Source organism: Arthrobacter sulfonylureivorans, from assembly GCF_022637435.1.
Taxonomy (GTDB): Bacteria; Actinomycetota; Actinomycetes; order Actinomycetales; family Micrococcaceae; genus Crystallibacter; species Crystallibacter sulfonylureivorans.
In genome coordinates this window covers 2,445,568-2,676,253 of the sequence record NZ_CP093326.1, presented here as the reverse complement: position 1 = coordinate 2,676,253, position 230,686 = coordinate 2,445,568, and the positions used below count along the sequence as shown (strand labels likewise).

Genomic DNA, 230,686 nt, shown 5'->3' with positions numbered 1-230,686 from the left:
CGCGGCCGTGGAAGTGCTCCGGCGGCCGGAGCTTAAGGGCAAGCCGATCATCGTCGGCGGTCGGGGCGACCCGACGGAACGAGCCGTCGTGTCGACCGCATCCTACGAAGCCAGGGCGTTTGGCGTGGGTTCCGGAATGCCCCTACGCGTTGCGGCCCGGAAGGTGCCGGAGGCCGTGATCCTGCCCGTCGATCATGAGGCGTACCTCGCGGCGTCTGAAACTGTGATGGCTACCTTGCGCGCGCAGCCCGGCGCCACCGTGCAGGTGCTGGGTTGGGACGAAGCCTTTGTGGGCACCGAGACAGAGAATCCGGAAGCTTACGCCCGGCAGGTGCAGGCAGCTGTTTTGGAGCGGACCCTATTGCACTGCAGCGTGGGCATCGGTGACACCCTGGTGAGGGCCAAGGTCGCTACCGGTTTCGGTAAGCCGGCCGGAGTCTTCCGTCTCACCGCCGGGAACTGGCTCGACGTCATGGGCAGCCGGCCAACCAAGGACCTGTGGGGCGTCGGCACCAAAGTGTCGGGCCGGCTGGCCAAACTCGGCATCGACACCGTCGCCGAGCTCGCCGCGACCGACCCCCAAGACCTGGTTCCGGAGTTCGGCCCGAGGATGGGTCCTTGGTACGCGGAGCTGGGGCGCGGGGATGGCGCCAGCGTTGTGGACGACACCCCGTGGATAGCCCGCGGACACAGCCGGGAGACCACCTTCCAGCACGATCTGACCGAGCCTGCCCAGGTGGACGGCGCCGTGAGGGAGCTGACGGCGCGAGTGCTTGAAGATGTTGTGGCGGAAGGGCGGCCCGTGGTTGGGCTGACCCTCAAGGTTCGGTATGCGCCGTTCATCACCAAGACCCACGCGAGGAAAATTCCCGAGACCTTCGACCGGAACGACATCCTCGCTCGGGCCTTGGACCTGTCAGGCGCGATCGAAGCGGGCCGTCCGATCCGGCTCCTCGGACTGCGGGCCGAAATGGCAATGCCCGACGATGCCCGCCAGGGACATACGCCGACGCGCGGCGGTTGGTGACGGTCTCGCGCCGCCGGTCCCGTAATGGGCCGGGGGCCGGGTGGGCCGGGGGTCAGAACACCGGAGTGGCTGGGTCACGGCGCCGGCCCGGACCCCGCCGGACCGTCCGTTCGATGTAGCCGCCGGCGCGCAGGCCCGCGTGCCGTTCGAAAAAGTTCCGCGACGCCGGATCGCCGGTCCGCCACACAGACCACAGTGCGGCACAGGCGTAGAGCGGCAGGAACGGCAGGCCGAGGCAGAGCGCGTATTGCGTGCTGTGGCGTGACTCATGGGCCAGCAGCAGCGGGTTGTCTGCCGAGCCGGAGGCCGTCCGGCGGAGGAGCACCACATTGCCCACCGTAAATGCAGGGGCCTTGGGTAGCCTGGGCCGGTAGCCGTGGGCCAGGATCAGGCCCTTCGGGCCGCGGGCCAGGCTGCAGCGCGCCGCCGCGGCGAGGCCCAGTCCGGCCAGCGTGGAGCCGTTGAGCAGGTTCCAGCCGGCACGCAGCTTCTCTAACGGCGTCATGGGCCCATCGTAGGCGTTTCGGGCCGGTGCCTGCCGGTGAACTAGACTGGTGTGGTTGCCCGTGCGCGGGCAGAAACCCTTTAACCTATTCCGAGGTCCCAACAGCACATGTCTGACGTGACACCCCCAGCCCAGGAGCAGCTCGTGCCGAGCCCGCTCGATGAAGCGGCGGTCGCCGCCGCCGTCGAGCAGGCGATGATGGCTTTCAAGGCCGCCTCAGACCTGGACGAACTCAAGACAGCCCGTCTCGCCCATGTCGGCGAGAAGTCCCCGCTGAGCCTGGCCAACCGAGAAATCGGCAAGCTGGCCAAAGAAGACAAAGCGGCCGCCGGCAAGATCATTGGCCCGGCCCGCGGACGTATCAACCAGGCGCTGGCTGCCCGCACCGCGGAGCTGGAAGCCGAGCGGGAAGCGCAGATCCTGGTCGAGGAAGCCGTGGATGTCACCGCGGCTCCGCGCCGCCGTCGTGCCGGTGCCCGGCATCCGCTCTCCACGCTGCAGGAGCGGGTCAGCGACATCTTCGTGGGCATGGGCTGGGAGATCGCCGAAGGCCCGGAAGTTGAATCCGAGTGGTTCAACTTCGACGCCCTGAACTTCAAGCCGGACCACCCGGCGCGCGAGATGCAGGACACGTTCTTTGTGGAGCCGCCGGAAGCACACTTGGTGCTGCGCACCCACACCTCTCCGGTGCAGGTCCGTTCCATGCTGGAACGGGATCTGCCCGTGTACGTGCTCTGCCCGGGCCGGACCTTCCGCACGGATGAGCTGGACGCCACCCATACGCCGGTGTTCCACCAGTTCGAGGGCCTGGCTGTGGACAAGGGCCTGACCATGGCCGACCTGCGCGGCACCCTGGAACACTTCTCCCGGCAGATGTTCGGCGCCGAGGCGAAAATCCGGCTGCGTCCGGCGTACTTCCCGTTCACCGAGCCCTCCGCCGAGATGGACATCTGGCACCCGGGCGCCAAGGGCGGACCGCGCTGGATCGAGTGGGGCGGCTGCGGCATGGTCAACCCGAACGTGCTGCGCGCCGCCGGCATCGATCCGGAGGTCTACTCCGGCTTCGCCTTCGGCATGGGCATTGAACGCACGCTCATGTTCCGCAACGACGTCCCGGACATGCACGACATGATCGAAGGCGACGTCCGCTTCAGCCAGCACTTCGGGATGGAGATCTAGAAGAATGCGTATTCCCCTTTCCTGGCTGCGCGAGTACGCGCAGGTTCCCGTTGACGCAACCGCCGAGGACGTCATGGCCGACCTCGTCACGGTTGGCCTCGAAGAAGAGGACGTCCACCGTCCGTCCGACTCGGTCTCCGGGCCGATCGTGGTGGGACAGGTCCTGGATGTGGTCAAGGAACCGCAGACCAACGGCAAGACCATCAACTGGTGCCACGTCCGCGTGGTGCCGGAGGGCGCCGAACAGACGCTCACCGGCGACGGGATCGACCCGTCCGGCGTGCAGGGCATTGTCTGCGGCGCCCACAACTTCGAGGCCGGTGACAAGGTCGTGGTGACGCTGCCCGGCGCCGTCCTGCCCGGAGACTTCCGGATCACGCCGCGCAAGACCTACGGCCACACCTCCGCCGGCATGATCGCCTCTGCCCGCGAACTCGGCATCGGCGACGACCATGACGGCATCATTGTGCTCTCCCGGCTTGGCCTCGACCCGGAAATCGGCGCGGACGCGATGGAACTGCTCGGCCTGACCGACGAGGCTGCCGAGATCAACGTGACGCCTGACCGCGGCTATTGCTTCTCCATCCGCGGTGTGGCCCGCGAATACGCGCTCGCCACCGGCACCTCTTTCACCGATCCGGCTGCGCAGGTCGAGGTTGCCGCCGCGAGCGGCGAGGGCTACCGCGTCCGGCTCGAAGACCAGGCCCCGGTTTACGGCAAACCCGGCTGCGACCGGTTCGTGGCGCGCGCGGTGCGCGGCGTCGATGCCTCGCGCCCCACCCCGCAGTGGATGGCCTCGCGGCTGCGTCTGGCGGGCATGCGCTCCATCTCCCTGGTGGTGGACATCTCCAACTACGTGATGCTGGAACTGGGCCAGCCGCTGCACTTCTACGACGTGGACAAGCTGCAGGGGCCCATTGTGGTCCGTCGGGCCAATCCGGGGGAGACCTTGGTGACCCTGGACGGCAAGGAGCGCAAGCTCTCCACCGAGGACCTGCTGATCACCGACGACCGCGGCGCCGTCGGGCTGGCCGGCGTGATGGGCGGCACGGAAACCGAAGTCGGGGACGGCACCACCAACGTGCTCATCGAGTCCGCCCACTTCGACGACGTCTCCATGGGCCGCACCCGGCGCCGGCACAAGCTGCCGTCGGAGGCATCCAAGCGCAACGAGCGCGGCGTTGACTGGGAAGTGGCGGATGAGGCGGCGCAGCGTGCCGTGGACCTGCTGGTCGAACTCGCCGGCGGCACCGCCGACACCACCGCAACGGACGCCGGAACGCGCCCCGTACCGATGGTGATCGACCTGCCCGACGGATTCGCCTCCCGCCTGATCGGCTTCGACTACAGCGCGGAGCAGATCGAAACAGCCCTGACCGGGATCGGTGCGTCGATCGAACAGTACGACGGCGGGCTGCGCGTCACGGCGCCGAGCTGGCGTCCCGATCTGGCCATCAAGGAAGATCTGGTCGAGGAGATCGCCCGGCTGGTGGGCTATGACCGGATTCCGGCCACCCTTCCGGTGGCGCCGCCGGGCCGCGGCCTGACCAGGGGCCAGCAGCAGCGCCGCCGCGTGCTGCAGTCGCTGGCCGACGCGGGCCTGACTGAAGTGCTCAACTACCCGTTCGTCTCCACGGAGCAGAACACAACCTTCGGCGCACCCCACACCGGCACCGAGGTCGCCGCCGTCAAGCTGGCGAACCCGATCTCGGCCGAGTTCGGCTACCTGCGCACCAGCCTGCTCCCCGGTCTGCTGGAGACCGCCCGCCGCAACCATTCCCGTGGATTCCGCGATCTGGCGTTGTACGAAGGCGGCCTGGTGTTCCTGCCCGGCGAGAAGATCGGGTCTGAAGTGCTGCCGCCGCTGGGCGTCAAGCCGTCCGAGGAGGTGCTGGAGGAGTTGTTCGCCGGCATCCCCGAGCAGCCCTGGCACGTGGGAGCCGTCCTGACCGGTCACGAGGCCGCGCCGGGCGCCGGATTCACCCCGCGCGCATGGGAATGGTCCGACGCGGTGGATGCGGCACTGACCGTCGGCGACATCCTCGGCGTCGAACTCGTGGTCGCCCAGGGCGAGCACCAGGCCTTCCACCCCGGCCGCACCGCACAGCTCTCCCTGCGCACGGGCGAGGTGGTCGGCTACGCCGGCGAACTGCATCCGAAGCTGCTGGCGGACCTGGACCTGCCGGCGCGTACCGCCGCCATGGAACTGAACGGCGAGGCTCTCTTCGAGGCCGCCGCGGATGTGATCGTGGCCAAGCCGCTGTCCACCTTCCCGCTCTCCACCCAGGACGTGGCCCTGGTGGTGGACTCGTCGGTTCCGGCCGAAGCGGTCCGCGAGGCACTGCGTGAAGGCGCCGGTGAACTGCTGGAGGACATCGCGCTGTTCGACGTGTACTCCGGCACCGGAATCGAGCCCGGCAAGAAATCGCTGGCCTTCGGGCTGAGGTTCCGCGCGGACGACCGCACACTGACCGCTGATGAGGCGTCCGCGGCACGGGCACAAGGCGTGGAGCTGGCGGCGGCCCGCTGCGGCGCCGTCCAGCGGTGACCGGCTACTGAAGTGAATAACGACGGCGGGGCCCACCGACCCAGGTGGGCCCCGCCGTCGTGGGGGAAAGGGAAAAGGAACGCATGAAGGCCCAGGTGATACTGCAGTTGGTGCAACTGCAGGACGGGTTCGCGGCTGACGGCGGGCCGGACCGGCGTCCCAGCATCCGCACGCGCACCCGAGAAGCCGTCCGGCTGCTGGCGGCGCAGGAACTGAATGTTGACGCCGACCGGATGCGGCTCTCGTTTGACTGCCGCAACTGCCAGCGCGGGAACGATGGCCGGCACGGCCAGCCGCAGCTGCTGCTGGACGGTGCTCCGGCGGCCGCCCGCCTGAGCTACGCACGGTCCGGGCGCTGGCTGCTGGCCGCGCTGTCCTTCCGCCCCGTGCTGCTCGGGGTCGACATCGAGGATGCAGCGGATGACGCTTTCCGGCCCGAGGACAATATCGACGCCGTCATGCTCACCGCCTCCGAGCGGCCGCTGGTGGAGCAGGCGGTCGATCCGCGCCGGCTGCGGGCGCAGCTATGGACCAGGAAAGAGGCGGTGCTGAAGTCCACCGGCCACGGGCTGCGGCTGTCGCCGGACACGATCGGCGTCGCCGGTGCCGACGGCGAACCGCGGCTCTCCAGCTGGCCCGGCGAAGCAGGGGACCGTCCGGGCTTGCAACTGCTGGACCTGGCCTTGACGGACGCCGGTGCGGCCGTGCCGCCGGGTCTCGCCGCGGCACTGGCCGTCGGCGGATCCGCCGACCCGAAAATCACCTACCGGGAAATCGTGGTAGTCCAAGGCTGAACAGCCAGGGCGCCAGCAATTTCTCTGCCGGCTGTCCGCCGCTGCCCCATTCCGCATCGGCCAGTGTGAGAAACGCCGTGGTGTTCACCGAACCATGCGCGTTCTCGGTGCACCAGCGGCGCAGCAGCCGGAAGAACGTGTCGTCGCCCACGGCCAGGCGAAGGGCATGCAAGGCCAGTGCCCCGCGCTTGTACACGCGGTCGTCGAACATCTGCTCCGGCCCCGGGTCGCCCACGCGGATGTCCTGCGGAAGTCCCGAGAGCCTGCCCCAGGCAGCCTGGGCCCGTTCACCGGCAGTGGCCAATCCGGAGTCCTCGGACCAGATCCACTCCGCGTAGCAGGCGAAGCCCTCGTGCAGCCAAATATCCTGCCAGCGGGCCGCGGTCAGCGAGTTCCCGAACCACTGGTGCGAGAGCTCGTGCGCTATCAGCCGCTGCGACTCCCACCCCGTGTCCAGATGGTTGCGTCCGATAATGGACAGCGATTGCGCCTCGAGTGGTATCTCAAGCTCGTCGTCGGCCACCACCACGGTGTACCGGTCAAACGGGTACGGGCCAAAACGGTGGACGAATACTTCCATCATGTGTTGCTGGTCGGCCAGGGCTGCTGCCGCCGCATCCCGCAACGTGAAGGGGGCGGCGGCAAACTGCGGGACGCTGGCACCGCTGTGGGATCCCTGCCCGGCCGCCGGGCCCACCAAGTCGTGCAGGGCATAGCGTCCCACCTGGATGGTAGCCAGATAGGTTGCCATTGGGCGGGCCATCACGTACTCCCACGTTTCCCGGCTGGCCTTCTTCGTATGAGACACCAGCTCGCCGTTGGCAACGGCACGGTAGCCGGCATCGGTGGTGAAGCTGATCCGGTAGCTGGATTTTTGGCTGGGATGGTCGTTGCAGGGGAACCACGTCGGCGCCCCGTTCGGCTGCCCGGCAACCATGACGCCGTCGGTCAGTTCTTCCCAGCCCACCTCGCCCCATGCGGATCGGCGAGGCCGCGGCGTTCCGGCGTAACGGATGTTGATGCTCAAGGTCGCACTGGCGGGCAGCTCCTGGTTCAGGTCGAGGAGCAGCTTGCCGTTCCGCTGCGTGCACTTGGCCGGACGTTGCCCGTTGACACTGACCTTGGCAGCCTGCAGGCCCACCAGATCCAGCTCCAGCCGGGCGGTGGATGTGAGGGTCCGACCCGTCAGCACGGCACGACCGGAGAGCCTGTTTGCCGCCAACCTGCACTCAAGCTCGAGGTCGTAGTGGTCCACCGCGAACGCGGCGCTGCCGCTGCCCGGCGTGTAGGCATCCGGTATGGCCGGGATCCGGCCCGGCGCTGTCGTTTGTGTGTTTTGCGCAGAAGGAGTCATGAGGCGTCAACAGTCCAGGGTCGTACGGGGTTGCCCATCCAGTAGCTGGCTGCGGGAACGGTTTCCCCGCGCATGACCAGCGATGCCGGGCCCACGGTGGCTCCCTCGGCAAGGGAGGCGGCCGGAAGGATGACTCCGTGCGGACCCATGGTGGAACCTGCCGCCAGCTTCACGGTATCAATGTTCATGATGCGGTCGTGGAACAGGTGGGTCTGGACGACGCAGCCGCGGTTGACCGTGGAACCGTCGCCGAGGGTGACCAGGTCCGCTTCGGGCAACCAGTAGCTTTCGCACCAGACGCCGTGGCCGATGGTGGCACCGAGGCCGCGCAGCCACCACACCAGGGCAGGCGTTCCGGAGGCAGCGCGTCCGAACCACGGGGCGCTGACCATCTCCACGAAGGTGTCGACGACTTCGTTACGCCAGATAAACGAGCTCCACAGCGGATGTTCGCCCGCCCGGATCCGCCCCACCAGCAGCCATTTCGCCAGCACGGAACTGCCGGCGGCCGCGGCGCCCGCCGCCATCATCACCACGCCGCCGAGCAGCGCCGTGGGTAGATAGCCGATGGAGGCGGCCAGGAAATCGAACGCGGCCAGCACACACAGCGCCAGTGCGCCCGTCACGGCGACCGGCACGAACCGGCACAGCTCCCACAAACTCCGCGCCAGCTTAAGCCGCAGCGGGGGCGCAAAGGTCCGGCTCAGGTCGGCTTCCACGGCGGTGCGGCGCAGGCGCACCGGCGGGCTGCCGAGCCACGAGGAGCCGGCCTTGGCCTTGGCGGGTGTGGCGGACAGTACCGCCACCAGGGCGTTCTTCGGCACCTTCCGCCCCGGCGCAGTCATGCCCGAATTGCCCAGGAAGGAGCGCTTGCCGAGCTTGGCCGGGGCGATCTTCATCCACCCTCCACCGAGTTCATAGGAGGCGACCATCGTGTCATCGGCCAGGAAGGCACCTTCTCCGATGGTGGTCATTTTCGGTAAGAGCAGCACCGTGGAGGCCTCCACATTGCGTCCCACCTTGGCGCCGAGCAGGCGCAGCCAGACCGGGGTGAACAAGCTGGCATAGATGGGGAAGAGGATATCGCGGGCCATATCAAGGGTGCGTTCAACCGCCCAGACACGCCAGCCCACGAAGCTGCGCACCCGGTGGTGCCCCTCGGTAATGCCGAGGGAAAGCACCCGTACCGTCCCCGCGATCAACAGCAGGTTGGTCAGGAACCACACCAGCGCGGCGGCCGGCACAGCGGCCAGCAGGGGCAGGAAGGCATCGGCCAAGCTGGTCCGGCCGGAGAGCAGCGGCAGCACGACGGCGATGCCGGCGGCCGCCCCCGCAAATGGAATCAGGGCTATCACGGCGGAAGCCAGCATGGTCCAGAGGCCCCATAGCGGCGCGGATCTGGCCGGCGGATCAGGCCACAGCTGCTTGGCCCGGCCGGTGCGCACGGCCGGCGATCCGGAAACGTTGGTGCCGGCCCTGACCCGTCCCGTGACGGCGGAGCCGGGGGCCACGGTGGCGCCGTCGCCGATCCTGGCGCCGGGCATCAAGGTGCTGCGCGCGGCGACGACCGCCCCGGCGCCGATGTGCACCGCTCCGAGGTGCAGCTGGTCGCCGTCGAGCCACCAGCCGGAGAGATCCACTTCCGGTTCAACGGAAGCACCGGCGCCCACCGTGAGCCATCCGGTCACCGGTGGCACGGAGTGCAGGGTGGCGTCCGGGGCGATCCGGGCGCCGAGGGCCCGGGCGTAGTACGGGACCAGAGGCGCGCTGGCCAACGAAACGGCCGAAGCGGTGTCGGCGATTTGTTCCGCCAGCCACAGCCGCAGATGCACCCGGCCGGACCGCGGATAGCTGCCCGGTCCAACCCGCCTCAGCAGCAGCCTGGCTGCCAGCACCGCGATAGCCATCCGCCCCGGCGGGGAGACAAACACCGCCCAGCTGGCCGCAACCCACCACCACGACACCGTCGGGGCTGCGGTGAGAATGCCGAGGATGGACAGCACGTTGTTCAGGGTCATCAGGTAGGTCAGCCAGCGCATGCCGGCCAGGACCATCAGCGGAACGCCCATCAACGTCTGAAAAATCTGGGACCTGCGCCGGGTCCGTCGCACCGTGCGCTCTTGAGGCCGCGCCGGTACGCCATCGGGAATGGAGCTTCGCGCAGCCTCGATCAGGGCGCCGAAGCGCGGGTGGGCGTAGATTTCCGCCACCGCAATCGTCGGGTACCGGTTCCGCAGGCGGGAAACGAGCTGCGCGGCGGCCAGGGATCCGCCGCCGAGGGCGAAGAAATCGGCATCGAGACTTGCCACCGGAGTACCCAGCACAGCCGTCCACTGTTCGGCAATCCATTCGGCATCCGGCTCAAGATCGAGCGTCCCGGCGTCGCTGCCGTCCGTGGCGCCGGTGAGCGGCCACGGCAACGCATTGCGGTCCACCTTGCCGCTGGTCTTGGTCGGCAGCGTGTCCACCACGGTGAGCAGGGGGATCAACGGTGCCGGAAGCGTGTCCGCCAACTGGAGGCGGGCGGCCACGAGATCGTAGTCCGGCTCGGCAGCCAGGTATCCGACCAGGAGTTGGTTGCCGGCGGCCGTGGTCTTCACGGCGGCGGCGCCGCCCCCGACACCGGGCAGCGCCTGCAGCGCGGCGTCGACTTCGCCGAGTTCGATCCGGCGTCCACCCAGCTTGACCTGTTCATCCGCCCGGCCCACGAAGAGCAGGCCATCGGGCTCGTACGTCACCAGGTCCCCGCTGCGGTAGGCCCGCTGCCAGCCCAAACTCGGCATCGGAGCGTATTTCTCCGCGTCCTTGGCCGGATCCAGGTAGCGGGCCAGGCCGACGCCGCCAATGATGAGTTCGCCGGTTCCGCCCGGCGGCACGGGAGTGCCCTCGCCGTCGACCACGGCGAGGTCCCAGCCGTCCAGCGGCAGGCCGATTTGCACCGGCCCGCTGCCCGTCAGCGGGGCGGCACAGGCCACCACCGTGGCTTCGGTCGGACCGTAGGTGTTCCACACTTCCCGGTCCGGAACCGCCAACCGCTGTGCCAGTTCGGGCGGGCACGCCTCGCCGCCGAAGATCAGCAGCCGCACATTCTCCAGCGCTTCGGCCGGCCACAGCGCGGCCAGCGTCGGGACGGTGGATACAACGGTGATGTTGCGGCTCAGCAACCAGGGGCCCAAGTCCATGCCGCTGCGTACCAAAGCCCGCGGGGCCGGAACCAGGCAGGCGCCGTGCCGCCAGGCCAGCCACATTTCTTCGCACGATGCATCGAAGGCCACCGACAGCCCGGCCAGGACCCGGTCTTGTGGCCCCAGGGGCTCCTGCTGAAGGAACAACCGGGCCTCGGCGTCGACAAAAGCTGCGGCGGACCGGTGGGTTACTGCCACTCCCTTGGGAGTCCCGGTGGAACCCGACGTGAAGATCACCCAGGCGTCGTCGTCGAGGGTGGCAGCGCGGGGCGCCGGAAAGGGTGCAATGAGGCCCGGGGCGGTGCTCACGTCGCCGTCGCTCAGGATGCCGGCGACCTTGGCCTCGCCGAAGACGAGATCCGCACGCTCTTGGGGATCATCGGCATCCACCGGAACGTAGGCGGCGCCGATGGCGAGGACAGCGAGGATGCCGACGTAGAGCTCTGTGGTGCCGGAGGAGATCCTGATCCCAACCTTGTGCCCGGCGCCCAAGCCGGCCGCCCGCAGCTCGTCGGCCTTGGCCTCCACCGCGGTCCGCAGCTGCGCGTAGCTTAAGGACTGTCTCCCGTCGTCGAGCGCTGGCGCGTCGGCATGTGCTTCGGCGCTGGCGCGCAACACATCGATCAGGGTGCGGGGATCGGGCGTCAGTGCTGCGCCAGATAGCTGGGGCTGGTAAACCATCACCGGCCGATCTTCCTCGCCGAAGGTGAACGCTGGATGAATTTTTCACGCCCCAAGCCCCGGATGCGGGCAACATCACGGTTCGGCGGCCCTGTCTGCTTCGGCGGCCCGTCGGCCCAGTGCGGCAGACAGCCCGGCGGCGGCTCCCGCGTCCTTACGGAACCAACAGCAGCTTGCCGGTGGTGCGGCGGGCCTGCAAGTCTTCGTGTGCCTGCGCGGCCTCGGCCAAGGGGTATTTGCGGCCCACCCGGGGGTTCAGCTGGCCGGACACTACGGCGTCGAACAATTCGCTGGAGCGCCAGCGCCGTTCCTGCGGGGAGAGCAGGTGGTCCTTCAGCTTGGGGCGGGTGACGAAGAGCGACCCGCCTTGGTTGAGCCGCTGCAGATCGAACGGCGGCACCTGACCGGACGCGCCGCCGAAGAGCACCAGCATGCCGCGGGTGCGCAGGCTGGCCAGCGATCCGTCGAAGGTGTTCTTGCCGACGCCGTCGTAGACCACGTCCACGCCGGTGCCGCCGGTCAGTTCGCGCACCTGCCGTTCGAATCCGTCGTAGCGCAGAACTTCATCCGCGCCGGCGCTGCGGGCCAGCTCCTCCTTTTCGTCGGTGGATACCGTGGTGATCACCCGGGCGCCCTTGGCCTTGAGTAATTGCGTCAGGATCAGGCCCACACCGCCGGCACCGGCGTGGGTGAGCACCGTCTGGCCCGGCTGGACCTTGAAGCTGGAGTTGACGAGGTAATGCGCGGTCATGCCCTGCAGCGGGATGGCGGCAGCGACGTCGTTGTCCACCGCCTCGGGCACCGGAAGGGCGGCCTCGGCGGATACCACGGTGTACTCGGCATAGGTACGCGCGCCTTCGGCGAAGGCCACGCGGTCTCCGGCCGTGAACTCCTCGACGCCGTCGCCGACGGCTTCCACCGTGCCCGCGGCCTCGGCGCCGGGAGTGTAGGGGAAGCCGACGTCGTAGACGCCGCTGCGCTCGTAGGTGTCAATGAAGTTCACGCCGGCTGCGGCCACCTTAACCAGCAGCTGGCCCGGGCCCGGTTGCGGAACCTCGACGTCCTGCAGTTGCAGAACCTCCGGGCCGCCGGGAGCGGCAGCTACGATTGCCTTGGCCATCTCGGGTCTCCTTAACACTCGGGGGAATCGTTGCCGGCGGCTAGACTGGGTCGCGGACCGGCCGGCTCTGATTACATCGTAGGCGTTGGCCCGCGCCCCTCCACCACCTGCGACGCTGCGCGGCTGCACAAGCCGTCAGTGCATAATTATCCTGTCTTGTGAATACTTTTGCTGTATGCTGGTCGTCATGACGATTAAGGTTGCAGTGTCCGGTGCCAGCGGTTACGCAGGCGGCGAGGTTCTCCGCCTGCTGGCCGGCCATCCCGACGTCTCGATCGGGGCGATTACCGCGCATAGCAACGCGGGCTCGCGGCTGGGCGGGCTGCAGCCGCACCTGCATTCGCTGGCGGACAGGGTCTTGGTTGACACCACGGTGGAGAACCTGGCCGGGCACGACGTGGTGTTCCTGGCCCTCCCGCACGGTGCCAGTGCGGAGATTGCGGCCGCGCTGCCGGCGGACACGCTGGTGGTGGACGCCGGTGCGGACCACCGGCTGGTGGATCCGATGGCCTGGGAGAAGTTCTACGGTTCGGCCCATGCGGGCAGCTGGCCCTACGGCCTGCCGGAACTTCCCGGCCACAGGGACAAGCTGCGGGGAGCCCGCCGGATCGCCGTCCCGGGCTGCTATCCCACCAGTTCGCTGCTGGCGCTGACACCCGGCTTTGCCGCCGGGCTGCTGGAGCCCCAGGACGTGGTGATCGTTGCCGCCTCCGGTACATCCGGTGCGGGCAAAGCCGCCAAGGTGAACCTGATTGGCTCCGAAGTCATGGGAGGCATGAGCCCCTATGGCGTCGGCGGCGGCCACCGGCACACCCCGGAAATCGAACAGGGGCTGTCGGCAGCCGCCGGCGAATCGGTCACGATCTCCTTCACCCCGACGCTGGCGCCGATGAGCCGCGGCATCCTGACCACGGCCACCGCACGGGTCAAGCCGGGCACGGACACCGCCCAGCTGCGCGCTGCCTGGGCGTCCGCCTATGCCGACGAGCCGTTCGTGCACCTGCTGCCCGAAGGCCAGTGGCCGCACACCAAGTCCGTGCAGGGCAGCAACCACGCCGCCCTGCAGCTGGCCTTCGACGAGCACGCCGGCCGCGTTGTCGCCACCTGCGCCATCGACAACCTCACCAAGGGAACAGCCGGCGGCGCCATCCAGTCCATGAACATTGCCCTCGGTCTCGAGGAGACCGCCGGCCTGACCCTGCAGGGGATTGCACCGTGAGCGTTACCGTACCCAAAGGATTCCGCGCCGCCGCCGCCACCGCCGGCCTGAAAGACTCCGGCAAGCCCGACGTCGCCCTGGTTGTCAATGACGGACCGCAGCAGGCGGCGGCTGCCGTCTTCACCTCGAACCGGGTGGCTGCCGCACCGGTGCACTGGTCGCGGCAAGCGATCAGCGATGGCCGGGCCGACGCCGTCGTGCTCAATTCCGGCGGCGCCAACGCCTGCACCGGCGCCGAGGGCTTCCAGAACACCCACGCCACCGCCGAGAAAACCGCCGCCCTGCTCGGCATCTCCGCGGGCGACGTGGTGGTGTGCTCCACCGGACTGATCGGCGAGCAGCTGCCGATGGACAAGCTGCTGCCCGGCGTCGAAGCCGCGGCAGCTGCCTTGTCCGACGACGGCGGAGCCGCCGCGGCCGGGGCGATCATGACCACCGACACCGTGCCGAAGCAGGCGGTGTTCGCCGGCGGCGGCTACAGCATCGGCGGCATGGCCAAGGGCGCCGGCATGCTGGCCCCGGGCCTGGCCACCATGCTGGTGGTCATCACCACCGACGCCGAACTGGCGCCGGCGGCGCTGCAGGCGGCCCTGCGCGAGGCAACCCGGGTGACCTTTGACCGGACCGACTCGGACGGCTGCATGTCCACGAATGACACCGTGGTGCTGCTGTCTTCGGGCGCTTCCGGCGTGGTTCTCGGGATCGAAGACTTCACGGCTGCCCTGACCGGAGTATGTGCAGACTTGGCCCGGCAGCTGATCACCGATGCCGAGGGCGCCAGCCACGACATCGCCGTGACCACGATCAACGCAGCTTCCGAGCGGGACGCGGAAACGGTCAGCCGGGCGGTGGCCCGCTCCAACCTGTTCAAGACGGCCATTTTCGGCAACGACCCGAACTGGGGCCGGGTGCTCTCCGCGGTGGGCACCACCGATGCCGTCTTCGAGCCGGACCAGCTGAACGTCAGCATGAACGGCGTGCCGGTTTGCCGCAACGGGGGTGTGGGCGAGTCCCGCGACCTGGTGGACCTGGGCAGCCGCGACGTGACCGTGGTGATCGACCTGCAGGCGGGCCGCGAGAGCGCAACCATCTGGACCAACGACCTCACGCACGAGTACGTGCATGAGAACTCCGCCTACTCCAGCTGAGGATTGATGAAGAACACAATGCTGATGGCCCAGGACAAGGCCGCCACGCTGATCGAGGCGCTGCCCTGGATCCAACGGTTCGCCGGCACCACCATGGTGATCAAGTACGGCGGCAACGCGATGGTCAACGACGAACTGCGGCAGGCATTCGCCGAGGACATTGTCTTCCTCCACCACGCGGGCATCAAGCCGGTGGTGGTCCACGGCGGCGGACCGCAGATCAATGCCATGCTCTCCCGGCTCGGCATCGAATCGGAGTTCAAGGGCGGACTGCGGGTCACCACTCCCGAAGCCATGGACGTGGTGCGCATGGTGCTCACCGGACAAGTGGGCCGGGAACTGGTGGGCCTGATCAATTCGCACGGGCCGTACGCCGTGGGACTTTCCGGTGAGGACGGCGGGCTGCTGCAGGCGGTGCGCACCGGCACCGTGGTGGACGGCGAGGAGGTAGATCTGGGACTGGTGGGCGAAGTGGTTGGCGTCAATCCTTCGGCCATCCTGGATCTGCTCGACGCCGGCCGGATCCCGGTGATCTCCACCGTGGCGCCGGAAATCGGCGGCGACGGCGAGGGCACCAACCAGGTGCTCAACGTCAATGCGGATTCCGCGGCCGCTGCGGTCGCTGATGCCCTGCACGCCTCGCGGCTGGTGATCCTCACCGACGTCGAGGGCCTGTATGCGAACTGGCCGGACAAGTCCTCGTTGATATCGTCGCTGACGGCGGGGGAACTGCGCGGGCTGCTGCCGGGGCTGCAGTCCGGCATGATTCCCAAGATGGAAGCCTGCCTGAAGGCGGTCGACGGGGGAGTGGAGCGGGCCGCCGTCGTCGATGGCAGGATGCCGCACTCCATCCTGCTGGAAATTTTCACCGCAGCCGGCATCGGCACCCAGATTGTTCCGGACGGAGACGAATCATGAACACGGCCCATGCAGTGTCCACGGCGGCCGGCTTGGCCGGCCTGGAGGGACTGGACAGCAAACAGTTGCTGGAGAAGTATCGCGAATCGCTGATGGGTGTTTTCGGGACCCCGCAGCGCGTGCTGGTGCGCGGCAAAGGCTGCACCGTCTGGGATGCCGATGGCAAGGAATACCTGGACCTGCTCGGCGGCATCGCGGTGAACGCGCTCGGTCATGCCGACGAGTTTTTGACCGGGATCGTGGCCGACCAGCTGTCCACCCTCGGCCATGTCTCGAACTTCTTCACCAGTCCGGCACAGATCGCGCTGGCCGAGCGGCTGTTGGAGCTGGCCGGCGCTCCGGCCGGCTCCAAGGTGTTCTTCGCCAACTCCGGCACCGAAGCCAACGAAGCAGCGTTTAAGCTGGCTCGGCGCAACTCCAGTCCCACGCGGACCAAGATCATTGCCCTGGAGGGCGCCTTTCATGGCCGCACCATGGGTGCTTTGGCGCTGACGGCCAAGCAGGCCTACCGCGAACCCTTCGAACCGATGCCGGGCGGCGTTATCCACCTTCCCTTCGGCGATGAGGACGCACTGCGTGCCGCCGTCGATGAGACGGTGGCCGCCGTCGTGCTGGAACCGATCCAGGGCGAGGTGGGCGTCCGGCCGCTGCCGGAGGGGTTTCTGTTGGCCGCCCGGGAAGCCACCACGGCTGCCGGCGCGCTGCTGATTCTCGACGAGGTGCAGTCTGGCGTCGGCCGGACCGGCAACTGGTTCGCGTTCCAAGGCAACGTGGCCGGCGGCGAACGGATCCTTCCCGACGCCATCACCCTGGCCAAGGGCCTGGGCAGCGGCCTCCCGGTCGGCGCACTGCTGACCTTCGGTGCGGAGACTTCGAACCTCTTGACCGCTGGCCAGCACGGCACTACCTTCGGCGGCAACCCGGTGGCCACGGCGGCCGGGCTGGCTACTCTGCACGCCATCGAGTCCCGCGGGCTGCTGGCCCACGTCTCGGCGCTCGGGGAAAGGCTGCGCGAGCAGCTGGCCGGCATCGACCACGTGGTGGAGGTCCGCGGCGAGGGCCTGCTGATCGGGTTCGACCTGGACTGCGACATGGCCGCCGCCGCCGTGGAGGCCGCACTGGACGCCGGCTTCATCATCAACAGCCCCGGTCCGCGCACGCTGCGGCTGGCCCCGCCACTGATCCTGACCGCCGAGCAGGCCGCCCGGTTCACCGCCGCGCTGCCGGACATCCTGACCACCGCAGCCGCACGCACCGCCGCCACCAGCAAGGACGCCTCATGACCCGCCACTTCCTCAAGGACACCGACCTCAGCCCGGCCGAGCAGGCCGAAGTGCTGCAGCTGGCCGCGGAGATGAAGCAGTTCCCGTACCGCTATCAGCCGTTCGCCGGCGACGGGGCCGGCCGGAAGACCGTGGCCGTCATCTTCGACAAGACCTCGACGCGCACCCGGGTGTCCTTCGCCAGCGGGATCTCCGATCTGGGTGGTGTCCCGCTGATCATCAATCCCGGCGAATCCCAGCTGGGACACAAGGAATCCGTATCCGACACCATCAAGGTGATGGAGCGGATGGTCTCCACGGTGGTCTGGCGGACCTATGCCCACTCAGGGCTGGAGGAGATGGCTGCCCTGTCCCGAGTGCCGGTGATCAACTCGCTGTCCGACGATTACCACCCCTGCCAGCTGCTGGCGGACCTGCTGACCGTCCAGGAACACAAAGGCAAGCTGGCCGGACTCACCATGGCCTACCTGGGCGATGCCGCCAACAACATGGCCAACTCGTACCTGCTCGCCGGTGTTACCGCCGGCATGCATGTGCGGATCGGCGGACCGGAAGGCTACCTGCCGGCGCAGTCCGTGGTGGCCGAAGCCGAAGCCAGGGCCACCGAAACCGGCGGATCCGTACTGGTCACCTCGGATCCGGCACAGGCGCTGGCCGGGGCCGATGTGGTCGCCACAGACACCTGGGTCTCGATGGGACAGGAAGACGAGAAGGCGCAGCGGCTGGAGCTGTTCAAGGACTACGCGGTGGACCAAGCCGCCCTGGATCGGGCCGCCGGCGATGCCATCGTGCTGCACTGCCTGCCGGCCTACCGCGGCTATGAGATTTCTGCCGAAGTGATCGACGGCCCGCAATCGGTGGTCTGGGACGAAGCCGAAAACCGGTTGCACGCACAGAAGGCGCTGATGGCATGGCTGATGGACAAGTCGTCGCTGGCACCGTTGGCCAGGGTTTGAAGGCGGACCAGGCCATGAACACCATGCCGGCCACCAAGACCGCCCGCCAGGCCAAGATCACCGCGATCCTGACGGGCGAGTCGGTGCGCTCGCAGGCCGAACTGGCGGCCCGGCTGGCGGACGAAGGGGTGCAGGTCACCCAAGCCACGCTCTCCCGCGACTTGGTGGAACTGGGCGCGGTGCGGGTGCGCGGCCAGGACGGCGGGCTGATCTACGCGGTGCCCAGCGAGGGCGGCGAACGAGCGCCACAGAGCGGGGTCACCCAGGAGATCCTGGACGCCCGGCTGGCTCGGCTGTGCGCGGATTTGCTGGTGACGGCCGAAGCCTCCGCCAACCTGGTGGTGCTGCGTACGCCGCCGGGTGCGGCCAACTTCCTGGCGCTGGCCATCGATCATTCGGTCATGCCGTCGGTCCTGGGCACCATCGCGGGAGACGACACGGTCCTGCTGGTGACGCGGGACCCGACCGGCGGCGCCGCCCTCGCGACACGGTTCCTGCAGTTCGCCGACGACTCGTCGCGCAACGCCTGAACGCAATAACCTAAACGCAAAGCAACGGCCGCCGCCACGGTGGCAAGCCAACTCCGCCGGCCGGCACGGCAGCGCGCGGAACCGTCACCAGGGCGACCTGGCGGAAAGGGAAGACAACGTGACGCAGGAACCGAACACCGGCGCAGCCGGGCACACCAACGAAGGTGCCCTCTGGGGTGGCCGTTTTGCCGGCGGGCCGGCCGACGCGCTGGCGGCGCTGAGCAAGTCGACGCACTTTGACTGGCGCCTGGCGCACTACGACATCGCCGGTTCGCGCGCCCACGCCAAGGTGCTGCACAAGGCGGGGTTGCTGGACGACGCCGAACTCGAGGGCATGCTTGCTGCCTTGGGCCAACTCGACGACGATGTTCGTTCGGGCGCCTACGTGGCCGCCGAGTCGGACGAAGACGTCCACGGCTCGCTTGAGCGCGGGCTGATCGAACGGGCCGGCACGCAGCTGGGCGGCAAGCTCCGCGCCGGGCGTTCGCGCAACGACCAGATCGCCACCCTGGGCCGGATGTACCTGCGCGACCACGCACGGATCATCGCCAGCGGAGTGCTGGCAACAATCGACGCGCTCCTCGCCCAGGCCCGCCGGCACCCGGACGTTGCGATGCCTGGCCGCACCCACCTGCAGCACGCCCAGCCGGTGCTGCTGTCGCACCACCTGCTGGCCCACGCCTGGGCGCTGCTGCGCGACGTACAGCGACTGGCCGACTGGGACAAGCGGGCCGCGGTCTCGCCGTACGGATCCGGTGCCCTGGCCGGTTCCTCGCTGGGGCTGGACCCCAACGCCGTCGCCGCCGATCTCGGCTTCGACTCCGCCGCCTGGAACTCGATCGACGGGACCGCCTCGCGCGACGTCTTCGCCGAATTCAGTTGGGTCTCCGCCATGATCGGCGTGGACCTGTCGCGGATCTCCGAGGAAGTCATCCTCTGGGCCACCAAGGAATTCTCCTTTGTGACCCTGGACGACGCCTACTCCACGGGCTCGTCCATCATGCCGCAGAAGAAGAATCCGGACGTTGCGGAGCTGGCCCGCGGCAAAGCCGGCCGGCTGATCGGCGACCTGACCGGTTTGTTGGCCACGCTCAAGGGCCTGCCGCTGGCCTACAACCGCGATCTGCAGGAGGACAAGGAGCCCGTCTTCGATGCCGCAGACACCCTGGAACTGCTGCTGCCCGCCGTCGCCGGCATGATCGAGACCCTGGTCTTCAACACCGAGCGGCTGGAAGCGCTCGCCCCGCAGGGCTTTGCGCTGGCCACCGACATTGCCGAATGGCTGGTCCGGCAAGGCGTACCGTTCCGCGAAGCCCACGAGCTCTCCGGTGCCGCCGTCAAGCAGGCCGAGAGCCGCGGCGTCGAACTTTGGGACCTGACGGACGAGGAGTTCGCCGGCATTTCGCCGCAGCTGACCCCGCAGGTGCGCGAGGTGCTGACCGTGGAAGGTTCGCTGGCCAGCCGCAGTTCGCAGGGCGGCACCGCACCGAGCGCCGTGGCAGCCCAAATCGAGGCGCTCCAGGCCGGGCTGACCAGCGCGCGGGACTACGCCGGCGGGAACCGCCGATAGCCCTCGCGGACCGCCGCCGGCATAAGTTACCGACCGGTAGCAAAAGTCTCTGCGGTAGTTTGTGAAGCGAGGGGGGCGTAGCCACTGAGCCGAGGGAGCGAGCATGTCGACGCTGAGCCAGGACGAGGAAAAACTGGTTCCGGAGGGCCGGATCGAACGCGTGGACGGGGACTACGTCTTGGCCTTCGACCGCCAACTCGACTACCCGCACACTTACATCTGGAGCCTGCTGGCAGAGAAGGACAACGTCGCCAAGTGGCTCGGTACACTGGACGCCGATTGGGAGCTGGGCCGCACCTACGAGCTGGTTCTGGGCGGGGGCATGTCCAGCGGCACGGTGCTGCAGCTGAACCCGCCGTTGAGCCTGCAGATCACGTGGGAAGACGAGCTCGGTCAGGAGTCGGTGATTGAATGGCGGGTGCTGGAAAGCGATGGCGGAACCTTGCTGCAGTTCAGGTCGCGCGCCGAGGGGCCTGAATTCCTGACCGAAGGCAGTGCCGGCTGGCAGACCATCCTTGACGCGCTGGCCGAGGTCGCGGCCGGGCGTCGGCCAGATACGGAAATTGACCGTTGGACCCCGCTGCGGGAAGCGTATTCCCGCCTGTACCAGCTCTCGCATTCGATGGGCACGGTAGAGAGCGATTCCGGCCACACCTGCGTGCGCTTCGAGCGGTTGCTCGACGCCGGCCGGGACCGGGTCTGGGCGGCCTTGACCGAGCCGGAAATGCTCGGGGCCTGGCTCGGACCCGGTCGGGTGGAACTGCAGGCCGGCGGCGCCGTCGAATTCAATCTGCCGGGACAGACCGTCAGCGGAGACGTCGAATATGTGCTCGCGGGCAGCAGGCTTGACTACACCTGGACCGCACCGGAGGGCACCGGCACCGTGCACTGGATGCTGGAACCGGAGGACGGCAGGACCCGCCTGACCTTGGTCCACAACCTGGGCCGGGAAACCTCGGCGGGCAGCCTGATGGCCAGATGGCACATGCGGCTGGACGCGCTGGCCACGATGCTCGGCGGCGGGCAGGTACATGACTCGGCGCACCGGCGCGAGGCCTTGGCCCGCTTCTACCAGCGCTTCCAACCCGCCTAGTGGATGCAGCTCTGCTGCGCTGGCTTGGCCGGCCTGCCGTGGAGGTGGCACCCGGGCTGCTCGGTGCCCGGTTGGCGCATACGACGGCGGAAGGGACCGTTGCGGTGCGCCTCACCGAGGTGGAGGCCTACATGGGGGAGCACGATCCGGGCTCGCACGCCTTCCGCGGCCTGACCAACCGTAACAAGGTCATGTTCGGCCCGCCGGGGCATATCTACGTCTACTTCACCTACGGGATGCACCATTGTGTGAACATCGTGTGCGGCCATGAAGGCCAGGCCACCGGTGCCTTGCTCCGCGCCGGTGAAGTCACCGAAGGCCTGGACCTTGCCCGCAGCCGGCGGACCTCGGCCAAGCGGGATGCCGAGTTGGCGCGGGGGCCGGCCCGGCTGGCCGTAGCCCTGGGGCTGGGGCTGGTCGACAACGGCCGCGCCGTCGCTGCCGGCGGCTTGGCGCTGACCCGACCGGCGGTCCAGGCATCGCATCAGCACGTGCGGAACGGGCCTCGGGTGGGCGTCAGCGGCGAGGGTGGCACCGATGCTTACCCGTGGCGCTTTTGGCTGGAAGGTGACCCAACCGTCTCTCCGTACCGGGCCGCGAAACCTCGGCGCCGTGCCGGCAGCGGGTAGGGTGGACGGGTGAATGAACGCCCTCGCGAATCAGTTGAAACCTTGGTCAACCGTCTTTCGGAGACGGTCCGGGATTATCCGCAGCCCGGCGTCGTCTTCCGGGACCTGACTCCTGTATTCGCTGACGGGGAAGCGCTGCATGCAGTGGTGCATGCCTTGATCGACCCGTTCCAGGGCCAGTTTGACGCCGTGGCCGGCGTGGAGGCCCGCGGCTTCCTGCTTTCGGCCGCCGCGGCCTATGCCTCCGGCACGGGCGTCGTCACGGTGCGCAAGAAGGGCAAGTTACCCCGGAAAACCATCTCCGAGGATTACACGCTGGAGTACGGCACCGCCACGCTGGAAATCCATGCGGACGATCTGTTGCCGGGTTCGCGGGTGCTGATCCTGGACGACGTGCTGGCAACCGGCGGGACGCTCGGCGCCGCCTGCCGACTGTTTGAACGGGCCGGAGTCCAGGTGGCCGGATTCGGCGTGGTCCTCGAGCTCTCGGCACTGCGCGGCAGGTCCGCCTTGGCGGGACACCGCATCCGTTCGCTGGTGCGCGAGTAGCCAATAACTCCGCCCGCGGCGAACGGACAGGCGCGCGCCTGCCCGCCGTCGTTCTGCTCGCAGGAAAATCCACCGTCCCGGTAGTAGAATGGACGGTCTGCCTTTTGGGGAGGGATCACACACATGCCAGAATCGCTTTCGGCCCACGCCGAGCTTGAACATGAGCGCGCCTACGTCGCCGGGTTGTACCGCCGGCTGGAAGAACTGCGCGCCGAAAAACAGGAGCAACTGGCCCGGGTCCGCGGCAGCGGCGCAGTGGGCAGTATGCAGAACATTTCCGAACGTGATGCGTTCGCGACCATGTACGAGGACCGACTGGCCCAGCTTAACGCCGTTGATGACCGCTTGGTGTTCGGCCGCCTCGATCTGGACGACGGCGACCGGCGCTACATCGGACGCATCGGACTCAGCACCAAGGACCTGCAGCAGTTGATGGTGGACTGGCGTGCGCCCGAAGCCGGAGCGTTTTACCAGGCCACTGCCTTTGAACGGCTGGGCGTGCGGCGGCGCCGGCATCTGATCCTGCAGGGGCACCAGGTCAAGGGCATTGAAGACGACGTGCTCGATTCGACCATGCTGGCCGAGGGCGCGTCGCTGCAGGGCGAAGGCGCCCTGCTGGCGGCGCTCAACTCCAAGCGCACCGGCGCCATGTCCGACATCGTCGGAACCATCCAGGCCGAACAGGACCGCATCATCCGGGCACCGATGCCGGGGATCCTGGTGGTCCAGGGCGGCCCCGGAACGGGCAAGACCGCCGTTGCCCTGCACCGCGCGGCGTACCTTTTGTACTCGCACCGCGAACGGCTGAAGTCAGCCGGCGTGCTGCTCGTGGGACCGTCGAACTCCTTCATGAAGTACATCGAGCGGGTGCTGCCCTCGCTGGGTGAAACCGGCGTCGTCATGTCAACGCTCGGTGGGCTGATGCCCGGAATCCGCGCAGTGCCGGAAACCGACCCGGCCGCGGCCGAGATCAAGGGCCGTTTGTCCATGGCCGACGTCGTGGCCAACGCGGTAGCGAACCGGCAGAGGCTGCCGGCGGAGCCGCGCAAGCTCAACGTCGAGGGCACCATCTTGACCCTAACCCCGCGCCAGGTGGCGCGGGCACGGGACCGCGCACGGGCCACCGGCAAACCGCACAACGCCGCCCGGGTGACCTTCGTCAAGATCCTGCTGCGCGAGCTGACCGACCAGCTGCGCGAAGCCCTGGAGGCGTCCTCGGGACCGGGCAACAACGCGGACCGCGCCTATCTGGCCGAAGACGTGCGGACGTCGCGCGATGTCCGGGTGGCGCTGAATCTGGCGTGGATGCCCTTGACGCCGGAAAAGCTGATCCGGGAATTGCTCAGCAAGCCGGCCCATCTTGAGGCTGCGACCCCGGAACTGACCGATGCGGAACGCAACGTGCTGTTGCGTTCCGCGGATGCGCCGTGGACCGAATCCGATGTGCCGCTGCTCGACGAAGCTGCCGAGCTGCTCGGCGAGATGGATGCCTCGTCCGGGCGTGAAAAGGCCCAGCAGGACGCAGACCGCGCCCGCGACATCGCCAATGCTGAGCAGTCGCTGCGAAACGTCGACCAGTCGCTGCGTGACATCGGCATCAACGGATTGGTCAGCGCCGAGGATCTGGCCGGCTACAACCAAGCGCAGCAAAACCGCCTTACCGCCGCCGAACGAGCTTCCGGCGACCGCACGTGGGCCTTCGGACACATCGTGGTCGACGAGGCGCAGGAGCTGTCCGCTATGCAGTGGCGCCTGCTGATGCGCCGCTGCCCGCTCAAGTCGTTTACCGTGGTCGGCGATATCGCGCAAACCAGCTCGGCGGCCGGCGCGGAATCCTGGCAGCAGGCACTTGAGCCGTTCGCGGGCAGCCGCTGGCAGCTCGAAGAACTGACCGTGAACTACCGCACGCCAGCGCAGATTGCCCAGGCAGCGGTCCGGATGGCGAACGCCGCCGGCCAGGTCGTGTCGGCCCCGAAAGCCGTGCGTGACGGGCGCTGGCACCCGGTCGTGGACCGGGTGCCGGCCGGCCGCACGGTTGAACACTTGCTGGCGATCATGCCCGAGGAACTCGATGCTGCCAACGGCGGCCTGCTGGCGGTCATCGCCGCCGATCGTCAGTTGCCGGAGGTCCGGAGCGCGTTGGCCGCGGTCTACGGCCGCCGGGTGGGCGGCGGAGCGGGCGGGCTGGAACAGGACATCAGTGTGCTGGGCCCGCAGGAGGCCAAGGGTCTGGAGTTCGACGCCGTGGTGGTGCTCGAACCTGGTGAACTACTGCACCGCACCGGCGGCCGCGTCGGCGACCTCTACGTGGCCATGACCCGTCCGACCCAGCGGCTGCGGCTGTTGGCCGAGGGCGAGGTCCCTGAGGGAATTGAAGGCTGATATTTTGGAATCCGTGAATAATACGTTTCTCGCTTCGCAACGCAACGACCCTGGTTTCGCCAACGTCTGGCAGGAACTGAAGTGGCGCGGACTTGTCCACGTTTCAACCGACGAGGCTGAACTGGAGAAACTGCTGGCGGGGGACCCGGTGACGTATTACTGCGGCTTCGACCCGACAGCACCCAGTCTGCACCTGGGCAACCTGGTCCAGCTGCTCACCATGCGCCGGCTGCAGCTGGCCGGGCACAAGCCGCTGGGACTCGTGGGCGGCTCCACCGGCCTGGTCGGCGATCCACGGCCCACCGCCGAGCGCACCATGAACACCAAGGAAACGGTCGCCGAGTGGGTGGACCGGCTGAAGGGGCAGGTCCAGCGCTTCCTAAACTTCGACGGCGACAACGCCGCGCGCATGGTCAACAACCTGGACTGGACTGCGCCGATGAGCGTGCTGGATTTCCTGCGCGAGATCGGAAAGCACTACCGCGTCGGCACCATGGTCAAGAAGGACATCGTCGCCTCCAGATTGAATTCCGACGAGGGCATCAGCTACGCAGAATTCAGCTACCAGATCCTGCAGGGCATGGACTACCTGGAGCTGTTCCGGCAGTACGGCTGCATCCTGCAGACCGGCGGATCGGATCAGTGGGGCAACCTTACCAGCGGCATCGAACTGATCCGCAAGGTGGAGGGCAGCGCTGTGCACGCGATCGGCACGCCCTTGATCACCAACTCGGACGGAACCAAGTTCGGTAAGAGCGAGGGCAACGCCATCTGGCTGGATCCGGACATGTGCAGCCCCTACGCCATGTACCAGTTCTGGCTCAACACGGCCGACGCCGACGTGGTCCAGCGGCTCAAGGTCTTCACCTTCCGTTCCCGGGAGGAAATCGAAGGGCTTGAACGAGCGGTGGCCGAGCGGCCGCACGCCCGTGAAGCCCAGCGGACGCTGGCCTACGAGGTGACGTCGATTGTGCACGGAACCGATGCGACCGACAAGGTGATCGCTGCCTCCTCGGCATTGTTCGGGCAGGGAGAGTTGGCCGAGTTGGACGAGTCCACCCTGGTTGCTGCCACGGCGGAGCTGCCCAGTGCAGTTGCCGGTCCGGAGACCACCGGAATCATCGAGTTGTTGGTCCAGTCCGGTCTGGCCGCCAGCAATTCGGCGGCACGGCGGACGGTGGCAGAGGGTGGGGCCTACGTGAACAACCTGAAAATCACCGACCCGGACACCGTTGTCGGAGCTGACCAGTTGCTGCACGGCAAATACCTGTTGATGCGCCGCGGCAAGCGCACGCTTGCCATGGTGGAAGTGTCTGGCTGACGAAGCCACTCGGCAGTCGTGCCGACTGCTTGACCGAGGGGCCCGCTGTTTTCCTCCGTTTCGGAGGCCGACGGCGGGCCCCTCCGCATCGGTGGCGGGCATCACGCTCCAGCGATTTGCGGGCGGTGCCGGTGCCGTGTAATGTTTTCTGAGTCGCCGCCGCGGGTTGTGAAACAGCCGGCCGGATCGCGACAAAACCCCTTCGAAAAACGACAGCGGTTAGTCATGCGCCCAGTGTGCAGGCAAATTTGCTGGAGCTTTTCGCTGGGACCAAGCTTTTTCTGAAGTGAATGAAGCGGAAACGCGGATTTGACAGAAAGAAAAAGAATGAAATAAAGTAGAAACATCGCAACGAAGAAAAACAAAGCGGATTTCAAAGAAATTCTTTTGCTGAAGTATTCGTTTGCTCCTGTTGTTTGAGAACTCAATAGTGTGCCAAGTTTGTTGATACCAATTATTTATTGGTTGAAGTGCCGTGGCGTGCCGCCCCTGTGGTGTGTCGCGGTTTTATCAGCCTGGTTTGAATTTAGTGCAGTGTCTTTGGTCGTTTTCCCGGCCTTTGGTGCTGTGTCTGTTTGAAACATTAACGGAGAGTTTGATCCTGGCTCAGGACGAACGCTGGCGGCGTGCTTAACACATGCAAGTCGAACGATGATCCGGTGCTTGCACCGGGGATTAGTGGCGAACGGGTGAGTAACACGTGAGTAACCTGCCCTTGACTCTGGGATAAGCCTGGGAAACCGGGTCTAATACCGGATATGACCTGTCACCGCATGGTGGTGGGTGGAAAGATTTTTTGGTCTTGGATGGACTCGCGGCCTATCAGCTTGTTGGTGGGGTAATGGCCTACCAAGGCGACGACGGGTAGCCGGCCTGAGAGGGTGACCGGCCACACTGGGACTGAGACACGGCCCAGACTCCTACGGGAGGCAGCAGTGGGGAATATTGCACAATGGGCGCAAGCCTGATGCAGCGACGCCGCGTGAGGGATGAATGCCTTCGGGTTGTAAACCTCTTTCAGCAGGGAAGAAGCGAAAGTGACGGTACCTGCAGAAGAAGCGCCGGCTAACTACGTGCCAGCAGCCGCGGTAATACGTAGGGCGCAAGCGTTGTCCGGAATTATTGGGCGTAAAGAGCTCGTAGGCGGTTTGTCGCGTCTGCTGTGAAAGCCCGGGGCTCAACCCCGGGTCTGCAGTGGGTACGGGCAGACTAGAGTGCAGTAGGGGAGACTGGAATTCCTGGTGTAGCGGTGAAATGCGCAGATATCAGGAGGAACACCGATGGCGAAGGCAGGTCTCTGGGCTGTAACTGACGCTGAGGAGCGAAAGCATGGGGAGCGAACAGGATTAGATACCCTGGTAGTCCATGCCGTAAACGTTGGGCACTAGGTGTGGGGGACATTCCACGTTTTCCGCGCCGTAGCTAACGCATTAAGTGCCCCGCCTGGGGAGTACGGCCGCAAGGCTAAAACTCAAAGGAATTGACGGGGGCCCGCACAAGCGGCGGAGCATGCGGATTAATTCGATGCAACGCGAAGAACCTTACCAAGGCTTGACATGGGCCGGACCGGGCTGGAAACAGTCCTTCCCTTCGGGGCCGGTTCACAGGTGGTGCATGGTTGTCGTCAGCTCGTGTCGTGAGATGTTGGGTTAAGTCCCGCAACGAGCGCAACCCTCGTTCCATGTTGCCAGCGCGTAATGGCGGGGACTCATGGGAGACTGCCGGGGTCAACTCGGAGGAAGGTGGGGACGACGTCAAATCATCATGCCCCTTATGTCTTGGGCTTCACGCATGCTACAATGGCCGGTACAATGGGTTGCGATACTGTGAGGTGGAGCTAATCCCAAAAAGCCGGTCTCAGTTCGGATTGGGGTCTGCAACTCGACCCCATGAAGTCGGAGTCGCTAGTAATCGCAGATCAGCAACGCTGCGGTGAATACGTTCCCGGGCCTTGTACACACCGCCCGTCAAGTCACGAAAGTTGGTAACACCCGAAGCCGGTGGCCTAACCCCTTGTGGGAGGGAGCCGTCGAAGGTGGGACCGGCGATTGGGACTAAGTCGTAACAAGGTAGCCGTACCGGAAGGTGCGGCTGGATCACCTCCTTTCTAAGGAGCTTCCTCGAACCGTTCCCAACACGCCACTGTGCGGGTTGGGTGGTTTGCAGGGCAAGCCCGTTGCGGACACGCAAGTTGTCCGGCGGGTGCTCATGGGTGGAATATCAACGGATTCGGTGTTGTCCGCGGTTCTCCGCATGCCAGTACGGTGCCCCTTTCGGGGGGTGCCTGGAACGTGTGGGGTGGGTCGTGGGGGGCGTCTTTTGGCACACTGTTGGGTCCTGAGGCAACAGGATCTTTGTCTTGCAGCGATGCGAGGTGGGGGCCGGTTGGTTTCCTCTTGTTCCCGCATTTTTCCGGCACCGTGCACGTTATGTGTGTGGTGTTGGTGGGTGACGGGGTTGTTGTTTGAGAACTACATAGTGGACGCGAGCATCTTAAAGCAATTTTTTTGATGAACCTGGTTTGGTCCCACCCCTTGTGGGTGTGGCTGTCCTGGTTCTCTCGAATAGCTGATTTTGATCTTTGTGGTCAAGTTTTTAAGAGCACACGGTGGATGCCTTGGCATCAGGAGCCGAAGAAGGACGTGGGAATCTGCGATAAGCCTGGGGGAGTTGATAACCGAACGGTGATCCCAGGATGTCCGAATGGGGAAACCCCGCCCGGCGCGCGAGTGACCGGGTGACCCGTACCTGAACACATAGGGTGCGTGGAGGGAACGCGGGGAAGTGAAACATCTCAGTACCCGCAGGAAGAGAAAACAACAGTGATTCCGTTAGTAGTGGCGAGCGAACGCGGAAGAGGCCAAACCGGTCCATGTGTGATAGCCGGCGGGCGTTGCATGGCCGGGGTTGCGGGACTTTCCGCTGCTGTTCTGCCGGACAGCGAAAGTGAGTGCGTGCGTATAGGTGAACGGTCTTGAAAGGCCGGCCGGAGAAGGTGTAAGCCCTGTAACCGTAATGCGTGACGCCGCTTGGAGAGTATCCCAAGTAGCACGGGGCCCGAGAAATCCCGTGCGAATCTGCCAGGACCACCTGGTAAGCCTGAATACTACCTGATGACCGATAGCGGACAAGTACCGTGAGGGAAAGGTGAAAAGTACCCCGGGAGGGGAGTGAAACAGTACCTGAAACCGTGTGCTTACAATCCGTCGGAGCAGCCTTGTAGCTGTGACGGCGTGCCTTTTGAAGAATGAGCCTGCGAGTTAGTGTTACGTCGCGAGGTTAACCCGTGTGGGGAAGCCGTAGCGAAAGCGAGTCTGAATAGGGCGATGCAGTGGCGTGATCTAGACCCGAAGCGGAGTGATCTACCCATGGCCAGGTTGAAGCGCGTGTAAGAGCGCGTGGAGGACCGAACCCACTTCAGTTGAAAATGGAGGGGATGAGCTGTGGGTAGGGGTGAAAGGCCAATCAAACTCCGTGATAGCTGGTTCTCCCCGAAATGCATTTAGGTGCAGCGTTGCGTGTTTCTTGCCGGAGGTAGAGCTACTGGATGGCCGATGGGCCCTACAAGGTTACTGACGTCAGCCAAACTCCGAATGCCGGCAAGTGAGAGCGCAGCAGTGAGACTGTGGGGGATAAGCTTCATAGTCGAGAGGGAAACAGCCCAGACCACCAACTAAGGCCCCTAAGCGTGTGCTAAGTGGGAAAGGATGTGGAGTTGCCCAGACAACCAGGAGGTTGGCTTAGAAGCAGCCACCCTTGAAAGAGTGCGTAATAGCTCACTGGTCAAGTGATTCCGCGCCGACAATGTAGCGGGGCTCAAGTACACCGCCGAAGTTGTGGCATCAGCGTATATATCCAAGCCTTCGTGGTTCAGGAGCGCTGGTGGGTAGGGGAGCGTCGTGTGGGCAGTGAAGCTGCGGCGGAAGCCAGTGGTGGAGCCTACACGAGTGAGAATGCAGGCATGAGTAGCGAAAGACGGGTGGGAAACCCGTCCGCCGAATGATCAAGGGTTCCAGGGTCAAGCTAATCTGCCCTGGGTAAGTCGGGACCTAAGGCGAGGCCGACAGGCGTAGTCGATGGACAACGGGTTGATATTCCCGTACCGGCGAAAAACCGCCCATGCCAATCCGGTGATGCTAACCGCCCTAACCGTTCATCCGTGCCCTTCGGGGCCAGTATGGGCGGGGCGCGCGGGACCCGATCCGGGGAGGTAAGCGTATTAACAGGTGTGACGCAGGAAGGTAGCCGAGCCGGGCGATGGTAGTCCCGGTCCAAGGATGTAGGGTGAACGGTTGGCAAATCCGCCGTTCGTGAAGCCTGAGACCTGACGGGACCCCCGTATGGGGGGATTCGGTGATCCTATGCTGCCGAGAAAAGCATCGACGCGAGGTTTTAGCCGCCCGTACCCCAAACCGACACAGGTGATCAGGTAGAGAATACCAAGGCGATCGAGAGAATTATGGTTAAGGAACTCGGCAAAATGCCCCCGTAACTTCGGGAGAAGGGGGGCCCGGACCGTGAAGAAGCCTTGCGCTTCGGGAGCGGGTAAGGGCCGCAGAGACCAGGGGGAAGCGACTGTTTACTAAAAACACAGGTCCGTGCGAAGTCGCAAGACGATGTATACGGACTGACTCCTGCCCGGTGCTGGAAGGTTAAGAGGACCTGTTAGCCCCCTCGGGGGCGAAGCGGAGAATTTAAGCCCCAGTAAACGGCGGTGGTAACTATAACCATCCTAAGGTAGCGAAATTCCTTGTCGGGTAAGTTCCGACCTGCACGAATGGAGTAACGACTTCCCCGCTGTCTCAACCATAAACTCGGCGAAATTGCACTACGAGTAAAGATGCTCGTTACGCGCAGCAGGACGGAAAGACCCCGAGACCTTTACTATAGTTTGGTATTGGTGTTCGGTGTGGCTTGTGTAGGATAGGTGGGAGACTGTGAAGCCCGGACGCCAGTTCGGGTGGAGTCATCGTTGAAATACCACTCTGGTCACTCTGGACATCTAACTTCGGCCCGTAATCCGGGTCAGGGACAGTGCCTGATGGGTAGTTTAACTGGGGCGGTTGCCTCCTAAAGAGTAACGGAGGCGCCCAAAGGTTCCCTCAGCCTGGTTGGCAATCAGGTGGCGAGTGTAAGTGCACAAGGGAGCTTGACTGTGAGAGCGACAGCTCGAGCAGGGACGAAAGTCGGGACTAGTGATCCGGCGGCACATTGTGGAATGGCCGTCGCTCAACGGATAAAAGGTACCTCGGGGATAACAGGCTGATCTTGCCCAAGAGTCCATATCGACGGCATGGTTTGGCACCTCGATGTCGGCTCGTCGCATCCTGGGGCTGGAGTAGGTCCCAAGGGTTGGGCTGTTCGCCCATTAAAGCGGTACGCGAGCTGGGTTTAGAACGTCGTGAGACAGTTCGGTCCCTATCCGCTGCGCGCGCAGGAAATTTGAGAAGGTCTGTCCTTAGTACGAGAGGACCGGGACGGACGAACCTCTGGTGTGTCAGTTGTACTGCCAAGTGCACCGCTGATTAGCTACGTTCGGATTGGATAACCGCTGAAAGCATCTAAGCGGGAAGCCGGCTTCAAGATGAGATTTCCATCCCCTTCGGGGGGAGAGGACCCCAGCCAGACCACTGGGTTGATAGGCCGGATGTGGAAGCGAGGACGAAAGACTCGTGGAGCTGACCGGTACTAATAGTCCGACAACTTACACCACACCACCCCCTGCGGGGTGGGTGATCAAAAAACATGCTACGCGTCCGCTATGTGGTTCCCAGACAACAACCCGTTGTCCCCAGGGGAACAAAACACAACTGAATACAAGTTCCAAGCACAAGCTTGTAGCCACAGATTTGCCGCCACACACCCCCAGGGGTGCCGGGCGTGCACGAAGGGTTACGGCGGTCATAGCGTGGGGGAAACGCCCGGTCCCATTCCGAACCCGGAAGCTAAGGCCCACAGCGCCGATGGTACTGCACTCGGGAGGGTGTGGGAGAGTAGGTCACCGCCGGACATTCTTTCAAAGGGAAGGCCCCGCCAACGACGGCGGGGCCTTCCCCCGTTAACAATCTTTGATTCGTTAGTGGAGTCACAGGCAGGCATCGGCCTACCGCAAGAAGGTGAACCGTTGACTGCACTAGAATGGATCGATGGTATGGGCGCGCCACGAAAATCTGCGCCCGAACAAGACAACGTTTATAGAGATTTTGATGGCTGTGGTTGGTTCGATCGACCTGGCCCGCACTGAGAGGAGTTCCGGCATGGCTGATTTCCGGGGTCGTGAAGGACGAGACGACAGGGGTGCAGGCCGAGGCAACTACGGCAACCGGTCGGGTGCTGACCACTCGAGCGAGAGCGGGCCGCGAAAGCGCCCCGACTACGAGAATCGTAGTAGCCGGTCGAGCAACGACGGTGGCTACCGTCCGCAGGGTGATCGCCCGGGCCAGGATCGTGGTGAGCGTCGGGACTTTGGTGACCGTCCTCCGCAGGGTGATCGGCCGCGTCAGGATCGTGGTGAGCGGCGTGACTTTGGTGATCGTCGTCCGCAGAGCGACGGTCCGCGCCAGGACTTTGGTGATCGTCGTCCGCAGGGTGATCGGCCGCGTCAGGATCGTGGTGAGCGGCGCGATTTCGGTGATCGGCCGCGTCAGGATCGTGGTGAGCGGCGTGACTTCGGTGATCGTCGGCCGCAGAGCGACCGGCCGCGTCAGGATCGTGGTGAGCGGCGTGACTTCGGTGATCGTCGGCCGCAGAGCGACCGGCCGCGTCAGGATCGTGGTGAGCGGCGTGACTTCGGTGATCGTCGTCCGCAGAGCGACGGTCCGCGCCAGGACTTTGGTGATCGTCGTCCGCAGGGTGATCGGCCGCGTCAGGATCGTGGTGAGCGGCGTGACTTTGGTGATCGTCGTCCGCAGAGCGACGGTCCGCGCCAGGACTTTGGTGATCGTCGTCCGCAGGGTGATCGGCCGCGTCAGGATCGTGGTGAGCGGCGTGACTTTGGTGACCGTCGTCCGCAGAGCGACCGTCCGCGCCAGGACTTTGGTGATCGTCGTCCGCAGGGTGCTCGGCCCCGTCAGGACCGTGGTGAGCGGCGCGATTTCGGTGATCGGCCGCGTCAGGACCGTGGTGAGCGGCGCGATTTCGGTGATCGGCCGCGTCAGGACCGTGGTGAGCGGCGTGACTTTGGTGATCGTCGTCCGCAGAGTGATCGGCCGCGTCAGGACCGTGGTGAGCGGCGTGACTTCGGTGATCGTCGTCCGCAGAGCGACCGTCCGCGCCAGGATCGTGGCGAGCGGTCCTATGGCCGTTCGGATGGCCCTCGTGAGCACAACGCCAGCGATCTGCGCAGTGCCAACCGCGTGGACCGCCCGCGTTCGCCTGAGATTGACGAGGATGTCTCGGGGTCGGAACTGGACCGTGTTACCCGCGCACAGCTGAGGACCTTGGAGTCAAAGAACGCCGAATGGGTGGCCAAACATTTGGTGATGGCGGGACGGCTGCTTGACGAGGACCCGGAACTAGCCTTCCAGCATGCCCTGGCCGCTAGCCGCCGGGGTGGGCGGATGGCTCCGGTACGCGAAGCCGTGGGCCTGACCGCGTACGCGGCCGGCCACTATGGCGAGGCCTTGAGGGAGTTCCGCACGTTCCGAAGGATCAGCGGTTCTAACGAGCATCTGCCCGTCATGGCCGACTGCGAACGTGGACTCGGACGCCCGGACAGAGCGCTGGAACTGACCCGTTCAGAAGACGCAGAGTCACTCGATTCAGCGGGCAAAGTGGAACTGGCCATTGTGGCTTCTGGCGCGCGTTCCGATTTGCAACAGTTCGACGCGGCGGTTGCGGCTCTGGAGATTCCGCAATTGGACCGGAACCGAGCTTTCTCATACAGCCCGCGACTCTTCCGCGCTTATGCGGACGCTTTGGACGCAGCCAGCCGTGCTGATGAAGCGCAGCAATGGCGGCGTCAGGCAGCGGTGGCAGAGAATGCCTTAGGCGTTGGTGAGTTTGCCGAGCCCGAGATCCTCGACTTGGTCGGCGAGGAACCAGAACCGGCCGGCAGGCCGCTGCAGGATTCCCGAGCCCCAGAGCAGGATCACGCTGGCGCCGGCGCAGCCGAGCAAGCGGATACGGGCGAAGCCGCGCCGTCTGAGGCCGAGCCGGCAGATGCCGACGAAGCCGGCCCGTCCGACGGGGAGGCTGCGCCTGTGGTCGACTCTGCGTCGGATGAACCATCCGAGGACAAGGACGCCCCGGCTCCCATCGAGGCCGAAGAGAAGGACGCTCCCAGCACCGCGCATACGCTGGACAGCAGGGACGATGACCGGTAAGCCGCTGATCTCCGGCTACGACGCCTTGCTGTCCGATTTGGACGGAGTCGTCTATGCCGGGCAGCAGGCTGTCCCCGGAGCGGCAGAGGCGTTGGAACGACTTGCCGACACCGGAACGGCCCTGGGCTACATCACGAACAACGCGTCACGGTCGTCCGAGCAGGTTGCCGCGCACTTGCGCGACCTCGGCGCGCCGGCCACCGCCGACCAAGTTTTCGGATCGGCCCGAGCCGGCGCGCTGCTGCTTGCACGGCACATCCCTGCGGGTTCCAAAGTACTGGTCACCGGCAGCCAGACGCTGGCCGATGAAACAGCTGCCCAGGGATTCATCCCGGTCCGCTCTGCTCTGGAATTGCCCGCAGCCGTGATCCAGGGGTTCGACCCGGCGCTGGGTTGGATGGAACTGGCCGAGGCATCCTTCGCGATCGCCTCCGGCGCCTTCTGGATCGCCACCAATACGGATATGACCATTCCCCGGGAGCGCGGCATCGCCCCGGGGAACGGCGCCTTGGTTGCGGCCGTACAGGCGGCCACCGGAGCGGTGCCATTGGTCGCAGGGAAACCGGAGGCCGGCATCTTTACGACGGCGGCGGCAGCGTTGGGTGCCCACCGTCCACTGGTGGTGGGGGACCGCCTCGACACTGACATCCTGGGCGGAAACAAGGCGGGTATGGACACGGCGGTTGTGCTGACCGGCGTTGACGGGCCCGAAGCAGTCCTCGGCGCACGCATAGCGGAACGGCCGCTGTACCTGCTGGGCAGCCTGGCTGAACTGTATCTGCCGTATCCTGCGGTCATCCGCGACGGTGCCGGCTTCCGGTGCGGTGCCGCGAAGGCCGCCATCGAAAACGGTGGACTCCGCGTCTCCGGCAGCCGGGATGATGTGGACACATGGCGCGCAGCCTGCGCGGCGTGGTGGAATGCCTACCCGGACCAAGCCGCGACGACCACGCCTGAGCTGGTGGACTGAACGCCGCTATTAGACTGATTCACGGCGGATGGGTACGCCGGCCGACGCTAGGGAGGAAAGCTTGGATCTGCCAGACTCGCGGGAAAGCGGCAGCCAAACGCCGCCGCAATGGCCCGCCCCCGCTGAGCCGACGGGGGACGAGTCCGTGAACAGCATCGTCGCCGAACTCACCCAGATCCCAGACCTCTCCGTCAGCGAGCACGAACGGGTGTACCAGCGGATCCACGACGGTTTGTTGGCCGATTTGGAGACCGAGGCTGATTGACCCAATGCCTAGACTCGATCAGGAGCTAGTATCCCGGGGGCTGGCACGCTCCCGCACACACGCAGCCAAACTCATCGCCGCCGGGCGGGTCAGCCGCGCCGGAACTGTCTTGACCAAGGCCTCGGCTGCCGTCGGCCCGGGGGAGCCCCTGGACGTCGCCCCTGACTCGGGCCCCGATTACGTCAGCAGGGCCGGACATAAGCTGGCAGGCGCACTGGCAGCCTTTCCCTCCGTGGACCCGGTCGGTTTGCGCTGCCTCGACGCCGGAGCCTCCACCGGCGGGTTCACCGACGTCCTGCTCCGCTCTGGAGCACGTGAGGTAGTCGCCGTGGACGTAGGCCACGGCCAACTCGTTGACCAGATCCGTACGGACAGCAGGGTCAGGGTGTTCGAAGGCATGAACGTCCGCTATCTCGAGGCCCGGGAGATCGGCGGCCCGGTGGACCTGACCGTCGCGGACTTGTCCTTCATCTCCCTGACCTTGGTCGTCGAAGCCTTGGCCAACGCCACGCGGCCAAACGGAAATCTCTTATTGATGGTCAAGCCGCAATTTGAGGTGGGCCGGGAACGCCTGGCGCGCACCGGCGTCGTCAGTTCAGAGGCCGAACGTTTCCGGGCGGTGGGAAATGTTGTCTCGTCGGCCCTCGAAGCGGGGCTGCAAGTACGTGGACTGGCGGCGAGCCCGCTCCCCGGGCAGGACGGAAACGTTGAATATTTCCTGTGGATAAGCGTTCCGCCGGGCAAACCGGAGCGCAGAACGGGTAGTGTGCTGGAGGGGGAAGTGGGCGCGGCGATGGCCAATTTCCCGCATGTGTCCAGCCAATCGCCGGACCAGATTGACGAACCGAGAGGGCAGGAACCGGGAGTGGAGCGATGAGCCGGCGGATACTGGTGCTCGCGCACACCGGACGGGCAGACGCGATGGCGGCTGCCCACGAAACATGCGCCCAACTCCACGCCTCCGGGCTGGTTCCCGTCATGCGCCGGGAAGAGATGGCGCCTATGCGGGAAACATACGGAGACCTAGCCGTTCCGTGCGAGACGCTGGACGAGGACGTCAGTCTCGACTCCGTGGACCTGGGCATGGTGCTTGGCGGCGACGGAACCATCCTCCGCTCGGCCGAGCTGGTCCGGGAATCGGACGTTCCACTGCTCGGGGTCAACCTGGGCCATGTCGGCTTCCTGGCCGAGAGCGAACGCGCGGACCTGGCGCAGACCGTCCATTGGGTGGTCAACCGCGAGTACACGGTCGAAGAGCGCCTGACCATCGATGTGCAGGTGTGGCTGGGCAAACGCAAGATCGGGCACACCTGGGCGCTGAACGAAGCCGCTGTGGAAAAGGGCGATCGGCAGCGGATGCTGGAAGTCGTCGTCGAAGTCGATGCCCTGCCGATCAGCTCGTTCGGCTGTGACGGCGTGGTGATGGCGACCCCCACCGGCTCGACGGCCTACGCCTTTTCGGCCGGCGGTCCGGTGGTCTGGCCGGAAGTGGAAGCTCTGCTGATGACGCCCATCAGCGCGCACGCCTTGTTCGCCAAGCCTCTGGTGGTTGCGCCGGACTCCATCATGGCGGTGGAAGTCCTGAGCCGGAGCGACGCCAACGGGGTGCTTTGGTGCGACGGGCGCCGCAGTCTTGAGCTGCCGCCGGGGTCCCGGATCGAGGTGACACGCTCGGACAAACCGGTCCGGCTGGCCCGCACCCGGCGGACCCCGTTCTCGGAGCGTCTGGTACGTAAATTCGAGCTGCCCACGTCGGGATGGCGCGGCCCGGTCAGCCCCTCGGAGGAACAGCCGCCCACCTCGTCGCTGCCGACGGTCCGCACCGTGGAGCCGCACTATACGCAGCCGGGCGGGAGGAGCTGACATGATCGAAGAAATCAGGATCCGCAACCTCGGCGTCATCACCGAGGCCACGCTGCCGCTGGGGCCCGGTCTGTCGGTGGTGACGGGAGAAACCGGCGCCGGCAAAACCATGGTGGTCACCGCGCTTGGCCTGCTGCTGGGAGCCCGCGCCGACGCCGGCGCGGTACGCAGCGGGGCAGCCAACGCCGTGACCGAGGCCGTGGTCCGGCTGGCCGCGGACAGCCCCGCCCTTGCCCGTGCGGGTGAAGCCGGGGCTGACATGGACGAGTTCGACGGCGGAGCCGAACTGATGCTCGCCCGCACGGTAAATGCCGATGGCCGCAGCCGCGCGCATGTGGGCGGACGCGGGGCTCCGGTGGGAACGCTGGCAGAGATCGGCGGTCACCTGGTGGCGGTTCACGGCCAAACCGACCAGCTGCGGCTCAAGAGCCAGCAGGCACAGCGCGAAGCGCTGGACAAGTTTGGCGGCGCCGCCTTGGCGAAGGCCTTGACCGGGTACGCAGCGTCATTCGTCCGCTGGAAGGAAGCCAAAGCCGAGCTGGAGACGCTGCGGACTGAAGCACGCGAACGATTGCGGGAAGCCGAAGCACTGCAGTTGGCCCTTGAGGAAATCGACGGACTGGACCCGCAGCCTGGCGAAGATAACGCCCTGAAGGCCGTGGCCGTGAAACTGGCCAACGTTGAGGAACTGCGGGCGGCCGCCACTGTGGCACACCAGGCGCTGGTGGCCGAGGAATTCACCGACTCGCCGGACGCAACCACCCTGGTGGACGCGGCCAAGCGATCGCTGGAGCAGGTCCAGGATGAAGATGCCGAGCTGGGGCGGGCGGCCGCCCGGTTGGCCGAAGTGGGAATCATTCTCGCCGACGTGGCCGCCGAATTGGCAAGCTACGGGGCATCGCTGGACGGTGAGGGGCCGGGCCGGCTGGAGGAGATCGAAGCGCGCCGCGCCGATTTGGCCCGGCTCGTGCGCAAGTACGCGCCCAGCATCGACGAGGTCCTCGAGTGGGCCGCACAGGCCCGCACCCGGTTGGAAGACCTGACCGACGATTCCAGCCGGATCGAGCGGTTGGAGGCGGAAGTCGCCGGGCTGGACGAGGCGTTGGCCGCCCAATCCGCCGAGGTCACCGCGCTGCGTCGGGAGGCTGCTGCCGAACTGGGCCACCGGGTCGGCACGGAACTGTCGGCTCTGGCCATGGCCGAGGCCGAACTGGTGATCGGGATTGAACCTGCGCCGGCCTTGAGCGTGCACGGGGCCGACCTGATCACGTTCCTGTTGAAACCGCACCGGGGCGCCCCGCCGCGGCCGCTGGGCAAGGGCGCATCCGGCGGCGAACTCTCCCGCGTGATGCTGGCCATCGAGGTAGTGCTCGCGGAAGTAGACCCGGTGCCGACCTTCGTGTTCGACGAAGTGGACGCCGGCGTGGGCGGCAAAGCCGCGGTAGAGATCGGCCGCCGCCTGGCCATGCTGGGACGCTTCGTGCAGGTCATCGTGGTGACCCACTTGCCCCAGGTGGCGGCGTTCGCCGACCAACACATCCGCGTGATCAAGACGGCCGGCGGCGGTGACGGTGGGATGACCGCCAGCGACGTCCGCCTGCTCGACGACCAGGAACGGGTGACCGAATTGGCCCGTATGCTCGCCGGCCAGGAAGAATCCGAATCCGCCCGCGCACATGCTCAGGAACTGATTGACGGTGCCAGGGCGCTGTAGCATCTGCTGCAGCTACGACCAGCCCCGCCGCCGGCGGGGGAGAAGTTGACCGGCTGGTGTGTGTTCACACACTCGAGCGCGGTCGGAGCGGCCTTGAGATCCGAGGGCGTCCAGAAAGGTGATAGGCTCGAATTCCGTGGTGCAGCGATCAAATTCCCGGTTTTCCAAGTCGTCCAAGACGACCAAACATATCTTCGTCACCGGCGGCGTGGCGTCCTCGCTCGGGAAGGGACTGACGGCTTCAAGCCTCGGCCACCTGCTCCGTGCGCGCGGCCTTTCCGTGACCATGCAGAAGCTCGATCCATATCTGAACGTGGATCCGGGCACAATGAATCCATTCCAGCACGGTGAAGTCTTCGTGACCGATGACGGCGCCGAAACCGATCTGGATATTGGACACTACGAGCGGTTCCTGGACGAGAACCTGGACGGCTCAGCCAACGTCACCACCGGCCAGGTGTACTCGACGGTGATCGCCAAGGAGCGCCGGGGCGAATACCTCGGCGACACCGTGCAGGTCATCCCGCACATCACGGATGAGATCAAGCGCCGGATGCGCCTGCCTTCCGAGCCGGTCGCCGGCAAGAAATCCCCGGACGTGATCATCACCGAGATCGGCGGCACGGTGGGTGACATCGAGTCGCAGCCGTTCCTGGAAGCGGCGCGCCAGGTCCGCCAGGACGTCGGGCGCAACAACGTATTCTTCCTGCACGTGTCCCTGGTGCCCTACATCGGTCCGTCGCAGGAACTGAAGACCAAGCCCACCCAGCACTCGGTGGCCGCGCTGCGTTCGATCGGTATCCAGCCCGACGCCATTGTGATTCGTTCCGACCGCGAAGTCCCCGCCGCCATGCGGGAAAAGATCGGCCGGATGTGCGACGTGGACATCGACGCGGTCATAGGCTGCCCGGATGCTCCGAGCATCTACGACATCCCCAAGACGCTGCACTCGCAGAATCTGGACGCGTACATCGTGCAGCACCTTGACTTGAAGTTCAAAGACGTCGACTGGTCCAAATGGGACCGGCTGCTGGCGGCCGTCCACAATCCGCAGCACACCGTTGAGGTGGCACTGGTGGGCAAGTACATCGACCTGCCGGATGCCTACCTTTCCGTGACCGAGGCACTGCGCGCGGGCGGTTTCGCCAACCAGACGCGGGTGAAGATCCGCTGGGTTCCCTCCGACGACTGCGCCACCGACGAAGGCGCGGCGGCCGCACTCAGCGGCGTGCATGCGATCTGCGTGCCCGGAGGCTTCGGCATCCGCGGTCTGGAAGGCAAACTCGGCGCGCTCAAGTTCGCCCGCGAACGCAAGCTCCCCACCCTGGGCCTGTGCCTGGGCCTGCAGTCGATGGTGATGGAGTACGCCCGCAACATTGTGGGACTGGAAGGTGCTTCATCCACGGAGTTTGATCCGGACACCAAGCACCCGGTGATCGCCACGATGGCCGAGCAGCTGGACATTGTCGAGGGCAAGGGCGACCTGGGCGGCACCATGCGCCTGGGGCTCTACGAGGCGGCCCTGCAGTCGGGCTCCGTGGTGGCCGAGACCTACGGCAGAACCAAGGTCAGCGAACGCCACCGCCACCGCTACGAGGTCAACAACGAGTACCGCGACCAGCTCGCTGCTGCGGGCCTGGTCTTCTCGGGCACCTCGCCGGACGGCAAGCTGGTGGAGTTCGTTGAGCTGCCCCGCGATGTGCACCCGTACTACGTCTCCACCCAGGCACACCCGGAACTGAGTTCACGCCCCACACGGCCGCATCCGCTGTTCGCCGGCTTGATCGCGGCAGCCCTGGACCACGGCAAAGCCAAGGCTCCGGCAAAGTCCGGAGTCTGACGTGCCGGTGCAGCCGGACGCCTTCGCCGACATCCCGGATCCGCGCCCGTTGGTCGAAAGCCGCACGGTGTACCGTGGCCGGATCTGGGACGTGGTCAGCGATACCTTCACGCTGGGCCGGGGCGACGGCGCCACGCTGGTGCGCGACTACATTGCGCATCCCGGTGCCGTGGCCATCCTCGCGATGGACCCGGAGGGGCGTGTACTGCTGCTGAAGCAGTACCGGCAGCCCGCCAAAATGTCGCTGTGGGAGATCCCCGCGGGCCTGCTGGACATGGACGGCGAGGGCTTCGTGGATGCCGCGGCGCGGGAACTGGCCGAGGAAGCTGACCTGGTGGCCGGCCGCTGGGACGTGCTGGTGGACTTCTTCAATTCGCCCGGTTCCTCCAGCGAGGCGATCCGGATCTATCTAGCCAGGGACCTTTCCGAGGTTCCCGCAGACCAGCGGCATGAGCGTACCGAAGAGGAAGCCGAGATCGAGCATCTTTGGGTGGATCTGGACGACGCCGTGGACGCGGTGATGGCAGGCCGGCTGCACAATCCGTCGGCCGTGGCCGGGCTGCTCGCCGCTGCCCGGGCCGCCGCTACCGGCTTCGACAACCTGCGTCCGGCGGATGCCCCGTGGCCGGAGCATCCCAGCCAGCGTCCCGGCGGAGCCGCCGACTCCGGCCGGGACTGAGCAGCCATGTTGCCGGTGCAGGCCCCGCCAGCCAAGGGAGACGAATTCAGCGCGACGGCGCTGGGCCGCGCCGCGGGCGACTACCTGCAACACATGGCGGTGGAACGCGGACTGGCAGCCAACACCCTGGCGGCCTACCGCAGGGACCTGGGCCGCTACCTGAGGTTCCTGCAGGAACGATCGGTCACCGAGCCGGCCTCGGTCAGTCGCCACGATGTCACGGCATTTGCCCAGGCCCTGTCCGACGGGTCCGACGGCGCTGCCGCCCTCAGCGTCAGGTCGGCGGCCCGGACTATCGTGGCAGTCCGCGGCCTGCACAAGTTCTGGACGCTTGAAGGCATCACGGAGACGGACCCGGCCACGGATGTGCATCCGCCGATGCCCGGCAAGCGCCTGCCGAAGGCCATCTCCGTGGCCGACGTGACCCGGATCCTCGAGTCCACCGGATCGGACAGTCCCACCGGCCTGCGTGACCGGGCGCTGCTGGAGTTTCTCTACGCGACCGGCGCCCGGATCAGCGAAGCGGTGGGCCTGGACGTTGACGATGTCAGTGTCGAGCCGCAGGGCGACGGCCCCGCCGTCGTCCGTCTTTTCGGCAAGGGTTCCAAGGAGCGGCTGGTGCCGCTGGGCTCCTATGCTGCGCAGGCGGCCGACGCGTATCTGGTCCGTGGACGGCCGGGACTGGCCGCTAGGGGCCTTGGCACACCGGCCCTGTTCCTGAACGCCCGCGGCGGCCGGCTAAGCCGCCAGAGCGCCTGGACCATCCTGAAGGCGGCCGCGGAGAAGGCCGGCATCACACAGCCGGTTTCTCCGCACACACTGAGGCATTCCTTCGCCACCCACCTGCTGGAGGGCGGCGCGGACGTCCGCGTGGTGCAGGAGATGCTGGGCCACGCGTCCGTCACCACCACACAGATCTACACGCTGGTCACCGCGGATACGCTCCGTGAGGTGTACGCCGCGGCGCATCCGCGCGCCTTGGGCTAGGGCGGCGGAGCTGAGCGGGCAGGCTGCCGTTCCGGGCTAGACTCGCTCCCATGACCGTTGCCGTTGCCTTGTGCTTCCTGCTGAGGGAAGAATCCGGGCATAGCTGTGTGCTGCTCGGCCGGAAGAAGACCGGCTTCGGCGTCGGGAAAATCGTGGGGGTCGGCGGGAAGCTGGAAGCGGGGGAGTCCGACGGCGACGCTGCGTGCCGGGAGATGCAGGAAGAGACCGGGGTGTGCGTCAGGCCCGGGGACCTGGAACGGGCCGGACGGATATTCTTCGACTTTCCGGCCCGGCCGGCGTGGAACATGGACGCCGCGCTCTTCGTCGCGCGGCGCTGGAGCGGCGTGCCGCTCGAGTCGGCGGAAATTGCCCCGTCTTGGCACCGCGTGGACCGGCTGCCGCTGGGGCTGATGTGGCAGGACGCCGGGCATTGGCTGCCGCTGGCGTTGTCGGGGGACCAGCCGCGGCTGCGGGTGGTGATGCGGCCCGATAACCAAACGGTGGCCGACGTCGAAAATCTCGACACCGGCCACCGGGTGGCCTGGCAGTTCTAGCGGCCCAGCGCCCGCTGGCCGGGTCCGTTGTACTCACTGAGCGGACGGATCAGCGAGTTTGATTCCAGCTGCTCCATGATGTGCGCGGTCCAGCCGGTGATGCGGCTGGCCACGAACAGCGGGGTGAACATGTCCGTGTCGAATCCCATCAGGTGGTAGGTGGGGCCGGCGGGGTAGTCCAGGTTCGGCTTGATGTCCTTCGCCTCGGCCATCGCGGTTTCCAGCCCGTCGTAGAGGCCGAGGATTTCGGGGCGGCCGTAGTGCTCGATCATCTTGTCCAGCGCGGCCTTCATGGTGGGCACGCGGGAGTCGCCGTGCTTATAGACCCGGTGGCCGAAGCCCATCACCTTCTTCTTTTCCGCCAGGGCCTGCTCCATCCAGGTCCGGGCCCGGGCGGCGGCCTCTTCACGGGATTCGTCGGTGCGGATGCCGATTTGTTCGAAGGTGTGCATCACCGCTTCGTTGGCGCCGCCATGCAGCGGGCCTTTCAGCGCCCCGATGGCACCGGTGACGGCCGAATGCAGGTCGGACAGCGTGGAGGTGATGACCCGGGCCGTGAAGGTGGAGGCGTTGAACGAGTGCTCGGCGTACAGGATCATGGACACGTTGAACGCGTCCACGACCTCCGGGGCTGCCTCCTCGCCGAAAGACATCCAGAGGAAATTCGCCGCGTAGCCCAGGTCGTCGCGTGGTTCCACCAGGTCCTGGCCGCGGCGCCTGCGCTGGTCGTAGGCCACGACCGCCGGGAACGCCGCAAACAACTCCAGGGCCTTGGCTAGGTTCGCCTCGGGCGAGGAATCCTCGGCCAGCCGGTGGCGGGCTCCGATCACGCTGGCCGCGGTCCGGCAGACGTCCATCGGGTGGGCTTCAACCGGCAGCGAATCGATGACCGACTTCACCACCGGATCCAGTGCGCGGCCGCCGCGTTCGGCCGCGGTAAAGTCCCGCAGCTGGTCCGCGTCGGGCAACTCCGAGTTCCACAGCAGATACGCCACCTCTTCGAAGCTGCAATGCGCGGCCAGCTCCTGGACGGGATAGCCGCGGTACAGCAGCGAGTTGGTCTCCGCGTTGACCTTGGAGATCTTCGTGGTGTCGACGACGACGCCGGCCAGCCCTTTGCGGATCTGCGGTGCTTCAGTGGTTGCATCCGTGCTCATGGCGACTCCTATGTCTTGTGGTCAGTGCTGACCGGGCACTTGGAAATTGAATACAGAGGTGTCGAATTGGTTATACGCCTCATAATCCACCAATTCGTACAAACGCGCACGCGTCAGCATGTTCGGGACCTGTGCTTGCTGGGTTCCCTCGGCCTTGATCGCGTCCAGGGTCCGCTCGGCGGCCCCCATCGCGCTGCGCAGCAGGGTCACCGGGTAGATGACCATGTTCACCCCTACCGAGGACAGCTGGTCGGCGGTGAACAAATCGCTCTTGCCGAATTCGGTCATGTTGGCCAGCACCGGCACGTCAACGGCTTCGCGGATGGCGGCGAACTCCTCCAGGGTGCGCATGGCTTCGGGGAAGATCGCGTCCGCACCGGCGTCGACCAGCGCGCGGGCGCGGTCCTGGGCTGCCGCCAGACCGTCCACGGCCCGGATGTCCGTCCGGGCCATGATCAGGAAGTTCGGATCCCGGCGGGCATCGGCGGCGGCCCGGATGCGTTTGCTGGCGGTCTCCAGATCCACCACGTTCTTGCCGTCCAGATGGCCGCAGCGTTTGGGGTTGAACTGGTCTTCGATGTGGCAGCCCGCCAGACCGGCGTGTTCCAGTTCCTGCACGGTGCGGGCCACGTTCATCGGCTCGCCGAAGCCGGTGTCGGCGTCCACCAGGGCGGGCAGATCGGTCATCCGCGCGATTTGTCCGGCCCGGGTGGCGACTTCGGTCAGCGTGGTCAGTCCGATGTCCGGCAGCCCCAGGTCGTTGGCCAGTACCGCGCCGGAGATGTAGACGCCGTCGAACCCCTTCTCCTGGATCAGCCGTGCCGAGAGCGGGTTGAACGCGCCGGGGAACTGCTGCAGCTTCCCGGACGCCAATCCCTCGCGCAGCATCCGGCGTTTCTGCTCGGGTGTTGTGGCGGAGTAGAGCATTTAGAACAACCCCTTCGGGCCCGCGGAGAGGTCGATGACCCCGTCGGCGGCCTGGATGTTCAGCTGGTCCAGCTCGCCGGCGGCCAGTTCGGGCAACCGCTCGACGGCGGCCAGGAACCTGTCGATTTCGGCATCCTCGACGATCCCGGCGGCCAGGGTGCGCAGCTTGTTCACGTACTGCTCGCGGGTGAACGGGCGGGCGCCTAACGGGTGCGCGTCGGCGACGGCGATTTCATCCGTGATGACGGTCCCGTCCGTCAGCGTAATCTCCACGGAGCCGCCGAACGCCTTTTCGGCGATGTCCAGCGAATGGTAGCGGCGGGTCCACTCCGGGTCTTCCTCGGTGCTGACCTTGTGCCAGAGCGCCACGGTGTCCGGCCGGGCGGCCCGCTCCGGGGCGTAGGAGTCGACGTGGTGCCAGGCGCCGTCCTGCAGGGCCACGGTGAAGATGTACGGGATTGAATGGTCCAGTGTTTCCCGGGAGGCCGTCGGGCTGTACTTCTGCGGATCGTTGGCGCCGGAGCCGATCACGAAGTGCGTGTGGTGGCTGGTCTTGATCAGCACGGACTTCACGTTCTGGGCGTCGGTGGCCTCCGGGTGTTCCCGGTGCAGCTTGCGGGCCAGATCGATCCAGGCCTGCGCCTGGTATTCGGCCGAGTGTTCCTTGGTGTAGGTGTCCAGGATGGCGCGCTTCGCTTCTCCCGGCGCCGGCAACGGAACGGTGTAGGAGGCGTCCGGCCCATCCAGCAGCCAGGCGATCACGCCGTCCTCGCCTTCGTAGATCGGCACCGGCGAAGTCTGCCCGCGCATGGCCCGGTCCACTGCCTCCACCGCCATCTTGCCCGCGAAAGCCGGTGCATGGGCCTTCCAGGTGGAAATCTCGCCCTTGCGCGACTGGCGGGTCGCCGTCGTCGTATGCAGCGCCTGTCCCACGGCCTGGAAGATGGTTTCCACATCCAGGCCCAGCAGCGTTCCGATGCCCGCGGCGGCCGACGGCCCCAAGTGGGCCACGTGGTCGATCTTGTGCTGGTGCAGGCAGATGGCCTTAACCAGGTCCACCTGGATCTCGTAGCCGGTGGCAATGCCGCGCAGCAGATCCCGGCCGTTCGAACCGACATGCTGGGCCACCGCGAGGATCGGCGGGATGTTGTCGCCCGGATGCGAGTAGTCAGCGGCCAGGAACGTGTCGTGGTAGTCCAGTTCGCGCACGGCCACGCCGTTGGCCCACGCGGCCCACTCCGGCGATGTTTTCTGCGCGATGCCGAAGATGCCTGCGCCGTTACCGCCACCGGAGACCGGGTGGCTCAGCGCCTGTGCACGCGCGGCGACGATGGGTAAGCGGTTCAGCGAGGCGATGGCCACCGAAGCGTTGTCGATGATCCGGTTGATTACCATCTCGGCGACGTCGGCGGAAACCTCCACCGGATCGGTGGCGACCTGGGCGATCTTGTAGGCGAGTTGGTCCTCGCGCGGCAGGTTCTCTTCGCTGCGGTAGACGCGTACAGGGTGGTCGACGGTCATGAGACTGTCCTTTCGGCTGGCATCGGGGATCGGTGGTTCGGATCGACGGTCTTGAAATGTTCCAGGCTTTGATGCAGGTGGATCCTGGTGGCTGCAGCGGCCACTTGGCTGTCGCCGGCGGCAATAGCGCCGGCGATATTCGCATGCTCGGTGGCGGAGGCCAGCAGCCTGGCGGGGTTGTCCCGGGCAAGCCTGCGGATGCGGACCAAGTGGACGCGCAGGTTCGACATTGCCTGATACAGGTAGGTGTTGGCTGCCGCCGTGTCCACTGCAGCATCCAGGCGGCCCACCAGATCGTAGTAGGACCGGGCATCGGGCAGGGAGTCCCGCATGGCTTCGGCTGCCGCCAGAAACTGATGCTGCAGCAGTCGGAAGTTCTCCGGTTCGCCGCGCTTGGCCGCCAACGCCGCTGCCTGGCACTCCAAGGCGGTGCGCAGCTCGAACAGTTCGATGACGTTCTCCAGCGAGACGTCGGCGACGACGACCCCGCGCCCCGTGTGCGCGGCTGTCAATCCTTCGGCGCTGAGGCGGCTTAGCGCCTCGCGAAGCGGAGTACGGGAGACGCCCAGGCGTGCCGCCTGCTCTACTTCACCGAGAACGGTGCCGGGGGGAAGCCGCCATTCCACAATGTCTTCGCGGAGCGCCCAATAGGCCCGCTCGCTTGCCCGCATCCGGCACCTCCCTTCGGGATCGTGGTGTTGGGAACTGTCTGGGACTACTGAGGAATACGACCAGTGTATACACAAGACCGCAGATATCAACAGAAACGGTGAAACTGGCTCACGTATAGGCCTGAATGTATACAACTCTCGTGTTTGACAGGAAGGCGAAGGGTACTATGGCGGACATCACAGTGAACGGCTCCCGAGGGGTTAGCGTGAACACCTACCAAACAACGTACGAGGCCAGTTGCAATGAGCCGGAGGCGTTCTGGCTCGCAGCCGCATCCGCCATCCAGTGGGACCGCGCACCTGCCCAGGCGCTCGATGTCAGCGCGGCGCCGATTTACCGGTGGTTCCCGGACGGGAGGCTCAACACCTCCGTCAACGCGCTGGACCGGCACGTCGCGGCGGGCCGCGGGGATCACATTGCCCTGATTTACGACTCCGCCATGCTGGGCCTGCAGTGCCGTTATACCTACAAGGAACTGCTCTCCGACGTCGAGCGTTTCGCCGGGGTGCTGCGCGACCGGGGGATCGGGCCGGGCGACCGGGTCATCATCTACATGCCGATGATTCCGGAGGCGATCGTGGCGATGCTGGCTACCGCCAGACTCGGAGCAGTCCACTCCGTAGTGTTCGGCGGATTCGCCGCGCGGGAACTGGCTGCGCGTATTGACGATGCCCGGCCCTCCGTCATCGTGACGGCCAGCGGCGGAATCGAACCGACCCGAAGAATCGAGTACCTGCCCGCGGTGGCAGAGGCGCTTGCATTCGCAATCCATCCCGTGGACAACGTGATTGTGAAGGCCCGGGAAGGCTTCGCACATGCGGCTGGGGACTTCACGGCCGGCGCTACGGTGTGGCACGACTGGGATCGGCTCGCGGCGGCAGCTGAGCCGGCGGGGCCGGTGTCGGTGGCGGCCACCGATCCGCTGTACATTCTCTACACCTCGGGAACCACCGGCGCCCCGAAAGGCGTCGTGCGGGACAACGGCTCACATGCGGTGGCCATGGCGTGGTCCATGCGAAACATCTACGACGTCGGGCCGGGCGACGTGATGTGGACCGCGTCGGATATCGGCTGGGTCGTGGGGCATTCGTACATCGTTTACGCGCCACTGATCGCCGGCGCCACGACGGTGCTTTACGAAGGCAAGCCGGTGGGCACGCCCGACGCCGGTGCATTCTGGCGCGTGGTGGAGGACCATCACGTCAATGTCCTGTTCACCGCGCCCACTGCGCTGCGGGCCATCCGGAAGGCCGACCCGCTCGCCGAGCGGATCGGAGACCATGACCTCTCGTCCCTCCGGACGTTGTTCGCCGCGGGGGAGCGCTTGGATCCGGAGACCTACGAATGGAGCTCTGCGGCACTTCAGGTGCCCGTGATCGACCATTGGTGGCAGACGGAGACCGGATGGGCCATCGCAGCAAACCCGCGCGGGATCGAGCACCTTCCGGTCAAGGCCGGTTCTCCGACCGTCCCTGTGCCGGGCTATCGGCTGCGGATCGTCGACGGCGCCGGACAGCCGGTGCCGGCCGGGGTCGAAGGGAACATCGTGCTGCAACTCCCGTTGCCGCCGGGCACCCTGACAACCCTCTGGGGCAGTGACGAGCGGTACATCAGGTCCTACCTTGACGTGTTCGACGGCTTCTACACAACGGGCGACTCCGGCTACTTGGATGAAGACGGCTATTTGTTCGTGATGGGACGCACCGATGACGTCATCAACGTGGCTGGCCATCGGTTATCGACCGGTGCGATCGAGCAGGCGGTCGCACGCCATCCGGCCGTTTCCGAATGCGCAGTCGTTGGCATCAACGACGCCCTGAAAGGACAGCGCCCCAGCGGCTTCGTGGTGCTTAAGACCGGCAGCGAGGTAGAACCGGCCAAGTTGCAGCAGGAGCTGATTGCGCTGGTGCGCTCGCAGATAGGACCGGTGGCGGACTTCAAGGAGGTGCGAATTGTCGCCGCACTGCCCAAAACGCGGTCGGGGAAGATCCTGCGCAAGACCATGCGGCAGATCGCCGACGGCGACGCGTACGCGGTGCCCTCCACCATCGAGGACCCGGCCGTCCTCGAGGATATTGTGCGCTTGATGCGCCCTTGATGCTGCTGGCCGGCATTCCCAGCGCCAACCATGCCACCGCGGCTCGCCGTCCAAGGGTTCAAAACCTTAGACTTCTACTTGAAGCTAAAGGCTCGCCGATCGTCAGCGGCCTGTCGATCGATATCAAGACCGTCGCTGTAACCTTGTCAGGAAGAAGTACGGCAGCGAAACGATGGAAGCTGGGTTTGATACGTGAGCAGCGAACAAGGTGCGACAACCACTCTGCGGCAAGCGGACGAGGATGTCCTGGGCCCCACCGGCCGGCCGCTGACCGAGTTCCCTGAACCACCCGCCTTGGCGTCGCACGGTCCCGCGCGGATCGTGGCAATGGTCAACCAGAAGGGCGGCGTGGGTAAGACCACGTCCACCATCAACCTTGGAGCTGCCCTGGCCGAGCTTGGCCGCAAGGTGCTGCTGGTCGATTTCGACCCGCAGGGCGCGCTGTCCGCGGGGCTCGGCACGAATCCGCATGAGCTGGACCTGACCGTCTACAACGTGCTGATGGACCGCAAGACGGACATACGCGAGGCGATCCAGCCCACCGAAGTGGAGAACATCGACCTGCTGCCGGCTAACATCGATCTCTCCGCCGCGGAGGTGCAGCTGGTCAATGAAGTTGCCCGCGAGCAGGTCCTGGCGCACGCGCTGCGCAAAGTCGAGGACGACTACGACATCATCCTGATCGACTGCCAGCCCTCCCTGGGTTTGCTGACCGTCAACGCGCTGACCGCGGCTCACGGCGTGATCATTCCGCTGATCTGCGAGTTTTTTGCGCTGCGGGCGGTGGCGCTGCTGGTGGAAACCATCGAGAAGGTCCAGGACCGGTTGAATCCGCGCCTGCAGATCGACGGCGTGCTGGCCACCATGTACGACCCGCGCACGCTGCACAGCCGCGAAGTGATCGGCCGCCTGCTGGAGGCTTTCGGAGACAAGGTCTTCGAAACCGTGATCAAGCGCACGATCAAGTTCGCCGACGCCACCGTCGCCGCCGAGCCGATCACCAGCTATGCCGGCAACCACGCCGGAGCAACCGCCTACCGCCAGTTGGCCAAGGAGCTCATTTCGCGCGGAGGCGCCCCCTGATGACGCTGACGCCGGCAGGCGAGATGCCTGCTGGCCGTCCTCCGGCAATTCAGGAAACGGTGCCGGCCGGCCCGGACGGCGACCGGAAGGCGGCCGGGTTCGCTGTGACTTTGGACAACTTCAGCGGGCCCTTCGATCTGCTGCTGGGACTGATTTCGAAGCACGAAATGGACATCACGGAGGTGGCGCTCTCCCGCGTCACCGACGAATTCATTTCCTATATCCGGGGCCTGCAGGCCGACGGCGACGACAAAGCCTTGGACGAAGCCAGCGAGTTCCTGGTCATCGCAGCCACGCTGCTGGACCTCAAGGCCGCCCGGCTGTTGCCGACTGGCGAGGTCGAAGATGATGAGGACATCGCCCTGCTCGAGGCCCGTGACCTGCTCTTTGCCCGGCTGCTCCAGTACAAGGCCTTCAAGGAGATCGCGGCGCTCTTGGGACAGCGATTGGCCCGGGAAGCTGACCGCTTTCCGCGGCAGGTCTCGCTGGAGCCGCACTTCGCTGCCTTGCTGCCGGAGCTGATCTGGCGCACACCGCTGGCGGAGTTCGCCGCGCTGGCGGCCAAGGCGCTGGAGCCCAAGGAACCCGCCCCCACCCAGGTCGGGCTCTCGCACCTGCACGCGCCGCCGGTCAGTGTGAAGGAGCAGGCCGCCATTCTGGGCGCCCGGCTCCAAGCCGGCGGGCCGCTGTCCTTCCGCTCGCTCACCGCTGACGCGGACGGCACCCTGGTGGTGGTCGCCCGCTTCCTGGCGCTGCTGGAGATGTTCCGCGACGCCGTCATCGCCTTCGACCAGGCGGCACCGCTGGGCGAGCTGACGGTCCGTTGGACCGGCCCCGACGCGGAATGGACCGGCGAGAACCTCAGCGAAGAATATGAAGACACCCCGATGCCGGAAACGGCCGCGGAGGGAAGGGAGGAGACCCATGACTGATCCTGTCAAGGACGCAGCGGGCGCGCCGGAGATTGACGTGGACCAGTTGCCCGGCGGCGCCCGCGCTGCTTTGGAAGCGGTGCTGATGGTCATCGATGAACCGGCGTCGGAGATTGAATTAGCCACCGCGCTTTCCCTGCCGGTGGACACGGTCCGGGCGCTACTGCTGGACCTGCAATGTGATTACGACGGCGGTGCCTCCTCGGGCGGCCTGCCCGCCGCTGCGCCCCGCGGCTTCGAACTGCGCAACATCGCCGGCGGCTGGCGCATCTTCTCGCGCAGCGATTTCGCCCCGCTGGTGTCCGCCTTCGTGCTGGAAGGACAGACCGCCAGGCTGACCCAGGCAGCCCTGGAGACGTTAGCAGTCATCGCCTACCGCCAGCCGGTCTCCCGGGCCCGGGTTTCCGCTATCCGCGGAGTCAACGTTGATTCGGTGGTGCGGACGCTGACTCAACGCGGGCTGATCGAGGATTCCGGCACCGATCCGGAGACCGGAGCCATCCTGTACCGGACCACCTCGTATTTTCTGGAAAGATTGGGTATAGGAAGCATCGGCGAACTGCCGGAGATCGCCCCGCATCTGCCGGGGCTGGAAAACCTGTCCGAGTACGACGACGCTTCGCTCTAGACTGCCGGCAGCCGGCAGCGCCAGACCATTGACGTAGTTCCCACGGGTAAGGATCCACCATGACACAACCGCCTCGTTCCGGTTCCGGACGGAATAATCCCCGCGGCGGAAAGCGTCCCGGCGACGCCCGCCGTTCGGACGACGCCCAGCGTCGATCGGAAGGCGGCTCGGCCCAGGGACGCGGCCGTCCCGGCCAGGGGAGCGGTGCCGGCAAGCCGGGCGGCGGCCGCTCCGGCGCCGGAGCCGGACGGGACCAGAACCGCACCGAGTTCGGTCAGGGCGCCAGTCAGCATGGTGCCCGTAGGGGACCGGCAGAACCTGGCACGGGCAAGCAGGGGAGCCGCAAGCCGTCGACGGCGGGCCCCGGCGCAGGTAAGCCGGGAACCGGCAAACCGTACGGCAGCAAGGCAGCCGGCAAGGCCGGTGCAGGCAAGGCAGGTGCGGGCAAGGCCGGTGCAGTCAAGGCCCGCGGTGCGAAGCCGCAGCGCCCCGCCGGGCCCAAGGCCTTCGGCCGGGAGCGCTTCGGCCAGAATCTGGGCCCGGTCAGCCGACCCGGTCGTGGTTCGCGCGCCGGCACGGGCGCCGGAGCGGTCTCCGATTCGCACGATCCCGAGGGCGTGCGCCTGCAGAAGGTCCTCGCCGGGGCCGGTGTCGCCTCGCGCCGCGTGTGCGAAGAATTGATCCAGGCCGGCCGGGTTGAAGTGGACGGCGTCGTCGTGCGCGAGCTCGGCGTGCGGGTGGATCCCGCCCACGCGGTCATCCACGTGGACGGTATCCGCGTGCAGATGGACGAGACGCTGACCTACCTGGTCTTCAACAAGCCCAAGGGCGTTGTCTCCACGATGGAGGATCCCGAAGGGCGCCCGTGCATCAGCGACTACCTGAAGCCCCAGCAGGGCCAGCGGCTGTTCCATGTGGGCCGGCTGGACCAGGCCACCGAGGGCCTGCTGCTGCTGACCAACGACGGCGAATTGGCCAACCGCCTCACCCATCCGTCCTACCAGGTCCCCAAGACGTACCTGGTTCAGGTCCGCGGGCCCATGGCCCACGGTGTTGGGGCGCAGATGAAGGCCGGAATCGAACTGGAAGACGGCGTCTCCTCGGTTGATTCGTTCAAGCTGGTGGACTCCACGCCGGGGCACGTCCTGGTGGAAGTCGTGCTGCACTCGGGCAAAAACCGGGTGGTACGGCGCTTGTTCGACGCCGTCGGCCACCCGGTGGAACGGCTGGTCCGGATCCAGGTCGGACCGATCCGGCTGGGCGATCAGCGCCAGGGCAGCATCCGCGCGCTGGGCCGCCAAGAAGCCGGACACTTGCTGGCATTGGTGGGGATGTAGCAGGTGAACCCAGCACATGTGCAGGCTACCCATCTGTCCGGACCGGTCCTGGTGATCGGAACCGGGCTGCTTGGAGCCAGCATCGGCCTCGGCCTGCGTGCCCGCGGCATTGACGTCCTGCTGTCGGATCCCTCGCCGTCGGCCCAGGCCGTGGCACAGGACATCGGCGCCGGACGCGTCCTGCCGGCAGACGAACGCGTGGAGCCACAATTGGTGGTCGTCGCGGCTCCGCCGGACGTTACCGCCGCCGTCGTGTCCCAGGCCCTGCGCGATTACCAGGACGCCATCGTGGTGGACATCGCCAGCGTCAAGACGTCGATCTTCGAGGCACTGGCCAAGGACCCGGACCTGACCGAGGCCGACCTTGGCCGCTACGTGGGCACCCACCCGATGGCCGGCCGGGAAAAATCGGGTCCGGTCGCGGCCCGCGGCGAGATCTTCACGTCGATGCCGTGGGTCCTGTGCCCGTCGGAGCTGTCGTTGCCGGGCGCCGTGAAGACCGCACAGGCGCTGGCCATCGATCTGGGCGCCGTGGTGTCGCGGATGTCTGCGGACGAGCATGACACGTCCGTGGCGATGATCTCGCACCTGCCCCAGGTCATGTCCTCGCTGCTGGCCAGCCGGCTGCAGGACACGCCGGCCCATGCCTTGTCGCTCTCGGGCCAAGGCCTGCGCGACGTGACCAGGATCGCCGCCAGCGACCCGGCGCTGTGGGTGCAGATCCTGGGCGCCAATGCGGCCCGGTTGGTGGACCTGCTGTACGGCGTCCGCGAGGATCTGGAACGGCTGATCAACACTCTGGAACAGCCGGAGGCCGACGGCGCCCGGCTGGATATGGCCCAGCTGATCAGCGAGGGCAACGCCGGCCAGGCCCGGATTCCGGGCAAGCACGGTGCGCCACCGCAGGCGTTCGCGTGGCTGACCGTGCTGGTCGACGATACCCCTGGCCAAATCGCCCGCCTGCTCACCGAAATCGGCGAGGTGGGCATCAACCTGGAAGACCTCCGCCTGGCGCACTCGGCCGGTCAGCCGGTGGGGCTGGCGGAGATTGCGGTGCTGCCCAGCAAGCGCCACGAACTGATCGAATATCTCACCTCACATGGATGGAAGGTTGTGCAATGAGCGCGGCGGAAGTGGACATGGCTCGTTACCGGCTGGGCAAGGCCCTGGTGGTCGCCATCGACGGGCCCTCGGGCTCCGGCAAGTCGTCCGTCAGCAAGGAAACCGCGCGCCGGCTGCACGCGTCCTACCTGGACACCGGAGCCATGTACCGCGCCGTGACCTGGTACTGCGTCAACACCGGTGTGGACCTGGCCGATGCGGCTGCGGTCGAGCAAGCCTGCAAGGACGTGGACCTGCAGATCAGCACCAACCCGGACGATGAATTTGTGCGCATCGGTTCGACCGACATCACCGACGAGATCCGCGAGCCGTCCATCTCCGCTTCGGTCAGCGCCGTGGCCACCACGCTGGGTGCACGGGCCGAACTGGTCCGACGCCAGCAGCAGATCATTGCGGATTCAGGCCGCCGGATTGTTGCCGAGGGCCGCGACATCACCACGGTAGTCGCGCCGGACGCCGAGGTGCGGTTGCTGCTGACCGCCAGCGAGGAGGCCAGGCTGCGCCGGCGCGGCCTCCAACTGGGCGGAACCCAGAGCGACGCGGACCTGCACGAGCAGGTGCTGGCCCGGGACGCGAAGGATTCGACGGTGGTGAATTTCTCCGAGGCCGCGGACGGTGTTTTCACGGTGGATTCGTCCGACCTGGACTTCGAACAGACCGTGGAAGCGGTGCTCGCCGTCGTGCGGCATGCCGCGCACTGAGCCCGCCCGGGCCGGGGGATTCACAACCCCCGTCCGTTGGGGTCCGCGCTGGGGCCGGCCGGTGGGCAAGGTACTGGACCATCTGGTCTACCGGACCCGGATCCATGGACGCGAAAATGTTCCGGCCGGCGGCCCGGTCATCTTCGCAGCCAACCACCTGAGCTACCTCGACGGTCCGGTGATGGTGGGTGCGGCGCCGCGCCCCATGCACGTGCTGGTCAAACGGGAAATGTTCACCGGGTTCCTCGGCACGCTCCTGCACTACTCCGGCCAGATTCCGGTGGACCGCAGCGGTGACCGGGCGGCCCTCAGCGACGCCAGGGCCTTGTTGGACGAGGGCCGCTGCGTCGGAATCCTGCCCGAGGGAAGCCGGGGCGCCGGGGACGCCGCCGAGGTCAGTTCCGGGGTGGCCTGGCTGGCCTTGATCAGCGGCGCTCCCGTGGTGCCCGTGGCGGTGCTCGGCACCCGGATCAGCGGAGAGCACCGGGACACCATCCCGCGGCCCGGCAGGGTCTTCCACGTAGCGTTCGGTACACCGCAGACCTATCGGCGGCTGCCCTCGGCGTCCGGGCGTGTTTCAATGGACACTGCAGCCGAAGCGATCCGCCGGCAGTTGTCCGGCCATGTCCGGCACAGCGTGGCGTTCACCGGGCAGCGGCTTCCGGCCGACAACACCCGCGACGACAACCGGCTTGCAGCCTACCCAGAAGGAACAGACGATGAGTGAGACCCAGCCCGGATCCTCCCCGGCGGAACGGCCGGCCGACGAGGAATACCGTCCGGCGGGCGAAGACCAGGTCGTCGAGCGCATGCTTGCGCTTGACGACGACGAAGCCGAGTTGCGGGCAGCATCGCTGCGCGCCGGCTTGGCGGACTATGAGCTTGATGACGAAGACGCCGCGCTGCTGGCCGCCGGAGAAGAACCCATCTCCGAGGAAGAGCCGCTCCGCGTAGCACCGGTGCTGGCCATCGTGGGCCGGCCCAATGTGGGCAAGTCGACGCTGGTGAACAGGATCCTGGGCCGCCGGGAGGCAGTGGTCGAAGACACCCCCGGTGTCACCCGTGATCGCGTCTCCTACTCGGCCCACTGGAACGGACGCCCCTTCACGCTGGTGGACACCGGTGGCTGGGAACACGACGCCAGGGGAATCCACGCCCGCGTGGCCGACCAGGCCGAGATCGCGGTGGACATGGCCGACGCCGTTCTGCTGGTAGTCGACGCCAACGTGGGCGCCACCGCCACCGACGAAGCAGTCGTGAAGATGCTGCGCCGCAAGAAGAAGCCAGTCATCCTGGTGGCCAACAAGGTGGACGACATGGCCCAGGAAGCCGAAGCCACCACGCTGTGGGGCCTTGGCTTCGGCGAGCCTTACCCCGTGTCGGCGCTGCATGGCCGGGGCGCGGCCGACATGCTTGACGCAGTCATGGACGTGCTGCCCGAATTCTCCGCCTACGGGGGACTGGAGCGCACCGGCGGTCCCCGCAGGGTCGCGCTGATCGGCCGCCCGAACGTGGGCAAGTCGTCGCTGCTCAACAAGCTGGCGGGCAGCGAACGGGTGGTGGTCGACTCGCTGGCCGGCACCACGCGTGATCCCGTCGACGAAATGATCGAGCTGGGCGGACGCACCTGGCGGTTCGTGGACACGGCCGGCATCCGCCGCCGCGTGCACATGCAGCAGGGCGCCGATTTCTATGCGTCGCTGCGGACGCAGGCCGCGCTCGAAAAGGCGGAGGTCGCCGTCGTGCTGCTGGCCGTGGATGAGGTGCTCAGCGAGCAGGACGTGCGCATCCTGCAGTTGGCGATCGACTCCGGCCGGGCGCTGGTGCTCGCCTTCAACAAGTGGGACCTGTTGGACGACGACCGCCGCCGGTACCTCGAACGCGAGATCGAGCAGGACCTGGCCCACGTGGAGTGGGCTCCTCGGGTGAATATTTCGGCGAAGACCGGCTGGCACAAGGACAGGCTCGTGCCGGCGCTGGACCGGGCGCTCGAGTCCTGGGACAAGCGCATCCCCACCGGCCGCCTCAACGCGTTCCTGGGCGAACTGGTGGCCGCCCATCCGCACCCGGTGCGCGGCGGCAAGCAACCGCGCATCCTGTTCGGCACGCAGGCGACCTCGCGGCCGCCAAAGTTTGTGCTGTTCACCACCGGCTTCCTGGACCCTGGCTACCGCCGGTTCATCACCCGCCGGCTGCGCGAAACCTTCGGTTTCGAAGGAACCCCGATCGAAGTCAGCATGCGCGTTCGCGAGAAGCGGGCACGCAAGCGCTGACCAAGCTGTGGCCGCCGGACAACGTGCCGGCGGCCGCCGCCCTGGGGCCGCGTCGAGTGGTCATGGCGGGCGCAAAAATGCTGTACAGTATTTGAGGTGGTTCCGCCGGATGCATGAAGGCGGAACTTCGGGTTGTGGCGCAGCTTGGTAGCGCACCTGACTGGGGGTCAGGGGGTCGCAGGTTCAAATCCTGTCAACCCGACAGAAAAGGGCGGCTGGCCAGTAGAAATACTGGTTAGCGGCCCTTTGTGGTTTCCGGCACTAATGAACGTCCCGCCGCCCAGACGGGCAGCGGGACGTTGTCGTGTGGGTGGGCTGAACGCCAAGCTAGAGCCCTTGGCTTAGCGGGCCGGATCATGCTGCTTCCTCACCTGCGCGGACGACCAGCCCTGCCGGTGGAGTCTCTCGAATCCGTCGAGGAGCAGGTCCAGCGCGAATTCGAACTCGAACTGATCGTCACAGCCGTGAGCGACGACCGAGCCGTCGTCGTGTTGCGCCGCGGTGGCGACGGTGACGATGTTCGGGTACAGCTCCTGCATCTGGGCGAACATGGCCGCCTGCGCTTCCGGCGTCAGCGCGGGCGGTGCTTCCGCCGCTGGGGCGGCCGACCCGTCGAAGAGTTCCTGCGTGAATCCCCACATCCGACCCCCCAAGGCGTGCATGACATGGTGGGCCAGATCCGGGGTGAAGCCGCCCGCGAGGAAGATACCGGCGAACGAATCCTGATACTCCAGCACGGCGGGGGTGGGACGTGCACGGGATTCGATCGCCTGCCGGGCCCACGCATGGCGCTGGAGCGCCTGCCGGGCAGAGAGCACCCGCTGCCGGATGGCGTTTCTCCAATCGGCGCCTGGGGCCGGCGGGTCGATCTCCCGGATGAGCACCTCCACCATCCCGTCGAGCAGGTCCTCCTTGTCGGCGACGTGCTTGTACAGCGCCATCGGGACCACATCGAGCTCCTGCGCGAGCCGGCGCATGCTGAGCGCGTCGATCCCCAGCGTGTCTGCCAGAGCGACGGCGGTCTCCAGGACCCGGCTCCGGTTGAGGCGCACGCGCGTTCTGCCGTCGGCGTTCCGACTCATTCCGCCACCTATCATCACGGGGAAATCTACCGTGACAAGTGTACAGCGTACGCCTCACGCGACGCTGCCCGGCGCGCCGTTCGGCCGGTGGGCTCCGGTTCCGCCGCAAAGGTCGAGTGGTCCGGTGAGGCCAACGGGCCTTTCCATTAGCTTGTGCAGGGCCTTGTGTGCCTATACTTTCAGCGATGGCGGGGAGTTCGTTCCTTGCCTGCAGCAACTGGACGTCCATGGTGCGAGAAAGGCAACCGATGAGCAATATTCCCGCAGACCTGAAGTACACCGCTGAGCACGAGTGGGTGGCTGCCGCAGATGCCGAGGGCACTGTGCGCCTGGGCATCACCGACTTTGCCCAGGACGCCCTCGGCGACGTGGTCTATGTGCAGATGCCGGAAGCCGGCTCCTCCATCACCGCTAACGACGTCGTTGGTGAAGTGGAATCGACCAAGAGTGTCAGCGACATCTACGCTCCGGTGAGCGGCGAAGTGGTGGCCGTCAACGACGCGCTGGAGTCCGATCCGGCACTGATTAACTCCGATCCTTACGGGGAGGGCTGGCTGCTGGAGGTCAAGCTCTCGGATCCCGGGGCACTGGAGACCCTGCTCAGTGCCCCGGAGTATGAACAGCAGGTAGGCTAGAGCTACCGGAACCAATCGACGGCCAGCCGGTCTTGGACCGGTTGGCCGCTACATTTTTACGGAGGATCTATTGATGGTGGGCGACGCTCGCAACGCCGCAAACAAAGGGAACGGCGAAGGCCGGCACCCGGAGGCGCATGCGGAAACCACATCCATCTTTTTGCCGCCGCAGACTGTGGTCCACGCAGCCACGCCGATGCTCAGCTCCGAGGAGGAAGCATCGGTGGCAGCATTGCCGGCCGGCTCGGCGCTGCTGATAGCCCACGGCGGCCCCAACGCCGGTGCCCGGTTCCTGCTGGACCAGGACGTGACCACGGCTGGCCGGCACCCCGAGGCGGACATCTTCCTGGACGATGTGACGGTCTCCCGCAAACATGTCGAATTCCGTCGGTCCGGGGACGGCTTCATGGTCGTTGACTCGGGCAGCCTCAACGGCACCTACGTCAACAACGACCGGGTGGACAGCTTGCTATTGCGGACCGGAAACGAAGTGCAGATCGGCAAGTTCCGCCTGACCTTCTATGCAGGCACGGCGGCAAAGGGGCAGGGCTAACCGGTGCCGGCGTCCCAGCCAGCGCGGCGCACCCTCGGGTCGTCCCGGGAGGGCTACCGCAGCAGCGTCCTCAATATCGGCGAGGTGTTGCAGCAGCTGACGGACGAGTTCCCACAGATCAGCGCCTCGAAGATCCGGTTCTTGGAGGAAAAGGGGCTGATCAGCCCCCAGCGCACGCCGGCCGGCTACCGGAAATACACTGGCCAGGACGTTGAACGGCTCCGTTTTGTGCTGGCGTTGCAGCGGGACCAGTACCTGCCGCTCAAGGTGATCAAGGACTATCTGGACGCGATCGACCGCGGCGAGCGGCCTGAGGCGCTGCCCGGCGGAATGACGCTGGCGCCCCGGATGGTCTCCGACCCGCTTGCCGCTGAACTGAATGGTCGCGGCCGGGCACTAACCCGGGGCGAGCTCCTGCAGGTCAGCGGAGCTTCGCAGGAATTGGTGGACGACCTGCTCGCCTACGGCCTGATCCACGAGCAGGACACGCGGTTCGACGAACACGCTCTCAAGGTGGTCCGCGCCTGCATGCAGTTGGGTAGCCACGGAATCGAACCGCGGCACCTCCGGTCCTTCCGGGCCGCGGCGGACCGCGAAGTGGGGTTGGTGGAGCGGGCCGTGGCGCCGTTGGCGTCCCGCCGCGATGTCGCCTCCCGTGCGCGTGCCGCGGAAACCGCCAAGGAAATCAGCGATCTGTGCCTGAATCTGCACACTGCCCTGGTCCATGGGCATCTGTCGCAGATGGAGCGCTGAACGGAGGAGCCATGCTCGAACTAGAGGTTGTCGGAGTCCGCATCGAGCTTCCGTCGAACCAGCCGCTGGTGCTGCTCAAAGAAACCGACGGCGAACGTCATATTCCCATCTGGATAGGTGCTCCGGAAGCCAGCGCCATCGCGTTCGCCCAGCAAGGGATCAAGCCGCCGCGTCCCATGACGCACGATCTGCTGAACGATGTGGTGGAGGCGTTGGGCCGGCGCATCACCGAAGTCCGCCTGGTCACCGTCCAGGATACTGTCTTCTTCGCCGAGTTGGTTTTCGACGGCGGCGCTACGGTCAGCTCCCGTGCCTCGGATGCCATCGCGGTGGCCCTGCGTGTGCCATGCCCCATCTACTGCGCGGACGAGGTGATGGAGGAGGCGGGGGTCAAGATCGCCGAAGCTTCCGACGACGATGAATCCGGCGGCGAAGCGCAGGACAATGCGGAGAGCCAGTTGCGCCAGTTCCGCGAATTCCTTGCGGATGTGGAGCCCGAGGACTTCGAAAAATAGCGCTGGCGGGACTCATATTCCGGGTTCAGGCCGGCGGGGCCAGGGGGCTGCGGATCCGACACGCCGCAGCAAAAGTGCCAGCATCTTTGACCGGCGGCCCCGGCCGTTCTAACGTCGAAGCATACAGTTCCCATTGCACCGCAGGCCAACTCAGGGCAGACTGAGACCAGACCTCTGGGCTGACTGCGATGCTCACTTCCCCACAGGGAACTTCGACAAGGAGGGTTCACGTGAGTCCTAAAGGTGATGCAGGCGAGATGCCGCACGCTCGAACGACCGGTGCTGCCATACCCGCAAGCGCCCAGGGCCTGCTGTTCACCGAAGACTTGCCCGTGCTGGATGAGGACGCCGGTTACCGCGGCCCCACGGCCTGCAAGGCGGCCGGCATCACGTACCGGCAGTTGGACTACTGGGCCCGTACTGGCCTGGTGGAACCCGCCGTCCGCGGTGCGTCGGGCTCCGGCTCCCAGCGCCTCTACAGCTTCCGGGACATCCTGGTCCTGAAGGTGGTGAAGCGACTGCTGGACACCGGTGTCTCGCTGCAGCAGATCCGGACGGCCGTTGAACACCTGCGCGAACGCGGCGTGGAAGATCTGGCCCAGATCACCCTCATGAGCGACGGCGCCAGCGTCTACGAGTGCACCTCCGCGGATGAAGTCATCGACCTTGTCCAGGGCGGACAGGGCGTCTTCGGCATTGCCGTCGGCCGGGTGTGGCGGGAGGTCGAGGGCAGCCTCGCAGAGCTCCCCAGTGAACACGCCGCCGAGCAGCCCGAGTTCCACGACGATGAGCTGAGCCGCCGGCGCGCAGCGCGCAAAATCAGCTGACCTCAGCACAACTTAAACAACAGCGGGAGGGGCTCCGGTTTTCGGAGCCCCTCCCGCTGTTGATGTCGGATCGGGGCGGTTTTCGCCGCGGCACGGCCGAGGGGAGCCGCGTGGTTAGCTGGGCTGGCGGCGCAGCGCACGGCTGCGCATCCGGCCCGAATCAGTGATGTTCTTGAGCAGGTCGTCGAAGAGCGAGGCAGCCTGCCTGGCGGATTCGCCGGGCCACTGATGGACGGAATGTGCCGCACCTTGGATCTGCTGCCAGTTCGCCTGCTCCACGATGGTGGGGGAGAGCAGCAGGTCACCGAACATGGTCTTCATTTCCCCCAGCCGGTAATTGTGCTCGTTGGAGCTGGGCCGGACTCGGTTGGCAACTACACCTGCGGTTTTGAGATCCGGCGCGAATTCCTCCCGGAACAGGTCGATCGCCCGCATGGTGCGTTCGGTGCCGGCAACCGAGAAGAGGCTGGGCTCGGCCACCAGCAACACCCGGTTGCTGGCAGTCCAGGCCATCCGCGTCAGGCCGTTGAGGGACGGCGGGCAGTCTATGAGTACCAGTGAGTACCCGTTCACGCGCGAGAGTACGGTGGACAGCCGGCGCAGGTCCCGGCGGCTCAGGTCCGGGCGGTCGTAGATGCCGGAGTAGGCCGACCCGACGGCGACATCAAGGACCTTTCGGCCCGACGAGGTGGACGGGCCGGATTCTGCTGCCCCCACCCACCCGCTCGGGGCGGCGTTCTGGGCCAGATCGGCTTTGCGTGCGTTCTTGAGCAGCCGGCCGATGTCGGTCTGGTGGGACGGCTTGACGCCAAGCCCTGTGGTGGCATCAGCGTGCGGATCCAAGTCGATGACCAGGGTGGGAATTCCCGCTGCCAGCGCCGCAGAGGCCAGGCCTAGCGTGACCGAGGTCTTGCCGACCCCGCCCTTGAGGCTGCTGATGCTCACTACTTGCACGTAAAAACCAAAACCTAACGTATCGAGTCGTGGGGCTTCTGCGCCGGATAAGTCTTCACGGCACCCTATCCATCATAGGTGGAGCGCCGCAGGAGACTGTGCCATCGGCGCGGTGCCGCGGCATTTCTCTTCCGCGCCCGCCGCGGCACCGTAACATCCGGGCCGAGAACAACAACAAGGAGGTGATCTGTGCAACACTGGCTTGCCAGTCCACCGGGCCGTCCGTGAGACTTGGCTCACTGAGTCGGCTGGCTACGGCGCCGGACGGTCGTGTCTCAAATTCCCAGTCCGGAACCCGGCAATGATGCAGGAGTGAAATGTTCTCAAAGATCCTGGTAGCCAATCGTGGCGAAATCGCCATCAGGGCTTTCCGCGCGGCCTATGAACTGGGCGCGAAGACCGTGGCCGTGTTCCCCCAAGAGGACCGCAATTCGATCCATCGGCAGAAAGCCGACGAAGCGTATCTCATTGGCGAGCCCGGACACCCCGTGCGGGCCTATCTCGACATCAACGAGATCATTCGGGTAGCCAAGGAATCCGGCGCGGACGCCATCTACCCCGGCTACGGCTTCTTGTCCGAGAATCCGGATCTGGCCCGTGCGGCTGCCGGGGCGGGAATAGCCTTCGTCGGTCCGAAGGCCGACGTACTGGAGCTGGCCGGGCACAAGGTCCACGCCTTGCAGGCGGCGCGCAAGGCCGGGATTCCGGTGCTGAAGTCCACCGACCCCAGCGCCGATCCGGAGAAGCTGCTGGCCGAGGCCGAAGACATCGGCTTCCCCATCTTCGTCAAGGCCGTGGCCGGCGGCGGCGGGCGCGGCATGCGCCGGGTCGATAGCCCGAAGGACCTGCCGGAAGCGTTGGCAGCCGCCATGCGCGAAGCCGACACCGCCTTCGGCGACCCAACCGTTTTCCTGGAGCAGGCCGTGCTGCGGCCGCGCCACATCGAGGTGCAGATCCTGGCCGACGGGCAGGGCAACGTCATGCACCTCTTCGAACGCGATTGCTCGCTCCAGCGCCGGCACCAGAAGGTCATCGAAATCGCCCCCGCACCCAACCTGGACGAGAACATCCGCCAGGCGCTTTACCGGGATGCAGTGAAATTCGCCAAGGCGCTCGGCTACACCAACGCCGGCACGGTCGAGTTCCTGGTGGACACCGTGGGCGAACGGGCCGGGCAGCACGTCTTCATTGAGATGAACCCGCGGATCCAGGTGGAGCATACGGTGACCGAGGAGATCACCGACGTCGACCTAGTGCAGTCCCAGCTGCGCATCGCCGCCGGCGAAAGTTTGGCCGATCTGGGTTTGTCCCAAGAGACCGTCTCCGTCAACGGCGCCGCCATGCAGTCCCGGATCACCACCGAGGATCCGGCCAACGGATTCCGGCCCGACGTCGGCAAGATCACCGCCTACCGCTCCGCCGGCGGCGCGGGCGTCCGGTTGGACGGCGGAACCATCTACACCGGTGCCGAGATCAGCCCGCACTTCGACTCGATGCTGGTCAAGCTCACCTGCCGCGGCCGAGACTTCGCGACGGCGGCGGCCCGCGCCAGGCGTGCCTTGGCCGAGTTCCGCATCCGCGGCGTCTCCACCAACATCCCGTTCCTGCAGGCTGTGCTGGAGGACCCGGATTTCCTGGCCGGCAATGTGGCCACATCGTTCATTGACGAACGGCCGGAGTTGCTCAAGGCCCGTGGCTCCGCCGACCGCGGCACCAAGTTGTTGACCTGGCTGGCGGATGTCACCGTCAACAAGCCGAACGGGGAGCTGCCGGTGGCCACCGCGCCGGTGGAGAAGCTGCCCGAACCGGCGCGGCAGGCGCTCGAGGCGACCGGCGCGCTGACCGCGGTTCCGGCGGCGGGCTCGCGGCAGCGGCTGCAGCAGCTGGGGCCGGAGAAGTTTGCCGCCGAGTTGCGGGCCCAAACGGCCGTGGCAGTCACGGATACAACCTTCCGCGACGCCCACCAGTCGCTGCTGGCCACCCGCGTACGCACCAAGGACCTGCTTAATGCAGCACCTGCGGTGTCCGCCCTGACCCCGCAGCTGCTCTCGGTCGAGGCATGGGGCGGAGCGACCTACGACGTGGCGTTGCGATTCCTCGGCGAGGACCCGTGGGAGCGGTTGGCGGCGCTGCGGCAAGCGATGCCGAACATCTGCCTGCAGATGCTGCTGCGCGGCCGGAACACGGTGGGCTACACACCGTACCCGGAGGAGGTCACCACGGCGTTCGTCCGGGAAGCGGCCGCCACCGGCATCGACATTTTCCGGATTTTCGATGCGCTCAACGATGTCTCGCAGATGGAACCGGCCATCCGCGCCGTGCGGGAGACCGGAACGGCCGTGGCGGAAGTGGCGCTCTGCTACACGGGCGACCTGCTGGATCCCGCCGAGGACCTCTACACGCTGGACTATTACCTGGCCTTGGCCGACCGGATTGTCGATGCCGGGGCCCACATCCTGGCGATCAAGGACATGGCCGGACTGCTGCGTCCAGCGGCCGCAGCCAAGCTGGTCTCGGCGCTGCGTGAACGATTCGATCTCCCGGTGCACCTGCATACCCACGACACCGCCGGCGGGCAGCTGGCCACGCTGTTGGCCGCCGTCGATGCTGGCGTGGACGCGGTCGACGCTGCCAGCGCCCCGATGGCCGGCACCACCAGCCAGCCGTCGATGTCGGCGCTGGTCGCTGCCCTGGCCCACACCGAGCGCGATACCGGCCTTGACCTGGCCGCGGTGTGTTCGCTGGAGCCGTACTGGGAAGCGGTCCGCCGCGTCTATGCTCCGTTTGAGTCGGGGCTGCCGGGGCCGACCGGCCGCGTGTATGCCCATGAAATTCCGGGCGGCCAGCTGTCCAACCTGAGGCAGCAGGCCATCGCGCTCGGACTCGGCGAACGGTTCGAGGCGATCGAGGACATGTACTCGGCTGCCGACAAGATCCTGGGCCGGCTGGTTAAGGTGACCCCGTCGTCCAAGGTGGTGGGTGATCTGGCCCTGCAGTTGGTGGGTGCCAACGTCGACCCGGAGGAGTTCGCGGCTGACCCGCGGAAGTTCGACATTCCGGACTCCGTGATTGGCTTCCTTTCCGGCGAGCTGGGTGATCCGCCCGGCGGCTGGCCCGAGCCGTTCCGCACGAAGGCCCTGGCAGGGCGCAACATCAAGCCCCGCAACGAGGTGCTCTCCACTGAGGACTCGGCAGCGTTGGCCGCGGATCCGGCCACCCGGCGGGCCACGCTGAACCGGCTGCTCTTTGCCGGCCCCGCCAAGGAATTCGAGAAGACCCGGGAGACGTACGGGGATGTCTCCGTCCTGGACACGCTGGACTACCTGTACGGACTGCAGCCGGGGTCCGAACACGTGATCGCGCTGGAGAAGGGCGTCCGCCTGATCGCCATGCTCGGCGCCATCTCCGAGCCGGATGAGAAGGGCATGCGCAGCGTGCATTGCACACTCAACGGCCAGCAGCGCAACGTGACGGTGCGCGACCGCAGCGTCGAATCAGAGGTCAAGGTCGCGGAGAAGGCCGACCCCGGACAGCCAGGACACGTGGCGGCCCCGTTCGCCGGCGCGGTCACGGTCATCGTCAAGCCGGGGGACACCATCAAGGCCGGCGACACGGTGGCAACCATCGAGGCGATGAAGATGGAAGCCGGTATCACGGCTCCGGCCGGGGGCACCGTGGCACGGCTGGCGGTCTCCGCCGTCGAACAGGTCCAGGGCGGCGACCTGCTGCTGGTCATCGACCCGGCGTAGCCGTCAGGCCGGTACGCTGACCGGCCGGACAGACAACGGAAGGGCTGCCGCTTCCAAGCGGCAGCCCTTCCGTTGCGCCGGAGCGGTTATTGCCGGACGCTGGTGTAGATCTGCTCCACGTACTCGTCGAAATCGGCCAGTACCTGCGCCCGCTTGATCTTCAGCGACGGCGTCAGGTGTCCGGACGCTTCGGTGAAGTCGGACGGGATGACACGGAAGGACTTGATTCCCTCCGCCTGCGAGACCGACCGGTTGGCCTGGTCGATCAGGGCCTGGATGGCGGTCCTTACGGCGTCGTGGTTGGCCGCCTGCTCCACCGTGGTGCTGGCCGGCAGCCCGTGGCGTTCCAGCCAGCCGGGCAGGGCTTCCTCGTCCAGCGTGATGAGCGCGGAGATGAACGGGCGGTTGTCGCCGATCACCACGCATTGGGACACCAGCGCATCGGCACGGATCTGGTCTTCAAGCTGTGCCGGGACAACGTTCTTGCCGCTGGCCGTCACGATGATCTCCTTCTTCCGGCCCGTGATGCTCAGGAAGCCGTCGGCGTCCAGTTCGCCGATGTCGCCGGTGCGGAACCAGCCGTCCTGGAACGCCTCGGCGGTGAGCTCCGGACGGTTGAAGTAGCCGCGGAGCACACAGACGCCCTTGGCGAGGATCTCGCCGTCGTCGGCAATCTTGACCGCGTTGCCGGGCAGCGGGGCTCCGACCGTGCCGATCTTGACCAGTTGGGGCGTGTTGACGGAGATCGGCGCCGTCGTTTCGGTGAGCCCGTAGCCTTCCAGCACCAGCAGGCCGATGCCGTGGAAGAAATGCCCCAGCCGTTCACCCAGCGGGCCGCCGCCGGAGACGGCATGCTCAACCCGGCCGCCCATCGCTTCGCGGATCTTGTGGTAAACCAGCTTGTCGAAGAGCTTGTGCTTGAGCTTGAGGGTCAGCGGCACCTTCCCCGCCGCGTCGGCCCGTGACCAGGCGACGGCGGTGTCGGCGGCGGCGTGGAAGATCTTGCCCTTGCCGCCATCCTCCGCCTTGAGCATGGAGCTGTTGTAGACCTTCTCGAAGACGCGCGGAACGGCCAGGATGAACGTGGGCCGGTAACTCTGCAGGTCCGGCAGCAGGTTCTTGATGTCCGGGGTATGCGCCACTGTGGCGCCCGCGGCAACGCAGAGCACGGAGATAAAACGTGCGAAGACGTGGGCCAGCGGCAGGAACATGATGGTCTGGGCGCCCTCGTGGGCGACGTCCGGCAGCGCTGCTGCGGCGTTCTTGGACAGCTCCACGAAATTCCCGTGGGTCAGTTCACAGCCCTTGGGTCGGCCGGTGGTGCCGGAGGTATAGATGATCGTGGCCAGGTCGTCGAGGCCCGCCGCGCTGCGGCGTTCCTCCACCTCGGCGTCCGGTACATCGTTGCCGGCGGTGCGCAGGGAATCCAGCGACTCTTCGTCCAACTGCCACACGTGCTTCAGGTTGTCCAGGCCTTCGTCGAGGGCAGCCCGGCGGACCTTGGCTTCATGGGCGGCACTTTCGGCGAACACTGCCACGGCGCCCGAATCACCCAGGATCCAGGCGATCTGGCTGGGGGAGGAGGTCTCATAGATCGGCACCGACACAGCGCCCGCGAACCAGACCGCGAAGTCCACCAGCGACCATTCGTAGCGCGTGCGGGCCATGATGCCCACGCGTTGGCCCGGCTGGACGCCGCTGGAGATGAGCCCCTTGGCCAAACGTGTCACGTCGGCGAGGAAGTCTGTGGCACGGATGTCCTGCCAGGCCCCGGTCGAATCCTTGCGGGAAAACAGGGCAGGGTTCGATGCCTTCTGCGCCTGCTCAACCACCAGGTCGGCGATGTTGGCATCCCGCGGAACGTCAACCAGGACGGGCACGCTGTATTCGCGCAAGTTAGCTCCTCACTACTTCAGCTGTGTCCAGCTCTGCTCAGCCTCCCTGACGGAGGTTGCCTTTAGCCTATAACCTAAATCACAGTGCCTACCGGCAGGTAACCTACGAATCGGTAACGGTCCTTCCCGCTCCAGCTGCCCGGCACGTGGGCTCGGCTTGCCTACGATGGGGAGGTGGAGAACAGCGGACTGGCGGTGGGGATCGATATCGGCGGTACCAAAGTGGCGGCCGGTGCCGTCGATGGTGCCGGGAACGTGGTCGCGGAGCTGGTCCGCCCGACCCCGGGTCACGATCCGCGGGACGTGGAAGAGCTCATCGCGGCGCTGGTGCGCGACTTGGCGTCGGAGCACCGGGTGGTGGCGGTGGGCGTTGGCGCGGCCGGCTGGATGGATCTTGCCGGCGGCACCGTATTGTTCAGCCCGCACCTGGCTTGGCGGAATGAACCGCTGCGGGACAACCTGCAACGGCTGCTGCGCCGGCCCGTCACCGTAGTCAACGACGCCGATGCCGCCGCCTGGGGCGAGTTCCGGTTTGGTGCGGGGGCTTCGGAGCCGCGGCTGGTGTGCATCACCCTGGGCACGGGCATCGGCGGAGCCATGGTGATGGACGGCCGACTGGAGCGGGGCCGCTGGGGTGTTGCGGGGGAGTTCGGGCACCAGGTCATCATGCCCGGGGGACACCGCTGCGCGTGCGGAAACCGCGGCTGCTGGGAGCAGTACGCCTCGGGCAATGCCTTGGGCCGCGAGGCTCGGGAACTGGCGGCAGCGAATTCCCCGGTGGCCCAGCGATGGTTGCAGGCCGCGGGCGGCATCGTGGAGGACATCACCGGCGCAGTGGTGACCGAGCAAGCCAAGCGGGCCGACCCGGCCAGTGTCCGGCTGCTGGAAGAGACCGGCGAATGGCTGGGGCTGGGGCTGGCTAATCTTGCCGCGGCGCTGGATCCGGGCCTGTTCGTGATCGGCGGGGGGCTCTGTGAAGCCGGCGATCTGTTGCTGCAGCCGGCCCGCCATGCGCTGGAGCGGAACCTGACCGGCCGGGGCTTCCGCCCGCTGGCGGACGTCCGGTTGGCGGCCTTGGGACCGAGGGCCGGAATGATCGGTGCCGCAGACCTCGCCCGGGCCGCCGCCGGCTGATCCCGGCGCCGGTCGCGTCAGACGCGTGCCCCGTCGTCGTACCCGTCGCGTTCCTTCGGCAGCCGGAAGAGCAGGTAGACGGCGGAAGCCACGAAAAGGACCACCATTCCCAGCACTGCAGCCAAGGGTGCGCCGCGCCACAACATGGCGGTCAGCAGCAGTCCCAGCGGAGATCCCACCGCGCCGATCCACGCCAGCACCAGCAGCGGCTCGCCGGCGCCTAACGGTTCGGGCTCCGGCGGTACGTAGCCCTCGTCGTCGTCTGGTTCCTCGACTGCGTAGTCCCGCGGGCCGGATGGTGCACCCGGCGACCCAACCTCCGGCAGGCGGTTCTCGAAGATATCGCGCAGGCGTCGGGGATCCGTGCCGCCGTCCGCTGCCGGCTGCTCCGGCTGGGGTCCGTCCGGGTTGCCGGAGTCGGTTTCTTCCAGCCGGGCCACCAGATCCTGCCAGACGGCGTCGTCCCGGTCCTGCTCATGCCCCGGCACGGGTGGCTCCTGTGTGGGTTGCTGACGCGGCCGCGATGGTCTGGATGAATTCCGCCGATCGGCGGTAGATCAGCTCGGCGTCATGGTCCATGGTGGCCACATGATAACTGTCCGCGAGCGGCACCACCTCCAGCCGGTCGGTGCCGATGCGGCGCCGCAGCACGCGCATGGAGGACTCGGGCACCGTATGGTCCACGGCGGAGCGGAACACCAGCGTCGGAGCGGTGACCCGGGGCAGGTCGGCCACCACCGTCTTGAAGAGCCGGCCCAGTTGGTGGGCAGCCGCCACCGGGGTGCGGTCGTACGCGCCCTCATCGATGCCCGGCATGTTGATGTCGTTGCCAATGGCCGGCACCGATTTCAGCACGTATTTGATCAGTCCGGAGAACGGTGCCCGGGGATCGGCGATGGTTAGCCCCGGGTTCACCAGCAGCACGCCGGCGACAGGTCGGTGCGCCGCCAGTCGCAGCGCGAGGGCGCCGCCCATGGACAGACCGGCGACGAAGACCTGGCTGCGCTCGCGGGCGAGTTCGGCGAAGGCCTGCTCGGCCGCCCCGTACCAGCTTTGCCAGCGGGACGTTCCCAGATCCTGCCACGTGGTGCCGTGGCCGGGCAGCAACGGCAGCCGCACCGCGAAGCCGGCATCGGCCAAGCTCTCCGCCCACCCCCGCATGCTGCGCGGGGAACCGGTAAAGCCATGCAGCAGTACCACGCCCAGACGGGAATGGGGGCCGTGCCCGGAACTGGAGAAGGCCCCGTCGAGAGCAGAAGTCATGGCACTATCGTGTCATTATGGGAGCCGTTCGGCCATTGATTGCCGTCCTCTTCCTTTCCGTCCTTGCCCGCGGCGCAGCCACGCAGACGCCAAGCTGGAGTAGAGTCTCAAACGGAATTGTTATGCGGCCTGCGGCGGCGGAATGGAAAGGCACACGTGTTCTACTGGTTTATGAAGACCATTGTCGTGGGGCCGGTGGTTCGCCTGCTCTTCCGGCCGTGGGTCAAGGGCCTGGACAACATTCCGGAAAACGGGCCCGCCGTGCTGGCCAGTAACCACCTTTCATTCTCCGATTCGATTTTCCTGCCGCTGGCGGTGTCCCGGCCCGTGGTGTTCCTGGCCAAGAGCGAATACTTCACCGGCAAGGGAATCAAGGGCAAGCTCACTGCGGCGTTCTTCAAGATGACGAACCAGCTGCCGATGGACCGCTCAGGCGGGGCGGCCTCGGCCACCTCTCTGTTGGCCGGACGGGACGCGCTGCAGGAGGGCGGTCTGCTGGGCATCTACCCGGAAGGCACCCGGTCGCCGGACGGCAAGCTGTACCGCGGCAAGACCGGCGTGGCAAAGCTGGTGCTGAGCACCGGGGTACCAGTCATTCCGGTGGCGATGATCGGCACCGACAAGGTCCAGCCGATCGGGCGACGCATCCCCAACATCCGCCGGGTGGGCATCATCATGGGCAAGCCGCTGGACTTTTCCCGCTACAAGGGCCTGGAAGACGACCGGTTCATCCAGCGCTCGGTCACCGACGAGATCATGTACGAGATCATGCGGCTCTCCGGGCAGGAATACGTCGATTCGTACGCCAGCACCGTCAAGGCGCGGCAATCGGCACGCAAGCCGGCCCGCGGGGAAGGCCAACGCCAGTCCGCCGTCGGGCTGCCCGCGGAGCAACCGGAACCGCGGAAGGCCAAGGCACCCGGTGCCATCACGGTGATCGGCGCAGCAACGCCTGCCGCCGACGTGCCTGCGCCTCCCGGGCCAGGGCACGTGGAGCCAGGAACAGCGGGGCCGGCTTCCGGTGACACCGCAGCAGCCGCATCCCCGGCGGCCCCTTCAGGCGCCGCCGCTTCAGGTGCCCCATCTGACGGCATGGCCGGTCGGAATGAAGGAGCGGGCGGCGCCGCCGCTCAGCCGGCGGACAAGGCCGGGCTTCCGGAGAGCCGCGGCACAGCCCCGGGAGCGGGTCAGGACGGCCCGCAATAATCCGGCCGCAATGTGACGGCAAGTCGTCGGAGCATGACCTCTCCACATGAAGCCGGGCCGAGCCGCGGTCTACGATTGAGGCGTGACCGATACAACCTTTACTGCTTCCGTTCCCGACCAGCTGCCCACGGCGGCGAACTACCCCGGTTTGGATGACTGGCGCGAGCTGCCGGTGGTGCAGCAGCCCAGCTGGCACGACGCCTCGGTCCACGCCTCCGCCGTGGCCGAGTTGAACACCCTGCCGCCGCTGGTCTTCGCCGGCGAGGTCGACGTCCTGCGGGAACGTCTGGCCCAGGCCGCCGACGGCAAGGCCTTCCTGCTCCAGGGCGGGGATTGTGCCGAGACCTTCGGCGCCGCCACGGCCGACAAGATCAGTGCCCGGGTCAAGACCATTCTGCAGATGGCCGTGGTGCTCACCTACGGCGCCTCGCTGCCCGTGATCAAGATGGGCAGGATGGCCGGCCAGTTCGCCAAGCCCCGTTCGTCCAACGACGAGACCCGCGAAGGCGTGACGCTGCCGGCCTACCGCGGCGACATGGTCAACGGGTTCGACTTCACCCCGGAGTCCCGCGCCCACGATGCCAGCCGGATGGTGCAGGCGTACCACACCTCGGCCTCCACGCTGAACCTGATTCGGGCTTTTACGCAGGGTGGATTCGCCGACCTGCGGCTGGTGCACCACTGGAACAAGGGCTTCACGGCCAATCCGGCACATTCCCGCTACGAGTCGCTCGCGCGCGAAATCGACCGCGCGGTGAAATTCATGGACGCCTGCGGAGCCGACTTCGACGCGCTCAAGCGGGTGGAGTTCTTCGCCAGCCATGAGGCGCTGGTGCTGGACTACGAGCGGGCCCTGACACGCATCGATTCGCGCACCGGCCTGCCCTACAACACCTCCGGGCACTTCCTCTGGATCGGCGAACGCACCCGGCAACTGGACGGCGCCCACGTGGAATTCCTGTCCAAGGTCCGCAACCCGATCGGGGTCAAGCTGGGACCGACCAGCTCGGCCGATGACGCCCTGCGGCTGATCGACAAACTGGATCCGGAACGCGAGCCCGGACGGCTGACGTTCATCACCCGCATGGGTGCAGGCAATATCCGCCAGAAGCTGCCGGAACTGGTCAAGCGGGTAACGGACAGCGGCGCCAAGGTGCTGTGGGTGACCGATCCCATGCACGGAAACACCGTGACCTCGCCGAACGGTTACAAGACCCGGAACTTCGACGACGTGATCGACGAGGTGCGCGGCTTCTTCGATGTCCACCACGAACTCGGGACGTTCCCCGGCGGCCTGCACGTGGAAATGACCGGCGACGACGTGGCCGAGTGCCTCGGCGGTGCCGATCCGATCGACCAGAACGCCTTTTTGGACCGCTACGAGTCTGTCTGCGATCCGCGGCTGAACCACATGCAGTCGCTGGAGATGGCGTTCCTGGTGGCCGGAGCGCTCTCCCGCCAGCAGTAGCTGCCCCAGCCTCACGAGAACACAGCAGAAGGCCCGGAACCATCGAACAGGTTCCGGGCCTTCTGCTCACGGGTGCCTGACCCAGCCGACCCGGCCGGCGGACGGCCAGGCGGCCGGAATCACACCACGGTCAGCGTGATGACGGAGCCTTCGGGGACGGACTCATTGACCGGATCCTGGGCCCGAACCGTGCCGAAGAAGCCGCCGAGGATCTCGTTGACTTCGACCTCGAAGCCAAGTTCCTTCAGTTGGCGCTGTGCGTCGTCCACCTGCAGGCCAACCATGTCCGGGACTTCGACCATCCGCGGTCCCTTGGAGAGCGTCAAGGTGACCGTGTCGCCGCGGATCACCTGGCCCTCGGCAGGAGCCTGCGAGGCGACCGATCCCTCCGGGACGTTGCGGTCAAAGACAGCCTCGGCTGCTATCTCCACCTTCAGCCCGGCGCCTTCCAGGGCGGCGGCGGCATCACCCTGGGGCTGGCCTATCACCTGGGGGATGTCGAAAGGCTTTGGTCCCTTCGAAACGGTCAGCTCGACGGCGGAGCCCCGCCTGAGCTGTTCGCCTTCGGCAGGTTTGTGGCTGATGACCGTACCCGCGGCAACGTCCTCGTCGTAGGCCTTCTTGACCTTGCCGGCGGTGAGGTTGGCTTCTTCAAGTGCATCGGTGGCCTTGTCCAAGGTCATGCCGGCCAGCGGCGGGACCGCGAACAGCTCCGGCCCCTTCGACACCACGAGCGACAGATGCTCGAACCGGCGTACTTCGATGGGCGCGTCCGGCTCCGTGCCCACGGCGATTCCCTTGGCCACCTTTTCGTCGAAAACTTCCTGCAGCCTGTACTCCAGCCCTTGCTCCTGGAGCATGCTCTGGGCTTCCGCCACTGGTTTTCCGGCGACGTCGGGTACGGAAACGAGCGCGCCGGGGCCCATGCCGAAGAACCATCCCGCGGCGGCAACCAGCGCGGCCACGATCGCCAGCACGACGATCCAGATCACGCCGCGGCGCCGAGGATTGCCGCGGCGCAGGTTCTGTTCCGGACGCCGGGCACTGCGGGCGAGTTCCCGCTGGCGTTTCTTCGACTCCCGCGCGGACAGCGGCCGTTGCTCGCCCGCCGGTGCAGCGGTCGCGCCGGCGCTGAAAATCTGGGTGTGCTGGGCAGGACGGGAGATCACGGTGGTGCGGTGTGGATCGGCGGCGATGACCTTGGTGGCCGAAGTCCCCGCTTCCCTGGCCGGTCCGCTCTGGAGATCCAGCTGGGCATCGCTGAGCGACTTGTGCACGTGCCGCAGTTCGCCGAGCAGGGCGGTGGCATCCACCGGCCGCTGGTCCGGGTCCGAACCCGTGCACCAGAGCACCAGTTCGTCCAGGTCCGAAGCCAGCCCGGGAACCAGGGTGGACGGAGCCGGGACGGTGGAATTGACGTGCTGGAAAGCCACCTGGATGGGTACGTCTCCGGTGAAGGGCTGGCGTCCGGTCAGCATCTCGAACAGCATGATTCCCACGGAGTACACGTCGCTGCGTTCGTCGGCCGCCGTGCCGGTGACCAACTCGGGCGGCAGATACGCCACCGTCCCGATCAGGGTGCCGGTGCTGGTGCTGGTGGTGACCGCGCGCGCCAGGCCGAAGTCGCCCAGCTTGATCCGTCCGTCGTCGGACATCAGGACGTTCTCCGGCTTGATATCGCGGTGGACCAGGCCGGCGGCGTGCGCGGCCGAGAGCCCCTCGATGACCGGATCCAGCACGGCCAGCGCGTGCCGGGGCGTCAGCGGCGCCGAATCGTTCAGCAGGTCGCGGAGCGTGTGCCCGCGCACGTATTCCATCGCCAGATAGGCGACATTACCGTCGATGCCTTGGTCGTAAACGCCCACCACATGGGGGTGCGAGAGCCGGGCCGCCGATTTGGCTTCGCGCTCAAAGCGCTCGAGGAAGCTGTGGTCTTCCGCGAGATAGGGATAGAGGACCTTGAGCGCTACATTGCGGTCCAGCCGGGTGTCGGAGGCCAGATAGACGGTGGACATCCCGCCGCGCGCCAGACGCGAAAGAACACGGTAGCGTCCGTCGATCAGGGCGCCGACCAGTGAATCAGTTGCCGGTTGCTGCACTCTACGATCCTAGTCCGATGAGCGAAAGGACCCGAATCAACACCGTGGTTCGGGTCCTTTCGCGGCGAGGGCCGTGGCCGGCTAGAACTTCTTCATGTGCGACTTCACCGAAGCCACATAGGCCTTGGTGTCCTTGTACATGCCGTAGGTCATCACACCGTACTGGCCCTGATAGTAGGACGCGATGGCGATGTCCAGGGACGGGCTGGTGGCGACCAGGGACCGAATGATCGCCACACCGGCGGTTGCGTTGTCATAGGGATCCAGCAGGTTGAGCTTGCGGCCCACCAAGTCCGAGGCCCACTCGCCCGAGGACGGGATGACCTGCATGGCGCCGATGGCGTTGGCCGGCGATACAGCGGTCTGCTGGAAGCCTGACTCCTGGTAGGCGTGTGCCAGCGCGAGCTTGGGATCGACGCCCATCTTGCGGGCGGTTTCAGCGATGATGTCCTTCATCTGAGCCTGGCTGGGCTGCGGCGTGGAGAGCAGCAGCCGCTTGTTCTCGTTCGCCTTGGACACCACGGCTTCGGGGTAGGTGTAGTGCAGGAAGGTGCTTGGCACCAGCGGCGCGGCGGACGCGGTGCCGACGTTCGACGTCGTTGTTTGCGCAGCCGTCGAATTGCCGGGGACGCCGATCTTCTGGCCCGGGTAGATGATCGACGTCGACTTAAGGCCGCTGGCCTGCAGCAGGCTGGAAAGCGTCACATTGAGCTTGCCGGCGATGCCGGAGAGCGTGTCGCCGGACTTGACGGTGTAGCTGCCGGAGCCGGCAGCGTTGCTCTTGGCCGGTGCTTTGGCCGGAGTCTTGGACGACGTCGATGCGCTGGACACGGACCCGCCGTTGACCTTGATCTTCTGGCCGGGGTAGATGACCGAGTTGATCTTGAGGTTGTTGGCCGAGAGGACGGCGCCCAGGCTCATCCCGTGGCGGGCGGCGATGCCGGAGAGCGTATCGCCCGGCTTCACCGTGTAGTTGCCGCTGGCGGAGAGCTTGGCGGTCTTGGTGGAAGCTTTCGCCTGCGGCTTCGTCGAGGGGCTGGACACGGAGGACTTACCGCCGTTGACCTTGATCTTCTGGCCGGGGTAGATGACCGAGTTGATCTTGAGGTTGTTGGCCGAGAGGACGGCGCCCAGGCTCATGCCGTGCTTGGCGGCGATGCCGGAGAGCGTATCGCCGGACTTGACCGTGTAGTTGCCGGAACTGGAGGCCTTGCCGACTCTGGTGGAAGCTTTAGCCGTGGTCTTGATCGAGGCGCTGGACACGGAGGCCTTACCGCCGTTGACCTTGATCTTCTGGCCGGGGTAGATGACCGAGCTGATCTTGAGGCTGTTGGCCGAGAGGACGGCGCCCAGGCTCATGCCGTGCTTGGCGGCGATGCCGGAGAGCGTATCGCCGGACTTGACCGTGTAGTTGCCGGCACCGGATGTTGCCTTTGCAGCCATGCTGCCAGCGGACTTGGCCGCGGCCGAGCCGCCCAGCTTGATCTTCTGGCCGGGATGAATGATGGTGCTGGCGCTCAGTCCGTTCAGCGAGAGCACCTTCTTCGTGGAGATGCCGTAGCGGGCGGCGATGCCGCTGACCGTATCGCCGGCGCGCACCGTGTGGACGGACGGCGTGGCCTGTGTCCGCAGCGCGGCGGGCAACTGGGCGGCGACCTGGGAGGCGGGAATGAAGGCGGCGGCGGGAACCGTGACACCCGGTATCGCCGCCTTAGGCTGCAGCGCGGCGCGGGGCGGGAGTTCTGCCGCCTGCGCGGGCATGGCCAATGCGGCGGAGGACAGTACGACGGCGGGAATCGCCGCGGTTGCTGCCGCGGACAGTAGCACCCGGCGGGGCTGGCTGCGGTCGTTGCGCGTGATCGGGCGCTGATCGGTCATTGATGTCCCTCATCCTTGTTCTGCGGCCTGGCGAGCGTCCCCCAACGGGCCGCACAGTGGTACTGGTGTGTCATTTGTTATCAATGTTAAAAGTGTGACTCAAGTGAATCTACACTATTGGCGCATAACACAACAGCTGCAGCTGGTGAATCAAGAATGAAGGCGGCGTGTCGGGCTTTTGAAATGGCTCCGGGTGGGTCGCCGTGGCACGCTTATACAGTGAGTGAACTTGAAGAACTGATTGCCGATTGGCTGCCGCTGCCCGACGTCGCAGAGCGACTGGACGTCTCGGTAAGGGACGTGCGCAGCTTGGTGGATGAACGGGCCCTGCTGGCAGCGAAGGTGGGGGAGCGCCAGATCCGCTCGGTGCCGGAAGCATTCCTGGTCGAGTCAGGCGTCCTCGAGAGCCTTAAGGGCACGCTGGCGGTCCTTGCGGATGCCGGCTTCAGCGATGAGGAGGCGTTGCGATGGCTTTTTACCGTCGACGATTCCTTGCCCGGCCGGCCGATTGACGCCCTGCGGGAAGGCCGAAAGACCGAGATCCGCCGCCGCGCCCAAGCCCTGGGCTGGTAGACAGCCGCCCAGCCAGCCGTACCTCGTTGCCCTGCATCCGGGGTCTGTCCGCCTAACGGCGGACGGACCCCGCCGTGCTTTAAGCGTTGCGGCGTACCGCTGAGTCCGCCAGTCGACCCAGCGCGTTGCGGACATCAGCGGTCACGGGCAGGGCCGCGAGTGCCTCATCGACGGCAGCCGTTCGTTCGGAAATCATCTGCTCTGCTGCCGCCAGGGCGCCGCTGCTGGTGATCAGCCCGCGGAGTTCTTCCACCGTCTGGTCGGAAAGCTCCGGCGAACCCAGCTTGGCCTCCAGCAGGTCGCGTTCGGCCGGTGTGCAGTGGTTAAGCGTGTGCGCGATCAGGACCGTGCGCTTGCCTTCGCGCAGGTCGTCGCCTGCGGGCTTTCCGGTGGTGGCCGGGTCGCCGAAGACGCCCAGGACATCGTCCCGGATTTGGAAGGCCTCTCCCAGCGGCAGCGAAAACGCTACATAGGCGTCGAGCAGTTCGGCTGATGCGCCGGCCAGGGCGCCGCCCACGCTCAGCGGGTGGACGGTGGAGTATTTGGCCGACTTGTAGCGCAGGATCTGCAGCGCGCGGTCCACGGCGGCTTCAACCGGACGGCCCGGGCCGGCAGCCTCCTCCAGCAGGTCCAGATACTGGCCGGCCATGACCTCGGCACGCATCCGGTTGAAGATGGCGCGGGCCGGTGTCCCCGCGGCGGCCTCCGCCCCGATGCCGGAAAAGACCTCCTCGCTGAGGGACAGGCAGAGATCACCGGCCAGCAGGGCGGAGGCCTGTCCGTAGCGTTCGGCGTCCAGTGACCAGCCGTTGCGGCGGTGCTGCTGTTCAAACCGGCGGTGCACGCTCGGGTTTCCCCGCCGTGTATCCGAGCGGTCGATGATGTCATCGTGGATCAGTGCCGCTGCCTGGAAGAGTTCCAGCGCGACTCCGGCCTGAACGGCCGGTTCGGCCAGCACCGACCCCCCGGCCCCGCGCCACCCCCAATACGCCAGCAGTGCACGCAGGCGCTTGCCGCCAGCGGTGAGGTCCGCGATGGCCTCCACCAACGGCGCCGCGTCCGGGGCCGCATCGAGCAACAGCTCCTTCTGCCCGCCCAGGAATTGCTGCAACGTGCCTGCAACGGCCTGCCGGAAGTCGTCCTGCTCGGCAGGACTCGTTGTGGTCAGCGACGGCTCCATGCTGCTACCTCTTCTCTGCGCGTGCATGGCGGCATTCCTTCTCGGCCGTACGGCATGGGGCGGCGCTCCTCGCGATGGTTCTGATGTCTGCAGACCAGTCTAGACAATCGCGTGCGCCGCCAGCGCGGCCATGGGGGCACGGGGGTGACCCGCCAGCCTACGATAGTCCTGTGACCTCCCCGGACCAGCAGAACTGCACCATCCTCCATGTGGATATGGATGCCTTCTTTGTTGGCGTGGAACTGCTGGAGCGCCCCGAGCTTGTTGGACTGCCGGTGATTGTGGGGTCCGCCTCCGGCCGGGCAGTGGTGCTGTCGGCTTCCTACGAGGCCCGCAAATACGGGGTCCGCTCGGCCATGCCCATGGCCCGGGCGCGCATGCTGTGTCCACAGGCACAGATCATTGAGCCCAGCCACACGAAGTACCAGCAGGCCTCGGCACGGATCATGGCGATCTTCCGGGAGATCTCTCCGCTGGTGGAGCCACTCAGCGTCGACGAGGCCTTCCTTGACGTGGCCGGCGCAAGACGGCGGTTGGGGGAGCCGCTGGAGATTGGGGCACTGATCCGCCGCAGGATCTCCGACGAGCTGGGGCTGACCGCGACGGTAGGCATCGCGGCCTCCAAGTTCGTGGCAAAGATCGCTTCCACCCACGCCAAGCCGGATGGGCTGCTGCTGGTACCCGAGGCCGAAACGCTGGCCTTCCTGCACCCCTTGCCGGTCGGCGCCTTGTGGGGCGTCGGGGCGAAGACGGGCGAGGTCCTTGCCCGCCTCGGCATCCGTTCCGTGGCCGATGTGGCACAGACCCCGCAGGCTGCGCTGCACCGCGTGCTGGGCGCCACCGGCGACCACGTCCATCGGCTCGCCTGGGGCATCGACGATCGGTTGGTGACACCCGAACGCATGGAGAAGAGCATCGGCGCCGAGGAGACCTTCGAGAAGGACGTCGACGACGACCAGATGCTGCACCGCGAACTGTTGCGGCTCGCGTACCGCACGGCGGCGAGGCTGCGGGCCGGCAGCCTGCGGGCCGGAACCATCGCCCTGAAGCTGCGCTATTCCGACTTCACCACCTTGAGCCGATCGCGGAAGCTGCAGGCGCCGTCAAACAGTGCGAAGCAGCTCCAGGCCGCAGCCGCAGCCCTCTTGGCGGAGCTTGGCGAGCGGCCGCAACCGGTCCGGCTGATCGGGCTCCGGGCAGAGCAACTGGAGGACGCCGGCCGCGGCGGCCAGCAGCTCAGTTTCGACGGCCATGAGGATACCTGGCACAACGCTGAACAGGCCTTGGATGAAGTCAATCGAAAGTTTGGAGCAGCAGGCATCCTGCCGGCTTCGCTGCTCCAGCCCGGGGCCCGCCGGCCGATGCAGCCCGACCAGGGAGCCGGCCAGCAGGGGCAGCCGGAGCCCGGCGAGTGAAATCCGTGCCAGCGGGGTCACAGTTGCGTCACCGCAGCTTTCGATTGGCGGGTTTGCGCTCTATTCTTAGTAGAAGGGGTCAAAAGGTTCCGGTAGGTGTCAGGAACTCTTGTCCCGTGGGGTTCGTTGAACGACTGAGTCAGCCCTCGCGGGACCGGAATAAAGGAGGCTCAGATGCCACTCTCAGAGCATGAGCAGCGGCTGCTGGAACAACTCGAGCAACAGTTGCATGCTGAAGACCCGAAGTTTGCCAGCCACATGGAATCGGCCAGCGGCCGATCGTTGTCGACGCGCCACATCGTCGTGGGTTCCCTCGTCGCGATTGCCGGAATCCTGGTCTTGCTCACCGGTATCCTCAGCCAGATCATCGCCGTCGGGGTCCTGGGCTTCGTCATCATGGGCGCCGGTGTTTACTGGGCCACCACACGGCGGGCCGGGGCAGGGTCGCCGCGGTCGACCGGAAATAAGCCGGCCTCCTCGTCGAAAGGCGGCTTTATGGCCAATCTGGAAGAACGGTGGGACGAACGCCATCACGGCGAAGACCGCTGACCGTCCGACCCAGCCGGGGTAGCCGCCGAGCTTTGCTCCACTTTGCTCCACCAGGCATCTGAGCGCCTATCCGCACGAAGGTAAGGCCCGTTGAATGACGGGTCTTTTCGTGTTTAACGGGCATATTTGACGCCGGTTCATTCCTTTTCACCCCACTGTGGCCCGCCCGGCCGTGCAGGCGAACCTGTTCACGTCCTTCGGGCTCACCAACCCTCCACATCCCCTCCACATCGCTCCACCCGTGTACTTCCTTGCCGTGGCGCGGAGGGCGCCGAACATTTCCAGCTACAAAACCGGGTCGAAACAGTTGACTGTGCCGTGATGTGGAGTAAAGTGGAGGACATAAGAGGGTAGTGGTGACGCAGGGGGTCGACGGTCTCCTCCAATCGGCAAGGCGGTGGCGATGTTCCTCGGGACACATTCGCCGCGGCTGGACGAGAAGGGGCGCCTGATACTTCCCGCAAAGTTCCGTGATGAGCTTGCCGACGGTCTCGTCCTGACGAGGGGCCAGGAGCGTTGCATCTACGTCTTCAGCCAGAAGGAATTCGAACGGGTCCACGAGGAGATGCGGAAAGCTCCGATATCTTCCCGCCAGGCCCGTGACTACATTCGAGTCTTTCTGTCCGGAGCCTCTGACGAAGTACCTGACAAGCAGGGCCGGGTTACCATCCCGGCGGCACTGAGAAGCTATGCAGGACTGGGCAGGGAACTGGCAGTGATCGGTGCGGGTACCCGCGCGGAGATCTGGGACGCCCAGGCCTGGGACAACTACCTCCTGGAGCAGGAAACCGCCTTCTCCGAAACAGACGAAGACGTATTGCCCGGAGTCTTCTGACCCGGTACCACAACACAACACGCGGCACGGACGTTCTTGGATGAGATCTCCAGCCGCCCGGCAGGTTCAACCTGGCTCACTTCCCCGGAGCCAGGCGGAGCAGGCCAGGCGCGGATGGGGATCTGGTCCAAGGACCTTCGGCCTTAAAGACACCAGGGCCAGCCGGCCCGCCGAACGCGTCAGAGCGCAGCAGGAAGGGGCATCCAGGATGAACAGCGAGCGGCCAGCAGGGGAGCGCCACGTCCCGGTGCTCCGCGACCGCTGCATCAACCTGCTCGCTCCTGCCATCGAACGCGGCATCGAGGAACGAGGCCGCGCCGTCGTGGTCGACGCCACCCTGGGCATGGGCGGACATTCGGAGGCCATGCTGCAGCGTTTTCCGCAGCTGCATTTGGTCGGCATTGACCGGGACGAACAAGCGTTGGCGCTCGCCGGAGAACGGCTTCGGCCTTTCGCCGAGCGCACTGACCTGGTCCACGCCGTTTACGACGAGATAGCCGACGCGGTCGAGGACCTGGGCTTCGGGCAGATAGACGGCGCCCTGTTCGACCTGGGCGTGTCCTCGCTCCAGTTGGACGAGCGCGACCGTGGCTTTGCCTACTCCTACGATGCCCCGTTGGACATGCGGATGGATACCAGCCGGGGCATGACGGCCGCGGACGTCGTCAATACATACACCGAGGCGGACCTGGTCCGCATCATCCGGCGCTGGGGCGAGGAGAAGTTTGCCGGCCGCATCGCCTCCAGCATTGTTGCCGCCCGGGATGCCGCCCCGCTGACCACCACTGGTGAGCTGGTTGAAGCCATCCGCAAGGTGGTGCCGGCCGCTGCAGCCCGGACCGGCGGCCATCCGGCCAAACGGACTTTCCAGGCCCTGCGCATCGAGGTCAACGAGGAATTGGACGTGCTCGAGCGGGCGCTGCCCGCCGCCCTCGACGTGCTGGCGCTCGGTGGGCGGATCGTCGTGATGTCCTACCACTCGCTTGAGGACAAGATCACCAAATCGGTGTTCGGCCGGCTCGCGAAGTCCTCCGCGCCGCGTGGATTCCCCGTCGAGCTGGAAGAACACAAACCGCAGCTGAAGACCTTGACCAAGGGCACGGAAGTACCTACGGCAGCTGAAATCGAAGAAAACCCGCGTGCGGCGTCCGCCAAACTGCGGGCGGTAGAACGGATCCGGAACAGGAGTGCACAATGAGTGCCAGTGCCCACGCAGCCCGTCCCGAGCAGCAGCAGTACGTGCACGGCAGCGCGGCTCCGGCCGGCCGTCCCGGTGCTTCGCCCCGGCAAGCCCCCCGCCGTACCCCTCTGTCCGTCGTTCCCAACGGCCCGGCCCGCAAGCGCGTGCCGTTCGCCCTGTTCTGCTTCACAGTCCTGGTGCTGGCCCTCGGCAGCGTGCTGGTGCTGAACATCTCGGTCTCCAGCGGACAGTACAAACTGGTGGAGCTGCGCAACGAGCAGGTGTCGCTGGCCCAGGCGAACGAAAAACTGACACAGCAGCTGGAAAACAACCAGGCTCCGCAGAATCTGGCCGCGAAGGCGGCAGACTTGGGAATGGTAACGTCGCCGTCGGTCGGTTCCATCGATCTGGGAAGCCAGAAAGTTGCCGGAAAGCCGAAGGCAGCTGAACCGGGCGCGGCGCCGGAACTGTTGGTGGCGCAGCCGGAAAACCCCGGCCACCAGCCGGCAGCAAAGGCCGAGACCGGGAAGCAGGGCGGCGAGGCCGCGGCAGCAAAGCCAACTGCCCAGTCCGCGGCCGCGGCCGAGGCTGCGGCCGCAGAGAAGGCAGCGCAGAATAAGGCACCGCAGAATAAGGCAGCGCAGAAGAAGGCAGCGAACAAGAACGACGAGAAGCAGCTCAACGGCGGCAGCATCCCGGCGCCGAAGCAACAGAGCGGGCAGTAACTGTCCGGCAACGCAAACGAGGTACCTGTGGCAGCACCAACGGCCAAGCGCCAGCCCGCCGACCGAACGGCGAGGGCCACCCGGCGGCTCCGGGCCGGACTCGCCATAGTGTTGGTCCTGTTGGTGATCCTCGGGGCCCGCTTGTTCCAGCTGCAGGGATTGGACACCGCCGGCATGGCGCAGGCTGCCGTGGACAAGCGCCTTCGCACCGTTGACCTGCCGGCGCTGCGCGGTGAGATCCTCGATGCCAACAACAAGGTGCTGGCCCGCAGCGTCCAGCGCTTCGACATCGTGGTGGACCAGCGGCTGGTCGAGGACTACACCCGGTTCGATCCGATCGGCCAGGAATCCGAAGACATCAAGATCGCCGATGCCATCGCGGAGCTGGCCGGGATCCTGGGCCAGGACGCGAAGACTGTCACCAAGGCCGTCACCGGAGACAAGCCCTTTAACTATGTGGCCAAATCCGTCACCCCGGAAGTCCAGCAGAAGATCGAAGATCTGGCCTTCCCCGGGCTGTCCGCGCGAGAGACCACCATCCGCAACTACCCGGCCGGGGCGGTGGCCGGTTCCGTGGTCGGCTTCATGCGCTCGGACGGCGTGCCGCTCGAAGGCATCGAGGCTTCCCAGAACGACGTCCTCTCCGGGACACCGGGCACCAAGACCTACGAAATCGGCGCCGATGGCATCCGCATTCCGGTGGGCACCAATGAAGAGGTCCCCGCCGTCAACGGCCAGAGCGTCCGCCTGACCCTGAACACCGATATCCAGTGGTACGCGCAGGAAGTCATCGCCGAGACCGTGAAGGACTACGGCGCCGAATACGGCACGGTCGTCGTCCTCAATGCCAAGACCGGCGATCTGATTGCGCTGGCGGATTCCACCACGGTGGATCCCAATGACCCCGGCGCTACTCCCGACGGCGACCGGCAGTCGATGGCGGTGACACGCACCTTCGAGCCCGGCTCGACCACGAAGATGATCACCATGGCAGCCGCGATCGAAGAAGGGATCACCACCCCGGCGTCGCGGTACACCATCCCGCCCAAGTCCACGGTCAACGGCCAGACCTTCCAGGACGCAACACCGCATGGCACGCTGACGCGCACCACGGCCGGCATCTTCGCCCAGTCGCTGAATACCGGAACCACCATGATCAGCCAGCAGTTGACCAGGCAGCAGCGGTATGACTACCTGCGGAAGTTCGGCATCGGGCAGGGCTTCGACATTGGCATCGGCGGCGCCAGCGCCGGTTTGCTGGCCGCTCCCGACACCTGGGACGGGCGGCAGGAATTCACCGTCATGTTCGGCCAGGGACTCGCGCAGACCGCGCTGCATACGGCCGTTGCGTTCGGCACCATCGCCAACAACGGCGTGCTGATGCAGCCGCGGCTCATCGACGCCTACATCGACCCGAACGGCACCGTGCAAGAGGCACCGGCCCAGAAGGGCAGCCGGGCCGTCTCCAAGAAGACCGCCAACCAGGTGCAGGACATGTTGGAAACCAACCCGAAGTACCACAGCGGCAAGGCCGGTAATATTGAGGACTACCGGATCGGGGTCAAGACCGGAACCGCGGAAGCGCCCTCCGCCAGCGGGGGGTTCAGCGGCTACACCATCTCGATGGCCGGCATCGCCCCGATGGAGGATCCGGAGTTCGTCGTCGTTGCGACCATCCAGCGGCCGCAGGGCGGCGTGCTGACGCTGACCGCCGGACCGACGTTCAAGAAGGTCATGACGCAGGTCCTCAACGCCTACAACGTGCCGCCGTCCACCAGCAAACGGGTCGACCTGCCGCTGGAATGAGCCAACCTGGAGAATATGTGAGTTCCACCGCCGACCAGTCCCACCGGTCCGCCTCGCCCCTGCGGCCCCCCACGGTCAGGCCGGTCCGTCTGGCGGAGCTGCGCGGCATGCTGCAGCACCGCGGCCTTCCGGTACCGGAAGGCGGCCAGGCTACGGAAGAGCTGGCCTTCACCGGCATCACTATCGATTCACGCTCGGTGGAGCCGGGGGACCTGTACATCGGCCTGCCCGGGGCACACCGGCACGGCGCTGGCTTTGCCGCGCAGGCGGCCGCGCTCGGGGCAGCGGCCATTTTGACTGACGACGACGGCGCCCGGCTGGCCGCCGAGAATGCCCCGGGGCTGCCGGTGCTGAGTTCCGCCGACCTGCGTGCCCTCGTGGGACCCTTGGCGGCGGCCATCTACCGCAGCCAGCCCGAGGGCGGCGAGGCACCCACGCTGTTCGGCGTGACCGGGACCAACGGCAAGACCACCACCACCTACTTCATCAATTCCCTGCTGGCGGCACTGGGACTGGGCAGCGGATTGATCGGCACCATCGAGATTAAGGCGGGCTCCGAAGCGATTCCCAGCGCCTTGACCACGCCGGAATCGCCCGACGTGCACGGGCTGTTGGCCCTGATGCGCGAACGGGGACTGGACGCTGCCGCGATGGAAGTCTCCTCGCACGCCATTTCCTACCGGCGCGTGGATGCTGTCCGGTTCGACGTGGCCGGCTTCACCAACCTGACCCAGGACCATCTGGACCTGCACGGCAGCATGGACGATTACTTCGACACCAAGGCCCGCCTGTTCGCTCCGGGACGCTCCCGCCGGGCGGTGGTCTGCGTCGACGACGACTGGGGCCGCCAGCTCGCCGAACGGGCGCAGGCCGCCGGAGTTGAGACGGCAACGCTGGCCACCGGCGGCGGCAGCGCCGACTGGACCGTGCGCAGCGTGGTCCAGGAAGGCCTGGGACACCGGTTCGAGCTGCACGGCCCCGCCGGCGAGGTGCTGCGCCTGCACACCGGCTTGCCGGGCACGTTCAACATTTCCAACGCCGCGCTGGCCGTGGTCATGGTGCTGGCGTCCGGGGTCGATCCGGCGCGGCTGCAGGAGGCGCTGGACAGTGCGGACCCGCTCACCGTCGAGGTGCCCGGGCGGATGCAGCTGATCAGCGAGAACCCGGCCGCCATTGTCGACTTTGCGCACAATCCGGACGCGCTGGAAAGGACGCTGGCCTCGGTGCGGCGTCCCGAACCAGGCGCCCGGGTGATTGTGGTGTTCGGCGCCACGGGAGAGCGCGACCAGACCAAGCGGCCGCTGATGGGGGCCATCGCCGCCCGACTGGCAGACGTCGTCGTCATCAGCGACGATGACCCGCACGGCGAAGACGCGGCACAGATTCGCGCCGATGTGCTGGCCGGTGCCCGAGCGGCTGCCGAGCGGGAACAGTTGCCGGCCGAAATCGTCGAGGTTTTCCCTCGCGCGGAGGCCATCGAGCGTGCCGTCGCCATGGCCGCGCCGTCGGATACCGTGCTGGTTGCCGGCCGCGGACACGAGGTCTGGCAGGAGGTCAACGGGGAGAATCTGGCCCTCGATGACCGGGTGGAACTGCGCGAGGCGCTGCAGCGGCACGGATTCGGACTGCTCTCCCCGAAGGCGGTAGAGTCCTAGATCGTCATGATTGAACTAACTGCAGCCGATATTGCGGCGATAACAGGCGGACGGGTCATTGGGGAGCCGGTCGACGGCGCGGGGGAGACCGCCGACATCACCGTGAGGTCCGCCACCACAGATTCCCGCGAGATCGAACCCGGCGGCCTGTTCGTGGCCAAGCCGGGCGAGAGCGCTGACGGCCACTTCTACGTCGGCACGGCCTTCGAAGCCGGCGCCGTGCTCGCGTTGACCGAACGCGAAGTTTCCGATTCCTCGGGCCGCGCCTTGCCGCAGATCATCGTGGCCGACGCCGTGCTGGCCATGGGTGCCATCGCTGCGGCCATCGTGGCCCGGTTGCGCGCCGCCTCGGGGCTCGAGGTCGTGGGCATTACCGGCAGCGCCGGCAAGACCACCACCAAGGACCTGCTGGCCGGCATCTTGGGCCAGGTGGCGCCCACCGTGGCTCCGATCGGCTCCTACAACGGCGAGGTCGGCGTACCGCTGACTGTCTTCGCCGCCGGTTTCGACACCCGCTACCTCGTGGTGGAAATGGGAGCCACAGGCATTGGCCACATCGAGTACCTGGCGGACATGGTCAAGCCGGGCATCGGCGTGGTGCTGGGCGTCGGCAGCGCCCACGCCGGGGAATTCGGCGGAGTGGAAAACATTGCCATCGCCAAGGGCGAGCTGGCCGAGGCGCTGCCCGCCGACGGAACAGCCGTGCTCAACGCCGACGATCCCCGGGTCAAGGCGATGGCCGCCCGCACCGGCGCGCACCTGCTCTACTTCAGCTCCGACGACAATTTCACCCTGCCCGCCGGCAGCACCGCACAGCTGCTGAGGGCCCGCGGAGCCGGCATCAACGAGGCCGGCCACCCCGGATTCACACTGTGCTTCCCGGACGGCAGCGAACACCCGGTCACGTCCGGCCTGATCGGCATCCACCACGTGGCCAACCTGCTGGCTGCCGCCGGCGCCGCCTGGGCTTTGGGCGTACCCCCGGAAACCATCGCCGCGGGCCTGAGCGGGCGCGGCCCGGCCAGCCGCTGGCGGATGGAACGGACCGAGCGGGCGGACGGCGTGACGGTGATCAACGATGCCTACAACGCCAACCCGGAATCCATGCGGGCGGCGCTGCGCACACTGGCCGAACTGGGCCGCGGCCGCCGCACCTGGGCCGTGCTGGGCGAGATGCTGGAACTGGGCGACGACACCGTTCACGAACACGACGCGGTCGGCCGGACCGTGGTCCGGCTCAACATCTCGCGCCTGATTGTGGTCGGCGCCGGCGCCCGGGCCATGCACACCGGAGCCGTGATGGAAGGCTCGTGGGGCGACGAATCGATGTGGGTCGCCAGCCCGGATGAGGCCCGCCGCGTGCTCGAAGAGCAGCTGGAACCGGGCGATCTGGTGCTGTTTAAGTCCTCCAACGGAGCCGGACTGCGGTTCCTGGGCGACCGGGTAGCATTAGGAAACCCGTCGTCGGACGATCCCGCGGCGGCTGCAGTGCGCGGTTCCGCAACCCAAGAGGAAGGCCTGGCGCAGTGATAGCCCTGCTGATCGGTTCTGCACTGGCGCTGGTCCTGTCGCTGCTCGGAACGCCGTTGTTCATCAAGCTGCTGGTGAAGAAGGGCTACGGCCAGTTCATCCGCGACGACGGCCCGACGGCGCACCACACCAAGCGTGGAACGCCCACCATGGGCGGCGTGGTCATTGTCGCCACCGTGGTGGTGGCCTATTTCACCACCCACTTGGGCATGTGGCTGATCAATGGGGGCGCACACCAGGGCCCCACCGCCTCCGGCGGCGTGCTGCTGCTGCTGATGGCCGGCATGGGCCTGGTGGGTTTCCTGGACGACTTCATCAAGATCTCCAAGCAACGCAGCCTCGGCCTCAGGGCCTGGGCGAAGATCGTGCTGCAGGGCCTTGTCGGCATCCTTTTTGCCGTACTGGCCCTGAACTTTCCGGACAGCCTGGGCCGCACACCGGCGTCGCTGAACATCTCCTTCACCCGGGACATTCCCTGGCTGGACCTTGCCTTTGGCGGCACGGTCCTCGGTACCATCCTGTTCATCATCTGGTCCAACATCATTGTCACCGCGGCCACTAACGGCGTGAACCTGACCGACGGGCTGGACGGGCTCGCGGCGGGCGCGTCGGTGATGGTCTGCGGGGCCTACATGCTGATGGGCATCTGGCAGTTCAACCAGAGCTGCGGTTCCGTCAAGGTGCCCGGTGAGGCCTGCTATGAGGTACGCGACCCGCTGGACCTGGCGTTGCTCGCCGGTGCGCTGGTCGGTGCGCTGATCGGGTTCCTGTGGTGGAACACCTCGCCCGCCAAGATCTTCATGGGCGACACCGGTTCGCTGGCTATCGGCGGCGCCATTGCCGGCTTCGCCATCCTGTCCCGCAGCGAGCTGCTGCTGGTGGTCATGGCCGGGCTATTCGTCATCATCTCGCTCTCCGTGATCATCCAGGTGGCCTTCTTCAAGCTCAGCGGCGGCAAACGGGTCTTCAAGATGGCCCCGCTACAGCACCACTTCGAGCTCAAGGGCTGGGCCGAAGTCACCGTCGTGGTGCGCTTCTGGATCATCGCCGGGCTCTGCGTGGCGGCCGCGCTGGGTATCTTCTACGCAGAATGGGTGCTCGGCTCGTGAACCGTCTTGATGCGCTGACCTCTTGGGACGCGGACTGGGCCGGACTGCGCGTGGTGGTCGCCGGCATCGGACTGTCGGGTTTCTCCGCTGCCGACACGCTGATCGAATTGGGTGCCGCCGTGGTCGTCGTCGATGGCCGCGACACGGAGGAAAACCGGGCCAAGGCCGACACCTTGAAGATTGTTGGCGCCCGGGAAGTCCTGCTCGGTGCCGAGCATGGCAGCGCTTTGCCCGACGTCGGCGGGGAACCTGCCGAACTGGTGGTCACGTCGCCGGGCTGGAGCCCGCAGACGCCGCTGTTGGCCGCCGCCGCGGACGCGGGAATTCCCCTTTGGGGCGACGTTGAATTGGCCTGGCGCGTGCGCGAACGCGCCGGCCGGCGCACGGCCGAATGGCTGGCCATCACCGGCACCAATGGCAAGACCACCACGGTGGGAATGGCCGAATCCATGCTGCAAGCGGCCGGGCTGCGAGCCATCGCCGCCGGCAACGTGGGCACACCCATCCTGGACGCCGTGCGCGATCCGATCGGATACGACGTGATCGCCGTCGAACTCTCCAGCTTCCAGCTGCACTGGACCCACAGCATGTCCCCGCTGGCCTCCGTGGTGCTCAACGTGGCCGAAGACCACGTGGACTGGCACGGGTCCTACGCCGCGTACCTGGCCGACAAGGCCAAGATCTACGAGCGGACCAAGATCGCGTGCGTCTACAACGCCGAGCAGCGCGAGACCGAGGAGATGGTCGAAGCGGCTGACGTCGTCGAAGGCTGCCGGGCCATCGGTTTCACCACCGGCATGCCGGCAGTGAGCATGGTCGGCGTGGTAGAGCGCCTGTTGGTGGACCGCGCCTACATCCAGGAGCGCCGCGACTCGGCGGCCGAACTGGCCAGTCTGGCCGATCTGGGCGACCTCGCGCCGCGGCATCAGGTTGCCAACGCGCTGGCGGCCGCCGCCCTGGTCCGGGCCTACGGCGTGGAGCCGGCCGCGGTGCGCGAAGGCCTGCGGCGGTTCGATCCGGGATCCCACCGGATCCAGAAGGTTTTGGAGCAGGCCGGGGTGCTCTGGGTCAACGACTCCAAGGCCACCAATCCGCACGCTGCCTCGGCCTCGCTGGCGTCCTTTTCCTCGGTGGTGTGGATCGCCGGCGGCTTGTCCAAGGGCGTCAACTACGACGAGTTAATCGCGGACCACGCACGCAGGCTGAAAGCGGTGGTGTTGATCGGCACGGACAACTCGGCGCTGCTGGCCTCGTTGCGGCGACACGCGCCGGATGTCCCCGTCATCGACGTCCCGCCGGAGGAAACTGAAGACAGGATGCCGACGTCGGGCGTCCCCGCCGGCGAGAGCGTGATGGCGGCAGCCGTGGAAGCTGCAGCCGGCCTAGCCGCGGACGGGGACACCGTCCTGATGGCCCCGGCCGCCGCCTCGATGGACCAGTTCACGTCCTACGCGCACCGCGGCAATGCGTTCATGGAAGCCGTCCGCCGGTTCGGGGAAGGGCAGGCACCGTCGACCAAGGAGCAGTAATGGCCACCAGCGGCACCCGCAGCGGAAGCCGGACGTCCGCCCCCGCCGTCGTCCGCGCATCCGGCACCGCCCGGACAAAGGATGCCCCTGCGGTTAAGCTCCGGCGGCTCCGCGAACGTGGAACCGTCTTGCTGGACCGGATTCAGGGCACGGGAACGCAGTCCAGCGGCGCCAGCTATTACCTGATCCTCGGCTCAGCCCTCGCCTTGACCGCCATCGGCCTGCTGATGGTGCTCTCCTCGTCTGCGGTCGAATCCATCGCCGACGACAATTCACCGTTCAGCCTGTTCGTGCGGCAGTCGATCTTCGCCGGCCTCGGCGTCACGGCGATGCTGATCCTCTCGCGCTGGAAGCCGGCCACCTACCGAAGGCTGGCCTGGCCGGGCCTCGCTCTGTCGGTCATCCTGCTGCTGCTGGTTTTCACGCCGCTCGGCGAGTCCGTCGGCGGCAACCGCAACTGGATCACGTTGCCCGGCGGGACGTCCTTGCAGCCCTCGGAAGTCGCCAAGCTGGGCATGTGCCTCTGGATGGCGGCCGTCTTGGCAGCCAAAGAACGACTGCTGGGCAACTGGAAGCACCTGGTCATCCCCGTGGTGGTGCCCGGCGCCATCCTGATTGTCGGACCGGTGCTGGCCGGCAACGACCTGGGCACGGCGATGATCCTGATGCTGATTATTGCCGGCGGACTGTTCTTTGCCGGCGCGCCGTTGAAGCTGTTTGGCATCGCCGGTCTGTGCGCTACTGCGCTGGTGCTGCTGCTGGTAGTGGTCAGCCCCAACCGGATGGGCCGCATCCTGATGTGGACCGACCAGGGCTGTGAAACCACCACCGGGCTCAACATGCAGTCCTGCAACGGGCTCTTCGCGCTGGCCTCCGGGGGCTGGTGGGGCGTGGGCCTGGGCCAAAGCCGGCAGAAGTACAACTGGATTCCGGAAGCCCACAACGACTACATCTTCGCCATCATCGGCGAAGAACTGGGGCTGCTCGGCACCATGGTCATCCTGGCCCTGTTCGGCATCCTGGCCATCGCGCTGGTGCGCACGGTGATGCGCCAGGAGTCCCTGTTCGTGCGGATCTTCGCCGGATCCATCATGGTCTGGATCATCGGCCAGGCTTTCGTGAACATTGCGGTGGTTACCGGCCTGCTGCCGGTCATTGGGGTGCCGCTGCCGTTCATCTCCTACGGCGGTTCCGCGCTGACCGTGACGCTGGCAGCCGTCGGTGTACTCTTGTCCTTTGCCCGGACCAGTGCAGCCGGCCGGAAGAAGCCGGGAGGACTGATCGGCCGGCTGCGGCAGCACACGTCCGCCGGCACCCGCTGAACCCATCCACCAGAAGCCGAGCAGAAGGTAATCCAGCCACACCATGAACACTTCCGAGCCCTCTGTGGTCCTGGCCGGCGGCGGCACGGCGGGGCATGTCAGTCCGCTGCTGGCCATCGCCGGGGCCGTGGTCGAGGCAGCCCCCGCGGCCCGCATCCTCGCCGTCGGCACCGCCGCCGGCATGGAGACCCGCCTGGTCCCGGCGGCCGGCTACGAACTGGCCACCATCGGGCGCGTGCCGCTGCCGCGCCGGCCCTCGCTTGACCTGCTGAAGCTGCCGTTCAAATTCGCCGCGGCTGTGCGCCAGGCCGCCGGCATTATCGACGGTGCGAAGGCCGACGTCGTGGTGGGCGTGGGCGGGTATGTCAGCACGCCCATGTACATCGCGGCCAAGCTCCGCCGGGTACCGATCGTGATCCATGAAGCCAACGCCAGGCCCGGCCTGGCCAACCGGGTGGGAGCACGCCTGGCCGAGCGGGTGGCGGTGGCCTTCAAGGACACCCAGTTGCCCGGAGCCCGCTGGGTTGGCATGCCGATGCGGCGGGAAATCGCCACCTTGGACCGCCAGTCGTCCCGCAGCGCCGCCCGTCGGAGGCTGGGGCTGGCGCCGGAGGAACCGACGCTGATCGTCACCGGCGGCTCATCGGGGGCACTCAGCATCAACCGGACCATCGCCGCCGCGCTGCCGGAACTCGCCGCAGCCGGAATCCAGGTGCTGCACATCACCGGCCGGAACAAGGCGTTGCGGGATGCCGAGGGGCAGTTGCTCACCGCTCCCGGCTACCACCAGGTGGAGTATGTGGACGGCATGCAGGATGTCTATGCCGCGGCCGACCTGCTGTTGGCCCGCGCCGGTGCGGCCACGGTGTGCGAAGTTGCCGCCGTCGGCTTGCCCTCGGTGCTGGTGCCGCTGCCGCACGGGAACGGTGAACAGGCCCTGAACGCAGCCTCCCTGGTGGAGGCAGGTGGCGCAGTGCTGGTCCGGGACGGAGACTTCAGCGCGCGCTGGGTTACGGACGAGCTGGTGCCGCTGTTGAAGAATCCGGCGCGGCTACAGCAGATGTCGGCGGCGGCGCACGGCCTGGGGATCCGTGACGCGGACGCGCGAATGGCACAATTAGTGCTCGAGGCAACGGGGGAGGAGCACCGATGAAAGCCACTGATTTCCACACCACCGCCAGGCTGCCGTTCGGCGAGCTCGGGGCGGTGCACTTCATTGGACTCGGCGGCGCCGGGATGTCGGCCATCGCCCGGATCCTGCTGGCCCGCGGCGTGCCGGTATCCGGTTCGGATGCGCGCGACTCGGCCGTCCTGCGGCAATTGGAGGCGCTCGGCGCCACGGTCTTCGTGGGTCACGAGGCGGGACATGTCGGCGGCGCGGACACGGTGGTGGTCTCCACCGCCATCCGGCCGGAGAACCCCGAACTGCAGGCTGCCGTTGCCGCGGGCCTGAACATTGTGCACCGTTCGGTGGCGCTGTCCGCCGCCATGGAGGGGAAGCGGTTGATCGCCGTCGGCGGAACCCACGGCAAGACCACCACCACGGCCATGGCCACGGTGATGCTGCAGGCCGCCGGGCGGGAGCCGTCGTTCGCCATTGGCGGCGATGTGGCGGCGCTGGGCGTCAACGCCGCGCACGGGGAAGGCGACCTGTTTGTCGCCGAAGCGGACGAATCCGACGCCTCGTTCCTCAACTACCGGCCGCAGGTCATCGTCGTGACCAATGTGGAGGCCGACCACCTGGACCACTACGGCTCCGCCGAAGCCGTCTATGCCTCCTTCGACCAGTTCGTGGCGCTGCTTCCCAGCGACGGCACGCTGGTTCTCTGCCTCGACGACGACGGCGCGCGCGCCCTGGCGGAGCGGGTGGCAGCGTCCGGCGCACCCTGCCGGGTGCTCGGCTACGGCTACGCGGCGGACGCCGCGTTGCGCATCGTTGAGAGCGAGTTCGCCGGCTCCGGCAGCGCCAGCCGGATCGAATACCGGGGCGGCAACTGCACGCTGCGGCTCCAAGTACCTGGCGAGCACAACATCCGCAATGCGGCCGCGGCCGTCGCCGTCGCCATCACGCAGGGCATCGATCCCGCCACCGCGGCCGAGGGGCTGGCCGGCTTCACCGGGGCAGCCAGGCGGTTCGAAGCCAAGGGCGCGGCAGCCGGGGTCCGCGTGTTCGATGACTACGCGCACCATCCCACCGAGGTCCACGCAGCCCTGACCGCCGCCCGCAAGGTCGCGGCCGGACATGCTGTACATGTGCTATTCCAGCCGCACCTGTTTTCGCGCACCCGGGAGTTCGCCGCGGAATTTGCACAGGCGCTGCAGTTGGCCGATTCGGCTGCCATCCTGGATATCTATCCCGCGCGTGAAGATCCGATCCCGGGGGTCACCAGCGAACTGATCACCAGCCGGCTGCCCTCAGGCAGCTACGCACCGGACCCGGCCCGCGCCGTGGCGGACATCGTCGCCCGGTCACAGCCCGGCGACATCGTGCTGACCGTCGGTGCCGGCGACGTGACCCAATACGGCCCCGTCCTGGTCGAGGCCCTGGAGCGGGCCTCCACCGCCGTGCAATGAGTCCGCGCAAGCCACGCACTCCCGCGGCGCGCCCTGCCGCCCCGGCCGGGCGGCCGGACGCCGCGGCGCCAGCACCGGACGCTACAGAGCGGCAGCCCGTACCCGACAGCCCGGCGGCGGCCGGCGCGGGTTCTGGGGTACGGCTCACCTCCGGAAGAGTGACGGCGCTGCCGGCGCCGGCAGCCGGCCAGGCCGCTGCGTCCGGGAAGGCGGAAACTGCCAAGCCGGTCCGATCAACCGGACCCGCCGCCGGCACTCGTCCGTCCCAGCGCGGCACCGGGGCGCCGGCGTCGGCCGCAGGAAAATCCGCAGCCGGAAAATCCGTACCCGCATCTCCGCCCCGGCCCGGCGCGGCGGCCGACTTGTTGGCGCGCTGGCGAGGCCTGCGGCCCGGGCCGTCCCACCCCTCACCGGCCGGGGGAGCCGACACCACGGTGGTCAGTTTCCCCGAACCGCCCCGGCGCAAGACCCGGCGCCGGCTGCTGATCGCGGCGGGCAGCGTCGTCGTGCTCCTTGCCGTGTTGATGTCGGTGATCTTTCTGTCCCCGGCGCTGGCGGTGAAGACCATCACGGTCGAAGGCGCCGACCTGACGGACTCCGCCACGCTCAGCGAGGCGCTGGAGCCGTTGAAAGGAATCCCCCTGGCACGCGTGGGTGAACGGGAAGTAGCTGCCCAGGTGGACCACTTTCCGGCGGTCGAGTCCGTGGAAGTCGTCGCCAAACCGCCCTCCGAACTGCATGTGCGGATCATCGAGCGCACCCCCGTCGCCGTGTTGAAGGACGGCAAGAAGTTCGTGCTGATCGACGAATCGGGGAAGGCACTGGCCTCGGTCCGCAAGCGCAGCGAGGCCAAACTGCCGTTGATCGACGGCGCCAAGGCCGCGGAGGATTCTGATGTTTTCGCGTCGATCACTGGAGTGCTCGGCGCGCTGCAGCCGGAGGTACTGAAACAGCTCGACCACGCCTCGGCCCGGTCGGTGGACTCGGTGGAACTCCAGTTGACCAACGGCCAGAAGGTACTGTGGGGGAATGCGGGGCAGCAGGAGCTCAAAGCCACCGTGCTGCAGGCGCTGCTGCAGGCGAAGGGCGTCAAGGGCAAAGCCAGCGTCATCGATGTGAGCACGCCCACGCGCCCGGTGACCCGATGAGGTCCGTTGCGGGCGGGCGCGAGACGCCACAGCCGCCGATCGCGCGACACGCGGAGCCCGGTCATTGTGCCGACCCGGCCTTCCGTCTAGCGTCTCGGATAGGAACTACTTGACATAACTCTAACCTTCAAGTTGAAGGTTAAGGTTCAGGTGAAACTACCGGACCGCGGGGACCCGCCCGCTCCGGCAGAACTGATCAGTGCACAGACTCGAGCAAGGGACACAGGACGTGGCAGCACCGCAGAATTACTTGGCCGTCATCAAAGTCGTCGGCATCGGCGGCGGTGGCGTGAATGCCGTCAACCGGATGATCGAGGTGGGGCTCCGCGGCGTGGAGTTCATCGCGATCAACACCGATGCTCAGGCACTGTTGATGAGCGACGCCGACGTCAAGCTCGACGTCGGACGCGAGCTCACCCGCGGACTGGGCGCCGGAGCCGACCCGGAGGTGGGCCGCAAGGCCGCCGACGACCACGCCGAAGAGATCGAGGAAGTCCTGCGCGGGGCGGACATGGTCTTCGTGACGGCCGGCGAAGGCGGCGGTACCGGTACCGGCGGCGCGCCCGTGGTGGCCCGGATCGCCCGTTCGCTCGGCGCGCTGACCATCGGCGTCGTCACCCGGCCGTTCACGTTCGAGGGCCGCCGCCGGTCGAACCAGGCCGAAACCGGCATCGAGACGCTGCGCGACGAAGTCGACACCCTGATCGTGATCCCGAATGACCGCCTGCTGTCCATCAGCGACCGCAACGTCTCCATGCTGGATGCCTTCCGCTCCGCCGACCAGGTGCTGCTCTCCGGGGTCCAAGGCATCACCGACCTGATTACCACCCCAGGCCTGATCAACCTCGACTTCGCCGACGTCAAGTCCGTGATGCAGGGAGCCGGCTCTGCGCTGATGGGCATCGGCTCGGCCCGCGGCGAGGACCGTGCAGTCAAGGCCGCCGAACTGGCCATCGCGTCTCCGCTCCTGGAAGCCTCCATCGACGGCGCGCACGGCGTGCTGCTCTCGATCCAGGGCGGCTCTGATCTGGGCCTGTTCGAAATCAACGAGGCCGCACGGCTGGTGCAGGAAGTCGCGCACCCCGAGGCGAACATCATCTTCGGCGCCGTCATCGACGACGCCCTCGGCGACGAAGCGCGGGTCACCGTCATCGCCGCCGGCTTCGACCAGGTGGATGTCACGTCCGCAGCCCCGGCCCAGAAGCCGGCAGCGGCGCCGGCAGGTGCTCCCGCCGTGCCTGCCGCGCAGCCCTCCGTGCCGGTTTCCGAACCGGCGGAGCACGGCTTCGGTGGCATGGTTGCGCAGTCCGCGCACGTGCCGGCCGATGCCGGTTTCGACATGGACCTTCCGGCCATCGTGGAGCCGGACCTCAGCGCGGGCCGGGTCGACGACCTGGACGTACCGGATTTCTTGAAGTAACCAGTCCAGGAGGGTCCGGCAGTGTTCTGGTGGAAGCAGCAGGTCCACACCGGCGTGTGGGCCGCATTCACCGACCGCTCGGCCGGCAACCTGGGCCTCCACGTGGGCGACGACGCCGCTGCCGTGCACCGGCGGCGTAGGTCGCTGGAGGGCGCCCTGCCGGTGCCGGCCGGCTCGCTGCGGTTCATGAACCAGGTGCACTCCGCCGAGGCCGCGGTCGTGTCGACCGACGGCCCGGCTTCGACGCAGGCGGCCGTGACGGCCGATGCGCTGGTGAGTCCCGACGGCGCGGTGCCGCTGGCCGTGATGGTTGCGGACTGCCTGCCGGTGGTGCTGGTGGGGACACTGCCCGACGGCGGTGCCGCCACCGCGGTGGCGCATGCCGGCCGCCGCGGACTCTTGGACGGGGTGCTGGCCAACGCCGTTGCCGGGCTCCGGGAAGCGGGCGCCGGCGCGCTGCAGGCATGGATCGGGCCGTCCATCTGCGGAGCCTGCTATGAGGTCCCCGAGCAGATGCAGGCCGACGCCATAGCCCGGATTCCCGAGCTGGCATCGAGGACCGCATGGGGCACCCCGGCACTCGATCTCGCCGCCGGGGCCACCGCAGAGCTGGCCGGACTCGGCGTGGAGGCACACCGGGTACATGGCTGCACCCGGGAGGAAGGCCGGCTGTACTCCTACCGGTTGGATGAACGCACCGGCCGGTTCGCCGGCCTGGTCTGGAAGGACGCATGAGCACGAACTCCCGGAAGGCTGAACTTTCAGCGAATCTGGAACGCGTCCGGGAGCGGATCGCCCGGGCCGCCGCCGGCCGCCCGGCGGAGCCGGAACTGATTGTGGTGACGAAGTTCTTCCCCGCCTCCGACGTGGCGCTGCTGCATGATCTGGGCGTGAGAGACGTCGGGGAGAACCGGGATCAGGAAGCCGCCGCGAAGGCCGCGGAGCTGGCCGGCCGCGGGCTGCGCTGGCATTTCATCGGGCAGCTGCAGACAAACAAGGCCAAATCGGTGGTCCAATACGCTGACCTGCTCCATTCGGTGGACCGGCCGCAACTGATCCAGGCGCTGCGCAAGGCGATGGCGGCCGAGCAGCAACGGCGGCAGGCTGCCGGCCTCGAGCCCCGAGCGGATCTCGGCTGCCTGATCCAAGTGGACCTTGACGAGTCGGACCTGCCGAAGGCAGCCGGAACAGCGGCCCGCGGCGGTGCCCGGCCCGGGGAGATCAGGGCGCTGGCCGACGCCCTCCAGGAGGCTGAGGGATTGGCTCCGGCCGGCCTGATGGCGGTCGCGCCGTTGGGCGCAGACCCGGCCCGGGCGTTCGGACGATTGGCTGAACTCTCGCATCGGCTGAAGGAAGAGCATCCCGGGGCAGGCATGGTTTCGGCAGGGATGAGCCAGGACCTCGAAGCGGCGGTCGCCGCGGGCGCGACACACCTCCGTGTCGGATCCGATGTCCTCGGACCGCGACCGGCCGTGCGGTAGCGTTTTTGATAGGCAGGCTCTTTGCCGGAACCCAAGTTCGTGACCGGGGCCGTGCAAGGCATGCAGCAGCGCTGAAGACAGGATGGGAGCTACCATGGCAGGCACACTGCGCAAGACAATGATTTATCTTGGGCTCGCCGATGGTGACGAGCACTACGAACCCGAGCAGACGGACACCGCCGCTCGAGATGAGGAGCAGCCCGTGGACCAGCCCCGACAGGAGCGCCGCGCGGAGCCTGCGCCGGCACCGGTGAAACCGGCTGCCGAAGAATACCGTGCCCCGGTGACGCCGATCAAACGCGCACCGTCAGCCCGCGAGGACGCCACCGTGCTGCACCAGATCACCACCGTGCACCCGCGCTCCTACAACGACGCCAAGATCATTGGCGAGAGTTTCCGCGACGGCATCCCGGTGATCATGAACGTCACGGACATGGGCGAAGCGGAAGCCAAGCGACTGGTCGATTTCTCCGCCGGCTTGGTCTTTGGCCTGCACGGTAGCATTGAACGGGTTACCAATAAGGTTTTCCTGCTCTCGCCGTCAAGCGTGGAAGTGCTGGGTGAGGACCGCAAGTCCAGCGACCAGCAGGCCAGTTTCTTTAACCAGAGCTAGCCTGCCGTACTTCCCGGGAGGCGTGCCGCCCGTCAAAATCCTTCTAGCGCTAGGAATCGTGGAACCGGCGTGTCCATCATTTTCGTCCTGCTGTACCTGATCTTGATGTTGTTCCAGCTGGGCTTGATCGTGCGCATCGTTTTCGAGGTCGTGCAAGCCTTCGCCCGGCGCTGGAGGCCGCGCGGCATCGCCCTGGTCGCTGCTTCCGTCATCTACACCGTGACCGACCCGCCGCTGAAGGGTCTGCGCAGGATCATTCCGCCGCTGCGGATCGGCGGATTCGCGCTTGACCTTGCCTTCCTCGTGCTGTTCCTCGCCGTGACGATCGCCATGGCGGTTGTGGCGGGTTTGGCCTGACCGACGGCGCGTTAGTGTTCGTCTCCGAAACGATATATTCTGATTCAGATATAGCTGGCGGATGTCCTTGCACGGGGACTATTCGCTACCGTTGTTATGAATCCAGCACGTTGCATTCATGACCCACACGAACCAGTATGAGGTGACCAGATGGCTTTGACGCCAGAAGACGTTGTCAACAAGAGGTTCCAGCCGACTAAGTTCCGCGAAGGCTATGACCAGGATGAGGTTGACGACTTTCTCGATGAGATCGTCGTTGAACTCCGCCGGCTGAACCAGGAGAACGACGAACTTCGCAAGAAGCTGGCTGAAGCCACGTCGGGCCAGGCTCCGGAGGCCTCCGTGCCGGCTCCGGTGTCGGCCGCCCCGAAGACCGAACAGGTCCGCGAACAGGTCAAGGAAGAACCGAAGGTCGAGCCCAAGGCGACGGAAGAGCCGAAGCCGGCTCCCGCCGCCGCAGCGGCACCCGAGACCGACCGCTCCGCTACCGCCGAGTCCGCGGCAGGCGTGCTGGCCATGGCCCAGAAGCTCCACGACGAGTACGTCACCGCCGGTGTGGAGCAGCGGGACAAGATCATCGCCGAGGCACAGCTGGAAGCCAGCAGCCTGGTCAATGACGCCGAAGAAAAGAGCCGCAAGACCCTGGGCAACCTCGAGCAGCAGAAGGCTGTGCTGGAGCGCAAGCTCGAGCAGCTGCGTGGCTTCGAGCGCGACTACCGCGCCCGTCTCAAGGCCTACATCGAAGGGCAGCTGCGCGATCTGGAAGCCCGCGGCTCCTTCGCTGCCCCCGAGGTCAAGGACAGCGCCGACGCGTAAGCGCGGAAGGTAACTGACGGCCCTGTTCCACAGGGTTCCCCATGGCCGGCGCCGGGATCATCCTGCCGCCGGCCATTGCCTTTGGACACCGCATCGGTGCCCCGGACGGCACTGAAGACGAGAGAGACATGTCAGAAACTCCACCGGCAGCTGACCGATCCGACGACGGCGCGGCGGCCGAGACCGGACAACGCAAGGGCAGGGGCCGGTTCATCCTGCTGCTGGCAGGCTGCGCGGCCTTCGCCTATGCCTTTGACCAATTGACCAAGTGGTGGGTCGTGTCCACCATGACCGAGGGGCAGATCACCCCGGTGCTGCCGCCGCTGCTGCACTGGCATTTCATCCGCAACTCGGGCGCCGCGTTCTCCATCGGCCAGGACCACACCTGGGTGTTTACCCTGGTGATGTCGGCCGTCGCCATCGCGATCCTGGTCTACGCCCGCAAGGTCCGGTCCCTGTGGTGGTCCGTGGCGCTCGGCTTCCTGCTGGGCGGCGCGCTGGGGAACCTGACCGACCGGCTGTTCCGCGAACCCGCTTTCGGCCTCGGGCACGTGGTGGATTTCATCGCTTTCCCCAACTTTGCGATCTTCAACATCGCCGACTCCGCCGTCGTCGGGGCAGTCATCCTGTGGTGCGTGCTGACTTTCATGGGGATTGGCATGGACGGCACTCGGCAGACCGCCAAGTCCGGGGACCGCACCGCGAACGGGGACGGCAAGCCGCTCGATGGGGGCAGGCCGGCAGGGGAGAGCGGTGACTGACGACGTCAGGGTCGTCGAGCTGGACAGTAGTACGGCCGGCGAACGGGCAGACACGGTTGTCGCCGCCCTACTGGGAATATCCCGCTCGGCCGCCGCGGCACTTTTCGGCGACAAATGCGTGGAACTGGATGGCCGAGCCATCGCCAAATCGGCAAAGCTCCCCGAACAGGGGAGCCTGCGCATTGCCGTACCGGAGCAGCGGGATCCGCTCGCCGTCGTGGTGGAAGAGGTTGAGGATTTGAAGATTCTCGGAGACGAGGACGATTTCGTCGTCATCGACAAACCGGTGGGTGTGGCGGCGCATCCGTCGCCCGGTTGGGTGGGCCCCACCGTGGTGGGTGCCCTGGCAGCGCGCGGCTACCGGATTTCGACGTCGGGTGCCGCCGAGCGTGCCGGGATCGTCCATCGCCTGGACGTGGGAACCTCCGGCGTGATGGTGGTGGCCAAGACCGAGCATGGCTACACCTTGCTGAAGCGGGCGTTCAAGGACCGCACGGTGGACAAGGTCTACCACGCACTCGTGCAGGGCCTGCCGGATCCGCTGGAGGGCACGATCGATGCGCCGATCGGCCGGCACCCCGGCTACGACTGGCGGTTCGCCGTGGTGGAAGACGGTCGCCATTCGCTGACCCACTATGAGGTCATCGAGGCCTTCGGCAAGGCCTCGTTGGTCGAAGTGCATCTGGAGACCGGCCGGACCCACCAGATCCGCGTGCACTTCTCGGCGCTCCGGCATCCCTGCGCCGGCGACCTGACCTACGGTGCCGACCCTAAACTTGCCGCGGCGCTGGGCCTGACCCGGCAGTGGCTGCATGCCAAAAAGCTTGGCTTCCACCACCCCGGCAACGGGGAGTGGGTTGAATACGAAAGCGAGTACCCGCAGGACCTGGCTTACGCGCTGCAGGCACTGGCCGAACACCGCGTGTAGCCCGGGACTGGCTGGCTCCGACACCTAGAATGAAACGGTGGCAGCAGTGACTTCTTCCAAGACCGGCAACGATTCCTTCGTCCATCTTCACAACCACACCGAGTACTCGATGCTCGATGGTGCCGCGCGGCTGACCGACTTGTTCAGCCACACCGAGGAACTGGGCATGAACGCCGTGGCGACGACGGACCATGGGTTCGTCTTCGGTGCCTTCGATTTCTGGAACAAGGCCCGCAACGCCGGGGTCAAACCCATTGTCGGCGTCGAAGCCTACCTGACTCCGGGCACCGCCCGGGCGGACAAGACGCGCGTGCGCTGGGGCGATGGCGGACGCAACGACGTCTCCGGCGCCGGCGCCTACACCCACATGACCATGTGGGCCGAGACTACCGAAGGCATGCACAACCTCTTCCGTGCCTCGTCGCTAGCCTCGCTGGAAGGCTACCTGTACAAGCCCCGGATGGACCGGGATCTGCTGCAGACCTATGGCAAGGGCCTGATTGCCACCACCGGCTGTCCGTCCGGCGAAGTCCAGACCAAGCTGCGGCTGGGCCTCTACAACGAGGCCAAGCAGGCCGCCTCCGATTTCCGGGACATCTTCGGCAAGGAGAACTTCTTCTGCGAGCTGATGGACCACGGACTGGACATCGAGCGCAACGTGCAGACCGACCTGCGGAAGCTGGCGCGCGAACTCGGCCTCCCGTTCGTGGCCACCAACGACCTGCACTACACGCACGCCGAGGATGCCAAGTCGCATGCGGCGCTGCTGTGTGTGCAGTCCGGTTCTTCGCTGGCCGACCCGAAGCGGTTCAAGTTCGATGCGGACGAGTTCTACCTGAAGTCCCCGGCGGAGATGCGGGCCATCTTCCGCGATGTGCCCGAGGCCTGCGACAACACCCTGTTGATCGCCGAGCGCTGCAACGTGGAGTTCAACACCAAGGCCTCCTACATGCCGGTGTTCCCGGTGCCGGAGGGGGAGAACGAGGAATCCTGGTTCGTCAAGGAAGTCGAGAAGGGCCTGCAGTACCGGTTCCCGACGGGCATTCCCGACGATGTGCGCAAGCAGGCCGAATATGAGATCGGCATCATCCTCCAGATGGGCTTCCCCGGCTACTTCCTGGTGGTGGCCGACTTCATCAACTGGTCCAAGGACCACGGCATCCGCGTTGGCCCGGGCCGCGGTTCCGGTGCCGGCTCGATGGTGGCCTACGCGATGCGCATCACCGACCTGAACCCGCTCAAGCACGGACTGATCTTCGAGCGCTTCCTGAACCCGGACCGCGTCTCGATGCCTGACTTCGACGTCGACTTCGATGACCGGCGCCGCCCGGAAGTAATCAAGTACGTCACCGAGAAGTACGGTGACGACCGGGTGGCCATGATCGTCACGTACGGCACCATCAAGGCCAAGCAGGCGTTGAAGGACTCTTCCCGCGTGATGGGCTATCCGTTCTCCACCGGCGAGCGGCTGACCAAGGCCATGCCGCCGGATGTCATGGGCAAGGGCCTGACGCTGAAGGAAGTGCACGATCCCAGCGCCAAGCGCTACGGCGAGGCCGAGGAGATGCGCGAACTGCTCAAGTCCGACGCGGATTCCGCCAAGGTCTTCGAAACCGCGCTGGGCCTGGAGGGGCTGAAGCGCCAGTGGGGTGTGCACGCCGCCGGCGTCATCATGTCCTCGGATCCGCTGATCGACATCATCCCGATCATGCGCCGGGAGCAGGACGGCCAGGTCATTACGCAGTTCGACTATCCCACCTGTGAGGGCCTCGGCCTGATCAAGATGGACTTCCTCGGACTGCGCAACCTGACGATCATCACGGACGCCATCGAGAACATCAAGATGAACCAGGACGTGGACCTGGACCTTGAAACGCTGGACCTGGACGACCGCGGGTCCTACGAGCTGCTTGCCCGCGGCGACACCCTGGGCGTCTTCCAGCTCGACGGCGGCCCGATGCGGTCGCTGCTGAAGATGATGCGGCCGGACAACTTCGAAGACATCTCCGCCGTCATCGCCCTGTACCGGCCGGGTCCGATGGGCGCCAACTCGCACACCAACTACGCCCTGCGCAAGACCGGCCTCCAGGAGATCACCCCGATCCACCCGGAGCTGGAAGAACCGCTGCGGGACATTCTGGACACCACCTACGGCCTGATCGTGTATCAGGAGCAGGTGATGGCGATTGCCCAGAAGGTGGCAGGCTTCTCACTGGGCCAAGCGGATATCCTGCGCCGCGCGATGGGCAAGAAGAAGAAGTCCGAGCTGGACAAGCAGTACGCCGGCTTCCACCAGGGCATGGTGGACCGCGGCTACTCCGAGGCTGCCATCAAGGCACTGTGGGACATCCTGCTGCCGTTCTCCGACTACGCGTTCAACAAGGCGCACTCGGCCGCCTACGGCCTGGTCTCCTACTGGACGGCCTACCTGAAGGCGCATTATCCGGCCGAGTACATGGCCGCGCTGCTCACCTCGGTGGGGGACGACAAGGACAAACTGGCGCTGTACCTGAACGAATGCCGCCACATGGGCATCACCGTGCTGCCGCCGGATGTGAACGAATCTGCGCTGAACTTCACCCCGGTGGGCAAGGACATCCGCTTCGGCATGGGCGCCATCCGCAACGTCGGCGCCAACGTTGTGCACGCCATGGTGGGTTCCCGCGACGAGAAGGGCAACTTCGCCAGCTTCAGCGACTTCCTGCAGAAGGTGCCGGCAGTGGTCTGCAACAAGCGCACCATCGAGTCGCTGGTCAAGGCCGGTGCCTTTGACTCGCTGGGCCATCCGCGCCGCGCGCTGGCGATGATCCACGAAGAAGCGGTGGACTCGGTCATCGTGCTCAAGCGCAACGAGGCCGCCAACCAGTTCGATCTGTTCAGCGCGTTCGACGACGGCGGCGAAACCGCCGGGGGACTCGCCGTTGATGTGCCGGACCTGCCCGAGTGGGACAAGAAGGACAAACTGGCCTTCGAGCGCGACATGCTGGGCCTGTACGTTTCCGACCACCCGCTGCAGGGACTGGACGGGATCCTGAGCCAGCACGCGGACATGTCGATCACCTCGCTGATCGGCGAGGACGGCCCGCCGGACGGACAGATCATCACCATTGCGGGCATGATCACGTCACTGCAGCGCCGGATCGCCAAGAACAGCGGCAACGCCTATGCCCGCGCCGAGGTCGAGGACCTCGGCGGCTCGATGGAGGTCATGTTCTTCGGCCAGGCCTATGCGCCGATCGCCACCGTGCTGGCGGAAGACCTGATCGTGGTGGTCCGGGGCCGGCTTCAGCGCCGCGACGACGGTGCGGTCACCCTGAACGCGCAGGAACTGACCGTGCCCGACCTCAGCGACGGGCACTCCGGTCCGGTGGTGATCTCGATGGCGAGCTTCAAGGCGACCGAGTCGGTGGTCACCGCGCTGGGGGACGTGCTGCGAACGCATCCTGGCACTACCGAGGTGCAGGTGCGGCTGAACAGCTCCCGCAAGGTCGAGGTGATGAAGCTGGGGGTGGACTTGCGGGTCAACCCGAACCCCTCGCTGTTCGGCGACCTCAAGGTGCTGCTGGGGCCGGCCTGCCTCGACGCCTGACCAGGCGGTGGCGAAGGGTCAGTAGAATGGGTGGGTGACTTCTGCAGCCAACACCTTTAGCGATTTCCCCACCCTGGACCTGCGCGGCCGCAGCCTCGGCACCGCCGAACTGAAGGCCGCGATGCCACGCGCGGACACCACGTTCGACGCCGCCACCGGCGCAGTCGAGGAGATCATCGGCAAGGTGCGCGCGGACGGATTCGCCGCCTTGGCCGAGCTCGCGCGCAGGTTCGATGGCGTGGAGCAGCGTCATCCGCGCGTGCCGGCGGCGGCGCTGGGCGAGGCCCTGGACCAGCTGGACCCGCAGGTCCGTGCCGCCTTGGAGGAGTCCATCGCGCGTGCCCGGCGGTTCGCCGAGGCGCAGAAGCCGGGGGACACCGACGTCGAAATCAGTGACGGGGCAGTGGTGACGCACAAGTGGATCCCGGTGAACCGTGTGGGGCTGTATGTTCCCGGCGGGCTGGCGGTGTATCCATCCTCCGTGGTCATGAACGTGGTGCCGGCACAGGCAGCGGGCGTGGCATCCATCGCGCTGGCCTCGCCGCCGCAAAAGGACTTTGGTTCGCTGCCGCACCCCACCATCCTGGCCGCCGCCAAGCTGCTGGGCATCGATGAGGTCTATGCCATCGGCGGCGCGCAGGCGGTGGCAGCCTTCGCCTACGGTGTGCCCGCCAACGGTCACGGCCCGGCGCTGGAACCCGTGGACGTGGTGACCGGACCCGGCAACGTTTTCGTGGCCACGGCCAAGCGGCTGGTCAAGAGCGTGGTGGGCATCGACGCGGAAGCGGGCACCACCGAGATCGCCATCCTGGCCGACGAGACCGCCAATCCGGCGTTCGTGGCCGCCGACCTGATCAGCCAGGCCGAGCACGACCCGCATGCCGCCTCCGTGCTGGTCACCGCGTCCGAGGAACTGGCGCAGGCCGTGCGTGCGGAACTCGGCCGGCAGATCGCCGGGACCAAGCATGCCGAGCGTGTCCGCCAGGCGCTGTCCGGCCCGCAGTCGGGCACCATCCTGGTGGACGGGCTGGAACAGGGCATCGCCGTGTGCGACGCCTACGCCGCCGAGCACCTGGAAATCCAGACCGCCGACGCAGCCGCGGTAGCCGCCCGGATCCGCAACGCCGGGGCGATCTTCGTGGGCGACTATAGCCCGGTGAGCCTGGGCGACTATTGTGCCGGCTCCAACCATGTGCTGCCCACCAGCGGCACCGCCACATTTGCCAGCGGCCTCACTGTGACCACCTTCCTGCGGGCGGTCCAGGTGATCAATTACGGCAGTGGAGCGCTGCGGGAGGTCAGCGGACACATCGACGCGCTGTCCCGGGCCGAAGACCTCCCCGCGCACGGCGATGCGGTAGCCGTCCGGTTCGCCTGAGCGGCTCAAACCCCAACATGTAGTAATCACAGTCTTGTAATTCACCTAGATATAGTTCTAGGATGAATTTGTTGCTGTTCCCCACGGAAGGAGTGTTGCGTGTATTGTCCGTTCTGCCGCAACTCCGATTCCCGGGTAGTGGACAGCCGGCTGACCGATGACGGCTCGGCGATCCGCCGTCGCCGGCAATGTCCGGCCTGCGGGCGCCGGTTCACCACGGTGGAGACCACCAGCCTCAGCGTGATCAAGCGCTCGGGGGTCAGCGAGCCGTTCAGCCGCACCAAAGTGGTCAACGGCGTGCGCAAGGCCTGCCAGGGCCGGCCGGTGACGGAAGACGACCTGGCCATGCTGGCGCAGGAAGTCGAAGAATCGGTCCGGGCCAGCGGCGCGGCGGAAATCGACGCCCATGAGGTGGGGCTGGCAATCCTCGGCCCGCTGAAGAAGCTGGACCTGATCGCCTTCCTGCGGTTCGCTAGCGTGTACCAGGGCTACGAGTCGCTGGAGGATTTCGAGTCCGCCATCGACCAGCTGCGCCGCGACGCGCAGAAAAACGGCCAGCAGGGGCCGGAAGGCCGGCAACGGCCGCTGACAGCGCAATAGCGCACAGAGACTCCGGTGGCGGCTGCGGAGGGGAAGCCGAGGCCGCCACCGGCACCAACTTTTTTACTTGGCGAAACCGAAATGGATGGCCGACTGCAGCGCTGCCCCGACGATGCCGGCGTTGTTGCGCAGCTGGGCCGGGATGATCGGCGTGGCCAGCTGAAGCAGGGGCAGGAAGTCCTCGCTCCGTTTCGAAATGCCGCCGCCGATGATGAACAGCTCCGGCGAGAACAAGAACTCCACGTGCGAAAAGTAGCGCTGCAGGCGTTCCGCATACTCCTCCCAGTCCAGACCTTCGCGTTCGCGGGCCGCGGCGGAGGCCTTTGACTCGGCGTCGTGCCCGTCCAGCTCCAGGTGCCCCAATTCGGCGTTGGGCACCAGCTTGCCGTTGAAGATGAAAGCGGACCCGATCCCGGTGCCCAGGGTGATCACCAGCAGGGTGCCCTTCACGCCGGACCCGGCCCCATAACGGGCCTCGGCCAGCCCGGCCGCGTCCGCGTCGTTGATGACCTGGACGGGACGGGACATCTTGGCGGTGAGCAGCGAGTCGACGTCGGTGCCGATCCAGCTGGGGTCAACGTTGGCCGCCGACCGGGCGACGCCGTGGCGGATGATGGCCGGGAAGGTGACGCCCACCGGGCAGTCCGGGCCCGGGCCTTCCGGCCGGGCGCAGAGTTCGGTGACGATGCGCGCGACGACGTCGGCCACGGCATCCGGCGTGGACGGGCGGGGGGTGTCGTAACGGATGCGGTCGCCGACCAGGTTTCCCTTTTTGAGGTCGACGATGCCGCCCTTGATGCCGGTTCCGCCGATATCGATCCCGATCGCGGAGCGTGCTGCCAGTTTGGCTGCCTTGCCGTCCTTGGTCGCCATGCCACCTCCGTGTGCGCTTGTATCCGGCGTACGGCGCCAGACTATCGGTAGCCTACCCGCTGCACCGGAGGGTATCGGACTACGGCAGGGTCAGGACCTCCGCGCCGGTGTCGGTGACCACGAGGGTGTGCTCGAACTGGGCGGTCCGTTTGCGGTCCTTGGTGACAACCGTCCAGTCGTCGTCCCACATGTCCCATTCGATGGTGCCCAACGTCAGCATCGGCTCGATGGTGAAGACCATGCCCGGCTCGATCACCCGGCTGTAGGCGGGTGCGGCGTCGTAATGCGGGATGATCAGACCGGTGTGGAACGCTTCGCCGACGCCGTGGCCGGTGAAATCGCGGACCACACCGTAGCCGAAACGCTTGGCGTAGGACTCGATGGTCCGGCCGATGACGTTGATTTCGCGGCCCGGCGCAACTGCCTTAATGCCGCGGCGCAGTGACTCCTGCGTGCGCTCGACCAGCAGCCGCGACTCCTCGTCCACGTCGCCGACCAGGAAGGTGTGGTTGGTATCCCCGTGGACGCCGTCCAGGTAGGCGGTGATGTCGATGTTGATGATGTCGCCGTCCTGCACCACGGTGGTATCCGGGATCCCGTGGCAAATCACCTCATTGAGGGAGGAGCAGATCGACTTCGGGAAACCGCGGTAGCCCAGGCAGGACGGATACGCATGGTGGTCCAGCAGGAACTCATGACCGATCCGGTCCAATTGGTCGGTGGTGACACCCGGTTCAATGTGCTTGCCGACCTCCACAATGGCCTGCGCAGCGATCCGTCCGGCGGTGCGGATTTTTTCGATGGTTTCCGGCGTCTTGACCTCGGAACCGGTGAATTTGGCGGGCGCCGGTTGCCACGCGTATTCGGGCCGTTCGATCGAAGCGGGGACCGGCAAAGTGGGGCTGACGGTGCCTTGAACGAGGGTTCCGACGGGTGCTGTTGCTGCGTTGTGGGGCATAGTATCGATCATATAGGTGCTGCAGCGGTGCCCGGGCGATCAGACGCCGGCAGGCGGCTACGCTGCAACGGCGCCGTCAACTTAAGGAGGCCGGCATGGCGGATTTCTGGTACAACGTCGTCACCCACCAGGTGGAAGCGGGCGCCCAGTCCGACTGGACCCAGCTGATCGGCCCGTACGCGACCCGCGAAGAGGCCGAGCACGCGCTGGAAAAGGTGCATCAGCGCAACGAGGAGTGGGAAGCGGAGGACGACTGACGCGGCCGGCGGACCGTCCCGCCCGGGGCTGGCACACCCGCCCGGCTGGCGCGCCCGGCTGGCATACCCCGCTAGAAGGAGTGCTCCGGGCCGGGGAATGCGCCGTCCTGGACGTCCGAGCGGAAGGCGGCAGCGGCGTCGGAAATGATGCTGCGCACGTCCGCATACTGCTTGACGAACTTGGCCATCTTGCCGCCGCGCAGACCCACCATGTCCTGCCAGACGAGCACCTGCCCGGTGGTTGACGGACCGGCTCCGATGCCGACCGTGGGAACGTGCAGGGCCTGGTCAACCTTGGCTGCCGCCTCGGCCGGGACCATTTCCATCAGCACCGCAAACGCCCCGGCCGCTTCCAGCGCCAGTGCATCGTCAATCAGCCGCCCGGCGTCGTCGCCGCGGCCCTGCACCCGGTAGCCGCCCAGCGCATGCTCGCTCTGCGGAGTGAAGCCGATATGGGCCATCACGGGAACGCCGGCCTGCACCAGGGCCCGGACGGTGTCCGCGTAGTACGCGCCGCCCTCCATTTTCACCGCATGCACACCCGTTTCCTTCAGGAAACGCACGCCGGTCTCCACCGCCTGCGCCGGCGAGACCTCATAGCTGCCGAAGGGCAGGTCTGCAACGACGAAAGCACTGCGGGCCGAACGGGCGACCGCGCGGCAGAGCGGCAGCATTTCGTCTACCGTGATCGGCAGTGACGTTTCGTTGCCCAGCACGTTGTTGGACGCCGAGTCGCCGATCAACAGCACCTCGATCCCGGCCGCGTCGAAAATCTCTGCGGTGTACTGGTCATACGCGGTCAGCATCGCGAAGCGGCGGCCCTCGTCCTTGGCCTGTTGCAGGTGGTGGATGCGGGTGCGGCGGGCCGGGCGCGGCGCCGAAGACGCCGCGGGCGTGCCGTAGGGAGCCGGCTGCTCTGCGCCGGAAGGTTGTGAAGTGGGCATGTGATAGAGCCTAATCCTCAGACGTCTGCTTGCTCCACTTGTGCGCGGCCGCGTTACCGGCGGAAACTTCGGCGGTGCTGCCAGTAGGCTAAGGGAAGTACAAGGCAGGCTCTGGCAAGCGGCTTCAGATGCCAATTCAGAAGCCGCTTGCGGACATAGTGAAAGGCAGCCCATGGACCGTCAGCAGGAATTCGTCCTCCGTACCATCGAAGAGCGCGACGTGCGGTTTGTCCGGCTCTGGTTCACGGACATCGTCGGGTCGCTGAAGTCCGTGGCGCTGGCTCCTGCTGAGGTGGAAGGCGCCTTCGAAGAAGGGCTCGGCTTCGACGGTTCCTCGATCGAGGGCCTGGCCCGGGTCTTCGAGTCGGACATGCTGGTCCAGCCGGACCCCACCACGTTCCAGATCCTGCCCTGGCGGGGCGAAGCGGAGCAGACCTCGCGGATGTTCTGCGATGTGCTCACGCCCGACGGCGAGCCCTCCAGCGCCGATCCGCGCAACGTGCTGAAGCGGACGCTGAGCAAGGCGGCGGAGATGGGCTTCACCTGCTATACGCATCCGGAAATCGAGTTCTATCTGCTCAAGTCCGACGAACTGGGTCCGGACGGGATTCCGGTGCCCGTGGACCGGGCGGGCTACTTCGACCATGTGCCCGGCGGCGTGGCACAGGACTTCCGCCGCACCGCCGTGACCATGCTGGAAAACGTGGGCATCTCGGTGGAGTTCAGCCATCATGAGGACGGTCCCGGGCAGAACGAAATCGACCTTCGCTATGCCGACGCCTTGCAGACCGCGGATAACATCATGACCTTCCGCACGGTGGTCAAGGAAGTGGCGTTGATGGAGGGCATCTATGCCACCTTCATGCCCAAGCCTTTCTCCGATCACCCCGGCTCCGGCATGCACACCCACTTCTCCTTGTTCGAGGGCGACTCGAACGCGTTCTTCGAAGCCGGCGCCGAATACCAGCTGTCCAAAACGGCCCGCCAGTTCATGGCCGGGATCCTGCACCACGCCCCGGAGTTCACCGCCGTTACCAACCAGTTCGTCAACTCGTACAAACGGCTGTGGGGCGGGGGAGAGGCCCCCAGCTACATTTCCTGGGGCCACAACAACCGGTCCGCCCTGCTGCGGGTTCCGCTCTACAAGCCGAACAAGGGCCAGTCGGCCCGGGTCGAATACCGCGGCATTGACTCGGCGGCCAACCCGTACCTGTCCTACGCGGTGCTGCTCGGGGCAGGCCTGAAGGGGATCGAGGAAGGCTACGAGCTGCCGCCGGCGGCCGAGGATGACGTCTGGAGCCTGAGCACCGCCGAGCGGCGGGCCATGGGCCTCGATCCGTTGCCGTCCAGCCTGCACGACGCCATCCGGGCGATGGAAGAGTCCGAGCTGGTTGCCGGCATCCTGGGCGAGCAGGTCTACGAAATCTTCCTGCGGAACAAGCGCGCCGAATGGCACGACTACCGGCTGCAGGTGACCCCGCACGAGCTGAAGCGCAACATCGGAATCCTCTAGGACGAAAGACAGTGCTCACCACCCGGCGTTTGATTGCCCGAGGCTTCCACGACCTGGAGCGCAGTACCCGTTTCCTGCAGGCCAAGGAACTGTCCGGCGTCAGTCAGGAGCGGCTGGAGGCAGGCTTCGCCGTCAGCGCGGACCCGGACCAGGCGCTGGTCACCCTGGTCCGGCTGCTGGAGAAGAACCCTTCCCTGGCTGAGGTCATCAATACGGGTGGAGACGGCAGCGAGGCCCTGTTCCGTCTGCTCGGGGCCTCGGAAGCACTGGGCGAATTCCTGCTCCGCCGGCCGGAGCACCTGGACGTCCTGGACACGGATATTGGCCCGGAACCTGGCAGCGTGCCGGCGTCGCGGCTGCGCACTTCGATGCTGCAGGCCGTCCGGGCGGATCCGCTGTCCGACCAACCGGTCGCCTCCCTCTCCGGCAAGGACGCCTACATCGAGCTGCGGGGCACGTATCGCCGGCACCTGGCCGAACTCGCCATCCGCGATCTCTGCGCGGCCTCACCGGTCGACTTCATGCCGACGGTCGGCCGGGAGCTGGCCGACCTTGCCGCGGCTGCACTGGAGGCCGGGCTCGCGGTGGCCCGGGCCGAAGCAGCGGAACGCTACGCCGCCGAGGACGTTGCGGCGGTGAAGCTGGCCATCATCGGCATGGGCAAGTGCGGCGCCGGCGAGCTGAATTATATTTCCGACGTCGATGTGGTGTACGTCGTCGAGGCCGAGGGACTCGACGACGGCGATGCCGCTGCCATTGGCGCGGCCCTGGCCACCGGAACGGCCCGGGCGATCTCGTCCCCCGGGCCGGAGCCCGGGCTCTGGGAAGTGGACGCCAATCTGCGCCCGGAGGGCAAAGACGGGCCGCTGGTGCGGACCCTGGATTCCCATCTGACCTATTACCGGCGCTGGGCCAAGAGCTGGGAGTTCCAGGCGTTGCTGAAGGCCCGGGCGGTGGCCGGAGATGCCGAGTTGGGCCGACGGTATGAGGAAGCGGTCGCACCGCTGGTGTGGTCCTCCTCGGAGCGCGAAGGCTTTGTCGAGTCGGTGCAATCCATGCGCCGCCGGGTCACGGAGAACATCCCGGCCCATGAGCGCGGCCGGCAGATCAAGCTGGGGCGCGGCGGACTCCGGGACGTCGAGTTTACGGTCCAATTGCTCCAGTTGGTCCATGCCCGCGTTGACGAATCCATCCGCCAGCGGGACACCACCTCCGCCATCGGGGCCTTGAGCGTGGCCGGCTACATCTCCCGGGCGGACGCCCGCGAATTCGATGAGGCGTACCGATTCCTGCGTGTCCTGGAGCACCGGATCCAACTGGTGCATCTGCGACGGACGCACCTGATGCCGGAGGCCGAGCAGGCCCAACGCGTGCTGGCCAAGGCCGCACAGGGCGCGCTGCTGGATCGGCGCCCGGCACCGGCAGAGCTGCAGGAGAAGTGGCAGCAGACCAAGCGCCGGGTACGGGCGCTGCACGAGCAAATCTTCTACCGGCCGCTGCTGGCCGCCGCGTCCAACCTGAGCCTGGACGAAGTGCGGCTCAGCCCCGAGGCGGCCCAGGGACGGCTGGCCGCCCTGGGCTACCAGGATCCGCGCGGCGCCATGCGCCACATTGAGGCGCTGACCGCCGGGGTCAGGCGGAAGGCAGCGCTGCAGCGCCAGCTGCTGCCGGTGCTGCTGGAATGGATCGCTTCCGGGGTTGACCCCGATGCCGGGCTGCTGGGCTTCCGGCGGTTGAGCGAACGGCTGGGGGACTCGCACTGGTACCTGGGTATGCTGCGCGACTCCAGCTCCGCCGCCGAACGGCTGTGCCACGTCCTCTCCAGCAGCCGCTTCATCACGGACCTGCTGGAGGTTTCGCCGGAATCGACGGCGTGGCTGGGCACGGACAAAGACCTGGTGCCGCTGAGCTTCGACGCCCAGTGGCAGGAGATCCAGTCCAAGATGTCCCGTCATCCGGTGCCGGAAGAGGCCATCCGGCTGATCCGGCTGATCCGCCGCCGGGAAACGCTGCGCATCGCGCTCGCCGACTCGTCCGGACTGCTGGAGCAGAGCCAGGTCGGCGCGGCCTTGTCCGATGCCGACCGTGCCGCAGTGCTCGGCGGGCTGCACGTGGCGGAAACCTCCGTGCTGGAGTCAGAGGATCGGTTGACGGCGCTGCTTGTGGTCGCCATGGGCCGTCAGGGCGGACGCGAAATCAGCTACGGCTCGGATGCCGACGTGATGTACGTGCACCGGCCGTTGCCGGGCGCGGATCCCGGCCAGGCGCAGCAGCAGGCGGAGCGCATCGTGGCCCGGATTTCTTCGTTGCTGAAGCAGCCGTGTACTCCGCCGGTGCTGGCCGAACGGGTGCTGGAGGTGGATGCGGCCCTGCGGCCCGAAGGCAAGAACGGGCCGATGGTGCGGTCGCTGGATTCGTACCGGGAGTACTACCAGCGCTGGTCGCTGGTGTGGGAGGCGCAGGCCTTGCTGCGCGCCCGCCCGATGGCCGGCGACGACGCACTCGCCGACGACTTCATGGCACTGGTGGATCCGATCCGCTACCCGGCGGATCTGGCCAGCGACCAAGTCCGCGAGATCCGCCGGATCAAGGCGCGGGTGGAGTCCGAGCGGCTGCCGCGCGGCGCCGATCCGGCCCGCCATCTAAAGCTGGGCCGCGGCGGGCTCAGCGACGTGGAATGGCTGGTCCAGCTGCTGCAACTGCAACACGCCCACGAGCGTCCGGAGCTGCGCACCACCAACACCTTGGAGGCGCTCTCTGCCATCGCTGCCGCCGGGCTGCTGCCCGACGACGACGCCGCCACGCTCGGCCGCAGTTGGAGCCTGGCCACCCGGATCCGTTCGGCCAATGTGATCTGGGCCGGCAAGAATTCCGACCTGCTGCCCGCCTCGCGGCGGGACCTGGAAGCGGTGGCGCGCTGGTGCGGATACGAGCCGGGGAATGCGGCGGCAATCGAGGAAGACTATTTGCGCTTGACCCGTCGCGCCCGGGCCATTTTTGAGCGCTACTTCTACGGTTACGGCACCTGAGCTCCCAGTCAGGGGGCGCTCTGAGCGGCTGACGGCGGGGACCGACCCACCTGGGGAGGCACCGCCGTCGGGCCCTCCTGTGTGCTTTGGTGGCTGCCGGCAGGGGACCGGGTTAGGCTGAGGCCGGAAGCCAAGCGAAGGAGACTCCCAGATGACCGACATCGATGTGGTTGGACGCGAGCATCTGGCGGTGGCGGTTGGGTCGCCGCACGGACGCAGCGCCGCTTTGGTGGCGCAGGACGGTCCGCTGCGCCAAACCGTGATCGCGCTGAAGGCCGGCGCCGAGCTGGGGGAGCACAATGCTCCGCTCGCCGGCACCCTGCTGGTCCTCGAAGGGTCGGTGACCGTGGCCTCGGCGTCCGGACGCATGGTGGTCAATCAGAACCAGTTGGCCGTGCTTCCGCAGGAGCGGCACTCGGTGGAAGCCTCCGAGGACTCGCTGTTCCTGCTGACGGCCGTCACCGAAACGCGCCGCTAGGCCCTGCGCACGCGCCGTCCGGCCCGCCCCGGGTCAGCACCGTCCGGCGGAGGCATAACGGCGCCGTAATCCGGCAGGGACAGGACATGGGTGCCCGGCAGTGGCAAAATGTGGCTTATGGGTGGCAACGGAGGATCCACACTCAGCGGCCGGACCCCGCGACCGGTGAAGAACGCGCTCATCGTAGCGCTCGCCCTGTTCCTGGTGCTCCTGGTGATACTGCGCATCGGCGTCGCCTATTCGTTCGTCCTCACGGTCACCGCGCTGCTGTTCGTTGGCGTGGTGGCAATATTCCGTAAGGCCCTGGGACGCTAGCGGGTGTCGACGCACGAAAGCGGCCCACTGGTTGCCGGAGGGCAAGAGTGGGCCGCTTCGAGGCGCTCACGGTCGTGCGGACGCCGGAGCGGGCGCACGATTAGCTCATGTTTGGGCTAGCAGCCGTAGTAGAGCTCGAACTCGTAGGGGTTCGGGCGGGCGGCCAGCGGCGCGATTTCCTCTTCGCGCTTGTAGGCAATCCAGGTGTCGATCAGGTCCTGGGTGAAGACACCGCCGGCCTGCAGGAACTCGTTGTCCGCTTCCAGTGCCTCGAGCGCTTCCTCCAGCGAACCCGGAGCCTTCTGGATGTCCTTGGCTTCCTCGGCGGGCAGCTCGTACAGGTCCTTATCGATCGGGTCGGCCGGCTCGATGCGGTTCTTGATGCCGTCCAGGCCGGCCATCAGCTGGGCGGCGAAGGCCAGGTACGGGTTGGAGCTGGGGTCCGGAGCGCGGAACTCGATGCGCTTGGCCTTGGGGTTGGAGCCGGTGATCGGGATGCGGATGCCGGCCGAGCGGTTGCCCTGCGAATAGACCATGTTCACCGGGGCTTCGAAGCCCTTGACCAGCCGGCGGTAGGAGTTCACGGTGGGGTTGGTGAACGCGAGCACGGCGGAAGCGTGCTTGAGCAGGCCGCCGATGTACCAGCGCGCGGTGTCTGACAGGCCGGCGTAGCCCTTCTCGTCGTAGAACAGGGGCTGTCCGCCGGTCCACAGTGATTGGTGGCAGTGCATGCCCGAGCCGTTGTCGCCGAAGACGGGCTTGGGCATGAAGGTGGCGGACTTGCCCCAGGCATCGGCCACGTTCTTGACGATGTACTTGAACTTCAGCAGATCGTCGGCGGCATGCGTCATGCTGCTGAACTTGTAGTTGATCTCGGCCTGGCCGGCGGAGCCGACTTCGTGGTGGGACCGTTCCACCTCGAGGCCGACGGCGTCCAGTTCCACGCAGATCGCGTCGCGCAGGTCGGCCTGCTTGTCGGTGGGGGCAACCGGGAAGTAGCCGCCCTTGACCGGGGTCTTGTAGCCCTGGTTGCCGCCTTCTTCCTTCTTGCCGGAGTTCCAGTGGGCCTCGACCGAGTCCACCTTGTAGAAGGAGTGCTCCGGGCTGGACTGGTAACGGACGTCGTCGAAAATGAAGAATTCGGCTTCCGGGGCGAAGAACGCGGTGTCGGCGATTCCGGTGGAAGCGAGGTACGCCTCGGCGCGCTCGGACACGCCGCGCGGGTCGCGGTGGTACGGGTCACCGGTTCGCGGGTTCACGATGGAGAAGTTCAGGGCCAGCGTCTTCTCCACCCGGAACGGATCGATGAATGCGGTGGTGACATCCGGGATCAGCTGCATGTCGGATTCGGCGATGCCCTGGAAACCGCGGATCGAGGAGCCGTCGAAGAGCTGCCCGTTCACGAAGAAGTCGGCGTCAACGGTTTTCGCCGGCACGTTGAAGTGCTGCTGGACGCCGGGCAGGTCGGTGAAACGGATATCGATGAACTTGACGTCTTCGTCGGCGATGTATGTGAGGACCTCGTCCGCATTCTTGAACATCGGGTCATGCTCCTTACGCATTCTGGGGGAACCTGCCTCCGCTCTACGGGGCGGCAACAGTTACAACAGTAGAAGCAGGGAATTTCCCGTCAGTGTCGCAATTGTTTCGGGCAGGTTACTTAAATCGATGTGCACTGCAAGTTTAGCGGCAGCGGGCTGACGGCTTTGCCAGCAGCGGCGCCGGGCCCGTCGGCCCCGGGAACCTGCGTCGTCGGCGACCGGTAAACTTGAGGGGTGGTAAGCAGACGTGATCTTGGTTCCTGGCTTGAAGGCCCCCCGCAGTCCAACATGCAGCAATGGCCCGGCCAGCGGCTTGGGCTACCCCAATCCGGCAGCGGCTCGATAGCCCGGCCGGGCCGCCGGATCGTGGCGCTGCTGATCGACTGGCTGCTCTGTTACGCGATCGCCAATGCGTTCCTGGGCGGCGGCCAGCTGGCCATCCTCGGCGTGTTCGCGGTCGAGCAGTTGCTGCTGGTGGGAACACTGGGCTACAGCATCGGCCACCGGCTGCTCGGCATCCAGGTGCGCAAACTCGATGGGTCCGCTCCGGGTTTGCTGCCCGCGGTGGTCCGGACCGTCCTGTTGTGCCTGGTGATTCCGGCGGCCATTTTCGACGCCGACCAGCGCGGCCTGCACGACCGCGCCATGGGCACCATCCTGGTCCGCCGCTGACGCGGGTAGGGACGCACGCAACTTCAGACAGAAGACATACGCGAGGGGCTGCCGGTTCAAACCGGCAGCCCCTCACGTATGTCTTTGGGGAAGGATCAGCGTCCGCGCATGGCCTTGCGGTCCGGGCGGGCCTTGAACGGGTCCACGCCCTTCGGGATCGGCAGCTTGCTGCTGCCCAGGGCCTGCAGCCGCTTGTCCACGGCGCTGACCTCCTGCTTGGTCAGTTCCTTCTTGAGCTTCTGCACGGTCTTGGCCACCTTGCTCAGCTCCACCTGGCCCTCGCCGCGGCCGGTCTCGATCACATGGATCTTGACGTTGGGCAGGATGCGGCGCAGCCTGCGCCGCTCCGACTCAACCAACTGGCGCACGCGGTGCGAGGGGCCCTCGGTGACCAGCACAATGCCGGGTCGGCCCACGGCGCGGAACACCGCGTCCTGGGTCCGCGGATTCACGGCAACCGGCTGGTCCTGCAAGATCCAGCCGCGGCGCAGCACGCTCAGCGCCGCTCCGGAAGCCCCCGGCTGGCCTTCAATCTGCGAGAACGCCGCACGTTCGGCGCGGCGCGACAGGATGAAGGTGGCAGCCAGCACGCCCAGCGGGATGGAGATGATCAGCAGCGTGATCCAGTTGTTGATCAGCAGGCCGACGGCCAGGCCCACGGCAACGATGCCGAGGAACGCCAGCAGCATGAACCAGACAACGTTCGGGTCATTGCGCCGGGTCATCTGGAAGACCTGGCCGATCTGCTTCAGCCGGCCGGGCTGCTTGTTGGCTTTGGACGGCTTCTCAGCCTTGGGTTTGCGTGAGAAGAGACCCCGTTTCGGGGCATCGGAATCGGTGCGATTGGCCATAATGTTCAATTCTATCGTGACGGACGGGTCGCTCGCGCGCGGCCCCAGGACACGGCAACGGTCCGGCAGCCTGGCGGCCCCCGGACCGTGGTTCCGGCCGGTTCAGTTAGCGGGAGGCAACCAGCGTGGCAGCTTCCTGACGGGTGCTGCCGGATTCGCCGATATGCGCCAGCTCGGGCGGAAGCTCCAAGCCCTTCTTACGCATGGCGGTGGCCCACAGGCGGCTGGCCCGGTAGGACGAGCGCACCAGCGGCCCGCTCATCACACCCAGGAAGCCGATCTCCTCGGCCTCCTGGCTCAGTTCGACGAATTCCTCGGGCTTGACCCAACGCTCCACCGGGTGGTGGCGCTCGGTCGGGCGCAGGTACTGGTTGATGGTGATCAGGTCGCAGCCGGCGGCGTGCAGGTCGCGCAGCGCTGCGGAGATCTCTTCGCGTGTTTCGCCCATCCCCAGCATCAGGTTGGACTTGGTCACCATGCCCTGGTCACGGCCCTGGGTGAGGACGTCCAGCGAGCGGTCGTAGCGGAACGCCGGGCGGATGCGCTTGAAGATCCGCGGCACGGTCTCCAGATTGTGCGCGAACACCTCCGGTTTGGCCTCGCAGATCGCGGTGATGTGCTCGGGCTTGCCGGAGAAGTCCGGGATCAGGATTTCGACGCCGGTGCCCGGGTTGAGTTCGTGGATCTTCCGAATGGTTTCGGCGTAGAGCCACACACCCTCGTCGGCCAGGTCATCGCGGGCCACGCCGGTGACGGTGGCGTAGCGCAGGTTCATCTGCTGGACCGACTGGGCCACCTTGGTGGGCTCCAGGACATCGAGCGGCGAGGGCTTGCCGGTGTCGATCTGGCAGAAATCGCAACGCCGGGTGCACTCGGAGCCGCCGATCAGGAACGTCGCCTCGCGGTCTTCCCAGCACTCGAAGATGTTGGGGCAGCCTGCCTCTTCGCAGACCGTATGCAGGCCTTCCTTTTTGACCAGGTTCTTCATGCCCACGTACTCGGGGCCCATGCTGACCTTGGCCTTGATCCAGTCCGGTTTGCGCTCCACGGGGGTTGCGGCATTGCGGGCCTCGACGCGCAGCAAGCGGCGTCCTTCGGGGGCGAGCGTCACAGCAGGGCTCCTTCGGTCTGGCGGTGGCCAGGGTCGGTGTCGGTGGCGGCGGGGCCGGGGGTAGCGGCCTTGACCAGGGAGGTTTCGAACAAGCTCAGTTCCGCCTCCACCCGGTCGGCGATGTCGGCCGGAGCAACGTCCAACCCGGTTTCGGCCTGGATGGTGGTGGTGCCGGCATCGGTGATGCCGCAGGCAATGATCTGGCTGTAGGGCGCCAGATCATTTCGGCAGTTAAGGGCGAAGCCGTGCATGGTCACCCGGTGGTTGACCCGGATGCCGATGGCGGCGATCTTGCGGGCAGGGCCGCGTTCGTCGGCATCGACCCACACACCGGACCGGCCTTCGATCCGGGTGCCCGTTACGCCGTAATCGGCGAGCACGTTGATCAGGACTTGCTCCAGGATGTCGACGTAGTCGGCCACCTTGGTGGGATCGGGAAGGGCCACGATCGGATAACCCACCAGCTGGCCGGGGCCATGCCAGGTCAGTTTGCCGCCGCGGTCCACGCTGACCACGGGGGTGCCGTCCAGCGGCCGTTCGTGTTCTTCGGTCCGCTTTCCGGCGGTGTACACCGGGCTGTGTTCGAGCAACAGCACCGTGCTGGGGGCGGAACCCGCCACCACTTCAGCGTGCAGCCGGCGTTGCAGCGCCCAGCCTTCTTCATAGTCGACGTAGTCAGGGGCAAATCCCACCCGCGAAAACTCAAGTGCCATTCCGCAAGCCTACGCTCCGGCGTCCGGCAGTTCTATTTGTGTACCGGAGCGGGCTGTGGATAACGCCAGCGCACGGTTGCCGAACGGAGTAGAAGTAATGCATGGACGACGACGAGCGGACAGGCTGCACCATGCAACCCGGTGCCGCCGGGCATGAGCCGCAGCGTCCGGCGGCACCGGGGTTCATCGTGCAGCGGTGGCTCGGCAGCGGCGCATCGGCATCGGTGTGGCTGGTCCGGGAAGCGGCGACAGGTACCGAGTATGCCTTGAAGGTGCTATCGGACCCGCGCGGCTCTGCTGCCAACCGCGACGACGCCGGTGCACCGCCTATGACGCGGCGCGCGGCACTGCATGGGCCAGCTGCCGAAGCCGGCAGGCCTGCGCCCTGGGCGGTGGTCAGCAACATGCCACTCCGGGAGACAGCGGTTGCGGCGGCGGACCGGGAATCGGCCTTGTTGACGGGTGGGCGGCATGAGCATCTGCTGCAAACGAATGGTCAGGTAGCAACGGACCGGGGGCCGGGGCTGCTGCTGGAGTATGCCGCCGGTGGTTCGCTGGCGGCGCTCGTCGCTGCCCGGGGACCCTTGGCGGTGGGCGAAGCGGTGACCATCCTGACTCCGGTGGCCAGTGCCCTCGACTACCTGCACGGGATCGGAGTTGTCCACGGCGATGTGTCGCCCGGCAACGTGCTGTTCACTGCCGTCGGCAAGCCGCTGCTGGCCGATCTGGGGGTTGCACGTGCGCTGGGCAGCGCACGGCCGCCGGCTGCAGGCACGCCCGGGTTCAGGGCGCCACACCGGGTGACGGACGAGGGCGGGCTGGACCCCGAAGCGGACGTTTACGCACTGGCAGCCATCGGATGGTTTGCCCTCACCGGACGGGTGCCCGGTGCCACTGCACACCGCCCACCGATGGGCGCGTTGGTGCCTGACGTGCCGGACGAACTGGTTGCCCTCTTGGAAGAAGGACTTGCGGAGCGCGCGGACGAGCGCCCGTCGGCGGCAGAGTTCGCCCGGCGCGTGATCAGGACCGCACGCCCCGAGTCGCTGGACCTGACGGCGTCGGCACATCCCTCGGTGGCCAGTCAGCTGCTGACCCGGCGCGAGAGGGAGCGAAGGCGGGCAGGCCTGCTGGACAAAAAGCGGCCGGCGCCGTGGCCCGGGTTACGGTCCCGGCCCCGGATCTGCACGCGGTTGCTGCTGCCGCTGCGGCTGCCGGAGCGTGGCACGGGCGCCCGTGAACGGCGTCCGCCCGCCGGGGTCGCCGCCCGGCCCGCAGCGGGCCGGTGGGGCAGGGCAGCGCTCGCGCTGACGGCCGTGGCCGCGGCAGCGGGAATGACCCTGGTAGCAGCGAGCATCTCTGCTCCGCCGAGTGCCCGGGAGGCGGGGCAGGTAACCGGCCGCGGGCAGTCCGTGCAGCAGGTCGCCGCGGCGCCGCGTGAAGGACGGACTCCGGTACCGCCGCAAGCACGGGCCATGCCAGCGGACCTTGAGCAAGCACTGCATGGCGAGCACCCGGCCGCGTCCGTGCCCGCCCTGGCCTGGTTGCGCGCCGAAGCCTTGCGTACCCGGAGCGCCACACTGCTTAAGCGGGTCAATATTCCCGGAACCGCCGTCATGGACACAGACCGGGACATTATCGCGGCGCTGACCGACGCCGGCGATTGGCTGCAGGACTTCGAGACCACAGTGGAGGATCTCGCGATCGACCCGGCAGCGAAAACGTCGGGCCAACCGGTCATGGTGGCTGCGACGGTCATCACCTCGCCGTTCCGCCAGGCGAGGGCCGATGGCAGCGTGGTGCAGGACCATACCGAACCCAGCGTGCAGCGGATTCAGCTGGAACTGGTACGGCAGGACGCCGGATGGCTCATCCACGCGGTCCATGAAACGCCGCCGCCCCGATGACCCGAGGGCTGCTGCTGGCCGTGACTAAGATCGAGGCATGACTTTATCCAGCTACTTCCGCTACCCGCACGTGCACGCCGATCTCGTCACGTTCGTCGCCGAGGACGATGTGTGGGTGGGCCCGCTTGCCGGGGGCAGGGCGTGGCGGGTTTCGTCACTTCAATTGCCGGCCAGGAACCCCAGGTTTTCGCCCGACGGTCAGGATCTGGTCTGGGGCGTGGTGCAGGCCAGCGCGCCGGAGGTGGTGACTGCCTCGGTCGACGGCGGCGGCTTCCGCCAGCTGACCTACTGGGGGCATGCATCGACAAAGGTCAAAGGATTCACGCCCACAGGGGAAGCCTTGGTGACCAGTTCGTTCCAGCGTGAAGAATCGCGCCACACCTGGGCCTACGCCGTGCCGCTGGACGGCTCCGGCGCCCGCCTGTTGCCCTTTGGCCCGGTCGAGTCCGTTGCGTTTGGGCCGGAGCTTGGCGACGAGCGCCCCGTGGTGGTCGGCAGCGTGCTCTCGCGCGAACCGGCCTGGTGGAAGCGCTACCGCGGCGGCACGGCCGGAAAGCTGTGGATTGACCGCGATGGAGGCGGCGAATTCGGGCGCCTCGCTGCAGAACTGGACGGGAACCTGGCCGATCCGATGTGGGTCGGAGACCGGATAGCGTTTCTCAGCGACCATGAAGGCCACGGCAACCTGTATTCGGTGCGGCCGGACGGGGCGGACCTGCGCCGGCACACCGACCATGACGGGTTTTATGTCCGCCACGCCTCAACCGACGGCACCCGGGTGGTCTTCGAGTCCGCCGGAGAGCTGTGGCTGCTCGATTCCCTCGAGGCGGAGCCGCGCCGGATTGATGTCACGTTGGGGTCGGCCTCGACCGGCCGCCGCAGCCGCCCTCTTAACGTGGCCCAGCACTTGGCGTCGGCCATGCCGAATCCGAAGGGCACGGCGTCCGTCATCGAGGCGCACGGAACAGTGCATTGGCTGACCCATCGGGACGGTCCTTCCCGCGTCGTGGAGTCCACGCCGGGCGTCCGGGCCCGGCTGGCGCGGCCGCTGGGTGACTCGCGGGTGGTCTACGTTGCCGACCACGGGGGCGAAGAAGCCCTCTACATCCGCCAGGTTTTCGAACAGCTTCCCCAGCCGGACGCGCCGGCGCCTGCCGAAATCAGTGCGGCATCTGCTGAACCGGAACCGGTCGGCTTGCCGCGCCCGGTCTCGGCCTCCGCCGTCGTCAATCCGACCCAATCCCAACCCATTGTGGAAGTGCGCTCCGGCGGAAAGCAGGGCGGCAGCGGAGCGGACGTCCGGGAAGCCGAGGCACGTTCGGCCGCGGCGCTGGCTCCACAGCAGTTGCGCCGGGTGGAACTGCCCGGACCGGACCGGGTGAGCGCGCTCGCCGCCAGCCCGGACGGCACCTTGGCGGCGGTGGCCACCGAGTACGGTCAACTGCTGGTCCTGGACGCCGAAAGCGGGGAGCTGCACCGGCTCGCGGGCACCGACCACGGGGCCGTCAACGAACTGGCCTTCTCACCCGATTCGCGCTGGATCCTGTGGGCCGAGCCGGTGACGACCGAGGGCACGCGCACCCGCCTCCGGCTGGTCCGGGCAGACGGCACGGGCAGCATCATTGACGTCACCGACGGACGCTTCCGGGACCACGGGCCGGCCTTCACCCCTGATGGCAAGTTCGCCGCCTTCCTCTCCGAGCGGAGCTTCGACCCGGTCTATTCCACCCACAGCTTCGATTTGGGTTTCCCGGCATCCACCAAGCCGTTCCTGGTGGCCCTGGCCGCCGCCACCCCCTCGCCGTTCGGCCCCTCGGTGCACGGCACGTTGCCGGACGCGCCGCCGGCAGGGGAGAAGGACCACGACGACTCGCCGGACGGGGACAAGACCAAGCCTGCCGCCGCGGAGATCGCCGTGGATGCCGAACGGCTGGCCGAGCGGATCATCCCTGTCCCGGTCCAGCAGGGCCGCTATACACGCCTCACCGCGGTGGACGGCGCGTTGCTGTGGCTGGCCAATGATCCCGCCGGTGTCACCGGAGAAGGACGCGCCTCGGCCGAGGATGCGGAGCAGTCCCAGCGGCTGGAGCGGTTCGACCTCTCCCGCCGGGAGGTTTCCGTGCTGGTGCCGGCCCTGGATGCTTACGAAATGTCGCAGGACCGCAAACGCCTGGTGTACGTGCACAAGTCGCAGATCAGGGCCGTGCCCGCCGCCGGCAAAGTCGACGACGATTCCCCGGAGAGCGTGCTGGTGGACCTGAGCCGGATCCGGCTCACGCTGGAGCCGCTCAAAGTCTGGGGCCAGGCCTTCGAAGAGGCCTGGCGGCTGCAGCGCGACTTCTACTGGGCCGAGGACATGGCGGGCCTGGACTGGCAGGGCGTCTACGACCGCTACCGGCCGCTGGTGGATCGCCTCGGTTCCCACGACGACCTGGTCGACCTGCTCTGGGAACTGCACGGCGAGCTTGGCACCTCGCACGCCTACGTCATGCCCGCACCGGTCACCGAGCCCGGCGCCGGCAAGCAGGGACTGCTGGGCGCCGACCTGGTCCGGACCGACGCCGGTTGGACCGTGCACAAGATCCTGGCCGGGGAATCGTCGGATCCGCTGGCGCTGTCTCCGCTGACCGCGCCGGGCGCCGCCGTCCAGCCGGGCGACGTGATCGCGGCGGTGGACGGAATCCCGGTGGATCCGCTCGCCGGGCCGGCGCCGCTGCTGGTGGGTGCCGCCGGCAAGACGGTTGAACTGACCATCGTCAAAGGCACCGGCAGCCCGGAAGCCGGTCTGCAGCGGCGGATTGCGGTGATCCCAATCCGCGACGAGGAGCGGCTCCGGTACCAGAACTGGGTCGCCGGCAACCGCCGCACTGTCCGCGACGCATCGAACGGGCGCTTCGGCTACCTCCACATTCCGGACATGGTGGCCCGCGGCTGGGCGCAACTGCACCGTGATCTGGACGTGGAGACGGCCAAGGACGCCCTCGTCATCGATGTCCGGCGCAACCGGGGCGGACATACCTCGCAGCTGGTGGCCGAACTGATCGGCCGCAAAGTCAACGCCTGGAACCTCGCGCGCGGCGAGCAGCCGGGCACGTATCCCGCGCATGCTCCGCGGGGCCCGGTCGTCGTCCTCACGGATGAATATGCCGGTTCCGACGGCGACATCATCACGCAGGTCAGCAAGCTGCGCGGCATCGGCCCCGTGATCGGGACACGGACATGGGGTGGCGTGGTCGGCATCGACGCGAAGTTTGCGCTGGCCGACGGCACCGGGGTGACGCAGCCGCGGTACGCCTTCTGGTTCACGCAGGGCGTGGGCTGGGGTGTGGAGAACTACGGCGTGGAGCCGGACATCGAGGTGCCGTTCCCGCCGCACGCGTACGGTGCGGGGGAGGACCCGCAGCTGGAGCACGGTGTGGGGATTCTCAAAGAGATGCTGGGCGAACTACCGACCGACCAGCCGCCCTCCCGCGCCGGCTACCCCGTGCTGCGCCCCGGACCGCTGCCGCCGCGGCCGCAGGACAGCTAACCGAAGCAGGGAACACAGAACCCCGCAGCCGGCGGCTGCGGGGTTCTGCTGTGGTCCGTCAGGCCCGAGCGGGCGCGGGCTCAGGAATTGAGCGCCGCATCCAGGGTGATGCTGGGCACCGAGGCCAGCGCCTTGGACACCGGACAGCCTTCCTTGGCAGCCTGCGCACTGGACTGGAAGTCGTCCTCGCTGATGCCCGGCACCGTGGCACGGACGGTCAGGCGGATTTCGCTGATCTGCGCACCGTCAGAGGTATCGAAATCCACCTCGGCAGTCGTCTTGATGCTTTCGGCCGTGTGGCCGGCTTGCTTGAGAATGTTGCTGAACGCCATCGAGTAGCAGGAGGCGTGCGCCGCCGCAATCAGTTCCTCGGGGCTGGTCTTGCCTTCCGACTGTTCAGTGCGAGCCTTCCACGTGACGTCGTAGGTGCCGATTCCGGACGATTCGAACGTCGTCTGGCCGCTGCCGCTGGCGAGATCGCCCTTCCAATTGGTGCTCGCAGAACGTGTTGTAGCCATGTGTCCTCCTTGGTCGATGTACTCGGATGCGTTCCGGCCGTTCCGGCCGGGTGCGGCCGATGCCGTCATCCTCATCCTAGGGGAGTTGCCGCGGACTGTCCGGTGGCACCGGGTTAAGCAACTGCGGCCGGCCCCCGTAGTGAACTGCTCCCCGAAAGTTGGACTGAGAAATTAGTTCTGACTCTCGGGGAGCAGTTTTATGCAAGACAGCAGTTCGTTATCTGAGGAACAGCGCGAAGCCGCGGTAGCGTTGTTCGAGACCGGTTGGGGTGCTAAGTCCGTGGCAACAAAGCTAGGGGTCCGTTCAAAAGCTGTCAGCCGGCTGCATCAGCGGTGGAGAGTGCGCGGAGGTTCGACACTAGTGACCAAGTCAACCAAGCGGCGGTTTTCGTTTGAGTTCAAGCTCGCCGTTGTGCAGCGGTATCTGGCGGGAGAGGGCAAGGTTGCTCTCGCAAAGGAGTTTGAGCTGTCCTCTCCGGATCTGATCAAAAAGTGGGCGCGATACTACCGAAATGACGGTGAAGACGGCCTGCGCCCGAAACCAAAGGGACGACCTAAGTCACCTCCGGAGACAGGGGCGCAGCCAGAGTCCGAGTTGCAGCGGTTGCGCCGTGAGAACGAGCGCCTACGGGCAGAAGTCGCTTTCTTGGGAAAAGTGCAGGCCTTGAGGGACGAGGAACGGCGCTAAAGGTCCGCGCCGTCATCGACCTCAAGGCCGAACACCGCCTCAACGTGCTCTTGGACGTGGCCGGGCTGGCCCGCGCAACTTTCTTCTATCACCAGGCCCGCCTGCAGACTCCCGATCCGCAAGCCTCCCTCAAAACTGCTATCACCAAGGTCTTCAAGGACAACCACCGCAGGTACGGGCACCGCCGCATCCATACAGAATTACTCAAACAAGGGTGGACGATCGCGAAGAAGACGGTGCTGAAGCTGATGCGTGTCCTCGGGCTGGTCTGCAAAGTCCGGCGCAAGAAGCGCTACAACTCCTATCAAGGCGAGCAGGGCATTGCTGCCCCGAACCTGCTGAACCGGGAGTTCGACTCCGAAACCCCGAACGAGAAGTGGGTTACTGACGTGACCGAGTTCAGCGTCGGCGACCGGAAGCTTTACCTCTCACCGGTCATGGATCTCTTCGACCGCCAGATCATCTCCTACACCGTCGGCATGTCGCCGAACCTTGCCCTCACTAACGGCTCGCTGCGAATGGCGTTGATGACGCTCGAGGGCGGGCAGAAACCGCTGGTGCATTCAGACCAGGGTTTTCAGTACCAGCATGTCTCGTGGCGCGATCTCCTGAAGGGCGCCGGCGCGATTCAATCAATGTCCCGCAAAGGCAACTGCTACGACAACGCCGTGATGGAGAACTTCTTCGGCCACCTCAAGGAAGAACTCTTCAATCACGTCCGATTCCTCAACACCAACGCGCTGGAACAAGCACTGCACGACTACATCCGCTGGTACAACACCGAAAGGATCTCAACAAAGCTCAAGGGCCTGAGCCCGGTGCAATACCGTGCTCAGGCCCTTGCGGCTTAGGCTCTTAATTAGTTGGTCCAACTTTTGGGGACCGGTTCATAGTCCGGGGCCGGCCGCAGCGTCAGGAGCTTCAGAAGGTCAGTTCCACAAGGTCGCGATGGCAACGTTCAGCAGCGCCAGGCCGCCGACGGAGTGGGCCAGGCCGGCGGAAATCGGCTCGCCCGCCTTGTACTTGCGGCGGCCGATGAACGCGAGGACGGCCACAACGAGCGCGATGACAAGCTTGATGGTCAGCTTCACGTAGTTCGCGTCCAGGTCCATCGCCGGGATCAGGCCCATCATGATGACGCCGGTGATGACCTGCAGGGCGGCGCCGTCGAACTGGCGCGGGTGGACGGTGGGCTTCTTCATGTTGCCGATCCAGATGCCGACGATCATGGCTGCACCGACGATGTGCAGGAAGACGAGGATGTTGTAAAGGATGTCCATGGGCCCAGCTTAGCGGCCGGTAGCGGGCGTCAATCCGCGGCATGCCGCGGCAAACCGAATATTTCTACCTGGTGTAGTAGCAGGAGTGGTGACGAAACGGCGGCGGGCAGCGTCCATGAGTGAACGCAGCCCGCCGCCGTTTCGTGCGTCGTGCCGACCGGCTGGGTTAGAGGCCCAGGTCCGCCTCGAACTGCCCGGCTTCCAAGCGTGCCCGCAGGGTCTGCAGGAAACGGCCGGCATCCGCGCCGTCGACCAAACGGTGGTCGTAGGTCAGCGAGAGGTACATCATCGACCGGATCGCGATCGAATCGTCGCCGTTCTCATCCTGGACCACCACGGCGCGCTTGACGATGCTGCCGGTCCCGAGGATGCCCACCTGCGGCTGGTTGATGATCGGGGTGTCGAACAGGGCCCCGACGCTGCCGATGTTGGTGATGGAGAACGTGCCGCCGGAGAGCTCGTCCGGACCGATCTTGTTGCTCCGGGTGCGGGCCGCGACGTCGGCAATCTTGCCCGCCAGGCCGGCAAGGTTGAGGTTGCCTGCGTCGTTGATGACCGGAACCAGCAGGCCCTTGTCGGTATCCACCGCAATCGCCAGATGCTCGGCGTTGTGGTAGGTGATCTCCTGCTTTTCCTCGTCGTACTCTGCGTTCAGCTTCGGGTGCTGCTTGAGCGCCTCCGCAACGGCCTTGGCGATGAAGGGCAGGTAGGTCAGCTTGACGCCGTTCTGATCCTGGAAGGACTTCTTGGCGCGTTCGCGGAGCTTGACCACCTTGGTCATGTCGATCTCGTGGACCTGGGTGAGCTGCGTGGAGGCGTCCAGCGATTCGCGCATCCGGCGGGCAATGACCTGGCGGATCCGCGGAGCCTTCTCCACGGTGCCGCGCTTGGCCGAGGCTGCTGCCTGGGCCGGAGCGCCTGCAGCGGCTGCTGCGGGAGCCGCCGGCTTCGCGGCGGATTCGGCTGCTTCCAGCACGTCCTGCTTGCGGATGCGTCCGCCCACGCCGGTGCCCTTGACGGTGGAAAGGTCCACCTTGTGCTGGTTGGCCAGTTTGCGGACCAGCGGGGTGACGTAGCCGGCGTCGGAGGCTGCAGCAGCCGGTGCCGGTGCTTCCTTCGGGGCTGCGGCGGCAGGCGCCTCTGCCTTGGGCGCTTCTGCCTTCGGAGCTTCGGCGGCCGGCTGTTCGGCCTGGGCGGGCTCCTCTACCGGGGCCTCGCGTTCCTGAGCCGGCGCGGCGGCAACCGGTTCGGCTTCCTTCGGCTCCGCCTTGGCGGGACCGGCACCGGTGCCGATGATGGCCAGCACGGAACCGACCTCGGCGGTCTCGTCCTCGGCGACCTTGATCTCCTGGACCGTGCCGGCCACGGGAGACGGGATTTCGGTGTCGACCTTGTCCGTGGAGACCTCGAGCAGCGGCTCGTCGACCTCGACCGTGTCGCCTACCTGCTTCAGCCAGCGGGTGACCGTACCTTCGGTCACGCTCTCGCCCAGGGCCGGGAGAGTGACTTCGGTGCCTTCGCCGGAACCGGCGGCCGGAGCTTCCTCAGCGGGGGCTTCCTGCTGGGGCTCCTCCTGCTTCGGTGCTTCCTGAGCGGGCGCCTCCTGCTGCGGCTCTTCTGCCGGGGCTTCCTCGGCGGGAGCCTCTCCAGCAGCCTGGCCGGAACCGGAACCGTCGCCGATGCGCACCAGCGGGGCTCCGACGTCGGCGGTCTCGTCCTCGGCCACCAAGATCTCTTCAATCACACCGGCTACGGGAGAGGGGATTTCGGTGTCGACCTTGTCGGTGGAAACCTCGAGCAGCGGTTCGTCGACTTCGACGCGGTCGCCGACTTGCTTCAGCCAGCGGGTCACAGTGCCTTCGGTGACGCTTTCACCGAGGGCGGGCAAGTTCACGGTTTCAGACATGTCGTCCCCGTTCTCCTTTGAGTCTATTTTCCGGCCTGGCCGGTACATCGAGTCTTATTCTTGAGCCTAGTGCACCCGTCCGGTGAGGACGGGTGCACTAGGGGGAAGCTTGTTATCCGTGCAGCGGACGGCCGGCCAGGGCCATGGCGGCTTCGCCGAGCGCCTCGTTCTGGGTCGGGTGCGCGTGGATGAGTGCCGCAACATCCTCCGGGTACGCTTCCCAGCTGACGATCAGCTGCGCTTCGCCGATCTGCTCGCCGATGCGGCCGCCGATCATGTGCATGCCCACGATGGGGCCGTCCTTCTCGCGGACCATCTTGATGATGCCGCTGGTGCCCAGAATCGAGCTCTTGCCGTTGCCGGCCAGGTTGTACTCGACCGTCTCCACGTTGTCCTTGCCGTACTTCTCTTCGGCCTGCGGCTGGTTTAGGCCGACGGAGGCGATCTCCGGATCGCAGTAGGTGACCTTCGGAACGTTGATGTCCTCGATCACGGCAGGCTTGTTGCCGGCGATTTCCTCGGCCACGAAGATGCCTTGCTGGAATCCGCGGTGTGCCAGCTGGACGCCCGGGACAATGTCGCCCACAGCGTAGATGTTGCCGACGCCGGTGTGCAGGCGCTCGTCGGTGATCACGAAGCCACGGTCAACCGTGACGCCGGCTTCCTCGAAGCCCAGCCCGGCGGTGCTCGGTCCGCGGCCCACGGCAACCAGCAACAGGTCGGCCTCGAACGTCTTGCCGTCGGCCAGCGTGACCACCACGCCGTCGTCGTTCTGCTCCACCTTGTCGAAGAACACGCCGGTGTTGAACTTGATGCCGCGCTTCTTGAACGCGCGCTCCAGCTGCTTGATGATGGCCGGGTCCTCGTTCGGGACCAGCGAGGGCAGGCCCTCAACGATGGTGGCGTCCACGCCGAAGGACTTCCAGACGGAGGCGAACTCGACGCCGATCACGCCGCCGCCGAGAATCACGGCGCTCTTGGGCAGGGTGTCCATCTGCAGGGCGTGGTCGGAGGTGATGACCTTGCCGCCGATTTCGAGGCCGGGGAGCGTCTTCGAGTAGGAGCCGGTGGCCAGAACGATGTTCTTGCCCTTGTAGGCGGTGCCGTTGACCTCGACGGTGTCCGTGCCGACGAGCTTGCCCTCACCCTCGATGACGGTGATGCCCTTGGACTTGATCAGGCCGGTGAGGCCCTTGAACTTGCCCGCAATGATGCCGTCTTTGTAAGCGTTGACTGCGGCCATGTCGATTGAGTCCATGCTCAGGTTCACGCCGTACTTCGAGGCGTCCTTGGCATGGTCGGCCAGCTCGGCCGAGTGCAGCAGGGCCTTGGTGGGGATGCAGCCGTTGTGCAGGCAGGTGCCGCCGAGCTTGGCCTTCTCCACCAGGCCGACGCTGAAGCCCAGCTGCACGGCGCGCAGGGCCGCGGCATAACCGCCGCTGCCGGCGCCGAGGACCAGGATGTCGAATTCTTGCGCTGTTGCCGAATCGGCCACGTGAACGCTCCCTCGCGTGTTCGCAACGTGTGGTGACACGTCGATGAGTTGATTGGGTTGAAGATCGAAGTTGGTTTGAGTTTCACCTTAGCGGTACCGCATACCATCATCTACTTGGTGAGGTCACCAAAGGGCCCGATTGTGGGCGGATTCACGCCGGAAGGTGGGGAGGCGTACAGGCCTCAGGCGCTGCGGGCCACCACATCCTCCGCGTAGGCCACCAGTGTGCGGACTGCGACGCCGGTGCCCTCCTTCGGGGTGTAGCCATGCGGCGAGCCTTCATTAAAGGCGGGGCCGGCAATATCCAAGTGCGCCCACGGGATGCGCACGCCGGCAGTTTCGCCCACGAACTCACGCAGGAAGATCGCGGCCGTCAGCATCCCGCCGTACTTGTCGCCCATATTGGACAGGTCAGCCACCTGGGAAGCCAGGCCGGAGCGCAGTTCCTCCGGCAGCGGCATCGGCCAGAACAGTTCCCCCGCCCGGTCCGCGGCCGCCTTCACGGCGTCCCGCACGCCTTCTTCGCCCATGACCGCGCCCACCCGGCTTCCCAGCGCAACCATCTGCGCGCCGGTCAAGGTGGCGACGTCCAGCAGCACGTCGGGATGTTCCTCGCTGGCGGCCGCCAGCCCGTCGGCCATCACCAGCCGGCCCTCGGCGTCGGTGTTGAGTACTTCCACCGTCTTGCCGCCGTACATGGTTAGTACGTCGGAGGGACGGGACGCGGTGCCCGAGGGCATGTTTTCCGCCAGGCAGAGCCAGGCGGTGGCCTTCACCGGCAAGCCCAACTCGGCGATCGCCAAAACAGCATTCAGAACGACGGCGGCACCCGCCATGTCGCACTTCATCGTCATCATGCCGGCGGCGGGCTTGAGCGACAGGCCGCCGGAGTCGAACGTGATGCCCTTGCCGACGAAGGCGAGCTTCGCCTTCGCACGGGCCGGGGCATATTCAACCTTGACCAACCGCGGCGGCCGCATCGATCCCTTGCCGACGCCGGTCAAGCCGCCGTAGCCGTCCTTCTCCAGCTTGTCCTCGTCCAGGACGGTGACCTTGACCGGCAGGCCCTTGGCCATTTGTGCTGCTGCCGCGGCGAACGACTCGGGGTAGAGGTGGCTCGGCGGCTGATTGACCAGGGAGCGCGTCGCATTGACCGCCCGGCCCAGCACGGAGGCCCGCTTGAGTGCCTTGGCCAGTTGCTTGTCGGCGGCAACCGGCGTGAGCACCGTGGCTTCGGCGACCGGGCGGCGGCCATCGTTTTCGCGGCTTCGGTGTTCATTGAAGGCATAGGCGCCGAGCGCGGCGCCTTCGGCCACGGCCGCGGCTTCGGCCACGGTGGCCGCCGGCAAGCCCAAGGCCACCGACTGGACCCCGGCCAATTGGCGCACCGCCGAGCCGGCGGCGCGGCGCAGGGTCTCGATGGTCACGGCATTGCCGGGCGGCAGCTTTCCGACGCCGGCCAACACCAACACGTCGGTACCCGACTCCGGCAACCCCGGCAGCCGGTGGACTTCGTCGGCCGCGCCGGTGACGCCGAGCAACGGCAGGGCATCCGCCAAGGCTTGGGCGGACTTGGCTGATAACGGATTCTCCAGCAGGACCGGGCCGTCGCCGCCCTGCCCGACCGCGATGACGAGGGCCTCGGACTTGGCTTTTCTGACATCCTTGGCAATGGCGCTGAGCTTAAGCTCGGTCGTGGGGATCACGCAGATCTGTCCTAACTTGTCCTTCAGCCGGCCAGCGCGGAACGGGTGTGGCCGTCGCTCACCGGTTGCATACCGTTGTGTTTACAGTTAGTTGCAGCAGAAAAACCCGACCAGGCGTTCGCCGGAACAGGGCCTGCACCTGTCGATCGTAGTCTCTCCCGCACGGATGCGCTGTTTCTGACGTCTTGTACTCGGTCCGCAGCCGCGGAATTTTTCGGGCGGCCCGGGCGCTGGCATTACATAGGGCCATGCACGGCAGGGAAGATGATGCCGGAGGAGGAGGGAACATTGTTGGATCCACGGTCGCTGATGTCGACCAACGCTGAGTTGTTCGATTCACCCGCGCTGCGCGGGCTTGACCTCATTATGGGGTTCACCGGGGCAGCCGAAGCAGGTCACGTGGTGGAGCAGATCGGCGACGAATTGCTCGACGAGCTCGATGCCCAGCTGGTTGCCGCCTTCGATGCCGACCAGCTGGTCGACTACCGCAGCAGGCGGCCCAAAATCACCTTCGCGGGGGATCACTTCACTGACTACGAAGCACCCGCCATCGAGCTCTACCGGCTGGTCGACGGGCTCGGCACACCGTTCCTGCTCTTGACCGGTCCCGAACCCGACTACCAATGGGACCGTTTCTCCGGTGCGGTCGTCTGGCTGGCCAACCGGCTCCAGACGCGCCTGGTCGCATGGGTCCAGTCGTTGCCCATGCCGGTGCCGCACACCCGGCCGATTGGTGTCACCGTCCACGGTTCCCGGCAGGATCTGATCAACGGCATCACCACCTGGAAGCCCCAAGCCGAATTGCAGGCTGGCATCGGGCCGCTGCTGGAGATGCGGCTGGCCGAGGCCGGCCGGGACGTCGTGGGCTATTCCATCCATGTGCCGCATTATCTGGCGGACGCCCAGTACCCGCCCGCCGCCGTCGCCGCCTTGGAATACCTCGGCGCCGCGACCTCGCTGGTGCTCCCGACCGACCGGCTGCGCGAGAACGGCCGCGACGTCGAAGGACAGATTGACCGGCAGGTACAGGACTCAGCCGATGTCCAGCGCGTCGTGGTCCGCCTCGAAGAGCGCTACGACGAATATGCCGGGCACGAAGAGCGCCGTTCCCTGCTGGTCAAGGACAACGAAGAGCTTCCCGACGCCGACGAGCTCGGCGCCGCGGTAGAAGCATTCCTCGCCACGCAGCCCGCCGGCGGCGACGACGGGGGCAAGGAGTCTTCCGCCGAGCCCGGAACCTCCGATTAGTCCTGCGCCCCGGGAAGCGGGCAATATTGGAGCAATGGATTCGCGGCGTGCATGGTGGGTGTGGGGAAGCGGGATTTTCGCCTATCTGGTCGCGATCACCCAGCGCACCTCTTTCGGCGTAGCCGGCCTGCAGGCCACCGAACGCTTCGACGCCACGGCCGCCGCGCTGTCGACCTTCACCGTGGTCCAGCTGGTGGTGTACGCAGGGCTGCAGATCCCCGTCGGCCTGATGGTGGACAAGTACGGGCCGCGGATGATGGTGGCCGGTGGAGCCCTGCTGATGTTGGCCGGGCAAACCGCACTGGCCTTTGCATCGTCCGTTCCGGAGGGGCTGATAGGCCGCATCCTCGTGGGAGCCGGCGACGCGATGACCTTCGTGTCGGTGCTGAGGCTGTTGCCCAGCTGGTTCAGTGCGAAGCGCATTCCACTGTTGACCCAGCTCACCGGCCAGCTGGGCCAAATCGGCCAACTGATCAGCGTCATCCCCTTCGTGGCAATCCTTAACCTTGCGGGCTGGACGCCGGCGTTCCTCTCCGTGGCCGCGATGTCCGCCCTGGCCTTCGTGCTGGCGCTCGCCGTGGTCCGCAATGAGCCGGCGCAACTGAAGAAGCCGTTGCCGCCGACCCTGCGCCAGACCGGGGCATCCCTAGCCGACGCCTGGCGGGAACCAGGCACCAGGCTGGGGCTGTGGACTCATTTCACGGTCCAGTTCCCGGCCAATGTATTCATGCTCATGTGGGGCTACCCGTTCCTCGTCTCCGCCCAGGGTCTGAGCCCGTCGGCAGCCTCTGCGCTGATGACGGTAGCGGTGCTGACATCCTTCGTTGCGGGTCCGTTACTGGGCGGCTGGGTGGGCCGGCATCCGTTGCGACGCTCCACCATGGTCCTGCTGATCATTGGAACAATGTCGGCCGCATGGCTGTGTGTGCTGCTATATCCCGGCCCTGCACCGTTCTGGCTGCTATTGCTGCTGGTGATGGCGGTGTCCGTCGGAGGCCCGGGATCCATGATCGGCTTCGATTTCGCGCGGACGTTCAATCCGCTCAGCCGGGCCGGCACGGCCACCGGCATCGTCAACGTCGGTGGTTTCATTTCTGCGCTGCTGGTGATGTTCGGCATGGGGATTGTGCTGGATGCGTTGCTGGCCAGCGGTTTCTCGCAGGGCGAGCTGTATGCGCTGGACTCGTTCAAGCTGGCCTTCAGCCTCCAATTTGTCTTCCTGATCGGCGGCACGCTGGCTATTTTGACGGTGCGCAAACGGGTGCGGACACGGATGTCCCATGGCGGAGTCATTGTGCCGCCGCTGCGGGATGCACTGGCCAGGGAGCGGCGCAGGCAGCGCGAACGGATCCGGGAACGCCGGGGGAGCGGCGGAAGCCGGCGCGGCTGACCAGCCTCCCTCCACAGGGCCCGCAGCGACCCCCTTTGTCCACATGCTCCATCCGTTGCGTAGCCGCTGAAGACGCCGGGGCGGCAAGCTCCTGCCATGGAGAAAAAGAGATTCACGGCACGCCAGTCCGTCGACGTCCTGAGCTTCGTGCCGCACACGCTGGGATTCATGCCCTCCCGCAGCGTGGTGCTCTTGTCCCTCTCCAGCGGCCGCCTCGGCGCCACTCTGCGCCTGGATCTTCCCGATATCGGGGACAACTGCCACCTGGATTTGTTCGCCGACACCGCGGCTGGCTACCTGCGTTCCGATGAGGACGCAGACTCCTCGCTGTTAATCCTCTACACCGACCATGCATGGCGCACGCCGGACCGGCCGCCACATGCCGAACTCGTTGCCGCCCTCGGCCGTTCCTTGGATGCCGTTGGGCTGCCGGTGCGCAGCGGTTGGACGGTCGGCAATAGACATTGGCGCGAACTGTACTGCCCCGACACCGCCTGCTGCCCGTTGCCCGGGCGACCGGTGTCGCAGATCCGGGACAGCGCATTGAATGCCGAACTCGTCTACAACGGCAGCACGTATGCGGCGTCGGCGGCGGAGGCCACAGCCGGGCCAGCGCCGGCAACGTCCCGCAGGGCACACCCAACTGCCGGGTCCATCCAGACTGGATCTGCCGGAGAAACGCCTTCGGGTGCCGCATCCGCGGTCTCGTATCCGCCGGCGGCCCTACAGGGGGAGACAGGCCAGTTGGCCGACGGACTTGCCGGAAGCTGGACTTCACCGTCTTTCTACTTCTATACCCTCCGCCGGTGGGAGGATTCCTTGACCGCGAACCAGGCGGGCAGCATGACTGCTCAAGCTCAAGCCTTCCTGCTCGCGAGCCTGACCGAGAACGCGGTACGTGACGCCATCGCCATCTTCGCCTGTTGCGGTCTCGAGACCGCTTTCCTGTGGGCGCGAGCGGCGGGGCTCCTCACTGAGCCAGATCCCCGCACAAACGCGGAGGCGGAATGCGCCCCGTTGCCGGAGACCGGGGATCCTGCGGCAGCCCGGGACCTGTCGAAGATCCTGGTCGGTGACTCGCACCAGGCACCGGATTGGGAGCGTGTCGACGCCACGGCGCAATTACTCGCACAGCTACATTCCGTGGGGGCCGGCCGCTCGCGCGCTGCTGCCGGAACGCTTCACGCCTGGATCGAATGGGCCAGGGGCCGCGGTTCGCATGCCCACCAGCGCGCCGAGGCGTGTCTGCGTGAACTGCCCGGATACCGGCTCGCCGAGCTGGTTCAGGAACTGGCGGGCAGCGGGATGCTGCCGATGTGGGCGCGCCGGCGGGAGACGGCTTGGCCCGGCCGGAGGCATTTGGCCGCGTAGCCGCGACGGAAGCGGGGCCAAATCCGGTTCTTCCGGCGGACTGAATCGTGAGACAATGGGAACCGAGACCCGGTTGGGTTCGTGTTTCAAACAGCGGTACTTCCTTAGGGAATACCGCAGCCGCGGATCAGGTTATGCCATGCAGACCCTGTGTCCGTGACTTGGTTTGAAATCAAACACGGACTTGACAGGGTCATAGTGGTGTTGCCCGCAGGTAGCGTCACAGACCGCCGTACGAAAGGTTCTCTGTGTCACCGGACAAGAAGACTGTTGCAGCTCCCGATGAGGAGACTGCTGCCTCCGCTCCGAAGAAGTCCGCGACTGCCAAGCGCACCGGCGCCCAGTCAGCGGCAGCGGCAGAAGCCGCTCCCAAGCGGCGCGGCCGAAAGCCGGGTGCTGCCGCCAAGAAGGATGCGGGCGCCGCCGAAGCGGCCACGGAAGAAGTCGACGAAGATTCGGAAGTAGAGACGGATCCCGCGGACGAAGATGTCGAAGCTACCGAGGAAGCCGGTGCCAAGAAGGGCAAGGAAGGCGAAACCGGTTCCGGCTTCGTCTACTCCGATGCTGACGACGACGATGCCCCCGCCCAGCAGGTAGTCTCCGCCGGTGCTACCGCGGACCCCGTCAAGGACTACCTGAAGCAGATCGGCAAGGTCGCGCTGCTCAACGCTGAGCAGGAAGTCGACCTCGCGCTGCGGATCGAGGCCGGTCTCTTTGCTGAAGAGAAGCTGGCCAAGGACGACGGCACCATGGAAACGCGGTTGCGCCGTGACCTGGAGCAGATTGTCCACGACGGCAAGCGAGCCAAGAACCACCTGCTCGAAGCCAACCTGCGCCTGGTTGTCTCGCTGGCCAAGCGCTACACCGGCCGCGGCATGCTGTTCCTGGATCTGATCCAGGAAGGCAACCTGGGCCTCATCCGCGCGGTCGAGAAGTTCGACTACACCAAGGGCTTCAAGTTCTCCACCTACGCAACCTGGTGGATCCGTCAGGCCATCACCCGCGCCATGGCGGACCAGGCCCGCACCATCCGCATCCCGGTGCACATGGTGGAAGTCATCAACAAGCTGGCCCGCGTGCAGCGCCAAATGCTCCAGGACCTGGGCCGCGAGCCTACGCCCGAAGAGCTGGCCAAGGAACTGGACATGACCCCCGAAAAGGTCGTCGAGGTCCAGAAGTACGGCCGAGAGCCGATCTCGCTGCACACGCCGCTGGGCGAAGACGGCGACTCGGAGTTCGGCGACTTGATCGAAGACTCCGAAGCTGTAGTTCCCGCCGACGCGGTCAGCTTCACCTTGCTGCAGGAGCAGCTTCACTCCGTGCTGGACACGCTGTCCGAGCGCGAAGCCGGCGTGGTGGCGATGCGCTTCGGCCTGACCGACGGTCAGCCGAAGACTTTAGACGAAATCGGCAAGGTCTACGGCGTTACGCGTGAGCGCATCCGCCAGATCGAATCGAAGACCATGTCCAAGCTGCGGCACCCGTCGCGGTCGCAGGTACTGCGCGACTACCTGGACTGATCCCACAACTCCACAATGCAGCAGCAGGGCCGGCTCCCCGAGAGGGGGACCGGCCCTGCTGCCGTAAACGCATCGGCGATGACACGGCAGGACAAGCCGCGGTGTGCCGCCGTCGGGAACCGCCGGCCCACCGGACAAGTAAAGGGCGCCGTTCCCTTTGGGGGAACGGCGCCCTTCAACGTGGGTGCCTGTCAAGCCTTGCCGCGCGCGGTGAGGCTGCGCCGGCAGCTATTCCGGCAGGGCCTATGAGGCGCTGGCGCCGGCCTTTTCGGTCAGGCGGCCGGTTTCGTCCTGCCACTCCGAGGCTTTCGAGCGAAGCTGCGGCTCGTGCTGCCGGGCGTGGTGCCCGCAGAAGAGGAGTTCGCCGCCAGAGGAGGCCAGGACCACCCGTACATAGGCCTGAGCGCCACAACGGTCGCAACGGTCCATTGCGGTCAGTTCACGGGGGGCTACTGCTGTTGTCATGATGACCTCCTTACGAGTGCGTCTATCCATACAACCATCCGGACCCCGCAAAACTTCGCATCTTTAGGTCACTTTCGCTCACCGCGTATCACATCTGGGTAACAGCAGGGAGCTGCGTCACATGCCGCGCCTCGGCTCGGCGCGGTGCACCAGCGCGATGGCAAAGGGGATTAGCCTAGTAACGGTCCGTTATTCGCGGCGGGCCGCGGCTAGGAACCGCAGTTCTGTCTTGCCAAGGAGCACCTTTACACGTGGCGCCAACGAAGTCTGAGTACACAGCACGCCATCTTTCCGTCCTGGAAGGACTGGAAGCCGTCCGCAAACGGCCGGGCATGTACATCGGTTCAACCGATTCCCGCGGATTGATGCATTGCCTCTGGGAAATCATCGACAACTCGGTGGACGAGGCCCTGGCAGGCTACGGGCAGAGCATCAAGATCACCCTGCACCCGGACGGGGCCGTGGAGATTCACGACGACGGCCGCGGCATCCCGGTCGACGTGGAGCCGAAGACCGGTCTGAGCGGTGTCGAAGTGGTGTTCACTAAGCTGCATGCCGGCGGAAAGTTCGGCGGCGGCTCCTACACCGCCTCCGGCGGCCTGCACGGCGTGGGCGCCAGCGTGGTCAACGCGCTGTCCTCCCGGCTGGATGTCCAGGTGGACCGCGGCGGCAAGACCTACGGAATGTCCTTCCGGCGCGGCGAGCCCGGAAAATTCATCGACCCGGCCAAGGGGCCCGGTCCGGAGTCCACCTTCGAGCCGTTTGTCACCGGCTCCAAGCTGGAGGTCGTGGGGACCGCCAAGCGCGGTGTGACCGGCACGCGCATCCGGTACTGGGGAGACCGGCAGATCTTCACCCCTGACGCGAAGTTTTCCTACGAAGAGCTGCAGAATCGGGCCCGGCAGACCTCCTTCCTGGTACCCGGGCTGAAGATCACGCTGCGCGACGAGCGCAAGATGCCCGGTACCCCTGGCGAAAACGGTCCGTTCGAAGAGGTGTTCCACCACGACGGCGGCATCGCCGAGTTCGTCGACTACCTGGCCAACGACAGTGCCGTCACCGATGTCTGGCGCTTCCACGGTTCGGGCAAGTTCAAGGAAACCGTTCCGGTGCTCGACGAAAACGGCCACAGCAAAATTACCGAGGTCGACCGCGACTGCGAGGTGGACGTGGCCCTGCGCTGGGGCATCGGCTACGACACCACGGTGCGATCGTTCGTGAACATCATCGCCACGCCCAAGGGCGGCACGCACCAGAGCGGTTTCGAACAGGCGCTGTTGAAGACCTTCCGCAAGGTGATCGAGGCCAACGCCCGCAAGCTCAAGGCGGGCAACGACAAGATCGAGAAGGACGACGTCTTCGCGGGCCTGACCGCGGTGCTCACCGTCCGTCTGGCCGAGCCGCAGTTCGAAGGCCAGACCAAGGAGATCCTCGGCACCTCGGCCGTGCGGGCCATCGTGTCGCGCGTGGTGGAGAAGGAGTTGGCAGCGAAGCTCGGTTCGTCGAACCGGGGGGACAAGGCGCAGTCCGCGTTGCTGCTGGAGAAGGTTGTCAGCGAGATGAAATCCCGCATCTCGGCCCGCGTCCACAAGGAGACGCAGCGGCGGAAGAATGCGCTGGAGACATCCACCATGCCCGCAAAGCTGATCGACTGCCGCACCAACGAGGTCGAACGGTCCGAGCTGTTCATCGTTGAGGGCGACAGTGCCCTGGGCACCGCCCGGCTGGCTCGCTCCTCGGACCATCAGGCGCTGCTGCCGATCCGCGGCAAGATCCTCAACGTTCAGAAGGCCTCCGTCGGAGACATGCTGAACAACGCCGAATGCGCCGCCATCATCCAGGTGGTGGGGGCCGGATCCGGCCGCAGTTTCCAGTTGGATGCCGCCCGCTACGGCAAGGTCGTCCTGATGACCGACGCCGACGTCGACGGCGCGCACATCCGCACGCTGCTGTTGACCCTCTTCTTCCGCTACATGCGGCCGCTGGTGGATGCCGGCCGGGTCTACGCCGCGGTGCCGCCGCTGCACCGGGTGGAGATCATCAACGCCGGATCCAAAGCCAACGAAGTCGTTTACACCTATTCTGAAAACGAGCTGCACAAGCTGCTCGCCACCCTGGAGCAGGACGGCCGGAAGTACAAGGAGCCGATCCAGCGGTACAAGGGGCTGGGCGAGATGGACGCCGACCAGTTGGCCGAAACCACCATGGAACCGAGGCATCGCACGTTGCGCAGGGTGCGGGTCGAGGATGCCGAAGCCGCCGAACGGTCCTTCGACCTGTTGATGGGGTCGGATGTGGCACCGCGCAAGGAGTTCATCGTTGCAGGAGCCTCCATGCTGGACCGTGAACGGATCGACGCCTAAGACGCCAGACCGGGCGCCACCAGCAGCACGGTCGGCACCGCCAGCAGCAGCGCCGAACCCAGCAGCACCGCCGATTGGGCGGGGCGGCCGAGGCCTGGAACGGGGGAGAGCAGCCGCCGCAGCCGGTGTGCCGTGACGAAGGTTTCCGTCTCTGCGGCGCCGAGCAACGCCTTCGCAGGGTCGCCGACGCCGGTGGCCACGGCCCCTGCCCCTGGCTGCGGCCGCTCGCCCGCCGCGACGACGGCGATAGCCCGCACGAGTGTCTCACGGTCCGAGGTCTTCAAGGCGTGATCGTCTGCGAGCATCTCGGTCAGTTCGTTCACGGCCGTCCGGGCCAGCTTCGAGGTGGGGAGCCACGGCAGCGCTGACCGCCAGGCCGCGAAGGCCCATAACAGCAGGTCGTGGCGCTGGTCCAGATGCGCCTTTTCGTGCGTCATCACGGCCTGCAGCTCCTCGGGGGAGAGCAACTCGAGCAGTCCGTTGGAGAGCACCGTGACCGAGCCGCCGCCGCCCGGCAGGCAGTAGGCGACCGGCGCCGGATGGTTGATCACCAGGGTCCGCGGGGAGTCTGCGGACGGGGAGCTGAGCAAGTTCAGCAGGTCGCGGTGCCGGCCGCGCTGTTTGCGGATCTTGTAGTAGGTCAGCAGCAAAGTGAAGACCAAATGGACGGTCAGCAGCAGGGCCGCGCTGAGCGCGAACACGTGAATCAGGTCAAGTCCGGCAGCAGGGCTGTCGTCCAGCAGCAGGCCGGTCAGGCCACGGAGACCCTGGAGCAGGTTTTCCCCCAGCGGTTCCAGCCCCCACGTCAGCATGGCGCCGATCATGGACAACCCGCCGGCCAAGGCGATGGCCTGCCACAGCACCAGTGCCGTCTCGGGGCTGCGGGCGGTCCAGCGTGCCCGCGAGAGCATGATGGGAGCCGGCCACGCCAGAATTACCGCCAAGGCGGCCAGCAGGTAGGAGGCCAGGAACATGCGGCTTTAGCTGGAGGAGAGGATCTTGCGCAGTGCCTCGGCCTCTTGCTCGCTGACCGTGCCGATGAAGCGGGCCAAGACGGCCTCGCGGTCCGGCGCCGAGCCCAAAACCTCATGCATCAGCTCCACGGTGTGCTCTTCGCGGCTGGTGACGGCCCGGTAGCGGTGTGGGCGGATATCCCGGCCGCGCTGGACCAGTCCCTTTTTCTCCAGCCGGGACAGCACTGTCAGAACCGTCGTAACGGCCAGTTCCTTGCCGTCCGCTCCGTCGGCGGTGGTCTGTGCCAGCAGGTCGCGCAGTTCGTTGGCCGTCAGCCCGGTTTCTTCAGAATCGGCGGCGTTCTGGGACCACAGCACGTCCATGACTGCCCGTTCCAGATCTCCGAGAGTAGCCATTTGGTTCCTTTTCGTCTCTTAACGTCGCATCCACGGCCTGCGGAACCTTCCCGCGACCGTGCTCTTGGTCTCTAATTTACCGTCTTTCGGGCAAATGTTCTACAGTACGTAGAAGATTAAGTTCTACAGGTTGTAGAAATGGTTCCGGACTCGTCCGGGAAGCACGTCAGTCCGGGAGGCACGGGTTGGAAGCACTGGAAATCGCGCGGTGGCAGTTCGGCATCACCACCGTGTATCACTTCCTGATGGTGCCCTTGACCATTGGTCTGGGGCTGCTGGTCGCGATCATGCACACGGCGTGGTATCGCACCGGCAAGGACCAGTACCTGCGGATGACCAAGTTCTGGGGCAAGTTGTTCCTGATCAACTTCATCATGGGCGTGGCCACCGGTCTGGTCCAGGAGTTCCAGTTCGGCATGGCCTGGAGCGAGTACAGCCGCTTCGTCGGCGACGTCTTCGGCGCCCCGTTGGCCATGGAAGCCCTGCTTGCGTTCTTCGTGGAATCCATCTTCCTGGGCCTGTGGATTTTCGGCTGGGGCCGGCTGCCCAAGGCCGTGCACCTGCTCAGCATCTGGTGTGCCTCGCTGGCCACCATCGCTTCGGCCTACTTCATTTTGGCCGCCAACTCCTGGATGCAGCACCCGGTCGGCGTCGAAATGATCGACGGGCGGCCGGTCATGGTGGACGTCTGGGCCGTGCTGACGAACAACACCCTGCTGGTGGCCTTCCCGCATACGATCTTCGGCGCACTCTCGGTTGCCGGTGGCTTCCTGCTGGGCATCAGCTGGTACCACCTGTGGAAGCGCCGCCGCGACGGCATCGACACCGTCGGTGCTGACGGCCGCGTGGTCGTCGGTTCGGATCCAGCCCGCGGCCGTGACGCGGCCGACCACAAGGTCTGGCTCCGCTCGCTGCGGATCGGCGCCGTCGTCGCGGTTGTTTCCTTTGCCGGGGTCTCCCTCACGGGTGACCTGCAGGCCAAGCTTATGTTTGACCAGCAGCCCATGAAGATGGCCGCCGCCGAGGCCGCCTGCCACGACGGCACCGGCTTCTCCATCCTCTCGGTCGGCGACCTCGGGTCCAACGACTGCAGCGACATGGTGGCCGTGGCGGAACTGCCCGGGATGCTCTCCTTCCTGGCCAACGGCGACTTCGACACCGACATCCGCGGCATCAACACCCTGCTGCCGGAGTACCAGGAACGCTTTGGCACCCACCTGCCGGACAATCCGATCTACGGCGAGCGTGCCGGCACCGAAATCGACTACGTGCCGGTCATGGAGGTTACCTACTGGGGCTTCCGCATCATGATCACCTTCGGCATGCTGGCAGCGGCCGCCGCCGTCGTCGCCCTATGGGTGGTGCGCAAGGGCACCGTGCCCGAGTCGAAGTGGCTGATGCGGCTGGCCGTGTTCGGCATCCTGGCGCCGTTCGGCGCGAACTCGGCCGGCTGGATCTTCACGGAAATGGGCCGCCAGCCGTTCGTCGTCGCGCCCAACCCGGATCCGGACGGCATCGACAACGTCTTCATGTTCACCGCCGCCGCGGTCTCGCCGGGCGTCTCACTGGGGGAGCTGATCTTCTCGCTGAGTGCCTTCACGCTGGTTTACGGCGCGTTGCTGGTGGTGGAAGTGAAGCTGCTCGCGACCTACTGCCGCGGCGGTGTGCCCTCGGCGATGCCTGAACTGCAGCACGGATCGACCGCGGAAGGCGCGGAGAAGGACGACGACGGCGGCCCGGACGGCGGCGACGGCACCGGCGGCCGCGTCAAGGACAGCGGCGCCGATGATGTGCTCAGCTTCGCCTACTGAACTTATCTCCCACGGAACGATAAGAGGACTACATGGAAACCCTGCCCACTGTCTGGTTCATCGTCATCGCCTTCTTCTGGACCGGCTACCTGTTCCTGGAAGGCTTCGACCTGGGCGTCGGCATGATGATGCGCGGCTTCGCCCGGAACAACACCGAACGGCGCGTGCTGCTGAACACGATCGGCCCGGTCTGGGACGGCAACGAAGTCTGGCTGATCACCGCGGGGGCCGCCACTTTTGCGGCCTTCCCGCAGTGGTATGCCGCGCTGTTCTCCGGCCTCTATATCCCCCTGGTCCTGGTGCTGCTGGCCCTGATCTTCCGCGCCGTTGGCATCGAATACCGCGGCAAGGTGGACTCCGACCGCTGGCGGTCCGGGTGGGACTGGGCGATCGCGCTGGGCTCGCTGGTCGCAGCCTTCGGGGTCGGCGCCATGCTGGGCCTGACCACCACCGGGCTGCCCCTCGACGCCAACGGCGACCGGGTGGGCGGAGCGTTCGCCTGGTTCAACGGTTACGCCGTGCTCGGCGGGCTGGCCGTGGTGGGCTTTTGCCTGGTGCACGCGGCAGCGTTCCTGGCCTTGAAGACCGACGGCGACGTCCGGTTGCGGGCCAAGGCACTGGTGCTGCGCTGGCTGCCGGTGGGATTGCTGCCGCTGGCCGCGTGGGCTGCGGCGCTGGTGCTGCGCAACGGCAAGACGGTCACCGTAGTGACACTGCTGGTTGCCGCTGTCGGCGCGGTGGCCGCCTGGCTGCTGGCCAAAGCCGGCCGGGACGGACTCTCCTTCGCCGGGCTCGGCATCTTCCTGGTCGCCGGGACGGTGACGATCTTCACCGCGGTGTTCCCCACGGTGCTGCCCTCCACCCTCGACGAGGCGTTCAGCCTGACGGTGGAATCGGCCTCGTCCTCCGGCTACACGTTGGGCGTGATGAGCGTGGTGGCGCTGTTCGGCATCCCGGCCGTCTTGGTCTACCAGGGCTACACCTACTGGGTGTTCCGCAAACGGGTGAGCTCGTCAGCCATCCCCGCCGCACACGCCGTCGTCGCACAGTAAAGGAAGCACAGTGAAGGAAGCACAGTGAAACCCATGCTGCCGGTGGGCGCCGCCGGCAAACGCGCGCTGTACCTGCTGGGACTGGCCGCGGCGGTCAAAGCCGCCGGGCTGGTGCTGCTCGCGTCGGCGGTGGCCAGCGGGGTGGCCGGCTTGGCGGCCGGGACCTTTAGCTGGGACGGGGTGCTGCTGCCCGGCGTCATCGGCGCCCTGCTGCGAGCGGCGGCGGCCTGGGGCCAGGATGTGGCGGCACAGCGGGCCGCAGCCGGAGTCAAGGAGGACCTGCGGGCCCGCCTCTCCGCGCGGATCCTGGACGATGGAGGTGCCACCTCTGACGGAGCGAACTCCACCGGTGACGGCGCCCTGAGCGTGCTGGCCACCCGGGGCCTGGACAACCTGGACGACTATTACACCAAGTACCTGCCGGCACTGGTGACCTGTGCCGTGGTACCCCTGCTGGTGGGGCTGCGGATCCTGACCGCGGACTGGGTGAGCGCACTGATCGTGGTGCTCACGCTGCCACTGGTGCCGGTCTTCATGATCCTGATCGGCAAGCACACCGAAGACCGGACGGAACAAGCCGCCGCGGCCTTGGACCGGCTTTCCGACCACCTGCTGGAATTGGCCCGCGGGCTTCCGGTCCTGGTCGGCCTGGGCCGGGCGGCGGCACAGACCAGGGCGCTGCGCGATGTCGCCAGCGCCTATCGCGAACGGACCATGGTCACGTTGCGGGTAGCCTTCCTCTCCTCGCTGGCGCTGGAGCTGATCGCCACCATTTCCGTGGCCGTGGTGGCCGTTTTCGTGGGCATCCGGCTGGTCTATGGCGGGATGGAACTGGAAGCCGGGCTGCTGGCGCTGATCCTGGCGCCGGACTGTTTCCAGCCGCTGCGCGATCTCGGCTCGGCGCACCATGCGAGCGAAGACGGACTGGAATCGCTCAAGCGCAGCAAGGCCGTGCTGGACGCGCCGGCCGGCCGGCCGCTGGTGCCCGCTGCCGGTCCCGTGCCCGCGGCAGGCGGGGGAGCACCGGAAGTGCGGGTGTCCGGGTTGTCCGCAGGGTACCCCGGGCGGGGGCAAATAGTGGAAGGGCTGGATTTCACCGCGCCGGCGGGCCGTATCACCGCCCTGTCCGGACCGAGCGGTGGCGGCAAAAGCACCGTGCTGGAAGTGCTGGCCGGTCTGCGCCGCGACGGCGCGGGCATCCGGCTGGCCGGGGAAGTGTCCGGCATCCACCGCGGCCGGATTGCCTGGATTCCGCAACATCCGGTTCCCTCGGAAGCGACGGCGGCGGAAGAGGTGGCACTGTATGCGGGGCTGACCGGACCGGCCGGGCGGGCGGCAGCGACGGAAGCACTGTCACGCGTGAACGCCGCCAGCCTGGCGGACGCTGACACCGGCGACCTCAGCCCCGGCGAACTGCGTCGGGTGGCGGTGGCGCGGGCGCTGGCACGGATCGAACACGTCCCCGGCGTGGATGTGCTGCTCGCCGATGAACCCACGGCCCATGTGGACGAGCAGAGTGCGCGCGCCATTGAGGCGGCGCTGGCCGGGCTTCGGGGCCGCGTGACCACCGTGCTGGTGGCCCATGACCCGGACACGGCGGCGCTCGCCGACCACGTGGTGCCGGTGGTCCCGTCCCGCGGGGAAGCCGCCCCCGCCGCTCGGCCGTCGGGCCATGTTGTGGCCGCTGCCGCTGAGCCGGACACCGACCACACCGATCCTGCGGCCGAGGCACCGGGCGGCCGGACGGACGCGCCGGACGAGGACGTCCCCGCGGCCGGACCTGGCCTGTGGCGGCAAGTGGCCCTGCTGCGGCCATGGAGCCCGCGGTTCCTGGCAGCGCTGTGCTTTGGCCTCGGCGCGGCACTCTTCGCCGTCTCGCTGGCCGGTCTGTCCGGCTGGCTGATTGTCTACGCCAGCGAGCAACCCCCGATCCTGCACCTGATGACGTCCATTGTCGGCGTCCGGTTCTTCGGCATCGGACGCTCGGTGCTGCGGTACCAGGAACGGTTGAAGCTGCACGACGCGGTCTTCGAAAGCACCGACCGGCTGCGGATCCGGCTGTGGAACGGACTGCTGCAGCGACCGGCAGCCTGGCGGCGGCTGGCGCGCGGCGGTGGCGCCCTGGAACGTCTGGTCGGAGATGTGGACGAACTGCGCGATGTGGCGCCGCGGGCCGTCTTCGCCCCGCTGGTGGGCCTGCTGGTGGCTGCGGCCTCCTGTGTGGCCACGGCGCTGCTGATGCCTGCGGCCCTCGGCTGGCAGTTGCTGCTCTCGGCAGTCTGCGTGGTGCTGGCGCCGGCCGTGACGCGTTGGGTGGACCGCCACGCGCAGGCTGCCAACGTTCAGCTCAAGGGCAGGTCGCTGAATGCCGTGACACGGTTGCTGGCAGCCGCGCCGGATCTGGCTGCCAACACCGCCGCCCGGCCGCTGCTGCAGCGGGCCCGTCGGTTGGACCGGCAGGCGACGGCGGCAGTGCAGCGCAGTGCCTGGGCCCAAGGACTAGGCCACGGACTGACCGCCCTGGCCTGTTCGCTGGCCGCGGTGGTGATGATTGGAGCCGCCGGCGGCACCGCGCCGGGGGTGGCCGCCGTCGTCGTCCTCATGCAGTTGGCGCTGGTGGAGCCGTTCATGGCAGTCAACACCGCCGTGCAGCAATGGGGTGCCTGGCGCGCCGCCGGTGTGCGGGTGGCGCCGGATCTGGGCAGCACCGCGATCCCGGCCGACGTGGCGGCCGGGCACGCGGTCGAAACGCTGGAGCTGCGGGACGCGTCCTACCGCTATCCCGACGCGGCGCAGGACGCTTTTGCCGGAGTAGACCTGCGGGTGGAGCGCGGGCAATGGTTGGCCGTGACCGGGCCGTCGGGCAGCGGAAAGTCCACCTTGCTGGGCGTGCTGCTGGGCTTCCTGCCGCTGGCGTCCGGCCAGTATCTGGTCAACGGCACGGCCGCCGATGCGCCGCGCTCCGCCATCGCCTGGATGCCGCAGGAGGCGCACCTGTTCAACTCGACGGTGCGGGCCAACCTGCTGCTGGCCCGGCGGCCTGAAGAGGCGCCGAGCGAGGAGCAGATGCGCTCGGCGCTGACCGCCGTGGGACTCGGCGGATTCCTCCCCGAGCTGCCGGAGGGCCTCGACACCCGGATCGGCCCGGGCGGGCACTTCCTCTCCGGCGGCCAGCGGCAGCGGGTGGCCGTGGCCAGGGCGCTGCTGGCGGACTCAGACGTGGTGCTGCTGGACGAACCGACCGCCCATTTGGACCGCGAGGCGGCGGACGACCTGCTGCTGGATCTGCGGCGGGCACTCGCCGGGAAAGCAGTGGTCATGGTGACCCACGACGAGCGCCAGGCCCAGTGGTGCGACCACCGGCTGCGGATGTCTACCGGCAGGTACGCTGCTGCCTTAGGCTGAGGCAATGACGAATCCCGACCTCCCGGCCGATCCCGGCGGAGGACTGCACTGGCGGGCCATGACGGAAGCGGACATTGACGGCTGGCACCAGTTGATCCATCGGATGGCCGCGGTGGACAAGCCCGTGTGGACCGAGACGAAGGCGGATTTGGCGGAGGCATTCGACGACCCTGCCAACAACCCGGCCGAGTGCACCGCCATCGGGCTGGATGCCGACGGGACCGCGCGTGCGGTGGGCCGGGTCTACGCGAACGCCGGCTCGCCAGTCGCCCACACCTGGGGCGGCGTTGATCCGGACTGGCGCCGCCGCGGCATCGGCAGGGCGCTTTACGCGTGGCAGGCCGACTGCCAGCGGCGCCGGTTCGGCGCGGCCGGCATCACCGGCGGCGTCTTGCGGAGCAGCACCGAGGAACACGATCCGGCGCACAACGCGCTGATGACCGCGGTGGGCGCCAAGGTGGTGCGCTACTTCACCGAAATGACCCGGCCGCTCCAGGAGATTCCGGACGCGCCGCTGCCGCAGGGCTTCGTGTTTGTGGACCTGGACCCGGGCGACAGCGACGCCGTGCGGCTGGCCCACAACGAGGCGTTCGCGGACCACTGGGGCAGCGAGCCACGGGACGAGCGCCGGTGGAAGACCCTGGTGCAGCACCCGGAGACCAAGCCGGAATGGAGCATTTCGGTGGTGGAGGCCGCCTCCGGCGAGACGGTGGCGTACCAGGTGGCCAGCTTCGATCCGGAGTACAAAAACCAGTCGGGGTACGACGAAGGCTTCACCAACCTGCTGGGCGTCCGCAGGCCGTGGCGCGGCCGCGGGCTCGCCCAGTCGCTGCTGGCCGAAGCCATGCGCCGGTTCCGGGCCGGCGGGATGGCACATGCGGGACTGGGCGTGGATACCGAGAACCCCAGCGGGGCGCTGGCCCTCTACACCCGGATGGGCTACGTGCCGACCAAGCGCTACCTGGACTACGAACTGCCGCTGACCTGACTGGCCTGACCCGGCACGGGCCGCACCGCGGCGGCAGGCGCTGCGCGCCGCCGTCGTGCGTTGGTTCGTGCGACCGCTACGCGCCGACGTCGTGCAGGTGGTGAATGACATCGTGCAGGAAATAGCTGCCCAGGCTGGTGACCGTGAAAACCGAGCCGTTGCTGCGCGTGCCGCTCCGGTCCCACTCAGCCGGGGTTACGGCATTGAAGCCGGCCGCCGCATCGGCTGCCGACGAGGCCAGTTCCTGCGCCACGGCGAGCGGATCCAGGCTGGCGTACTGTCCCTCCACCGCGGCGGCATCCTGGTCCCAGTCCGGGAAGCCGGGATTGTCCTGGCCCAGCATCAGCTGCAGCCGGGTTTCGAATACCCGGCAGAGATCGCGCACGTGGGCCGCGTACTCCAGGACGGACCAGGTGCTGTTGTCCGGGCGGATGCCCACCCCCGGCTCCGCCAGGGCGGCCTGCCAGCGCGGCACGGAGGCCAGCACCGCTGGGCCGATCCGGTCCGGCGTGATGCCGGCCGGATCGAAGCCGCATTCGGGACAGGGCCGTTCGGTGACCCAGGTCCAGTCTTTGCTGTCGGGAGTGATCGGCATGCTGCCAGCCTACGAGTCTTCCGGCTCCTGCAGCGACAAGGACGGATCAGACAAGGACAGGCCGGACAAGGACGGATCAGACAAGGACAGGCCGGACAAGGACGGGCCGACGGCGTCCACCGACTGGGACAGCGGTATGCCGGATCCATCGCGGCGGCCATGTTCGGTGGGCAAGGCCCGCGAGGCCCCGTTGGCGGAACTGGCCTTCGCGGGACCGTGCCCCGCCCAAGCCAGCGTGAGCACGTCTTCGCCCTTCAGGAAGCGGTGTGCGCGGACGCCACCGGTGGCCCGGCCCTTCGCCGGGTACTCGGCGAACGGGGTGACCTTGACGGACCCTGGGGAGGTTCCCGGCAGGGCGTCCTGCGTGGATGCAACGGTGACGACGACGGCGGCCGCATCTGAAGCAGCGACCGAGCCGAAGAACGCTACCGAATCGTCGACGGCCAGCTTGATCCCCGCCACGCCGCCGGCAGTGCGTCCCTGGGCCCGGACCGTGGATGCCGGGAAGTGCAGCAGCTGTGCCTGGCGCGTGATGAAGACCAGCTCGTCGTCGTCGGCCGGCACGCTCAGGCCCACAATGTAGTCCTTGGGCTTGAGCGCGATGATCTCCCAGTCCTCCCGGTTCAGCGGGTACTCCGGGGTGACGCGCTTGGCCACGCCCTGCGCGGTGCCGATGGCCAGCACCTTGTCCAGTGGCGCCAGCGCCACCAGGGATTCGCCCTTCGCGAGCGTGATGAACTCCTTGACCGGAACGCCGCCGGCCAGATTCGGGGAGCCGGCCGCCCCAGCGAGCACCGGCATGTCCAGCACCGGAAGCCGCAGCATCCGGCCCAGCGAGGTGACGGCTCCGATCTCGGCCCGCGCCGTGGTCTTCACCACGGACAGCAGGGTGTCGTGCCGGATCCGCTGGCCGTCCGCCAAGGGCTCCTGGTCCACCGTGCGGGCCAGCTGGCCGGACGCGGAGAGCAGCACCCAGCACGGGTCGTCGGCTATCTGCAGCGGCAGGGCCGCCTTGGCGTTCTTGCCCGCGGCGGCGGGGGCCGGCAGTGCCGTGCCGCGCAGTGGGGCAGCGGCCTCCGATTCGAGCAGCACGGTCCGCCGCGGCGTGGCGTAGAGCGCGGATACCTCGCCCAGTTCGGTGGAGACCAGTTGGCGCAGCGTGGACTCGTTGGCCAGGATCTCCTCCAGCTCCGCAATCTCGCGGCGCAGTTCGTCCTGTTCCTTCTCCAGCTCGATCCGGGAGTACTTGGTCAGCTGGCGGAGCCGCAGTTCCAGGATGTAGTTGGCCTGGATCTCGGACAAATCGTAGATGGCCATTAGCCGTTCGCGGGCGGCGGCGGCCTCGTCCGAGGACCGGATGATCTGGATGACCTCGTCGATGTCCACGATGGCAATCAACAGGCCTTCGACCAGGTGCAGGCGGTCCTTCTTCTTGCCCAGCCGGAACGCGGTGCGCCGGCGGACCACGCCGATGCGGTGGTCCACGTAAACCCGCAGCAGCTCCAACAGGCCCAGCGTGCGCGGCTGCCCGTCCACCAGCGTGACGTTGTTGATGCCGAAAGAGTCTTCCATCGGCGAATAGCGGTACAGCTGGGCGAGCACGGCGTTCGGATTGAAGCCGTTCTTCAGCTCAATGACCAGGCGCAGGCCGTGCTGCCGGTCGGTCAGGTCCACAATGTCGCTGATGCCCTGCAGCTTCTTGGACGTGACCGTGTCCTTGATCTTCTCGATCACCTTTTCCGGGCCGACGCCGTAGGGCAGTTCCGTGACCACCAGGCCGGTGCGGCGGGCGGTGAGCTTTTCAACCTCCACCTTGGCGCGGGTCTTGAACGAGCCGCGGCCGGTGGCGTAGGCGTCCCGGATGCCGTCCAGCCCCACGATCTTGCCGCCCGACGGCAGATCCGGTCCCGGGACGAACCGGATGATGTCCTCGAGCGTGGCTTCCGGATTGGCGATCAGGTGCTGGGCCGCGGCGATCACTTCGCCCAGGTTGTGCGGAGCCATATTGGTGGCCATGCCCACGGCGATGCCGGAGGAGCCGTTGACCAGCAGGTTCGGGAAGGCGGCCGGGAGTACCTCCGGCTGCATCAGCTGGTTGTCGTAGTTCGGAACGAAGTCCACCACGTCTTCGTCCAGATGGTCCGTCAGCGCCAGCGCCGGGGCCGCCAGCCGCGCCTCGGTATACCGCGGCGCCGCCGGACCGTCGTCGAGCGATCCGAAGTTGCCGTGCCCGTCGATCAGCGGCATCCGCAGCGAGAACGACTGCGCCATGCGCACCATCGCGTCGTAAATGGCGGCGTCGCCGTGCGGGTGGAGCTTGCCCATCACTTCGCCGACCACGCGGGCGGACTTCACATGCCCCCGGTCCGGCCGCAGCCCCATCTGGGACATCATGTACAGAATGCGGCGCTGCACCGGCTTCAACCCATCGCGGGCATCGGGCAGGGCACGCGAGTAGATGACCGAGTAGGCGTATTCGAGGAAGGAGCCTTCCATCTCGGAGGTCACGTCAATATCGACGATGTTCTCCGTGAAGTCCTCTTCGGGGGCTGGAGTCTGGCGACGGGGCATGGGTAGTGCTTCGGTCCTTAGTTAAAAGTTGCGGATACAGTGAGTTTATGGCGCAAGAGGCTGATTCCCCGGATTATCCGGATTATTGGGAAGCGGATGTCGTGCTGCGCGACGGCGGGACGGCGCACCTGCGCCCCATAGTCCCGGCCGACGCCGAGGCGCTGCAGGCCTTCCACGTGGGGCAATCGGAAAGCTCCATCTACCTGCGCTTTTTCACCTTCAAGGCCAAGCTCAGCGCGCGCGAACTGGCCCGCTTCACCAACGTCGACTATGTCAACCGCGTGGCCTTCGTGACCACGATCGGCGACGAAATCATCGGGATCGGCCGCTATGACCGGCTCAACGATCCGTCCGAGGCCGAGGTTGCCTTCAACATTTCGGACGCCCACCAGGGGCGCGGACTGGGATCCATTCTGCTGGAGCATCTGGCGGCGGCGGCCCGGGAAAACGGCATCAGCAAGTTCTCCGCCGAGGTGCTGCCGGAGAACCGGAAGATGATCACCGTCTTCAACGACGCGGGCTATGAAGTACGGCGCCATTTCGACGACGGTGTGGTCGCCTTGGAGTTCGACCTTGATCCGACCGAACGGTCCCGTGCCGTCATGGCCGCCCGTGAACACCGGGCCGAGGCCAAAAGCGTTGCGGCCTTGCTCGCGCCCGGATCCGTGGCGGTGATCGGGGCCAGCCGGGACTGGGGCAGCGTGGGCTACTCGCTGCTGGAGAACATCATCGAAGCCGGATTCACCGGCCCCGTCTATGCCATCAACCCGCAGGCCTTTGAACTGAACGGCATGATCTCCTACGGGACCATCGCCGAGGTCCCGGACCCGGTGGAACTCGCCGTCGTTGCCGTCCCCTACGAAGAAGTAACCAAGGTGGCACGCGAATGTGCTGCCGCCGGGGTCAAGGGGATTTTGGTGGCCAGCGACGGTTTCTCCCAAGCCGGCAACGAAGGACTGCAGCGGCAACGCGAACTGGTCCGCCACGCCCGCGCCCACGGCGTGCGCGTGATCGGCCCCGGTTCGCTGGGACTCCTGAATACCGATCCGGCGGTCGCGCTGAATGCGTCCATGGCGCCTGCGATGCCGCCCCGTGGACCGCTTGGGTTGTTCAGCCAGTCGGCAGCTATCGGTGTGCTGCTCTACACCGCCGCCAGCCGGCGCGGGCTTGGCCTGTCCTCCATGGTCTCCGGTGGCAACCGGGCCGACGTTTCCGGCAACGACGTGATGCAGTACTGGGAAGACGACGCGGCCACCAAGGCGGTGGGGCTGTACCTGGAATCCATCGGCAACCCGCGCAAATTTTCCCGGATCGCACGCCGGCTCTCGCTCAGCAAGCCCGTCATCGTGGCCAAGTCCGACGTGATGGGACTGCAGCTGCCGCCGGGCCACGCGGTGCGGACCACCCAGGCGCCGATCGGCGCGCTGGACGCGATGTTCCGCCAGTCCGGCGTGATCCGCGTGGAAACCAACGAAGAGCTGATGGACGTGGCGCAGGTCCTGGTCAGCCAGCCGCTCCCGGCCGGCGCCAATCTGGCCGTCTTCAGCAACTCCTTGGCGCTGGGCAACGTGGTGGCCGACGCCGCCAAGGCCCACCAGCTGGACGTGGTCCGGCTGGAAACCGGGATGGACCTGAACACCGGGCAGTCCAAAGCACTGCCGGTGCTTCGCCAGCGGGTGCGGCAGGCGCTGTCGGCACCCGAGGTGCACGCCGCCGTCGTCACCCTGCTCCCGGCCACCGGAATCCCGACCTCAGTGCTGGCCGACGTGCTGCGCGAATGCGCCGAAGAGGCGGGCAAACCGGTGGTCGCCTCATTTACCGGTGTGCTCGACCTCGCGGAACGATCCGACGGACTGCTGGCAACCGGTGATGAATCCGGCGCCGGTTCGGAACCCGCGGTGGGCGGACTCCAGCGGGCGCTGCCGTGTTTTGCCAGCCCGGGCAGCGCCGTGAACGCGCTGGCAGCCGTGGTCCGCTATGCCGAATGGAAGGCCCGGGACAAAGGCGAGTACACCGAATCGGCCGGCACCGACCCAGCCACGTCCCAGCAGCAGATCGACGCCCTGCTCGCCGGGGTGACCGGGACCGATCTGCTCACACCCACCCGCGCGCAGACCGCCCGGCTGTTGGGTTGTTACGGCATCACCGTGCAGGAGTCCGCCGGATTTACCAACGACGAGGAGGCTGTGGCGGCTGCCGAACGGCTCGGCTGGCCCGTGGCGTTGAAGACCACCGATGCGCGGCTGCGGCAGCGGCTGGATCTGGGCGGCGTCCGGTTGAACATCACCGACGCAACCACGCTGCGCGCCAACATTGCGCACATGCGCGCCAGCCTGGCCCAGTTCGGCGACATTCCGTTGGAGGTCCAGTCAATGGTGCCCGCGGGCCAGGCCTGCACCATCCGTGCGATCGAAGATCCGCTGCTGGGCCCGGTGGTGTCCTTCGGGCTGGCCGGCGACGCCGTGAACCTGTTGGGGGACTGGTCGCACCGGATCCCGCCGCTGACCACGGTGGACGTGGCGGATCTGGTCCGGGGGCCGCGTGCCGCCGGCAAGCTCTTCGGCTACCAAGGCCTGCCGGCGGTGGATGTCCCGGCGCTGGAGGACCTGATTGCCCGGGTCGCACAGCTGAAGGATGAGCATCCCGAGGTGGCGCTGCTGGAGCTCAACCCGGTCCAGCTCTCCGACCGCGGCCTGGCTGTGCTGAACGCCGAAGTCAGGCTCGGCAACCACGCGCACCGAACGGATAGCGCGCGGCGCGCCATGCGTGACTGACCCCGGGTTGGCCATCTGGCAGCAGGGTAGGGGAATATGGAACATATGAGCCACCTTTCGACGGCAGAACGCCGCAGTCTCGACGACGCCCTCAACCGGGCAGGCTTTTACCCGCTGCTGGTTTCCGACGTGGTCCACGACGCCCTGGATCAGCGCGAACCGCTGTCCCATCTGGTCCACCTGGAGACACACTTCGACCGCAATGAGGTGCACCGGCACATCACCGTGCTGGTCCTCACTGAGGACATGCTGGTGATTACCCACGTGGACGACCAGCAGCTGGACGACGAGGGCGAGCAGATGGTGGCTCAGATTTCCACCGAGTCCGTTCCGGTCAGCCAGATCCGTTCGGTGGTGCTCAGCTACGTCTACGCCCAGCCGCAGAACTACACCTCCGCCGACCAGGCCCGCGAGTTGACCCTGGCCATCGCGTGGTCCGGCGGCCAGCGCCTGGACATGGGCCCGGCCGGCTGCGGCGATCCGCAGTGCGATGCAGACCACGGCTACACCGGCAACATCGTCCAGGAAGACATCGTGCTCCGCGTCAGCGCGGAGGCGGACGGACTGCAAGCGGTGCAGAACGCCAAGGATTTTGCCCGGGCACTGCGCAAGCTCAGCACCAGCCACCCCGAACCCGCTGCTGTGCCGGGGCCGGTGCAGCCGCGCCCGCGCATCGGTAACCGTTTGGTCCGCGGCCACCACGGCCGCTGATCCGCGGGACTGACGCTGCGTGACCCTGACACACGAACCGCTTCCGGCCGCCCCGGGCTACGGCCGCAACTCCCTCGCCGAGGTGATGACCAGCGCCGCCGCCGCACTAGGCGCCGACGGCTTCAGTAATGTCCTGCAACTGCCGCAGGCCAGGCGTGTCTGCGTGGTCATGGTGGATGGGCTCGGCAAGGCGCTGTTGAAACAGCGCGGTGGCCACGCGCCGTTCCTGCGCCAGGCGATGGAGAACTCCCGCACCCTCGGGAGTGCCTTTCCATCGACGACGGCGGCGTCCCTCGCCAGCCTGGGGACCGGTCTGGCCCCGGGCCTGCACGGCATGGTCGGCTATGACGTGCTGGACCCGGACCAGGACAAAGTGGTCAATCAGCTCGGCGGCTGGGACGCCAAGGTTGATCCGCATGTCTGGCAGCCGTATCCCACGGTGTTCGAACAGGTGGCGGAACACCTGCCGGTCACCACCGTCAGCCTGCCCCGGTTCGCCGAGTCCGGGATGACCCGGGCGGCGCTGCGCGGCAGTTCGTTCAGGCCGGGTGCAACCAGCCATGCCCGCACCCTCGCGGCGGCCGAAGCCCTGGCAGCCACCGACCGTGCTCTGGTTTACCTGTACTTCAACGAACTGGACAAGGCCGGCCACCGGTTTGGTGCAGCCTCGGCCCAGTGGGGCGGCGAGCTGGAAGAACTCGATTCGGACATGCGTCGGCTGACCCGCCAGTTGCCGGCAGATACGCTGCTGCTGCTGACCGCCGACCACGGCATGCTGGATGTGGCCGAAGAGTTCCGGTTCGACTACTCGGCCGATCCGGCGCTGGTCGCCGGAGTCCGGCACACAGCGGGGGAGCCCCGGCTGGTCCACCTCTACTTTGAGCCGGATGCCACGGCCGCACACCGTGAACAGACGACCGCAGCCTGGCGGGCGACCTACGGGAATCAGGCCTGGATCATCACCCGCGAAGAAGCCATCAACCGAGGTTTCTTCGGCCAAGTCGATCCCCGAGTGCTGCCGCGCATCGGCGACGTGATGGTAGCTGCCCGTGAACCCGTCGCTTTCTATGACACGCGCCGCGTTCCGGAAACCGCGATGTCGGTAGTCGGCCAGCACGGCTCCCTCACCAAGGCCGAGCGCGAAGTACCCCTGCTGACTTTGGCCGCCCCAACCAAACGGCGCTAGGAATGCGCCGGGCGCACGCCTGGCGCAGCATGCTTCTTCTAAAGCCTCGACGCCGGGCTTGGAACGCTCTACTTCAACCCGATCCCGGACTACTGGCCGATCCACCTGCACCATACCGCCCGCCACGTGCCTTCTGTCCTTGACTCTCGCCAACGGGGTTGGCGGAGTCGTCTCAGAGTTATTGGTCGCGAGGATCACGCTCGCGCAGGCGCAAAGATTCTCACCGGGCAGTACGGGAAAACATTCCCAAACTGTCATACCCGGCTGGTTGAGTTGGGTTATGGACGGGATGGCGGAGCGGGGACCGGTTTCTGGGGAGGGCCGGCGGTTGCCTACGCAGGAGGAGCGTGAGGCGGCGATCGCGGCGATTCTGGCGCGGATGAAACCGGCCCGGAAAGAGCCGGCGCCGGTGCGGTGGGCGGAGCCGGTGTTCGAGCCGGGTCCTGACCCGTACGCGGGGCTGGTGGTCCCGCCGGCACCGGAGGAGGAGCTTGATCAGGGGAACCGGGCGTATCGGGAGGACTTCGCGGCCTGGGAGCTCGACGATGGCACCGACCGGCCGCCGGGGGTGGGGGCGGTTCCGGCGGAGTTCGCCGATTTGCCGAACCTGCCCGAGGGGTGCTGGCTGCCGGAGGGTTTGTTCGAGTCGAAAGCGCACGCTGACTATTTCGCCGAGCGCCTGGAAACGCTGGTGGCGGGGGCGGAGCCTGCGGTGCTGCTGGCCATGCTGGCCGGTTCGGGCACCGGCGGGCTGGGGTATCAGGAGACGGTGGAGCATCTGGCCGCGGTGCACCGGGTGAGGTGTTGGCTGGACGGCCGGGAGGTGGCGCTGGAGGCGCGGCTGGGGGAGACGGCGCTGGCGCAGTTGCCGCCGCCGGGGCCGGGCTGCACCACGTTGCGGCAGCGGCAGCTGCTGGCCGCAACGTCGGCGGCGGAGGAACTGGGCTGCCTGCTCGGCCTGCCCGAGGAGCAGGCCCGGGCGAGGCTGGACCAGGCGGGCGACCTGCACCGGTTGTTTCCCGCCACGCTGGCGGCGATGGCCGCCGGGGAGCTGGACCGGGAGCAGGCCGCGGTCATCGTCGTCCAGGGCAGGTCCCTGCCCGAGGAGGCCACGGCCGGGTTTGAACAGGCCTTGTTGGGCCGGGTGAAGGGCAGGTCGTTGCGGTCGCTGCGGGGCATGGCGCGGCGGCTGCGCGAGCGCACGCATCCGGAGAGCATCACTCGGCGCCGCCGGAGCGCGGAGGAGCGGCGGAACGTGGGCGTGGAACCGGCGCCGGACGGGATGGCGTGGCTGAACGCGTACCTGCCGGCCGAGCAGGCCGCCGCGATCGATGACCGGCTCACCCGGACCGCCGTCCACCTGCGCGGCCAGCACGGCGAGACCCGGTCCAGGGGGCAGTTGCGGGCGGACGTGTTCGCGGACCTGCTTATGCATGCGGGGATGGATACCGGCCCGGCGGCCGGGATCCATGCCGAACCGTCGGTCACCGTCCCGGTGCTCTCGTTACTGGGGCTGGGCGGGGAACCGGCCACGCTGGACGGGTACGGTCCGATCCCGGCGGACGCGGCCCGGCAGTTGTGTGCGGATGCGAAGTCGTTTTACCGGATCCTGACGCATCCGGAGACCGGGGCCAGGCTCTCCTACGGCAAGAGCCGGTACCGGCCGCCGGCGGATCTGGCCCGGATGGTGCGGAAACGGGATGAGGTGTGTCCGTTTGCCGGCTGCCGCAAACACGGCAAGGCCTGCCAGATCGACCACACCCAGGCCTTCCGCGCCGACGGCGCGACGGGCGAAACCGATGCCGGGAACCTGGGTCCGCCGTGCGAGACCCACCACGGGCTGAAAACGAACGCGGGCTGGAAAATGGCACAGCCCTCGCCCGGCGTGTTCGAAGTGACCACCCCGGCCGGCCGGACCTACACCGACCGGCCCGGCGAAGACGTCGCCCCGTCCGGCCGACCGGCCTATCCGCCCGCCGTCGCCGTTGCGCTCCCCGAGGATCAGCGCCGGCAAATCGAACCGCTGGTCATTCAACCGCCAACGGGACCCGGGCCGGGGGAAGCTACAGATGACGATTGGCTGCCGGCCTGGCACCCCGCCCGCAAAGCGCGGGCAGCGGGTGACCGGCAGCAGGATGCACCGTCACCGAACCAACTGCAGGACCCGCCACCGTTCTAGGAGGAAGGTCCGCGTGTCTGGCGGTAGCCGATTGGGATTGGGCCCCGGGTGAAAACCGGTAGGTGGCTAGGAGCGCCGCTGTTTACTCGGCGAACAGCCGTCAGTCGTGCTTTTTGCCGAAGACTATTTCGTCCCAGCTGGGGACGCTGGACCGTTTGGGCTTGATGGTCCGCTTGGGCGGTTCCGGTGCCGAGTCCGCTCCATCGGCGTCGTCCGCATCGGTTGCTGATGCGGATCGCGCCGTCCCAGATCCAACCTGTTCCGCCCGGTTCTTGTCCCAGACAGAGGCCTTGGCCTCAGGCACGGTTTTCACCGGAGCCGTGGAAGGCCGCAGTTCTTCTGCCGGATGGGCTGTGGATGAGTGGGCGGCTTGCGCGTCATCGCGCGCTTCGTCGTCGTCCTCGGCCTCTTCGGCAATGTAATCGTACGATTCATGATCGTCGCCGTCGGTGTCCTCGGCGGGTTCGTCCCTGAGGAATTCCGGCGCGCCGGAGAGCGTGATCTCGTGCGTGAGGGTGCTGATGCCATGGTCCAAGTCCAATGAGGAGAAGGAGCCGTCGTCGTAGGCCGGAGCCAGCGTCAGCGGGAAACCGGCCCGCGGACGAACGGCGGGCTCGTCGTCGTGATGATCCGCTTCATCAAAGGAATCATGTTCGAGCGAGTCGCGTTCAAACGAGTCGCGGGGATGGGCTGCGGGCACCGGGCCCTGGGTGAGCATCAGGGCCAGCGCGTCGTCGGCGTCCTCATCGACGCCCAGCCGCTGACCGCGGCGCGAGCGCAGCACTTCCAGCAGCTCCTCCGACTCGGCGGACTGCTCGTCCTCCTGCTTGTCCGCGGGGTCGAGGTCCGCCACGCTGTCGGCCTCAAAGTCGAATACGTGGTCGGTAACGGCCTTCAACCGGCGGCCGGGCACAGGACCCTCCACCGTTTCGAGCTCGCTCAGCTGTTGCGCCCACCGGTTGGCGTTTTGGATGGTGCGGCGGGCAGCGTGGAAGATCCACCTGGCCGGCGGTTCTTCTCCGATCGACTCCGTGGCCGGTGCCGCTGGGACGGGGAACGAGGCCACGATCTCCCAGGTGCCGTCGTTGCGCCGCCAGGAGTCCCAGTTCATCGAGTCCGGTTCGATGCCAAAGGCATGGATTCGGTGGTCCACCATCCCACCCAAGGTGGCCGGCTCATCGCCAAAGGCCGAACGGTAGCCGTCATGGCCGGGCAGCGGGCCGGCCACCTCTACGTTGCGGGCTTGCTCAACAATGTAGTGCCGCTCTGCCAGCACCGGGCTTTCGTAGCGCCGGATGCGTTCGAGGCCAAGGCCGGATTCAGCCGCAACCTCCTCGGCGGTAGCGCCTGCACGAATGCGCGCCTGAATCTCGCGCGGTGAGAGGCCTGCTTCCGCTGGCTCGCCGGCGCCGGGAGCGCGTGTGGTTGTAGGGCGAAAAACCGCTGTTCGCAGGGCCTCGTCTATCGTCAGACGGTAGTCGTCTCCACCTGCGCTCAACAGCAGATGTTCGCCATCCTCATGGACACCCACCAGCCGTAGATCCTGCATGAAAACCCTCCACCAGACGACACTTTCTGCTTGAAACTCTGCCACCGATACAGTGCTTTTCCTATTGTTTTCGCGGGTGTGGCGTGGAGTTTGTGGCCAAGGTCGCCGTCCCCAGTTGACGGGCTCAAGGCGGCAGCACCTGCCCCGGCGGCCGGGAAGTTTGTCATGCGAACGGTAAATAGGCAAGAATCTTCGCGTCACGGGCACAAATCCGACGGCGGATACGTTGACCTGTGAGCGGCTCGTCAGGCGCGGGACACCCAGTCCCGGGGCGGGGGGATCCTGCCTTGATGAACCGGGACTGGAAGGGAGTGAACGAACAACAATGGCCACTGACTACGATGCCCCTCGGAAGCCGGACGAAGAGACCAGCGAGGAGTCCATTGAGGAGCTGAAGTCGCATCGGCGGACCGATAAGCAGTCTTCCGTCGTCGACGAGGATGAGGCCGAGGCAGCGGAAGGGTTCGAACTGCCCGGCGCAGACTTGTCCGGCGAGGAGTTGCTGGTGCGCGTGCTGCCGGCGCAGCAGGATGAATTTACCTGCGCTTCCTGTTTCCTGGTACGCCACCGGTCGCAGGTGGCCAAGGAGAAGGACGGACTGCTCTATTGCACGGACTGTGAGGGATAGCTAGGCGCTGTGCAGGATAGCTGCACAGCGCCCGCCCTCGTGCTGTCTGCTTTCAGCTGCGCCGCTGCCGATGGTGCAGCTGGAAGCGACGTCGGGCTAGTCCTTGTCCTGCGCAGGACGATTCAAGGCCGCGGCGAGTTGCTGCGGGCGGCGCGTCGAGGCTATCCAGTACGGTGTCAGGTCCGTTTCGTCGGTGATCTGGATGGTGACCACCGGATCAATCCAGCCCCGCATGCACATATAGGCGGTGCCGTTCAGTTTGGGACCGCGCTGCTCGGTGGCGGCCTCACCGGTATATGCCTCCACCTGGCCAACATAGCGACGCTCGATTTGGGCGCGGCCCACGTGCAGCATGGTGTCGGTGACCAAGATCCGCGGTGTGGATGCGATCAGCAGCACAGCCAGCAGGATGGCGGCAACGATGGCGCCGATGATGCCTGCGGTCATGCTGATCGGTGCCAACATCACGACGACGGCGGCGGCGGTGCCGGCCGCAATCAGCCAGACCCAGAAGTTGGGCCACAGCCGCTCATCGTAGTGAGTCACGGAAGAAGGACCGCCGGCGGGACCGGAGCCGCCTGCAGGGGTCGCTGGTTGTGTCATGCACTCAGCTTTTCACCTTTTGGCAGCCATTTCACCTTGCCTCCGCCGCGGCTGCGGAACCGGCCCCGCCCGCGGGCGGGAGGGCTGAAAACGCGCTAGAGTGTTGTGCGGAATATCTCAGCGGGCGAGCCTTTGGAACGCCGGAAAACAGCCCGCACCTTCGCCCCTCTCAAGGACAGACGATCACGAGTGCAGCAGACAATTGAAACACTGACCGTCCAGCTGAAAATGCTCGACGAAGGACTTGAAGCGCCCTCCTACGCCCATCCGGGAGATGCCGGCGCGGACCTGCGGACCCGCATTGATTTCCGGATCGCTCCGGGGGAGCGGATCCTGGTGCCGACGGGCGTGGCGCTGGCGCTGCCGCACGGTTACGTTGCCCTGGTGCATCCTCGGTCCGGTCTGGCCACTAAGCACGGACTGACCATAGTCAATGCCCCTGGCACCGTTGACGCCGGTTACCGGGGCGAAATTGCGGTCACCCTGCTCAACACTGATGCCAGCGAGACGCTAACTTTCAAACGGGGCGACAGGATCGCTCAACTGGTCATCCAGAAGGTGGAGACGGCCGCTTTCGAGCTTGTCGCCGAGCTTCCCGATTCCGCCCGCGGCGCCGGCGGATTCGGGTCCACCGGAGGGTTCGGCGCACAGTAAAGACGCGGGCTCGTGTGGCGGCAATGCCCGCCGGCACGGACGGCGGCCATCCTGCCGCAGGCGGCAGCAAGGCCGCGCAGACTTCAGAGCAACCCGGCAAAACCGGAGGAAGAGGAAACTCAGGCTATGGCATTTGGGCGTTCCAAAAAGAAAAACCAGAACGACGGCGAAGAGCTCGCCACCGAGGCTGCCACCGTACCCGGTGAGGATGCCACGCGGCAGGCGCCGCAGAGCGGTCCCCGCCGCAACGGTCCCTTCGACGACTCCGAACAGGACGCCGGGATCGACTACCTGGACCTGGGCGCCCTGAAGATCCGTCCCCGGGAGGGCCTGCAACTGCGGCTTGAGATCGAGGAAAAGTCGCAGCGGGTCGTGGCCGTGACGCTGGATTTTGGCGGATCGAACCTGCAGCTCCAGGCTTTTGCCGCGCCTAAGTCCGAGGGGTTGTGGGATGAAATCCGCACCCAGATCGCCAGCTCCGTCGGTTCCCAGGGCGGTACCGTCCAGGAGGTTGACGGGCCGATGGGTACCGAAGTCGTGGCGAAGCTTCCGGCGCAGAGTTCGGACGGTCAGAAGGGCTACCGGGTAGCCCGGTTCCTCGGTGTGGACGGGCCGCGCTGGTTCTTGCGCGGCGTCATCGGCGGCCCAGCCGCTCTGGACCGTGCCAAAGCTGCCGACCTCGAGGAATTGTTCCGGGCCACCGTGGTGGTCCGCGGCACACAGCCGCTGCCGCCCAAGGACCTGCTGCAGCTGAAGATGCCGAAGGGTGCCGCCGAGCAGCAGCAGGCCGCCGAGGCGCAGCGACCCGGACTGTCCGCCCCCGAGCGGGGCCCGGAAATCACCGAGATTCGCTGACTTGCCTGAGCTTCCGTCCGGTTCCGGGGGCAGCCCCATGGCGCAGTTGCCCGAGCGCGGCCATGTTGCTGGCAGCGGCCTGGTGGAGGCTATAACCATCGAGCCGCCCGGTCAGCCGCCGCGATTTGCCGCCGTCGTCACCGATGCAGGCCAGCAGCATCCGGGAAAATCCCGGGACGGCGGGCATCCACGGGTCAGGCTGGTCTGGCTGGGACAACACCGCGTCCCGGGGATCGTGGCTGGTATCCGGCTCTCGTTCGAGGGCATGCTGTTCCGCGTGGACGGCCTGGCTACTATTTACAACCCGCGCTACGAGATCCTCAGTCCGTTGGAGAATTGACCTATGACAGATCAGCAGCCGGACTCCGGTCCGCAGCACAGCGGGCGGCCGAACGACGGCGCGCAGCAGCCTGCGGCCAGCCCCGCCCCCGCCGAAGAACCAGCCAAGGAGAGGCCGGACGCTGCCGAAGCACTCGCCAGCAGCTATGCCGCGCGTGCCGGGGTCCAACGGAGCGCCGACGGACAGATCGACGTTTTGAAGACCGTGGGCGGTGTCCGTGGGCTGGCCGAAAGCATCCTGCCCGGAGTGATCTTCCTGGTGGTCTTCACCATTGGCCAGGAGCTCGGCCCCGCGCTGATTGGGGCGGTGGCGGTCGCGGCCATCTTCACCGTGCTGCGACTGGTACAGCGGGGCACCGTCACGCAGGCATTCTCCGGCCTGGTGGGGGTTGCCATCTGTGCGTTTGTCGCCAACACCACCGGGCGTGCCGAGGACTTCTACGTCTGGGGCTTCTTCACCAATGCGGCCTACATCGTGGCCATGCTGGTAACGATTGCGGTGAAATGGCCGGCGCTGGGACTGATTTTCGGGCTGATCCGCAACGAGGGGACCGCATGGCGCAAGCAGCCGCAGCGGCTCAAGGCCTACACCATCGCCACATGGATCCTCACGGCGGTGCTGTTCCTGCGGCTCGCAGTGCAGGTGCCGCTCTACCTGATGGGCGATGACGGGCTGGTGGCACTGGGCACCACCCGCCTGCTCATGGGCGTTCCGCTCTATGCACTGGGGCTGTGGCTGGCCTGGCTGGTCTCCCGCCCGGCCGCCGTGGAGGCAAGCCGGGCCGACTGAATTAGTCCGGCGTCAGTCTCCGGCGGCCGGCCGGCCGGTCAGCACCGCCCGCAGGTCATCCTCCGCGGCGATGGTGGTGATGAAGAAGAGCTCGTCGCTGGCTTCGACTACGTCGTCCGGGCTGGGCGTAATCGGAATGTCATCGCGCAGGATCGCCACCACCGTGGCATCCTGCGGCCAGTCGATGGACCCGATCCTGCGGCCGATCAACGCCGAATCGGTGGGAACAGTGAACTCGACCATCGAAGCGATACCGGTCTGAAGCGTCAGCAAGCGGACCAGATCGCCGATCTCCACCGCTTCTTCTACCAGCGCAGTCATCAGGCGCGGGGTGTTCACGGCCACGTCCACGCCCCAGGAATCGTCGAACATCCAGTCGTTTTTCGGATTGTTCACGCGTCCCACCGTGCGGCCCACACCGAACTCGCTCTTGGCCAGCAGGGAGACCACCAGGTTCACCTTGTCGTCGCCGGTAGCTGAGACCACCACGTCGGCATCCTCGAGCCGGGCTTCTCGCAGCGTGGTGATCTCGCAGGCGTCACCGATCAGCCAGCGTGCACCCTTCAGGCCGCTGCGGCCAATCACCTCGGGTTTCGGATCAATCAGCAGGATGTCGTGGTTGTTCGAGAGCAACTCGCGCGCAATCGACGAACCGACGCTGCCTGCACCGGCAATCACGACTCTCATTCGGACTCCTCCACCGGCGGCTTGGACAAAATCCGATCGATCTCGAACGTTGAATCTACGCTCATCATGGCGTGCACGATGTCGCCCTTCTGATAACGGGTGCCCGGGCCCGGCAGGATCCCTTCACCAAAACGCGTCAGGTAGGCCACCCGTGTGCTGGAGGCCGCTTCGATCTCGGTCAGCTCCCGGCCCACCCATCCGTCGTCCAGTTGTACTTCGCCCAAGATGAGGCGTCCGGACGCCTCACGGAAGTCGCCCTTGATGCTCTGCTCGGGCAGGATCCGCCGCAGCACCTGGTCAGCGCTCCAACGCACCGCGGCCACCGTGGGGATGCCTAGCCGCTGGTAGATTTCCGCGCGGCCGGGATCGTAGATCCGCGCCACGACGTGCGGCACGTGGAAAGTCTCGCGAGCCACGCGGGTGGCCAGGATGTTGGAGTTGTCGCCGCTGGAGACTGCTGCGAAAGCATAGGCGTTCTCAATATCCGCCTGCCGCAGGGTGTCCCGGTCGAAGCCAACACCTGTCACTTTGCGGCCGGTGAATCCGGAACGCAGGCGGCGGAAGGCGCGGTCGTCCTGGTCAATAATGGCCACGCTGTGCCCGGAATCAACCAGGGTGTGGGCCAGCGTGACGCCCACGCGCCCGCAGCCCATGATCACAAAATGCGCCATCAAAGTCCTTCCGGCACCAACCTGAAACAGCGGGATACAAATCTACTGCAACCATAACGCCGAACAGGCCGCATCCCCGCCATGACAAGCGCCGGGGCACTGATGCCAAGCATCCGGCCGGCCGGCCCGGTGCGCGTCCACCGCACAACGACGAAGCCTGGGGCGGGGAAGATGCGCGGGGGCGGGGCAGGATCTCGGCCGGGGGAGTTGGAACTCGGCGGCTAAACGCTACGAGGAAGGATCGTCGTCGCGATCCGTAGGCCGGTGGCCGGCAACGGCGGAGTGTGCGTCGCCCTCTTCGTGCCCGGCCTTCTTCTTGCCGAACGGCAGCACCTTGAGCAGCGGGTGCAGGATCGCCATGATGACGAGCCCCCAGGCTAGTCCGAGGACGGCCGAGCACAGGGTGTTCACGAGCCAGGCCAGGAAGCCGCCGACCACCGCGATCCCGACGATCGGCGCTTCGAGGACGTGGACCAGGTCATAGGGAGCGTGCCAGCCGAGATCATGCGCACCCTGGAGCATGATGTGGCCACCGACCCAAAGCATCGCGATGATCCCGACGAAGGTGATGGCGCCCAGCACCGCGGGCATGCCCTTGACGAGCAGTTCGCCGAAGCGCTGCGAGCCCGCGGAGTCCTTGGTGGTCAGGTGCAGGCCGATGTCGTCCATCTTGACGATGAGGGCGACGGCGCCGTACACGAGCACCGTGATCGCGATCGCCACGACAACCAGGATGAGCGCGCGGACCCACAAGGACTGGTCGGCCACCTCGTTCATCGAGATGACCATGATCTCGCAGGACAGGATGAAGTCGGTGGTGATGGCGCCCTTGGTGACCTTGGCCTCCGCCGCCGGGCCGCGTTCGACCGCCGGCGCTTTTTCGGCCGCGTGCTGGCCGCGGAGCTTGTGCCAGACCTTTTCGGCACCCTCGTAGCAGAGGTAGGTGCCGCCCAGCATGAGGATGAACGGGATGACCACCGGGATGAAGGCGCTGATGAGCAGCAGCGCCGGCAGGATGATCAACAGCTTGTTCCGCAGCGAGCCCCAGAAGATCCGCTTGATCATCGGCAGTTCGCGGGATGGGTCTGCCCCGGATACGTACTGCGGGGTGACGGCGGCGTCGTCGATCACGACGCCGGCGGCCTTGGTGCCCGCTTTGGCAGCCCCGGCTGCGACGTCGTCCAGCGAGGCGGCCGCTATGCGGGCGAGGGCTGCGACGTCGTCGAGCAGTGCGACGAGACCGCCGCTCACAGACCGCCCCCGCACTGCTCGACGGCGGACTGCTCGGCATGGAAGCCACGGTGGTAGCGGGTGATCAGCATGCTTCGAGTATACGGGGGCGGGGAGTCTCTCACTGGGAAAGTGGCGCGGCTTCACCGGCGACGGAGCCTGCCTACGGCTACGCGTTGGCTCACATTCGTTAAGTATTCGGAGGCCCTCGCGGGGTGAGACCAAGCGCAGTCTCCCGCAGGAAACCCGGCTGCCAGCCTCGGGTTAGAGCGGGGTGCCGGTTTCCTCGGCGAGCGCTTGGAGGAGTTGGTCTTGGAAGGCATGATCGTTGACTGCGCTATGCGGTTGCTGCCGCTTCCGGTGGTACCAGTACCCTCCGCCGGTGAGCGCCTTGGCTTGATCGCTTGTTGCGAGCCATTCCTGGGTCTGGTGACCGAGATCCAGGTCGTCGGGAGCGCCGGGTCCGCCCATCTTGGTGGGGACCCAGCCGGGGTCCACGGCATTGCTGAGCAGTTCGGGGTGCAGGCGGGCGAGCGCCGCCGCCAACGTGGTGACGAACAGCTTGCTGTCTGAGTAGGAGCCCGCCGTCCTGCCCTGCCAGTCAACCCCGGCGAGCGATGGACGCCCTGCGAAGTGCGAACCGCTGCTCACATACACGTGTCGCTGTGGTCCGTGGAGGAGCGCCGTGAGGAGATAGGGGGCGATGATGTTCACCGGCATCACCGCCTGTCCACTCCAGACGCCGGCATTGTGGATCACGGCGTCGAGCGGGTCCCGGACATTCAGCTCCGCTGCAATACGCCGCACCGCCTCGCGGTCGCTGAAATCGCCCACAACCAAGTCCGCGCCGCGGTCGGCCAATGAATCGAGGACGGCGGCGCGGTCCTCATTGCGGGCGTGCACGACGACGTTGTGCCCGGCGGACAGCAGGGCATCCGCTGCAGCCCGTCCGAGGCCGTCGGCTGAACCGGTGACCAGGATTCTCATGCTCTTGCAGGCCTCTTACTCGTCCGTCGGCTCCTGCAGGGCGGCGAGCACGTGCATGTGCTCCCGGTTCGACGGGTACAGGAGCCCGTAGGTGCCGTAGAGCTTTTCGTAGAGCGGCGCGGTGGCAGGATCGGGCTTCACCGTCGCCGCCGTCCGGGCCCAGTCGGTCGCGGCGGGCACGGCACCGGTCCCGATGGCGGCGAGCAGCGCGTCCCCATAGCTGGCGCCGATGGTCTGTTCCGGAACCAGTTGCTCGCGTCCGGTGATGTTGCTGACGATCTCTGTCCAGAGCCTGGCCTTGGTGCCCCCGCCGACGGCAGCAACGCGCCGGATCGGTTCGCCAGAGTTCTCGAGGTACTCCAGGATCTGCCGGATGCCGAAGCCAATGCCCTCATACGCTGCACGGAACAGGTGTCCGCGGCCGTGGCGCAGCGACAAGCCGGTGATCAGGCCGCGGGCGTCGGGGTCGAAAACGGGCGTTCGTTCGCCGGCAAAGTAGGGCAGCAGCAGCAGTCCGTCGGAACCCGGGGGAGCGGCGGCGGCCTCAGCCACGAGCTGTTCGAAGGGGACGTCGCCGAACAGCCGCTGCAGCCAGGTGGTCAGGCTGCCGGACGTGGACATCCCCGCGGCCAGCGTCAGGGACCCCGGGTCCACACCGGCCGTGGTCCAGAGCTTGGGTTCGGCGCGGAACTCCCCGAGGACCTGGACGAAGAACATGGTGGAGCCGTACATCAGCATGAGGTCGCCCGGCTGCCGGACGCCGGCGCTGAACGCCTCGGCCCAGGCATCGACGGTGCCCGCGCAAACCGGCACGCCTTCCGGCAGCCCGGTCGCGTCGGCCGCTTGCCGATGGACCCTGCCGCTTACCTCGGCAGGCCACGCCAGCCGGGGCTGCGGCAGATGGCCGGCGACGGCGTCGTACCGTTCCGGATGCCACCGGTTGCCGCGAAGGTCGTAGAGCGGATCGCACTGGCTGGCGGTGTGGTGGTCCACAACCAGCTCGCCGGTCAGCTTGGCCAGGATGAAGGAGTTCAGGCTGTGCCAGTTCCGGGCGCGGGCGAAGACCTCCGGTTCCCGGTTGCGCAGCCAGCGGAGCTTCGGTCCCACGGCCTGGGACGAGAGCACCTTCCCTGCATCGCGAAAGATCGCCTCGGCGCCGAACTCCTCGGTGAGTTCGCGGATTTCGACGACGGCGCGCGCGTCGATACCGTACAAGATCGCCGGACGCAGCGGGGTCAGGTTCTCGTCCGTGACCACCAGACAGGGACCCATCGCGCTGACGCACACGCCGGCGAGCGCACCGGCGTCGTTCCGGGAGAAAAGCTCCCGGCAGAGCCGGACCACCTCTGCCCACGCGCCGCCCTCGGCGTCGAACTCCGCCCAGCCCGGCCGCGGGTAGGCGACGTCGTGCATGACCGTGGCGCTGTCGAGGACCACACCCGCGGCGTCGGTCAGCACCGCTTTGCTGCTGCCCGTACCGATATCGACGCCGAGGAACATTTCGCTCAAGCGGCCGGCCACTAGGCGCGGCCGTGCGAGGTACGGGACTTGCGCGATACGGCGTCGAGGATCACGGCCAGCAGCAGCACCAGACCGGTGATCATGTAGCGGAAGGAGGACTCAAGGTTGAGCAGGGTCAGGCCGCTGGAAATGGACTGGATGACCAGGATGCCCAGCAGGGCGGAAAATGCCGAGCCGCGGCCGCCGAACAGGCTGGTCCCGCCGATCACCGCGGCGGCGATGGCGTTCAGGTTCACGTCGCCGGTGCCGCTGCTCTGCGCCGAGGCTGCCAGCCGGCCGGCAGCCAGCATGCCGCCGACGGCCGCAAACGTCGAGCACAGGACGAAGATGGACACGTAGATGCGGTTGACGCCGATGCCTGCCCGCCGCGCCGCCTCCCGGTTGCCACCGACGGCGTAGACGGAACGCCCCCACTGGGTCCGGGTGAAGGCGTAGTGCATCACCAGCACCAAGGCGGCGAAGAAAACGAACATCCAGCCGACGCCGCGGGCCTGGTTCAGGTACCACACCGCGAAGAACAGGATCACCGCCAGTACCACCGTCTGGATCACCACCAGCCGCATCGGCCTTCCGGACAGGCCGTTCTTGACTCGCTGGCGGGAGAGCGTGAGCTGGCTGAGGAAGAAGCCTGCCACGCCGAGCGCCGCCAGCACGTAAGACAGCCATGCCGGCACGAAAGCCTGCTGGCCGAACCAGACCAGGAAGGAGTCGAACGGCAGATTGATGGTGCCCTCGACGCCTAGCACCCACAGTTGCACGCCGAGGAAGCCGAGCAGGCCGGCCAGCGTGATCACGAAGGACGGCACGCCGAACTTGGTGTAGACCAGCGAATAGACCAGACCGATGACAGCGCCGGCGGCCAGCGCCGTCAGGACCGCCAGCCAGATCGGCCAGTCCAGCTTGATAAAGGTGACGCCGACGATCGCTGCCGACAGGCCGCTGACGGAGCCGACGGACAGATCGATCTCGCCGACCAGCAGGACGCAAACGATGCCCAACGCGATGACGCCGACGGCGGCGCTTTCCAGCAGCAGGTTGACCAGGTTGGCGCTGGAGAGGAAGAACGGGTTGAGGGCCTGGAAAATGGTCCAGATGATCAGCAGTCCGACGATGATGGGCAGCACGCCCAGATCGCCGCCGCGGACCCGGTTGACCCCGACCTTGACGGCGCCCTTAAAGCCTTCGGTCCGGATCAGCCGTTCATCCTGCAGGTCGGTGGCCATCGGGACGACCGGGCTGGCCTCATTCGTTGTCATGGTGCTGTCCCTTCTTCCGATGCTGCCCCGGATCCGGGTTGATCCGCTTTTCCGGCCGCCTGACCTGGCGGCAGCGAGCCGCCGCCTGGTCCGTCTAGCCCGCCTGGTCCTTCAGCCTCGGCTGCCGTCTCGTCCGCGCTCGCCGCGGCTGCGGCACCGGTTTGAGCGGCTCGCTGGGTCACCACGTTGTCGGTAGCGCCGGTGATGGCCGCGATCAGGTCGTCGGTAGACACGTCCTTCGTCCGGAACGTGCCGTTGTTCTTCCCCAGTCGCAGCACCGCAACGCGGTCGGCGACGGCTTGGACGTCCTGCATGTTGTGGCTGACCATGATCACCGCGAGGCCGTTTTCGCGCACCCGCTCCACCAGGTTCAGCACCTCGGCTGTCTGCGCCACGCCGAGGGCGGCCGTGGGCTCGTCGAGAATGATGAGCTTGGGGCTGCCCAGCAGCGACCGTGCGATGGCGACCGTCTGCCGCTGGCCACCGGAGAGGGAAGCGACGGCTATGCGGACGGAGGGGATCTTCGCCGAGAGCTGGCGTAGCAGCTTCCAGGACTGGACCTCCATCTCCACTTCGTTCAGCCGCCACGGCCCCAGCTCCCGGCCGAGGAAGAGGTTGTCCACGACGGTGAGATTGTCGCAGAGGGCGAGGTCCTGGAACACCGTGGCGATGCCCAGCGCAATAGAATCCACCGGCGTGTGGATGGTCACGTCCTTGCCGTCGAAGTTCACGGTTCCGTTGTCCTGCGGATGCACGCCCGCGAGGATCTTGACCAGGGTCGACTTTCCGGCGCCGTTATCGCCGACGAGGGCAACGACTTCGCCGGCGTGGACGTCCAGGGCGATGTCCGTTAAGGCGGCGACGGCACCGAAGTGCTTGCTCACGCCTCGCATGGACAGCACCGGAGCTGCTGCCTCCGGCCGTTCCGCTGACACAGTGGACACTGTCTTCCCCTTCCCTTACGACGGCGGTGCCGCGGTGGCCGCGGCACCGCCGGCCGTTGCGCTACTTGATGTCGAGTTCGTCGCAGCCCGTCTTGTATTCGCCGGTGCAGACCTCTTCAGGCTTGTAAATGCCGCTGTCGAAAATCACTTCCTTGACGTTGTCCTTGGTGACCACCGTCGGCACGAACAGCGCGGACGGGGTGTCGAAGAGCGTCGCGTCGGGCTTCGGGGTCTCGCCATTCAGCAACTGAACAGCCACCTCGGCCGATTTCTCTGCAACGATCTTGATCGGCTTGGAGATCGTGTTGTACTGGTCACCGCTGATGATCCGCTGGATGGCGGCGACTTCGGCGTCGTTGCCAGTGACCGGCGGGAAGGGCGAGACGGCGGCGGCCTTCAGGGCAGCGATCGCGCCGCCGGCCGTACCGTCGTTGGCGGCCACGATGCCGGTGATGTCCTCACCGAACTGGGTGATCTGGCCGGCGACCCAGTCCTGCGCCTTCGACGGCTGCCACTCCGGCGTGTCGTAGGAGGCGAGCACCTTATGCTGGCTGGCATCGACGGCTTCCTGTGCGCCTTCCTTGATCAGCTGCGCCGCCCGGTCGGTGGGGGAACCGTTGACCATCAGCACGCCGCCGGTTTCCTTGCCCTCGGAGTCGAGTTTCTCGACCAGGTCCGTGGCGATGAGGTTGCCGATCTTCTTGTTGTCGAAGGAGACATAGAAGTCCGCCGGTGTGTCCGGGACCGGCCGGTCGTAGGTGACCACCTTGATGCCTTGGCCCTTCGCGGTGCTGACCAGTGAGGCTGCGGCGGTGCTGTCCACCGCGTCCAGGACCAGGACCTTGACGCCCTGGGTGATCATGGCGTTGGCCTGCTGCTGCTGCTTGTTCGCGTCGCCGTCGGCGTTCTGGTAGAGCACTTCACAGCCGGGGCACAGCTCCATGACCTTGGCCTTGAACAGCGGGCTGTCCTGCTGCTCGTAGCGGGTCGAGGCCCGGTCCGGCATCAGGAACGCGATCTTCCCCTCGGCCTGGCCTCCGCCGCCTTCGGTTGCGCCGCCGCCGCCACCGCCGCCCCCGCAAGCGGTCATGCCGGCTGCCAGAAACAGGGCAGTAGTGAGGCCCAGGATTCCTTGTGTGTACTTCTTCATCGGAACTCCTCTGTACTGGTGGTGTGCCGCATTGCCGTTTATTGCGTTTCCGGCATCCGCGGTCAGAGCCGCTGGGGGTAGATCATCGCCTTGAGCGATTCGGGTTCGGTGGAGGTGTTTTCCAGTGCGGCCGCGGTCTGCGGCAGTGAAAAGCTGTGCGTCACCAGTCCCTCCAAATTGATCCGGCCGGAGGAAACCAAGGCGATACCCAACGGCCAGGTGTCCTTGTACCGGTTCACCATCGAGATGGTGATCTCTTTCCAATTGAGCGTGGACAGAGGCAGCGGCACTTCCTCGGATTTGGCCAAGCCGATGACGGCCGCCCGCCCGGCCTCGTGCAACCGGCCGAGTCCGGCAGCGAGAACGCCGGGGGCGCCCGAACATTCCAGCAGCACGTCAAAGGTCCGCGAGGTCGGTGCGTCGCTTTTCTCCACGGCGAACCCGTGGTCGCGGGCGACGCCGAGGCGGTAGTCGGAAATGTCCGTGAGCGAAACGCTCCCCGCACCGAGGGCCCGCGCCGCTTCGGCGGCCAGCAGGCCAACCGGCCCGGCACCGGTGATCAGCACGTCGTCGCCGGCCTGGAGGTTCGCCCGCTGGCACCCCCACAGCCCCACGGACAGCGGCTCGAGCAGGGCGCCGTGCTCGTAGCTCATCGAATCCGGTATCGGGAAGTAGCAGCGGGCGTCCATGGCCAGATACTGCAGCAGTGCGCCATCGTAGGGCGGGGTGGCCAGGAACTCCAGGTTTGGGCAGAGGTGGTAGCGTCCCGCCCGGCATTCTTCGCAGCTGCGGTCCGGCGTGCCCGGCTCGACGGCCACCCGGTCACCGACGTTGACATTGTCCACCCCGTCGCCGACGGCGACCACCTGGCCGGAAACCTCGTGGCCCAGGATGAACGGGCCGTCAACGACGAACGGGCCGATCTTCCCGTAGCGGTAATAGGCGACGTCAGAGCCGCAGACCCCCACTGCTTCCACCCGGATCACGGCTTGGCCCGGGGCAGGCTCGGGCATCGGGCGCTCCTGAATCTCGATGCTGTTCAGGCCGGTCATCACGGCGGCTGCGTTGCCCATCAAGACTCCTTTGCAAGCAGTCCTGGGGTCGAACGGCCCCGGACGCTGGTGTGAGTCAGCGCACATTGACACGCACATGCTAACCCCGGCGGAGGTTCCGTGGCTATGAAATCGCAGGGCGGAGTTTCCACAGCCTCTTCAGATTCGGGGGGTTCGGCAGGATCAAGCGGCGCCAGGTTGGCCGGCGCCCGTGCTCAAGGCGTATGCCATGGGCGGGTGTTCCCGTTGTCTAATTTCGGGCGCCAGGGCTGCGGCCAAGCGGCCTGTCCTGCGGCGAAGGCCGGCGTCCCGTCGCTGGCATAGACTCGGAGCCGTGAAGAATTGGCTCATGTTGTTGCCTGTCGCATCGAGCGAAGCGTGTTGACATTTTTCGATGCCCTCAAGCGGGTGTTGGTGGGCAAGCCATACCGCACCGAACGGCTGAAGCAGGAAGCGCTACCGCGCCGGTTCGCGGTGCCGGTCTTCTCCGCGAACGCGCTCTCCTCGGTGGCCTATGCCCCGGACGAAATCCTGCTCACATTGGCGTTGGCCGGAGTGGCCGCCATTGCGATCGCACCCTGGGTCGGCCTGGCCGTCATGGTGGTGCTGCTAGTGCTGGTGGCCTCCTACCGCCAGAGCATCCATGCGTATCCGGTCGGCGGCGACTACGAGATAGCCACCAAGAACCTGGGCAAGCCGGCGGGCATCACGGTGGGCTCCGCCCTGATGCTGGACTATGTGCTCACCGTGGCAGTGTCTATGTCCTCCGCGGCCCACTACTTGGTGTCCGCCATTCCCGCGCTGAACGGCTGGCAGCCCGGGGCAGCCGTGGCCGGCATCGCGGTGCTGGCCCTGCTGCATCTGCGCGGGTTGGCCCGCGGTAGGCGCACCGTGGCGGTTGCCACCTACGTCTTTGTGGGCACCGTGCTGCTGATGTGCCTGGTGGGGTTTGTCCTTGACCTCGCTGGAAGCCTCGGTGAGGCACCCAGCGCCGCGTTCGACGTCGTTCCAGAACCCGGTATGGAGGCCGGCCTGATGGGTTTGGCCGGCGCACTCCTGGTCCTGCGGGCCTTTTCCACCGGTGCCGCGGCACTCACGGGCGTGGAGACGCCGGCCAGCAACGTGCCCGCCTTCGAGAAACCGCGGGCCAAGAATGCGGGTTTTGCGCTGCTGATGCTGGGCATTTCCGCGACGGTGATCACCATGGCGGTGATGTACCTGGCCCGCGCCACGCAGGTGCGGGTGGTGCAGGTTCCGGCCGAGCAACTGCGCTTGAACGGAGAGGCTCTGCCGGCCGGCTACTACCAGTCCCCGGTGCTGAGCCAATTGGCGGAAACGGTCTTCGGCGGCGGTGCCCTGCTCTTTTACCTGATGGTGGCGGCCACCGCGGCCATCCTGGTGCTGGCCAGCCATTCGGCGTTCAACGCCTTCCCGCAACTGGCCTCGATCCTCGCCACCGACGGCTTCCTGCCCCGCCAGTTGCGCACCCGCGGGGACCGGCTCAGCTACAGCAACGGCGTGCTGGCGCTGGCGGCCGCGGCCGTGATGCTGGTGCTGATCTTCAACGCGGATGTCACCCGGCTGATCCCGCTCTACGTGATCGGCGTCATCGTTTCCTTCACCTGCAGCCAGCTGGGCATGATCCGGCACTGGTCGCGCGAAATCCGGGCCACGCCGCACCGGCCGGTGCGGCACCGGATGGTGCGTTCGCGGCTGATCAACCTGGTGGGCTTCATCCTGACCGTCACGGTGCTGGTGGTGGTGCTGGTCAGCAAGTTCATCTTCGGGGCCTGGCTGGCTGTACTTGGCATCGTGGTGCTCGGTCTGATCATGCACAGCATTAACCGCCACTACGTCCAGGTGGCCCGCGAGCTCGCGCTCGATCCGGACCAGCCGACCACCGCGCTGCCGTCGCGGGTGCACGCCGTGATCCTGGTCTCGCACGTGCGCAAGCCGGTGCTTCGGGCACTCGCCTTCGCCCGGGCATCGCGGCCGTCGCGGCTCGATGCAGTGGTGGTGGATCTGGACCCCGAGCAGACCGAGCGGACCCTGAGCGACTGGGAGAAACTCAACATCCCGGTCCCGATCACCGTGCTGGCGTCCCCCTACCGCGAAACCACCACGCCGATCATTGACTACATTAAAAGCATCCGCAGGGATTCGCCGCGCGAACTGGTGGTGGTCTACATCCCGGAGTACGTCGTGGGACGCTGGTGGGAGCAGCTAGTGCACAACCAGACCGCGCTGAGGATCAAGACCCGCCTGCACTTCGAGCCGGGGGTCATGGTGGCCAGCGTGCCGTGGCAGCTGGCATCCTCCAATTCCGCCCGCCGATACCAGGAGCTTCCATGACCGAACCCGCGCCGACCCGGCCCGCGCCCACCGCACCCGCGCCGCAGTTGATCGAACTGAGCATCGGTGCGCCCGCGCACGGGGGCCACTTCGTCGCACGGCACGAGGGCCGCGTGGTCTTCGTCCGGCACGCGCTTCCGGGTGAACGCGTGCTGGCACGGGTGACCGACGGCGGAGCGGACGCAGGCTTCTGGCGCGCAGACACGGTGGAGGTACTGGAGGCGTCCGCCGACCGGGTGGAGCATCCGTGGGCGCCGGCCGATGCACTGGCCGCCGCGAAAGCCGGACGGCCCCCGGTGGGCGGCGCGGAGTTCGGCCATATTGCGCTGGCCGCCCAGCGCCGGCTGAAAGGCGAGATCTTCGCGGAACAGCTGCAGCGGCTGGCCAAGCTGGAACGCGAGGTGACGGTAGAAGCTCCGGAGGGGGAGTACGACGACGGACTCGGCTGGCGCACGCGTGCCGCCTTTGGCGTGGGGCCGGATGGGCGCCTGGCCATGCATGCGCACCGCTCTGACGAGTTGATTCCGGTTCAGGTCATGCCGCTGGCCGTGGATGCCATCAATGACTTGCGGCTGTGGGACCTGGATCTGACCGGGCTGGAGCGGGTGGAAGTCGCAGCCCCGGCCGACGGCAGCACCCCGCTGGTGCTGCTGGTACCCGCCGCCGGGACCACGCCGAAGCGGCTGGCGAAGCTTGCCGAGCGGATCGAGCCCGGGGTGTCGGTGGCGGCCTGGGAGCCAGAGTCGGGACGGCTCACCCGGTTGCGGGGACGTACCTGGGTAGCCGAAACCAGTGGTGCCCACCAGTACCGGGTGACCGGCGACGGCTTCTGGCAGATCCACCGGCTGGCACCGGCCACCCTGACGTCGGCCGTGATGGACGGCGTGGCGCCGCGGGCGGGGGAGCGGATGGCCGATCTGTACGCAGGGGCCGGACTGTTCACGGCGCGGCTGGCCGATGCCGTCGGCGTTACGGGCAACGTACTCTCCGTGGAGGGATCACCGGCGGCCAGCAAGGACGCTCGGAAGAACCTGCACGGCTTCGGCCAGATCGAGATCGTCCAAGGCAAGGTGGAGCGGGTGCTGCGCTCGCAGGCCCAGGTGCTGGACGCCGTCGTGCTTGATCCGCCCCGCGCCGGCGCCGGCAAAGCGGTGGTGCAGGCAGTGGCCTCCCGGAAACCCCGCGTGGTTGGCTACGTTGCGTGCGATCCGGCGTCCTTCGCCCGCGACCTTGGCTACTTCCTGCAACTGGGCTGGAAGCTCGATTCGCTGCGAGTCTTCGACCTGTACCCGCACACGCACCACATGGAGTCGTTCGCTGTGCTCACGCCCGGCACCAACTGATGTGAGCCAGGCCTCAGGTGGCGCTCCGCTGCCTGAGAACCTGCTAGCGGCTAGGATGGAGGCAGCGGTTCCGGGCGAAGCATCCTGTCTCTGTCCTGTCGATTCTGCGGGCTTCGGCGTGCAAACGGCCCAGAGGCCGACCCGCAGCGGTCCCTTCACACTTAGGGATGCCTAACTAGCGGGTGGTTGCTGCCCGGACAAAGATAAAGTGTGGCGAGAGGAGTCCTGTTATGAGTAATGTGGACAGCTTCGGTTCCAAAGGCGTCTTGAACGTCGCCGGTGCCGAATATGAAATTTTCCGGCTGAGTTCAGTTGAAGGTGCCGAGAGCCTTCCGTTCAGCCTCAAGGTCCTGCTGGAGAACCTGCTCCGCACCGAAGATGGTGCGAACATCACGGCGGACCACGTCCGCGCTTTGGCCGGTTGGAATCCCGACGCGGAGCCGGACACCGAAATCCAGTTCACCCCCGCCCGCGTGATCATGCAGGACTTCACCGGTGTTCCCTGCGTCGTGGACCTGGCCACCATGCGCGAGGCCGTCAAGGACCTCGGCGGTGATCCCAAGCGTGTTAACCCGCTGGCGCCGGCCGAACTGGTCATCGACCACTCGGTGCAGATCGACGTGTTCGGCAACGCCGGCGCGCTGGAGCGCAACATGGAGATCGAATACCAGCGCAATGGTGAGCGCTACCAGTTCCTGCGCTGGGGCCAGACCGCGTTCGAGGACTTCAAGGTTGTCCCGCCGGGAACCGGCATCGTGCACCAGGTCAATATCGAGTACCTGGCCCGCACCATCATGACCCGCGAGGTCGACGGCAAACTGCGTGCCTACCCGGACACTCTGGTGGGCACCGACTCGCACACCACCATGGTCAACGGCCTGGGCGTGCTCGGCTGGGGCGTCGGTGGCATCGAGGCCGAGGCCGCCATGCTGGGCCAGCCCGTCTCCATGCTGATTCCGCGCGTTGTCGGTTTCAAGCTCACCGGCTCCATCCCGGCCGGCGCGACCGCCACGGACGTGGTGCTGACCATCACCGAAATGCTGCGCAAGCACGGCGTGGTGGGCAAGTTCGTCGAATTCTACGGCGAAGGCGTGGCAGCGGTGCCGCTGGCCAACCGTGCCACCATCGGCAACATGAGCCCGGAGTTCGGCTCCACCGCCGCCATGTTCCCGATCGACGACGTAACCCTCGAATACCTGCGCCTGACCGGCCGCTCGGAGGAAAACGTCGCCCTGGTCGAGGCGTACACCAAGGAGCAGGGCCTCTGGCACGACCCGTCCCGCGAACTGAAGTTCTCCGAGTACCTTGAGCTGGATCTGTCCACCGTGGTGCCGTCCATCGCCGGACCGAAGCGCCCGCAGGACCGGATCGAACTGACCACGGCCAAGAACCAGTTCCGCAAGGACCTGCAGAACTACGTGGCTTCGGACAACGAAGACGCCCTGGACGAGGCGCTCGAGGAGTCCTTCCCGGCGTCGGATGTCCCCGCCATGACTTCCACGGTCCGCCACGCTGCTGCCCTGGCCGCCGCCGGGCAGGCCGCCGCCGCGCAGGCCGGCGACCGTACCACCGGCGGTTCGGCCGCCCAGGGACGTCACGTTGCACTGCCCAGCGACGGCCGCCCCTCCAAGCGCGTGCACGTCAGCATGGAAGACGGTCGCGAGTTCGAGCTGGACCACGGTGCGGTTTCAATCGCGTCCATCACCTCCTGCACGAACACCTCCAACCCGTCGGTGATGCTGGCCGCGGCCGTCCTGGCCCGCAACGCGGTGGAAAAGGGCCTGGCCTCCAAGCCGTGGGTCAAGACCTCCATCGCCCCGGGGTCCAAGGTCGTCACCGACTACTACGAACAGTCCGGCCTGATCCCGTACCTGGAGAAGCTCGGCTTCTTCGTGGTCGGCTACGGCTGCGCCACCTGCATCGGCAACTCCGGCCCGCTGGAGCCCGAAATCTCGCAGGCCATTCAGGATAACGACCTCTCCATCACCTCGGTCCTGTCCGGCAACCGCAACTTCGAAGGCCGGATCAACCCGGACGTCAAGATGAACTACCTGGCGTCCCCGCCGCTGGTCGTCGCTTACGCCCTGGCCGGCACCATGGACTTTGACTTCGAGAAGCAGCCGCTGGGCCAGGACCCGGAGGGCAACGACGTGTTCCTGAAGGACATCTGGCCGAACCCGGTCGAGGTCCAGCAGGTGATCGACTCCTCGATCAACAAGGAGATGTTCGCCAAGGGCTACGAGGGCGTGTTCGACGGCGACGACCGTTGGAAGGCACTTGAGACCCCCGAGGGCGACACCTTCGCCTGGGATCCGAACTCCACCTACGTGCGGAAGCCACCGTACTTCGAGGGCATGAACGCGCAGCCGGAGCCGGTTCAGGACATCAGCGGTGCCCGCGTGCTGGCCAAGCTGGGCGACTCGGTCACCACCGACCACATCTCCCCGGCCGGTTCCTTCAAGTCGGACAGCCCGGCAGGTCGCTACCTGCTGGAGAACGGCGTGGAGCGCAAGGACTTCAACTCCTACGGTTCCCGCCGTGGCAACCACGAAGTGATGATCCGCGGCACCTTCGCCAACATCCGGCTGCGCAACCAGCTGCTGGACAACGTGGAGGGCGGCTTCACCCGCGACTTCAGCCAGACTGGTGGTCCGCAGGCGTACATCTACGACGCGGCGATGAACTACCAGGCTGCCGGAACTCCGCTGGTGGTGCTGGCAGGCAAGGAATACGGCTCCGGTTCGTCCCGCGACTGGGCTGCCAAGGGCACCGCGCTGCTGGGCGTCAAGGCGGTCATCGCCGAAAGCTTCGAGCGCATTCACCGCTCGAACCTGATTGGCATGGGCGTGCTCCCGCTGCAGTTCCCGACCGGCGAGTCCGCTGCATCGCTGGGCCTTTCCGGCACGGAGACCTTCTCCATCTCGGGTGTGACCGCTCTGAACGAGGGCACCACGCCGAAGACGCTGAAGGTCACCGCCACCGCCGAGGACGGCTCCACCAAGAGCTTCGACGCCGTGGTGCGCATCGACACGCCGGGCGAAGCCGACTACTACCGCAACGGCGGCATTCTGCAGTACGTGCTGCGTCAGATCTCGGCCAGCTAGTCACTGCATAACGCGTCAACAGGGCGGGCGTCCGGTCAACCGGACGCCCGCCTTTGGGGTCTCTGAGTCTGGTTTCACCCATCCGAGCCGGGTTTCACCCATCCGACCCGGGTTTCACCCATCCGAGCCGGGTTTCACCCATCCGACCCGGGTTTCACCCATCCGAGCCGGGTTTCACCCATCCGACCCGGGTTTCACCCATCCGACCCGGGTGCTACAACGGGCTTGGGCGCCCAGGCGTGGCAGGCCCGGGTGGGGTCCGCCCGTCTGCCACGCCCGGTTGGGGTTCGCCCGTCTGCCACGCCCGGCACCGGCTTCCTGCCCTCACGAACAGCCGACGCCACATTGGTACTGCCGGTGAACCACCGCATCAAGGCTGCACCGTGTGATCGCTGAGATTTCGGGGTCAAGTGGTGAAGCAACCTTGCCCGCCCACTCACGCCCGGGCCGAATGTGGCGCCGGCTGCTGGGCTCGATCTGGCAAGGGGCGGCTCAGGCGGCAAAGACAGCGCTGGCCACGGCGTGGGTATCCCCGCGTTCGGCAAAATAGCGGCGAACCGGCACGAGTATTGACCTGGGGTAGGCGAGCACCTGCTTGGCCGGCACTACCAGCAGATCGAGGCCCATGATGGTCAGCTCGTTCCAGCGGCGGCGGTCCTCGGTAAACGATTGCTCATCGGAGTGGTGGACCCGGCCATCGATTTCCAGGAGTAATCGACCTTCTACCTCCAGGTCCACACGGCCCACGCGGTTGATCCTTCGCTGGCACACCACGGTATACCCAGCCTCCTGGAGCGTATGCCGCGCCAACGTTTCCGGAGCGGACTCGGAGCCCGGGTTGATGGCCTCGATGACCCGCCCCGCTCGTTTGCTGCCCCTGCCGGTGCTGAGCCGGTGGAGGTCCTCGACTGTCACCAGGCTCTTGACCACAGCAGATTCCGCAATCACCAAGGCCTCTGACAATGGCAGGCAAGCCATCACTTGACGAAGACAGACTTCCACCGGCACAAGCGGACCGTACGTCTGGCGCAGCCTATGCATTCTGCCGTAGCGAACGTCGCGCACGGACCTAGGGGCGCTGAGGTGCAGGCCATGCTGTCTGTGCACCCACAGTCCATGGGACTGTGCTGCGCTCACGCAACCAAGGGATGCGCCGGCCCGCACGGCAGCTGTGATCTCCGGTGCGATCCCCGGCAAAGCGTAGATGCCGTGACCGGGCCGAAGGACGCTGCCCGCTGCCACGGCGCGTGCCAGTTCTCCGGCGCGTACGCCCACGTCGTGTAATGCCTTCCAGCGCGCTATTCCGCCCATCAACTCCAAAGCCGTTTCCGCGTCCACGTTTGTATCCTGCCCGCTGGGCATGGACCTGGGAGCCTAAAACCAAATTTGTGGAAAAGCGGGCGCCACATCGAAGACTGAGGATGAAGGCCAGTAATTGTAGGACCCTACGTGCCGCCCGGTTCGCGGCCATGCCAGAATGCCGGGCATCAGCGTTGCTGGGTTGTGGGCATCCAATGTGGCGCCGGCTTCCGGGCGGTGCGAAGGTTCGGCGGGCGTGAAGGTTCGGCGGGCGTGAAGGTTCGGCGGGCGCGAAGGTCTGGCGGGCCGGCCCTGCGAGGCCCACCACGCCGGCGTCGTGGCGCATCTGCCGGCTAGTGTGCCTTCCACCCTCGGTGCGGTCCGGCAGCCGTGTGCGCGCCCTCGCATCAGCGGAACGCGAGGTGCAGGATGGATGGCGGTAGGATTAACCGACGCTTTGTGAAGGAAAGGACCTGCTCTGTGGGATTGCTCGAGACCATCCGCGAGCCGCGCGACCTCCGCCGGATCGACATGGTCCAGTTGCAGGACCTGGCCCAGGAGATCCGCCAGTTCCTGATCACCAACGTCGCACAGACCGGCGGGCATCTGGGCCCGAACCTTGGTGTGGTCGAGCTGACCCTGAGCATCCACCGCGTGTTTGACTCCCCGCACGACAGCATCGTTTTTGACACCGGCCACCAGTCCTATGTGCACAAGTTGGTCACCGGACGGCAGGACTTCGGGACGTTGCGGCAGCAGGACGGCCTCGCCGGCTACCCGGACCGCGCCGAATCGGCTCATGACATCGTGGAAAGCTCGCACGCATCGTCGTCGTTGTCCTGGGCCGACGGAATTTCCCGGGCCCGCCAGCTGACCGGTGAAGGCGACCGCTACGTCGTCGCCGTGGTGGGCGACGGCGCCCTCACCGGCGGCATGGCCTGGGAAGCCGTGAACAACATCGCCGCGGACCGGGACCGGCGCGTGGTGATCGTGGTCAATGACAACGGGCGCTCCTACGCCCCGACCATCGGCGGATTGGCCGACCAGTTGGCCGCCCTGCGTCGGACCACCATCGACAGGGTTCGCACCCACCGCGCCTACGAAGGCACGCTCGAATGGTGGAAGCGAAAGCTGCAGTCGGGCGGGCCGGTGGGCCAGTTCGCGTACAAGAGCCTGCACGCCACCAAGAAGGGCATCAAGGACTGGTGGGCGCCTCAGGGCCTGTTCGAAGACCTCGGCATGAAGTACATCGGCCCGATCGACGGGCACGACCTGGAGGCCGTCGAGGCGGCGCTGTCGCAGGCCAAGAACTACAGCGGCCCGGTGATTGTCCACGCGATGACGGAGAAGGGCCGCGGCTATGCGCCGGCCCGCGCCCATGAGGCTGACCAGTTCCATGCCGTGGGCGTGATTGATCCGGAGACCGGTGAGCCGGTCGAATCCGGCGGCCGGAAGTCGTGGACATCCGTCTTCGCGGACGAGATCGCCGACATTGCCGACGAACGCCGGGACATCGTCGGCATCACCGGAGCCATGCTGATTCCGGTGGGCCTGCAGAAGTTCGCGTCCAGGCATCCGGAGCGCGTCTTCGACGTCGGGATTGCGGAGCAGCATGCGCTGACCAGTGCCGCCGGCATGGCCTACGGCGGGCTGCATCCGGTAGTGGCCCTCTACGCCACCTTCCTGAACCGCGCCTTCGACCAGCTGCTGATGGACGTGGCGCTGCACAAGGCCGGGGTCACCGTGGTGCTGGACCGTGCCGGGGTCACCGGGCCGGACGGACCCAGCCACCATGGCATGTGGGACATGGCGCTGCTGCAGATTGTGCCGGGTCTGCACCTTGCTGCGCCGCGGGATGCTGCCCGGCTGAAGGAGGAACTGCGCGAGGCGGTAGCGGTCAGCGACGCGCCCACCGTGGTCCGCTTCTCCAAGGGATCTGTGGGACCGGACGTCGAGGCCATCGAAAGGCTCAAGGATGGCGTGGACGTCCTCGCCCGCCGGCCATCCGACGGCACCATGCCGATGGACAACGACGTGCTGATCGTCAGCGTGGGCGCCATGAGCGAGCTGGCGCTGGATGTCTCCAACCGGCTGGGCGCGCAGGGCATCAGCTCCACCGTGGTGGACCCCCGGTGGGTGCTGCCGGTGGCCCCCTCGCTGATTGGACTCGCCGCCCGGCACCGGATCGTCGTCGTGATTGAAGACGGGGTGCGGGCCGGGGGAGTAGGGTCACGGATCCGCCAGGAAATGCGGGCAGCCGGCGTGGACACTGCGCTGAACGAAGTGGGACTTCCGGTGGAGTTCCTGGCCCACGGCACGCGTGCCGAGGTGCTGGAACGCGTTGGCCTGACCGCGCAGCAGGTGGCCCAAGACACCGTCGCGCAGGTGCTGGGTACCAAGGTGCCGTTCGCGCGGCCGCTGCCCGGCCAGGAACTGCCTACCGGCCAGATTCCCAAGATCCAGTGACCGGGCGCATCCCCGCCCAGGCCCAGCCTGGCGACATGGTGGTGTTCCGCAACTGGAAGTACGACGGCGGCGCCCACTGGCTGGTGCCCGGCACCTACCTGGGGGCGGACTCGTTCGGCGACTGGATCTTCCAGCCCGCCGGCTCCCTGGTGGCCCGGCCCGGAGTCGCCTTCTTCGCCGCCTCCGATGCCGTGCAGTTCCTGCCCCGCGAGGGCGACTACGTGGCAACGTTCTACGACGACACCTATCCCGGCGACTTCCGCATCTACATTGACCTGGCCACCGGCATCCGGGTGGATCCGCTGCTTCCGGCCGGCTGGGAAGTCCAGCTCACGGACATGGACCTTGACGTGATCCGCACCGCCGGCGGCCGCGTGTACATCGACGACGAGGACGAATTCGCCGAACACCGCGTGACGATGGATTATCCGGAAGCGCTGGCGGCACGGATGCAGGCCAGCTGCCGCTCGCTCTACGAACAAGTATTGGCACAGGCCGCGCCGTTCGACGGAACGGCCCTGACGTGGTTAAACAAAGGACGGACATGAGTTTCCTTCGGGTCTACAAGAAGAGCAACGACGGCGGGCTGGTCTTCCGGGAGGCCTGGTTCGACGAAGACTACGGCCAGTTCGTGGTCAACCACGGGACGGTCGGGCACCAGAGCACCACACAGGACAGCAAGAATGTCACGGCGGAGGCTGCCGAGTCGCTGATGGATGCCTTTGCCGCACAATGTGCCGAGGACGGCTATGCGGAGCTTCCGCCGGGGGAGCAGTCCTGGGTGGTGGCACAGTACGCGCTGAAGACGGCTGCCGGCGGCGACCGCGATCGCTATCTGGAGGACAAGGCCAAACGCACCATCACGGAGTACTTCGCTTGGCGCGGGCTCGGCACTGTGGAGAAGACCGAGTTCGTCCCGCACAAGCTCAACATCTACGTGATGGCTCCGGACGCGGCCAAGGCCGTGACGGGCCTGAAAGTCTGCCTCCGGGAAGCCAAGCTGGACTACACCAAGCTCAGCATCGGCGTCGCGCCCCACAACAATCTGGCGGCCGTGAAGCAAAAGCATCCGCTGCCGGCAAAAACTGCCTTCAGCCTGAACTGACAGTGACGCCGACGCTGGCGCGGCAGACGGCTTGATCCCTGCGGGGTACGACCCGCGCAACGCCGGGCCGTCCTGCCGGTGGCCCTGCTGCCCAGACCGGCGGCGCTACTCCGGCTCGGCCGGAACAATGCCCGCAGCAAGGGCCGCCTGGCGGTAAACCGCGGCCAGACTGGCCACGTTGTGGTGCGCATTGAGACCGCTCGGATTCGGCACCGCCCAGAGCTCGGCTCCACCAATCCGTTCCGGCTGGCGGCCCAATTGCGCCTTCGGCCGCCCAAAGCCCACCCGGTAGGCACTGATTCCCGCCACCGCCACCACCCGCGGACCGAGCGCTTCGATCGTCTCCTCGAGCCGCCGGGCACCAGCCTGCAGTTCGTCGGGCGCCAATTCGTCCGCCCTGGTCGTGGCCCGCGGGACAATATTGGTGATGCCCACGCCGCGGGCGATCAGATGCTCGCGGTCCTCCTGCGCCATCCCGCCGCCGGCGCGGATCAGATGGTCGGTGATGCCGGCGGCGGCAAGGGCAGGATAGAACCGGTTGCCGGGCCGGGCGAAATGCGAGCCGGTGGCAGCCGACCACAGGCCGGGATTAATGCCCACGAACAGCAGGCGCAGGCCCGGGCCCAGAAGGTCGGGGACGAGCGCGTCCTGGTACCTGAGCAGTTCTGTCCGGGTGAAGGCCACCCCATCACTCTTTCACAGGCTGCCCTTCCCTGGACCCGGTGCTGCCCACAGAAAGCGGAGGCCCGGCGCCCCTGGAAAGGGGCACCGGGCCGAGGCTGCGGTCCAGCGGTCGGGACCGGACAGATCAGTCGGTTCCGGCGTCGAACGCTGCGCGGTCCAGCGCCTCGTCGGCTGCCCGGCCGGCCGCGTCCAGCACGGCGGTGTCCGCGATCTCCGTTGCCCCGCCGGCTTCCAGCGCGCCGACCAGTTCGGCGGTGGGGCCGCCCACCAGCCCCAGCGCGGCGTACTGCTCCAGCCGGGCGCGGGAGTCGGCGATGTCCAGGTTGCGCATGGTCAGCTGGCCGATCCGGTCCAGCGGTCCGAAGGCGGCGTCGCCAACGCGCTCCATGGACAGTTTGTCCGGGTGGTAGCTCAGCGCCGGGCCGGTGGTGTCCAGGATGGTGTAGTCCTCGCCGCGGCGCAGGCGCAGGGTGACCTCGCCGGTGACGGCAGAGCCGACCCACTTCTGCAGCGACTCGCGCAGCATCAACGACTGCGGGTCCAGCCAGCGGCCTTCGTACATCAGGCGGCCCAGGCGGCGGCCTTCCGCATGGTAGTTCGCCACGGTGTCTTCGTTGTGGATGGCATTGAGCAGCCGCTCGTAGGCGATGTGCAGCAGCGCCATGCCCGGCGCTTCATAGATGCCGCGCGACTTGGCCTCGATAATCCGGTTCTCGATCTGGTCGGACATGCCCAGACCGTGCCGGCCACCGATGACGTTGGCCTCGTTGACCAAGGCGACGGCGTCGGCGAATTCGGCGCCGTTGATGGCCACCGGACGGCCGGCCTCGAAGCGAATCGAAACGTCTTCAGTGGCGATCTCGACATCCTCGCGCCAGAAGGCCACGCCCATGATCGGCTCGACTGCCTCCAGGCTGGTGCCCAGGTGCTCCAAGGTCTTGGCCTCGTGCGTGGCACCCCAGATGTTGGCGTCGGTGCTGTACGCCTTTTCGGCGGAGTCGCGGTACGGGAAGTTGTGCGCGGTCAGCCACTCGGACATCTCCTGGCGGCCACCCAGTTCGGAGACGAAGTGCGGGTCCAGCCACGGCTTGTAGATGCGCAGCCGCGGGTGGGCCAGCAGGCCGTAGCGGTAGAAGCGCTCGATGTCGTTGCCCTTGTAGGTGGAGCCGTCGCCCCAGATGTCCACCCCGTCTTCGCGCATCGCCCGCACCAGCAGCGTGCCGGTCACGGCACGGCCCAGCGGGGTGGTGTTGAAGTAGGAGCGTCCACCGCTGCGGATGTGGAAGGCGCCGCAGGCCAGCGCGGCCAAGCCTTCCTCCACCAATGCCGGCTTGCAGTCCACCAGGCGGGAGATGTCAGCGCCGTATTCGGCGGCGCGGCTGGGCACCGCGTCAATGTCGGGCTCGTCGTACTGGCCGAGGTCGGCCGTGTAGGTGCAGGGCACGGCTCCGCCGTCGCGCATCCACGCAACCGCGACGGACGTATCAAGTCCACCAGAGAAGGCGATGCCGACGCGTTCGCCGACGGGAAGGGAAGTCAGAACTTTGGCCATGGTTTCGATCATATGTGCAGCGGTACCTAAAGGCAGAAGCGGCAACGCCGACGGCGCCTGCGTGACGTGCCTAAAATCACTGGCCGGCGGTCTCCCCGGGTAGGATTTGAGGCGGTCCACGCACCTCAATCGAGAAGGATGTATCGATGGAATACCGCCGTCTGGGCAAGTCCGGACTGACCGTCTCCGCCGTGGGGCTCGGCTGCAACAACCTGGGCCGCTCGAACACGCCCACCGAAACCCAGGAGGGCACGGACGCCGTAGTCAAGGCCGCGCTCGACGCCGGCGTGACGCTTTTCGATCTCGCGGACACCTATGGGAAGACCCCCGGGCTGAGCGAGGAGTTCCTGGGCAAGGCGCTCGGCGCCCGCCGCGATCACGTGGTGGTGGCCACCAAATTCGGCATGGACATGCACGGTGGCAACGGCGAGGACTTCGGCGCACGCGGCTCACGGCGCTACATCGTCAAGGCCGCCGAAGCGTCGCTGCGCCGGCTGGGCACGGACTGGATCGACCTCTACCAGTTCCATACGCCGGACCCGCTGACGCCGATCGAGGAAACGCTGTCCGCATTGGACGACTTGGTCCGCGCCGGCAAGGTCCGTTACATCGGCCATTCCAACCGGGCCGGCTGGCAGATCGCCGAGGCCGAATTCACGGCCCGCATGGACGGATACACGCCCTTCATCTCCAGCCAGAACCATTACAACCTGTTGGACCGCCGTGCGGAACTCGAAGTCACACCCGCTGCCGAAGCGTATGGGCTGGGCGTGCTGCCGTACTTCCCGCTGGCCAACGGTCTGTTGACGGGCAAGTACAAGGACGGGAAGGCACCGGAGGGCAGCCGGCTGACGCACTCGCGCAGCAACCTGCTCAAGGACGCCGACTGGGAGCAGTTGGGCGCGTTCTCACGCTTTGCCGCCGATCGCGGGCTGCAGGAGATCGAGGTGGCATTCTCTTGGCTCGCCTCCCGTCCCTCCGTGGCGTCGGTGATCGCCGGTGCCACCAAACCGGAGCAGATCCGGCAGAACGCCGAATCGGCCCACTGGCAGCCCACGGACGAAGACCTCGCCGAGCTGGACAGGATCTTCCCCACAGTGCCCAAGGCAGCCCTGTTCTAACATCGAGGTCAACATCCAGGTCGGCAGGAGCCGCTGGAGCACTGGGTCGGAGCCGGGCATTCTGATGTCTGCTTGTGTTACGCCTGCCGCGGGATGACGGGCGTAACACAAGCACCGGCCGCCCCGGGAGGGCAAGATGGATGCTACGGGCGGCCGCAAAGTCGCGGGCGCCGACCTACCGTTGCATGACCTACCGTTCCCCACACTCAGGCAGCGCCTGTGTGTTGGTTGTCTGCCGTGACGAAAGTGAAGCCCATGAGCCAACTGACCGACTTGCTCGCCTCCCTGTCCACCGGGCGGATCGAGTTGATCGACCTGACCAACAAGCTCTCCGCCCGGACGCCCACCCTGCGGCTGCCGGACCCGTTCGCAAACCTGATCGACTTCAGCCTCGAGGAGATCGCGGCGTATGACGACCGCGGCCCGATGTGGAAGCACCAGAACATCCACACCGGCGAGCACATCGGCACGCACATCGATGCGCCCATCCACTGGGCCACCGGCCGCGAGGGTGACGACGTCGCCCAGTTGCCGTTGCAGCGGTTGGTGGGCCCCGCCGTCGTGCTTGATTTCTCCGCCGAAGCAGCCGCGGACCCTGACTTTCTGCTGGACGTCCACCACGTCCGGGTGTGGGAAGAGCAGCACGGCCCCATCCCGGATAACGCGTGGGTGCTGTTCCGCACCGGCTGGGACGCGTATGCCCAGGACCAGGAGAAGTTCCTCAACGCGGACGACGCCGGTTCCCACACCCCGGGGTTCACCGTTGAGTGCGCGCGGTGGCTGGCCGAGGAGACGAAGATTTCCGGTGTCGGCGTGGAGACGGTCGGCATCGATGCGGGCAACGCCGGTGCGCTGGAGCCGATCTTCCCGATGCACCACTACCTGATGGGCAACAACAAGTACGGCATCACGTCGCTGCAGAACCTGACGCAGCTGCCCACTACCGGCGCGGTGATCGTGGTGGCGCCGCTGCCGATCGTCGGCGGCACGGGCAGCCCCGCCCGGATCTTCGCCATGGTCGAGCGCTAAAGGCAGGCCGTTCCGCGTTTCGGCCAGCCCACGTTCCGCCGTCAGCGTCACGCATCCTGAAAGCTTCACGCATCCTGAAAGAGAGTGCCCGCATGCACGCGCCCCGCAGCATCGCCGAACTAGTCGGCCAGACCTTGGCCGGGCTCGGCGCCGGACACGCCTTCGGCGTGGTGGGGAGCGGCAATTTCGCGGTCACGAATGCGCTGAAGGCCGCCGGTGTGCCGTTCACCGCCAGCCGGCATGAAGGCGGGGCGGCCACCATGGCGGACGCGTACTCCAGGATGTCCGGCAGGCTCGGAATCGTTTCCGTGCACCAAGGATGCGGCCTGACCAACGCCGCCACCGGCATCGGCGAGGCGGCCAAATCCCGGACGCCAATGCTGGTGCTGGCTGCCGAAACCGCCGGTTCAGCGGTCCGTTCCAACTTCGCCATGGACCAGCCGGGCTTCGCCCGCAGCGTGGGCGCAGTGTCCGAGCGGGTGCACTCGGCGGCCAGCGCCGCCGCAGACACCGCCCGGGCCTACCGCACGGCCGTGAACGAACGCCGCACCGTGGTGCTGAACCTGCCGCTGGACGTGCAGGCCCAGCCGGCACCTGCAACCGCGGAGAACGGTCCGGCCGCAACGGTCTCCGCAGCGCAGCCGGTCCGGCCGGGGCCGGCCGCCGCCGAAGCCCTCGCCGACCTGATCGCCGCCGCCGAACGGCCGGTCTTCGTGGCCGGCCGCGGTGCGCGCGAAGCCGGCGACCAGCTGCGGGCGCTGGCATCCCATGCAGGCGCATTGGTGGCCACGTCCGCCGTGGCCAAGGGCCTGTTCAACGGCGAGCCGTTCTCGCTTGGCATTTCCGGCGGCTTCTCTTCCCCGGTGGCGGCGGAGCTGATCTCGGAAGCGGACCTCATTGTTGGTTTCGGCTGCACACTGAACATGTGGACCATGCGACAGGGAGCCTTGATCGGTCCCGGCGCCAAGGTGGCGCAGGTGGACGTGGAGGACTCCGCGCTCGGAGCCAACCGGCCGGTGGATCTCGGCGTCTTGGGGGACAGCGGGCAGACGGCCGACGCGGTGCTGGACATCCTTCGCGGACGTGGCCCCGCTGCCGCCAAGTACCGGACCGGGCCGGTCCGGGAGCGCATCCGGGCCGGCGTCCGCTGGCAGGATGTTACCGTCGATGACCTGTCCACCGAGGACCGGATCGACCCGCGGCTGCTGACCGGCCGGCTGGATCAACTGCTGCCGTCCGACCGCATCGTTTCCGTCGATTCAGGCAACTTCATGGGCTACCCCAGCCAGTACCTGGAGGTGCCCGACGAGTTCGGTTTCTGCTTCACCCAGGCTTTCCAGTCCATCGGCCTGGGACTGGCCACCTCGATCGGCGCCGCCTTGGCCCGGCCGGACAGGCTGCCGGTCCTCGGCACCGGCGACGGCGGCTTCCTGATGTCAATCGCGGAGCTGGAGACCGCTGTGCGGCTCGGCCTGCCGCTGGTGGTGGTCGTGTACAACGACGCCGCCTACAGTGCCGAGGTGCACCACTTCGGCAACAACGACGGCGGTGCTTCCGTCGACCTGTCAACGGTCACCTTCCCCGACACCGACATCGCCGCGATTGCCCGCGGCTTCGGCGCCGACGGAATCACGGTCAGGACACTGGAAGACCTCGCCGGCGTGTCCGCATGGCTGGCGTCCTCGCCCGCCCGTCCCTTGGTCATCGACGCCAAGATCGCCTCCGACGGCGGCTCCTGGTGGCTGGCCGAGGCGTTCAAGGGGCACTAAGGGATTCAGACGGTGACGGTGATCCAGTCGCCGTCGATGGCAGCAGCGAAACGGGGGAGCGGCGCCGGTGCAGGACCACCGGTAACCGTGCCGTCGTCGAGCGCGAAGGTGGAGTTGTGGCACGGGCAGACGAATTCACTGTCGGTGGCGTTCACGGCGCAGCCTTGGTGGGTGCACGCCGCGCTGTAGGCAAGCACCGTCGTCTCATCGGGACGATAGACGAGTATCTTCTGCCCAGCGGCCTCACCGTTGGCGCTGCCGCCAACCGGTACGTCGCTGAGCTTGCCGACGCGGGTCGGCGTTCCGTCGGTGGCGACGGGCGCAGCGGGAGCGCCTTGCGCGCCGGTGAAGTCCTGGAACGGCGAGCAGGCCGTCAGCGCGCCCACGGTACCCGCGGCCGTAGTGACGGTCAGAATGGTTCGGCGTGACGGCGGGGAGGAAGTCATGTCCATTATTGTTCCGGATGTTCCTTGGAAGTTTCTAACGGAACCGCAGGAGTCGATGGAGGAATGCGGCATTTACACGGTGACGGTGATCCAGTCGCCGGCGATGGCGGCGGCAAAGCGTTGCAGCGGTTTCGGTGCTGGTCCGTCCAGCACCGTGCCATCCTGGGCACGGTAAACAGAGCCATGGCAGGGGCAATGGAACTCGGCACCCGCCGGCGCCACCGTGCAGCCCTGATGCGTGCAGATGGCGCTGAAGGCCTCCACCGTTTCCTCATCCGGGCGGTAGACCAGCACTTTGTTTCCGTTGGCCTCGCCACCGGCGCTGTCCCCGACAGCAACATCCGCGAGCTTCAGGACCTGCACCGGTGTGCCGCCGGAAGCATCCGGCGCCTCAGGCCCTCCGGATTGGCCGCTGTCCCCGGTTGCGGACTGGCCGCTGCCCCCTGTCGATGGGGCGCAGGCTGCCAGGACGCAGGCGGAGCAAGCCGCCGCGGAAACACCTAGCAGCGAGCGTCTGGTTGGACTGACATCGAGAATCATGGGCTGACCTTCCCCAACGCAGCTGGCCGGATACTGATTGGTGACGGCGGGATGTTCCGTGGAGAGCGGGCTGTGCCCGAAAACAGGGCAGTGTGTGGAGACGCCTCGGCCCCGGCGTACCCCGCCGTCATCCATAAAGACGCCCACGGCGGCAGGAAAGTTCACAAGCCGATTCGCTGCTCAGCTGGAATTCAAGTTCCAGCCCTGTAATTCTCCTGCCGTAGAAATCAAACGTCATGCTCTGAGAGTCAAGTCGAATGGACCCGGTCACCCATACTCTGATGCTCGACCAACTAAACGATTCAACAATGAGGAGCGGTACATGGCCGAAGAGTTTGCTGATGTGGTGCTGTTCAACGGCATCATCGAGACCCTCGATCCGGAAACGCCCCGCACCACGGCCATGGCGGTCCGGGGCGGGCTCATCCAAGCGCTAGGTGAGCGGGCCGAGGAACTGCGCGGGCCCGAGACGCTCACCGTCGACCTGGACGGCGCCTTCGTGATGCCGGGCCTGATGGACGTCCATAACCACCACATGATCGCCGGTCAGATGGATCTGTTTGAACTGGACGCGCCTCCCACTCTTGACCTGGACGGCTTCCTGGCAGCGATTGCCGCCTACGCTGCCGGGCTCCAACCCGACGAATGGGTTGTCGGTGGTAGCTGGGGATCCGGCTTGATGAACGAAATGAACTCGGCGGACGCGCTGGCACGCCTGGATGCGGCAACCGGCGGCCGTCCTGCCCTGCTCAAAGACGACTCGAAGCACAACCGGTGGGCAAATTCGCGGGCCTTGGAGCTGGCCGGCATCGGGGCAGCCACGCCCGATCCCGCCGGCGGGCAGATTTTGCGTGATGAGTCCGGGGCCGCCACCGGGGTATTGATCGAGGCCGGTGGGGTGATCGTGGAGCAGACACTGGCCAGCCTGCAGCCGGTGAGCACAGGGCAGATGGCCCAGGCGGCGGCGCGCGGTATTGAGATCCTGCATTCCTATGGGGTCACGGGGTTCCAAGACGCGGCTGCGTCCCTCCCGCTCATGCGTGCCCTCAAACAACTTGATGACGACGGCGAGCTGCACGCCTGGGCGGTTTCCTCCATGCAAGCCAACGATTTTATTTTCGGCACCCAGCCCTTGGGTGAAGGAATCATTGCCCACCGCGAAGAGACGCGTTCGCGCCATCACCGGCCGGATTTCATCAAGATTTTCCTCGACGGCGTTCCGCCGGCCGGCACGGCAGCCTTCATCGAGCCTTATCTGCCGGTGGCAGGTTTTCCGGAGTGCCACTGCGGCGGGACCACCATGGATCCGGCGGAGTTGGAGGAATGGCTGATGAGCACGGCCGCCCGGGGAATCTCCGCCAAGATCCACTGCACCGGCGACGCCTCGGTCCGGCTGGTCCTGGACACGGTTGAAAAGGTTCGGGCCGCGGGCTACACCGAGCCGAAATACCACATCGCGCACGGACAGTTCGTGCATCCGGACGATATCGGCCGCTTCGCGCAGTTGGACGTTACCGCCGATATCTCGCCATCGCTGTGGTTCCCCGGGGTGATCTCAGAGGCGATCGCTGCGGTGCTGCCCGCGGAGCGCGCGTCGCAGATGCAGCCGAACAGAAGCCTGCTTGACGCTGGTGCCCGGATCGCCGGCGGTTCGGACTGGCCGGTCAGCGTCTCGCCGAACGCGTGGGAAGGCATTTACGGTCTGGTGACCAGGCAGGATCCTACCGGCCAATTTCCAGGGACGCTGTGGAAAGAGCAAGCCATCACCTTGGATGAGGCCGTCCGCATCTACACCACGGCCAGCGCCGAGGCGATGGGCCTTGATGATGTCACCGGCTCGCTGGTGCCGGGGAAGTCCGCCGATTTCATCGTGCTGACGGACAACCCCCATGACGTACCGGTGGATGAAGTGCGCTACATCAGCGCACGGCAGACCTGGTTTGCCGGAGGCAAGGTCTACGACGCCGCTGCCCCTGAATCCGCTCCGACGGAAGCGGAAAAGGCCAACACCTGACCCCTGCGTCCCGCTAAACCGCACGACTCACCCTGGTGGCTTCGGCTTGGCCTGCCGGCCGGAGCCACCGGCTCTTTCATCCAATCCGAAAGGACACTGATGTCCGTTACCCTGACTTCCGCGCGCCCAGCCGCCGGCACCGACCGCGGAATCTACACCTACATCGCCGTTTTCAGCGCCGTGTTGTACATGGTGCTGCTGATCGCCCCGGTGATCGCCGGCAAGCTGATAGCGCAGTTCGGCCTGATGCCCACTGAGCTGGGCATGCTGTTCTCGCTTGAGCTGGGCGCCTTCAGCCTCGCCACGGTGCCGGCCTACCTGTGGCTGAACCGGCTGAACCTGAGGACCGTCACCTACGTTTGCGCCGCCATCGCCATTGCGGGCAACCTGGCTTCCGGCTTCCTGGACAGTTTCGCGCTCTTGATAGTCGCCCGCGTGATTACGTCGCTGGCGGCCGGATCCATTACCGTCATCATCCTGACCCTCAGCGGGAAGACGGCCAACCCCAGCCGGGGTTTCGGCGTCTTTGTGGTGTTCCAACTGCTGATGGGCGCGGTCATTTTGTTCGCGTTCCCGGTTTTGTATGCCGACGCAGACGTTTCCGCCATCTACTGGACGATGGCCGCCCTGACGGCATGCTGCCTGCCCGTGGTGCGGATGATCGACGGCGACATGCTGCGCCGTGCCCCAGCGGAAGCGAATGTCCCGGCCGCAGCGGACATCGCGGCTGCGGAGAAGAGTCCCGCACGTGCAGGCTCAAAGGTGAAATTCGTGATCGGGCTGGCCGCCGTGCTGTCTTTCTACATCGGCCTCAGCGGTGTGTGGTCCTTCATGGCGCAGATTTCGGGCGGCGCAGGCATCGATCTCTCGACGTCCAGCCTGGTGCTGGCCATTGCCACGATTCCGGGCATAGCGGCGCCGCTGGTGGCGACCTTCCTGGGGGACAGCCCGAAGCGCAAATGGTTCCTGCTGATCGGTTACTTGGGGCTGGGCGGCAGCGTGGCGCTGCTGTTCGGCGCTCCGGGACTCATCCGGTTCGCGCTCGCCGCCCTGGTCTTCAAGTTCGCGTGGACCTTCATCCTTCCGTATCTGCTCGCGTCCCTGTCTGACATCGGCGGCAGTCACGTGATGAACTCGACCAACCTGATGATCGGGTCAGGCTTCGCCATCGGGCCGGTGGTCAGCGGCATGCTGATCGAGTCCTCCGGCGGCGGCTTCGGCGGCATGCTGCTGCTGGCAGTCATCGCCGTACTGGTCTCGATGGGATGCGCCATGGCCATCCAGCGCCCGGCCCGCTCCTGACCCAAACACGCCGGTACACGTCGCCGCTGGCTATCCGCCGGCGGCGAGGTGTACCGTCACCCGGCTGCGCGCCGTCGTCGTCCTCTGTCAGAACAACGACGACGGCGGCGCGCCGCGGCGGCCCGTCCCGCCGGCTCGTCTCACCGGCTTGTCCTACCCAGCAGGGTGGAACTTCCGGCCGAGGACCCGTTCGGAGGCTCCCACCCGGTCCAGGTAGGGGGTAATGCCGCCCAGATGCAGCGGCCAGCCGGCGCCCATGATCATGCACAGGTCGATGTCCTGGGGCGCGGCGACCACGCCTTCGTCCAGCATCAGCCCGATTTCCTCGGCCAGTGCGTCCTGGGTGCGGCGGAGCAGTTGCTCGGAGGTGCTGGGGGAGTCGCCGAAGTCCAGCAGCGCCAGCGTGGCCTCGGGGATCACCTGCCGGCCGGCATCGTCCGCCACCCACAGGGACGTGATGCCGCTGTCGATGAGCCGCTGTTGGTTGGCGGAGACCCGGAACCGCTCACCGAACGCGGCATGCAGGGACTCGGTGACATGCTGGGCCACCGGGATGCCGACCATGGCCAGCAGGGTGAACGGCGTCATCGGCAGGCCCATCGGCTTCAGCGCGTTGTCGGCCACGTCGGCGGGGGTGCCTTCGTCGAACGCATTCGCCACCTCGCCCATCAGCCGCAGTAGCACGCGGTTCACCACAAAGGCGGCCGCATCCTGAACCAGCACGGTGGTCTTCTTGAGTGCCTTGCCCAGCACGAACGCGGTGGAGAGGACTTCGTCGCTGGTCTTTGGAGCGCGCACGATTTCCAGCAGCGGCATGACGGCGACGGGGTTGAAGAAGTGGAAGCCGACCACCCGTTCCGGATGCAGCAGGTCCGCTGCCATCTCGGTGACGGAGAGCGAGGAGGTGTTGGTGGCCAGGATGCAGTTCTCGGAGACCACCGCCTCCACCTCGGCGAAGACCTGCTTCTTCACGGACAGTTCCTCGAACACCGCCTCGATCACGAAGTCGGCGTCCGCGAAGGCTGCCTTGGCGGCCGAACCGGTGACCAGGGCCTTGGTGCGGTTGGCCGCATCCGCGGAGATGCGCTTTTTGGCCAGCAGTTTGTCCACTTCGGCATGGACGTAGCCAACGCCCTTGTCCACCCGGGCCTGGTCGATGTCGGTCATGACCACGGGTACCTTCAGCTGGCGTGCGAACAGCAGGGCCAGCTGGCTGGCCATCAGGCCGGCGCCGACCACGCCCACCTTGGTGACCGGCCGGGCCAGCTGCGGGTCCGGCGCGCCGGCGGGACGCTTGGAACGCTTCTGCACCAGCTCCAGGAAGGCGTAGACGGTGTCGCGGAAATGCGGGGTTTGCATCAGTTCCGCCAGCGCGTCCACTTCCAGCTCGGCGGATTGCTGCTGGCTCTTGCCCCGGCCGGCTTGCATCACGTCCAGCACCTTGGCGGGCGCGGGCGCGGCGTTGGCGGTCTTGGCTTCCACAAACGTGCGTCCGGCGGCGATGGCCTGGTCCCAGTCCGCCTCCGTGGCGGCTGATTTGTCTGCGCGGCGGACTGCCACCTGCCGGCGGGCGTCGTCGTCGCCCAGGATCCGGGCGGCCCAGGCCAGCGACTGTTCCAGGAAGTCCGCCGGTTCGAACAGCGCGTCGGCGATGCCGAGTTGGTGGGCGGCCGGGCCGTTGAGGATCTTGTTGTTGTTCAGCGGGTTCTCGATCATGACCTTGACCGCGTTGGCCGGGCCGATCAGCCGCGGCAGGCGGTAGACGCCGCCCCAGCCGGGGATCAGGCCCAGGAAGGCTTCCGGCAGCGAGATGCCGTTGGCGCCGGCGGAGACCGTGCGGTAGTCGGCGGCCAGCGCTATCTCCAGCCCGCCGCCCATGGCCGCGCCGTTGATGAAGGCGAAGGTCGGCACGCCCATCGACGCCAGCGTGGCGTAGGCGTCATGGCCCAGCCGGGCCATGGCCCGCCCGTCCTCGGGGTCGGTGAGCTTTCCCACGCTGCCCAGATCTGCGCCCGCCACCAGGTAGTAGGGCTTGCCGGTGACGGCGACGGCGGAGATCCCGCCGGCCGCGGCCCTGGCCTTGAGCCCCTCCAGCGCGGTGCCCAGTTCCACCAGGGTGTTCGGCCCGAGCGTGGTGGGCTTGCGGTGGTCCAGATCGTTGTCCAGGGTCAGCAGGGCCAAGGTCCCGGCCCCGGGCAACTCCACGTCCCGGACATAGGAGTGGGTGACGGTCTCGTCCGGGAACTTGGCGGCCAAGGCGGTGAAGTCGGCGGCGGTCATGCGTGGTCCTCTCCTGCGGATGCGGCGGCTGGTACGGCGGCGGTTGCGGCAACCCCCTGGGGGCTGCGGCCCGAGTAGTCTGCGTGGCGCGGGTTCTCCCAGATCACGGTCCCGCCCATGCCCAGCCCGATGCACATGGTGGTCAGCCCGTAACGGACCGTCGGGTCGTCTTCGAACTGGCGCGCCAACTGGGTCATCAGCCGCACGCCGGAGGCGGCCAACGGATGCCCGACGGCGATGGCCCCGCCATAGCGGTTGACGCGGGGATCGTCGTCGGCAATGCCGTAGTGGTCCAAGAAGGAGAGGACCTGCACCGCGAAGGCCTCGTTAATCTCGAGCAGCCCGATGTCCGCGATGTCCAGGCCGGCCATCTTCAGGGCCTTCTCCGTGGCGGGGACCGGGCCGATGCCCATCACCTCGGGTTCCACTCCGGCGAAGGCGTAGGAGACCAGGCGCATCTTTACCGGCAGGCCCAGCTCCGCGGCGGCTTCCGCGGATGCCAGCAGCGAGGCCGTGGCGCCGTCGTTCAGGCCGGCGGCATTGCCGGCGGTGACGCGGCCGTGTGCGCGGAACGGGGTGCGCAGCCCGGCCAGGTCCTCGCGGGTGGTGCCCGGACGCGGCGGCTCGTCGGCGCTGTGCAGCGACCATCCCTCGCCGGGCTTTCGGCCGGTGACCGGCACCAGATCGGGCTGGATCTTGCCGTCCTGGTAGGCCGCCGCGAGCTTGGCCTGGCTGGCCGCGGCGTAGGCATCGGCGCGTTCCTTGGTGATGGCGGGAAAGCGGTCGTGCAGGTTCTCCGCAGTGTTGCCCATGTTCAGCGCGGCGGGGTCCACCAGGCGCTCGCTGGCAAACCGAGGGTTCGGGTCCGCGCCCTGGCCCATCGGGTGGTTCCCCATATGCTCCACGCCGCCGGCCACCACCACGTCGTACGCGCCGAAGGCGATGCCGCCGGCCGTCGTCGTCACCGCAGTCATGGCGCCGGCGCACATCCGGTCGATCGCGAAACCGGGCACCGATCGGGGCAGTCCGGCAAGCAGCGCCGCCGTGCGGCCGATGGTCATGCCTTGGTCGCCGGTCTGCGTGGTAGCGGCGATGGCTACGTCGTCGATCCGCTCGGGCGGCAGCGACGGGTTGCGGCGCAGCAGTTCACGGACGCATTTGACCACCAGGTCGTCGGCCCGGGTGCCGGCGTGGATGCCCTTCTCACCCGCTTTGCCGAACGGAGTGCGCACGCCGTCGACGAAGACGACATCACGCAGGGCGCGGGGCGCGGACGTAGGGCTCACTGGAACCTCCATGAGATGCGGGACACAGTACCAGCCACATGTTACCCGTGGGTAACTTACCCGGCAAGCGGCCGCTGGTCGAGACGGTGGGAGGTGCCGCAAATAGGCTGGCCCTAGTGGAGTAACGGCGAGGAGCTATGGATCTACAGCAGCAGCCCCGGCAGGCGCCGGTGCATCCCGGTGCGGTTTCCGGCGCGCTCCTGGTGCTGGCGGCTTCCGTGCTGTGGGGAACCACCGGAACGGCGGCCACGTTTGCGCCCGACGCCGGTCCGCTCGCCATTGGCGCCGTGGCGATGGGTGTGGGCGGGCTGCTCCAGGCGCTGACCGCGCTGCGGCCGATGGGCCGCGCCCGTCTTCAGTTGCAGGGTCAGTGGAAATTGGTGCTGCTTGGTGCCATCGCGGTCGCCGTGTACCCGCTGGCCTTCTACAGTTCGATGCATCTGGCCGGTGTTGCCGTGGGCACGGTGGTGAGTATCGGCTCGGCGCCGCTGGCTTCTGCCCTGATCGAGCGGGCCGTCGACCGGCATCGGTTGAGCGTGCGCTGGGGTGGCGCCGCCCTGCTGGGGCTCTCCGGGACCGCGCTGCTGTGCTTCGCTGCGGCGCAAGGCGGTGGCCATTCCGCCGGAGCTTCCGGGGGCTCAGTAGGCGGCGGCACCTTGGCCGGGATCGGCTTGGGTCTGCTGGCGGGATTGACGTATGCCCTCTATTCCTGGGCCGCCCACCGGATCATCGGCGGCGGCGTGCCGGCCCGTGCCGCCATGGGAGCGATGTTCGGCGCCGGCGGGCTGCTGCTGATGCCGGTGCTGCTGGCCACGGGCGCGCCGCTGCTGGCATCGTGGGGCAACGCCGCCGTAGGCGCCTATATGGCCCTGGTGCCGATGTTCGCCGGCTACGTGCTGTTTGGGCTTGGCCTGGCGCGGGTGCGCGCAAGCACCGCCACAACCCTCTCCCTGGCGGAGCCGGTGGTGGCTGCGGTGCTGGCGGTATGGGTGGTGGGCGAACGGCTGCCGCTGCAGGGCTGGAGCGGGATCCTTCTGGTGATCGCCAGCCTGGCCGTCCTGACCGTGCCGGGACGTCGGCGGCGCATGGCAGCGACCGGTGGGACGCCGGCGGCGGAGTCGAAGCCTGGGAACGCCGCAGAGCGCAGTTAGCGGTGGCGCCAACGTGCTGGTTCTTTTGCTTACTCAGCCGGCTGCCACGGCACCAGCCCGGTCCATTGCATCAGCCAGGACATTTGGCGGGGCAGCTCGGTGCTCCGCATGCGCCAACTGTGACCGATGGGGACCTGAATAGACTGCACGTGCATTCCTGCGCGTCGGCCGCGGTGTAGAGGGGACGAATCCGGCCCGTACTTGTTGTTCGAGGCGCCGGCCGCGAACCGGGCGGCGGTTTCGGGAACTTGTGCCCGATCAGGACGTTCAGGACGTCCAGGCCGGAGCTCGATCCGGAATCGGTGACCTCGCACAAGATGCGGGTATGGCCAGATATAGATTGATGGCCACGGCCGGCCGTGAGATTGCCCTGCCCGATGATTACCAGGATCTTCTGAAGGTTCTGAAGGGGCGGGTGCGCTGGACCCCGGGCACAAGCGGTGCGCACGGTCAATTCCCAATTGATCGGGCTGTACTGGTCGATCGGGCCGGACATCCTGCAACGCCAGGATGCCGAAGGCTGGGGCAGCGGCGTCATCGCCCGGCTGGCCGAAGACCTCCGGGCAGAGTTTCCGGACATGAAGGGCTTCTCCCAGCGAAACCTGCAGTATATGCGAACCATGGCCGAGGCCTGGGGGAGCGAGGCAAATGTGCCACAAGCTGTGGCGCAATTGCCCTGAGGCCATATCCGCACCCTCCTGGACAAGACCAAGACCGGCCCGGAACGGGACTGCTACGCGGCCGCAGCGGTAGAGTACTGATGGTCCCGGAACGTGCTGATGAAACCTGACGACGTTCCTGCACCGGCGTCTCACCGAGCGTGAACTGGAAGTCCTCGCCTACATGCGCTCAATGATGACGGCGGCCGACATCGCGAAGGCACTGTTCATATCGGTGAACACCGTCAAAACGCACCAGCGATCGATCTATAGAAAGCTCGGCGCGGCAAGCCGGCGGGATGTCCTCAAGATTGCTGCGGCCCGCGGAATCATCTAGCGCCTCGGGGGTGGCCAAGCCGATTTGCCCCACCTCCGGGCTTCATCCTCCAGGGGTGAGGCCTTGTCCACTTCCGGCCCCAATAATGAACACATCCGGTTGAGTGATCCGACGGACTGAGAAATAGCCCTCTGGCTCAAGAGGGAAGCTCTACCGTCGAGACCACACCAAGTCCTCGCCGGCCCCGCGACAGTAGGAGAGCCATTGGTGTTTATGCAACACGAACACGATTGCGGTGCGCAGGGAGCCGGGGCCCCTCGACGCTCAAGTCTGCCCAGCGGAACCAGCTTTGACACCGGCAACAACCCGGAAGTTATCAACCGCGCTCACATGGAAGCCACATAAACCTTGGACGAGAACGGCCGTACTGGCCCAGAACACGACGTACGTCTTTTCGGCGTGGAGGAAGAACTGCTGCTGGTCAGCGCCGACACCGGTGAGCCCCTCGCCGTTGCCGAAAACACAGTCCTTGGGCACGAACGCCGACAATCCGAAGTCGGACAACCGGACGGGTTCGCGATCACGCTCGAGGTCCAGCAGGAGCAGATTGAGATCGTCTGCCCGCCACAAGAGAGCCTGGCAGGGCAGGTAGACACGATCAGACACGGCCGCTCCCTGGCCCGGTCAGCTGCCCGCGATGCCGGGGCGTTGGCGGTTGCACTGGCAACTTCCCCCTTCCCGGTCCGCCCGCATCTGGTGTCCACGCCGCGTTTCCGGAAGATGAATGAGCGGTTCGGTCTGACGCTTCAGGAACAGCTCACCTGCGGATTCCACGTGCACGTTGCCGTGGGGTCCCCGGACGAGGGAATCGCGATCCTGGACAGGATCCGGATCTGGCTGCCGGTGATTCTGGCCCTGGCCAGCAATTCCCCTTTCTGGAACGGAATTGACACCGGATACAACAGCTACCGCTACCAGGTCTGGTGCCGGTGGCCGGCGTCGGGGCCAACCGACATTTTCCGTAGCCGGGACGAGTACGACCGACAGGTTCAAGCCCTGCTGGAAACGGGAGTGCTCCTGGACGACGGGATGGTCTACTTCGACGCCCGGCTGTCCACGCGCTTCCCGACCATTGAAGTCCGAATCGCAGACGTCTGCCTGGACCCCACGCATGCCGCCGTACTCGCCGCGATCATCCGGGCACTTGTGGAGACCGCTTCCCGAGAATGGCGGTCAGGGATCGAACCACCTCTAGTACCTGTTCTGCAGCTTCGCACCTGGTCCTGGCAGGCCAGCAGGTCAGGAGTCGGCGGGATGCTGGTCAACCCGCTCACCGGCAGGCCCTCCTCCGCGGGTGATGTCGTCGCGGAACTGCTGGATCATATAGGTCCGGTCTTAGTCGAATGGCAGGAAGCGGCCTTGGTCGAAAGTGTGATCACCTCGATCTTGCGCAATGGTTCAGGGGCAGACCGACAGCGTCAAAGCTATATGAAAACCAAGGAGCTGACCTTGGTGGTCTTAGAAGCTGCGGAATGGACGCACAACGAACAAATCAGGCAGCAATGAGGCCCTCTCGTCATCTGGTGCCCGTCGATAGATTTCCCCGGGGCGTCAGCAGCCTCGGCGACCATGAACTGCTGACGTTCTACGCCCGGGCGGCGCGATAGGTGGAACGTGAAACCGTCCCAGCTGGGAGGGCCGACCCACGAAACCGAATTCCGGCTTGAAGCGCTCCGGCTTGAAATCCAGGGCCGTGACAACCGGACAACCGGGACGCGCTTGGGGCCCTGGTCCTTGATTCCCCGAAGGGCCGGCCCGTCTTGGTCCGCTCCTTCGACATATGCGCTGTTATCGGCGTTAAAAGTACGGGAGTAGAAGTAGCTGCGAGAACTCCCGTTCCACGGCTACTTCGGTGTTTCCGCAGGCCAGACGAGCAGTTGCTGCAACGACCGCATTGGGATGCTCGGCCTGAATTTGCTCCTGGATCCCTTGCCACTGGAGGTTTCCTGCATCTAATGCATGTTTCCATGGTTTAGGGGTTGCAGTGAGTGGTGCCGTTCCGGGTTTCCTCCCGCGGATGCTGGTGGATCCGGGTGTCGGGCTGTTCAGAGCCGACGAGCGTGTTTTCACCGCCATGCTGGATGGATGGCGCGCGCAGATGCTGGCCCGTGGGCTCACGACGCAGACCATCAAGCAGCGCTGCCAGCTGCTGGCGCGGTTCCAGGAATTCACAGGTGAGTTTCCGTGGCAATGGCGTCCGGTGGACATAGATGATTTCCTGGCCGGACTGCGTTCCGGTGACAAGCCGATCAGCCTCAAGACGCTGCGCTCATACAGCAATGCCGTGGCGATGTTCTGCTCCTACCTGACGCATCCTGGCTATGGGTGGGGCGAGTTCTGCGAACGCACTTTTGGCGATATTCCGAGCCAGATCTGCTTTGAATGGAACACGCCCCGGCACACGACCGATGACGCCGTGCCGGCGCAGCGGCGGGCATTCACCAAGGTTGAGCTGCAACGGCTCTTCGATCACATCGACGATCTCGTCGACCGTGAGTACGCGGCCGGCAGCAAGCGCTGGCTGCCGCTGTTCCGTGATTCGGTGGCGTTCAAAGTCTGTTATGCCTATGGGCTTCGCCGCCGGGAGATGACGATGCTGGATCTGGAGGACTTCGGCCCCAATCCCCACGTCACTGACTATGGCCGCTTCGGTGCCGTCCAGGTGCGATGGGCCAAAGGCACGGCAGGTTCCGGGCCCAGGCGGCGGACTGTTCTGACCGTGCCGGAGTTCGACTGGGTCGTGGATCAACTGCACACCTGGACCGGCGGGATGCGGACACGGTTCCCAACAGCTGACCGGTCATCGGCGCTCTGGCCCAGCGAGCGGGGCGCCCGGATGTCACTTGGCAGCTTCGGCGATGCCTTCGCAGCAGCACGCGACGCCGTTGGATTGCCCAAGGAACTGGGGCTGCACTGCCTCAGACACTCCTACGTGACCCACCTGATCGAAGCCGGCTACGACCCGGCCTTCGTGCAGACTCAGGTCGGCCACTCGTACGCCTCGACCACCGGCCTCTACACAACGGTATCGTCGGACTTCAAGCAGAAAACCGTGCAACAAATGATCGCACGCCGCATCACCACCTTGGAGGACCCAGATGCCTGAACAGCGCCGGATCGGCTACCGCTGGAACCTACGTGCCCTCATGGCCAAGCGCAACCTCTGGAAGACCACCGAACTGATGCCGCTGCTGAAATCCCGCGGAATCAACCTGTCCGAGAGCCAGGTCTACCGGTTGGTCACGGCCACGCCGGAACGCATTCCGGCCAGGACGTTCGCGGCCCTTTGCGACATCCTGGACTGCCCCCAACGACCTGTTCGAACCCTTCGTCGAGCTGCGCGCCGCCGCGACGGCAAACGCACCGCAGCGCAGCGAAGACCTGGGCATCCAACCCGGTAATCCGATCGCCAAACGCATCCGCCTCGTCACCCCCGAGGACGGTGAGTAGGCCCCGCAAGCCGGAGGACCCGATCCGCTGGCCGGTCCCCTGCAACCGCTGCGGCCAGCACCACCAAACCGTCACACGGTGGCCCGAGGGCGGAGTCTGCGGCTACTGCTACCAGCAGGCCAAACGCACCCGCGGCATCTGCGCCTGCGGACACGAAGGCGTCCTGCCCGGCCTCATCGACACCCAACCCGCGTGCCGTCGATGCTCGGGCATACGGCTCAACGTCGACTGCTTGGCCTGCGGAGCCGAGGACGAACTTCACAGCGGCGGTCGCTGCTGGACCTGCGTCCTCGGCCATGCCGTAGATGGCCTGCTCACCGACCCGGCCACGGGAACCATGGCCAACGATCTGATCCCGCTGGCGGCGGCGCTGAAGTCGATGAAACGGGCCAACAGCGGCCTGACCTGGATCCGCCAAAATCACGTCACAGCATTCCTCCGAAACCTCGCGGTCGCACCACAGATCACCCACGAAACCTTCGACCAATTACCCGACTCACGCACCCGCGAATACGTCCGCGGGCTCCTCACAGAACACGGGGTGCTCCCCCGACGGGACGAACTCCGGATGCGCTACGACAACTGGGCAGCGCAAGCCCTCGAACGCGTGAGTGACCTGCAGAACCGTGAAGTGATCCGCCGCTACATCCGCTGGCACCACCAACGACGGATGAACCACATGGACGAAGTCAGCCGGGGAACCTTCCTGCGTGCCAAACAGGAAGTCACCGTGGCCATCGACCTCCTCAACTGGCTCACCGGCCACGGCATCAAACTGCCCGAGCTGCAACAATCCCACCTGGACGTATGGCAAGCAGAAGGGCCAACAACCCGGCGCATCGCCGAGCGCTTCCTCAAATGGGCCATCAAAACCAAAGCCGCTCCGGCACGTCTCGCCATCCTCCCGCACCGCCGCGGAACCAGTCCCAAACTCGACAAGACAGGACAGGACGACGCGCTGAACAAGGTGCTCCAACTGGACGGACTCGACGTACGGGACCGGGCCGCCGCGATCCTCATCCTCGTCTTCGGACAACAGGCCGAAAACATCGCGCGGCTGACCTGGGACGACGTGACCATCACCGAAGGCCTGGTCACCATCCGGCTCGGGACAATCCAGATCGCACTGCAGGATCCGCTGGACCTGCCGTGGCGGGAACTCGCCGAGAATCCCGGCCACAACCTAACCGCCTCACACCCGAGCACCAACTGGGTATTCCGCGGAACATCGCCAGGACGACACATCGACCCGGGTCACCTGACAGCGCGACTCCGCAGACTATTCAGCACCCGGGCGGCACGGCTCGGAACGCTCCACGAACTCACCAAACTCGCGCCCGTGGCCATCATTGCCGACGCGCTCGGCTACTCCCCGGCTACCATCGAACGCCATGCCACTGACTCGGCCGCCGCCTACACCCAATACATCGCAGCAGCAAAAACCTCCCGGCGAAACGCGCCACGTATCTAACAGGCGTTCGGCCGACACGGTCCGAACTTTCGAAAGGGCAACCTGTTAGGAGGGCTTATGGCAACGGCGGAAATTGCCTACTCCCGGCCCATGAATACCCGCGCATGCCAGTTGGAATAGTCAGTTTCTTCAGCGCGAGGGCGGACCAGAATGCGGAAGCGACATTCCTGATTATCAGGCTGCAGATGAACTGACCGCCGACTACGTCGGTTGGCACCGGCTCTGGGTGGCGTCATGAGTTCCGACACTCCGCGGCAGGCCACCGAGCAGAGCGCTGCTGCGCCCTCCCCGTTCCCGCCGATCGCGGACTATGCCTTCCTATCGAACTGCCACACGGGCGCCCTCATCGCGCCCGATGGAGGCGTCGGCTGGCTCTGCGTCCCGCGTTTCGACTTACCCAGCGTGTTCGGCACCCTGCTCGATCGCGGAGCCGGTTACTTCAGGCTAGGCCCGTTCGGGATCAACCACCCGGCAGCCCAGGCGTATGAGCCCGGCTCTAACGTCCTCTGCACGACCTGGAAGACCCCGGCGGGTTGGGTTGAGGTTCGCGACGCCTTGACAATGGGTCCGCGGGAGGGCGAGGACGAGGTCACCCCGCATACCCGACCGCCTGCCGACGACGACGCCGATCATGTGCTGGTGCGTACCGTCCGCTGCCTGGACGGCACCGGTGCCGCCGGCTGCGGAAGTTCTGGACCACCATGTGCACAGTTTGGCATAGCGGCTCGGAGATCCGCGGAAACGAGGACGCTCGCGTCCAGCCAGCGGGCCGGGTCAGGCGGGGGAACGCCTTTCGCGCCGACGGCGTCGGATCGTGCCGGCAGTTGCGCCGGCAGAGGCTGAAGTCCCGGCGGCACCGGTGGACGCTGACGGCGCGACGGCACCGGCGGCGGTACCGGCGGAAGCCCGCCGCCGCACCGAGGTGCGGGCACCGTCGTCGTTGGTGTCTTGGGGTTTCTCCTCGCGTTCCTTCACTGCCAGCGGCTCCGGGTTGGCGTAGGCATCGGCCAGCAGGCCGGCGGTGAGCTTGCGCTGCCAGGGCCGGGCGCCGAGCTCTTCCAGGGCGGCGTCCACAGTCTGTTCCGTGATGGGCTCCGGCGGACGCCACGCGGTGCGGCGAAGGTAGTCGGGGGTGAGCAGGTTCTCCACCGGCATGTCCAGCTGCTCGGCCAGGGTGGCCAAGCGGGGCCGGACGGTTTGCAGCCGGGCCGCGGCGGCCGGGTCCTTGTCCGCCCAGGAACGCGGCGGCGGGGGAGCATTGGTGGGCAGGTGCAGCGGCGGCAGTTCCGTGTGGTTTCGGGCAATGGCAATGGCAATGCAGCGCAGCCAGCGCGGGGCCTCCCGTTGGGCGGCCCGTCCGTGGAAACCGTGGGTCTCAAGCAGTTGCGGGACGGTGGCGGGCATGGCCTTGGCGGCGGCGACGACGGCGGAGTCCGGAATCAGTCTTCCCGGTGCGACGTCGCGCTTGGCGGCCAAGGCTTCGCGTTCGGTCCAGAGTTCGCGCACGGCGGCCAGCTGCCGGCGGTCGCGGATCTGGTGCAAACCGGAGGTGCGCCGCCACGGATCGACGCGCGGCGGCGACGGCGGTGCGGTGCGGACGGCCTCGAACTCCTCCAGCGCGTAGTCGAGCTTGCCGGCGTCCGCCAGCTTGGCGATCAGGGCCTCGCGGAGTTCGACCAGCACCTCGACGTCGAGGGCGGCATACCGAAGCCAGGGCTCGGGCAAGGGGCGCGTGGACCAGTCTGCGGCGGAATGCTCCTTGGCCAGGGTGAAGCCGAGCAGCGATTCGATCACCGCGGCCAGGCCCACGCGGGGCATCCCGGCGAGCCGGGCGGCCAGTTCGGTGTCGAAGAGTTTGTCCGGCCACATGCCCAGTTCGGACAGGCACGGCAGGTCTTGGGTAGCGGCGTGCAGGATCCACTCGACGCCGCGCAGCGAGTCGTTGAGCAGCTTCAGGTCGCCGAACGGCTCGGGGTCGATCAGCCAGGTACCGGCTCCCTCGCGCCGCAACTGGACCAGGAACGCCCGCTGCCCGTAGCGGAAGCCGGAGGCCCGCTCGGCATCGATGGCGACGGGTCCGGTTCCCGCGGCCAGGGCGGCGGCGGCCCGCTGCAGTCCTGGCTCGGTGGCGATGACCAGGGGGACGCCTTCGCGCGGCGCCTCGAGATGGATCAGCTGGGGAGCCTGCTCCTGGGGTTCTGCGGCGTCGTTGGAAGTGCTCTGGTCTGGGCCGTTGTGCCCGGACGCGTCCGAAGTCAAGGAGCTCATGATCCGTTCAGTTTAGGCCAGCCCTATGCGGTGGGCCGAATATATGGTGCCGGAAGCGTTCGTGTTGCCGGCCCGACGGCGGTTTTCGACGGGCTCGGCGGTTCATTGATGCGGTTCCTAATTCCGACGGCGGTTCGGCAGCGCGGTCACGCCGTCCGGCAGCGGCGGCAGGCCGGCGTAGGTGCAGACCATGTCGCTCCAGGCCTCCAAGTGGGAGCGGATGTCGGCGGAGGCCGGCGTCCAGGAAGCACGCAGCTCGATGTCGATCGAGTCCTGCCGGCCGCTGAGCGTGCCGTAGCTCTCGGACAGGATGCGGGTGGCGGTCCCCCCGGCGTTGCGATACGGGGCCCCGTGGTTCTCCAAGGCCTCCACCAGCCAGTCCCACGCAACCGAGCCGAGCATGGTGTCGTTGCCCATATCCGCGTCCAGTTCGGCCCGGATATAGGTGACAATCCGGAAGGTGCCGTCCCAGACCGGCGAGCCCTCCGGATCGTACAGCAGGATGAACCGCCCGGTGGCCAGTTCCTGCGGCTCGGCGGTCTGCAATTCAGTGACCACGGGTCCGTGCAGCGGCCGGGGGCCGGGCTGGGCGGTCACCTCGGCGCCGAGGGCCACGGCGAACGGGGCCAACCGCGAGGGAGCCGGGATTTCCTCCAGCTTCAGTTCGTTCCGGCACTGCGCTTGGCGCAAAGCCGACAGCGCCCGCAGGAACTCAGGCGGCACTGCTGAGAGATCAATCGCACTCACAGTGCCAGATTAGGCCTGACGCCGCGTGACGTCAGGCAGGCGCGCCGGAAAAGCCGGGGCAACCGGGCACAACGCCGAACCGGGCTAGGAGAGCTCGCTCCGGATGGCCGCCGCGAAGGCGTCGATGTCCTCTTCGGTGGTGTCGAACGAGCACATCCAGCGGACCTCGCCGCGGGATTCGTCCCAGTCGTAGAAGCGGAACTTCTGCCGCAACCGGTCGGCCACGCCCGGCGGCAGGGCGGCAAACACCGCGTTGGACTGGGTGGGCTGGGTCAGCGAGAGCCCGGTGGTGCCCTCGACGGCGGCGCGCAGCCGGGCCGCCATGGCGTTGGCGTGGGAGGCAGAGCGCAGCCACAGGTCGCCGTCGTACAGGGCGATGAGCTGGGCCGAGATGAACCGCATCTTTGAGGCCAGCTGCATGTTCATCTTGCGCAGGTAGGGCAGGCCGTGGGCCGCGTCGGGATTCAGCACCACCACGCATTCGCCGTAGAGCAGGCCGTTCTTGGTGCCGCCGAGCGAGAGGATGTCCACGCCGGCGTCGGTGGTAAAGCTGCGCAGGTCGGTGCCCAGCGCGGCGGCCGCATTGGAGAGCCGGGCCCCGTCCATGTGCAGCTTCATGCCGCGCTCGTGCACATGGTCGGCGATCGCCCGGATTTCCTCAATGCTGTAGAGCGTGCCGAGTTCGGTGCTCTGCGTGATGGAAACGGCCAGCGGCTGTGCGCGGTGTTCGTCGCCCCAGCCCCATGCCTCGCGGTCGATCAGCTCGGTGGTGAGCTTGCCGTCCTCGGCCGGCACGGACAAGAGCTTGATCCCGCCGACGCGTTCGGGCGCGCCGTTCTCGTCCACATTGATGTGGGCGGTGGCGGCGCAGATGACGGCGCCCCAGCGCGGCAGCAGCGACTGCAGCGACAAGACGTTCGCGCCGGTGCCGTTGAACACCGGGAACGCCTGGGCAGCCTCGCCGAAGTGGCTTGCAATCACCTGCTGCAGCCGGGCGGTGTACGCGTCCTCGCCGTAGGCGACCTGGTGCCCGGTGTTGGCATGGGCCAGCGCCGTCAGGATCTCCGGGTGCACGCCGGAGTAGTTGTCGGAGGCAAAGCCGCGCAGATCGGTGTCGTGCAGGGAGCCGGAAAGCAAGGGGGAATCAGTCACGTGTTTCAGTATTCCTTAATCAGTGGTTGCCGTCACAGCGAGCACGCATCAGGCCAACCGGATATGTGCTCCGTTGAGCAGGGCCGCGTCCAGGACGAACAGTGCGGCGGCCGCCCGGCCCAGGTCCGCCACGTCGGTGAAACCGGGGAACGACTTCGCCGGGTCGGCCCGGCGCATGGAATCATCCACCAACGCTTTGACCGCCAATACGACGGCGGCGGAGCGCTGGGGGACGGGATCCACCTTGCGCCCGGATTGGCTCCGACGGAAGCCGTCGGCCACCGAGAGCATCCAGCTCTCCGCGGCGGCCTTGGCAGCGGCGTAGTTGGCGCCGGAGGCGGTGGGGGATTCGGTTGCGGTGGCCGAGACAATGGCCACCCGGCCGGACCCGGACGCTTCGAGCTGTGGGTAAAAGGCGCGGGTGGTGTTCCGCAAAGTGGTGATCAGCTGCGCGTGCAGGAAGTCCCAGTCGTCGTCCGACTGGCCGGTCAGGCCCTTGCCGCCGCGCCAGCCGCCGACCAGATGGACCAGGCCATCGGCGCCGCCGTGCTCTGCGGCAATCGAGCCGGCCAGCCCTTCGACTGCCGCGCGGTCGGCGAGGTTGCACTCGAAGGAGGCAACGGCGTCGTTCTTCCCGTAGGCGGCGGTCAGCCGGTCCCTGTTGCTGCCCACCGCCAGCACGGTGGCACCGGCGCCGGTCAAGGCTGCGGTGACGGCCTGGCCGGAGGCACCGGAGGCACCGGCCACCACGACTTTCAGCCCGGCAAGCCCGCCGGGGCCGGGCGCGGCGCCCAGCAGCTGGTCGGCGCTGGCGGGCGCCTCGCCGCTGCCGGACTGCGGACCGCCGGCCATCTCAGGCCGCCTCGCCGGTAATCCCGGAGGTGGACTCGATCACCGGCTTCATCTTCCGGGACAGCGCCTCATAGAACATGGACAGCGGGAACTCGTCGTCCATCACCTGGTCGGTCACCTCGCGCGGCAGCCCGGTGAGCGGGAGCGCGTCGGGACCCTTGGCCCATACCGACGCCGGATGCGGGGTCAGCGTCTTGGTCAGCATCTGGTACGCGGCCAGCCAGTGGGCCACCTTGGGCCGGTCGATGGAACGCCAGTAGAGTTCCTCGATCTCGTGGCCCAGGGCCACCACGGCGTCCGCCACGTTGTCCCAGTCGATGGAGAGCTTGCCGTCCGTCCAGTGCAGCACCCGGTGCTGGTGGAGCCAGGCGAACAGCAGTTGGCCGCCCAGGCCGTCGTAGTTGCGCACCCGGTTGCCGGTGATGGCGAAGCGGAAGATCCGGTCGAAGATCACCGCGTACTGCACCAGCTGGGCGTGCTTGCGGACCTCGTCGGATGCCTTGACGTCGTGGGACAGGCGCACGGATTCCCGGAACGCCGTCAGGTCGCAGCGCAGTTCCTCCAGCGAGTACAGGAAGTACGGCATCCGCTGCTTGATCATGAACGGGTCGAACGGCAGGTCGCCGCGCATGTGCGTGCGGTCGTGGATCAGGTCCCACATCACGAACGTTTCCTGCGTCAGCTGCTGGTCATCCAGCAGCGCCGCGGCCTCGTCCGGCAGCTGCAGCGAGGTGATCTCGGCGGCGGCGCGGACCACGGTGCGGAAGCGGGCTGCCTCGCGGTCGGCGAAAATGGCGCCCCAGGTGAAGACCGGGGTTTCGCGCACCGCCACGGTCTCCGGGAAGAGCACGGCGGAGTTGGTGTCATAGCCGGCCGTGAAATCCAGGAAGCGGATGGGCACGAACAGTTTGTTGGAGTAGGCGCCGGCCTCCAGTTCGCCGATGAAGTCGGGCCAGATGACTTCGATCAGCACGGCCTCCACCAGCCGGTCGCTGCTGCCGTTCTGGGTGTACATCGGGAAGACCACCAGGTGCTGCAGCCCGTTGACCCGGTGCTGCTGCGGCTGGAAGGCCAACAGCGAGTCGAGGAAGTCCGGAACGCCGAATCCGCCGTCGCGCCAGGTGCGGAAATCCGCGGCCAGCTTGTCCAGATAATCGGCGTCGTGTTCGAACAGCGGCGCCAGCTGATTGATGGCCTCGACGATGGCGTCCGTGTGCCGGGCCGCCGCCGGCTTGTTGCTGTCGTCCGGAACGGAGCCGTCGCGAACCTGGAGGATGCGCAGTTCGGTGGCGGCCGCCTTGAGCCGCAGCCAGGCGGGGTGCTGTGCCGGGTTGCCCTGCAATGTGCTGTGGGAATTGGAGCGCGTGGGGGTGATGGTCATCGTTGCCTCGCCTTTCCGTCGGCCGGGCAGGTCCCGGCAAGCTGCTGAAGTATGTAGCGAGCGTAGCAACGCAACAGCCACACTTATTTCAAAACGGCCGATAGGTAAGCAAGTGTAATGCTCGGTGCTACAGACAGGCCACAATGACGAAGCCCGGCTCGCGCTGGCCGGGCTTGATCACGGCCGGGGACGACGAGGCGTGCCGGCCTTCGAGAGAAGGGAGGGTGCTTGGGCGCTACTCTGCATCCTTGGGCTGCTCTGCGTCCTTCAACGTCAGGGAGACAGAGTTGATGCAGTAGCGCTGGTCCGTGGGGGTTTCGTAACCTTCGCCCTCGAACACATGGCCCAGGTGCGAATTGCAGTTGGCGCAGCGGACCTCAATCCGCTCCATGCCCAGCGTACCGTCCCGCAGGTAGCGGACGGTTCCCTCGGCCAGCGGCGCCCAGAAGGACGGCCAGCCGCAATGCGAGTCGAACTTCTCCTTGCTGGTGAAGAGCTCCGCCCCGCAGGCGCGGCAGCTGTAGGTGCCTTCGGTGTGGCTGTCCCAGTACTCACCCGTGTACGGGCGCTCGGTGCCGGCCTCGCGGAGCACGTGGTATTCCTCCGGGCTCAGTTCGCGCCGCCACTCGTCGTCGCTCTTGGTCACGGGGAACTGGCCGGTTTCTGTGTTGCTCATATTCTCTCCAACGCTCACGAGTCGCCAATGTATCCCGAGCCCGAGTACAGGTGCAGCACGGGAATGCCCAGCTTCTCCTGTGCCCGGTTGGCCCAGTCGGTGTGGAAGGTATCGGAAATGGCATGCGGCCGGGTGATGACCACCGCCCGGTCCGCCGAATGCGCGCCAACGTACGCCACCAAGGCGGACACGCCGTCGTCCTCCACAATGTCCACCGTGCCCTTGAAGCCGCCCTCTTCCAGCATCTTCACCGACAGGCGCTTGGCCTCGGCGGCCTCAAGCCGGGCCTCGTCCGGATCCGGCTGGCCCTGGGCCAGTTCGCGGAACGCGGTGCCGACCTCCAGCATGCTCAGCCGTTCCAGGAAATCCAGCAGCAGGTTCCGCTTGGTGTCCTCGGGAATCAGTACCCGGAAGGTTGTCTGTTCGGCGACGGTCTGCTCACCAGCCAGCCAACCTAGGTTCTGCAGGTCGGATTCGTTCAGCGGTTCCTCGGTCAGCACCACGATGGTTTCCGTCATGTGCCCAGCCTAATCAGCAGCCCAACCGCTCACAACAAACCGGCACGCCGACGGCCTGCCGGTTAGCGGTCTACGGCGGCACCGGCAAGAATGGAGCCATGGCTGTGTTCGAACGTTCTCCCCGGTCCGGGAACATTTCCGCCGGCACCGGCACCGGCACCGGCACCGGCACCCTGCCCAGGGCGCGCTGGCTGCTGCTGGGGGCAGTGGCCGGAGCCACCGCGGGATCGGTCCTGGCCGGCGCGACGTCCGGCCTGGCCTCCTACTTTGCCCGCCAGGTGCTGACTCCGGTCCGCGAGCATGTCCAGGATCTGGAGATCCTGGCCGTCGTCGGAACCTGGCCGGAGCAGGAAATCATCCTGCCGGCCACCTTGGACACCACCGCGCCGGGCGTCTACAGCGTCTATTTCGACGGCGGGCGCGGCGTGGCACGGGTGGGGGAGGTGACGTCCTACTCGCCGCGGGAAGGCACCGTCCAGCGCACGGTCGAGCAGGTCTACACCGGCGATCTCGCCGCAGCCACGCGCGGCTGGTGGGGCGGTGCCGCCTACCCTGACCCGGCCGCCGTCGGGCTGGCCAACGAGGAAGTGCAGATCGAGGTGGACGGCGGCACCGCACCAGCCTGGCTGATCCGCGCCGAGTCGGAGGCCAGCACGTGGGCCATCATGGTGCACGGCCGCGGAGCTTCCCGGGCGGAGGGCGTGCGTGCCGTGCGTGCCATCCGTGAACTGGGACTGACGTCGCTGCTGATTTCCTACCGGAACGACGGCGAGGCCCCCTCCGCGCCGGACCGCCGCTATGGGCTGGGCATGACGGAATGGCGCGACGTGGAGGCGGCGATCCGTTTTGCACTGGCGAACGGCGCCCAGGATGTTGTGCTGGTGGGCTGGTCGATGGGCGGGGCGATCAGCCTCCAGGCCGCTGACCAGTCGCTCTACCGAAGCCGAATCCGGGCGCTGGTGCTGGACGCCCCGGTGATTGACTGGACCGATGTGCTGGCGCACCAGGCACGGCTGAACCGGATTCCGGATGCGGTGGGGCAGTTCTCGCAGTGGCTGATCTCGAACAAGGCTGGGCGGCTGCTGACCGGGCTGGCTGCTCCGCTGGACCTGAAGATGATGAACTGGGTGGCCCGGGCCGACGAACTCCGGGTGCCGACGCTGATTGTGCACAGCGAGAACGACGACTTTGTGCCGTACGGGCCGTCCGCGGCCCTGGCGGAGAAGAACCCGCTGGTCACCTTCGAGCGTTTCAGCGGGGCCGGGCATACCCGGGAATGGAACGTGGACCCGGAACGCTGGGAGCGCGTGGTCGCGTCCTTCCTGAGCCGTGTACTGGGGCGAAGCTGATCCTGCAACGCATTTTCTGATCCTGCACCACCCCATCTTCGACGTCACGTGGGCGCGGGTAGCCTGTTGCGTGCCGGCCCATCGCGGCGTCCATGGTTGGACGCCCGGCGCCATTCAGCCGGCGCCACATAGGGCAGGGGATGTCCAGCCGCTCTGATGCTCGGCTCTCGGCGCCCTCGGGTTTCCGCGCCTCACGTCTCGGAGCATGAGGGTTGCTTGCCGGATGAGCTCCAATGTGGCGCCGAGTGTTCAGGACCAGTCGAGGCGCATTCCGTTATCAGCGTTGCGCCCCGGTGGGGACTGCCAGTTGCCTCAGCAAGCGCTAGCCGGTCTTGATTGGCGCGACGGCGGCCTGGGTCAGCGCCACCAAGTCGTCCGGCGCAATTTCGACGTCCAGGCCGCGGCGTCCGCCGGACACCAGGATGGTGGCGAAGCCCGGTGCGGTGGAGTCCAGCACCGTGGGGCTGGCCTGTTTCTGCCCGAGCGGTGAGATGCCGCCCAGCACATACCCGGTGCGCCGCTGCGCCACCTGAGGATCGGCCATGGCGGCCCGCTTGCCGCCCAAGGCAGCAGCGAATTTCTTCAGGTCCAGGCTGGAGCTGACCGGCACGACGGCGACCGCCAGCGAACCGTCCAGCGTGGCCATCAGCGTTTTGAACACCCGCGCCGGATCCATGCCCAGCGCCTCGGCGGCCTCCAAACCGAAACTGGACGCCGAGGGGTCGTGGGTATAACTGTGCAGCACATGCGGAACCCCCGCCCGCTGCAGCAGCGTGGTGGCGGGGGTTCCGGCGGATGGTTTGTGCTTGGCCACGCTCAGGTCGAGGCTGCGCGCAGCTGCCGGGCCTCGGAGATCAGGCGCTTGATCCGGAACAGCATGGCGGACATGCCGCGGATCCGCAGCGGCGTGATCGCACGGGTCAGGCCCAGATGCTCGGCGATGTCATCCGGTACTGCCAGGATCTGCTGGGCCGGAAGCCCATTGAGCCCCTCGTGCAGCACCGAGGCGAAGCCGCGGGTGGTCGGAGCCTCCGGCGGGGCCGAGAAGTAGATCTGCACATCCTGGTCCGGGTTGTCGCCCAGTTCCAGCGTGAGGAAAAGCGGCGACTGGCACTCCACTACCTGCTCCAGCAGTTCCGGATGCCCGGCGAAGCGTTCCGGCAGCTCCGGCAGTTCGCGGGAGAATTCCAGCAGCAATTGCAGCCGTTCGGCCTCGGTGACCGCCTGGAAATCGTCAATTATCTCGGCCAGCGGTTCGGGAATGGTCTGGGGCGACACAGTCATCAGGTTACGTTGCGCTCTCTGGGGGATTTTCTAAGTTGTCATTGTTAACGCTCAGCGGCGGACGGCTATTCCTCAGCGGGCCGCAGCGGGGAGCTGTCCGGGCTGGTCGCCCTTGACGATCGGCACCCGCACCGCGTTGCCCCATTCGGTCCACGAGCCATCGTAGTTCCGGACCGTGTCGAAGCCCAGCAGGTGCTTGAGCACGAACCAGGTGTGGCTGGAGCGTTCGCCAATCCGGCAGTACGCCACCACGTCGTCGCCCGGCTTCAGGCCGGCATCGCCAAGGTAGATGGCTTCGAGCTCTTCACGCGTGCGGAACGTGCCGTCGTCGGCCGCGGCCCGCGCCCACGGGACGGACGCCGCCGTCGGGATGTGGCCGCCGCGCAGCGCGCCTTCCTCCGGGTAGGCCGGCATGGTGGTGCGGAGGCCGGAGTATTCCTCGGGGGAGCGGACGTCCACCAGCGGCTTGCCGAAGTGGTCCAGCACATCATGGAGGAAGGCGCGGATCGGCGCGTCGTCACGTTCGATGACAGGATATTCCACCGGTGCCGGCTGCGGCACCTCGGTGGTGAGTTCGCGGCCTTCCGCTATCCACTTGTCGCGGCCGCCGTCAAGCAGCCGCACGTCCTCGTGGCCGAACAGGGCGAAGACCCAGAGCGCATAGGCTGCCCACCAATTGCTCTTGTCGCCGTACAGCACCACGGTGGTATCGCGGCTGATGCCCTTGGAGCCCAGGAGCGCGGCAAAGCCTTCCCCGTCCACGTAGTCGCGAGTGTCCGGGTCATTCAGGTCGGTGTGCCAGTCGATCTTCACGGCTGACGGAATGTGCCCGGTTTCATACAGCAAGATGTCTTCGTCTGACTCCACTACCACCAGCCCTTCCGTGCCCAGGTTGTCCGCCAACCACTGCGTGGAGACCAGACGGTCGGGGTTGGCGTAGGCGGCGAACTTCTCGTTCTGCTCAGCGGCAATGGGCATGGCAAAACCTTTCCGTAGCGTGCAGGGGCCGTGCAAGACGGCGCGGGACTTCTGTTTAGCCTAACCACCGGAGCCGGCAAAAGCTTCCGGGCCGACACCAACTGCCCCTGATCGGCGCGTGTAGCGTATCGTTTTGCTGGCGGCATTCCGTCCGCCATGTCGCCAAACCCATGTCAGGAAAGCAGCGGTAAGCTTCACGTGCCCAAGATTGAACAGCTTTCACGCCGGACCCCCAAGGTGTCCGTGGACGAACTGCTGGCGGGCCTGCACCCGTCGCCGCGCTTCGGCGAAGTGTCCTTTGCCAGCTACCGTCCGGACCCGGCCCAGCCGTCCCAAGCCGCGGCCGTCAAGGCGCTGCAGCACTTTGCCGCTGCCGTCGACCGGCCCAAGCCGAAGGGCTTGAAGAAGCTGTTTGGCGGCGCCAAGCCGGAAAGCCGCGCCGGCATCTACCTGGACGGCGGCTTCGGCGTCGGCAAGACGCACCTGCTCGCCTCACTGTGGCACGCGGTGGATGGGCCGAAGGCCTTCGGCACCTTCGTCGAGTACACCAACTTGGTTGGCGCACTATCCTTCCGTAAAACCGTGGAAGCCCTCAGCAGCTACCGCTTGGTCTGCATCGACGAATTCGAACTGGATGATCCGGGCGACACCGTGCTGATGTCGCGGCTGATGCGGGAGCTGGCCGACGCCGGGGTCAAGCTTGCCGCCACGTCCAATACCTTGCCGGGTTCGCTGGGGGACGGTCGCTTCGCCGCGGTTGACTTCCAGCGCGAGATCCAGGTGCTGGCAGACCAGTTCGATGTCATCCGCGTGGACGGGGAAGACTACCGGCACCGCGGATTGCCGGCCGCTCCGGAACCGCTCAGCAACCACGATCTCAAGCGCCGGCTGCATGATTTCGACGGCAAGGTGGTGGCCGCGGACGAATTTTCCGACCTCGTCAACCATTTGGAGGGCGTGCATCCCAGCCGCTACCGCCAGTTCCTCGACGGCGTGGATGCGGTGGCCTGGCACAACGTGCACACCATTTCCGAACAGGCCGTGGCCCTGCGGTTCGTGGTGCTGGCCGACCGCCTGTATGACAAGGACGTGCCGATCATCGCCAGCGGAGTGCCGTTCGATCAACTGTTCACGCCGGAAATGATGTCCGGCGGCTACATGAAGAAGTACTTCCGGGCGGTGTCCCGTCTGACCGCGCTGGCCCGTGAGGGCCAGGCCGGCGAAGCCGCGGCGTAGGTCGTTCACGAAGCCGTAGTTTCTCAACGTCCCTTAGCGAAGAGTTCGCTTAACGAAGAAGGGCGCCGGCCCCGCCTCCCGGCGGTCCGGTGCCCTCCATGGCGTGCTAAGGACTAGTTGGACGAGGTGTTCCCGTCGGACGGCGCCTGGCCACCCGTGCCGCCGAATGAGTCGACTAAACCGGATGCCTTGGCCTGCAGGCCGTCTACCCGCTTGGAATACTTACCGTCGGTCTTGGTGTCGATGTAATCACCGACGTTGCCGACGGCACCCTTGATCGTGTCAGAGTTTTCTCCCACGAGACCGGCTGCCTTGTCCTTGAGTGCTCCTGCCCTGCCCTTGAGCTCGTCAAATAACGACACTGGCACCTCCTTTCCGACGGGGGGCCCTTCGCCCCTGCCATTCCATCGTAGGCACTTCACGGCGGGTGCTCAATAGTTTAAATAACAAAGGCTCCCGCTGAGGGGAGCCTTTCGATGGTGGGCGATACTGGGATCGAACCAGTGACCTCTTCCGTGTCAGGGAAGCGCGCTACCGCTGCGCCAATCGCCCCGGTCTGCCCGAGGCGGGCACTGGAGGAAATGAAGAAAAATGGAGCGGACGACGGGATTCGAACCCGCGACATCCACCTTGGCAAGGTGGTGCTCTAGCCAGCTGAGCTACGTCCGCGCGAAACTGTTCCGGATCACTCCGGCCTGTTTCAGTGGGCGATACTGGGATCGAACCAGTGACCTCTTCCGTGTCAGGGAAGCGCGCTACCGCTGCGCCAATCGCCCGTGATCTCTCACGAGATGTTTGCCTGCTTGCCGTGCCACCGCACGAGGTGGGGACGGGATTCGAACCCGCGTATACGGCTTTGCAGGCCGCTGCCTCGCCTCTCGGCCACCCCACCGCGCCTATGGGCAATTACCCTAGGACCGGCCAGCGACGCTGGCACAAACAGTGACTTGCGAGCGGACGACGGGATTCGAACCCGCGACATCCACCTTGGCAAGGTGGTGCTCTAGCCAGCTGAGCTACGTCCGCAGAAGTTATCCATCACTTTGACCGCGAACTGTTCGTGGAACCGCTCGCGGCGTTGTTGTGATTTCCAACGAGTAAAAACTCTATAGGACGTTTCCCGCTTCGTCCAATCGGCGCCACCGGCGAGTGAAACGTCAGTGCAACCAGGGCGTCCAATCCACGACGGCGGTGCGCGCCGAGGGGGTCATCGCGCCTCTGGTTCACCGCAGAGGCGCGATGCGGGCGCCGCCATGCCGGCCGTCCGGCCGGCGATTTTTGATTCTCCGGACCTGTGGGCTAGCATTTCTACACGTTGCAGGAAGCGTTCGGCGCATCCGCAGCACCTAGGGGGCGATTGGCGCAGTGGTAGCGCGCTTCGTTCACACCGAAGAGGTCACTGGTTCGAACCCAGTATCGCCCACCACATCACAAGCATCCCGGCCAGGCAGCAGCCCGGCCGGGATGCTTGTTTTGGGTCACCGCAGGGCACACGGAAGGCCGGCGTCGCAGCGGATGAGCCTTAGCCGTGGACTGCGGACCAGAACCGTCAGTGGAACCTGAGAAGATCTCTTTATGACTGCACCACTCCTTGCGCATGCCACCGCCAACGGCCGGATGTACGCGCGCTCCACCTCGGAGCCGCCGTCGGTCCCCTCCATCACCACGGTGATCGCGCAGGAACCGACCACCCTGGACGGCTGGTTTGCCCACATGGCGGCCACGTCACTCGCCTCCGACGCCAGATTGGCCGAAGCCGCCGGAAATCCGGGGCGGCTGCGGACGCTGGCGAAAGAAGCCACGCTGGCGGCCGACCGCTACCGGGACGCGGCGGCGCTGCGCGGCGACCGGGTGCACGGGTACTGCGAACAGGTGGCGCTGCGGGCGCTGGATAAGGACCATGACGTCGCCGGCGCCCGGGAGGCACTGAAGGCAAACGGCGAAGAAGCGTTCGCCGACAGGTTCGACGAGTGGTGGCAGCTCTACTCGGTGGAGCCTATAGCTCCGGAGATTACTGTCTGGAACCAGGAAGTGGGGTACGCCGGCACCCTGGACCTGGTGGCCCGGATCGCCGGCCGTACCTGCCTGATTGACTTCAAGACCAAGGGGACGGACCGTAACGGCCAGGTCAAAGCGCTCAATGACAAAGTGGTCATGCAGTTGGTGGCGGGCATGAAGGCCCAAGAGTCCTTGGTGGACGGCGTGGCGGGAAGCTGGGAGCCGTGGGCGTACGGCGACGATCCGTTGCTGTTGGGGGTGGCGATCGGCGAGACTGAAGTCCGGCCCATGCGGGCCAACCCTGAGGTGCTCCGCTGGCACTGGTACCGGTTCTGCTCGCTGCGGCGTGCCTGGGAGACGCATCTTCAGGTATCGGAAGCCGGCCGCGCCCTGCTGCCGGTCGCGCCTCCGGCACCGGCCCTGCAGGCGGCCCAGCCGGCCCACTAAACTGGACCGGAACTTAACAACTTTCGCCCGCCGCCTACGCGGCAGCAGTGAGGACAAGAACTACATGGCGATCCTGAGCATCCGGATTATCGGCGACCCCGTCCTGCGGACCAAGGCGGAACCGGTGACCGGGTTTGGGCCGGAACTGGCCAAGCTGGTGGCGGACATGGACGAGACCATGGAGGACGTCGACGGCGCAGGGCTGGCCGCACCGCAGATTGGCGTCAGCCTGCGGGTCTTCACCTTCCGCGTGGGTGGCCAGCGGGGCCACGTGGTCAACCCGGTGCTTGAGCTCAGCGACGACTTTCAAGAGGACGTGGCCGAAGGCTGCCTGTCCATCCCCGCGCTGGGCTATCCGGTGCGCCGGCGCCGTTGGACGCGGGTGACGGGCCAGGACATACACGGCAACCCGGTGGAGTACGAGGGCGACGGCATGCTGGCCCGCTGCTTCCAGCACGAGACAGACCATCTCGACGGGATCCTCTACATCGACCACCTCACCGGCGAGGACCGGAAGAACGCGCTGCGTTCCATCCGCAATGCGGGCTATAACGAAGTGGCCGGTGAAACCCAGGCCCAGCGGGCCGCAAACGTCGGTTCCGGCTTCAGCCGCGGTCCGGCAGCGGCACGCACCGGTTCCTTCGGGCAGCCGCTGGCATGACCGACAGCGGCAGCGGCTTGCGCGTACTTTTCGCCGGCACGCCGGGCGTGGCGGTGCCGTCCCTCGACCGGCTAGTCCAGGACGGGTTCGAGATCGTGGCGGTGCTCACCCGTGAAGATGCGCCCGTGGGCAGGAAACGCATCATGACTCCTTCGCCGGTGGCGGCCCGCGCCGTCGAACTGGGGGTGCCGGTGATCCGGGCCAACCGGATTGACCAGGGCACCATGGACGCCATCCGGGCAGCCGCTCCGGACGTGGCGGCCATCGTGGCCTATGGCGGCCTCGTCCCGGAAACAGCCCTCGGCATCCCGGAACATGGCTGGATCAACCTGCACTTCTCGCTGTTGCCCGCCTGGCGCGGTGCGGCACCGGTGCAGCACGCCGTCATCCACGGCGACGATGTCACGGGCGCCTCCACCTTTCTGCTGGAAAAGGGGCTGGATACCGGCCCGGTCTACGGCACGCTGACCGAGGCGCTGCGCCCGGAGGACACCAGCGGCGAGGTGCTGGAAAGACTCTCCCGCAGCGGCGCCGTGCTGCTGTCCCAAACCCTCGCGGCCGTCGGCGCAGGGAATGCCGCGGCCGTGGCGCAGTCCGGCGATGTCAGTCTGGCGCCCAAGCTGTCCTTGGAGGACGGGCACATCGATTGGCGGCAGCCGGCGCTGGCCATCCGCCGCCGGATCAATGGTGTGACGCCCGAGCCCGGTGCCTGGACCATGCTCGATGGGCAGCGATTCAAGCTGGGACCGGTACGGCCGCGGCCGGAGACTCGGGATGTGCCGCCGGGGATGGTCAGGTTGTCCGGCGGATCCTCGGCGTCCGCCCTGGTGGGTACCGGCTCCCACGCACTTGAGCTGGACAAGGTCCAGCCGGCAGGTAAAAAAATGATGGATGCTGCAGACTGGGCCCGCGGGCTTGGGCAACGTGAGGATGTGCGCTTCGAATGAACGGCCGGAATGAAGGCGGCCGGAACAGCGGCCGCGGCAACAACGAGGGACGCGGCCGACAGGGCGGCGGGGGCCAGGGGAGCGGACGACGTGATGCTGCCGGGCGGGAGCGTAACCGCGGCGGAACCCGGCACTACTCGCAGTCGGCTCCATCGCAGCGGTCGAGGACGGCAGATCCGGCCCGGCTGGCCGCTTTCGAGGTGCTGCGCGCGGTGGAACGGGACGACGCGTATGCGAACCTGGTGCTGCCGGCGAGCATCCGCAAACACCGGCTGGACAAGCGGGACGCCGGTTTCGCCACGGAATTGGCCTACGGTGCCTTGCGCGGCCTGGGCACTTACGATGCCATTCTCGCCCGCTGCGTCGACCGTCCACTGGATCAGCTGGACCCCGCGATCCTTGATGCGCTGCGCCTGGGCGCCCACCAGCTGCTGGCCATGCGGGTGCCGGCACATGCCGCCCTGGACCAGACCGTCAGCCTGGCCCGCGCGGTGATCGGCGCCGGGCCGGGCTCGCTCATCAATGCCGTGCTGCGCAAGGTGACCGCGCACGACCTCAGCGGCTGGACCGCCGAGCTGACGGCGGGGGAGACGGACCCGGTCAGGGCCGCAGCCTTGGAACACAGCCACCCGGAATGGATCGTCCGGGCCCTGCGGCAGTCGCTGGCCGCCCATGGCCGCAGCGTGGACGAATTGGAAGACCTGCTGGCCGCCGACAACGCCGCGCCTGTGGTGAACCTGGTGGCACTGCCCGGACTGGGCACGTTGGACGAGGCGGTCGAGGCAGGGGCTGAGCCCGGGGATCTTGTCGAAGGCTCCGCCCTGTATGCCGGCGGCGACGTCGGCCGGCTGGCCAGCGTCCGGGCCGGAACCACCCGTGTCCAGGACGCCGGCTCCCAACTGGTGGCCCGTGCCTTGGCCGCGGCAGCCCCGGCAGCGCCGGGCGAGCGCTGGCTCGATCTCTGCGCCGGCCCGGGTGGGAAAGCGGCCCTGCTCGCTGCGCTGGCCGCCAAGCAGGGTGCCACGCTGTTGGCCAACGAAGTAGCCGTGCACCGAGCCGAGTTGGTCCGCAAGGCACTGGCGCCGGTCCCTGCGGACGTTTGGGAGATCCGCACCGGAGACGGCCGCGAGGTCGGCGACCAGTATGCGGGCCAGTTCGATCGGATCATGGTGGACGCGCCCTGCACCGGCCTGGGAGCCCTCCGGCGCCGGCCGGAATCCCGCTGGCGCCGGAAGCCGTCCGACGTTGCCCAGTTGGGGCCGTTGCAGCGTGAACTGCTCGAAGCCGCCGTCGCGGCCGCGAAGCCGGGCGGCCTGATCGCCTATGTGACGTGCTCCCCGCACCCGGCGGAGACGACGGCGGTGGTCGCCGACCTGCTGCGCCGTCACCCCGGGCTGAAACTGCTGGACACGTCCGCCGTCCTCGACGGCGTCAGCCTCCCGGGCCATCTGGAAGCAGGACAGCCTGGCGGGGACACGGTCGGACGGGACGGCGGGACCACCGCGCAACTCTGGCCGCACCGCCACGGCACCGATGCCATGTTCATGGCCCTGCTGCGCAGAAGCAACTGATCCGCACCGGATCAAGCCGCACAGGTTCCCCCACTCCAACAACACCTCGACAGGCAGGTAAGCATCCGATGGCACATTGCTGCATCAACCCCAGCATCCTCTCGGCTGATTTCGTCAACCTCGAAGCCGAACTGCAGCGCATCAGTACCGCCGATGCGGTGCATGTGGATGTGATGGACAACCATTTCGTGCCTAACCTGACCATCGGACTGCCGGTGGTGCAGCGGATCCAGGAAGTCAGCAGCCTGCCCTTGGACGCGCACCTGATGATTGCCGATCCCGACCGGTGGGCACCGGCCTATGCCGAGGCCGGCATCGAATCGGTGACTTTCCATGTGGAAGCGGCGAAGGCGCCGGTACGGCTGGCCCGGGAACTGAGGTTCCATGGAGCCAAGGCGGGCATGGCACTCAAGCCGGCCACCGCCGTCGAGCCGTATCTCGATCTGCTGCCCGAGATGGACCTGCTGCTGATCATGACCGTTGAACCGGGCTTCGGCGGCCAGGCGTTTTTGGATGTGACGCTGCCCAAGATCCGCAAGGCGGCGAACGCGGTGGCTGGATCCGGGCTGCCGGTGGCCATCCAAGTGGACGGTGGCGTCACCGAAGAGACGATTGTGCGGGCAGCCGAGGCCGGTGCCACGGTTTTTGTTGCCGGCTCCGCCGTCTACGGCCAGACGGATCCTGAGCAAGCGATCGCCTCGCTGCGGGCCGCTGCCAAGGTGCTGTGAGCGCTGTTACACGATGTGACGGGAATGCGGGAACCCTTGCAGCAGTTATGAGAGCATAGTTACGCAAACACAACGTGCTCCGGGGTCGGTGTAAGTCCGAACCGGCGGTTATAGTCCGCGACCCGTTGCCGAAGGTTCCACCCGGAACTCGAGGCCACGGTTGAACCGGTGGAATTCCGGTACCGACAGTTAAAGTCTGGATGGGAGAAGCACGTACAGGTGGCAGCAATGGGCCACGGGGTACGGTCACTGACCGTTTAAGCCCGGGTGCCCGGACCTACCGCACTGTCGTTCCCCCGGAGCCGCCGCGGCTCGAAAGGAACGGCATGGATTTTCTGCGGTGGCTCTTTGAAGCTCAGATTCCCGTTGCCGGCAGCTCACTGCTGCTGCGCGAAGTTCTGGGAAACATTTTTGGACTCCTCAGCGCCCTCGGCGGCATGCGCCGAAAAGTATGGGCTTGGCCGGTGGGCATCATCGGCAACCTGCTGCTGCTGACGGTCTTCCTCGGCTCGCTGTTCGGCTCCGCCAGCACGGCCAACCTGCTGGGACAGGCAGGCCGGCAGATCATGTTCATCGCGGTGGCCGTGTACGGCTGGAACCGCTGGCGCGCCGCACGCAACGGCACCGGCAGCGCCATCACCCCGCAGTGGGCCGGCGCCAAGGCGCGTGTGGGCCTGGTCGCGGCGCTGCTCTTGGGCACTGTCGCCCTGACCCCGGTCTTCGCTGCCTTGGGTTCCTACGAGCCGGTGTGGGCCGATGCATGGACGTTCGTCGGTTCACTGCTGGCCACCTACGGCATGGCCCGCGGCTGGGTCGAATTCTGGCTGATCTGGGTCGCGGTGGACATTGTGGGCGTGCCGCTCCTGTTCAGCGCCGGCTACTACGCGAGCGCCTTCATGTATCTCTTCTACGGCGGCTTCACCCTGGTTGGATTCTTCGTCTGGTGGCGGGCCAATGCACTGGCCAAGCCCGAGGTGCAGACGCTGCACCCCGATCCGCGGATCGGGCAGCCGGCACAGGCCGGCGGCGGCGACGAGCCGGTGCGTGTGCCATGAGCCTGCCTGCCCCTGGCATCAGCCAGCAATTTTCGACGGCGGAGCAGCGCGGCATGGAGTTGGCGCTCCAGGCCGCCGGGCAGGGGGTTCGCGGCGCGAATCCCTTGGTGGGTGCGGTGATCATCGACCCGCGCGGCGAGGTGGTCAGCACCGGATACCACCGGGGAGCGGGCACGCCGCACGCCGAAGTGGATGCGCTGGCCAACGTGCCGTCAGGCCGCGAAGCGGAGCTGGCAGACTGCACCATGCTGGTGACCCTGGAGCCGTGCAATCACCGCGGCCGGACCGGCCCGTGCTCGGGCGCCATCCTGGAAGCCGGCATCGGCTCGCTGGTTTACGCTGCGGCCGACCCCACCGACCAGGCGGCCGGCGGAGCGCAGCGGCTGGCCGCAGCCGGCGTCGCCGTGCGCACCGGCATGATGCCGCAGCGGGCCCAGGAACTGAACCACCGCTGGTTCCAGGCCCGGCGCGAAGTCCGACCGTTCACCACGCTGCACATCGCGCAGAGCGTGGACGGGCTGATCGCTGCAGCAGACGGCACCAGCCAATGGATCACCGGGGAGGAAGCCCGGGCCGACAGCCACGGCATCCGCTCCCGCGCGGATGCGATCATCGCCGGGAACGGAACCATCGCCGCGGACAACCCCCGGCTGACCGCTCGGGACCGGGCCGGGGCCGAGACGCCCGGCCAGCCGCTGCGCGTGGTGATGGGGCGCCGGAAGGTGCCCGCAGACGCTGCAGTCCGCGGCACCGATGGCCGTTTCCTGCAACTGGCCACGCACGATCCCGCCGAAGTATTGGCCGAACTGGCCGGCCGTGGCGTCGGCCACGCCATGATCGAAGGCGGAGCCACCATCGCCTCGGCCTTCCTGCGCGCCGACCTGATCGATGAACTGGTCCTCTACCTGGCACCGCTGATGCTCGGTGCCGGCACCCGCGCGGTGGCCGACCTCGGCATCGGCACACTGGCCGAGGCAAGCCGGTGGCGCTGGGATAACGCCGGCGGCAGTGCCCGCACCCTGGGCGCTGACCTGCGCCTGCACCTTGAACCTCTGCCGTTCCGCGGCACCCAGAAAGGCAAGTGAATGTTTACCGGAATCATCGCCGAACAAGGGCGGGTTGAATCGCTGGACCTGAGTCCAGCCACCGACAGCGCC

Annotated in this window: 190 protein-coding genes, 7 tRNA genes, 3 rRNA genes, 1 pseudogene and 1 riboswitch (2 of these 202 running past the window's edge); of the genes and pseudogenes, 133 read left to right on the top strand and 68 right to left on the bottom strand. The window is 66.8% G+C overall.

Annotation, left to right across the window (positions count from 1 at the left end; genetic code table 11):
- On the top strand, positions 1-1,027 hold the 3' portion of the coding sequence (locus MNQ99_RS12375) for a DNA polymerase IV (protein WP_479683785.1). 83 nt of this gene lie to the left of the window's left edge; 1,027 of the gene's 1,110 nt are visible here — the last part of the coding sequence; the start codon falls outside the window, past its left edge; its stop codon occupies positions 1,025-1,027.
- 52 nt (positions 1,028-1,079) lie between these two features.
- Here MNQ99_RS12375 and MNQ99_RS12370 read toward each other — a convergent pair whose 3' ends face one another.
- Positions 1,080-1,532: an eCIS core domain-containing protein gene (locus MNQ99_RS12370; protein ID WP_127511686.1), complete on the bottom strand. Its 453-nt coding sequence runs from the start codon at positions 1,530-1,532 to the stop codon at positions 1,080-1,082.
- Between the two features lie 108 nt (positions 1,533-1,640).
- Between MNQ99_RS12370 and pheS the strand changes: the two genes are divergently transcribed.
- The 3 genes from pheS to MNQ99_RS12355 all read left to right on the top strand — a co-directional run bounded on the left by pheS (position 1,641) and on the right by MNQ99_RS12355 (position 6,053).
- Positions 1,641-2,711: a phenylalanine--tRNA ligase subunit alpha gene (gene pheS, locus MNQ99_RS12365; protein WP_127511685.1), complete on the top strand. Its 1,071-nt coding sequence runs from the start codon at positions 1,641-1,643 to the stop codon at positions 2,709-2,711.
- 4 nt (positions 2,712-2,715) lie between these two features.
- Positions 2,716-5,259, top strand: coding sequence for a phenylalanine--tRNA ligase subunit beta (pheT, locus tag MNQ99_RS12360; RefSeq protein WP_241913136.1), 2,544 nt, complete (start codon positions 2,716-2,718; stop codon positions 5,257-5,259).
- 83 nt (positions 5,260-5,342) lie between these two features.
- Positions 5,343-6,053, top strand: a complete 711-nt coding sequence (locus MNQ99_RS12355) for a 4'-phosphopantetheinyl transferase family protein (protein WP_241913135.1) — start codon at positions 5,343-5,345, stop codon at positions 6,051-6,053.
- On the opposite strand, the gene MNQ99_RS12350 is transcribed toward MNQ99_RS12355, so the two are convergent.
- From MNQ99_RS12350 to MNQ99_RS12340, 3 genes are all read right to left on the bottom strand, one after another.
- Positions 6,019-7,407, bottom strand: coding sequence for a M1 family metallopeptidase (locus MNQ99_RS12350; protein WP_241913134.1), 1,389 nt, complete (start codon positions 7,405-7,407; stop codon positions 6,019-6,021). The two genes, MNQ99_RS12355 and MNQ99_RS12350, sit on opposite strands and share 35 nt — an antisense overlap.
- Positions 7,404-11,273 (bottom strand): Pls/PosA family non-ribosomal peptide synthetase, encoded by a 3,870-nt coding sequence (locus MNQ99_RS12345; RefSeq protein ID WP_241915359.1) that lies wholly within the window; start codon positions 11,271-11,273, stop codon positions 7,404-7,406. Before MNQ99_RS12345 ends, MNQ99_RS12350 begins: the two co-directional genes overlap by 4 nt.
- 154 nt (positions 11,274-11,427) lie before the next feature.
- Entirely contained in the window at positions 11,428-12,393 is a 966-nt protein-coding gene (locus tag MNQ99_RS12340; protein WP_127511681.1) for a quinone oxidoreductase family protein, read from the bottom strand.
- A gap of 187 nt (positions 12,394-12,580) precedes the next feature.
- On the opposite strand from MNQ99_RS12340, the gene argC reads away from it, so the two are divergent.
- The 12 genes from argC (at position 12,581) to tyrS (ending at position 25,991) form a co-directional block, all read left to right on the top strand.
- A complete protein-coding gene (argC, locus tag MNQ99_RS12335) occupies positions 12,581-13,612 on the top strand; it encodes an N-acetyl-gamma-glutamyl-phosphate reductase (protein WP_127511680.1) in 1,032 nt (343 codons plus the stop codon).
- Positions 13,609-14,760, top strand: coding sequence for a bifunctional glutamate N-acetyltransferase/amino-acid acetyltransferase ArgJ (argJ, locus tag MNQ99_RS12330; protein ID WP_241913133.1), 1,152 nt, complete (start codon positions 13,609-13,611; stop codon positions 14,758-14,760). The genes argC and argJ overlap by 4 nt, the downstream gene beginning before the upstream one ends.
- A gap of 6 nt (positions 14,761-14,766) precedes the next feature.
- Positions 14,767-15,678: an acetylglutamate kinase gene (argB, locus tag MNQ99_RS12325; RefSeq protein ID WP_127511678.1), complete on the top strand. Its 912-nt coding sequence runs from the start codon at positions 14,767-14,769 to the stop codon at positions 15,676-15,678.
- The gene (locus MNQ99_RS12320; protein ID WP_241913132.1) at positions 15,675-16,961 is read left to right on the top strand and encodes an acetylornithine transaminase; all 1,287 of its coding nucleotides are present in this window, start codon (positions 15,675-15,677) and stop codon (positions 16,959-16,961) included. Before argB ends, MNQ99_RS12320 begins: the two co-directional genes overlap by 4 nt.
- On the top strand, positions 16,958-17,917 hold the full coding sequence (gene argF / locus MNQ99_RS12315; RefSeq protein WP_241913131.1) for an ornithine carbamoyltransferase: 960 nt from the start codon (positions 16,958-16,960) through the stop codon (positions 17,915-17,917). Before MNQ99_RS12320 ends, argF begins: the two co-directional genes overlap by 4 nt.
- A gap of 14 nt (positions 17,918-17,931) precedes the next feature.
- Positions 17,932-18,447, top strand: a complete 516-nt coding sequence (locus MNQ99_RS12310; RefSeq protein WP_241915358.1) for an arginine repressor — start codon at positions 17,932-17,934, stop codon at positions 18,445-18,447.
- A 118-nt stretch (positions 18,448-18,565) separates the two neighbouring features.
- Positions 18,566-20,017 carry an argininosuccinate lyase gene (gene argH, locus MNQ99_RS12305; RefSeq protein ID WP_241913130.1) on the top strand — a complete coding sequence of 484 codons (1,452 nt, stop codon included), beginning with the start codon at positions 18,566-18,568 and terminating at the stop codon, positions 20,015-20,017.
- A 103-nt stretch (positions 20,018-20,120) separates the two neighbouring features.
- A complete protein-coding gene (locus tag MNQ99_RS12300) occupies positions 20,121-21,110 on the top strand; it encodes an SRPBCC domain-containing protein (RefSeq protein WP_241913129.1) in 990 nt (329 codons plus the stop codon).
- A complete protein-coding gene (locus MNQ99_RS12295; RefSeq protein WP_241913128.1) occupies positions 21,110-21,739 on the top strand; it encodes a DNA-3-methyladenine glycosylase in 630 nt (209 codons plus the stop codon). The genes MNQ99_RS12300 and MNQ99_RS12295 overlap by 1 nt, the downstream gene beginning before the upstream one ends.
- Positions 21,740-21,748: 9 nt before the next feature.
- Complete coding sequence (locus MNQ99_RS12290) at positions 21,749-22,288, top strand: adenine phosphoribosyltransferase (protein WP_127511673.1); 540 nt, start codon at positions 21,749-21,751, stop codon at positions 22,286-22,288.
- A gap of 123 nt (positions 22,289-22,411) precedes the next feature.
- Positions 22,412-24,670, top strand: a complete 2,259-nt coding sequence (locus tag MNQ99_RS12285; RefSeq protein WP_241913127.1) for a HelD family protein — start codon at positions 22,412-22,414, stop codon at positions 24,668-24,670.
- 4 nt (positions 24,671-24,674) lie between these two features.
- On the top strand, positions 24,675-25,991 hold the full coding sequence (gene tyrS, locus MNQ99_RS12280; protein WP_241913126.1) for a tyrosine--tRNA ligase: 1,317 nt from the start codon (positions 24,675-24,677) through the stop codon (positions 25,989-25,991).
- A gap of 101 nt (positions 25,992-26,092) precedes the next feature.
- Here tyrS and MNQ99_RS12275 read toward each other — a convergent pair whose 3' ends face one another.
- Positions 26,093-26,419: a hypothetical protein gene (locus MNQ99_RS12275; RefSeq protein WP_241913125.1), complete on the bottom strand. Its 327-nt coding sequence runs from the start codon at positions 26,417-26,419 to the stop codon at positions 26,093-26,095.
- 155 nt (positions 26,420-26,574) lie between these two features.
- On the opposite strand from MNQ99_RS12275, the gene MNQ99_RS12270 reads away from it, so the two are divergent.
- The 14 genes from MNQ99_RS12270 to MNQ99_RS12205 all read left to right on the top strand — a co-directional run bounded on the left by MNQ99_RS12270 (position 26,575) and on the right by MNQ99_RS12205 (position 43,187).
- Positions 26,575-28,098, top strand: a 16S ribosomal RNA gene (locus MNQ99_RS12270).
- A 478-nt stretch (positions 28,099-28,576) separates the two neighbouring features.
- Positions 28,577-31,704: ribosomal RNA gene (locus MNQ99_RS12265) — 23S ribosomal RNA — on the top strand.
- 180 nt (positions 31,705-31,884) lie between these two features.
- Positions 31,885-32,001 (top strand): 5S ribosomal RNA (rrf, locus tag MNQ99_RS12260).
- Together the 16S, 23S and 5S rRNA genes form the textbook arrangement of a ribosomal RNA operon.
- Positions 32,002-32,399: 398 nt before the next feature.
- Positions 32,400-33,425, top strand: a complete 1,026-nt coding sequence (locus MNQ99_RS12255) for a hypothetical protein (RefSeq protein WP_241913124.1) — start codon at positions 32,400-32,402, stop codon at positions 33,423-33,425.
- 5 nt (positions 33,426-33,430) lie between these two features.
- Positions 33,431-34,315 carry a hypothetical protein gene (locus MNQ99_RS12250; RefSeq protein WP_241913123.1) on the top strand — a complete coding sequence of 295 codons (885 nt, stop codon included), beginning with the start codon at positions 33,431-33,433 and terminating at the stop codon, positions 34,313-34,315.
- Positions 34,305-35,285: an HAD-IIA family hydrolase gene (locus MNQ99_RS12245; RefSeq protein ID WP_241913122.1), complete on the top strand. Its 981-nt coding sequence runs from the start codon at positions 34,305-34,307 to the stop codon at positions 35,283-35,285. The genes MNQ99_RS12250 and MNQ99_RS12245 overlap by 11 nt, the downstream gene beginning before the upstream one ends.
- A gap of 61 nt (positions 35,286-35,346) precedes the next feature.
- A complete protein-coding gene (locus tag MNQ99_RS12240) occupies positions 35,347-35,550 on the top strand; it encodes a hypothetical protein (protein WP_241913121.1) in 204 nt (67 codons plus the stop codon).
- 4 nt (positions 35,551-35,554) lie between these two features.
- A complete protein-coding gene (locus MNQ99_RS12235) occupies positions 35,555-36,427 on the top strand; it encodes a TlyA family RNA methyltransferase (RefSeq protein WP_241913120.1) in 873 nt (290 codons plus the stop codon).
- Positions 36,424-37,413: an NAD kinase gene (locus tag MNQ99_RS12230; RefSeq protein WP_127514527.1), complete on the top strand. Its 990-nt coding sequence runs from the start codon at positions 36,424-36,426 to the stop codon at positions 37,411-37,413. Before MNQ99_RS12235 ends, MNQ99_RS12230 begins: the two co-directional genes overlap by 4 nt.
- 1 nt (position 37,414) lies before the next feature.
- The gene (gene recN / locus MNQ99_RS12225) at positions 37,415-39,127 is read left to right on the top strand and encodes a DNA repair protein RecN (RefSeq protein WP_241913119.1); all 1,713 of its coding nucleotides are present in this window, start codon (positions 37,415-37,417) and stop codon (positions 39,125-39,127) included.
- A gap of 118 nt (positions 39,128-39,245) precedes the next feature.
- Positions 39,246-40,967 carry a CTP synthase gene (locus MNQ99_RS12220; protein ID WP_127514522.1) on the top strand — a complete coding sequence of 574 codons (1,722 nt, stop codon included), beginning with the start codon at positions 39,246-39,248 and terminating at the stop codon, positions 40,965-40,967.
- Between the two features lie 7 nt (positions 40,968-40,974).
- A complete protein-coding gene (locus MNQ99_RS12215; protein ID WP_241915357.1) occupies positions 40,975-41,646 on the top strand; it encodes an NUDIX domain-containing protein in 672 nt (223 codons plus the stop codon).
- 6 nt (positions 41,647-41,652) lie between these two features.
- Entirely contained in the window at positions 41,653-42,633 is a 981-nt protein-coding gene (gene xerD, locus MNQ99_RS12210) for a site-specific tyrosine recombinase XerD (RefSeq protein ID WP_241913117.1), read from the top strand.
- A 50-nt stretch (positions 42,634-42,683) separates the two neighbouring features.
- The gene (locus MNQ99_RS12205; protein WP_127514518.1) at positions 42,684-43,187 is read left to right on the top strand and encodes an 8-oxo-dGTP diphosphatase; all 504 of its coding nucleotides are present in this window, start codon (positions 42,684-42,686) and stop codon (positions 43,185-43,187) included.
- Here MNQ99_RS12205 and MNQ99_RS12200 read toward each other — a convergent pair.
- The 4 genes from MNQ99_RS12200 to MNQ99_RS12185 are packed head-to-tail and all read right to left on the bottom strand — an operon-like array spanning position 43,184 to position 47,463.
- Positions 43,184-44,344, bottom strand: a complete 1,161-nt coding sequence (locus MNQ99_RS12200; protein ID WP_241913116.1) for a bifunctional 2-methylcitrate synthase/citrate synthase — start codon at positions 44,342-44,344, stop codon at positions 43,184-43,186. The genes MNQ99_RS12205 and MNQ99_RS12200 overlap by 4 nt on opposite strands.
- Positions 44,345-44,365: 21 nt before the next feature.
- The gene (gene prpB, locus MNQ99_RS12195) at positions 44,366-45,271 is read right to left on the bottom strand and encodes a methylisocitrate lyase (protein ID WP_241913115.1); all 906 of its coding nucleotides are present in this window, start codon (positions 45,269-45,271) and stop codon (positions 44,366-44,368) included.
- Positions 45,272-46,792 carry an MmgE/PrpD family protein gene (locus MNQ99_RS12190; protein ID WP_241913114.1) on the bottom strand — a complete coding sequence of 507 codons (1,521 nt, stop codon included), beginning with the start codon at positions 46,790-46,792 and terminating at the stop codon, positions 45,272-45,274.
- Positions 46,789-47,463 (bottom strand): GntR family transcriptional regulator, encoded by a 675-nt coding sequence (locus tag MNQ99_RS12185; protein WP_241913113.1) that lies wholly within the window; start codon positions 47,461-47,463, stop codon positions 46,789-46,791. Before MNQ99_RS12185 ends, MNQ99_RS12190 begins: the two co-directional genes overlap by 4 nt.
- 167 nt (positions 47,464-47,630) lie before the next feature.
- On the opposite strand from MNQ99_RS12185, the gene MNQ99_RS12180 reads away from it, so the two are divergent.
- The 10 genes from MNQ99_RS12180 (at position 47,631) to MNQ99_RS12135 (ending at position 57,840) form a co-directional block, all read left to right on the top strand.
- Positions 47,631-49,562 carry an AMP-binding protein gene (locus MNQ99_RS12180; RefSeq protein ID WP_241913112.1) on the top strand — a complete coding sequence of 644 codons (1,932 nt, stop codon included), beginning with the start codon at positions 47,631-47,633 and terminating at the stop codon, positions 49,560-49,562.
- Positions 49,563-49,754: 192 nt separating this feature from the next.
- A complete protein-coding gene (locus tag MNQ99_RS12175; protein ID WP_127514504.1) occupies positions 49,755-50,645 on the top strand; it encodes a ParA family protein in 891 nt (296 codons plus the stop codon).
- Positions 50,645-51,577 (top strand): segregation and condensation protein A, encoded by a 933-nt coding sequence (locus MNQ99_RS12170; RefSeq protein ID WP_422387458.1) that lies wholly within the window; start codon positions 50,645-50,647, stop codon positions 51,575-51,577. Before MNQ99_RS12175 ends, MNQ99_RS12170 begins: the two co-directional genes overlap by 1 nt.
- Complete coding sequence (scpB, locus tag MNQ99_RS12165) at positions 51,570-52,205, top strand: SMC-Scp complex subunit ScpB (RefSeq protein ID WP_127514500.1); 636 nt, start codon at positions 51,570-51,572, stop codon at positions 52,203-52,205. Before MNQ99_RS12170 ends, scpB begins: the two co-directional genes overlap by 8 nt.
- Positions 52,206-52,264: 59 nt before the next feature.
- The gene (locus MNQ99_RS12160; protein ID WP_241913111.1) at positions 52,265-53,542 is read left to right on the top strand and encodes a pseudouridine synthase; all 1,278 of its coding nucleotides are present in this window, start codon (positions 52,265-52,267) and stop codon (positions 53,540-53,542) included.
- A 3-nt stretch (positions 53,543-53,545) separates the two neighbouring features.
- Complete coding sequence (locus MNQ99_RS12155) at positions 53,546-54,664, top strand: prephenate dehydrogenase (protein WP_241913110.1); 1,119 nt, start codon at positions 53,546-53,548, stop codon at positions 54,662-54,664.
- Positions 54,661-55,365, top strand: coding sequence for a (d)CMP kinase (cmk, locus tag MNQ99_RS12150; RefSeq protein ID WP_127514496.1), 705 nt, complete (start codon positions 54,661-54,663; stop codon positions 55,363-55,365). Before MNQ99_RS12155 ends, cmk begins: the two co-directional genes overlap by 4 nt.
- Positions 55,352-56,092 carry a lysophospholipid acyltransferase family protein gene (locus MNQ99_RS12145; RefSeq protein ID WP_422387457.1) on the top strand — a complete coding sequence of 247 codons (741 nt, stop codon included), beginning with the start codon at positions 55,352-55,354 and terminating at the stop codon, positions 56,090-56,092. Before cmk ends, MNQ99_RS12145 begins: the two co-directional genes overlap by 14 nt.
- A complete protein-coding gene (der, locus tag MNQ99_RS12140; RefSeq protein ID WP_127514492.1) occupies positions 56,085-57,638 on the top strand; it encodes a ribosome biogenesis GTPase Der in 1,554 nt (517 codons plus the stop codon). Before MNQ99_RS12145 ends, der begins: the two co-directional genes overlap by 8 nt.
- 128 nt (positions 57,639-57,766) lie before the next feature.
- Positions 57,767-57,840: transfer RNA gene (locus MNQ99_RS12135), tRNA-Pro, on the top strand.
- A 139-nt stretch (positions 57,841-57,979) separates the two neighbouring features.
- Here the strand turns inward: MNQ99_RS12135 and MNQ99_RS12130 are convergent.
- Positions 57,980-58,720: a TetR/AcrR family transcriptional regulator C-terminal domain-containing protein gene (locus MNQ99_RS12130; RefSeq protein WP_127514490.1), complete on the bottom strand. Its 741-nt coding sequence runs from the start codon at positions 58,718-58,720 to the stop codon at positions 57,980-57,982.
- Positions 58,721-58,968: 248 nt separating this feature from the next.
- Between MNQ99_RS12130 and gcvH the strand changes: the two genes are divergently transcribed.
- The 5 genes from gcvH to MNQ99_RS12105 all read left to right on the top strand — a co-directional run bounded on the left by gcvH (position 58,969) and on the right by MNQ99_RS12105 (position 62,003).
- Positions 58,969-59,355, top strand: a complete 387-nt coding sequence (gene gcvH, locus MNQ99_RS12125) for a glycine cleavage system protein GcvH (protein WP_127514488.1) — start codon at positions 58,969-58,971, stop codon at positions 59,353-59,355.
- Between the two features lie 73 nt (positions 59,356-59,428).
- Positions 59,429-59,908: an FHA domain-containing protein gene (locus MNQ99_RS12120; RefSeq protein ID WP_127514486.1), complete on the top strand. Its 480-nt coding sequence runs from the start codon at positions 59,429-59,431 to the stop codon at positions 59,906-59,908.
- Between the two features lie 75 nt (positions 59,909-59,983).
- The gene (ftsR, locus tag MNQ99_RS12115; protein WP_277883630.1) at positions 59,984-60,661 is read left to right on the top strand and encodes a transcriptional regulator FtsR; all 678 of its coding nucleotides are present in this window, start codon (positions 59,984-59,986) and stop codon (positions 60,659-60,661) included.
- A gap of 11 nt (positions 60,662-60,672) precedes the next feature.
- On the top strand, positions 60,673-61,176 hold the full coding sequence (locus tag MNQ99_RS12110; protein WP_127514481.1) for a bifunctional nuclease family protein: 504 nt from the start codon (positions 60,673-60,675) through the stop codon (positions 61,174-61,176).
- Positions 61,177-61,406: 230 nt separating this feature from the next.
- Positions 61,407-62,003 carry a MerR family transcriptional regulator gene (locus MNQ99_RS12105; protein WP_127514479.1) on the top strand — a complete coding sequence of 199 codons (597 nt, stop codon included), beginning with the start codon at positions 61,407-61,409 and terminating at the stop codon, positions 62,001-62,003.
- 114 nt (positions 62,004-62,117) lie between these two features.
- Here the strand turns inward: MNQ99_RS12105 and MNQ99_RS12100 are convergent, their stop codons facing one another.
- Positions 62,118-62,957 carry a ParA family protein gene (locus MNQ99_RS12100; protein WP_127514478.1) on the bottom strand — a complete coding sequence of 280 codons (840 nt, stop codon included), beginning with the start codon at positions 62,955-62,957 and terminating at the stop codon, positions 62,118-62,120.
- A 317-nt stretch (positions 62,958-63,274) separates the two neighbouring features.
- Here MNQ99_RS12100 and MNQ99_RS12095 point away from each other — a divergent pair, with 317 nt between their 5' ends.
- A complete protein-coding gene (locus MNQ99_RS12095) occupies positions 63,275-66,706 on the top strand; it encodes a pyruvate carboxylase (protein WP_241913109.1) in 3,432 nt (1,143 codons plus the stop codon).
- Between the two features lie 86 nt (positions 66,707-66,792).
- On the opposite strand, the gene MNQ99_RS12090 is transcribed toward MNQ99_RS12095, so the two are convergent.
- Positions 66,793-68,601: an AMP-dependent synthetase/ligase gene (locus MNQ99_RS12090; protein WP_241913108.1), complete on the bottom strand. Its 1,809-nt coding sequence runs from the start codon at positions 68,599-68,601 to the stop codon at positions 66,793-66,795.
- A 174-nt stretch (positions 68,602-68,775) separates the two neighbouring features.
- Between MNQ99_RS12090 and MNQ99_RS12085 the strand changes: the two genes are divergently transcribed.
- Positions 68,776-69,735: an ROK family glucokinase gene (locus MNQ99_RS12085; protein ID WP_241913107.1), complete on the top strand. Its 960-nt coding sequence runs from the start codon at positions 68,776-68,778 to the stop codon at positions 69,733-69,735.
- Between the two features lie 17 nt (positions 69,736-69,752).
- Here the strand turns inward: MNQ99_RS12085 and MNQ99_RS12080 are convergent, their stop codons facing one another.
- Both MNQ99_RS12080 and MNQ99_RS12075 read right to left on the bottom strand, forming a co-directional pair.
- Entirely contained in the window at positions 69,753-70,223 is a 471-nt protein-coding gene (locus MNQ99_RS12080; protein WP_241913106.1) for a hypothetical protein, read from the bottom strand.
- Entirely contained in the window at positions 70,210-70,998 is a 789-nt protein-coding gene (locus MNQ99_RS12075; RefSeq protein ID WP_241913105.1) for an alpha/beta hydrolase, read from the bottom strand. The genes MNQ99_RS12080 and MNQ99_RS12075 overlap by 14 nt, the downstream gene beginning before the upstream one ends.
- 156 nt (positions 70,999-71,154) lie before the next feature.
- On the opposite strand from MNQ99_RS12075, the pseudogene MNQ99_RS12070 reads away from it, so the two are divergent.
- Both MNQ99_RS12070 and MNQ99_RS12065 read left to right on the top strand, forming a co-directional pair.
- Positions 71,155-71,841: pseudogene (locus MNQ99_RS12070) on the top strand (lysophospholipid acyltransferase family protein); the annotation flags it as partial.
- Between the two features lie 445 nt (positions 71,842-72,286).
- The gene (locus tag MNQ99_RS12065) at positions 72,287-73,672 is read left to right on the top strand and encodes a class II 3-deoxy-7-phosphoheptulonate synthase (RefSeq protein WP_127514466.1); all 1,386 of its coding nucleotides are present in this window, start codon (positions 72,287-72,289) and stop codon (positions 73,670-73,672) included.
- 119 nt (positions 73,673-73,791) lie between these two features.
- Here the strand turns inward: MNQ99_RS12065 and pknB are convergent, their stop codons facing one another.
- Both pknB and MNQ99_RS12055 read right to left on the bottom strand, forming a co-directional pair.
- Positions 73,792-75,771, bottom strand: coding sequence for a Stk1 family PASTA domain-containing Ser/Thr kinase (gene pknB, locus MNQ99_RS12060; protein ID WP_241913104.1), 1,980 nt, complete (start codon positions 75,769-75,771; stop codon positions 73,792-73,794).
- An 81-nt stretch (positions 75,772-75,852) separates the two neighbouring features.
- Complete coding sequence (locus MNQ99_RS12055) at positions 75,853-77,214, bottom strand: LysM peptidoglycan-binding domain-containing protein (protein ID WP_479683789.1); 1,362 nt, start codon at positions 77,212-77,214, stop codon at positions 75,853-75,855.
- Positions 77,215-77,868: 654 nt separating this feature from the next.
- On the opposite strand from MNQ99_RS12055, the gene MNQ99_RS12050 reads away from it, so the two are divergent.
- Positions 77,869-78,222 carry an Rv2175c family DNA-binding protein gene (locus MNQ99_RS12050; protein WP_127514462.1) on the top strand — a complete coding sequence of 118 codons (354 nt, stop codon included), beginning with the start codon at positions 77,869-77,871 and terminating at the stop codon, positions 78,220-78,222.
- Between the two features lie 79 nt (positions 78,223-78,301).
- Here MNQ99_RS12050 and MNQ99_RS12045 read toward each other — a convergent pair whose 3' ends face one another.
- Positions 78,302-79,402: a polyprenyl synthetase family protein gene (locus MNQ99_RS12045; RefSeq protein WP_241913102.1), complete on the bottom strand. Its 1,101-nt coding sequence runs from the start codon at positions 79,400-79,402 to the stop codon at positions 78,302-78,304.
- A 170-nt stretch (positions 79,403-79,572) separates the two neighbouring features.
- Between MNQ99_RS12045 and dinB the strand changes: the two genes are divergently transcribed.
- The 25 genes from dinB (at position 79,573) to nrdR (ending at position 108,722) form a co-directional block, all read left to right on the top strand.
- A complete protein-coding gene (gene dinB / locus MNQ99_RS12040; RefSeq protein WP_422387456.1) occupies positions 79,573-80,817 on the top strand; it encodes a DNA polymerase IV in 1,245 nt (414 codons plus the stop codon).
- 174 nt (positions 80,818-80,991) lie between these two features.
- Entirely contained in the window at positions 80,992-81,366 is a 375-nt protein-coding gene (locus MNQ99_RS12035) for a DUF3040 domain-containing protein (protein WP_127514458.1), read from the top strand.
- 403 nt (positions 81,367-81,769) lie between these two features.
- A complete protein-coding gene (mraZ, locus tag MNQ99_RS12030; RefSeq protein WP_127514456.1) occupies positions 81,770-82,201 on the top strand; it encodes a division/cell wall cluster transcriptional repressor MraZ in 432 nt (143 codons plus the stop codon).
- Positions 82,202-82,409: 208 nt separating this feature from the next.
- Positions 82,410-83,399, top strand: coding sequence for a 16S rRNA (cytosine(1402)-N(4))-methyltransferase RsmH (gene rsmH, locus MNQ99_RS12025; protein ID WP_127514454.1), 990 nt, complete (start codon positions 82,410-82,412; stop codon positions 83,397-83,399).
- A complete protein-coding gene (gene ftsL / locus MNQ99_RS12020; RefSeq protein WP_241913101.1) occupies positions 83,396-84,106 on the top strand; it encodes a cell division protein FtsL in 711 nt (236 codons plus the stop codon). Before rsmH ends, ftsL begins: the two co-directional genes overlap by 4 nt.
- A 27-nt stretch (positions 84,107-84,133) precedes the next feature.
- A complete protein-coding gene (locus MNQ99_RS12015; RefSeq protein WP_241913100.1) occupies positions 84,134-85,912 on the top strand; it encodes a peptidoglycan D,D-transpeptidase FtsI family protein in 1,779 nt (592 codons plus the stop codon).
- Complete coding sequence (locus MNQ99_RS12010; protein ID WP_422387455.1) at positions 85,909-87,567, top strand: UDP-N-acetylmuramoyl-L-alanyl-D-glutamate--2,6-diaminopimelate ligase; 1,659 nt, start codon at positions 85,909-85,911, stop codon at positions 87,565-87,567. Before MNQ99_RS12015 ends, MNQ99_RS12010 begins: the two co-directional genes overlap by 4 nt.
- A 6-nt stretch (positions 87,568-87,573) precedes the next feature.
- On the top strand, positions 87,574-89,097 hold the full coding sequence (locus MNQ99_RS12005; protein WP_241913099.1) for a UDP-N-acetylmuramoyl-tripeptide--D-alanyl-D-alanine ligase: 1,524 nt from the start codon (positions 87,574-87,576) through the stop codon (positions 89,095-89,097).
- Positions 89,094-90,206 (top strand): phospho-N-acetylmuramoyl-pentapeptide-transferase, encoded by a 1,113-nt coding sequence (mraY, locus tag MNQ99_RS12000; protein WP_127514446.1) that lies wholly within the window; start codon positions 89,094-89,096, stop codon positions 90,204-90,206. Before MNQ99_RS12005 ends, mraY begins: the two co-directional genes overlap by 4 nt.
- Positions 90,188-91,735 carry a UDP-N-acetylmuramoyl-L-alanine--D-glutamate ligase gene (gene murD, locus MNQ99_RS11995; protein ID WP_422387454.1) on the top strand — a complete coding sequence of 516 codons (1,548 nt, stop codon included), beginning with the start codon at positions 90,188-90,190 and terminating at the stop codon, positions 91,733-91,735. Before mraY ends, murD begins: the two co-directional genes overlap by 19 nt.
- Positions 91,735-93,057, top strand: coding sequence for a putative lipid II flippase FtsW (gene ftsW, locus MNQ99_RS11990; protein WP_241913097.1), 1,323 nt, complete (start codon positions 91,735-91,737; stop codon positions 93,055-93,057). The genes murD and ftsW overlap by 1 nt, the downstream gene beginning before the upstream one ends.
- Positions 93,058-93,100: 43 nt before the next feature.
- Positions 93,101-94,210, top strand: coding sequence for an undecaprenyldiphospho-muramoylpentapeptide beta-N-acetylglucosaminyltransferase (murG, locus tag MNQ99_RS11985; RefSeq protein ID WP_241913096.1), 1,110 nt, complete (start codon positions 93,101-93,103; stop codon positions 94,208-94,210).
- Positions 94,207-95,631, top strand: coding sequence for a UDP-N-acetylmuramate--L-alanine ligase (murC, locus tag MNQ99_RS11980; RefSeq protein WP_241913095.1), 1,425 nt, complete (start codon positions 94,207-94,209; stop codon positions 95,629-95,631). Before murG ends, murC begins: the two co-directional genes overlap by 4 nt.
- A gap of 158 nt (positions 95,632-95,789) precedes the next feature.
- Complete coding sequence (locus tag MNQ99_RS11975; protein WP_241913094.1) at positions 95,790-96,779, top strand: cell division protein FtsQ/DivIB; 990 nt, start codon at positions 95,790-95,792, stop codon at positions 96,777-96,779.
- A 229-nt stretch (positions 96,780-97,008) separates the two neighbouring features.
- Positions 97,009-98,199, top strand: coding sequence for a cell division protein FtsZ (gene ftsZ, locus MNQ99_RS11970; RefSeq protein WP_241913093.1), 1,191 nt, complete (start codon positions 97,009-97,011; stop codon positions 98,197-98,199).
- 21 nt (positions 98,200-98,220) lie between these two features.
- A complete protein-coding gene (locus MNQ99_RS11965; protein WP_241913092.1) occupies positions 98,221-98,934 on the top strand; it encodes a purine nucleoside phosphorylase YfiH/LACC1 family protein in 714 nt (237 codons plus the stop codon).
- Entirely contained in the window at positions 98,931-99,680 is a 750-nt protein-coding gene (locus MNQ99_RS11960; protein WP_241913091.1) for a YggS family pyridoxal phosphate-dependent enzyme, read from the top strand. The genes MNQ99_RS11965 and MNQ99_RS11960 overlap by 4 nt, the downstream gene beginning before the upstream one ends.
- 94 nt (positions 99,681-99,774) lie before the next feature.
- Positions 99,775-100,293 (top strand): cell division protein SepF, encoded by a 519-nt coding sequence (locus tag MNQ99_RS11955; protein ID WP_127514428.1) that lies wholly within the window; start codon positions 99,775-99,777, stop codon positions 100,291-100,293.
- A gap of 69 nt (positions 100,294-100,362) precedes the next feature.
- Positions 100,363-100,650: a YggT family protein gene (locus MNQ99_RS11950; protein ID WP_127514426.1), complete on the top strand. Its 288-nt coding sequence runs from the start codon at positions 100,363-100,365 to the stop codon at positions 100,648-100,650.
- A gap of 150 nt (positions 100,651-100,800) precedes the next feature.
- The gene (locus MNQ99_RS11945; RefSeq protein ID WP_127514424.1) at positions 100,801-101,466 is read left to right on the top strand and encodes a DivIVA domain-containing protein; all 666 of its coding nucleotides are present in this window, start codon (positions 100,801-100,803) and stop codon (positions 101,464-101,466) included.
- A 128-nt stretch (positions 101,467-101,594) separates the two neighbouring features.
- Positions 101,595-102,227, top strand: coding sequence for a signal peptidase II (gene lspA / locus MNQ99_RS11940; protein ID WP_127514422.1), 633 nt, complete (start codon positions 101,595-101,597; stop codon positions 102,225-102,227).
- Positions 102,193-103,155: an RluA family pseudouridine synthase gene (locus tag MNQ99_RS11935; protein WP_422387453.1), complete on the top strand. Its 963-nt coding sequence runs from the start codon at positions 102,193-102,195 to the stop codon at positions 103,153-103,155. Before lspA ends, MNQ99_RS11935 begins: the two co-directional genes overlap by 35 nt.
- A 109-nt stretch (positions 103,156-103,264) precedes the next feature.
- Positions 103,265-106,744 (top strand): DNA polymerase III subunit alpha, encoded by a 3,480-nt coding sequence (gene dnaE, locus MNQ99_RS11930; RefSeq protein ID WP_422387535.1) that lies wholly within the window; start codon positions 103,265-103,267, stop codon positions 106,742-106,744.
- A gap of 34 nt (positions 106,745-106,778) precedes the next feature.
- Positions 106,779-108,122, top strand: a complete 1,344-nt coding sequence (gene hisD, locus MNQ99_RS11925) for a histidinol dehydrogenase (RefSeq protein ID WP_241913089.1) — start codon at positions 106,779-106,781, stop codon at positions 108,120-108,122.
- 99 nt (positions 108,123-108,221) lie between these two features.
- Entirely contained in the window at positions 108,222-108,722 is a 501-nt protein-coding gene (gene nrdR, locus MNQ99_RS11920; RefSeq protein WP_127514416.1) for a transcriptional regulator NrdR, read from the top strand.
- A gap of 63 nt (positions 108,723-108,785) precedes the next feature.
- On the opposite strand, the gene ppgK is transcribed toward nrdR, so the two are convergent.
- Positions 108,786-109,595 (bottom strand): polyphosphate--glucose phosphotransferase, encoded by an 810-nt coding sequence (gene ppgK, locus MNQ99_RS11915; protein ID WP_241913088.1) that lies wholly within the window; start codon positions 109,593-109,595, stop codon positions 108,786-108,788.
- 79 nt (positions 109,596-109,674) lie between these two features.
- Positions 109,675-110,553, bottom strand: coding sequence for a type I methionyl aminopeptidase (gene map / locus MNQ99_RS11910; RefSeq protein ID WP_241913087.1), 879 nt, complete (start codon positions 110,551-110,553; stop codon positions 109,675-109,677).
- A gap of 62 nt (positions 110,554-110,615) precedes the next feature.
- Between map and MNQ99_RS11905 the strand changes: the two genes are divergently transcribed.
- Entirely contained in the window at positions 110,616-110,810 is a 195-nt protein-coding gene (locus MNQ99_RS11905; protein ID WP_277883629.1) for an SPOR domain-containing protein, read from the top strand.
- A 71-nt stretch (positions 110,811-110,881) separates the two neighbouring features.
- Here MNQ99_RS11905 and panB read toward each other — a convergent pair whose 3' ends face one another.
- Positions 110,882-111,754: a 3-methyl-2-oxobutanoate hydroxymethyltransferase gene (gene panB / locus MNQ99_RS11900; protein WP_127514408.1), complete on the bottom strand. Its 873-nt coding sequence runs from the start codon at positions 111,752-111,754 to the stop codon at positions 110,882-110,884.
- Between the two features lie 172 nt (positions 111,755-111,926).
- Between panB and MNQ99_RS11895 the strand changes: the two genes are divergently transcribed.
- The 4 genes from MNQ99_RS11895 to MNQ99_RS11880 all read left to right on the top strand — a co-directional run bounded on the left by MNQ99_RS11895 (position 111,927) and on the right by MNQ99_RS11880 (position 117,089).
- Positions 111,927-113,267 carry a glutamine synthetase family protein gene (locus MNQ99_RS11895; RefSeq protein ID WP_127514406.1) on the top strand — a complete coding sequence of 447 codons (1,341 nt, stop codon included), beginning with the start codon at positions 111,927-111,929 and terminating at the stop codon, positions 113,265-113,267.
- 11 nt (positions 113,268-113,278) lie between these two features.
- A complete protein-coding gene (locus MNQ99_RS11890) occupies positions 113,279-116,296 on the top strand; it encodes a bifunctional [glutamine synthetase] adenylyltransferase/[glutamine synthetase]-adenylyl-L-tyrosine phosphorylase (RefSeq protein WP_241913086.1) in 3,018 nt (1,005 codons plus the stop codon).
- Positions 116,297-116,447: 151 nt separating this feature from the next.
- The gene (locus MNQ99_RS11885) at positions 116,448-116,774 is read left to right on the top strand and encodes a cupin domain-containing protein (RefSeq protein ID WP_241913085.1); all 327 of its coding nucleotides are present in this window, start codon (positions 116,448-116,450) and stop codon (positions 116,772-116,774) included.
- 117 nt (positions 116,775-116,891) lie between these two features.
- The gene (locus tag MNQ99_RS11880) at positions 116,892-117,089 is read left to right on the top strand and encodes a hypothetical protein (RefSeq protein ID WP_127514399.1); all 198 of its coding nucleotides are present in this window, start codon (positions 116,892-116,894) and stop codon (positions 117,087-117,089) included.
- A 116-nt stretch (positions 117,090-117,205) separates the two neighbouring features.
- Here the strand turns inward: MNQ99_RS11880 and glnA are convergent, their stop codons facing one another.
- The gene (glnA, locus tag MNQ99_RS11875) at positions 117,206-118,630 is read right to left on the bottom strand and encodes a type I glutamate--ammonia ligase (protein ID WP_241913084.1); all 1,425 of its coding nucleotides are present in this window, start codon (positions 118,628-118,630) and stop codon (positions 117,206-117,208) included.
- Positions 118,631-118,864: 234 nt separating this feature from the next.
- On the opposite strand from glnA, the gene MNQ99_RS11870 reads away from it, so the two are divergent.
- Positions 118,865-119,302: an RDD family protein gene (locus MNQ99_RS11870; RefSeq protein ID WP_127514395.1), complete on the top strand. Its 438-nt coding sequence runs from the start codon at positions 118,865-118,867 to the stop codon at positions 119,300-119,302.
- Positions 119,303-119,397: 95 nt separating this feature from the next.
- Here the strand turns inward: MNQ99_RS11870 and MNQ99_RS11865 are convergent, their stop codons facing one another.
- The 3 genes from MNQ99_RS11865 to lipB all read right to left on the bottom strand — a co-directional run bounded on the left by MNQ99_RS11865 (position 119,398) and on the right by lipB (position 121,977).
- Complete coding sequence (locus tag MNQ99_RS11865) at positions 119,398-120,153, bottom strand: DUF4191 domain-containing protein (protein ID WP_127514393.1); 756 nt, start codon at positions 120,151-120,153, stop codon at positions 119,398-119,400.
- Between the two features lie 106 nt (positions 120,154-120,259).
- Entirely contained in the window at positions 120,260-121,264 is a 1,005-nt protein-coding gene (gene lipA, locus MNQ99_RS11860) for a lipoyl synthase (RefSeq protein WP_127514390.1), read from the bottom strand.
- Positions 121,261-121,977 (bottom strand): lipoyl(octanoyl) transferase LipB, encoded by a 717-nt coding sequence (gene lipB / locus MNQ99_RS11855; RefSeq protein ID WP_127514388.1) that lies wholly within the window; start codon positions 121,975-121,977, stop codon positions 121,261-121,263. Before lipB ends, lipA begins: the two co-directional genes overlap by 4 nt.
- Before the next feature lie 101 nt (positions 121,978-122,078).
- On the opposite strand from lipB, the gene MNQ99_RS11850 reads away from it, so the two are divergent.
- Positions 122,079-123,884, top strand: coding sequence for a serine/threonine-protein kinase (locus MNQ99_RS11850; RefSeq protein ID WP_241913083.1), 1,806 nt, complete (start codon positions 122,079-122,081; stop codon positions 123,882-123,884).
- A 37-nt stretch (positions 123,885-123,921) separates the two neighbouring features.
- On the top strand, positions 123,922-127,413 hold the full coding sequence (locus MNQ99_RS11845; RefSeq protein WP_241913082.1) for a S41 family peptidase: 3,492 nt from the start codon (positions 123,922-123,924) through the stop codon (positions 127,411-127,413).
- An 80-nt stretch (positions 127,414-127,493) separates the two neighbouring features.
- Here the strand turns inward: MNQ99_RS11845 and MNQ99_RS11840 are convergent, their stop codons facing one another.
- Positions 127,494-127,931: an OsmC family protein gene (locus tag MNQ99_RS11840; RefSeq protein WP_127514382.1), complete on the bottom strand. Its 438-nt coding sequence runs from the start codon at positions 127,929-127,931 to the stop codon at positions 127,494-127,496.
- 361 nt (positions 127,932-128,292) lie between these two features.
- On the opposite strand from MNQ99_RS11840, the gene MNQ99_RS11835 reads away from it, so the two are divergent.
- Positions 128,293-128,619 (top strand): helix-turn-helix domain-containing protein, encoded by a 327-nt coding sequence (locus MNQ99_RS11835; protein WP_241913081.1) that lies wholly within the window; start codon positions 128,293-128,295, stop codon positions 128,617-128,619.
- A 14-nt stretch (positions 128,620-128,633) separates the two neighbouring features.
- Positions 128,634-129,470 carry an IS3 family transposase gene (locus tag MNQ99_RS11830; protein ID WP_241915350.1) on the top strand — a complete coding sequence of 279 codons (837 nt, stop codon included), beginning with the start codon at positions 128,634-128,636 and terminating at the stop codon, positions 129,468-129,470.
- 78 nt (positions 129,471-129,548) lie between these two features.
- Here the strand turns inward: MNQ99_RS11830 and MNQ99_RS11825 are convergent, their stop codons facing one another.
- The 4 genes from MNQ99_RS11825 to MNQ99_RS11810 form a co-directional block, all read right to left on the bottom strand.
- Positions 129,549-129,899, bottom strand: a complete 351-nt coding sequence (locus MNQ99_RS11825) for a hypothetical protein (protein WP_127514380.1) — start codon at positions 129,897-129,899, stop codon at positions 129,549-129,551.
- Between the two features lie 166 nt (positions 129,900-130,065).
- Entirely contained in the window at positions 130,066-131,805 is a 1,740-nt protein-coding gene (gene sucB, locus MNQ99_RS11820; protein ID WP_127514378.1) for a 2-oxoglutarate dehydrogenase, E2 component, dihydrolipoamide succinyltransferase, read from the bottom strand.
- A 112-nt stretch (positions 131,806-131,917) separates the two neighbouring features.
- Positions 131,918-133,300, bottom strand: a complete 1,383-nt coding sequence (gene lpdA / locus MNQ99_RS11815; protein WP_241913080.1) for a dihydrolipoyl dehydrogenase — start codon at positions 133,298-133,300, stop codon at positions 131,918-131,920.
- Between the two features lie 182 nt (positions 133,301-133,482).
- Positions 133,483-135,006, bottom strand: a complete 1,524-nt coding sequence (locus MNQ99_RS11810; protein ID WP_241913079.1) for a leucyl aminopeptidase — start codon at positions 135,004-135,006, stop codon at positions 133,483-133,485.
- Between the two features lie 264 nt (positions 135,007-135,270).
- Between MNQ99_RS11810 and MNQ99_RS11805 the strand changes: the two genes are divergently transcribed.
- From MNQ99_RS11805 to MNQ99_RS11790, 4 genes are all read left to right on the top strand, one after another.
- Positions 135,271-136,254: a proteasome assembly chaperone family protein gene (locus MNQ99_RS11805; RefSeq protein WP_422387452.1), complete on the top strand. Its 984-nt coding sequence runs from the start codon at positions 135,271-135,273 to the stop codon at positions 136,252-136,254.
- 34 nt (positions 136,255-136,288) lie between these two features.
- Positions 136,289-137,644 carry an MFS transporter gene (locus MNQ99_RS11800; protein ID WP_241913077.1) on the top strand — a complete coding sequence of 452 codons (1,356 nt, stop codon included), beginning with the start codon at positions 136,289-136,291 and terminating at the stop codon, positions 137,642-137,644.
- 96 nt (positions 137,645-137,740) lie between these two features.
- Positions 137,741-139,015 carry a DUF4192 family protein gene (locus MNQ99_RS11795; protein WP_127514368.1) on the top strand — a complete coding sequence of 425 codons (1,275 nt, stop codon included), beginning with the start codon at positions 137,741-137,743 and terminating at the stop codon, positions 139,013-139,015.
- A gap of 248 nt (positions 139,016-139,263) precedes the next feature.
- A complete protein-coding gene (locus MNQ99_RS11790) occupies positions 139,264-140,535 on the top strand; it encodes an RNA polymerase sigma factor (RefSeq protein ID WP_127514366.1) in 1,272 nt (423 codons plus the stop codon).
- A gap of 243 nt (positions 140,536-140,778) precedes the next feature.
- On the opposite strand, the gene MNQ99_RS11785 is transcribed toward MNQ99_RS11790, so the two are convergent.
- Entirely contained in the window at positions 140,779-141,000 is a 222-nt protein-coding gene (locus tag MNQ99_RS11785) for a DUF7455 domain-containing protein (RefSeq protein ID WP_127514364.1), read from the bottom strand.
- Positions 141,001-141,251: 251 nt separating this feature from the next.
- Here MNQ99_RS11785 and MNQ99_RS11780 point away from each other — a divergent pair, with 251 nt between their 5' ends.
- Positions 141,252-143,363: a DNA gyrase/topoisomerase IV subunit B gene (locus tag MNQ99_RS11780; RefSeq protein ID WP_241913076.1), complete on the top strand. Its 2,112-nt coding sequence runs from the start codon at positions 141,252-141,254 to the stop codon at positions 143,361-143,363.
- Here the strand turns inward: MNQ99_RS11780 and MNQ99_RS11775 are convergent.
- Both MNQ99_RS11775 and MNQ99_RS11770 read right to left on the bottom strand, forming a co-directional pair.
- The gene (locus MNQ99_RS11775; RefSeq protein WP_127514359.1) at positions 143,360-144,337 is read right to left on the bottom strand and encodes a M56 family metallopeptidase; all 978 of its coding nucleotides are present in this window, start codon (positions 144,335-144,337) and stop codon (positions 143,360-143,362) included. The two genes, MNQ99_RS11780 and MNQ99_RS11775, sit on opposite strands and share 4 nt — an antisense overlap.
- Before the next feature lie 6 nt (positions 144,338-144,343).
- Positions 144,344-144,733 (bottom strand): BlaI/MecI/CopY family transcriptional regulator, encoded by a 390-nt coding sequence (locus tag MNQ99_RS11770; RefSeq protein ID WP_127514357.1) that lies wholly within the window; start codon positions 144,731-144,733, stop codon positions 144,344-144,346.
- Between the two features lie 185 nt (positions 144,734-144,918).
- Here MNQ99_RS11770 and MNQ99_RS11765 point away from each other — a divergent pair, with 185 nt between their 5' ends.
- Genes MNQ99_RS11765 through MNQ99_RS11750 form a run of 4 tightly spaced genes read left to right on the top strand, consistent with a single transcriptional unit; the run spans position 144,919 to position 151,989 of the window.
- A complete protein-coding gene (locus tag MNQ99_RS11765; RefSeq protein WP_241913075.1) occupies positions 144,919-146,544 on the top strand; it encodes a cytochrome ubiquinol oxidase subunit I in 1,626 nt (541 codons plus the stop codon).
- 32 nt (positions 146,545-146,576) lie between these two features.
- A complete protein-coding gene (cydB, locus tag MNQ99_RS11760) occupies positions 146,577-147,596 on the top strand; it encodes a cytochrome d ubiquinol oxidase subunit II (RefSeq protein WP_241913074.1) in 1,020 nt (339 codons plus the stop codon).
- A gap of 33 nt (positions 147,597-147,629) precedes the next feature.
- Positions 147,630-151,001 carry a thiol reductant ABC exporter subunit CydD gene (gene cydD, locus MNQ99_RS11755; protein WP_241915349.1) on the top strand — a complete coding sequence of 1,124 codons (3,372 nt, stop codon included), beginning with the start codon at positions 147,630-147,632 and terminating at the stop codon, positions 150,999-151,001.
- Positions 151,002-151,005: 4 nt separating this feature from the next.
- Positions 151,006-151,989, top strand: coding sequence for a GNAT family N-acetyltransferase (locus MNQ99_RS11750; protein ID WP_241913073.1), 984 nt, complete (start codon positions 151,006-151,008; stop codon positions 151,987-151,989).
- 76 nt (positions 151,990-152,065) lie between these two features.
- On the opposite strand, the gene MNQ99_RS11745 is transcribed toward MNQ99_RS11750, so the two are convergent.
- Together MNQ99_RS11745 and MNQ99_RS11740 are read right to left on the bottom strand one after the other, a co-directional pair.
- Complete coding sequence (locus tag MNQ99_RS11745) at positions 152,066-152,584, bottom strand: DinB family protein (protein WP_241913072.1); 519 nt, start codon at positions 152,582-152,584, stop codon at positions 152,066-152,068.
- Positions 152,585-152,593: 9 nt separating this feature from the next.
- Positions 152,594-155,155 carry a DNA gyrase/topoisomerase IV subunit A gene (locus tag MNQ99_RS11740; RefSeq protein WP_241913071.1) on the bottom strand — a complete coding sequence of 854 codons (2,562 nt, stop codon included), beginning with the start codon at positions 155,153-155,155 and terminating at the stop codon, positions 152,594-152,596.
- 47 nt (positions 155,156-155,202) lie between these two features.
- On the opposite strand from MNQ99_RS11740, the gene MNQ99_RS11735 reads away from it, so the two are divergent.
- The 4 genes from MNQ99_RS11735 (at position 155,203) to MNQ99_RS11720 (ending at position 162,005) form a co-directional block, all read left to right on the top strand.
- A complete protein-coding gene (locus MNQ99_RS11735) occupies positions 155,203-157,929 on the top strand; it encodes a bifunctional acetate--CoA ligase family protein/GNAT family N-acetyltransferase (RefSeq protein ID WP_241913070.1) in 2,727 nt (908 codons plus the stop codon).
- 36 nt (positions 157,930-157,965) lie between these two features.
- Complete coding sequence (locus MNQ99_RS11730; protein WP_164745494.1) at positions 157,966-158,640, top strand: DUF5998 family protein; 675 nt, start codon at positions 157,966-157,968, stop codon at positions 158,638-158,640.
- Positions 158,641-158,725: 85 nt separating this feature from the next.
- A complete protein-coding gene (locus tag MNQ99_RS11725; RefSeq protein ID WP_241915348.1) occupies positions 158,726-159,826 on the top strand; it encodes an alkaline phosphatase family protein in 1,101 nt (366 codons plus the stop codon).
- 328 nt (positions 159,827-160,154) lie between these two features.
- Complete coding sequence (locus MNQ99_RS11720) at positions 160,155-162,005, top strand: HNH endonuclease signature motif containing protein (protein WP_277883545.1); 1,851 nt, start codon at positions 160,155-160,157, stop codon at positions 162,003-162,005.
- A gap of 100 nt (positions 162,006-162,105) precedes the next feature.
- Here the strand turns inward: MNQ99_RS11720 and sepH are convergent, their stop codons facing one another.
- On the bottom strand, positions 162,106-163,554 hold the full coding sequence (gene sepH, locus MNQ99_RS11715) for a septation protein SepH (protein ID WP_241913069.1): 1,449 nt from the start codon (positions 163,552-163,554) through the stop codon (positions 162,106-162,108).
- 325 nt (positions 163,555-163,879) lie between these two features.
- On the opposite strand from sepH, the gene MNQ99_RS11710 reads away from it, so the two are divergent.
- The gene (locus MNQ99_RS11710; RefSeq protein WP_127515375.1) at positions 163,880-164,182 is read left to right on the top strand and encodes a DUF4193 domain-containing protein; all 303 of its coding nucleotides are present in this window, start codon (positions 163,880-163,882) and stop codon (positions 164,180-164,182) included.
- A 96-nt stretch (positions 164,183-164,278) separates the two neighbouring features.
- Here the strand turns inward: MNQ99_RS11710 and MNQ99_RS11705 are convergent, their stop codons facing one another.
- Positions 164,279-164,785 (bottom strand): DUF3093 domain-containing protein, encoded by a 507-nt coding sequence (locus MNQ99_RS11705; RefSeq protein WP_127515373.1) that lies wholly within the window; start codon positions 164,783-164,785, stop codon positions 164,279-164,281.
- 189 nt (positions 164,786-164,974) lie between these two features.
- Here MNQ99_RS11705 and dut point away from each other — a divergent pair, with 189 nt between their 5' ends.
- The 4 genes from dut to MNQ99_RS11685 all read left to right on the top strand — a co-directional run bounded on the left by dut (position 164,975) and on the right by MNQ99_RS11685 (position 167,423).
- A complete protein-coding gene (dut, locus tag MNQ99_RS11700) occupies positions 164,975-165,439 on the top strand; it encodes a dUTP diphosphatase (protein WP_277883544.1) in 465 nt (154 codons plus the stop codon).
- A 126-nt stretch (positions 165,440-165,565) separates the two neighbouring features.
- Positions 165,566-166,294 (top strand): DUF3710 domain-containing protein, encoded by a 729-nt coding sequence (locus MNQ99_RS11695; RefSeq protein ID WP_127515369.1) that lies wholly within the window; start codon positions 165,566-165,568, stop codon positions 166,292-166,294.
- 1 nt (position 166,295) lies between these two features.
- Entirely contained in the window at positions 166,296-166,634 is a 339-nt protein-coding gene (locus MNQ99_RS11690; protein WP_241913068.1) for a hypothetical protein, read from the top strand.
- Positions 166,635-166,637: 3 nt separating this feature from the next.
- Positions 166,638-167,423, top strand: a complete 786-nt coding sequence (locus tag MNQ99_RS11685) for a DUF3159 domain-containing protein (protein ID WP_241913067.1) — start codon at positions 166,638-166,640, stop codon at positions 167,421-167,423.
- A gap of 12 nt (positions 167,424-167,435) precedes the next feature.
- Here MNQ99_RS11685 and MNQ99_RS11680 read toward each other — a convergent pair whose 3' ends face one another.
- The 9 genes from MNQ99_RS11680 to MNQ99_RS11640 form a co-directional block, all read right to left on the bottom strand.
- Complete coding sequence (locus MNQ99_RS11680) at positions 167,436-168,110, bottom strand: potassium channel family protein (RefSeq protein WP_127515363.1); 675 nt, start codon at positions 168,108-168,110, stop codon at positions 167,436-167,438.
- Positions 168,107-168,781 (bottom strand): potassium channel family protein, encoded by a 675-nt coding sequence (locus tag MNQ99_RS11675; RefSeq protein ID WP_127515361.1) that lies wholly within the window; start codon positions 168,779-168,781, stop codon positions 168,107-168,109. The genes MNQ99_RS11680 and MNQ99_RS11675 overlap by 4 nt, the downstream gene beginning before the upstream one ends.
- 228 nt (positions 168,782-169,009) lie before the next feature.
- A complete protein-coding gene (locus MNQ99_RS11670; RefSeq protein ID WP_241913066.1) occupies positions 169,010-170,032 on the bottom strand; it encodes a DUF808 domain-containing protein in 1,023 nt (340 codons plus the stop codon).
- A 243-nt stretch (positions 170,033-170,275) separates the two neighbouring features.
- Entirely contained in the window at positions 170,276-170,998 is a 723-nt protein-coding gene (locus MNQ99_RS11665) for an SDR family NAD(P)-dependent oxidoreductase (protein WP_241913065.1), read from the bottom strand.
- Positions 170,999-171,013: 15 nt separating this feature from the next.
- Positions 171,014-172,498 (bottom strand): FGGY-family carbohydrate kinase, encoded by a 1,485-nt coding sequence (locus tag MNQ99_RS11660; RefSeq protein ID WP_241915345.1) that lies wholly within the window; start codon positions 172,496-172,498, stop codon positions 171,014-171,016.
- A 20-nt stretch (positions 172,499-172,518) separates the two neighbouring features.
- The gene (locus MNQ99_RS11655) at positions 172,519-173,775 is read right to left on the bottom strand and encodes a sugar ABC transporter permease (protein ID WP_241913064.1); all 1,257 of its coding nucleotides are present in this window, start codon (positions 173,773-173,775) and stop codon (positions 172,519-172,521) included.
- Positions 173,772-174,719 carry an ATP-binding cassette domain-containing protein gene (locus tag MNQ99_RS11650; protein WP_422387451.1) on the bottom strand — a complete coding sequence of 316 codons (948 nt, stop codon included), beginning with the start codon at positions 174,717-174,719 and terminating at the stop codon, positions 173,772-173,774. The genes MNQ99_RS11655 and MNQ99_RS11650 overlap by 4 nt, the downstream gene beginning before the upstream one ends.
- A 61-nt stretch (positions 174,720-174,780) precedes the next feature.
- The gene (locus tag MNQ99_RS11645) at positions 174,781-175,869 is read right to left on the bottom strand and encodes an ABC transporter substrate-binding protein (RefSeq protein WP_241913063.1); all 1,089 of its coding nucleotides are present in this window, start codon (positions 175,867-175,869) and stop codon (positions 174,781-174,783) included.
- Positions 175,870-175,931: 62 nt separating this feature from the next.
- Positions 175,932-176,942, bottom strand: a complete 1,011-nt coding sequence (locus MNQ99_RS11640; RefSeq protein ID WP_241913062.1) for an NAD(P)-dependent alcohol dehydrogenase — start codon at positions 176,940-176,942, stop codon at positions 175,932-175,934.
- A 357-nt stretch (positions 176,943-177,299) separates the two neighbouring features.
- Here MNQ99_RS11640 and MNQ99_RS11635 point away from each other — a divergent pair, with 357 nt between their 5' ends.
- The 3 genes from MNQ99_RS11635 (at position 177,300) to MNQ99_RS11625 (ending at position 183,720) form a co-directional block, all read left to right on the top strand.
- The gene (locus MNQ99_RS11635) at positions 177,300-179,273 is read left to right on the top strand and encodes an APC family permease (RefSeq protein WP_241913061.1); all 1,974 of its coding nucleotides are present in this window, start codon (positions 177,300-177,302) and stop codon (positions 179,271-179,273) included.
- A complete protein-coding gene (locus MNQ99_RS11630; protein ID WP_241913060.1) occupies positions 179,270-180,616 on the top strand; it encodes a class I SAM-dependent RNA methyltransferase in 1,347 nt (448 codons plus the stop codon). Before MNQ99_RS11635 ends, MNQ99_RS11630 begins: the two co-directional genes overlap by 4 nt.
- Positions 180,617-180,846: 230 nt before the next feature.
- On the top strand, positions 180,847-183,720 hold the full coding sequence (locus tag MNQ99_RS11625) for an aconitate hydratase (protein ID WP_241913059.1): 2,874 nt from the start codon (positions 180,847-180,849) through the stop codon (positions 183,718-183,720).
- 492 nt (positions 183,721-184,212) lie between these two features.
- On the opposite strand, the gene MNQ99_RS11620 is transcribed toward MNQ99_RS11625, so the two are convergent.
- Positions 184,213-185,058 (bottom strand): hypothetical protein, encoded by an 846-nt coding sequence (locus tag MNQ99_RS11620; protein WP_241913058.1) that lies wholly within the window; start codon positions 185,056-185,058, stop codon positions 184,213-184,215.
- A gap of 441 nt (positions 185,059-185,499) precedes the next feature.
- Between MNQ99_RS11620 and dxs the strand changes: the two genes are divergently transcribed.
- Genes dxs through MNQ99_RS11605 form a run of 3 tightly spaced genes read left to right on the top strand, consistent with a single transcriptional unit; the run spans position 185,500 to position 188,590 of the window.
- Positions 185,500-187,485 (top strand): 1-deoxy-D-xylulose-5-phosphate synthase, encoded by a 1,986-nt coding sequence (dxs, locus tag MNQ99_RS11615; protein ID WP_241913057.1) that lies wholly within the window; start codon positions 185,500-185,502, stop codon positions 187,483-187,485.
- Positions 187,482-188,033, top strand: a complete 552-nt coding sequence (locus tag MNQ99_RS11610) for a DUF402 domain-containing protein (RefSeq protein ID WP_241913056.1) — start codon at positions 187,482-187,484, stop codon at positions 188,031-188,033. Before dxs ends, MNQ99_RS11610 begins: the two co-directional genes overlap by 4 nt.
- Positions 188,030-188,590 carry a hypothetical protein gene (locus MNQ99_RS11605; protein WP_241913055.1) on the top strand — a complete coding sequence of 187 codons (561 nt, stop codon included), beginning with the start codon at positions 188,030-188,032 and terminating at the stop codon, positions 188,588-188,590. The genes MNQ99_RS11610 and MNQ99_RS11605 overlap by 4 nt, the downstream gene beginning before the upstream one ends.
- A 105-nt stretch (positions 188,591-188,695) precedes the next feature.
- Here the strand turns inward: MNQ99_RS11605 and MNQ99_RS11600 are convergent, their stop codons facing one another.
- A complete protein-coding gene (locus tag MNQ99_RS11600; protein ID WP_127515336.1) occupies positions 188,696-189,274 on the bottom strand; it encodes a mismatch-specific DNA-glycosylase in 579 nt (192 codons plus the stop codon).
- A gap of 124 nt (positions 189,275-189,398) precedes the next feature.
- Positions 189,399-190,826 carry an argininosuccinate synthase gene (argG, locus tag MNQ99_RS11595; RefSeq protein WP_241913054.1) on the bottom strand — a complete coding sequence of 476 codons (1,428 nt, stop codon included), beginning with the start codon at positions 190,824-190,826 and terminating at the stop codon, positions 189,399-189,401.
- A gap of 146 nt (positions 190,827-190,972) precedes the next feature.
- Between argG and MNQ99_RS11590 the strand changes: the two genes are divergently transcribed.
- The 3 genes from MNQ99_RS11590 (at position 190,973) to MNQ99_RS11580 (ending at position 194,745) form a co-directional block, all read left to right on the top strand.
- Positions 190,973-191,947, top strand: a complete 975-nt coding sequence (locus MNQ99_RS11590) for an aldo/keto reductase (RefSeq protein ID WP_241913053.1) — start codon at positions 190,973-190,975, stop codon at positions 191,945-191,947.
- A gap of 255 nt (positions 191,948-192,202) precedes the next feature.
- A complete protein-coding gene (locus tag MNQ99_RS11585) occupies positions 192,203-192,976 on the top strand; it encodes a cyclase family protein (RefSeq protein WP_241913052.1) in 774 nt (257 codons plus the stop codon).
- Positions 192,977-193,068: 92 nt separating this feature from the next.
- Positions 193,069-194,745 carry a thiamine pyrophosphate-binding protein gene (locus tag MNQ99_RS11580; protein ID WP_241913051.1) on the top strand — a complete coding sequence of 559 codons (1,677 nt, stop codon included), beginning with the start codon at positions 193,069-193,071 and terminating at the stop codon, positions 194,743-194,745.
- 5 nt (positions 194,746-194,750) lie between these two features.
- On the opposite strand, the gene MNQ99_RS11575 is transcribed toward MNQ99_RS11580, so the two are convergent.
- Together MNQ99_RS11575 and MNQ99_RS11570 are read right to left on the bottom strand one after the other, a co-directional pair.
- A complete protein-coding gene (locus tag MNQ99_RS11575) occupies positions 194,751-195,191 on the bottom strand; it encodes a QcrA and Rieske domain-containing protein (RefSeq protein ID WP_241913050.1) in 441 nt (146 codons plus the stop codon).
- Positions 195,192-195,263: 72 nt separating this feature from the next.
- Complete coding sequence (locus tag MNQ99_RS11570) at positions 195,264-195,731, bottom strand: QcrA and Rieske domain-containing protein (RefSeq protein ID WP_241913049.1); 468 nt, start codon at positions 195,729-195,731, stop codon at positions 195,264-195,266.
- A 322-nt stretch (positions 195,732-196,053) separates the two neighbouring features.
- Here MNQ99_RS11570 and MNQ99_RS11565 point away from each other — a divergent pair, with 322 nt between their 5' ends.
- Positions 196,054-197,745, top strand: coding sequence for an amidohydrolase (locus MNQ99_RS11565; protein WP_241913048.1), 1,692 nt, complete (start codon positions 196,054-196,056; stop codon positions 197,743-197,745).
- 99 nt (positions 197,746-197,844) lie between these two features.
- Complete coding sequence (locus tag MNQ99_RS11560) at positions 197,845-199,047, top strand: MFS transporter (protein WP_241913047.1); 1,203 nt, start codon at positions 197,845-197,847, stop codon at positions 199,045-199,047.
- A 153-nt stretch (positions 199,048-199,200) separates the two neighbouring features.
- On the opposite strand, the gene MNQ99_RS11555 is transcribed toward MNQ99_RS11560, so the two are convergent.
- A complete protein-coding gene (locus MNQ99_RS11555; protein ID WP_241913046.1) occupies positions 199,201-201,327 on the bottom strand; it encodes a 3-hydroxyacyl-CoA dehydrogenase NAD-binding domain-containing protein in 2,127 nt (708 codons plus the stop codon).
- Positions 201,324-202,613, bottom strand: coding sequence for a thiolase family protein (locus MNQ99_RS11550; protein WP_422387450.1), 1,290 nt, complete (start codon positions 202,611-202,613; stop codon positions 201,324-201,326). Before MNQ99_RS11550 ends, MNQ99_RS11555 begins: the two co-directional genes overlap by 4 nt.
- A gap of 137 nt (positions 202,614-202,750) precedes the next feature.
- Here MNQ99_RS11550 and MNQ99_RS11545 point away from each other — a divergent pair, with 137 nt between their 5' ends.
- The 8 genes from MNQ99_RS11545 (at position 202,751) to MNQ99_RS19215 (ending at position 210,524) form a co-directional block, all read left to right on the top strand.
- On the top strand, positions 202,751-203,764 hold the full coding sequence (locus MNQ99_RS11545; protein WP_241913044.1) for a DMT family transporter: 1,014 nt from the start codon (positions 202,751-202,753) through the stop codon (positions 203,762-203,764).
- Positions 203,765-204,204: 440 nt separating this feature from the next.
- Positions 204,205-204,444, top strand: coding sequence for a DUF1016 N-terminal domain-containing protein (locus tag MNQ99_RS11540; protein WP_241913043.1), 240 nt, complete (start codon positions 204,205-204,207; stop codon positions 204,442-204,444).
- A gap of 106 nt (positions 204,445-204,550) precedes the next feature.
- The gene (locus MNQ99_RS19220) at positions 204,551-204,760 is read left to right on the top strand and encodes a response regulator transcription factor (RefSeq protein WP_422387534.1); all 210 of its coding nucleotides are present in this window, start codon (positions 204,551-204,553) and stop codon (positions 204,758-204,760) included.
- 348 nt (positions 204,761-205,108) lie between these two features.
- Positions 205,109-206,266 (top strand): glutamate--cysteine ligase, encoded by a 1,158-nt coding sequence (locus MNQ99_RS11535; RefSeq protein WP_241913042.1) that lies wholly within the window; start codon positions 205,109-205,111, stop codon positions 206,264-206,266.
- Between the two features lie 511 nt (positions 206,267-206,777).
- The gene (locus tag MNQ99_RS11530; RefSeq protein WP_241913041.1) at positions 206,778-207,866 is read left to right on the top strand and encodes a tyrosine-type recombinase/integrase; all 1,089 of its coding nucleotides are present in this window, start codon (positions 206,778-206,780) and stop codon (positions 207,864-207,866) included.
- On the top strand, positions 207,859-208,161 hold the full coding sequence (locus MNQ99_RS11525; protein WP_241913040.1) for a helix-turn-helix domain-containing protein: 303 nt from the start codon (positions 207,859-207,861) through the stop codon (positions 208,159-208,161). Before MNQ99_RS11530 ends, MNQ99_RS11525 begins: the two co-directional genes overlap by 8 nt.
- A 41-nt stretch (positions 208,162-208,202) precedes the next feature.
- Positions 208,203-209,681 carry a site-specific integrase gene (locus MNQ99_RS11520; protein WP_241913039.1) on the top strand — a complete coding sequence of 493 codons (1,479 nt, stop codon included), beginning with the start codon at positions 208,203-208,205 and terminating at the stop codon, positions 209,679-209,681.
- A 234-nt stretch (positions 209,682-209,915) separates the two neighbouring features.
- Positions 209,916-210,524: a trehalase-like domain-containing protein gene (locus MNQ99_RS19215; protein WP_422387449.1), complete on the top strand. Its 609-nt coding sequence runs from the start codon at positions 209,916-209,918 to the stop codon at positions 210,522-210,524.
- Here the strand turns inward: MNQ99_RS19215 and MNQ99_RS11515 are convergent.
- From MNQ99_RS11515 to MNQ99_RS11485, 7 genes are all read right to left on the bottom strand, one after another.
- Positions 210,456-211,949, bottom strand: coding sequence for an HRDC domain-containing protein (locus tag MNQ99_RS11515; RefSeq protein WP_241913038.1), 1,494 nt, complete (start codon positions 211,947-211,949; stop codon positions 210,456-210,458). The two genes, MNQ99_RS19215 and MNQ99_RS11515, sit on opposite strands and share 69 nt — an antisense overlap.
- Before the next feature lie 117 nt (positions 211,950-212,066).
- On the bottom strand, positions 212,067-212,696 hold the full coding sequence (locus MNQ99_RS11510; RefSeq protein WP_241913037.1) for a DUF3000 domain-containing protein: 630 nt from the start codon (positions 212,694-212,696) through the stop codon (positions 212,067-212,069).
- An 84-nt stretch (positions 212,697-212,780) separates the two neighbouring features.
- A complete protein-coding gene (locus tag MNQ99_RS11505; RefSeq protein ID WP_422387448.1) occupies positions 212,781-213,848 on the bottom strand; it encodes a threonine aldolase family protein in 1,068 nt (355 codons plus the stop codon).
- 48 nt (positions 213,849-213,896) lie between these two features.
- Positions 213,897-214,700, bottom strand: a complete 804-nt coding sequence (locus tag MNQ99_RS11500) for an SDR family NAD(P)-dependent oxidoreductase (RefSeq protein ID WP_241913036.1) — start codon at positions 214,698-214,700, stop codon at positions 213,897-213,899.
- A 1-nt stretch (position 214,701) separates the two neighbouring features.
- Positions 214,702-216,081, bottom strand: a complete 1,380-nt coding sequence (locus tag MNQ99_RS11495) for a DUF6421 family protein (protein WP_241913035.1) — start codon at positions 216,079-216,081, stop codon at positions 214,702-214,704.
- A 235-nt stretch (positions 216,082-216,316) separates the two neighbouring features.
- Entirely contained in the window at positions 216,317-216,757 is a 441-nt protein-coding gene (msrB, locus tag MNQ99_RS11490; protein WP_241913034.1) for a peptide-methionine (R)-S-oxide reductase MsrB, read from the bottom strand.
- 14 nt (positions 216,758-216,771) lie between these two features.
- Positions 216,772-217,275 carry a hypothetical protein gene (locus tag MNQ99_RS11485; protein WP_127514716.1) on the bottom strand — a complete coding sequence of 168 codons (504 nt, stop codon included), beginning with the start codon at positions 217,273-217,275 and terminating at the stop codon, positions 216,772-216,774.
- Positions 217,276-217,373: 98 nt separating this feature from the next.
- On the opposite strand from MNQ99_RS11485, the gene MNQ99_RS11480 reads away from it, so the two are divergent.
- A complete protein-coding gene (locus tag MNQ99_RS11480) occupies positions 217,374-218,624 on the top strand; it encodes an alpha/beta hydrolase family protein (RefSeq protein ID WP_241913033.1) in 1,251 nt (416 codons plus the stop codon).
- A gap of 322 nt (positions 218,625-218,946) precedes the next feature.
- On the opposite strand, the gene ybaK is transcribed toward MNQ99_RS11480, so the two are convergent.
- From ybaK to MNQ99_RS11465, 3 genes are all read right to left on the bottom strand, one after another.
- On the bottom strand, positions 218,947-219,438 hold the full coding sequence (gene ybaK / locus MNQ99_RS11475) for a Cys-tRNA(Pro) deacylase (RefSeq protein WP_241913032.1): 492 nt from the start codon (positions 219,436-219,438) through the stop codon (positions 218,947-218,949).
- A gap of 2 nt (positions 219,439-219,440) precedes the next feature.
- A complete protein-coding gene (locus MNQ99_RS11470; protein WP_241913031.1) occupies positions 219,441-219,908 on the bottom strand; it encodes a SufE family protein in 468 nt (155 codons plus the stop codon).
- A 72-nt stretch (positions 219,909-219,980) separates the two neighbouring features.
- A complete protein-coding gene (locus MNQ99_RS11465; RefSeq protein ID WP_241913030.1) occupies positions 219,981-220,886 on the bottom strand; it encodes a sulfurtransferase in 906 nt (301 codons plus the stop codon).
- Positions 220,887-221,084: 198 nt separating this feature from the next.
- On the opposite strand from MNQ99_RS11465, the gene zapE reads away from it, so the two are divergent.
- Positions 221,085-222,122 carry a cell division protein ZapE gene (gene zapE, locus MNQ99_RS11460; protein ID WP_241913029.1) on the top strand — a complete coding sequence of 346 codons (1,038 nt, stop codon included), beginning with the start codon at positions 221,085-221,087 and terminating at the stop codon, positions 222,120-222,122.
- A gap of 113 nt (positions 222,123-222,235) precedes the next feature.
- On the opposite strand, the gene MNQ99_RS11455 is transcribed toward zapE, so the two are convergent.
- The 6 genes from MNQ99_RS11455 to MNQ99_RS11430 form a co-directional block, all read right to left on the bottom strand.
- Positions 222,236-222,484, bottom strand: coding sequence for an antitoxin (locus MNQ99_RS11455; protein WP_241913028.1), 249 nt, complete (start codon positions 222,482-222,484; stop codon positions 222,236-222,238).
- Between the two features lie 115 nt (positions 222,485-222,599).
- A tRNA-Val gene (locus tag MNQ99_RS11450) sits at positions 222,600-222,674 on the bottom strand.
- 40 nt (positions 222,675-222,714) lie between these two features.
- A tRNA-Gly gene (locus MNQ99_RS11445) sits at positions 222,715-222,791 on the bottom strand.
- Between the two features lie 35 nt (positions 222,792-222,826).
- Positions 222,827-222,898 (bottom strand) — tRNA-Val (locus MNQ99_RS11440).
- Positions 222,899-222,943: 45 nt separating this feature from the next.
- Positions 222,944-223,014, bottom strand: a tRNA-Cys gene (locus MNQ99_RS11435).
- A gap of 60 nt (positions 223,015-223,074) precedes the next feature.
- Positions 223,075-223,148: transfer RNA gene (locus MNQ99_RS11430), tRNA-Gly, on the bottom strand.
- A gap of 325 nt (positions 223,149-223,473) precedes the next feature.
- Here MNQ99_RS11430 and MNQ99_RS11425 point away from each other — a divergent pair.
- From MNQ99_RS11425 to MNQ99_RS11385, 9 genes are all read left to right on the top strand, one after another.
- A tRNA-Val gene (locus tag MNQ99_RS11425) sits at positions 223,474-223,548 on the top strand.
- A 149-nt stretch (positions 223,549-223,697) separates the two neighbouring features.
- A complete protein-coding gene (locus MNQ99_RS11420; RefSeq protein ID WP_127514703.1) occupies positions 223,698-224,567 on the top strand; it encodes a cytochrome in 870 nt (289 codons plus the stop codon).
- 64 nt (positions 224,568-224,631) lie between these two features.
- A complete protein-coding gene (gene def / locus MNQ99_RS11415; RefSeq protein WP_241913027.1) occupies positions 224,632-225,228 on the top strand; it encodes a peptide deformylase in 597 nt (198 codons plus the stop codon).
- A 17-nt stretch (positions 225,229-225,245) separates the two neighbouring features.
- Positions 225,246-226,175, top strand: coding sequence for a methionyl-tRNA formyltransferase (fmt, locus tag MNQ99_RS11410; protein WP_241915342.1), 930 nt, complete (start codon positions 225,246-225,248; stop codon positions 226,173-226,175).
- Positions 226,172-227,746 carry an RsmB/NOP family class I SAM-dependent RNA methyltransferase gene (locus tag MNQ99_RS11405; RefSeq protein WP_241913026.1) on the top strand — a complete coding sequence of 525 codons (1,575 nt, stop codon included), beginning with the start codon at positions 226,172-226,174 and terminating at the stop codon, positions 227,744-227,746. The genes fmt and MNQ99_RS11405 overlap by 4 nt, the downstream gene beginning before the upstream one ends.
- 68 nt (positions 227,747-227,814) lie before the next feature.
- Positions 227,815-228,474: a ribulose-phosphate 3-epimerase gene (rpe, locus tag MNQ99_RS11400; protein ID WP_241913025.1), complete on the top strand. Its 660-nt coding sequence runs from the start codon at positions 227,815-227,817 to the stop codon at positions 228,472-228,474.
- A gap of 71 nt (positions 228,475-228,545) precedes the next feature.
- Positions 228,546-228,690, top strand: a riboswitch (FMN riboswitch).
- 110 nt (positions 228,691-228,800) lie between these two features.
- On the top strand, positions 228,801-229,529 hold the full coding sequence (pnuC, locus tag MNQ99_RS11395; RefSeq protein WP_241913024.1) for a nicotinamide riboside transporter PnuC: 729 nt from the start codon (positions 228,801-228,803) through the stop codon (positions 229,527-229,529).
- Positions 229,526-230,614 (top strand): bifunctional diaminohydroxyphosphoribosylaminopyrimidine deaminase/5-amino-6-(5-phosphoribosylamino)uracil reductase RibD, encoded by a 1,089-nt coding sequence (ribD, locus tag MNQ99_RS11390; RefSeq protein ID WP_241913023.1) that lies wholly within the window; start codon positions 229,526-229,528, stop codon positions 230,612-230,614. Before pnuC ends, ribD begins: the two co-directional genes overlap by 4 nt.
- Positions 230,615-230,686, top strand: partial view of a riboflavin synthase gene (locus tag MNQ99_RS11385; protein WP_127514689.1) — the 5' portion only. 555 nt of this gene lie beyond the right edge of the window; 72 of the gene's 627 nt are visible here — the first part of the coding sequence; the start codon lies at positions 230,615-230,617; its stop codon lies beyond the right edge, outside the window.

Coding starts and splice junctions, on each gene's coding strand:
- MNQ99_RS12370 (WP_127511686.1), bottom strand. CDS start 1,532: ATGACGCCGTTAGAGAAGCTGCGTGCCGGCTGGAACCTGCTCAACGGC.
- pheS (WP_127511685.1), top strand. CDS start 1,641: ATGTCTGACGTGACACCCCCAGCCCAGGAGCAGCTCGTGCCGAGCCCG.
- pheT (WP_241913136.1), top strand. CDS start 2,716: ATGCGTATTCCCCTTTCCTGGCTGCGCGAGTACGCGCAGGTTCCCGTT.
- MNQ99_RS12355 (WP_241913135.1), top strand. CDS start 5,343: ATGAAGGCCCAGGTGATACTGCAGTTGGTGCAACTGCAGGACGGGTTC.
- MNQ99_RS12350 (WP_241913134.1), bottom strand. CDS start 7,407: ATGACTCCTTCTGCGCAAAACACACAAACGACAGCGCCGGGCCGGATC.
- MNQ99_RS12345 (WP_241915359.1), bottom strand. CDS start 11,273: ATGGTTTACCAGCCCCAGCTATCTGGCGCAGCACTGACGCCCGATCCC.
- MNQ99_RS12340 (WP_127511681.1), bottom strand. CDS start 12,393: ATGGCCAAGGCAATCGTAGCTGCCGCTCCCGGCGGCCCGGAGGTTCTG.
- argC (WP_127511680.1), top strand. CDS start 12,581: ATGACGATTAAGGTTGCAGTGTCCGGTGCCAGCGGTTACGCAGGCGGC.
- argB (WP_127511678.1), top strand. CDS start 14,767: ATGAAGAACACAATGCTGATGGCCCAGGACAAGGCCGCCACGCTGATC.
- MNQ99_RS12320 (WP_241913132.1), top strand. CDS start 15,675: ATGAACACGGCCCATGCAGTGTCCACGGCGGCCGGCTTGGCCGGCCTG.
- argF (WP_241913131.1), top strand. CDS start 16,958: ATGACCCGCCACTTCCTCAAGGACACCGACCTCAGCCCGGCCGAGCAG.
- MNQ99_RS12310 (WP_241915358.1), top strand. CDS start 17,932: ATGAACACCATGCCGGCCACCAAGACCGCCCGCCAGGCCAAGATCACC.
- MNQ99_RS12300 (WP_241913129.1), top strand. CDS start 20,121: ATGTCGACGCTGAGCCAGGACGAGGAAAAACTGGTTCCGGAGGGCCGG.
- MNQ99_RS12285 (WP_241913127.1), top strand. CDS start 22,412: ATGCCAGAATCGCTTTCGGCCCACGCCGAGCTTGAACATGAGCGCGCC.
- MNQ99_RS12245 (WP_241913122.1), top strand. CDS start 34,305: ATGACCGGTAAGCCGCTGATCTCCGGCTACGACGCCTTGCTGTCCGAT.
- MNQ99_RS12235 (WP_241913120.1), top strand. CDS start 35,555: ATGCCTAGACTCGATCAGGAGCTAGTATCCCGGGGGCTGGCACGCTCC.
- MNQ99_RS12230 (WP_127514527.1), top strand. CDS start 36,424: ATGAGCCGGCGGATACTGGTGCTCGCGCACACCGGACGGGCAGACGCG.
- recN (WP_241913119.1), top strand. CDS start 37,415: ATGATCGAAGAAATCAGGATCCGCAACCTCGGCGTCATCACCGAGGCC.
- xerD (WP_241913117.1), top strand. CDS start 41,653: ATGTTGCCGGTGCAGGCCCCGCCAGCCAAGGGAGACGAATTCAGCGCG.
- MNQ99_RS12205 (WP_127514518.1), top strand. CDS start 42,684: ATGACCGTTGCCGTTGCCTTGTGCTTCCTGCTGAGGGAAGAATCCGGG.
- MNQ99_RS12200 (WP_241913116.1), bottom strand. CDS start 44,344: ATGAGCACGGATGCAACCACTGAAGCACCGCAGATCCGCAAAGGGCTG.
- prpB (WP_241913115.1), bottom strand. CDS start 45,271: ATGCTCTACTCCGCCACAACACCCGAGCAGAAACGCCGGATGCTGCGC.
- MNQ99_RS12190 (WP_241913114.1), bottom strand. CDS start 46,792: ATGACCGTCGACCACCCTGTACGCGTCTACCGCAGCGAAGAGAACCTG.
- MNQ99_RS12185 (WP_241913113.1), bottom strand. CDS start 47,463: ATGCGGGCAAGCGAGCGGGCCTATTGGGCGCTCCGCGAAGACATTGTG.
- MNQ99_RS12180 (WP_241913112.1), top strand. CDS start 47,631: ATGGCGGACATCACAGTGAACGGCTCCCGAGGGGTTAGCGTGAACACC.
- MNQ99_RS12170 (WP_422387458.1), top strand. CDS start 50,645: ATGACGCTGACGCCGGCAGGCGAGATGCCTGCTGGCCGTCCTCCGGCA.
- scpB (WP_127514500.1), top strand. CDS start 51,570: ATGACTGATCCTGTCAAGGACGCAGCGGGCGCGCCGGAGATTGACGTG.
- MNQ99_RS12160 (WP_241913111.1), top strand. CDS start 52,265: ATGACACAACCGCCTCGTTCCGGTTCCGGACGGAATAATCCCCGCGGC.
- cmk (WP_127514496.1), top strand. CDS start 54,661: ATGAGCGCGGCGGAAGTGGACATGGCTCGTTACCGGCTGGGCAAGGCC.
- MNQ99_RS12145 (WP_422387457.1), top strand. CDS start 55,352: ATGCCGCGCACTGAGCCCGCCCGGGCCGGGGGATTCACAACCCCCGTC.
- der (WP_127514492.1), top strand. CDS start 56,085: ATGAGTGAGACCCAGCCCGGATCCTCCCCGGCGGAACGGCCGGCCGAC.
- MNQ99_RS12130 (WP_127514490.1), bottom strand. CDS start 58,720: ATGAGTCGGAACGCCGACGGCAGAACGCGCGTGCGCCTCAACCGGAGC.
- gcvH (WP_127514488.1), top strand. CDS start 58,969: ATGAGCAATATTCCCGCAGACCTGAAGTACACCGCTGAGCACGAGTGG.
- MNQ99_RS12120 (WP_127514486.1), top strand. CDS start 59,429: ATGGTGGGCGACGCTCGCAACGCCGCAAACAAAGGGAACGGCGAAGGC.
- MNQ99_RS12110 (WP_127514481.1), top strand. CDS start 60,673: ATGCTCGAACTAGAGGTTGTCGGAGTCCGCATCGAGCTTCCGTCGAAC.
- MNQ99_RS12095 (WP_241913109.1), top strand. CDS start 63,275: ATGTTCTCAAAGATCCTGGTAGCCAATCGTGGCGAAATCGCCATCAGG.
- MNQ99_RS12075 (WP_241913105.1), bottom strand. CDS start 70,998: ATGACTTCTGCTCTCGACGGGGCCTTCTCCAGTTCCGGGCACGGCCCC.
- MNQ99_RS12055 (WP_479683789.1), bottom strand. CDS start 77,214: ATGGCTGCAAAGGCAACATCCGGTGCCGGCAACTACACGGTCAAGTCC.
- MNQ99_RS12045 (WP_241913102.1), bottom strand. CDS start 79,402: ATGGAGCCGTCGCTGACCACAACGAGTCCTGCCGAGCAGGACGACTTC.
- MNQ99_RS12035 (WP_127514458.1), top strand. CDS start 80,992: ATGCCACTCTCAGAGCATGAGCAGCGGCTGCTGGAACAACTCGAGCAA.
- mraZ (WP_127514456.1), top strand. CDS start 81,770: ATGTTCCTCGGGACACATTCGCCGCGGCTGGACGAGAAGGGGCGCCTG.
- rsmH (WP_127514454.1), top strand. CDS start 82,410: ATGAACAGCGAGCGGCCAGCAGGGGAGCGCCACGTCCCGGTGCTCCGC.
- ftsL (WP_241913101.1), top strand. CDS start 83,396: ATGAGTGCCAGTGCCCACGCAGCCCGTCCCGAGCAGCAGCAGTACGTG.
- MNQ99_RS12010 (WP_422387455.1), top strand. CDS start 85,909: ATGAGCCAACCTGGAGAATATGTGAGTTCCACCGCCGACCAGTCCCAC.
- MNQ99_RS12005 (WP_241913099.1), top strand. CDS start 87,574: ATGATTGAACTAACTGCAGCCGATATTGCGGCGATAACAGGCGGACGG.
- murD (WP_422387454.1), top strand. CDS start 90,188: ATGGGTGCTCGGCTCGTGAACCGTCTTGATGCGCTGACCTCTTGGGAC.
- ftsW (WP_241913097.1), top strand. CDS start 91,735: ATGGCCACCAGCGGCACCCGCAGCGGAAGCCGGACGTCCGCCCCCGCC.
- murG (WP_241913096.1), top strand. CDS start 93,101: ATGAACACTTCCGAGCCCTCTGTGGTCCTGGCCGGCGGCGGCACGGCG.
- murC (WP_241913095.1), top strand. CDS start 94,207: ATGAAAGCCACTGATTTCCACACCACCGCCAGGCTGCCGTTCGGCGAG.
- MNQ99_RS11960 (WP_241913091.1), top strand. CDS start 98,931: ATGAGCACGAACTCCCGGAAGGCTGAACTTTCAGCGAATCTGGAACGC.
- MNQ99_RS11955 (WP_127514428.1), top strand. CDS start 99,775: ATGGCAGGCACACTGCGCAAGACAATGATTTATCTTGGGCTCGCCGAT.
- MNQ99_RS11945 (WP_127514424.1), top strand. CDS start 100,801: ATGGCTTTGACGCCAGAAGACGTTGTCAACAAGAGGTTCCAGCCGACT.
- lspA (WP_127514422.1), top strand. CDS start 101,595: ATGTCAGAAACTCCACCGGCAGCTGACCGATCCGACGACGGCGCGGCG.
- MNQ99_RS11935 (WP_422387453.1), top strand. CDS start 102,193: ATGGGGGCAGGCCGGCAGGGGAGAGCGGTGACTGACGACGTCAGGGTC.
- dnaE (WP_422387535.1), top strand. CDS start 103,265: ATGCTCGATGGTGCCGCGCGGCTGACCGACTTGTTCAGCCACACCGAG.
- ppgK (WP_241913088.1), bottom strand. CDS start 109,595: ATGGCGACCAAGGACGGCAAGGCAGCCAAACTGGCAGCACGCTCCGCG.
- map (WP_241913087.1), bottom strand. CDS start 110,553: ATGCCCCACAACGCAGCAACAGCACCCGTCGGAACCCTCGTTCAAGGC.
- panB (WP_127514408.1), bottom strand. CDS start 111,754: ATGCCCACTTCACAACCTTCCGGCGCAGAGCAGCCGGCTCCCTACGGC.
- MNQ99_RS11895 (WP_127514406.1), top strand. CDS start 111,927: ATGGACCGTCAGCAGGAATTCGTCCTCCGTACCATCGAAGAGCGCGAC.
- MNQ99_RS11885 (WP_241913085.1), top strand. CDS start 116,448: ATGACCGACATCGATGTGGTTGGACGCGAGCATCTGGCGGTGGCGGTT.
- MNQ99_RS11880 (WP_127514399.1), top strand. CDS start 116,892: ATGGGTGGCAACGGAGGATCCACACTCAGCGGCCGGACCCCGCGACCG.
- glnA (WP_241913084.1), bottom strand. CDS start 118,630: ATGTTCAAGAATGCGGACGAGGTCCTCACATACATCGCCGACGAAGAC.
- MNQ99_RS11865 (WP_127514393.1), bottom strand. CDS start 120,153: ATGGCCAATCGCACCGATTCCGATGCCCCGAAACGGGGTCTCTTCTCA.
- lipB (WP_127514388.1), bottom strand. CDS start 121,977: ATGGCACTTGAGTTTTCGCGGGTGGGATTTGCCCCTGACTACGTCGAC.
- MNQ99_RS11850 (WP_241913083.1), top strand. CDS start 122,079: ATGGACGACGACGAGCGGACAGGCTGCACCATGCAACCCGGTGCCGCC.
- MNQ99_RS11845 (WP_241913082.1), top strand. CDS start 123,922: ATGACTTTATCCAGCTACTTCCGCTACCCGCACGTGCACGCCGATCTC.
- MNQ99_RS11840 (WP_127514382.1), bottom strand. CDS start 127,931: ATGGCTACAACACGTTCTGCGAGCACCAATTGGAAGGGCGATCTCGCC.
- MNQ99_RS11825 (WP_127514380.1), bottom strand. CDS start 129,899: ATGGACATCCTTTACAACATCCTCGTCTTCCTGCACATCGTCGGTGCA.
- sucB (WP_127514378.1), bottom strand. CDS start 131,805: ATGTCTGAAACCGTGAACTTGCCCGCCCTCGGTGAAAGCGTCACCGAA.
- MNQ99_RS11805 (WP_422387452.1), top strand. CDS start 135,271: ATGATGCCGGAGGAGGAGGGAACATTGTTGGATCCACGGTCGCTGATG.
- MNQ99_RS11800 (WP_241913077.1), top strand. CDS start 136,289: ATGGATTCGCGGCGTGCATGGTGGGTGTGGGGAAGCGGGATTTTCGCC.
- MNQ99_RS11795 (WP_127514368.1), top strand. CDS start 137,741: ATGGAGAAAAAGAGATTCACGGCACGCCAGTCCGTCGACGTCCTGAGC.
- MNQ99_RS11785 (WP_127514364.1), bottom strand. CDS start 141,000: ATGACAACAGCAGTAGCCCCCCGTGAACTGACCGCAATGGACCGTTGC.
- MNQ99_RS11775 (WP_127514359.1), bottom strand. CDS start 144,337: ATGTTCCTGGCCTCCTACCTGCTGGCCGCCTTGGCGGTAATTCTGGCG.
- MNQ99_RS11770 (WP_127514357.1), bottom strand. CDS start 144,733: ATGGCTACTCTCGGAGATCTGGAACGGGCAGTCATGGACGTGCTGTGG.
- cydB (WP_241913074.1), top strand. CDS start 146,577: ATGGAAACCCTGCCCACTGTCTGGTTCATCGTCATCGCCTTCTTCTGG.
- cydD (WP_241915349.1), top strand. CDS start 147,630: ATGCTGCCGGTGGGCGCCGCCGGCAAACGCGCGCTGTACCTGCTGGGA.
- MNQ99_RS11750 (WP_241913073.1), top strand. CDS start 151,006: ATGACGAATCCCGACCTCCCGGCCGATCCCGGCGGAGGACTGCACTGG.
- MNQ99_RS11745 (WP_241913072.1), bottom strand. CDS start 152,584: ATGCCGATCACTCCCGACAGCAAAGACTGGACCTGGGTCACCGAACGG.
- MNQ99_RS11740 (WP_241913071.1), bottom strand. CDS start 155,155: ATGCCCCGTCGCCAGACTCCAGCCCCCGAAGAGGACTTCACGGAGAAC.
- MNQ99_RS11735 (WP_241913070.1), top strand. CDS start 155,203: ATGGCGCAAGAGGCTGATTCCCCGGATTATCCGGATTATTGGGAAGCG.
- MNQ99_RS11730 (WP_164745494.1), top strand. CDS start 157,966: ATGGAACATATGAGCCACCTTTCGACGGCAGAACGCCGCAGTCTCGAC.
- MNQ99_RS11725 (WP_241915348.1), top strand. CDS start 158,726: ATGACCAGCGCCGCCGCCGCACTAGGCGCCGACGGCTTCAGTAATGTC.
- sepH (WP_241913069.1), bottom strand. CDS start 163,554: ATGCAGGATCTACGGCTGGTGGGTGTCCATGAGGATGGCGAACATCTG.
- MNQ99_RS11710 (WP_127515375.1), top strand. CDS start 163,880: ATGGCCACTGACTACGATGCCCCTCGGAAGCCGGACGAAGAGACCAGC.
- MNQ99_RS11705 (WP_127515373.1), bottom strand. CDS start 164,785: ATGACACAACCAGCGACCCCTGCAGGCGGCTCCGGTCCCGCCGGCGGT.
- MNQ99_RS11695 (WP_127515369.1), top strand. CDS start 165,566: ATGGCATTTGGGCGTTCCAAAAAGAAAAACCAGAACGACGGCGAAGAG.
- MNQ99_RS11685 (WP_241913067.1), top strand. CDS start 166,638: ATGACAGATCAGCAGCCGGACTCCGGTCCGCAGCACAGCGGGCGGCCG.
- MNQ99_RS11680 (WP_127515363.1), bottom strand. CDS start 168,110: ATGAGAGTCGTGATTGCCGGTGCAGGCAGCGTCGGTTCGTCGATTGCG.
- MNQ99_RS11675 (WP_127515361.1), bottom strand. CDS start 168,781: ATGGCGCATTTTGTGATCATGGGCTGCGGGCGCGTGGGCGTCACGCTG.
- MNQ99_RS11665 (WP_241913065.1), bottom strand. CDS start 170,998: ATGAGAATCCTGGTCACCGGTTCAGCCGACGGCCTCGGACGGGCTGCA.
- MNQ99_RS11660 (WP_241915345.1), bottom strand. CDS start 172,498: ATGTTCCTCGGCGTCGATATCGGTACGGGCAGCAGCAAAGCGGTGCTG.
- MNQ99_RS11655 (WP_241913064.1), bottom strand. CDS start 173,775: ATGACAACGAATGAGGCCAGCCCGGTCGTCCCGATGGCCACCGACCTG.
- MNQ99_RS11645 (WP_241913063.1), bottom strand. CDS start 175,869: ATGAAGAAGTACACACAAGGAATCCTGGGCCTCACTACTGCCCTGTTT.
- MNQ99_RS11640 (WP_241913062.1), bottom strand. CDS start 176,942: ATGGGCAACGCAGCCGCCGTGATGACCGGCCTGAACAGCATCGAGATT.
- MNQ99_RS11630 (WP_241913060.1), top strand. CDS start 179,270: ATGACCGAACCCGCGCCGACCCGGCCCGCGCCCACCGCACCCGCGCCG.
- MNQ99_RS11625 (WP_241913059.1), top strand. CDS start 180,847: ATGAGTAATGTGGACAGCTTCGGTTCCAAAGGCGTCTTGAACGTCGCC.
- MNQ99_RS11605 (WP_241913055.1), top strand. CDS start 188,030: ATGAGTTTCCTTCGGGTCTACAAGAAGAGCAACGACGGCGGGCTGGTC.
- argG (WP_241913054.1), bottom strand. CDS start 190,826: ATGGCCAAAGTTCTGACTTCCCTTCCCGTCGGCGAACGCGTCGGCATC.
- MNQ99_RS11590 (WP_241913053.1), top strand. CDS start 190,973: ATGGAATACCGCCGTCTGGGCAAGTCCGGACTGACCGTCTCCGCCGTG.
- MNQ99_RS11585 (WP_241913052.1), top strand. CDS start 192,203: ATGAGCCAACTGACCGACTTGCTCGCCTCCCTGTCCACCGGGCGGATC.
- MNQ99_RS11580 (WP_241913051.1), top strand. CDS start 193,069: ATGCACGCGCCCCGCAGCATCGCCGAACTAGTCGGCCAGACCTTGGCC.
- MNQ99_RS11575 (WP_241913050.1), bottom strand. CDS start 195,191: ATGACTTCCTCCCCGCCGTCACGCCGAACCATTCTGACCGTCACTACG.
- MNQ99_RS11570 (WP_241913049.1), bottom strand. CDS start 195,731: ATGATTCTCGATGTCAGTCCAACCAGACGCTCGCTGCTAGGTGTTTCC.
- MNQ99_RS11565 (WP_241913048.1), top strand. CDS start 196,054: ATGGCCGAAGAGTTTGCTGATGTGGTGCTGTTCAACGGCATCATCGAG.
- MNQ99_RS11560 (WP_241913047.1), top strand. CDS start 197,845: ATGTCCGTTACCCTGACTTCCGCGCGCCCAGCCGCCGGCACCGACCGC.
- MNQ99_RS11555 (WP_241913046.1), bottom strand. CDS start 201,327: ATGACCGCCGCCGACTTCACCGCCTTGGCCGCCAAGTTCCCGGACGAG.
- MNQ99_RS11545 (WP_241913044.1), top strand. CDS start 202,751: ATGGATCTACAGCAGCAGCCCCGGCAGGCGCCGGTGCATCCCGGTGCG.
- MNQ99_RS11530 (WP_241913041.1), top strand. CDS start 206,778: ATGCTGGTGGATCCGGGTGTCGGGCTGTTCAGAGCCGACGAGCGTGTT.
- MNQ99_RS11525 (WP_241913040.1), top strand. CDS start 207,859: ATGCCTGAACAGCGCCGGATCGGCTACCGCTGGAACCTACGTGCCCTC.
- MNQ99_RS19215 (WP_422387449.1), top strand. CDS start 209,916: ATGAGTTCCGACACTCCGCGGCAGGCCACCGAGCAGAGCGCTGCTGCG.
- MNQ99_RS11515 (WP_241913038.1), bottom strand. CDS start 211,949: ATGAGCTCCTTGACTTCGGACGCGTCCGGGCACAACGGCCCAGACCAG.
- MNQ99_RS11500 (WP_241913036.1), bottom strand. CDS start 214,700: ATGGCCGGCGGTCCGCAGTCCGGCAGCGGCGAGGCGCCCGCCAGCGCC.
- MNQ99_RS11495 (WP_241913035.1), bottom strand. CDS start 216,081: ATGACCATCACCCCCACGCGCTCCAATTCCCACAGCACATTGCAGGGC.
- msrB (WP_241913034.1), bottom strand. CDS start 216,757: ATGAGCAACACAGAAACCGGCCAGTTCCCCGTGACCAAGAGCGACGAC.
- MNQ99_RS11485 (WP_127514716.1), bottom strand. CDS start 217,275: ATGACGGAAACCATCGTGGTGCTGACCGAGGAACCGCTGAACGAATCC.
- MNQ99_RS11480 (WP_241913033.1), top strand. CDS start 217,374: ATGGCTGTGTTCGAACGTTCTCCCCGGTCCGGGAACATTTCCGCCGGC.
- MNQ99_RS11470 (WP_241913031.1), bottom strand. CDS start 219,908: ATGACTGTGTCGCCCCAGACCATTCCCGAACCGCTGGCCGAGATAATT.
- MNQ99_RS11465 (WP_241913030.1), bottom strand. CDS start 220,886: ATGCCCATTGCCGCTGAGCAGAACGAGAAGTTCGCCGCCTACGCCAAC.
- MNQ99_RS11420 (WP_127514703.1), top strand. CDS start 223,698: ATGACTGCACCACTCCTTGCGCATGCCACCGCCAACGGCCGGATGTAC.
- def (WP_241913027.1), top strand. CDS start 224,632: ATGGCGATCCTGAGCATCCGGATTATCGGCGACCCCGTCCTGCGGACC.
- MNQ99_RS11405 (WP_241913026.1), top strand. CDS start 226,172: ATGAACGGCCGGAATGAAGGCGGCCGGAACAGCGGCCGCGGCAACAAC.
- rpe (WP_241913025.1), top strand. CDS start 227,815: ATGGCACATTGCTGCATCAACCCCAGCATCCTCTCGGCTGATTTCGTC.
- pnuC (WP_241913024.1), top strand. CDS start 228,801: ATGGATTTTCTGCGGTGGCTCTTTGAAGCTCAGATTCCCGTTGCCGGC.
- ribD (WP_241913023.1), top strand. CDS start 229,526: ATGAGCCTGCCTGCCCCTGGCATCAGCCAGCAATTTTCGACGGCGGAG.